This window comes from Acinetobacter sp. NIPH 542 (assembly GCF_000369825.1).
Taxonomy (GTDB): Bacteria; Pseudomonadota; Gammaproteobacteria; order Pseudomonadales; family Moraxellaceae; genus Acinetobacter; species Acinetobacter oleivorans.
In genome coordinates, this window is sequence record NZ_KB850206.1 from 1,086,946 (window position 1) to 1,317,631 (window position 230,686).

General features: G+C 37.7%; 207 protein-coding genes and 1 pseudogene (2 of these 208 running past the window's edge). 132 read left to right on the plus strand and 76 right to left on the minus strand.

Translation table 11 applies throughout. The annotated features are described in order from the left end of the window. The 5 genes from F886_RS10660 to F886_RS10680 all read left to right on the plus strand — a co-directional run. Positions 1 to 393 carry the end of a Dyp-type peroxidase gene (locus F886_RS10660; protein WP_081402244.1) on the plus strand. The gene continues 540 nt to the left of window position 1, outside the view, so the window shows 393 of its 933 coding nt (coding positions 541-933); the start codon falls outside the window, past its left edge; the stop codon is at positions 391 to 393. 82 nt (positions 394 to 475) lie between these two features. Beyond that, positions 476 to 832, plus strand: a complete 357-nt coding sequence (locus F886_RS10665; RefSeq protein ID WP_005304803.1) for a hypothetical protein — start codon at positions 476 to 478, stop codon at positions 830 to 832. Between the two features lie 134 nt (positions 833 to 966). Beyond that, positions 967 to 4,428 (plus strand): transcription-repair coupling factor, encoded by a 3,462-nt coding sequence (gene mfd, locus F886_RS10670; RefSeq protein WP_005304806.1) that lies wholly within the window; start codon positions 967 to 969, stop codon positions 4,426 to 4,428. 200 nt (positions 4,429 to 4,628) lie between these two features. Beyond that, complete coding sequence (locus F886_RS10675) at positions 4,629 to 5,063, plus strand: HIT domain-containing protein (protein WP_004792657.1); 435 nt, start codon at positions 4,629 to 4,631, stop codon at positions 5,061 to 5,063. A gap of 56 nt (positions 5,064 to 5,119) precedes the next feature. Beyond that, the gene (locus F886_RS10680) at positions 5,120 to 6,586 is read left to right on the plus strand and encodes an adenylate/guanylate cyclase domain-containing protein (RefSeq protein WP_005304820.1); all 1,467 of its coding nucleotides are present in this window, start codon (positions 5,120 to 5,122) and stop codon (positions 6,584 to 6,586) included. 53 nt (positions 6,587 to 6,639) lie between these two features. On the opposite strand, the gene fdx is transcribed toward F886_RS10680, so the two are convergent. The 8 genes from fdx to F886_RS10720 all read right to left on the minus strand — a co-directional run bounded on the left by fdx (position 6,640) and on the right by F886_RS10720 (position 12,749). Further along, positions 6,640 to 6,978: an ISC system 2Fe-2S type ferredoxin gene (fdx, locus tag F886_RS10685; protein ID WP_004792653.1), complete on the minus strand. Its 339-nt coding sequence runs from the start codon at positions 6,976 to 6,978 to the stop codon at positions 6,640 to 6,642. Positions 6,979 to 6,995: 17 nt separating this feature from the next. Next, on the minus strand, positions 6,996 to 8,855 hold the full coding sequence (hscA, locus tag F886_RS10690) for a Fe-S protein assembly chaperone HscA (protein WP_005304821.1): 1,860 nt from the start codon (positions 8,853 to 8,855) through the stop codon (positions 6,996 to 6,998). A gap of 38 nt (positions 8,856 to 8,893) precedes the next feature. Continuing rightward, positions 8,894 to 9,412 carry a Fe-S protein assembly co-chaperone HscB gene (hscB, locus tag F886_RS10695; RefSeq protein ID WP_005304822.1) on the minus strand — a complete coding sequence of 173 codons (519 nt, stop codon included), beginning with the start codon at positions 9,410 to 9,412 and terminating at the stop codon, positions 8,894 to 8,896. An 82-nt stretch (positions 9,413 to 9,494) separates the two neighbouring features. After that, positions 9,495 to 9,815 carry an iron-sulfur cluster assembly protein IscA gene (gene iscA, locus F886_RS10700; RefSeq protein ID WP_004792648.1) on the minus strand — a complete coding sequence of 107 codons (321 nt, stop codon included), beginning with the start codon at positions 9,813 to 9,815 and terminating at the stop codon, positions 9,495 to 9,497. 30 nt (positions 9,816 to 9,845) lie between these two features. Beyond that, positions 9,846 to 10,232 carry a Fe-S cluster assembly scaffold IscU gene (gene iscU, locus F886_RS10705; RefSeq protein ID WP_004792646.1) on the minus strand — a complete coding sequence of 129 codons (387 nt, stop codon included), beginning with the start codon at positions 10,230 to 10,232 and terminating at the stop codon, positions 9,846 to 9,848. A 67-nt stretch (positions 10,233 to 10,299) separates the two neighbouring features. Beyond that, entirely contained in the window at positions 10,300 to 11,517 is a 1,218-nt protein-coding gene (locus tag F886_RS10710) for an IscS subfamily cysteine desulfurase (RefSeq protein WP_005304823.1), read from the minus strand. A gap of 1 nt (position 11,518) precedes the next feature. Further along, positions 11,519 to 11,992 carry an Rrf2 family transcriptional regulator gene (locus F886_RS10715; RefSeq protein WP_004792640.1) on the minus strand — a complete coding sequence of 158 codons (474 nt, stop codon included), beginning with the start codon at positions 11,990 to 11,992 and terminating at the stop codon, positions 11,519 to 11,521. A gap of 109 nt (positions 11,993 to 12,101) precedes the next feature. Further along, entirely contained in the window at positions 12,102 to 12,749 is a 648-nt protein-coding gene (locus F886_RS10720) for a hypothetical protein (RefSeq protein WP_005304824.1), read from the minus strand. Positions 12,750 to 12,957: 208 nt separating this feature from the next. Between F886_RS10720 and F886_RS10725 the strand changes: the two genes are divergently transcribed. The 3 genes from F886_RS10725 (at position 12,958) to F886_RS10735 (ending at position 15,851) form a co-directional block, all read left to right on the plus strand. Beyond that, positions 12,958 to 13,413: a phasin family protein gene (locus tag F886_RS10725; RefSeq protein ID WP_005304825.1), complete on the plus strand. Its 456-nt coding sequence runs from the start codon at positions 12,958 to 12,960 to the stop codon at positions 13,411 to 13,413. A gap of 168 nt (positions 13,414 to 13,581) precedes the next feature. Then, positions 13,582 to 13,854, plus strand: a complete 273-nt coding sequence (locus F886_RS10730) for an HU family DNA-binding protein (RefSeq protein WP_001043034.1) — start codon at positions 13,582 to 13,584, stop codon at positions 13,852 to 13,854. Between the two features lie 131 nt (positions 13,855 to 13,985). Next, complete coding sequence (locus F886_RS10735) at positions 13,986 to 15,851, plus strand: SurA N-terminal domain-containing protein (RefSeq protein ID WP_005304826.1); 1,866 nt, start codon at positions 13,986 to 13,988, stop codon at positions 15,849 to 15,851. A 48-nt stretch (positions 15,852 to 15,899) separates the two neighbouring features. Here the strand turns inward: F886_RS10735 and F886_RS10740 are convergent, their stop codons facing one another. Then, positions 15,900 to 16,844 carry an AraC family transcriptional regulator gene (locus F886_RS10740; protein ID WP_013198047.1) on the minus strand — a complete coding sequence of 315 codons (945 nt, stop codon included), beginning with the start codon at positions 16,842 to 16,844 and terminating at the stop codon, positions 15,900 to 15,902. Positions 16,845 to 17,033: 189 nt separating this feature from the next. Between F886_RS10740 and F886_RS10745 the strand changes: the two genes are divergently transcribed. Further along, positions 17,034 to 18,257, plus strand: coding sequence for an alkane 1-monooxygenase (locus F886_RS10745; protein WP_005304832.1), 1,224 nt, complete (start codon positions 17,034 to 17,036; stop codon positions 18,255 to 18,257). A 108-nt stretch (positions 18,258 to 18,365) separates the two neighbouring features. Here the strand turns inward: F886_RS10745 and F886_RS10750 are convergent, their stop codons facing one another. The 4 genes from F886_RS10750 to F886_RS10765 all read right to left on the minus strand — a co-directional run bounded on the left by F886_RS10750 (position 18,366) and on the right by F886_RS10765 (position 23,017). Next, a complete protein-coding gene (locus F886_RS10750) occupies positions 18,366 to 19,571 on the minus strand; it encodes an acyl-CoA dehydrogenase family protein (protein WP_005304836.1) in 1,206 nt (401 codons plus the stop codon). 23 nt (positions 19,572 to 19,594) lie between these two features. Next, a complete protein-coding gene (locus F886_RS10755) occupies positions 19,595 to 20,878 on the minus strand; it encodes an acyl-CoA dehydrogenase family protein (protein WP_171067777.1) in 1,284 nt (427 codons plus the stop codon). Between the two features lie 229 nt (positions 20,879 to 21,107). Next, positions 21,108 to 22,481, minus strand: coding sequence for an ABC1 kinase family protein (locus F886_RS10760; RefSeq protein WP_005304840.1), 1,374 nt, complete (start codon positions 22,479 to 22,481; stop codon positions 21,108 to 21,110). Positions 22,482 to 22,714: 233 nt separating this feature from the next. After that, positions 22,715 to 23,017: a hypothetical protein gene (locus F886_RS10765; RefSeq protein ID WP_005304842.1), complete on the minus strand. Its 303-nt coding sequence runs from the start codon at positions 23,015 to 23,017 to the stop codon at positions 22,715 to 22,717. A gap of 190 nt (positions 23,018 to 23,207) precedes the next feature. Between F886_RS10765 and ybaK the strand changes: the two genes are divergently transcribed. The 8 genes from ybaK to F886_RS10805 all read left to right on the plus strand — a co-directional run bounded on the left by ybaK (position 23,208) and on the right by F886_RS10805 (position 31,883). Further along, positions 23,208 to 23,675, plus strand: coding sequence for a Cys-tRNA(Pro) deacylase (gene ybaK / locus F886_RS10770; RefSeq protein ID WP_004792620.1), 468 nt, complete (start codon positions 23,208 to 23,210; stop codon positions 23,673 to 23,675). 630 nt (positions 23,676 to 24,305) lie between these two features. Next, positions 24,306 to 26,453, plus strand: a complete 2,148-nt coding sequence (gene mtlD, locus F886_RS10775; RefSeq protein WP_005304844.1) for a bifunctional mannitol-1-phosphate dehydrogenase/phosphatase — start codon at positions 24,306 to 24,308, stop codon at positions 26,451 to 26,453. Between the two features lie 105 nt (positions 26,454 to 26,558). Continuing rightward, positions 26,559 to 27,185 carry a 2'-5' RNA ligase family protein gene (locus tag F886_RS10780; protein WP_005304846.1) on the plus strand — a complete coding sequence of 209 codons (627 nt, stop codon included), beginning with the start codon at positions 26,559 to 26,561 and terminating at the stop codon, positions 27,183 to 27,185. After that, positions 27,173 to 27,691, plus strand: coding sequence for a bifunctional adenosylcobinamide kinase/adenosylcobinamide-phosphate guanylyltransferase (gene cobU, locus F886_RS10785; protein WP_005304848.1), 519 nt, complete (start codon positions 27,173 to 27,175; stop codon positions 27,689 to 27,691). Before F886_RS10780 ends, cobU begins: the two co-directional genes overlap by 13 nt. A gap of 1 nt (position 27,692) precedes the next feature. After that, on the plus strand, positions 27,693 to 28,748 hold the full coding sequence (gene cobT, locus F886_RS10790; RefSeq protein WP_005304849.1) for a nicotinate-nucleotide--dimethylbenzimidazole phosphoribosyltransferase: 1,056 nt from the start codon (positions 27,693 to 27,695) through the stop codon (positions 28,746 to 28,748). Then, positions 28,741 to 29,340, plus strand: a complete 600-nt coding sequence (locus F886_RS10795; RefSeq protein WP_005304853.1) for a histidine phosphatase family protein — start codon at positions 28,741 to 28,743, stop codon at positions 29,338 to 29,340. Before cobT ends, F886_RS10795 begins: the two co-directional genes overlap by 8 nt. A 124-nt stretch (positions 29,341 to 29,464) precedes the next feature. Next, on the plus strand, positions 29,465 to 31,033 hold the full coding sequence (locus tag F886_RS10800) for a histidine-type phosphatase (protein ID WP_005304855.1): 1,569 nt from the start codon (positions 29,465 to 29,467) through the stop codon (positions 31,031 to 31,033). 106 nt (positions 31,034 to 31,139) lie between these two features. Then, a complete protein-coding gene (locus F886_RS10805) occupies positions 31,140 to 31,883 on the plus strand; it encodes an adenosylcobinamide-GDP ribazoletransferase (RefSeq protein WP_005304858.1) in 744 nt (247 codons plus the stop codon). Positions 31,884 to 31,958: 75 nt separating this feature from the next. Here F886_RS10805 and F886_RS10810 read toward each other — a convergent pair whose 3' ends face one another. Beyond that, positions 31,959 to 33,068 carry a 3-deoxy-7-phosphoheptulonate synthase gene (locus F886_RS10810; RefSeq protein ID WP_013198033.1) on the minus strand — a complete coding sequence of 370 codons (1,110 nt, stop codon included), beginning with the start codon at positions 33,066 to 33,068 and terminating at the stop codon, positions 31,959 to 31,961. Between the two features lie 96 nt (positions 33,069 to 33,164). Beyond that, positions 33,165 to 34,052, minus strand: coding sequence for a sulfite exporter TauE/SafE family protein (locus tag F886_RS10815; protein WP_005304864.1), 888 nt, complete (start codon positions 34,050 to 34,052; stop codon positions 33,165 to 33,167). 61 nt (positions 34,053 to 34,113) lie between these two features. Here F886_RS10815 and F886_RS19860 point away from each other — a divergent pair, with 61 nt between their 5' ends. After that, positions 34,114 to 34,212 carry a hypothetical protein gene (locus tag F886_RS19860; RefSeq protein ID WP_081402156.1) on the plus strand — a complete coding sequence of 33 codons (99 nt, stop codon included), beginning with the start codon at positions 34,114 to 34,116 and terminating at the stop codon, positions 34,210 to 34,212. Here F886_RS19860 and F886_RS10820 read toward each other — a convergent pair. The 4 genes from F886_RS10820 to F886_RS10835 form a co-directional block, all read right to left on the minus strand. After that, positions 34,204 to 34,485, minus strand: a complete 282-nt coding sequence (locus tag F886_RS10820; RefSeq protein ID WP_005304865.1) for a hypothetical protein — start codon at positions 34,483 to 34,485, stop codon at positions 34,204 to 34,206. The two genes, F886_RS19860 and F886_RS10820, sit on opposite strands and share 9 nt — an antisense overlap. Then, positions 34,482 to 36,038, minus strand: coding sequence for a PepSY-associated TM helix domain-containing protein (locus F886_RS10825; protein WP_005304866.1), 1,557 nt, complete (start codon positions 36,036 to 36,038; stop codon positions 34,482 to 34,484). Before F886_RS10825 ends, F886_RS10820 begins: the two co-directional genes overlap by 4 nt. Beyond that, positions 36,031 to 36,330, minus strand: coding sequence for a hypothetical protein (locus F886_RS10830; RefSeq protein WP_005304867.1), 300 nt, complete (start codon positions 36,328 to 36,330; stop codon positions 36,031 to 36,033). Before F886_RS10830 ends, F886_RS10825 begins: the two co-directional genes overlap by 8 nt. A gap of 66 nt (positions 36,331 to 36,396) precedes the next feature. Continuing rightward, on the minus strand, positions 36,397 to 38,532 hold the full coding sequence (locus tag F886_RS10835) for a TonB-dependent siderophore receptor (RefSeq protein ID WP_005304868.1): 2,136 nt from the start codon (positions 38,530 to 38,532) through the stop codon (positions 36,397 to 36,399). 220 nt (positions 38,533 to 38,752) lie between these two features. On the opposite strand from F886_RS10835, the gene lpxB reads away from it, so the two are divergent. Beyond that, on the plus strand, positions 38,753 to 39,928 hold the full coding sequence (gene lpxB, locus F886_RS10840) for a lipid-A-disaccharide synthase (RefSeq protein WP_005304869.1): 1,176 nt from the start codon (positions 38,753 to 38,755) through the stop codon (positions 39,926 to 39,928). Here the strand turns inward: lpxB and F886_RS10845 are convergent. Further along, positions 39,925 to 40,572 (minus strand): error-prone polymerase regulator EppR, encoded by a 648-nt coding sequence (locus F886_RS10845; protein ID WP_005304872.1) that lies wholly within the window; start codon positions 40,570 to 40,572, stop codon positions 39,925 to 39,927. The two genes, lpxB and F886_RS10845, sit on opposite strands and share 4 nt — an antisense overlap. Positions 40,573 to 40,690: 118 nt before the next feature. Between F886_RS10845 and F886_RS10850 the strand changes: the two genes are divergently transcribed. The 4 genes from F886_RS10850 to F886_RS10865 are packed head-to-tail and all read left to right on the plus strand — an operon-like array spanning position 40,691 to position 45,724. After that, on the plus strand, positions 40,691 to 41,710 hold the full coding sequence (locus tag F886_RS10850; RefSeq protein WP_005304884.1) for an HlyD family secretion protein: 1,020 nt from the start codon (positions 40,691 to 40,693) through the stop codon (positions 41,708 to 41,710). Then, positions 41,703 to 43,466 carry an ATP-binding cassette domain-containing protein gene (locus F886_RS10855; protein WP_005304886.1) on the plus strand — a complete coding sequence of 588 codons (1,764 nt, stop codon included), beginning with the start codon at positions 41,703 to 41,705 and terminating at the stop codon, positions 43,464 to 43,466. The genes F886_RS10850 and F886_RS10855 overlap by 8 nt, the downstream gene beginning before the upstream one ends. A gap of 10 nt (positions 43,467 to 43,476) precedes the next feature. After that, positions 43,477 to 44,601 carry an ABC transporter permease gene (locus tag F886_RS10860; RefSeq protein WP_005304899.1) on the plus strand — a complete coding sequence of 375 codons (1,125 nt, stop codon included), beginning with the start codon at positions 43,477 to 43,479 and terminating at the stop codon, positions 44,599 to 44,601. 4 nt (positions 44,602 to 44,605) lie between these two features. Continuing rightward, entirely contained in the window at positions 44,606 to 45,724 is a 1,119-nt protein-coding gene (locus F886_RS10865; RefSeq protein ID WP_005304902.1) for an ABC transporter permease, read from the plus strand. A gap of 35 nt (positions 45,725 to 45,759) precedes the next feature. Here F886_RS10865 and F886_RS10870 read toward each other — a convergent pair whose 3' ends face one another. Further along, positions 45,760 to 46,629, minus strand: a complete 870-nt coding sequence (locus tag F886_RS10870; RefSeq protein ID WP_005304905.1) for a DUF2797 domain-containing protein — start codon at positions 46,627 to 46,629, stop codon at positions 45,760 to 45,762. A 39-nt stretch (positions 46,630 to 46,668) separates the two neighbouring features. Here F886_RS10870 and F886_RS10875 point away from each other — a divergent pair, with 39 nt between their 5' ends. Together F886_RS10875 and F886_RS10880 are read left to right on the plus strand one after the other, a co-directional pair. Then, a complete protein-coding gene (locus tag F886_RS10875) occupies positions 46,669 to 47,130 on the plus strand; it encodes a DUF6231 family protein (RefSeq protein ID WP_005304907.1) in 462 nt (153 codons plus the stop codon). 99 nt (positions 47,131 to 47,229) lie between these two features. After that, positions 47,230 to 47,823, plus strand: a complete 594-nt coding sequence (locus F886_RS10880) for a YidB family protein (protein ID WP_005304910.1) — start codon at positions 47,230 to 47,232, stop codon at positions 47,821 to 47,823. 108 nt (positions 47,824 to 47,931) lie between these two features. On the opposite strand, the gene F886_RS10885 is transcribed toward F886_RS10880, so the two are convergent. From F886_RS10885 to F886_RS10895, 3 genes are all read right to left on the minus strand, one after another. Continuing rightward, a complete protein-coding gene (locus F886_RS10885) occupies positions 47,932 to 49,038 on the minus strand; it encodes a porin (RefSeq protein WP_005304913.1) in 1,107 nt (368 codons plus the stop codon). A gap of 255 nt (positions 49,039 to 49,293) precedes the next feature. Beyond that, positions 49,294 to 49,707 (minus strand): HIT family protein, encoded by a 414-nt coding sequence (locus tag F886_RS10890; RefSeq protein WP_005304916.1) that lies wholly within the window; start codon positions 49,705 to 49,707, stop codon positions 49,294 to 49,296. 17 nt (positions 49,708 to 49,724) lie between these two features. Then, entirely contained in the window at positions 49,725 to 49,994 is a 270-nt protein-coding gene (locus F886_RS10895) for a YARHG domain-containing protein (protein ID WP_005304919.1), read from the minus strand. A gap of 864 nt (positions 49,995 to 50,858) precedes the next feature. On the opposite strand from F886_RS10895, the gene F886_RS10900 reads away from it, so the two are divergent. Further along, the gene (locus F886_RS10900; protein ID WP_005304922.1) at positions 50,859 to 51,323 is read left to right on the plus strand and encodes a hypothetical protein; all 465 of its coding nucleotides are present in this window, start codon (positions 50,859 to 50,861) and stop codon (positions 51,321 to 51,323) included. Positions 51,324 to 51,476: 153 nt separating this feature from the next. On the opposite strand, the gene F886_RS10905 is transcribed toward F886_RS10900, so the two are convergent. Both F886_RS10905 and F886_RS10910 read right to left on the minus strand, forming a co-directional pair. Then, a complete protein-coding gene (locus F886_RS10905; protein ID WP_005304925.1) occupies positions 51,477 to 52,349 on the minus strand; it encodes an NAD(P)-dependent oxidoreductase in 873 nt (290 codons plus the stop codon). Between the two features lie 10 nt (positions 52,350 to 52,359). Continuing rightward, positions 52,360 to 53,445: an alpha/beta fold hydrolase gene (locus F886_RS10910; RefSeq protein ID WP_005304928.1), complete on the minus strand. Its 1,086-nt coding sequence runs from the start codon at positions 53,443 to 53,445 to the stop codon at positions 52,360 to 52,362. A 135-nt stretch (positions 53,446 to 53,580) separates the two neighbouring features. On the opposite strand from F886_RS10910, the gene F886_RS10915 reads away from it, so the two are divergent. The 5 genes from F886_RS10915 (at position 53,581) to F886_RS10935 (ending at position 57,863) form a co-directional block, all read left to right on the plus strand. Further along, positions 53,581 to 54,768 carry an O-succinylhomoserine sulfhydrylase gene (locus tag F886_RS10915; protein ID WP_005304935.1) on the plus strand — a complete coding sequence of 396 codons (1,188 nt, stop codon included), beginning with the start codon at positions 53,581 to 53,583 and terminating at the stop codon, positions 54,766 to 54,768. Positions 54,769 to 54,962: 194 nt separating this feature from the next. Then, the gene (locus tag F886_RS10920; protein WP_005304936.1) at positions 54,963 to 55,196 is read left to right on the plus strand and encodes a hypothetical protein; all 234 of its coding nucleotides are present in this window, start codon (positions 54,963 to 54,965) and stop codon (positions 55,194 to 55,196) included. 281 nt (positions 55,197 to 55,477) lie between these two features. Beyond that, entirely contained in the window at positions 55,478 to 55,807 is a 330-nt protein-coding gene (locus tag F886_RS10925) for a YbaB/EbfC family nucleoid-associated protein (RefSeq protein WP_005304937.1), read from the plus strand. Between the two features lie 9 nt (positions 55,808 to 55,816). Then, a complete protein-coding gene (gene recR / locus F886_RS10930) occupies positions 55,817 to 56,413 on the plus strand; it encodes a recombination mediator RecR (RefSeq protein WP_005304938.1) in 597 nt (198 codons plus the stop codon). Between the two features lie 325 nt (positions 56,414 to 56,738). Next, positions 56,739 to 57,863, plus strand: coding sequence for a ribonuclease D (locus F886_RS10935; RefSeq protein WP_005304939.1), 1,125 nt, complete (start codon positions 56,739 to 56,741; stop codon positions 57,861 to 57,863). 454 nt (positions 57,864 to 58,317) lie between these two features. On the opposite strand, the gene F886_RS10940 is transcribed toward F886_RS10935, so the two are convergent. Next, complete coding sequence (locus F886_RS10940) at positions 58,318 to 59,001, minus strand: FMN-dependent NADH-azoreductase (protein WP_081402158.1); 684 nt, start codon at positions 58,999 to 59,001, stop codon at positions 58,318 to 58,320. Between the two features lie 119 nt (positions 59,002 to 59,120). On the opposite strand from F886_RS10940, the gene F886_RS10945 reads away from it, so the two are divergent. The 3 genes from F886_RS10945 to F886_RS10955 all read left to right on the plus strand — a co-directional run bounded on the left by F886_RS10945 (position 59,121) and on the right by F886_RS10955 (position 60,852). After that, on the plus strand, positions 59,121 to 59,972 hold the full coding sequence (locus F886_RS10945; RefSeq protein WP_005304951.1) for a LysR family transcriptional regulator: 852 nt from the start codon (positions 59,121 to 59,123) through the stop codon (positions 59,970 to 59,972). A gap of 97 nt (positions 59,973 to 60,069) precedes the next feature. Continuing rightward, on the plus strand, positions 60,070 to 60,336 hold the full coding sequence (locus F886_RS10950; RefSeq protein ID WP_005304955.1) for a hypothetical protein: 267 nt from the start codon (positions 60,070 to 60,072) through the stop codon (positions 60,334 to 60,336). A gap of 180 nt (positions 60,337 to 60,516) precedes the next feature. After that, a complete protein-coding gene (locus F886_RS10955; RefSeq protein WP_081402159.1) occupies positions 60,517 to 60,852 on the plus strand; it encodes a hypothetical protein in 336 nt (111 codons plus the stop codon). A 68-nt stretch (positions 60,853 to 60,920) separates the two neighbouring features. Here the strand turns inward: F886_RS10955 and F886_RS10960 are convergent, their stop codons facing one another. Further along, a complete protein-coding gene (locus tag F886_RS10960) occupies positions 60,921 to 61,085 on the minus strand; it encodes a hypothetical protein (RefSeq protein ID WP_002113596.1) in 165 nt (54 codons plus the stop codon). Positions 61,086 to 61,555: 470 nt separating this feature from the next. On the opposite strand from F886_RS10960, the gene F886_RS10965 reads away from it, so the two are divergent. The 8 genes from F886_RS10965 to F886_RS11000 all read left to right on the plus strand — a co-directional run bounded on the left by F886_RS10965 (position 61,556) and on the right by F886_RS11000 (position 68,970). After that, the gene (locus tag F886_RS10965; protein ID WP_005304960.1) at positions 61,556 to 61,861 is read left to right on the plus strand and encodes a YcgL domain-containing protein; all 306 of its coding nucleotides are present in this window, start codon (positions 61,556 to 61,558) and stop codon (positions 61,859 to 61,861) included. Continuing rightward, on the plus strand, positions 61,854 to 62,240 hold the full coding sequence (locus F886_RS10970; RefSeq protein ID WP_013198006.1) for a hypothetical protein: 387 nt from the start codon (positions 61,854 to 61,856) through the stop codon (positions 62,238 to 62,240). The genes F886_RS10965 and F886_RS10970 overlap by 8 nt, the downstream gene beginning before the upstream one ends. A 29-nt stretch (positions 62,241 to 62,269) precedes the next feature. Further along, entirely contained in the window at positions 62,270 to 63,121 is an 852-nt protein-coding gene (locus F886_RS10975) for an AAA family ATPase (protein WP_002113662.1), read from the plus strand. 15 nt (positions 63,122 to 63,136) lie between these two features. Beyond that, complete coding sequence (locus F886_RS10980) at positions 63,137 to 64,324, plus strand: vWA domain-containing protein (protein ID WP_005304964.1); 1,188 nt, start codon at positions 63,137 to 63,139, stop codon at positions 64,322 to 64,324. 37 nt (positions 64,325 to 64,361) lie between these two features. Next, on the plus strand, positions 64,362 to 65,567 hold the full coding sequence (gene trpB, locus F886_RS10985) for a tryptophan synthase subunit beta (protein ID WP_005304973.1): 1,206 nt from the start codon (positions 64,362 to 64,364) through the stop codon (positions 65,565 to 65,567). A 238-nt stretch (positions 65,568 to 65,805) separates the two neighbouring features. Further along, positions 65,806 to 66,810 (plus strand): 50S ribosomal protein L3 N(5)-glutamine methyltransferase, encoded by a 1,005-nt coding sequence (prmB, locus tag F886_RS10990; protein WP_005304977.1) that lies wholly within the window; start codon positions 65,806 to 65,808, stop codon positions 66,808 to 66,810. Between the two features lie 12 nt (positions 66,811 to 66,822). After that, on the plus strand, positions 66,823 to 67,914 hold the full coding sequence (aroC, locus tag F886_RS10995) for a chorismate synthase (RefSeq protein ID WP_004792535.1): 1,092 nt from the start codon (positions 66,823 to 66,825) through the stop codon (positions 67,912 to 67,914). A 330-nt stretch (positions 67,915 to 68,244) separates the two neighbouring features. Beyond that, positions 68,245 to 68,970, plus strand: coding sequence for a hypothetical protein (locus tag F886_RS11000; protein ID WP_005304980.1), 726 nt, complete (start codon positions 68,245 to 68,247; stop codon positions 68,968 to 68,970). A gap of 243 nt (positions 68,971 to 69,213) precedes the next feature. Here F886_RS11000 and F886_RS11005 read toward each other — a convergent pair whose 3' ends face one another. Beyond that, positions 69,214 to 70,443: a GGDEF domain-containing protein gene (locus F886_RS11005; RefSeq protein WP_005304984.1), complete on the minus strand. Its 1,230-nt coding sequence runs from the start codon at positions 70,441 to 70,443 to the stop codon at positions 69,214 to 69,216. A 320-nt stretch (positions 70,444 to 70,763) separates the two neighbouring features. On the opposite strand from F886_RS11005, the gene F886_RS11010 reads away from it, so the two are divergent. After that, a complete protein-coding gene (locus tag F886_RS11010) occupies positions 70,764 to 71,516 on the plus strand; it encodes an iron-containing redox enzyme family protein (protein WP_005304987.1) in 753 nt (250 codons plus the stop codon). A 50-nt stretch (positions 71,517 to 71,566) separates the two neighbouring features. On the opposite strand, the gene F886_RS11015 is transcribed toward F886_RS11010, so the two are convergent. Then, positions 71,567 to 72,706 carry a hypothetical protein gene (locus F886_RS11015; protein ID WP_005304990.1) on the minus strand — a complete coding sequence of 380 codons (1,140 nt, stop codon included), beginning with the start codon at positions 72,704 to 72,706 and terminating at the stop codon, positions 71,567 to 71,569. Positions 72,707 to 72,862: 156 nt separating this feature from the next. Next, positions 72,863 to 73,849, minus strand: a complete 987-nt coding sequence (lipA, locus tag F886_RS11020; protein ID WP_005304993.1) for a lipoyl synthase — start codon at positions 73,847 to 73,849, stop codon at positions 72,863 to 72,865. A 352-nt stretch (positions 73,850 to 74,201) separates the two neighbouring features. Here lipA and F886_RS11025 point away from each other — a divergent pair, with 352 nt between their 5' ends. Genes F886_RS11025 through F886_RS11050 form a run of 6 tightly spaced genes read left to right on the plus strand, consistent with a single transcriptional unit; the run spans position 74,202 to position 81,039 of the window. Next, positions 74,202 to 75,164, plus strand: a complete 963-nt coding sequence (locus F886_RS11025) for a thiamine pyrophosphate-dependent dehydrogenase E1 component subunit alpha (RefSeq protein ID WP_005304996.1) — start codon at positions 74,202 to 74,204, stop codon at positions 75,162 to 75,164. Positions 75,165 to 75,177: 13 nt separating this feature from the next. Next, complete coding sequence (locus F886_RS11030) at positions 75,178 to 76,197, plus strand: alpha-ketoacid dehydrogenase subunit beta (protein ID WP_005304999.1); 1,020 nt, start codon at positions 75,178 to 75,180, stop codon at positions 76,195 to 76,197. Between the two features lies 1 nt (position 76,198). Further along, positions 76,199 to 77,725 carry a 2-oxo acid dehydrogenase subunit E2 gene (locus F886_RS11035; protein ID WP_005305001.1) on the plus strand — a complete coding sequence of 509 codons (1,527 nt, stop codon included), beginning with the start codon at positions 76,199 to 76,201 and terminating at the stop codon, positions 77,723 to 77,725. 10 nt (positions 77,726 to 77,735) lie between these two features. After that, the gene (gene lpdA, locus F886_RS11040; protein WP_005305005.1) at positions 77,736 to 79,139 is read left to right on the plus strand and encodes a dihydrolipoyl dehydrogenase; all 1,404 of its coding nucleotides are present in this window, start codon (positions 77,736 to 77,738) and stop codon (positions 79,137 to 79,139) included. Positions 79,140 to 79,165: 26 nt separating this feature from the next. Next, on the plus strand, positions 79,166 to 79,951 hold the full coding sequence (locus tag F886_RS11045) for an acetoin reductase (protein WP_005305008.1): 786 nt from the start codon (positions 79,166 to 79,168) through the stop codon (positions 79,949 to 79,951). Positions 79,952 to 79,980: 29 nt separating this feature from the next. Next, positions 79,981 to 81,039 carry a 2,3-butanediol dehydrogenase gene (locus tag F886_RS11050; protein WP_005305011.1) on the plus strand — a complete coding sequence of 353 codons (1,059 nt, stop codon included), beginning with the start codon at positions 79,981 to 79,983 and terminating at the stop codon, positions 81,037 to 81,039. 47 nt (positions 81,040 to 81,086) lie between these two features. On the opposite strand, the gene F886_RS11055 is transcribed toward F886_RS11050, so the two are convergent. Together F886_RS11055 and F886_RS11060 are read right to left on the minus strand one after the other, a co-directional pair. Beyond that, a complete protein-coding gene (locus F886_RS11055) occupies positions 81,087 to 81,998 on the minus strand; it encodes a bestrophin family protein (RefSeq protein WP_005305012.1) in 912 nt (303 codons plus the stop codon). Between the two features lie 69 nt (positions 81,999 to 82,067). Continuing rightward, complete coding sequence (locus tag F886_RS11060; RefSeq protein WP_005305013.1) at positions 82,068 to 83,339, minus strand: sigma-54 interaction domain-containing protein; 1,272 nt, start codon at positions 83,337 to 83,339, stop codon at positions 82,068 to 82,070. 191 nt (positions 83,340 to 83,530) lie between these two features. Here F886_RS11060 and F886_RS11065 point away from each other — a divergent pair, with 191 nt between their 5' ends. The 4 genes from F886_RS11065 to F886_RS11080 all read left to right on the plus strand — a co-directional run bounded on the left by F886_RS11065 (position 83,531) and on the right by F886_RS11080 (position 88,193). Then, positions 83,531 to 84,226, plus strand: a complete 696-nt coding sequence (locus F886_RS11065) for an MBL fold metallo-hydrolase (protein ID WP_005305014.1) — start codon at positions 83,531 to 83,533, stop codon at positions 84,224 to 84,226. A 9-nt stretch (positions 84,227 to 84,235) separates the two neighbouring features. Beyond that, the gene (locus tag F886_RS11070; protein ID WP_005305015.1) at positions 84,236 to 85,882 is read left to right on the plus strand and encodes a bifunctional protein tyrosine phosphatase family protein/NAD(P)/FAD-dependent oxidoreductase; all 1,647 of its coding nucleotides are present in this window, start codon (positions 84,236 to 84,238) and stop codon (positions 85,880 to 85,882) included. Positions 85,883 to 86,284: 402 nt separating this feature from the next. Then, a complete protein-coding gene (locus F886_RS11075) occupies positions 86,285 to 87,076 on the plus strand; it encodes a sulfite exporter TauE/SafE family protein (protein WP_005305018.1) in 792 nt (263 codons plus the stop codon). Positions 87,077 to 87,188: 112 nt separating this feature from the next. Beyond that, positions 87,189 to 88,193, plus strand: coding sequence for a homoserine dehydrogenase (locus F886_RS11080; RefSeq protein ID WP_005305021.1), 1,005 nt, complete (start codon positions 87,189 to 87,191; stop codon positions 88,191 to 88,193). 31 nt (positions 88,194 to 88,224) lie between these two features. Here F886_RS11080 and F886_RS11085 read toward each other — a convergent pair whose 3' ends face one another. Then, a complete protein-coding gene (locus tag F886_RS11085; protein ID WP_005305025.1) occupies positions 88,225 to 89,142 on the minus strand; it encodes a DMT family transporter in 918 nt (305 codons plus the stop codon). 166 nt (positions 89,143 to 89,308) lie between these two features. Here F886_RS11085 and F886_RS11090 point away from each other — a divergent pair, with 166 nt between their 5' ends. From F886_RS11090 to F886_RS11130, 9 genes are all read left to right on the plus strand, one after another. Beyond that, positions 89,309 to 90,163 (plus strand): helix-turn-helix domain-containing protein, encoded by an 855-nt coding sequence (locus tag F886_RS11090; RefSeq protein ID WP_005305027.1) that lies wholly within the window; start codon positions 89,309 to 89,311, stop codon positions 90,161 to 90,163. 318 nt (positions 90,164 to 90,481) lie between these two features. Beyond that, positions 90,482 to 91,225: a GntR family transcriptional regulator gene (locus tag F886_RS11095; protein WP_005305029.1), complete on the plus strand. Its 744-nt coding sequence runs from the start codon at positions 90,482 to 90,484 to the stop codon at positions 91,223 to 91,225. A 28-nt stretch (positions 91,226 to 91,253) separates the two neighbouring features. Continuing rightward, on the plus strand, positions 91,254 to 92,987 hold the full coding sequence (locus tag F886_RS11100) for a fumarate reductase/succinate dehydrogenase flavoprotein subunit (protein ID WP_005305032.1): 1,734 nt from the start codon (positions 91,254 to 91,256) through the stop codon (positions 92,985 to 92,987). Positions 92,988 to 93,007: 20 nt separating this feature from the next. Next, positions 93,008 to 93,253 carry a 4Fe-4S dicluster domain-containing protein gene (locus tag F886_RS11105; protein ID WP_000864073.1) on the plus strand — a complete coding sequence of 82 codons (246 nt, stop codon included), beginning with the start codon at positions 93,008 to 93,010 and terminating at the stop codon, positions 93,251 to 93,253. A 19-nt stretch (positions 93,254 to 93,272) separates the two neighbouring features. Next, positions 93,273 to 94,703, plus strand: coding sequence for an ABC transporter substrate-binding protein (locus F886_RS11110; RefSeq protein ID WP_005305035.1), 1,431 nt, complete (start codon positions 93,273 to 93,275; stop codon positions 94,701 to 94,703). Positions 94,704 to 94,737: 34 nt separating this feature from the next. Beyond that, positions 94,738 to 95,592, plus strand: a complete 855-nt coding sequence (locus tag F886_RS11115) for an ABC transporter permease (protein WP_005305040.1) — start codon at positions 94,738 to 94,740, stop codon at positions 95,590 to 95,592. Between the two features lies 1 nt (position 95,593). After that, positions 95,594 to 96,433, plus strand: coding sequence for an ABC transporter ATP-binding protein (locus F886_RS11120; RefSeq protein WP_005305043.1), 840 nt, complete (start codon positions 95,594 to 95,596; stop codon positions 96,431 to 96,433). Then, the gene (locus F886_RS11125) at positions 96,430 to 97,428 is read left to right on the plus strand and encodes a HEAT repeat domain-containing protein (protein ID WP_005305044.1); all 999 of its coding nucleotides are present in this window, start codon (positions 96,430 to 96,432) and stop codon (positions 97,426 to 97,428) included. Before F886_RS11120 ends, F886_RS11125 begins: the two co-directional genes overlap by 4 nt. Continuing rightward, complete coding sequence (locus F886_RS11130) at positions 97,412 to 97,693, plus strand: DUF971 domain-containing protein (protein ID WP_005305048.1); 282 nt, start codon at positions 97,412 to 97,414, stop codon at positions 97,691 to 97,693. Before F886_RS11125 ends, F886_RS11130 begins: the two co-directional genes overlap by 17 nt. A gap of 39 nt (positions 97,694 to 97,732) precedes the next feature. On the opposite strand, the gene F886_RS11135 is transcribed toward F886_RS11130, so the two are convergent. Next, positions 97,733 to 99,019: an MFS transporter gene (locus tag F886_RS11135; protein ID WP_005305051.1), complete on the minus strand. Its 1,287-nt coding sequence runs from the start codon at positions 99,017 to 99,019 to the stop codon at positions 97,733 to 97,735. A gap of 525 nt (positions 99,020 to 99,544) precedes the next feature. On the opposite strand from F886_RS11135, the gene F886_RS11140 reads away from it, so the two are divergent. After that, positions 99,545 to 101,761, plus strand: coding sequence for a TonB-dependent siderophore receptor (locus F886_RS11140; protein WP_034591101.1), 2,217 nt, complete (start codon positions 99,545 to 99,547; stop codon positions 101,759 to 101,761). Between the two features lie 55 nt (positions 101,762 to 101,816). Here F886_RS11140 and F886_RS11145 read toward each other — a convergent pair whose 3' ends face one another. After that, the gene (locus F886_RS11145; RefSeq protein ID WP_004792497.1) at positions 101,817 to 103,235 is read right to left on the minus strand and encodes an aspartate ammonia-lyase; all 1,419 of its coding nucleotides are present in this window, start codon (positions 103,233 to 103,235) and stop codon (positions 101,817 to 101,819) included. Between the two features lie 413 nt (positions 103,236 to 103,648). On the opposite strand from F886_RS11145, the gene F886_RS11150 reads away from it, so the two are divergent. The 4 genes from F886_RS11150 to F886_RS11165 all read left to right on the plus strand — a co-directional run bounded on the left by F886_RS11150 (position 103,649) and on the right by F886_RS11165 (position 106,738). Continuing rightward, positions 103,649 to 103,831: a hypothetical protein gene (locus F886_RS11150; RefSeq protein ID WP_005305057.1), complete on the plus strand. Its 183-nt coding sequence runs from the start codon at positions 103,649 to 103,651 to the stop codon at positions 103,829 to 103,831. 111 nt (positions 103,832 to 103,942) lie between these two features. Beyond that, the gene (locus tag F886_RS11155) at positions 103,943 to 104,164 is read left to right on the plus strand and encodes a hypothetical protein (protein WP_080645707.1); all 222 of its coding nucleotides are present in this window, start codon (positions 103,943 to 103,945) and stop codon (positions 104,162 to 104,164) included. Positions 104,165 to 104,707: 543 nt separating this feature from the next. Beyond that, entirely contained in the window at positions 104,708 to 105,601 is an 894-nt protein-coding gene (locus F886_RS11160) for a LysR substrate-binding domain-containing protein (protein ID WP_005305060.1), read from the plus strand. Between the two features lie 243 nt (positions 105,602 to 105,844). Continuing rightward, positions 105,845 to 106,738, plus strand: coding sequence for a LysR family transcriptional regulator (locus F886_RS11165; RefSeq protein WP_003651675.1), 894 nt, complete (start codon positions 105,845 to 105,847; stop codon positions 106,736 to 106,738). 49 nt (positions 106,739 to 106,787) lie between these two features. Here the strand turns inward: F886_RS11165 and F886_RS11170 are convergent, their stop codons facing one another. The 6 genes from F886_RS11170 to F886_RS20440 form a co-directional block, all read right to left on the minus strand. Then, positions 106,788 to 107,960, minus strand: coding sequence for a thiolase family protein (locus F886_RS11170; protein WP_005305061.1), 1,173 nt, complete (start codon positions 107,958 to 107,960; stop codon positions 106,788 to 106,790). Positions 107,961 to 108,025: 65 nt separating this feature from the next. Beyond that, positions 108,026 to 109,435, minus strand: coding sequence for a short-chain fatty acid transporter (locus F886_RS11175; protein ID WP_005305064.1), 1,410 nt, complete (start codon positions 109,433 to 109,435; stop codon positions 108,026 to 108,028). Between the two features lie 115 nt (positions 109,436 to 109,550). Beyond that, positions 109,551 to 110,192: a CoA transferase subunit B gene (locus F886_RS11180; RefSeq protein ID WP_005305067.1), complete on the minus strand. Its 642-nt coding sequence runs from the start codon at positions 110,190 to 110,192 to the stop codon at positions 109,551 to 109,553. A gap of 1 nt (position 110,193) precedes the next feature. Then, entirely contained in the window at positions 110,194 to 110,898 is a 705-nt protein-coding gene (locus F886_RS11185; RefSeq protein ID WP_005305069.1) for a CoA transferase subunit A, read from the minus strand. A 245-nt stretch (positions 110,899 to 111,143) separates the two neighbouring features. After that, positions 111,144 to 112,025 carry a LysR family transcriptional regulator gene (locus F886_RS11190; protein WP_005305071.1) on the minus strand — a complete coding sequence of 294 codons (882 nt, stop codon included), beginning with the start codon at positions 112,023 to 112,025 and terminating at the stop codon, positions 111,144 to 111,146. A gap of 114 nt (positions 112,026 to 112,139) precedes the next feature. Continuing rightward, positions 112,140 to 112,526 carry a hypothetical protein gene (locus F886_RS20440; protein WP_013197973.1) on the minus strand — a complete coding sequence of 129 codons (387 nt, stop codon included), beginning with the start codon at positions 112,524 to 112,526 and terminating at the stop codon, positions 112,140 to 112,142. A 192-nt stretch (positions 112,527 to 112,718) separates the two neighbouring features. On the opposite strand from F886_RS20440, the gene F886_RS11200 reads away from it, so the two are divergent. Together F886_RS11200 and F886_RS11205 are read left to right on the plus strand one after the other, a co-directional pair. Beyond that, a complete protein-coding gene (locus F886_RS11200) occupies positions 112,719 to 113,546 on the plus strand; it encodes an RsiV family protein (RefSeq protein ID WP_005305076.1) in 828 nt (275 codons plus the stop codon). A gap of 86 nt (positions 113,547 to 113,632) precedes the next feature. Continuing rightward, positions 113,633 to 114,049 (plus strand): hypothetical protein, encoded by a 417-nt coding sequence (locus F886_RS11205; RefSeq protein WP_005305079.1) that lies wholly within the window; start codon positions 113,633 to 113,635, stop codon positions 114,047 to 114,049. A 313-nt stretch (positions 114,050 to 114,362) separates the two neighbouring features. Here F886_RS11205 and F886_RS11210 read toward each other — a convergent pair whose 3' ends face one another. Then, entirely contained in the window at positions 114,363 to 115,505 is a 1,143-nt protein-coding gene (locus F886_RS11210; protein ID WP_005305082.1) for a multidrug effflux MFS transporter, read from the minus strand. Positions 115,506 to 115,604: 99 nt separating this feature from the next. On the opposite strand from F886_RS11210, the gene F886_RS11215 reads away from it, so the two are divergent. From F886_RS11215 to F886_RS11225, 3 genes are all read left to right on the plus strand, one after another. After that, positions 115,605 to 116,390, plus strand: a complete 786-nt coding sequence (locus tag F886_RS11215; protein ID WP_005305085.1) for an AraC family transcriptional regulator — start codon at positions 115,605 to 115,607, stop codon at positions 116,388 to 116,390. Between the two features lie 261 nt (positions 116,391 to 116,651). Then, positions 116,652 to 117,101 (plus strand): DUF6097 family protein, encoded by a 450-nt coding sequence (locus F886_RS11220; protein WP_005305088.1) that lies wholly within the window; start codon positions 116,652 to 116,654, stop codon positions 117,099 to 117,101. 277 nt (positions 117,102 to 117,378) lie between these two features. Beyond that, positions 117,379 to 117,681: a hypothetical protein gene (locus F886_RS11225; RefSeq protein ID WP_005305091.1), complete on the plus strand. Its 303-nt coding sequence runs from the start codon at positions 117,379 to 117,381 to the stop codon at positions 117,679 to 117,681. Positions 117,682 to 117,776: 95 nt separating this feature from the next. Here F886_RS11225 and F886_RS11230 read toward each other — a convergent pair whose 3' ends face one another. Then, a complete protein-coding gene (locus F886_RS11230; protein ID WP_005305094.1) occupies positions 117,777 to 118,040 on the minus strand; it encodes a hypothetical protein in 264 nt (87 codons plus the stop codon). Positions 118,041 to 118,269: 229 nt separating this feature from the next. Here F886_RS11230 and F886_RS11235 point away from each other — a divergent pair, with 229 nt between their 5' ends. From F886_RS11235 to F886_RS11250, 4 genes are all read left to right on the plus strand, one after another. Further along, positions 118,270 to 118,713: a BLUF domain-containing protein gene (locus F886_RS11235; protein ID WP_005305097.1), complete on the plus strand. Its 444-nt coding sequence runs from the start codon at positions 118,270 to 118,272 to the stop codon at positions 118,711 to 118,713. Positions 118,714 to 119,231: 518 nt separating this feature from the next. Next, positions 119,232 to 120,653 carry a GntP family permease gene (locus F886_RS11240; protein WP_005305100.1) on the plus strand — a complete coding sequence of 474 codons (1,422 nt, stop codon included), beginning with the start codon at positions 119,232 to 119,234 and terminating at the stop codon, positions 120,651 to 120,653. A 33-nt stretch (positions 120,654 to 120,686) separates the two neighbouring features. Further along, a complete protein-coding gene (locus tag F886_RS11245) occupies positions 120,687 to 121,472 on the plus strand; it encodes a 3-hydroxybutyrate dehydrogenase (RefSeq protein WP_005305104.1) in 786 nt (261 codons plus the stop codon). Between the two features lie 325 nt (positions 121,473 to 121,797). Beyond that, positions 121,798 to 122,784 (plus strand): AraC family transcriptional regulator, encoded by a 987-nt coding sequence (locus F886_RS11250; protein ID WP_005305107.1) that lies wholly within the window; start codon positions 121,798 to 121,800, stop codon positions 122,782 to 122,784. Positions 122,785 to 122,854: 70 nt separating this feature from the next. Here F886_RS11250 and F886_RS11255 read toward each other — a convergent pair whose 3' ends face one another. Both F886_RS11255 and F886_RS11260 read right to left on the minus strand, forming a co-directional pair. After that, positions 122,855 to 124,198, minus strand: coding sequence for an MFS transporter (locus F886_RS11255; RefSeq protein ID WP_005305111.1), 1,344 nt, complete (start codon positions 124,196 to 124,198; stop codon positions 122,855 to 122,857). 16 nt (positions 124,199 to 124,214) lie between these two features. Continuing rightward, a complete protein-coding gene (locus F886_RS11260) occupies positions 124,215 to 125,426 on the minus strand; it encodes an OprD family outer membrane porin (protein WP_228129980.1) in 1,212 nt (403 codons plus the stop codon). Positions 125,427 to 125,792: 366 nt separating this feature from the next. Here F886_RS11260 and F886_RS11265 point away from each other — a divergent pair, with 366 nt between their 5' ends. From F886_RS11265 to F886_RS11285, 5 genes are read left to right on the plus strand one after another with little or no spacing between them, the layout of a single operon-like run. Then, positions 125,793 to 127,043 carry a dienelactone hydrolase family protein gene (locus F886_RS11265; protein WP_005305117.1) on the plus strand — a complete coding sequence of 417 codons (1,251 nt, stop codon included), beginning with the start codon at positions 125,793 to 125,795 and terminating at the stop codon, positions 127,041 to 127,043. Between the two features lie 12 nt (positions 127,044 to 127,055). Beyond that, positions 127,056 to 127,841 (plus strand): SDR family oxidoreductase, encoded by a 786-nt coding sequence (locus F886_RS11270; protein ID WP_005305119.1) that lies wholly within the window; start codon positions 127,056 to 127,058, stop codon positions 127,839 to 127,841. 43 nt (positions 127,842 to 127,884) lie between these two features. Beyond that, positions 127,885 to 129,123 carry a styrene monooxygenase/indole monooxygenase family protein gene (locus F886_RS11275; protein WP_005305121.1) on the plus strand — a complete coding sequence of 413 codons (1,239 nt, stop codon included), beginning with the start codon at positions 127,885 to 127,887 and terminating at the stop codon, positions 129,121 to 129,123. A gap of 28 nt (positions 129,124 to 129,151) precedes the next feature. Further along, complete coding sequence (locus F886_RS11280) at positions 129,152 to 129,682, plus strand: flavin reductase family protein (RefSeq protein WP_005305124.1); 531 nt, start codon at positions 129,152 to 129,154, stop codon at positions 129,680 to 129,682. Positions 129,683 to 129,735: 53 nt separating this feature from the next. After that, a complete protein-coding gene (locus tag F886_RS11285; protein WP_005305127.1) occupies positions 129,736 to 130,683 on the plus strand; it encodes a SphA family protein in 948 nt (315 codons plus the stop codon). A 55-nt stretch (positions 130,684 to 130,738) separates the two neighbouring features. On the opposite strand, the gene F886_RS11290 is transcribed toward F886_RS11285, so the two are convergent. From F886_RS11290 to antA, 4 genes are all read right to left on the minus strand, one after another. Then, complete coding sequence (locus F886_RS11290) at positions 130,739 to 131,797, minus strand: AraC family transcriptional regulator (protein ID WP_005305130.1); 1,059 nt, start codon at positions 131,795 to 131,797, stop codon at positions 130,739 to 130,741. 449 nt (positions 131,798 to 132,246) lie between these two features. Then, positions 132,247 to 133,281, minus strand: coding sequence for an anthranilate 1,2-dioxygenase electron transfer component AntC (gene antC, locus F886_RS11295; RefSeq protein ID WP_081402163.1), 1,035 nt, complete (start codon positions 133,279 to 133,281; stop codon positions 132,247 to 132,249). A gap of 5 nt (positions 133,282 to 133,286) precedes the next feature. Further along, on the minus strand, positions 133,287 to 133,778 hold the full coding sequence (antB, locus tag F886_RS11300) for an anthranilate 1,2-dioxygenase small subunit (protein WP_005305137.1): 492 nt from the start codon (positions 133,776 to 133,778) through the stop codon (positions 133,287 to 133,289). Positions 133,779 to 133,780: 2 nt separating this feature from the next. Next, entirely contained in the window at positions 133,781 to 135,196 is a 1,416-nt protein-coding gene (gene antA, locus F886_RS11305; RefSeq protein WP_005305140.1) for an anthranilate 1,2-dioxygenase large subunit, read from the minus strand. Between the two features lie 219 nt (positions 135,197 to 135,415). Between antA and F886_RS11310 the strand changes: the two genes are divergently transcribed. The 4 genes from F886_RS11310 (at position 135,416) to F886_RS11325 (ending at position 138,049) form a co-directional block, all read left to right on the plus strand. Next, positions 135,416 to 135,766, plus strand: coding sequence for a winged helix-turn-helix domain-containing protein (locus tag F886_RS11310; RefSeq protein ID WP_005305143.1), 351 nt, complete (start codon positions 135,416 to 135,418; stop codon positions 135,764 to 135,766). 180 nt (positions 135,767 to 135,946) lie between these two features. Further along, positions 135,947 to 136,735 (plus strand): molybdate ABC transporter substrate-binding protein, encoded by a 789-nt coding sequence (gene modA, locus F886_RS11315; RefSeq protein ID WP_005305146.1) that lies wholly within the window; start codon positions 135,947 to 135,949, stop codon positions 136,733 to 136,735. Next, on the plus strand, positions 136,732 to 137,439 hold the full coding sequence (gene modB, locus F886_RS11320) for a molybdate ABC transporter permease subunit (protein ID WP_005305148.1): 708 nt from the start codon (positions 136,732 to 136,734) through the stop codon (positions 137,437 to 137,439). Before modA ends, modB begins: the two co-directional genes overlap by 4 nt. Next, complete coding sequence (locus F886_RS11325; RefSeq protein ID WP_005305151.1) at positions 137,429 to 138,049, plus strand: ATP-binding cassette domain-containing protein; 621 nt, start codon at positions 137,429 to 137,431, stop codon at positions 138,047 to 138,049. Before modB ends, F886_RS11325 begins: the two co-directional genes overlap by 11 nt. A 46-nt stretch (positions 138,050 to 138,095) precedes the next feature. Here F886_RS11325 and F886_RS11330 read toward each other — a convergent pair whose 3' ends face one another. Continuing rightward, positions 138,096 to 139,700 (minus strand): PepSY-associated TM helix domain-containing protein, encoded by a 1,605-nt coding sequence (locus tag F886_RS11330; RefSeq protein ID WP_005305153.1) that lies wholly within the window; start codon positions 139,698 to 139,700, stop codon positions 138,096 to 138,098. A gap of 2 nt (positions 139,701 to 139,702) precedes the next feature. Then, the gene (locus tag F886_RS11335) at positions 139,703 to 139,993 is read right to left on the minus strand and encodes a hypothetical protein (RefSeq protein ID WP_005305156.1); all 291 of its coding nucleotides are present in this window, start codon (positions 139,991 to 139,993) and stop codon (positions 139,703 to 139,705) included. Positions 139,994 to 140,406: 413 nt separating this feature from the next. Between F886_RS11335 and F886_RS11345 the strand changes: the two genes are divergently transcribed. Beyond that, entirely contained in the window at positions 140,407 to 141,138 is a 732-nt protein-coding gene (locus F886_RS11345) for a 4'-phosphopantetheinyl transferase family protein (RefSeq protein ID WP_005305158.1), read from the plus strand. Between the two features lie 41 nt (positions 141,139 to 141,179). On the opposite strand, the gene entS is transcribed toward F886_RS11345, so the two are convergent. From entS to fes, 4 genes are read right to left on the minus strand one after another with little or no spacing between them, the layout of a single operon-like run. Next, the gene (gene entS / locus F886_RS11350) at positions 141,180 to 142,430 is read right to left on the minus strand and encodes an enterobactin transporter EntS (RefSeq protein ID WP_005305160.1); all 1,251 of its coding nucleotides are present in this window, start codon (positions 142,428 to 142,430) and stop codon (positions 141,180 to 141,182) included. Beyond that, a complete protein-coding gene (locus tag F886_RS11355) occupies positions 142,427 to 149,578 on the minus strand; it encodes a non-ribosomal peptide synthetase (protein ID WP_005305163.1) in 7,152 nt (2,383 codons plus the stop codon). The genes entS and F886_RS11355 overlap by 4 nt, the downstream gene beginning before the upstream one ends. A 12-nt stretch (positions 149,579 to 149,590) precedes the next feature. Next, positions 149,591 to 149,806, minus strand: a complete 216-nt coding sequence (locus tag F886_RS11360; protein WP_005305165.1) for an MbtH family protein — start codon at positions 149,804 to 149,806, stop codon at positions 149,591 to 149,593. A 29-nt stretch (positions 149,807 to 149,835) separates the two neighbouring features. Beyond that, complete coding sequence (gene fes, locus F886_RS11365) at positions 149,836 to 151,035, minus strand: enterochelin esterase (protein WP_005305168.1); 1,200 nt, start codon at positions 151,033 to 151,035, stop codon at positions 149,836 to 149,838. Between the two features lie 266 nt (positions 151,036 to 151,301). On the opposite strand from fes, the gene F886_RS11370 reads away from it, so the two are divergent. The 5 genes and pseudogenes from F886_RS11370 (at position 151,302) to F886_RS20545 (ending at position 155,905) form a co-directional block, all read left to right on the plus strand. After that, positions 151,302 to 152,072 carry an SDR family oxidoreductase gene (locus F886_RS11370; protein ID WP_005305170.1) on the plus strand — a complete coding sequence of 257 codons (771 nt, stop codon included), beginning with the start codon at positions 151,302 to 151,304 and terminating at the stop codon, positions 152,070 to 152,072. A 44-nt stretch (positions 152,073 to 152,116) separates the two neighbouring features. Further along, the gene (locus F886_RS11375; RefSeq protein ID WP_005305173.1) at positions 152,117 to 153,355 is read left to right on the plus strand and encodes an isochorismate synthase; all 1,239 of its coding nucleotides are present in this window, start codon (positions 152,117 to 152,119) and stop codon (positions 153,353 to 153,355) included. Further along, positions 153,352 to 155,016, plus strand: coding sequence for a (2,3-dihydroxybenzoyl)adenylate synthase (locus F886_RS11380; protein WP_005305175.1), 1,665 nt, complete (start codon positions 153,352 to 153,354; stop codon positions 155,014 to 155,016). Before F886_RS11375 ends, F886_RS11380 begins: the two co-directional genes overlap by 4 nt. A 19-nt stretch (positions 155,017 to 155,035) precedes the next feature. Then, positions 155,036 to 155,686, plus strand: a pseudogene (locus F886_RS11385) (isochorismatase family protein); the annotation flags it as partial. 30 nt (positions 155,687 to 155,716) lie between these two features. Next, entirely contained in the window at positions 155,717 to 155,905 is a 189-nt protein-coding gene (locus tag F886_RS20545; protein WP_235823111.1) for a phosphopantetheine-binding protein, read from the plus strand. A gap of 57 nt (positions 155,906 to 155,962) precedes the next feature. Here F886_RS20545 and F886_RS11390 read toward each other — a convergent pair whose 3' ends face one another. Then, the gene (locus tag F886_RS11390) at positions 155,963 to 159,124 is read right to left on the minus strand and encodes a multidrug efflux RND transporter permease subunit (RefSeq protein WP_005305180.1); all 3,162 of its coding nucleotides are present in this window, start codon (positions 159,122 to 159,124) and stop codon (positions 155,963 to 155,965) included. Between the two features lie 217 nt (positions 159,125 to 159,341). Here F886_RS11390 and F886_RS11395 point away from each other — a divergent pair, with 217 nt between their 5' ends. Both F886_RS11395 and F886_RS11400 read left to right on the plus strand, forming a co-directional pair. Beyond that, positions 159,342 to 161,303, plus strand: coding sequence for a TonB-dependent receptor plug domain-containing protein (locus tag F886_RS11395; RefSeq protein ID WP_005305183.1), 1,962 nt, complete (start codon positions 159,342 to 159,344; stop codon positions 161,301 to 161,303). Positions 161,304 to 161,441: 138 nt separating this feature from the next. Then, positions 161,442 to 161,843, plus strand: coding sequence for a transcriptional repressor (locus tag F886_RS11400; protein ID WP_005305185.1), 402 nt, complete (start codon positions 161,442 to 161,444; stop codon positions 161,841 to 161,843). Between the two features lie 53 nt (positions 161,844 to 161,896). On the opposite strand, the gene F886_RS11405 is transcribed toward F886_RS11400, so the two are convergent. Continuing rightward, a complete protein-coding gene (locus F886_RS11405) occupies positions 161,897 to 163,678 on the minus strand; it encodes a bifunctional metallophosphatase/5'-nucleotidase (RefSeq protein ID WP_005305188.1) in 1,782 nt (593 codons plus the stop codon). A 248-nt stretch (positions 163,679 to 163,926) separates the two neighbouring features. On the opposite strand from F886_RS11405, the gene pqqA reads away from it, so the two are divergent. The 8 genes from pqqA (at position 163,927) to F886_RS11440 (ending at position 170,267) form a co-directional block, all read left to right on the plus strand. Continuing rightward, complete coding sequence (gene pqqA, locus F886_RS19875; protein WP_001982218.1) at positions 163,927 to 164,001, plus strand: pyrroloquinoline quinone precursor peptide PqqA; 75 nt, start codon at positions 163,927 to 163,929, stop codon at positions 163,999 to 164,001. Between the two features lie 76 nt (positions 164,002 to 164,077). Then, entirely contained in the window at positions 164,078 to 164,989 is a 912-nt protein-coding gene (gene pqqB, locus F886_RS11410) for a pyrroloquinoline quinone biosynthesis protein PqqB (protein WP_005305190.1), read from the plus strand. An 8-nt stretch (positions 164,990 to 164,997) separates the two neighbouring features. Then, the gene (gene pqqC / locus F886_RS11415; RefSeq protein ID WP_005305193.1) at positions 164,998 to 165,756 is read left to right on the plus strand and encodes a pyrroloquinoline-quinone synthase PqqC; all 759 of its coding nucleotides are present in this window, start codon (positions 164,998 to 165,000) and stop codon (positions 165,754 to 165,756) included. Then, complete coding sequence (gene pqqD / locus F886_RS11420; RefSeq protein WP_004792407.1) at positions 165,753 to 166,037, plus strand: pyrroloquinoline quinone biosynthesis peptide chaperone PqqD; 285 nt, start codon at positions 165,753 to 165,755, stop codon at positions 166,035 to 166,037. Before pqqC ends, pqqD begins: the two co-directional genes overlap by 4 nt. Continuing rightward, complete coding sequence (pqqE, locus tag F886_RS11425; protein ID WP_005305196.1) at positions 166,034 to 167,188, plus strand: pyrroloquinoline quinone biosynthesis protein PqqE; 1,155 nt, start codon at positions 166,034 to 166,036, stop codon at positions 167,186 to 167,188. The genes pqqD and pqqE overlap by 4 nt, the downstream gene beginning before the upstream one ends. Before the next feature lie 18 nt (positions 167,189 to 167,206). Then, complete coding sequence (locus tag F886_RS11430; protein ID WP_005305198.1) at positions 167,207 to 168,256, plus strand: dipeptidase; 1,050 nt, start codon at positions 167,207 to 167,209, stop codon at positions 168,254 to 168,256. Positions 168,257 to 169,245: 989 nt separating this feature from the next. Then, complete coding sequence (locus tag F886_RS11435) at positions 169,246 to 169,482, plus strand: hypothetical protein (RefSeq protein ID WP_004792401.1); 237 nt, start codon at positions 169,246 to 169,248, stop codon at positions 169,480 to 169,482. A 197-nt stretch (positions 169,483 to 169,679) separates the two neighbouring features. Then, complete coding sequence (locus F886_RS11440; protein ID WP_005305204.1) at positions 169,680 to 170,267, plus strand: hypothetical protein; 588 nt, start codon at positions 169,680 to 169,682, stop codon at positions 170,265 to 170,267. 17 nt (positions 170,268 to 170,284) lie between these two features. Here the strand turns inward: F886_RS11440 and F886_RS11445 are convergent, their stop codons facing one another. Next, the gene (locus tag F886_RS11445; protein WP_005305208.1) at positions 170,285 to 171,850 is read right to left on the minus strand and encodes a phospholipase D family protein; all 1,566 of its coding nucleotides are present in this window, start codon (positions 171,848 to 171,850) and stop codon (positions 170,285 to 170,287) included. Between the two features lie 223 nt (positions 171,851 to 172,073). On the opposite strand from F886_RS11445, the gene F886_RS11450 reads away from it, so the two are divergent. The 3 genes from F886_RS11450 to F886_RS11460 all read left to right on the plus strand — a co-directional run bounded on the left by F886_RS11450 (position 172,074) and on the right by F886_RS11460 (position 174,292). Continuing rightward, positions 172,074 to 172,508, plus strand: a complete 435-nt coding sequence (locus tag F886_RS11450; protein ID WP_081402164.1) for a GFA family protein — start codon at positions 172,074 to 172,076, stop codon at positions 172,506 to 172,508. 192 nt (positions 172,509 to 172,700) lie between these two features. Beyond that, positions 172,701 to 173,156 carry a hypothetical protein gene (locus F886_RS11455; RefSeq protein WP_005305214.1) on the plus strand — a complete coding sequence of 152 codons (456 nt, stop codon included), beginning with the start codon at positions 172,701 to 172,703 and terminating at the stop codon, positions 173,154 to 173,156. A gap of 830 nt (positions 173,157 to 173,986) precedes the next feature. Beyond that, positions 173,987 to 174,292, plus strand: coding sequence for a hypothetical protein (locus tag F886_RS11460; RefSeq protein WP_005305220.1), 306 nt, complete (start codon positions 173,987 to 173,989; stop codon positions 174,290 to 174,292). Between the two features lie 38 nt (positions 174,293 to 174,330). Here the strand turns inward: F886_RS11460 and F886_RS11465 are convergent, their stop codons facing one another. After that, positions 174,331 to 175,488: a catalase family protein gene (locus F886_RS11465; protein ID WP_005305222.1), complete on the minus strand. Its 1,158-nt coding sequence runs from the start codon at positions 175,486 to 175,488 to the stop codon at positions 174,331 to 174,333. A gap of 183 nt (positions 175,489 to 175,671) precedes the next feature. Here F886_RS11465 and F886_RS11470 point away from each other — a divergent pair, with 183 nt between their 5' ends. Together F886_RS11470 and F886_RS11475 are read left to right on the plus strand one after the other, a co-directional pair. After that, a complete protein-coding gene (locus F886_RS11470; RefSeq protein ID WP_005305225.1) occupies positions 175,672 to 177,543 on the plus strand; it encodes a non-contractile tail sheath protein in 1,872 nt (623 codons plus the stop codon). A gap of 229 nt (positions 177,544 to 177,772) precedes the next feature. Beyond that, positions 177,773 to 178,882, plus strand: a complete 1,110-nt coding sequence (locus F886_RS11475; protein ID WP_005305228.1) for an S-(hydroxymethyl)glutathione dehydrogenase/class III alcohol dehydrogenase — start codon at positions 177,773 to 177,775, stop codon at positions 178,880 to 178,882. A 55-nt stretch (positions 178,883 to 178,937) separates the two neighbouring features. Here F886_RS11475 and F886_RS11480 read toward each other — a convergent pair whose 3' ends face one another. The 6 genes from F886_RS11480 to F886_RS11505 form a co-directional block, all read right to left on the minus strand. Continuing rightward, on the minus strand, positions 178,938 to 179,909 hold the full coding sequence (locus F886_RS11480) for a DUF4882 family protein (protein ID WP_005305231.1): 972 nt from the start codon (positions 179,907 to 179,909) through the stop codon (positions 178,938 to 178,940). Positions 179,910 to 180,021: 112 nt separating this feature from the next. Further along, on the minus strand, positions 180,022 to 181,038 hold the full coding sequence (locus F886_RS11485; protein ID WP_005305233.1) for a fimbrial protein: 1,017 nt from the start codon (positions 181,036 to 181,038) through the stop codon (positions 180,022 to 180,024). After that, positions 181,035 to 183,596 carry a fimbria/pilus outer membrane usher protein gene (locus F886_RS11490; RefSeq protein ID WP_005305236.1) on the minus strand — a complete coding sequence of 854 codons (2,562 nt, stop codon included), beginning with the start codon at positions 183,594 to 183,596 and terminating at the stop codon, positions 181,035 to 181,037. The genes F886_RS11485 and F886_RS11490 overlap by 4 nt, the downstream gene beginning before the upstream one ends. A 55-nt stretch (positions 183,597 to 183,651) precedes the next feature. After that, entirely contained in the window at positions 183,652 to 184,386 is a 735-nt protein-coding gene (locus tag F886_RS11495; protein WP_005305239.1) for a fimbrial biogenesis chaperone, read from the minus strand. Positions 184,387 to 184,474: 88 nt separating this feature from the next. Then, on the minus strand, positions 184,475 to 185,008 hold the full coding sequence (locus F886_RS11500; RefSeq protein ID WP_000731819.1) for a fimbrial protein: 534 nt from the start codon (positions 185,006 to 185,008) through the stop codon (positions 184,475 to 184,477). A gap of 495 nt (positions 185,009 to 185,503) precedes the next feature. After that, complete coding sequence (locus F886_RS11505; protein WP_005305243.1) at positions 185,504 to 185,794, minus strand: hypothetical protein; 291 nt, start codon at positions 185,792 to 185,794, stop codon at positions 185,504 to 185,506. Between the two features lie 1,037 nt (positions 185,795 to 186,831). Here F886_RS11505 and F886_RS11510 point away from each other — a divergent pair. Genes F886_RS11510 through F886_RS11545 form a run of 8 tightly spaced genes read left to right on the plus strand, consistent with a single transcriptional unit; the run spans position 186,832 to position 196,541 of the window. After that, complete coding sequence (locus F886_RS11510; protein ID WP_005305246.1) at positions 186,832 to 187,890, plus strand: ABC transporter substrate-binding protein; 1,059 nt, start codon at positions 186,832 to 186,834, stop codon at positions 187,888 to 187,890. A gap of 13 nt (positions 187,891 to 187,903) precedes the next feature. Next, positions 187,904 to 188,614 carry a class II aldolase/adducin family protein gene (locus F886_RS11515; RefSeq protein WP_000209266.1) on the plus strand — a complete coding sequence of 237 codons (711 nt, stop codon included), beginning with the start codon at positions 187,904 to 187,906 and terminating at the stop codon, positions 188,612 to 188,614. Between the two features lie 33 nt (positions 188,615 to 188,647). Further along, positions 188,648 to 189,841, plus strand: a complete 1,194-nt coding sequence (locus F886_RS11520) for an LLM class flavin-dependent oxidoreductase (RefSeq protein ID WP_005305251.1) — start codon at positions 188,648 to 188,650, stop codon at positions 189,839 to 189,841. Positions 189,842 to 189,851: 10 nt separating this feature from the next. After that, complete coding sequence (locus F886_RS11525) at positions 189,852 to 191,426, plus strand: ABC transporter substrate-binding protein (RefSeq protein ID WP_005305254.1); 1,575 nt, start codon at positions 189,852 to 189,854, stop codon at positions 191,424 to 191,426. Between the two features lie 5 nt (positions 191,427 to 191,431). Further along, positions 191,432 to 192,583, plus strand: a complete 1,152-nt coding sequence (locus F886_RS11530; RefSeq protein WP_005305257.1) for an ABC transporter permease — start codon at positions 191,432 to 191,434, stop codon at positions 192,581 to 192,583. Then, the gene (locus tag F886_RS11535; protein WP_000096369.1) at positions 192,580 to 193,428 is read left to right on the plus strand and encodes an ABC transporter permease; all 849 of its coding nucleotides are present in this window, start codon (positions 192,580 to 192,582) and stop codon (positions 193,426 to 193,428) included. Before F886_RS11530 ends, F886_RS11535 begins: the two co-directional genes overlap by 4 nt. 2 nt (positions 193,429 to 193,430) lie before the next feature. Beyond that, the gene (locus F886_RS11540) at positions 193,431 to 195,248 is read left to right on the plus strand and encodes an ABC transporter ATP-binding protein (RefSeq protein WP_005305261.1); all 1,818 of its coding nucleotides are present in this window, start codon (positions 193,431 to 193,433) and stop codon (positions 195,246 to 195,248) included. A 27-nt stretch (positions 195,249 to 195,275) separates the two neighbouring features. Continuing rightward, positions 195,276 to 196,541: an acyl-CoA dehydrogenase family protein gene (locus F886_RS11545; RefSeq protein WP_005305264.1), complete on the plus strand. Its 1,266-nt coding sequence runs from the start codon at positions 195,276 to 195,278 to the stop codon at positions 196,539 to 196,541. Between the two features lie 324 nt (positions 196,542 to 196,865). Here F886_RS11545 and F886_RS11550 read toward each other — a convergent pair whose 3' ends face one another. Continuing rightward, positions 196,866 to 197,918 carry an ABC transporter substrate-binding protein gene (locus F886_RS11550; RefSeq protein WP_005305266.1) on the minus strand — a complete coding sequence of 351 codons (1,053 nt, stop codon included), beginning with the start codon at positions 197,916 to 197,918 and terminating at the stop codon, positions 196,866 to 196,868. Between the two features lie 283 nt (positions 197,919 to 198,201). Between F886_RS11550 and F886_RS11555 the strand changes: the two genes are divergently transcribed. The 4 genes from F886_RS11555 to F886_RS11570 all read left to right on the plus strand — a co-directional run bounded on the left by F886_RS11555 (position 198,202) and on the right by F886_RS11570 (position 205,802). After that, positions 198,202 to 200,013, plus strand: coding sequence for an ABC transporter ATP-binding protein (locus F886_RS11555; protein WP_081402166.1), 1,812 nt, complete (start codon positions 198,202 to 198,204; stop codon positions 200,011 to 200,013). After that, positions 200,010 to 201,842, plus strand: a complete 1,833-nt coding sequence (locus F886_RS11560; protein ID WP_005305271.1) for an ABC transporter ATP-binding protein — start codon at positions 200,010 to 200,012, stop codon at positions 201,840 to 201,842. Before F886_RS11555 ends, F886_RS11560 begins: the two co-directional genes overlap by 4 nt. Before the next feature lie 166 nt (positions 201,843 to 202,008). Continuing rightward, the gene (locus F886_RS11565) at positions 202,009 to 204,501 is read left to right on the plus strand and encodes a TonB-dependent receptor plug domain-containing protein (RefSeq protein WP_005305274.1); all 2,493 of its coding nucleotides are present in this window, start codon (positions 202,009 to 202,011) and stop codon (positions 204,499 to 204,501) included. Positions 204,502 to 204,539: 38 nt separating this feature from the next. Further along, positions 204,540 to 205,802: a lipase family protein gene (locus tag F886_RS11570; RefSeq protein WP_005305276.1), complete on the plus strand. Its 1,263-nt coding sequence runs from the start codon at positions 204,540 to 204,542 to the stop codon at positions 205,800 to 205,802. Positions 205,803 to 205,896: 94 nt separating this feature from the next. On the opposite strand, the gene F886_RS11575 is transcribed toward F886_RS11570, so the two are convergent. Beyond that, positions 205,897 to 206,985 carry an LLM class flavin-dependent oxidoreductase gene (locus F886_RS11575; RefSeq protein ID WP_005305279.1) on the minus strand — a complete coding sequence of 363 codons (1,089 nt, stop codon included), beginning with the start codon at positions 206,983 to 206,985 and terminating at the stop codon, positions 205,897 to 205,899. A gap of 316 nt (positions 206,986 to 207,301) precedes the next feature. Between F886_RS11575 and F886_RS11580 the strand changes: the two genes are divergently transcribed. Then, a complete protein-coding gene (locus tag F886_RS11580; protein ID WP_000846949.1) occupies positions 207,302 to 208,378 on the plus strand; it encodes a sigma-54 interaction domain-containing protein in 1,077 nt (358 codons plus the stop codon). Positions 208,379 to 208,407: 29 nt separating this feature from the next. Here the strand turns inward: F886_RS11580 and tatC are convergent, their stop codons facing one another. The 7 genes from tatC to F886_RS11615 all read right to left on the minus strand — a co-directional run bounded on the left by tatC (position 208,408) and on the right by F886_RS11615 (position 213,387). Continuing rightward, complete coding sequence (gene tatC, locus F886_RS11585) at positions 208,408 to 209,154, minus strand: twin-arginine translocase subunit TatC (RefSeq protein ID WP_005305285.1); 747 nt, start codon at positions 209,152 to 209,154, stop codon at positions 208,408 to 208,410. Next, positions 209,151 to 209,567, minus strand: coding sequence for a Sec-independent protein translocase protein TatB (gene tatB, locus F886_RS11590; RefSeq protein ID WP_005305288.1), 417 nt, complete (start codon positions 209,565 to 209,567; stop codon positions 209,151 to 209,153). Before tatB ends, tatC begins: the two co-directional genes overlap by 4 nt. A gap of 13 nt (positions 209,568 to 209,580) precedes the next feature. After that, complete coding sequence (locus F886_RS11595; protein ID WP_005040670.1) at positions 209,581 to 209,796, minus strand: Sec-independent protein translocase subunit TatA; 216 nt, start codon at positions 209,794 to 209,796, stop codon at positions 209,581 to 209,583. A 96-nt stretch (positions 209,797 to 209,892) separates the two neighbouring features. Beyond that, positions 209,893 to 210,663, minus strand: a complete 771-nt coding sequence (locus F886_RS11600; protein ID WP_081402167.1) for an ABC transporter ATP-binding protein — start codon at positions 210,661 to 210,663, stop codon at positions 209,893 to 209,895. A gap of 19 nt (positions 210,664 to 210,682) precedes the next feature. Beyond that, a complete protein-coding gene (locus F886_RS11605; protein ID WP_005305297.1) occupies positions 210,683 to 211,471 on the minus strand; it encodes an ABC transporter permease in 789 nt (262 codons plus the stop codon). Beyond that, a complete protein-coding gene (locus F886_RS11610; protein WP_005305302.1) occupies positions 211,471 to 212,310 on the minus strand; it encodes an ABC transporter permease in 840 nt (279 codons plus the stop codon). The genes F886_RS11605 and F886_RS11610 overlap by 1 nt, the downstream gene beginning before the upstream one ends. 3 nt (positions 212,311 to 212,313) lie before the next feature. Further along, the gene (locus F886_RS11615; protein ID WP_005305304.1) at positions 212,314 to 213,387 is read right to left on the minus strand and encodes an ABC transporter substrate-binding protein; all 1,074 of its coding nucleotides are present in this window, start codon (positions 213,385 to 213,387) and stop codon (positions 212,314 to 212,316) included. 314 nt (positions 213,388 to 213,701) lie between these two features. On the opposite strand from F886_RS11615, the gene F886_RS11620 reads away from it, so the two are divergent. From F886_RS11620 to F886_RS11635, 4 genes are all read left to right on the plus strand, one after another. After that, positions 213,702 to 214,835, plus strand: coding sequence for an LLM class flavin-dependent oxidoreductase (locus F886_RS11620; protein WP_005305305.1), 1,134 nt, complete (start codon positions 213,702 to 213,704; stop codon positions 214,833 to 214,835). Between the two features lie 190 nt (positions 214,836 to 215,025). Continuing rightward, positions 215,026 to 215,853, plus strand: coding sequence for an energy transducer TonB (locus F886_RS11625; RefSeq protein ID WP_005305307.1), 828 nt, complete (start codon positions 215,026 to 215,028; stop codon positions 215,851 to 215,853). Between the two features lie 24 nt (positions 215,854 to 215,877). Continuing rightward, the gene (locus F886_RS11630) at positions 215,878 to 216,612 is read left to right on the plus strand and encodes a MotA/TolQ/ExbB proton channel family protein (protein WP_005305309.1); all 735 of its coding nucleotides are present in this window, start codon (positions 215,878 to 215,880) and stop codon (positions 216,610 to 216,612) included. Then, a complete protein-coding gene (locus F886_RS11635; RefSeq protein ID WP_001018517.1) occupies positions 216,612 to 217,016 on the plus strand; it encodes an ExbD/TolR family protein in 405 nt (134 codons plus the stop codon). The genes F886_RS11630 and F886_RS11635 overlap by 1 nt, the downstream gene beginning before the upstream one ends. 63 nt (positions 217,017 to 217,079) lie before the next feature. Here F886_RS11635 and F886_RS11640 read toward each other — a convergent pair whose 3' ends face one another. After that, positions 217,080 to 218,663 carry an ABC transporter substrate-binding protein gene (locus F886_RS11640; RefSeq protein WP_005305311.1) on the minus strand — a complete coding sequence of 528 codons (1,584 nt, stop codon included), beginning with the start codon at positions 218,661 to 218,663 and terminating at the stop codon, positions 217,080 to 217,082. 285 nt (positions 218,664 to 218,948) lie between these two features. Here F886_RS11640 and F886_RS11645 point away from each other — a divergent pair, with 285 nt between their 5' ends. The 9 genes from F886_RS11645 to F886_RS11685 form a co-directional block, all read left to right on the plus strand. Next, positions 218,949 to 221,561, plus strand: a complete 2,613-nt coding sequence (locus F886_RS11645; protein ID WP_005305314.1) for a TonB-dependent receptor — start codon at positions 218,949 to 218,951, stop codon at positions 221,559 to 221,561. A gap of 252 nt (positions 221,562 to 221,813) precedes the next feature. Then, on the plus strand, positions 221,814 to 224,144 hold the full coding sequence (locus F886_RS11650; protein ID WP_005131896.1) for a TonB-dependent receptor: 2,331 nt from the start codon (positions 221,814 to 221,816) through the stop codon (positions 224,142 to 224,144). 22 nt (positions 224,145 to 224,166) lie between these two features. Continuing rightward, positions 224,167 to 225,363: an LLM class flavin-dependent oxidoreductase gene (locus F886_RS11655; RefSeq protein ID WP_005305315.1), complete on the plus strand. Its 1,197-nt coding sequence runs from the start codon at positions 224,167 to 224,169 to the stop codon at positions 225,361 to 225,363. A 318-nt stretch (positions 225,364 to 225,681) separates the two neighbouring features. Continuing rightward, positions 225,682 to 227,307 carry an ABC transporter permease gene (locus F886_RS11660; protein WP_005305318.1) on the plus strand — a complete coding sequence of 542 codons (1,626 nt, stop codon included), beginning with the start codon at positions 225,682 to 225,684 and terminating at the stop codon, positions 227,305 to 227,307. Positions 227,308 to 227,316: 9 nt separating this feature from the next. Further along, positions 227,317 to 228,132, plus strand: a complete 816-nt coding sequence (locus tag F886_RS11665; RefSeq protein ID WP_005305322.1) for an ABC transporter ATP-binding protein — start codon at positions 227,317 to 227,319, stop codon at positions 228,130 to 228,132. Positions 228,133 to 228,144: 12 nt separating this feature from the next. After that, positions 228,145 to 228,990, plus strand: coding sequence for an energy transducer TonB (locus tag F886_RS11670; RefSeq protein WP_005305327.1), 846 nt, complete (start codon positions 228,145 to 228,147; stop codon positions 228,988 to 228,990). Positions 228,991 to 229,026: 36 nt separating this feature from the next. Further along, positions 229,027 to 229,761, plus strand: a complete 735-nt coding sequence (locus tag F886_RS11675) for a MotA/TolQ/ExbB proton channel family protein (protein WP_005305335.1) — start codon at positions 229,027 to 229,029, stop codon at positions 229,759 to 229,761. Then, on the plus strand, positions 229,761 to 230,168 hold the full coding sequence (locus F886_RS11680) for an ExbD/TolR family protein (protein ID WP_004925095.1): 408 nt from the start codon (positions 229,761 to 229,763) through the stop codon (positions 230,166 to 230,168). Before F886_RS11675 ends, F886_RS11680 begins: the two co-directional genes overlap by 1 nt. Positions 230,169 to 230,324: 156 nt before the next feature. Beyond that, positions 230,325 to 230,686 carry the beginning of a Crp/Fnr family transcriptional regulator gene (locus tag F886_RS11685; RefSeq protein ID WP_005305338.1) on the plus strand. 436 nt of this gene lie beyond the right edge of the window, so 362 of the gene's 798 nt are visible here — the first part of the coding sequence; the start codon lies at positions 230,325 to 230,327; its stop codon lies beyond the right edge, outside the window.

Below are 230,686 nucleotides of genomic sequence, written 5' to 3' on the forward strand. Positions count from 1 at the left end.
TATACACATGACATGGAAAAATGGCGTTCATTAACCGATGAAGAGCAAGAAAAAGTCATTGGGCGCAAAAAATTCAATGATGTTGAACTCGATGATGATGAAAAGCCTTTAACTGCTCATAATGTTGTAAGTAAAGCTCATGATGCAGAAGGTAATGAGCTTAAAATTATGCGAGCTAATATGCCTTTTTCAAATCCGTCTAGAAATGAATATGGCACATTCTTTATTGGTTACTCACGTAAATTTAGTACAACCCGACAAATGCTTGAAAACATGTTTTTAGGCAATGAGGATGGTAATCTTGATCGGTTGCTTGACTTTAGTACTGCCCAGACTGGTACATTGTTTTTTGTACCAACTGTCGATTTTCTTGATGATTTAGGCGATGAATAGTCGTTAAATTAGAAGGCTTAAGTCATGGAGGTATTTAGGTTGCTTCCATGACTTAAATTTAAAATTAATATGATGTGATGAAATGTTTAAGAAGATAACTCAGCTTTTTCAAGGCTCAAAACAAACACCAGAACAACTTTACTTGCAAGAGAATCAATTAAAATTTGATTCTGAAGGAGGACCTATCATTAACGATGTAGTAATTAATGAGAAATGGTCAGAACATCTTGAGTATTTCTCAAACCGTAAATTACAAAATTTTGATAATCTTCAGAAGTTATTCCTCATTACTCCACAGATTAATGAAAAAATTGATCTGGAAATCGCAACCCAGCGCTATGTAGAAAGATTAGGAAATACACAAGAAAAGCTACTTCAGCTTAAAGCGATTATACAAATATTAAATCAATATTACGTTTTGTTTTTGCGTGATAAATAATCATAGTTAATTAATTAAAAAATATAAAAAGTAGAGCTAACTAGTAGTTTGATTTTCAAAAAAATAACTCAATTCACTAAAAACATCATGCTACTATTAAGCCTATATCTTCTTAGCTGATAAAAGCCATATACATGTTTCAACAAGAAATCTCTCAATTGAATTTACAACAGCTCAAGGCCGGTGAAAAGCGTTGGGTGGGGTCGTTATTAGGTTCATCTGCTGCATTACTATTTAAGGAAATTGCTGTTCAGCATTCGTCTTTACTTGTTGTGGTTGCAAGAAATAACCAGCATGTAGCTCAATTAGAGAGTGAACTTGAATTTTATGGCATAAAACCAACAATTTTTCCTGATTGGGAAATCTTACCGTATGATCGTTTGTCACCTCATCAAGATATTGTCTCAGAACGCCTCGCAATTTTATCTAATATGCCTCAGAAGGGTGTGTTGCTCCTTTCAGCAAGCACTTTAGCCCAAAGAGTTGCACCATATTCATGGGTTTTAGGTGAGCATTTTGATATTCGTGTAGGTCAAAAATTTGATTTAGAGCAACAGAAATTACGTTTGGTACAAGCTGGTTATCATTTGGTAGATACTGTTTATGACCACGGTGAGTTTGCTGTCCGTGGCAGTATTATGGATATTTTTGCGTCAGGACAAGAAGCACCTATCCGTATTGATCTGTTTGATGATGAAATTGATACGTTAAAATTCTTTGATCCAGAAACTCAAAGAACGACTACAGCTTTAAAAAGTTTTACAGTTTTACCTGCAAAAGAATTCCCGTTAAAAGAAGCTCGCTCAATTTTTAGAGATCGATATTCTGAACTTTTTCCTACTGCTAATCCTAAGAAAAACCCGATTTATCAAGATGTCTTAGAGGGAATTGCTTCACCAGGAATTGAATTTTATTTACCATTATTTTTTGATAAAGCACAAATGCAATCGCAAAGTACACTTACAACGTACTTACCAAAGAATTGCATTGTAATTACAACTACTGATTTAGATACCGATTTAACTAATTTTTGGAAAGAAGTTTTCCGTCGCTACGAAGACAGACGTCATAATGTAGATCAGCCAATTCTTCCTCCTGAAGAACTATTTATTGCTCCAAACCATTTGCTCAGTGCTTTAAACCAGTTTCCTCGTATGCTTGTAAGTGCCGAATTGGTTGAAGAAAAAGCTGGCGCATTAAATCTTAAGGCTGAGCAACCTCCAAAATTAGCAGTCGATCCTAAAAAGGAAAAACCGTTTACCGTCGTTAAAAAATATATTGATGAAGCAAATCATCCCGTTTTATTGGTTGCAGAAAGTGCAGGCCGACGTGAAAGCTTAAGAGATGGTTTACGTGCTAGTCTGGGAGATATCCCTAGTGTAGACAGTTTTGAACAATTTCAAACGAGTCAGTTTGCGATTGCTATTACAAATGCACCGCTCGACCGTGGCTTACTTTTAACAGACCAATTAACTGTTATTTCAGAAAATCAGTTATATGAACATCGGGTAGTTCAGCGTCGTCGTAAACGTCAGCAAGAAGTTTCAGAAGAGTTCTTAATTCGCAGTTTGACTGAACTCAGTATTGATGCCCCAGTTGTTCATATTGATCATGGTGTGGGACGTTATGCAGGATTAGTTACTTTAGCAATTGAAGGGCAAGATTATGAATTCTTGCAACTCAATTATGCTGAAGGGGCAAAAGTTTATGTTCCTGTGACTAATTTGCATCTGATCAGTCGCTATAGTGGTGGAGATCCAGATTTAGCGCCACTTCATAAAATTGGTAGTGATGCATGGAGTAAAGCTAAACGCAAAGCTTTAGAGCAAATTCATGATGTTGCAGCCGAACTATTACATATACAAGCACGTCGTCAGTCAAAACCTGGTTTTGGTTTCGAACTCGATCAATCGCTTTATATGCAATTTGCCAGTGGATTTGCCTATGAGGAAACACTCGATCAGGCGAATGCTATTGAAGCGACGCTTCACGATATGCAACAAGCTAGACCTATGGATAGACTTGTTTGTGGTGATGTAGGTTTCGGTAAAACTGAAGTGGCAATGCGAGCCGCGTTCGTTGCTGTGCAAAATGGCAAACAAGTTGCTGTTTTAGTACCTACGACTTTACTTGCACAACAACATTATGAGTCTTTTAAAGATCGTTTTGCTGATTGGCCTGTGCGTATTGAAGTGCTATCACGCTTTGGCTCAAGTAAAACCCATACAAAAAATATTGAAGATTTAATTGCTGGTAAAGTTGATATTGTGGTGGGGACACATAAACTTTTACAAGAAAATGTGCAATTTAAAGATTTGGGCCTAATGGTAGTCGATGAAGAACATCGATTTGGTGTGCGTGATAAAGAACGTATCAAAGCATTACGAGCAGATGTAGATATGCTGACGCTTACCGCAACACCAATCCCACGAACTTTAAATATGGCTTTTTCGGGAATGCGTGATCTATCTATCATTGCTACACCACCAGCCCGTCGTTTAGCCGTTAAAACCTTTGTGCAAGAGCATACAGAAGCCTCTGTGAAAGAGGCGATTTTGCGTGAGTTACTACGTGGTGGCCAAGTATATTTCTTACACAATGAAGTCGATACGATTGAACGGGCTGCTGAAAACATCCGTGTTCTTGTGCCTGAAGCTCGTGTGGCAGTCGCTCATGGACAAATGAGAGAAAGAGAGCTCGAACAAGTGATGCAGCAGTTCTATCACAAAGAGTTTAACGTATTAGTATGTTCAACCATTATTGAAACCGGAATTGATGTTCCAAATGCCAACACAATTTTGATAGAAAGGGCCGATAAGCTTGGTTTGGCTCAATTACATCAATTACGTGGACGTGTAGGGCGTTCACATCACCAAGCCTATGCTTATTTGTTAGTTCCTTCTATAAAACATTTAAAAGGTGATGCAGAAAAACGTTTGGACGCAATCCAACGTGCCTCTACACTCGGTGCTGGCTTTATGTTAGCTACAGAGGATTTAGAAATTCGTGGTGCTGGTGAGCTTTTAGGTGAACAACAAAGCGGTTCAATGCAGGCAATCGGATATAGTTTGTATATGGAAATGCTTGAAAAAGCCACTAAGGCGATTCAGCAAGGAAAAACACCGAATTTTGATGCGCCTTTATCGCTGACTGCGGAAATTAATTTACATATTCCGGCACTGATTCCAGATGAGTATTTAGGAGATGTGCATCAGCGTTTATTGTTCTATAAACGTATTAGTAATACAGATACACAAGAAAAACTCGATAATATCCGTATGGAACTCATTGATCGTTTTGGGGTTCCGCCGCAATCAGTTAAACATTTGTTTACTGTTCATCAGATTCGCTTGAAAGCAGAGCAACTGGGTATCACAAAAATCGATATTAATACTCAAGGTGGTAATATTGAATTTTCACCTGATACACCTGTTCAGGCGATTAGCATTATTCAGCTGATGCAAAAGCATCCGACTTATTATCGTATGGAAGGTGGTCAGCGCTTAAAAGTGATGGTACAGCTTGAAGAACATGAGAAGCGCATTCAATTTATTAATGATTTGCTAGCTAAATTATTAAATGAATTACATGCTTAAATAGTGTTTTAAAGTGATTTTCATCTCATACAATTTTTTTGTAAGCTGATATCAGAATTTTATGCACGATTTCTCGGATCACAGGGGAATAAGTGCATAAAATCATTGTTATTTGTAATCAAACCAGACACTAGCAATACTCACATCAAAACTGATGTGATAGTATTAGCCATTATTGTTTATTGTCATTTATAAAAGATATGTTTAGTTTGCATCCACAACTTGCTCAAGATACTTTTTTTGTAGGCGATTTTCCGCTTTCAACATGTCGTTTAATGAATGATATGCAATTCCCGTGGTTGATTTTAATCCCTCGTGTACCGGGAATCACAGAATTATATGAATTGAGCCAAGCTGATCAAGAACAGTTTTTACGTGAATCAAGTTGGTTATCTAGCCAGCTAGCTCGAGTATTCCGTGCTGATAAAATGAATGTTGCAGCTTTAGGTAACATGGTACCTCAGTTGCATTTCCATCATGTTGTACGTTATCAAAATGATGTTGCATGGCCTAAGCCAGTTTGGGGAACACCTGCAGTTCCATATACAAATGATGTACTGGCTCATATGCGTCAAACCCTTATGCTTGCTTTACGTGGTCAAGGTGATATGCCTTTTGATTGGCGCATGGATTAAATCAATGCAATGCCACATTTATATGAATGTGGCTACATTGAGGTGTGGAGGACAGGGTGCAATTAGAGAGGTTTATCGATAGAGAGCCTAAGCAGTTTGCATATTTTCATCGTTTGATGGGATATTCAATTCTGTCCTTAATTTTAGTGATCTATGCTTTTACCTCACCTAATACAAATTATCAGATCTACGTTCCTCCTTTATTTCTCTTTTTACTTTTTATCAGTTCGAAGTTAGAACATTGGCTTCAATACCAATTTGATAAGAAAACTCAAAAAAGTGTCTTTTTTGCAATTGATGCAATTGTTGTAGCAGTTACCTTAGCGGGTCTGCATCTTAATTTAGTCCCTACATTTATTGCAGTATTTGCATTATTTTATTCTGCAATTAATAGTCGTATTTCTTTCGCAGTCATTTGTTTGACGAGTCTGCTAGGCGCGATTGTCTTTTATTTAAGTACTTTTTTCCTTTTTGGTTTTTATACATATTTTGAACCTACTAGCCAAGAGTTAACTGTAATTACACTCTTGGGTTTGGTCATGTTTATTACCATTGGAAATTACTACCAACATCGTTGGGTTAAAAAAATCAGTCAGCAGCGTCAACATTATTATGATCAAATGACCCGCTATATTGCTTTTGCTAATCAGTTAAGCCGTTATGCACCACTACAGTTGTGGCAATCTATCATGCGCGGTGAGGCGGAGGCAAAAATTGAATATAAACGAAAAAAAATGACTGTATTTTTTTCGGATATTCAGGGTTTTACAGAGTTATCAGAAACTTTAATTCCTGATGATTTGGCATTTTTGCTTAATGACTATCTAAGCCATATGACGGAAATTGCCAAGCAGTATGAAGCTACTGTTGACAAATTTATGGGGGATGCCATCCTCATATTTTTTGGTGATCCGAATTCTCAAGGGGTAGAACAAGATGCAAAAGCCTGTGTAGAAATGGCAATCACTATGCGTCAGCAAATGAAATTACTGCGTGAGCGTTGGAAAAAAATGGGCTACTCAGCCTTACATATTCGCATGGGAATTAGTACTGGTTACTGCCACGTAGGGAATTATGGGGCAACACATCGTATGGCTTATACTATTGTAGGTCGTGATGTGAATTTAGCTGCTCGTTTACAATATGCTGCTGAAATTGATGAAATTTTAATTTCAGATGATACTTATCAATTAATTAAAAGTGATTTTCTTTGTGCTCCAAAAACCCCAATTTACTTAAAAGGTATTCAAGGGGCTGTGAAGACATGGCAAGTAATGGAGAAATACACAGGGAATAAGTCAGATCATCAGCAATGGTTCGACTATGAATATAAAGGCTTCCATTTAGTCCTTAATTTAGAAGAAGTACAAAACTATGAGTACCCTGAATTAGTAGAAGTGCTTGAGAAAATGATTCAACGACTTAAAGTTCAACAAACTTTAATTAATACTCAAGGTATTGCACGTTTGAGACTTGAAGATGAAGTTAAGCCTATTGAAATTGATCAACAAGATCAGGTTTAAAGCTTAAAACATGAAGAAAAAAAAAGCTGCTTTTAAAAGCAGCTTTTTTATTTTTAATGACTTTCGGAAGCGTGATTGATTGTATATTTAGGAATCTCAATTTCTAAATCTTCATCAACAATCTTCACTTGGCAAGAGAGACGAGAATCTGGTTCAAGACCCCAAGCGCGATCTAAAAGATCTGCTTCAACATCATCCATTTCTTCTAGGCTGTCAAAACCCTTGCGAACGACTACGTGACAAGTTGTACATGCACACGACATGTCACAAGCGTGTTCAATTTTAATTCCTCGATCAAGCAAACTTTGACAAAGATTTGCATTTTGTTCAACTTCAAATTCTGCGCCTTCAGGGCAAAACTGAGCATGAGGAAGTACTTTAATACGGGGCATATTGATCACCTATACCTTTAGTTTGAATTTGACCAATCTTCAAGTTTTGTACCTTTTAAGGCGTGGTCAATATGTCGATTCATACGTAGTGCGGCAAAAGCATCACTATGTACTTTAAGTTGTTCTACAGCTTTTTCAATTGCTTGAATATCATTGCCTTCAAGCTGAACTTTTAGCACATTTTTAGCAGTTTTAAGTGCTTCAAGCTGCTCATCATTAAGCAAATCAGCATCAACTTTGAGAGCTTGTTCTAATGCTTCAAGTTCACGTTGGGCTTCAACTTTGGTTTCTTTTAAATGGCGTAGATTTTTATCTTCTTCCGCGTGTTGGAAACCTTCAATTAATAAGCGCTCAGTATCAGATTCTGATAAGCCATAAGATGGTTTAATATCAATTTGAGCCTGTACACCTGAAGTTGTTTCACGAGCTGAAACAGTGAGTAGACCATCTGCATCTACCTGGAAAGTAACTTCAATACGTGCTTGACCAGCAGTCATTGGTGGAATGCCGTAAAGGACAAATTTTCCTAATGAACGACAATGTTCTACCAAATCTCGTTCACCTTGAACCACATGAATAAGCATGGCAGTTTGGCCATCTTGATAAGTTGTGAATTCTTGACGACGTGCAACTGGAATAGCAGTATTACGTGAAATAAGGCGCTCTACTAATCCACCCATGGTTTCTAGACCAAGTGAAAGAGGAGTTACGTCTAAAAGTAATGAACCGTCTTGAGTATTTCCAATTAATTGGTTGGCAGTAATTGAAGCACCAATTGCAACCACTTCATCAGGGTTGATCGTGCAAAGGGGTTCTTGATTAAATACATTACGAACCGCTTGTTGAACAGCATACGAACGCGTAGAGCCACCCACTAAAACAACATTTTGAATATCTGATAATTCAAGTTTTGCATCACGTAAAACACGCTTACAAACACTGATTGTTTTATCTAAAGCAACTTGAATAATACTTTCAAAAGTTGGACGGTCCAGTGTTAACACATTTTCAAGTAATTTTAACTGAACTGATTCTTGAGTAGATAATTGTTCTTTAGCTTGACGAGCAGCAACCATAAATACTGCATATGCTTCATCGCTCAAAGTATCAATATCTAACTGCTTTTTAGCCCATTTAACAATGAGACGGTCTAAATCGTCACCACCTAGAGCAGTGTGGCCACCAGTAGCTAATACTTCAAAGACACCTTGTGAGAAACGCAAGATTGATACGTCAAAAGTACCACCACCTAAATCATAAATTACGTAGTTATGATCTGTAGCTAAATTAGTTTCTTGGTCTAAACCATAAGCCACAGCAGCAGCAGTCGGCTCATTTAATAAACGTAATACATTTAAACCAGCAAGTTGTGCTGCATCACGAGTTGCTTGTCGCTGAGCTTCATCAAAATAGGCAGGAACAGTAATAACTGCGCCATTTACTGGATTTTGTAGGCTAGTTTCAGCACGATCTTTTAATTGTTTTAAAATTTCTGCAGAAATTTCAACAGGGGTTTTACGACCAGCACGTGTTTCAAAAGCTGGCATCTCATTTTCAGAACCAATTAATTCATATGGATGCTGAAATTTGATATCTGCTTTTGAACGACCCATAAAGCGTTTTACAGAAACAATTGTATTTTTCGGGTCGGCAATAAGGAAAGGCTTTGCTTCTTCACCATAGTGAGTTGCATCATTTCCATAGTGCACAATAGAAGGAAGGAGTCTTCTTTCTTTTTCATCATTGAGTACTTTAGGCTTGCCTGATAACACTGTCGCAACTAAGGAGTGTGTTGTTCCTAGGTCGATACCAATCGCAATGCGGTGTTGGTGTGGGGCACTGGATTGACCCGGTTCAGCAATTTGCAAAAGTGCCATGAGTTAAATCCCTTGAATATAAATTGGAAAAAGCAAAATTAAAAATCGTCGTCTAAATCAAAGTTGTCTTCGTCATCCAACATTTGATCTTCTGCTTTTTCAATATCATTAAGAACGCGCTGAAAGAACCGTAATTTACGTACAGTATCGCGAGCTTCACCCCAGTCTTCATCTGAGTAATCAATTTTAAATTCGCGAACTAAACTTTCTATCCATTGAAACACTTCTTGTTTAAGAGTGCTTAGATGTTCTGGGGAGGTTGCTTCATCAAGTTGCTCGCGAAGTTCCAAAGCTGATTGTAAGAACTCAAAATCGCTAATAGATTGATCAAGGTGATGATCTTGCTTTTTTAATGCTAAAAGATAAGCTGCGCGGCTATCTACTTGCGATAATGTTTTAAAAGCTTGATTGATTTCACTTGATTTGATCAATGCCTGATTTTTATCTTCTGCTTTATCTGGATGATATTGCTGCTGCAAATTCAAGAAACTAGATTTTAAGCTCGCCAAATCGATATCGAGTTCTACGGGTAAATTGAACAACTCAAAATGATTCATTAGAAAGGAGGTCCACGTTAATTAAATACATTAAAACAGTGCTAAAAAGACACTGTTTTAATGAGAGATGGAAGGAGAAGGGTTATACAGTGAAAGACTCACCACAACCACATTCGCCTTTTTTATTAGGGTTGTTAAATTCGAACCCTTCATTAAGGCCATTTTTGACATAGTCCATTTCTAAGCCTTCTAAATAGACATGACTTTTTGGATCTACAAATACCTTAACGCCAAATTGTTCGAAAACTTCGTCATGCTCATCGACAGAATCAACAAATTCAAGAACGTAAGCCAACCCAGAACAGCCAGAAGTTTTCACACCCACGCGAATGCCTTCACCCTTACCTCGATTCTTGAGATAATTGCTAATATGAGTCGCAGCATTTTCAGTTAAATGAATCATGAAAACTCCAACGTTTACAGTAATAACAAATTAAGCTTTTGATTTTTTAGTGCGGTAATCTTCAATCGCAGCTTTAATCGCATCTTCAGCTAGTACAGAGCAGTGAACTTTTACTGGTGGAAGAGCAAGCTCAGTTGCGATATCAATATTCTTGATTGCTTGAGCTTCATCAAGAGTTTTACCTTTTAACCACTCAGTTACAAGTGAGCTAGAAGCAATTGCTGAACCACAGCCATAAGTTTTAAAGCGTGCTTCTTCAATCACACCGCTATCGTTTACTTGAATTTGTAAACGCATCACGTCGCCACATGCTGGTGCACCCACCATGCCTGTACCTACATTTTCAGAGTTTTTGTCTAAAACACCAACATTACGAGGGTTTTCGTAATGATCAATTACCTTTTCGCTATAAGCCATTTCGCTTCTCCAAACCTCGGGGTCAGCCTAATATTAATATGAGGATAAAAACACTAATTTCAATGAATTAGTGTTCAGCCCATTCAACTGTAGAAAGATCGATACCTTCTTTGTACATATCCCAAAGCGGAGAAAGTTCACGTAATTTCTCAACAGCGGCTTTGGTAATTGTAAGCACATGGTCAATATCTTCTTCAGTTGTGTATTTACCAAAACTGAAGCGGATAGAGCTGTGTGCTAGCTCATCAGATAAACCTAATGCGCGAAGAACGTATGAAGGCTCTAAAGTTGCAGAAGTACAAGCAGAACCACTTGATACAGCAGCATCTTTGAGCGACATCATTAAAGATTCACCTTCAACAAAGTTAAAGCTGACATTTAAATAGTTAGCAACGTTTTGAGTTGGATGGCCATTTAAGAAAACTTGTTCAAGATCTTGTAAACCATTCCAAAGCTTGTCGCGAAGCTTGCGAATACGCTCTTGTTCTGCTTGCATTCTTTTGCCAGCAATCTCAAAAGCTTCACCCATACCTACAATTTGATGAGTCGCTAAAGTACCAGAACGCATACCACGCTCATGACCACCGCCATGAATTTGTGCTTTTAAACGAACACGTGGACTACGACGTACATATAATGCACCGATACCTTTTGGACCATAAATTTTATGAGCTGAGAAACTCATTAGGTCAATTTTCATAGTAGATAGATCAATTTCAACTTTACCAGCAGCTTGAGCAGCATCTACATGAAAGAAGGTTTTATTGGCACGTGTTAATTCACCAATTGCTGCTACATCTGTAACTGTACCGATTTCGTTGTTTACCATCATAAGAGAAACAAGAACAGTATCAGGACGAAGGGCAGCTTTTACCATTTCAGGGGTAATTAAACCAGTTTGTGGTTCTGGTTCTAAATAAGTAATTTCAAAACCTTGGTCTTCTAATTCACGACAAGGATCTAGAACAGCTTTGTGTTCAATTTTACTTGTAATGATATGCTTGCCTTTAGATGCATAAAATTGCGCTACACCTTTTAGAGCAAGGTTATCTGATTCAGTTGCACCAGAAGTCCAAACGATTTCACGTGGATCAGCTTTAATTAAATTTGCAACTTGCTCACGTGCATATTCAACTTTCTCTTCTGCCTGCCAGCCATAAGCATGGGAACGAGATGCAGCATTACCAAAGGTACCGTCGAAAGTTAAACACTCCATCATACGTTCTGCAACTTGCGGATCTACTGGAGTGGTTGCTGCGTAATCAAGATAAATTGGACGTTTCATATCAAATACCTGTACCCGATAAAAGAGCTGAATCTATGCCAGTCACATTTTGGCGTAATGCAACAGTTTGAACGTTGTCTCGGCTAATGAGGTCGGCAAGAGAGATTTTTGCTAAATAGTCGGCAATATGATGAGAGAGTTCTTGCCATAAATCGTGTGTGAGACACATTGCACCATTTTGGCAGTTACCTTTATGGTCGCAACGAGTTGCATCAACAGTTTCATTTACAGCTTCAATAATTTCTAACACAGTAATTTCATCAGCATTTCGAGCCAAATGATAACCACCATTTGCACCACGAACACTAGAAACTAACCCATGACGCTTAAGTTTTGCGAATAACTGTTCTAAATAAGCAACTGAAATGGATTGGCGAGCTGCAATTTCGGCGAGCGTGATCGTTTGTTCAGTTGGCTGCAAAGCTAAATCAAGTAGAGCAGTCACTGCGTAGCGACCGCGAGTTGTAAGGCGCATGATTCGATACACATGTTAAGACTAGATAATAGGATTTTATGAATCCCGACTAAAATAGTCAAGTTTTTTTATTTTTAATTCAAGTGCAGGAACAAAATGGAAAAATAATTTAAGCAACCCACAAATTATATATGAAATAAACAATAAATATCAGGCTAATTATACCAAAGGAGAAGTTAATATTTCGTTGACGATGCTGTAAGCGAGTAATTCGATTTTGATATTGTTTAATTTCCACATGAAGCGAATTGATTTCTGATCGTTGTTGATCAATTTTTTCAAGCAATGGGGCAATTCTTTTGCGTGAAGCAAGAGCTTCAGCTTCATCATCAGGTGTATTAAACCATTGCTTCCAGTCCGCTAAAAGTTTAGGCAGAGTAAGGTGTGAAATTAAGTCTAATAACTCTTTTTTAGTTTCTTCATCACCATCAATACGCATATTTTTAAGACTGCGCTGGTTTGAAAAAGCGAAAATCTTAATTAAATCGATAAGAGTACTATTGATTTCAAGATCAATACGTCGGTCAAAAGAATGGATATCGAATAGCAAACCCTTTTCTGTAAATTGAACATAAAAGTCAAAAAAAGGTAGATAGCTATTGATACGAATAGTCGTTTTGTTTGAAATAAACTTTTTCGCTTGCAAGCGAAGAACACCATCGTGGGTGAGAATAAATGAAAAGAAAGTTTCTAAAATAATTAGAACGATATTCAGCAACAGACGGGGATGTTTTTGTCTTTGTTGCGTTTCACTCATAAAAGTTTATCCTTACAAATAGCAGTTAACCGAAGAATGGGACATCCTATCCCAAACTTAACACAATGTCGTGTTAAATATATTTACATGACTTAATTGCTTTGTAGAACAGTTTTGTAAATGGATCAAGTCTTTACTTTGATATTATAGAAATATTTTGTGGTCAAATCAGTCATCATCTCTCTCATCTGATTAGGAGTTTAGATTAATGGATAATGCAAATATAGATACGCAGGCAGAAGAGTCAGAAGAAAAAAATAAATTAAAATCAAGAAGTTCAAGAAAATCAGCTTTGGATTTTAGAAAGTATACCAAGCAAATTTGGTTGGCTGGGTTAGGAGCTTTTTCACGCGCAGAAGAAGAGGGCAACAAACTCTTTGATTCCTTAGTCAAAGTTGGTGAAGAACTAGAGTCAAAAACTGGAGACTTAGCAGATAACACCGTAGGTAAAGTCACAGAAAAAGCAAAAGAATCTGTATCTGAAACAAAAGATAAAGTAGAGAAAATTCTTGATACCAGTGTGAACCATTCTTTAAACCGGATTGGATTGGTCACTCCAAAGGATTTACAGCACATTGAACAGCTCTTGGTACAGCTTCATATTAAGGTGGATGCTTTAATAGAAGAAAACCAACAATTGAAAGAAAAATTGAATAAAAAGTAAAAAATGTTGGGATTTAGCAAATATATAACAGTTTTTTAGCATTTATTTTCGCTAAAAGCCCTGCTCTAGTATTGCGTTTTCCCCCAAAGCATTGCTATAAAGGCGTCATGGCCTTTTAAACTATAGCCTTGGACCTTAAACAAACGATATTAAGAGGATGTTTTATTCATGAATAAATCAGAATTAATCGATGCAATTGCTGAAAAAGGGGGAGTATCTAAGACTGATGCAGGCAAGGCACTCGATGCGACAATTGCGTCAATTACTGAAGCACTTAAAAAAGGTGACACAGTAACTTTAGTTGGTTTTGGTACTTTCAGTGTTAAAGAACGTGCTGCACGCACTGGTCGTAACCCTAAAACTGGTGAAGAGCTTCAAATTAAAGCAACAAAAGTACCTAGCTTCAAAGCTGGTAAAGGTCTTAAAGATTCAGTAGCTTAATCTTTTAAGATGATTAAACGCGCCAATATAGGCGCGTTTTTTATTAAAAATCTGAATTGACCAATATTGCTCATTCATTGATTGTGGTTTTTCAGTTAAAATTCTCCTCGAAATAAAATATTGGAATACTTATGGAATCGTTTCGTACAGTCATTAAGGGTTGGCTCGGCAAAGTCCTTCTAATTTTGTTTTTGACCCCTTTAGCACTTGTAGGTATTGAAGGATATTTTAATAGGGGAAACAAGGCTGATGTTGCAAAAACAGTAAATGGCCAAGAAATATCTAAAAAAGACCTTGAAACTTTAACTCAGTCTTACAAAGAACAATATTTAGCTGCTGTTAAAGGCGATGAGAGTTTACTTAATTTGCCTGTTATTCAGGCTAAGGCACTCGATATTTTAGTGTCGCGTAATTTACTAATTCAACAAGCTGAGAAATTAGGTATCTCACTTAGTGATACTCAAATTGAGCAAATGTTAGCTCAACAGCCTAGTTTGCAAGAGAATGGACAGTTCTCGCAAAAACTCTATGAAAATTACTTACGTTCTATTGGTATGACAAGTCAGGGCTTAATTGCTAGTCTTCGTCAAGATCATGCTTTAAAAATGCTAACGTCAACTTTTTCTGATTACTCTTTAGTAAGTAAAGTTGATTTAATGCAAATTGCGAATTTGCAAACTGAACAACGTACATTACATTTGGCTAGTATTAAATTAGATGGTTATAAAACTGGTTTAACTGCTTCTAATCAAGAAGCTACAGATTATTACAACAAACACCAAAATGAGTTCAAACAACAATCTTCTGTTGATGTGGATTATGTGGTTGTGTCGCCATCACTAATGGCTAAACCAGCTCCTGCAACTGAAGCTGAACTGCAACAAGCGTATAGCAAGTTTGTTGAGACTCAGAAAAAAGATGCTAAACGTACTGTGAAGCATATTTTAATTACTACAGATGCTCGTGATGATGCCGCAGCTCAAAAACTTGCTAAAGAAGTATATGCGAAAATTCAAGGCGGTCTGACATTTGCACAAGCTGCATCTCAGTTCTCTGAAGATCCAAGTTCGAAAGCAAAAGGTGGTTTAGTTGAAGCATATGCACCAGGTGTTTTTTCCGATGCATTTGATAAAACTGTAGTGAGCCTGAAAAATGGACAGATTTCTCAACCAGTAAAAACTCAATATGGTTATCATATTATTGAGGCAGAAACTCAAGCTAATCAAATCCCTTCATTTGAAGCTGAAAAGGCGCGTTTAACTGCTGAGGTTGAAAAGAATAAAGTTGCGACTGTTTATTCAGATACTGTAAACAGTTTAAATGAAACGATTGTTGGTAATGACTCTTTAGAAGCTGTTGTACAAGAAGTAAAAGGTACAAAAGTTGAATCATTAAATGGCGTAACTTTAGCTACACAAAATCCATATTTAAGTGATCCAAACGTTAAAATTAAATTGTTTAATGATGACGTGAAAAATGGTGACCGTAATGCATCATCTAATATTCAATTAGCGAATGGTAATACGGTATGGGTTAAAGTACGTGATTATCATGCTGCTGGTGTAAAACCTTTAGCACAGGCGATGAATGAAGCAAAAGCAAAAGTTATCGATGAAAAAGCGCGTAAAGCTGTTCAAGCTAAAATTGCTACAATGCTAGCTGAATTTAAAACTCAACCAGCAGATCAAGTAGTTGCTAAAAATAAAGTAGCATTTGAATCGGCTGGCGTATTTAGTCGTTCACAAGGATTAAAGCGTGAAATTGAGCGCGCGGCATTTAGTGCAGCTACACCTAAGCCAGGTATGTGGTCTGTTACAACTGCAAATTTACCAAATGAGCTAGTTGTTGTTGCAGTTTCAAATGTAAACTCATCTGCTGCTAATGCTATTCCTGCTGATCAGTTACAGCAATTAAAGCAACTTTATCGTCAGTCACGTGGTCAACAAATATTGGAAGATTACAGTCAATATTTAAAATCACATGCGAAAATTAAATAATAATTTGATTCAATAAAAAAAGCGCCTCGGCGCTTTTTTTATTGGCAGTTAATCTAAGCTGTGCCCAATATATTGCTGTCTATATTGTTTAGGAGATAAATCAAAAATTCGCTTAAATGCCTGACTAAAGGCGGTTTCGGATGAATAGCCAACCTTATTTGATATTTGCTGAATTGATAAGTTGCTTGTTCGTAAATACTGACTGGCTAAACGGAAACGATAATGTTGTAAATACGTTAGAGGTGGCTCACCAATAATACTACTAAACAAATTTGCAAATTTAGAACGTGACATACAGCATTGTTCAGCTAAAGATTCAACTGTCCATGTAACTTCTGGCTGGCTATGAATCGCAGATAATGCATTGCTTAGTTCGGGATGAGTTAAGGCACTTAACCAGTTTTGTTGATCTGTCATCTGTTGAATATGATCGCGAATACATTCAATGAGCAAAATACTGACTAAGTGATCAATAATTTTGTCGTGACCTGGCCTGATTTTTTGAGTTTCAATTGCTAAAAAATAAAGCCCAATTTGTAGCCATTCGGGTGGAGTGGTTTGATTTTCATGCTGAATATGCATGATGGATGGCAGGGCATTAATAAGTGGCCCAGCCATATGAGTATCGATTTGGCAGCGTAAAGATAGCAATAATGTATTATCTGGAGATGAAGTACCAAATTCGATGGCATCTTGTCTATGACCATTAAAAAGCGACGTTATATCTAAAGAATCTACCAACTTACTCGCTGTTGATTTTGAGTCAGTCGCACTATGTGCTTTCCCTGAAGGAATTAAAATAATATCACCAGCAGTCGCAGTTATTTTTTCTGAAGTGTTAAGTTGAATATATACAGAACCAGTTAAAACAATATAAGCAAGTAAAGCAGATTGATCTTGTGTTTTAAAAGCCCATTCTCCTTGCGCTTTTAAATAGATGTATTCAGACTTATTCAGGTGAATATCATCAAAAAATTTACTTAGTGCATCCATATTTAAATGATCAATCATTATTTTAATAAAATTATAGTGAGCTATAAGAATAGATCAACATGTGTTTTTAGGACAGAAAAGTGGAAGAAAATGCCAAAGACTTTAACATAGGTTTTTTGGACGGTTACTACTGTTAACTAAACACTATTTCTTTAACTATATAGATATATAGAAAAAGGAAATATAGCTATGAATGCACCAGTAAATGTTCAACAAGAACTTATGCCAGTGCCTGCGTCTATGCGTGAAATAGATCGCAAACGCTTTTTATGGATGATTAGTCCTGCTTTACCTGCTATCGGCTTAGCTATTTTAGCTGGTTATCAGTTTGGTCCACGCCCTTTGAAAAAAGTCTTCGCATTAGGTGGCCCACTTTTATTACATGTTGTGATTCCGGCAATTGATACTATTATTGGGAAAGATGCTCGAAATCCGACAGATGAAGAAATTAAGCTATTAGAAAAAGATCCATATTACTCACGTCTTGTGAAGAGTTTTATTCCTCTACAGTATGCTGCGAATGTTTATGCATGTTATTTAACAAGTCGTAAAACGACATCTTTTATTGATAAGATTTTACTTGGTATTTCAATGGGTGCAATCAATGGTATTGCGATTAATACAGCCCATGAGTTAAGTCATAAGCATGATCGTCTAGACCATATTCTGTCTCATCTTGCTTTAGTTCCAACTGGCTATAATCATTTCCGTATCGAGCATCCTTACGGGCATCATAAGCGTGCAGCAACACCAGAAGATCCAGCTTCATCACGTATGGGGGAAACATTCTATGAGTTCTGGCCACGTACTGTTATTGGTTCTTTTAAGTCTGCAATAGAAATTGAAAAAAATCGTTTAAAACGTAAAGGTAAAGAATTCTGGTCTTCAGATAATGAACTATTACAAGGCTGGGGAATGACTGCTGCTTTTCATGGTTCTATGGTTGGAATCTTTGGTAAAAGTACAATTCCATATTTAGCGACACAAGCATTTTATGGCATTAGTCTTTTTGAAATTATTAACTATATTGAGCATTATGGTTTATTACGTCAGAAAAAAGAAAATGGTCAATATGAACGTACAATGCCGGAGCATAGCTGGAACAATAATAACGTAGTAACAAACTTGTTCTTGTACCAGTTGCAGCGTCATTCAGACCATCATGCTTATCCGACTCGGCCATTCCAAGCATTGCGTCATTTTGACGAGGCACCTGAGTTACCAAGCGGTTATGCCAGTATGTTATTACCAGCATTAATCCCTTCATTGTGGTTTAAAATAATGGATAAGCGAGTTTTTGATCATTATAAAGGTGATTTAAACAAAGCAAATATTTCGTCAAAAAGACGTGCAAAAATCTTTAAGAAATTTGGTGTAGTTGATAAAGCGTTAGACAGTACAACTACCGAATAAATAAAAAATTTAATTCCTGAAATACGAAGCCCTCTAGTTTAATCGCTAGAGGGCTTTTAAGTTTTTACATAAAAAGCTAATAAAAGAAGGGGAAATTTCCCTTAATTATTATTTTAGTTCGCTAGAAGATTTACCCAGTTCTCGGCGGGCAATGATTAATTGCTGGATTTGCTGAGTACCTTCAAAGATATCGAGAATTTTCGAATCACGTGCCCATTTTTCAAGTAACTCATCTTCGTTATAGCCAACACTTGCTGCCAATTCAACACATTTTAAAGTGATCTCATTACCTACACGACCTGCTTTTGCTTTTGCAATAGAAGCTTCCTTAGAGTTTGGTTTTTTGTTATCTGCCATCCACGTGGCTTTTAACATGAGTAGGCGAGCAGCTTCCCATTCAGCTTCCATACGGTGGATTTGAGCTGCAAGGTTAGAAGCATGTAGGTAGGGCGTAGAGTAATTAGGATCGAGTCGATCTTTAAAAATCTCTTTAATACGTTCTAGTGAAGCTTTAGCACAACCGATTGCCATTGCTGCAACTAAGGGGCGAGTATTGTCAAAAGTTTCCATTACTCCAGCAAAACCTTTAGCGACGTCTACTTCGGCATTACCTAAAAGGTTTTCGGCTGGCACACGGCAATCAATAAAACTAATCACTGCCGTATCTGAAGCTTTAATTCCTAATTTATGTTCGAGACGTTCAACCTTCATTCCCGGTGTACCTTTGGGTACCACAAATGACTTAATAGCTGCACGTCCAAGTTTGCGATCAAGCGTGGCCCAAACAACGACTGAGTCTGCACGTTCGCCAGAGGTCACAAAAATCTTTTCACCATTTAAAATATAGTCATTGCCATCTTTGGTTGCAGTGGTGCGGATCGCAGCAGAGTCAGAGCCGCATCCTGGCTCAGTAATGGCCATTGCTGCCCATGTTCCATTGAACCGCTCTAATTGCTCATCATTTGCCACAGCAGCTATTGCTGAGTTCCCAAGCCCTTGACGTGGCATACTCAGCAATAAGCCTGTATCGCCATAACACATCTCAATAATTCCAAGAGCGGTCGACATGTTGGTTCCGTTACGAATCCCTTCACTTTCTGTATCACCGCGCTTTCCAGCACCTGCAGCTCCAGCATTAATACCTTCTCCACCTTCATTCATACCATCAATGAGTGAAGCGAGCATATCCAGCTCTTTGGGATACGCATGCTCAGCTTTATCATATTTACGAGAAATAGGGCGTAAAACATTGATCGCAACATCATGTGCTTGATCAATCATCATCTTGAATTTTTTAGGATTTTGTAAATTCATTAAAGTATCCTCTGATTGATCATTTAAGCATGTAAGCCAGATTGTAAAATTGCAGTAGCGCGTAGATCACGGTACCAGCGTTCAACAGGGTGTTCTTTTGTGAAACCATGCCCACCAAGAATTTGCACACCATCTGTACCGATTTTCATGGATTTTTCAGCACAAAGTAGTTGGGCTAGATAAGCTTCGCGGTGAAATGGCTTGCCTGACTCTGCAAGGCTTGCTGCGTTTAAAAGCAGCATACGCATTGCATCAATTTCAATAGCCATATCTGCAATCATGAAAGCGACACTTTGGCGATGAGAAATTGGTTCACCGAAAGCAGTTCGTTCATTGGCATATTTAATACAATAAGCTTTAACAGCTTCACATGTACCTACAGCCATTGCACACCACATTAAGTTGCCCAAATCTAAAAAAGCAGTGTAGTCAAAATCTGTTGCACCTAAGCGTAGAGCAGGAGTGTGATTAAAACGAAGAGTTGCTGTTTCTGTGGCTTTAAGACCCATGGCCGGAGTGTTTTTTATTGAAATTGTGTCACCGCATTGCACGACAAATACGTCTGGCTTGCCGTTAAAGTCTGCACTTACTAAAAATACATCAGCTAAATCACCTAAAATTACTAATGTTTTCTCGCCATCAATAAAAAACTGATCATTTTCAAGTGATGCTTTTGTTTTTAAAGCATAAGGATTAAATGCTGGAGTTGCCTCTTGAACTGCAAAGGTTGCTGTAATGTCTGAGTCTTCTGCAAAACATGGTAGATACATTGACTGAACTTCAGCAGAACCCCAACGTGTAATTGCATTGATAACGCTAAATGTACTAAGTAATCCTGCTGCAAGGCTAAAATCACCTTCAGCTAATTTTTCAGCTATTAATAGATTACTTACAATATTTTGTTCGGTCGCGACCCCACCTAATGCCTCTGGAAGTGCATAGTAATTGAGTCCTAAATCTTCAACATATTGCCAAAGACTTTCAGGAAACTGAGCATTCTGGTCAGCATCATGCGCTAATCCTAATAAAACCTCTTGAGCAAATTGAGACATTGCATCGGAGGTCATTTGTTGTTCTTCAGTTAGGCTTAAATCAAATAGATTTTTTTGTTGGCGAGGTAATCGCTGTTGGGAGATCTGTTTTGGTTTAAATGCTTTTTGAGTCTGACTTAATGCTTTAAAACCAGCTTTTGAACCTTGATAAAGAGATTTTTCAACAAATTTACGCAACTTGAGTTGATCAAGTACATCGCTTCCAGCCAATCTGGTAATTAGCGATAAACCCAAACCCTGAGCTTTATTGATCATACTTGTCATGATTATGGTGTCCTAACACGTTGTTATTGTTTTATGCTGACACGCCTCATATTAAAAAACTATGTCGTTACTGACATTCAAAAAATGAGTAGATAAATGGCAAATAGAAAATAATAAAATTATAAGTTTTTGATTTTATTTGTTTAAAATTATTTGATGATTGGGTGGGGTGAGAGGTATTGACTAGAATGACATGGAATCATTCTAGTCCTTTATTAAATTAAGCAAAGTTACGAATCATACGTCGCACATTTGTTTTTGCATCAATAACTGTCATAAACGTATAGGCCCCAATAAACTTACGGCTAATAAACATAAATTCTTTTGGAGGAACTGAGAAATAACGTGACGCCATTGATTTACTTGCTTGCTGCATAACACGGCTATGTAACTGACTTTTCTTCCAGTCATAACGTTCATGTTCATCCATAAGCCCAGCGGGCATATCTGGATTATTTGCAGGGGTACTAAATGCTTCTGTCGCGATTAAAAACACGTCGGCCATGCCTGGTTTAATACTTTCAGGCATTGCATCAAAAAATTCATATCCAGTCATGGCTTGTACCATCGCATTTTTATCATGCTGATAACCTGCCTGAATGAGTTGACGTGCAACTGCTAACAGGTGTTCATCAAACTGACGGATAGCACCAAAATCTAATAACACAATTTTGTCTTGAACATCTTGACCATTACCCAAACGAACAAGGTAATTACCAAAGTTAGGGTCAGTCTGCATTTCACCCCATTCAAAAATTTCACGAACTGCTATTTCGAGTGAAGCTTCACCAAGTTGATTACGACGTTCTTGAGGTAAAGACAACATCACAGGGCTATTGATTGGAACACCACGTTCGAAAGTCATGCAAAGTACTTGATTGGTACAGTATTCATCTACAATTGTTGGAACAATATAACGCTCGTCATCTTTTAAGCGTTCACCGAAGCGACGGGTAGTGGCAGCTTCAACATCATAGTCAACTTCGCGATGCATCATTTCACGTACTTCATCAAACCACTGATCAAATTCACGGGTTTGTGGCACCATACGTGTCAGTTTAAGCATGTTTTTAAACAAGCTCATATCTGAATCAATTGCATTTGCAACGCCAGGATATTGGATTTTTAAAACTAGCTCTAAGCCGTCTGATTTACGTGTTGCACGATGTACTTGTGCGAGAGATGCAGTACCAATGGGTTCATGATCAATCGTTAAATCATTTAATTTAGCACCCAGTTGCTCTTGTAGATGTGGTTTAATTGCCGGCCAGTCTAAAGCAACAGTTTGGTTATTTAGGGTATTTAATGCCTGAGTAATCTCTTCTGGTAAAAAGTGTTCACCATAAAGAGCCATCATTTGGCCAATTTTAACAATAGAACCCTTAAGTTTACCTATTTCAGAAACCAGATAATTAGCTTGTTCGCTCATCGCTTTTTTGCGTTTCTTTTCTTTTTCTTCTTCATTAGAAAATAAAGAAGAGGCACTTGCAGTTGCCCAACGTGTTCCTGCAAGTAAAGAAGCTTTCGCGATTGATAAGCGTCGATCCATGGAAGAAGTTTTTAAACTCTTAAGCTTATCTTTCTGATTTGACATGAAAATAGAATCCTATGCGCATCATGCAGCCAAACGCTGGTGATCTAAAATTGTAACGAATATTACATGTTTTGAGCGTATTAAAATAGTTCTCTCAGACTGAATGATAGGCCGAAATGGTCATCTTTATTCCAATAATTCTTAAATAGCCTAAGTAATTTGAAAATTTAAGAAATTAAAACAATTCAGATAAGTAAAACTAAGATAAAACAGATCTTTGATAACAAAATGGATTACATTTTAAATTGAATCTTTAATTCAGATTTCTGCATCAAATGCAGGCGATTGGTCTGAATATGTTGCAATAACATCTGTTTGACTGAATCATGCATAAAACCAAGTGCATGAGCTTTTACTATAATGATGCTAGGAAGGGTATAAAAGAAGTACTTAACATCATCAAGAGTTGCGTTATTAAAAATACCTTGTTCAATTAACGTCTGCTGCAAAAAATGCTTTTCATTTAATACAGAATCTGAAGATTCATCCCAAAAACGGTGACGCATCGCCATCAGATTGTTGTGTTTATAACTCATAAAATTGTCAGCTCAGACTTCAAATCTAAATAAAATATATGGAGTCGAGCAACGAATATCAAGTTGAGATTATTTTTTCTTCAGTTGCTGTTTGAATTTTTATGTAACTCTTGTAAATAGCCTAAGCAAATTTTAAATTTTTTCTAAAAAAACTATAATCGAAACAATTTCATCTATAACACCCCTTATCATGACTCCTGCATGTAGATTGTTAAAAAGTAATAAAATCGAATTTTCTATTCATGAATATGAACATGATTCAAATGCCAAAAGTTTTGGATTAGAAGCAGCCGAAAAATTAGATTTAGATGTAAACGAAGTATTTAAAACTCTAATGGTAAGTGACGATAAAAATTATTTCGTTGCTGTCTTACCAGTTAATCATCAATTAAATTTAAAAAAAGTAGCTACGGCGTTTGGATGTAAAAAATTACAGATGGCTAATCCTAAAGATGCTGAACGTTTAACAGGATATTTAGTAGGAGGGATTAGCCCTTTAGGTCAAAAGAAACGATTAAAAACGGTCATTGATGCATCAGCTCAAAACTTTAATAAAATTTATGTAAGTGGTGGAAAAAGAGGGCTGGATATTGGTTTAAATCCAAAAGATTTAGCTCAGCTTTTAAATGCTCAATTTGTTGATGTACTTGATCAATAATAATGGCTTAAAAACTTACTTTAAGAACTAACCATGATTCTCTATCTGTATTGAGAAAGTACTTTATTGCAGATCTTTTTTTCAAAAAAGAGAGAAGCACAAATAATGAAGAAAATGCTTGAATTATTAAATGAAAATGATTATCATTATTGCTAATGGTGGTGTAGCTATTTTCTAATAAGGAGCAAAGACATTGGTTTTAATGTCAATCTTATATTCTATTCGTTCATGCTCATTTTCTTATGAATTTTAGAGTTATACCAGAAGCACCAACAATGAGAATAGCGAAAGGTGAGTTGATTCCTGGTATGTGACACCTGCGAGACATTATAAAAATATGCAGGTTCAAGTAGCGGTAAATGGAACTAAGAAAAATAAATACTATCAGCGCAACAAAAAGAATAAACCAAGAGTGGCAAGCGAGGATGGCTTGCCACTCTTGTATTTATAGTTAGCTTCATACTTATTCATATTGTTCAACCTTTTTAGAGTTTTAACGCTACTCAGTAACAGATCTCTTATATTTTTGATTAAAAAATAACCACTAATGTTTCATTTATTAATATCCCGCCTTTTTAACCAATTTTTTGTATACTCTGAATAAAACATGATCAAAAAAGAGGTAAAAGCGTGCTTATTTTTCATGGAAAACCTGTTCATGGAGCAATTTTTGATATGGATGGGACAATGTTTGATACTGAGAGGTTGCGGTTTCAAACACTGCAACAAGCATCTCAAGAACTCATTGGACAGGAGTTTTCACACGAATATTTAATGCAATGTTTAGGTTTAAGTGCAACTACTGCTGAACAATTGGCTCAACGTTTATATGGCGTAAATGTTCCCTATAAAGAAATACGAAAAAGAGCCGATGAGATGGAACTCGAATATATTCGAAAACACGGCGTACCGATTAAAAAAGGTTTAGTTCAAGTTTTAGAACGTTTACGAAAATCTGGCTTAAGAATGGCTGTTGCGACTTCAAGCCGTAGAGCAATTGCCGAAGAATATTTAATTAATGCGAATGTTTATAAATTTTTTGATGTGGTTACCTGTGGTGATGAAGTCGAACAAGGAAAGCCGCATCCTGAAATCTTTTTAAAAGCTGCTAGTCAACTTCACTTGGATGCTAACCAGTGTCTTATGTTTGAAGATTCTGAAAATGGTTTAACTTCGGCTCACACTTCAAAAGGTTTGACGATTTTATTAAAAGATATTAAAGAACCAAATGATGAAATGCTGGAAAAAGCACATTTTTATTATGATCAGATGTATGACTTGTTAAGTGATCTCGACCAATTTATTCCTGTTATGGATATGCCAGATATGCAGGAGCCTTTTCCGCAAAGCCTAAATCAACTGACGGTTGGAATACATGGTTTCGGTGCTATTGGCGGTGGTTATATAGCGCAAATCTTGTCACATTGGGATGGGTACACAAAACCAAAGAGAATTATTGCTTCAACACGTAATAGTCTTTTTCGAGAGGCTGTGAATGCATTTGGAACTTATAGTATTCGCTATGGTCAATTTTCTTATGATGAACGTATTGAGAATATGACCATTGTTGATTCTGACAATGAACAACAAATGTTAGAGATGTATACACATTCAAGTTTGATTGCACTTTGCTTACCTGAGCAAGCGATCGAGGCTGAGTCAAAAATAATTGCAAAAGGATTATATGCGCGTTTTAACTCGCCACTTGAAACATGTATTGAACCGTTAACTTTTCTAATTATTTTAAATAAAGTCGGTGCGAAATATTTGGTTATGAAGCATCTTAGAGAAGCTCTACTAGAGTTAACTAACGATGAAGATGTAACTGAGCATATTTTAAAAGAACATTACTTTTGCGACACTGTTGTAAACCGCATGGTTTCAAAGCTATCTAATCAAAATTTATATCGCCAACTTCGCATTAAGCATCACTTTCTTGAACAGCATTTATCTGATGTCGAGTATGAAGAACAAGTCGAAATTGAAGATTGCAATAAACTGACTCAAGATCAGCAAAACCAGGCATCTTTATATGTTGATAACATGCGCCGTAATTTCCAGCCAGGTCATATATTACAAAGCATGGACCTAATTCTGTTTCATAGCGAAACGGATATGCCAATTTATGTAGAAAAAGGCAGTCCTTTGCTCGAAAAGTTACGTCAAGTTGTCTTGGTTAATCAGATTACAGATATACAATTAATCAAAAACCGACTATGGAATGGCGTGCATGCCATGCTTGCTTGGTACGCATCTTTACTAGGTTATGAATCTATCGGTGTTGCCATGGGTGATCATTCAGTTAAAGCATTTGCAGAAAACTTAATTAGAGAAGTAAAGCAAGGGCTTGCAATTGTATTACCTAACTATGCAAAAGATTTGGATCGTATGGCACAAAGCTTTCTAGACTCATGTGAATATGCTTTTAAAGACCCTTGTCAACGAGTGGCCAGAGATCCACTTCGCAAATTAACTCATAATGAAAGAGTAATTGCGTCAATTGAGGTGAATATAGGTCATGATTTGCCTTATAAAAACTTATTAAAAGGCGCTGCGCTAGGGTATGCGTATGCAATTCAATATTTAGAAATTGAAGAGGCTGATGTAATCAAACATTTACAACAGCAAATTCAAAAAATGGATATGAATACTACCCAAAGAAGACAACTTGAAGTTGAGTTAACGCAATTAGTTCAATATTTATTTTCTGAACAAGGCAAACAGCCTTTAAACATGAATATTACCAACTCCAAAAGTACGCGTACTCAGTATGCTTAAGTTCGTTTAAATAATTAATGTTCTACAACTGAAAGGCAAACGTGCTTTAATATGAAAATTGAATGATTTTGAATTAAAGCTGTGCTGCTAAAACCTTCGACGTTCATGGTGCCAACCTCTATACGGGATTATCCCGAATGGCATCTTGGGCGCCAAAATTATGCTTTATGGTATTTAGAAATTAATGATCAAAAAATAGTTGATTATTTAGATGCCTTGCGCGCGCATTTTTCAGAATTTTTAGTAGAACCCAATAATCGTCAATATCATATCACGCTGTTTATATGTGGATTTTTAACCCACAAAACTAGAATCTATAGTGATGACTTTAGTTTGAGTGAATTTGAGCAGCAAAGAGAAATCTTAAGAAAAGAGAATTTTTCCTCATTTCAATTAAAAATTGGTTCAATTGATAGTTTTACTAGTGCTTTATTTGTTCAAATCCAAGATATCAAAAATACCTTGCCTCTAATACGCCAAAAGCTAGGTTTAGTTTCTAATGAAATAGCTGCTTTAGAATATTGTCCGCATATTACTTTGGGGTTATATAAAAAAGAATATAGTAGTGATTTGATTTTACATAAAATTTCTGAATTACCTGTACAATACAAACACGCTGAATTTGATCTTAAGTTCGAGCATCTAACGTTTGGTTATTATCAAGCTCAAACTTTACAAGGTAAGTTATATCCATCTCAGCATTTGTTTTTAGGTGATTCATGTTGCAACTGATTTTAGGTGGAGCCCGTTCTGGTAAAAGTCGACTGGCTGAACAAACGGCAATAAATACGCAATTAGCTGTGACTTATGTTGCTACTGCGCAAGCGCTTGACCCAGAAATGCAAAGTCGAATTGAACACCATCAAAATCAGCGTCCTGCTCACTGGTCTTTGGTTGAAGAGCCATTATATTTAGCAAATGCTCTACAAAAAACTGATCGCCCTAATCAAATTATTTTGGTGGATTGTTTAACGCTTTGGCTAACCAATTTGTTACTTTTAGATGATCAAAGTGTTCAACAACTTGAGTGTGAGCAGCTGTTAAAAGTTTTACCTACGCTTGAGTCAGAAATTATTTTAGTAAGTAATGAAACGGGTTTAGGCGTTGTACCACTCGGTGAGATAAGTCGACGATTTGTAGATGAAGCAGGCAGACTACATCAAGCTCTAGGGCAAATTGCAGATAAGGTGGTGTTTTGTGTGGCTGGTTTTCCAATGATTTTAAAAGGTGAGAAATAAAATGAACTGGTGGTTAGAGTCTGTACAGCAACCAAATTTGGACGCAAAACAACAAGCAGAGCAACATCAACTCCAACTCACAAAACCTACTGGTGCCTTAGGGGATTTAGAACTGATAGCTGTTAAACTTGCTAGTTTACAGTCAAATGTACATCCACAAGTCGGCCATCCATGGATTACGATTTTTGCGGGCGATCATGGTGTGGTTGAAGAAAATATCTCTGCATATCCTCAAGCCGTAACCCGTCAAATGCTGCAAAACTTCACGACCGGTGGTGCAGCAATTAGTGTCATTGCCAAATATCATCAAGCTCATTTGCAAGTGATTGATTGCGGTACAGTAGGTGAAGCATACGAATACGTAGGCGTTGAATGTCATTGTATCCGTGCTGGTACAGCAAATTTTGCTAAACAAGCTGCAATGAATACTGAGGAATGCCGTGCTGCTCTAGAGTTAGGTAAAAATAGTGTAGACACGGCTAAAGCCAACGGTGCAGATATTTATATTGCGGGTGAAATGGGTATTGGAAATACTTGTTCCGCTTCTGCTTTAGCATGTCTTTTATTAAATGATACTGCTGAGCAATTAACTGGAGTAGGGACAGGAATTGGTGCCGATCAGTTAAGACATAAAATTGAAGTAATTGAACAAGCAATCGAACTTCACCATAAACATGTTGTTGGTGATGTATTCAAAACACTGTGTGCTGTAGGTGGATTGGAAATTGCAGCAATTGTAGGTGCTTATATTCGATGTGCGCAGATGGGCTTACCTATTATTGTGGATGGCTTTATTAGTTCGGTTGCTGCTTTATGCGCGGTACGAATGAACCCTAAAGTACGTGACTGGATGTTATTTGGCCATCAATCGGCAGAGTATGGACACCGTCGTATTTTGCAAGAACTCAATGCAGAGCCGATTTTAAAAATGAATTTACGGTTAGGTGAAGGTAGTGGTGCAGGTACTGCTTTGTCATTAGTTAAAATGGCATGTGTATTACACAACCAAATGGCTACTTTTGCTCAAGCTGCCGTAAGCGGGGATAAAATTGGGTAAATTCAGAATCGATTTACTCAGACATGGCGAGAGTCAAGATAGCCATACTTTACGTGGACACTTGGATGATGAGTTAACGGCAAAAGGTTGGCAGCAGATGCAGTCAACCATTGAGCAAGTTGCAAATCAGTCATGGGATGTCATTATAAGTTCTTCACTAAAACGTTGTGCTTATTTTGCTGAGCAACTTGCAAAGACAACTCAGCTACCTTTGCTTTTAAACCATGACTTAAAAGAAATGTATTTTGGTGATTGGGAAGGTGTCTCAACTCAGCAAATTTATGAAACTTCACCAGAATTATTGGCAAATTTTTGGCAAAAACCGAGTCAATATTGTCCACCACGTGCAGAAACATTAATGCAATTTCAAATAAGGGTTCTTAAAGGCTTTCAGGAACTACTCATAGAAATGCAAAACCAAAATTGGCAACATGGATTGGTTGTTACCCACGGTGGTGTGATTAAGCTATTAACTTGTTTAGCCACGCAACAACCTCTAGATGATTTACTAAAAATGCCGGCAGAGCTTGGAAAATTATATTCATTCGAATTTTCTGAAATAGATGGTCAATTAACTTTCATGTTGAGATAGCAAATTTATATTTCTATACATATGTAAGTTATTATTTTTATAAAGATATTTGAGTATTTGTAATAGAACTGTCATTGCTAAAAATTAAGCTATTGGCATTTCTTATTACTTACTCATCTGACTTATGAATATTTTATTTAAAACGACTGTGCTCGCAGTATCATTATTACTTGTGGCTTGTAATAATAATGATGATCAAGATGTTCAAACGACACCATCCACAAATGCATCAAAATATTATCAAACTAAAACGCCTTATCAACCACAACAAGAAATAAAAAACTATGAGCAAGCACCCAATGGATTCCAGCCAGTTTTTACCGAGTTAGTGGCACGTCACGGTTCAAGAGGTCTCTCAAGTCTGAAATATGATTTGGCACTTTATAATTTATGGAAACAGGCAAAAGCAGAAAATGCCTTAACACCATTAGGTGAACAATTGGGTGCAGATTTAGAAGCAATGATGAAAGCCAATATCTTATTAGGCTATGGCGTAGAAGGGATCCGTCAGTACGGTTATGGAAATGAAACCATGACTGGTATTTTAGAACACCGCGGCATTGCAGATCGTTTATTACAGCGCTTGCCAAGTCTTTTAAATTCGCAAGCATCTATATTGGTACAAAGTTCTGGGGTGGATCGTGCGGTAGATAGTGCTAAATTCTTCACTGCTGAACTCATTCAACAACAACCGCAACTTAAAGATAAAATTGTGCCAACGTCTTATACTAATTTATCGAGTGCAAGCGTTCCAAGTGCTGAAGATGGTGGTGTTGATCGTTTTAAACTTTATTTTCATAGTTTGAATGCAGATGAAGACTTGGTCCAACCACTTAGTGCTGGTCAACAAAAAATTTATGATGCTAGTCAGTCCTATCAAGATTTTGAAGAAAATAATAAAGATTTAGCCCAAAAGTTAGATGAGTTATCAAAAAATACAGAAGCTGAAAAAACAGCTCAAACTGTACTTAATCCGATTTTTAAAGCAGACTTTATTAAAAAACTGGGTACAACAGGTTATAACTTTAGCAATACCGGATCCTTTACGGTAACTTCACCAAAAGGTGAGCAAATTACAGAAAAAGGTAAGGGGAAAAATACGATTGCTAGTGCAGTTGATGCAGCAGCTTATATTTATGAGCTCTATTCAATTTCTGGTGGCATGAAAGATGAGTTAAAGGGTATCGATTTTGATAAATATATGCCGTTAGATGTTGCGAAATTCTACGCTGAATTTAATGATGCAAACGATTTTTACGAAAAAGGTCCAAGTTTTACAGAGTCAAATCAAGTCACGAGTGAAATTGCTCAAGGACTTAAACATGACCTATTCCAACAAGTTGACGCCGTGGTGAATAAAGCTCAGCCTTACAAAGCAGTTTTACGGTTTGCCCATGCTGAAATTATTATTCCTTTAGCAACCAGCCTAGATTTACATAATATGATGCAGCCTTTACCACTACGTCAGACCTATAATTACTCAACTAGCGCATGGCGTGGTGAAGTAGTTTCACCTATGGCGGCAAATGTTCAATGGGATATTTACCAAAATAGCCAAGGCAATACTTTGGTAAAAATGCTTTATAACGAAAAAGAAACTTTGTTCAAATCTGCATGTAACTATGCACGTTATACACCAACTAGTTTTTACTACGACTACATCAAATTGAAACAGTGCTATCAAATGCAATAGATTTTTAGTTTTTGAAGTCTTTAATGGGAATAGGGATTGCTATTCCCATTTTTATTTCTTCATAATCCAATTTGCTTTTAAATATAGATCAGTTAGAGACTTGGATATGACACCTTTTTGGATTGCATTGCAATTTTTAACTGTTCTGCCTATTGAGCTAAAGACAATGCCAACGGCGCAACAAAATGGTCGAGCTATTTTGTTTTATCCACTGGTTGGGCTGATTATTGGTGGCATTCTTTTTCTTATCTCGTGTCTTTTAGTTAAATTACCCGTTATTTTGCTTACTGTTATCATCATGGCTTTATGGGTTTGGCTGACAGGGGGATTACATCTAGACGGACTAGCAGATACGGCAGATGCATGGGTAGGTGGTTTTGGAGACAAACTACGCACTTTACAAATCATGAAGGATCCAAGTTGTGGTCCAATTGGCGTGCTAAGTTTAGTTATTATTTGTTTGCTTAAATTTGTACTGATTTATGTGTTGATTGAACAGCATCAAACGTTATTTTTAGTCTTTGTTCCCATCCTTGGGCGTGTTGTACCATCTATTTTGTTTTTAACTACACCATATGTTCGTGAAAAAGGTTTAGGTCATTCGTTGACTGATCATTTACCTAAAACGACTTCTTGGATAATAGCTGGGTTGGTTCTGCTATTGGCTTTATATTGGGAATGGCAAGGGCTTATTGGCATCATTGTGTTTTTAATTAGCCTTGTTTATTTAAGGCATCTCTTTATTAAAAGAATTGGCGGTATTACAGGTGATACAGTGGGGGCAGCGATTGAGCTTAGCGAAACCGTGCTGCTTTTTGCTTTTGTGGTGAGTTATTTTTATTTAGTTTGATGTTGAATTCCGACAAAGAAAAATAAAAAAAGCCCTCAAAAATGAGGGCTTAATTGATCTTCTTAAAAAGATGTATTAACGATTTGGTAAAACGTCTTTTAAAGCTTCATGCATTTCAAGTAATGTTTTTTCAGTCGTTTCCCAGTCAATACAGCCATCAGTCACTGATTTACCATATTCGAGATCGCAAAGATTCTCAGGAATATCTTGGCGGCCGCCTTTCAAATGACTTTCAACCATAAGACCAACAATTGACTTATTACCATCTAAAATTTGTTCAGTAATATTTTTAAGAACAAGTGGTTGTAAGTACGGGTCTTTATTTGAGTTTGCGTGGCTCGCATCAATCATGATTTTAGTGCTAACTTTTGCTTTTGCTAAAGCATTTTCTGCTTCTTCAACAGAGCCAGCATCGTAGTTTGGCTTACCATTACCACCACGTAATACTACGTGCGCGTAAGGGTTACCACTCGTATTAATAATCGAAACTTGTCCGTCTTCATTAAGACCTAAGAAGCTATGACCGTATTTAACAGACTGCATCGCATTGGTTGCAACAGTTAAACCGCCATCTGTACCATTTTTAAATCCAACTGGCGAAGATAAGCCAGAAGACATTTCACGGTGAGTTTGGCTTTCGGTTGTACGGGCACCAATTGCAGACCAAGAAATTAAGTCTTGGTAGTACTGCGGAGAGTTCGGATCAAGTGCTTCAGTTGCACATGGTAAACCTTTTTCATTTAACTCAAGCAAAAGCTTACGACCAATACGTAAACCTTTTTCAATATTAAAAGAGTCATTCATGTCAGGGTCATTAATGAGACCTTTCCAACCAATTGTTGTACGTGGTTTTTCAAAATAAACACGCATAACTAAATACAATGAATCTTTGACCTTTTCACTTAATGCTTTTAAACGATCGGCATATTCGTGAGCAGCTTTTGGATCATGAATAGAGCAAGGACCAATAACGACAAACAAACGCTTATCTGAACCATCTAAAATATTACGAATGGTATCGCGACCTTTTAGAACAGTTTGTGAAGCAACATCAGATAAAGGAAGTTCTGACTTAAGCTCAGCTGGTGTTACAAGAGTTTGAATGCTTTTAATATTAACGTCGTCGATATCTGGCTTTGAAACGGAATTTGAATGTGTAGTCATTGCTGTCACTGGTTCGATCATACTAAAGGTTGTTTTGTGTACTGAATATACCATGAAATAATTATGAAAATCCTACATCTCATGGTATTTCAGTTTGGAAAAATCTTATTGATTTTGCTATCTTTCAGTTGAGTTGCTTGTTTTTTCGGCAACCACAGCTTGTTGTTGTACCACATGTGCTTTCGGTTTTGCTTTGACTGGGTGAACCATAAAGTTAACACCGAGGGCAAATAGGGTAATCCCTAAAATTTTTCGGATTAAACGTTCTGGCATACGAGAACTAATGAGCGTACCAACAATAATTGCAGGAATTGAACCCACCAATAACCACATAAGAAGCGTAAAGTCGACGTTACCAGCACTCATATGTCCAAGGCCAGCCACTAAAGTGAGCAATACGGCATGTACAACATCTGACCCAATAATTCGAATCATTGGTAAGTTCGGGAACATGATCACGAGTGCCATAATCCCAAATGCACCAGCACCGACTGATGAAAGCGTTACGAATACACCTAAGATGATACCCATCACCACGATAAAGCTACGTTTCTTATGGATAGCTAAATGCTCAGTCTCAGTTTGAGTGACTTCTTTACTTCTAAAACGACTAAAGAACTTTTCAATACGGGAGCGGAAAATGATAGATACACCAGTTAAAGTCAGCATAAAACCTAAAACCATGGTGAGTACAGCTTTATAGTGTGTTGACTGACTTAAATAATGCTCAAGTACCCATGTGGTACCGAAAGATGCAGGAATGCTGCCTACTGCTAACCATAAAACAATTGGCCAGACAATATTGAGCTTTCTAGCGTGAACCATTGATCCACAAAATTTTGAAATTGCGGCATAAAGTAAATCGGTACCAATTGCGATATGAGGTTCAATTCTAAAAAGGCCAATTAAAATTGGTGTCATTAATGATCCACCACCAACTCCTGTGATCCCTACACAGAAACCAACTAACATACCTGCTAAGATAAATTCAAAAGCACCAGACATCTTTATCGCCACTTATCACGAAACGCACATATCTTATTCCTTTTAGAGATAAACAGTTGTCATGAATAGTGATTTGCTTATGCAAAAAAAAGCTAAGCAATCAAAATATTGCTTAGCTTGTTCTATTTTTCATCATTTTTTAAAGAAGAGCTTATTTTGAAGACTTTAGAGGATTAACAAGAAGTATAAGAATAAAAGTTAATGGCGTTGCAAAGATCCACCAACTGACAAAACCAATTGAAAATTTATAGTGTTGAATAAGAATAAATGCACATAAACCAAATAATATGAATGCAGCTATTTTAAAGTGTCGATAATACTTTTGAGCTAGCGATTTGAAATGACCTGTTGATTTCGGCGATCGATATTTTTCGCTCGCCATAAATAACAAATACATACCTAATAAAATTAAGATGAAAGCTATAAGAATCATGAGCTCACCTCAGTATTTAATTTATTCAGCTTTTTTTGAATCTTTTCTACAGCTTTATGTTGAATAGGTTGAATTTTGCAGAATATAAAAATTGCTAAAGCTGCAAAGATCCATAAAAATACATCTACACGTGCAAAGGTCCAATAATCTCTGAGACTTTGAACATACTCATGTTTAAGTAAATAACTTAGATTTAAGATGGGAAGTGCAATACAGAGCATAATAAAAATACTAAGTTGAGTTCGCCAAAAATGCTGCTTTTTAGTGAATAAAGCAATGATTAAGCTGATTAACCAAACTAAGAAAAAGCTATAAACTTCATAATTGATTGTGGTTGAAGTGACTGTAAACAATCGATTGGCGCTTAAATAGGCGACAGTTGCACAAGGTAATCCAACAAACGCTGCAACATTTAAACGGTCAACTAAATAGTGTCCAAAATGAAATTTACTATTCTTATTTTGAATTTGACGTTTAAGACTCCACAGTAACAAACCAGAGGCAATCATTACACAGCCTAAAATGCCTGAGAAAAAGAATCCTAAACGAAGTAAAGGCTGAGCAAATGTCGCCATATGTAGCCCATAGACTCCCGCATTTAACGTTGCAATAGGGCTATTATTACGTGTGTCTTCTAAAACTTTGCCGGTTGAAGCATTTAATGTAATTTGAGCCTGATTACGAGTAATAGAGCGGTCTTCTTGCTGAATAAAAGTAATTTGCGTCTGATTGGTATTCGGGTTTTTCACACTAATCGTTGATAAAGGTTGATTACCCCAACTTTGTTGAACTTGGTTCAATAGCTTATCAATAGCTAAGTTTTGAGCAGGCTGAATTGATTGATTCTCAAGTACAGTCTTTGTGCGGATTTCGGTAAAATATTGATAAGGGTTTTCAGGGTAAAGCTTTTGCATTCCCCAAGGCAGATATAAATAAAAGAAAATTGCTAAGCCTGTGAATGTAATTGTTAAAAAGAAGGGCAGTGCAACGACTGAAGAAATATTGTGAAAGTCTAGCCATGAGCGCTGAGACTTAAATGTGCGTAAAGTAAAAAAGTCGGTGAATATTTTTTTATGGGTAATAATGCCCGAAACCAAAGCAATTAGCATAATAAATGCGGCAAGACACACGACTAATCGCCCAACTATTATTGGAATGCCAAAAAGTTGGTAATGGAAGCGGTAAAAAAAATCTCCGCCTAGAGTTGCCGAAAGTTGAAGTTCTTTTCCCGTGTTAGCATCAAGTGTGGCATTGCCATAACCGCCGTCAGCTTTTTCCCAATACATAGTGTTGACGGGACTTTCTGGTGTAGCCACAGTTAAATACCAAGATTTGGCATCTGGAGCATTTTCTTGTAAATATTGATATGCTGTTTTAATAGCAATATCTTGCTTTACTTCATATTGAGCAAGTGCAGGCTGCATCCATAAATTAATTTCATGGCGGTAATAAGATAGGCTACCCATTAAGAAAATAGCAAATACGAGCCATCCAAATATTAAGCCAGTCCATGAGTGTAGCCATGCCATAGATTGACGTATACCTTTATGCATAACCCACCATACGTGTCACAAAAAAGAAAAGGGCGCACAAAACAATTGATAGCCCAGTGAGTTTCAAAAGTGATTGAACGCAGAAACCAACAATCACAAAGATGACGTAAAATAGAATTGCTATAAATGCTGCGAGATATATAGCTTCAGCTTTGTCGAGGGTCAAAAGGAAAATTCCAATGAGTCCAAGACTTAAATACGCCATACAGGCAAAGCCCATACCGAAAACTAGCAAGAATCGATAGAAAACTTTTATACGATATGACACAGGGAGATTTACAGTTTTGGACATCTTTACTGACACATACACAAAGAATAATAAGTAAAGCCAATCCCTAAATTGAGATTGGCTACGATATTAATATTTAAACTTTACAGCAACTGTATAGTTGGCAGAAGGACCATAAAAAGCTTGGCCATCTGGAAAACTATTTAAATATTTCTTGTCAAAAATATTATTACCATTTGCCTGAAGCGTAATATGATCGTTGACTTCATAGCTCGCCATTAAATTAACTAAAGCATATGCATCTTGTTTAATCGTACTGTTAACATTTGAATCATATAACTTTATCCCATCTTGCCATTGTAAGCCTGCACCAACTTTTAGCTTCGGTAAAACTGGCGGAGTATAGGTGGTTAGCACGTTAAGTGTCTGGTTTGGATTATAAGTTCTTGCCTCGCCGCCATTTTTAATATCTTTAATACTAAATTGAGCATAACCGAAAGAAAGATTCACATTATTTGTGATTTGACCTGATAAGCCGACTTCTACACCTTGTGACTCTAAATCACTCGTTGGTACTTTTCGATTAAGTGGATTTCCATCAGAGCTGCGTAGAGGGTAATTATTTTGTTCAGTTTTAAATACTGAAAGTGTTCCTGTTAAACGGTCATCTAACCATGAACTTTTTACGCCCATCTCATAGCTTTTACCATCAATAGGTTTTAAAGCTTGATTGGTATCTTTATCAATACCAGTTTGAGGACGGAAAATTGAGGTGTAACTCATATAACCTGTATATTCAGGTGTAAAGTTATAAGTTAGTCCAACATAGGGTGAGACTTTACTTTCACTATATGACATTGGTGAACCATAACTTTCACCTTTACTTTCAGCTTGGACATAGTTTGCACCAAGTAAAAGTTTTAAATCTTCATTAAGATGTAAGCGTGTCGCAGCATAGATGGAATTAATATTTTGCTTATAGTTTGCAGCTTCTGTGAAATCTGACCAGGTTATAGATTGCGGTGTCCAACTTGACCAATCCGTAGTAGTTGATTTTATAACGTTACTATCGTTAATCGTTCCTGTAGATTGTTTATCTTGCTGATGACTACGTACATAGCTATAGCCTAAAGATGCCTCATGTTCTCGATTGAAAAGTTTATATGTTCCTTCTAGATTAAAATCGACAGCATGTTTTTCTTGGTGCTCTTGACCACCCCAAGGGGTTAGAGAAACACCTGATCCATCAGCTTTTGGATAACCATAATAATAAAGAAGACGACTATTATGCTTGGTATCAAGATAGTTATAGGTCAGCTTAGCGGTCCATTGATCATTAATTTTTTGCTTTAATTCAACAAAAGCATTTTGTGTTTCATTATCCCAGTGTGCCCAGTCAGGGTTGGGGTTATATGAGCGGTCATATGAAATTTGTTTACCATTAGCATCTAACAAAGGCAGAGCACCCCAGTTGTTTGCATTGGGTTTATTTTGTTCTTGGCTATAACCTGCGGTCAGTAAAGTACTATCTGTCAAATCAGCTTCAATAATACCTGCGAAACCATTTCTCTCTGACGAATATCGATCAAGGTAAGAATCACCAGTTTGCTCATAGCCCATAATACGGCCACGTACTTTTCCACTCGGTATGATTGCGCCAGAGACATCAGCTTCATAACGCTGCGTATCCCAAGAACCATAACTTACACCGCCACTTGCTTGGAATTCTTGAGTCGGGCGTTTTCTAATATTGTTAATTGTTGCGCTTGGATCACCGAAGGCGTTAGTTAAAGAATCAGCACCTTTAACGACTTCTACACGATCATAGAAATAAGTATCAGGATTCGTATTGTTATAGTTATAACCTGAGAGGGGAAAACCCACGCCGTCAGTTAATATATTTGAAATCTCGAAGCCGCGAGCCATATAAGTAGTTCGCTCAGTTTCTTGATTAGATACGGTTACACCCGGAGTATTTTTTAAAACATCTCGCGTACTGGTAAGTCCGAAATCTTCAATTTGCTGACGAGTAACGACATTAATAGTTTGAGGAGTTTCTTTAGCCTCTATATTAAGCTTGGTTGCGCTACTCGAATTCTTAACATTATATGCTTTGGTTTGTTCAGAAGACTGCTCAGCACTTGTGGCTTTAACTTGGATCGTCTGTAAAGATTGTACCTCTGAGTCTTGAGCATAAGTGAGGTTCGCATAACAAATCGCGCAGGCGATTACAGTAAGCTTAAATGGTCGAGGTGGAATATTCATAAGATTAAGGATAATGTAAATAATTCTCATTTATTTTATTGTTTGTAAATGTAAGCTACAATTCAAATTGCATTGTTAATTTAGATTAAAAGATGGTGAATGAGTGTAATTTTAGATCGCTTGTGCTGTGACTGCTTTTGGTAAGTACATATCGATCAAGTTCAAGATTGATAAACCTCTATGCTAGAATGCATTATTTCAAATTCTTGGGTAAATCGCCTTGGCAAACCGAAAACTTAAAATAGGCATTGTAGTTGGGGAAGTTTCTGGAGATACGCTTGGTGTGAAACTTATGCGTAGTTTTCGAGAACAAGGAATCGATGCCGAATTTGAGGGAATCGGTGGTCCTCAAATGATTGCTGAAGGTTTTAACAGTTATTACCCAATGGAAACTCTGTCCGTGATGGGGATTGTTGAGGTATTAAAAGACTTAAAAAAATTATTCGCTGTACGTGATGGTTTAATTAACCAATGGACTCAAAATCCAGTTGATATTTTTATTGGTATTGATGCACCAGACTTTAACCTTAGACTTTCGAAAAGTATTAAAGAAAAGAATCTTCCAATAAAAACAGTTCAATATGTGAGTCCATCAGTTTGGGCGTGGCGCCAAGGGCGAGTTCATGGCATTAAGCAGAGCATAGATTTAGTACTTTGCTTATTTCCTTTTGAAAAAGTTTTTTATGAACGATATGAAGTTCCAGCAGCATTTGTAGGCCACCCATTAGCTAAACAATTGCCACTTGAAAATCCAATCCAAATTGCCAAACAGCAATTAGGTCTTAATGAAAATCAAAAACATATTGCGTTATTACCAGGTAGTCGAAAAGGTGAGGTAGAGCGACTTTTACCTATGTTGCTTGGAACTGCCAATATTCTGCATAAGAAATATCCAAACATTCAATTTTTAATTCCCGCAATTAATGATGCACGAAAACAACAGATTGAGCAGGGGGTTGAACAATTAGCGCCTAATTTGAAAACTGTAATTCATATTTTAGAAAATACAGATAGCGAGTCTAAAGTTGGCCGTATGGTCATGAATGCAAGTGATATCATTGCTTTAGCTTCTGGGACTGCAACATTAGAAGCCATGCTCATGCATAGACCAATGGTCACTTTCTATAAATTACATTGGTTGACCTATATAATTGCTAAGCTTTTGGTGAAAATTCCTTATTATTCTTTGCCTAATATTATTGCGGGTAAGAAAGTCATTGAAGAGCTGATTCAAGCTGATGCCACACCAGAACATTTAGCAAGTGAAATAGAAAAACTAATGAATGTTGAGACAGCTCAAATTCAAGTGATGCAACATTTAACCATGCATAAACAACTTATTTCTGGAAATACAGAAGATCCAGTGCAGGCAATTTTGCAATGTTTAAATAGCTAATTTTTAATATTTGCTTGGCTAATTGCTTTTAAGCCAGCTAAAGAAAATTTCTTAAAATGTTCAACTAAACCGTGTAATGGCATCTGGGCAATATTTTTAAGCGGCTCAGGTGCTTGAGCATTTGGTCCGGCAATAATGAGCATCATGCAAGGTGTCATCACGCTTAAAATACAAGGCAACACCGCTGGATCATTTTCATCTAAACCAGCAACTTGACTAATGAGCTTACGAATAAGAAAAAATTTTCTCATACCTGCAAATTCAATAAAATTTAATAAATGCTCAGAAGGTGAAAAGAGTTCACGAATAAAGACTTTGCCATGCCAAACATCTTTTTCAGTTAACTTATGCAGCAAGGTCTCAAGTAATAAGCTTAGCTTTTCTTCTGGTGAACGAGTGCTTTCAACAAGTTCTAGTAAAAATTTTTCATCTAGATAGTGAGCGTGAGCTTCCACTAACACAGCTTGATATAGCCCGTCTCGACCATCAAAGTGATAATTAATTGCAGCCAAATCGACATTCGCAGCGTTAGCAATTGTTTTGTTCGCTGTCTTTGCAAAACCATATTGGGCAATTAAAGGTCCTGCTGCCTCAATAATTTTAGACTTGGTTAAGTCACCATCACTTCGTCTAGATCTGGACATGTTTAACCCTAATTTTCACTCACCATAAAAGTATATCTTTTATTCAAAGATTGGAGTAATTTAAATTTAAATTGAATTTAAACTAATAAAATTTGAATTTAATAAGAAGGCCAATAAGATGAAGAAAAAACTGATTGCCGTCGTCTTGGTTGTTATAGCTGTGGTTATCATCGGCTTTGGGGTATGGAAATATAATAATAAAAATCAAAAAGATAATGTATTAACTTTATATGGAAATGTTGATATTCGCCAAGTTTCACTTGCATTTGAACAGTCTGGTCGTATAGAGAAACTGTTAGTTCAAGAGGGTGATAAAGTTAAAGCTGGTCAAGTACTAGCGGCTCTTAATACCAATGCACTACACATTCAGGCAAAGCAAGCTCAAGCACAACTTAAAGCTCAACAAGAGGCAATTGTTAAACAAGATGTGGGTGCTCGCCCAGAAGAAATCACTCAAGCAAAAGCACAACTTGCATCTGCCCAAGCTGAGCTTGATAAAACCAATAAAAACCTGCAACGCTTACAAATTTTGGTAAGTAGTACTGATGGTCGGGCAATTAGCCAACAGGAGCTCGACTATGCCAAAAGTAATAAAGATAGTGCCGAGGCAGCAGTCCGTGAAAGACAAGCCAATTTAGAATTGATCATTAAAGGTGCTAGACAAGAAGATCGTGAAGCGACCAAAGCACAGTATGAAGTAACCAAAGCTAATTTAGATTTAATTAACTATAACCTTACTCAAGCTGAACTAAAGTCTCCTGTAAATGCAGTGGTAAGAGCTCGGTTACAAGAAGTTGGGGATATGACAACTGCGCAAAAGGCCGTTTATACATTGGCTTTGACCGATCCCAAATGGATTCGTGTGTATGTAAATGAACAAGATTTAAGTTCTATCAAGATGGGTGGCACGGCCCAAGTTATTCGTGATTCTGATTCTAATCAGCCCATTAATGGAAAAATTGGTTATATATCTTCAGTGGCAGAGTTCACCCCTAAAACAGTACAGACCGAAGAGATTAGAACAACACTGGTTTATGAGGTTCGAGTGTATGTAAATGATCCGAGTGATGAATTGAACATGGGCCAACCTGTGTCTGTAAAAGTGCCACTTGCTTCAGGTGAAAAAGCTCATGACTGATGGAACAGTAGTGGTTAAAGCTCAAAATTTGTTCATGACTTTTAAGGCTGAGAGTAAAAAGACAGCAGAAATTACGGCAATTGTTGATTTGAATATGCAAATTAACAACGGAGAACTTACCGCTTTGGTAGGTCCGGATGGCTCGGGAAAAACAACTTTATTAAGATTAATTGCAGGATTATATAAAGCGACTTCTGGTTCATTAAATGTACTTGGAATTGAAGTAAGTAAAAATCCGCAAGCTGTACAAGACCGTATTAGCTATATGCCACAACGTTTTGGACTATATGAAGACTTAAGCGTACAGGAAAATTTAGATTTATATGCCGACTTACATGGCGTTTCAAAGGATGTACGGGGGCAAAGGTTTAAGCGGTTATTGGAAATAACGGATCTTACTCAATTCACTCAACGCCTAGCAGGCCAACTTTCTGGTGGAATGAAACAAAAACTAGGATTGGCATGTACTTTAGTTCGGTCCCCAGAGTTATTGTTACTTGACGAGCCTAGTGTTGGGGTAGATCCTCTATCGAGACGAGATTTATGGATCATTATTGAACAACTTGTTCAGGAAGAAAACTTAAGCGTAATTATAAGTACTGCTTATATGGATGAAGCAGAAAAATGTGCCCAAGTTTATATCATGCACGAAGGCAAAATTTTAAAACAAGGTTCACCTGAACAATTAAAAGAAATAGCACATGGACAAACATGGAGTATAAAACCTTCAGAACAAATTAAAGCTCGGACCTTACAAGCCCAGTTACTTGGTAATTCTGTCGACGTTATTGATGCTGTTCCAAAGGGTGACCAAGTCAACTTTATTAGTCGTCAAAAAGAGCTATCAGCCGATACTTTACCTGAAGGGCTAAAAGCAAATACAAGACCACCTGAACTTGAAGATGCATTTATGATGCTGTTGCAGCAGACTCAAAAGCAATCAAAACATATACCTATTTCTGAGCAAGCTTTTCAATTAGCACAAAACGATAATTTAAAATCAGAGCAACCTATCATTGTAGTTAAAGATTTAGTCCGAACTTTTGGAGATTTTACTGCTGTTGCCAATACATCATTTACTGTACAACGTGGCGAAATATTTGGATTACTTGGACCAAATGGCGCGGGTAAAACGACAACATTTCGAATGTTGTGTGGATTGCTACCAGCAAGTAGCGGGTATTTGGAAGTTGCTGGTAAAAATTTACGGATAGCTCGTGCTGAGGCAAGAGCCAAAGTGGGGTATGTCTCTCAAAAATTTGCACTGTATAGCAATTTAACTGTCTTGGAAAACTTAAAGTTTTTTGGTGGAGCCTATGGGTTATCTGGCAAAAAAATAAATCAACAAATTGATAAAGCCTTACAGCAATACGATTTAAAACCTCATAGTAAAAGTGGTGATTTACCGGGTGGGTATAAACAACGACTATCTATGGCTGCTGCACTATTACATGAACCAGAAATTTTATTTTTAGACGAACCCACGAGCGGAATTGACCCGCTTGCACGGCGATCATTTTGGTACAGCATTGGTGAACTGGCAAATCAGGGCATTACCATCATTATTACGACGCATTTTATGGAGGAGGCAGAATATTGTGACCGCATTGCCATACAAGATGCTGGAAAGTTATTGGCCTTAGGGTCTCCCCAACAAGTCCGTAAATTGGCAAGTAAAGATAAACATATTGGTGACATGAATGAGGCTTTTATAGCAATTGTGGAACAAGCACGCGTGTTAAGGCACGCTGGTTAGGAGGTCTACAATGAGCTTTGGATTTTGGAATCGGCTGACAGCATTAGTTTGTAAAGAAAATAAGCAGCTCATTCGTGATAAAAGCAGCCTCGGGATTGGACTCGTTTTGCCTGTTATTTTAATTCTACTGTTTGGTTATGGACTTTCTTTTGACTTAAATAAGGCCCGAGTCGGTGTTGTCGTTGATCAGTCTTCACTACAGATCAATCAGGCTTTAGCTGGTTTAAATGGCTCACGATATTTAAGAAGTCAAGAGTTTCATAATTTGCCTGAAGCAGAGCAGGCCATTCGAGATGGCGAAATTGATGCCATCTTGCATTTTCCTTCAGATTTTGCCAGTCAGGCACAGCAAGGTAATGCCAAGGTTCAACTATTATTAAATGGGACATCCACTACCATAGCAACAGCCTTAGAAGGTTATGTCGCAGGTGCTTTAGCTACTGCGCCGTCTATACAAGTTGACCGTGGGCAAATATTAGCAACGTCAAGCGCCGTTAATATTGAACAACGAATATGGTTTAACGAATCTGGAAACAGTACTTGGTTTTTAGTCCCTGGCTTAATGGTACTTATTTTAACTTTAATTGGCGCATTTTTAACGGGACTGCTTATTGCCCGTGAAAGAGAACGGGGAACTCTTGAAGCTTTATTTGTTACACCTGTACGGCCATTTGAAATTGTATTAGCAAAACTTATTCCCTATGTGGTGGTCGGCATGATTGATATCGTGATCTGTATTGTTGCTGCATATTTTATTTTTGAAGTGCCTATGCGTGGTTCGTTATTCTCAATTTTATCTGCTTCATTTCTATATTTAATTGTCTCGTTATTACTTGGTTTAACTATATCTGGCTTTGCGCAAAGTCAGTTTCAGGCGAGTCAAATTGCTTTATTGGCAAGTTTTATGCCCGCGCTGATGCTTTCAGGGTTTGTTTTTGATACCCGTAACTTACCTTTGGTTGTGCAAATTATTAGTCAGTTACTACCGGCTACACATTTTATGATTTTAATTAAAACGTTATTTATGGGAGGTGATGATTGGGAGTTATGGTTTAAAGAATGCGGTTTTCTGTTGGGATATATCGTTGTTTTGATATGTGCTGTGAACTTTTCACTGAAAAAACGGTTGAGATAAAGTTATGTGGCAGCAACTAATCGCTTGGCTAAAACATTTAAGTTTTTTGGTCAAAAAAGAATTCTTAACCATTTTTAGTGACCCTGCAAATAGAGTCATTCTATTTGTACCAGCCCTCATGCAAGCGCTTTTGTTTGGTTATGCTGCAACTTATGATGTTAACCATGTCGATTATGCAATTTTAGATCAGAGCAATGGGCAGGTCTCACATGAACTCATCTCAAAACTAGATGGCTCTGGTATTTTTAAGCGTGTTGCAACACTTCAATATACCGGTCAAATCAAACAAGTTATTGATAGCCGTCAGGCACTGGTTGTAATTACGATACCGTCTGACTTTGATAGTAAATTAAATAATAACCAAAGTTCATCTATACAGGTGATTGTTGATGGCAGGAACTCATCAACTGCTGTTGTAGCTGGTTCATATCTAAATAAAATTGTTGGTCAGTTTAATCAGCAAAAATTTAACTTAGCTTTACCCATTAGCCTTGAAACAAGAACATGGTATAACCCAAATCAAGAGTCTCGATGGAGCTTAATGCCTTCATTAATTGCAGCCTTAAGTATGATGCAAACATTACTTTTATCTGCTTTATCAGTTGCGCGTGAACGTGAGCAAGGTACATTTGATCAGTTATTAGTGACACCGTATACGCCATTACAAATAATGATTGGTAAGGCCTTGCCTCCAATTTTTGTAGGTTTGATGCAATCAACCATTATTTTATTGATCATTTTGTTCTGGTTTAAAATTCCTATGAATGGCTCTATTGGTCTGCTTTATTTTGGTTTATTGAGTTTTAATGTAGCTGTAGTCGGTGTGGGCTTGTCAATTTCAGCATTATCTTTAAATATGCAACAAGCTATGCTTTTTACGTTTTTATTGATTATGCCTTTAATGTTGCTTTCAGGTTTATTAACTCCTGTAGAAAACATGCCGGAAGCATTACAAATAGCAACGTACGCAAATCCATTGAGGTTTGGAATTAACTTGGTACAACGAGTTTATTTGGAAGGTGCAAGCTTTGCACAAGTCAAATTCAACTTTATTCCAATGATCATACTTGGACTGGTCACTTTACCTTTGGCAGCTTGGCTATTTAGAAATAGATTATCTTAATTAAAAAGCCCCATTTTAGGGGCTTTAAAACTTACTTAGGCACGTACGATTAGCTCGTAACCCGTATATTTACGGATATTAATAACACCAATATCAAAAATTAAATATTGGCCTTTAATACCTTGTAATACACCACGAATTTTTGGTGTTTTATCTAAGTTTAGAGACTTAATTTTTTCAGGATATTGTTCAACTGGATAAACAAACTCACGTGGCAATTCATTTTCTAGTAGTTCAACCGTTTCGTTAAATTCAAGATTTTGACTAAATTCTTCACGAATAGTTTGAATTTTCGGTGCAAACTCTTCGATTAACTGATCACGTTGTTCAACCATATTTAAAGGTTCAGCTTCGCCTTTAAGGAGTTTGCGCCAATCAGTTTTGTCAGCAACTAAAGAACCAAACATAGTTTCAAGTTGACCAGATAAACGGCGTGATCCAACTTTTAAAATAGGTAAGGCTTGGGTTGCACCTTGATCTAACCAACGACCTGGCATATGGCTAACACGGGTAATACCCACTTTTAAAGCACTAGAATTTGCCAAATACACAATATGAGGTTGGAAACAAACATTATGGGCAAAGTCATCTTCACGACATGTACCTAAATGATAGTGGCATGTTTCAGGTTTCATAATGCAGAGGTCACATTCAGCTTTAGTTTTAAAGCATTTAAAGCAGTGGCCTTGAGAATAAGATTTTGGTGTTTTAGTGCCACAAGAAGTGCAATAAATATTACCTGTCCATTCGATTTCTAGTTCTTGTCCTAAATTAAAAGGAAGATCAATTTCTGAACGGTCTAATACAAATTTGTATTCAACATTTGCCTTGGTTGTCTGTTGATCAGTTACACTAGCATCTTTTAGGCCTGCATGCATTTTATGGCAAATGCCTTGTAGTTCCATAAAGTTTAAACTCACATCTTTCAATTAAGGGTTGCAGTTATGGCTGAACAAAATGTCATCACTTCTATGCTAGACGATTTATCAAACGAACAGCCCATTCATACTGCACTTTGTATTGGCCAGAAAATTGACCAGAATAACGCAATTCAATGGCACTATTTTACCGTAACTGAGCTTTTAAGTCTGCCTTTTACTCAGCGTTATGACTTGGGTTTTGTATTGTTTGATACAGATGAAATGCAGAACATAACTGAACTACAAAAGTCACAATTATTAGTGAAGCTAAGAGATTTATTAGCAAAACGAATTGTTGTAGTAAGTAAACGCAGTGATGAACAGTTATTACGTTCTTTAGGTTTCACACAACTCATTGATAAAACTTCACATGATAGTGATTTTGCTTTATGGCAATTTAACATCTTGACCTATAAGCATGTTCCAGATTGGTTTAATTCAAAGTTCTGGGCAAACCCAGAGAACTGGAATAAATTCCGCTGGTAAAATGGCACCAAATCTCTTTCAAAATTTAACAATTTGGCTTTTGCTGTCTTAACAAGAATCCGCGTATGCTCGTGTATAAACCATACATAAGAGTTACACATGACAAATTTAAGCAACATTGTAGAAGTTTTGGCTCAGCAAGCTTTAGGTGGGAACCAACAAGCATCAAGTCAAGGTGGTTTAGGTGGAATTTTAGGTTCAGTACTCGGACAAATGGGGGGCAATACTTCTTCTGGCGCACAAGGTGGTCTTGGAGGAGTACTAGGTTCTGTATTAGGTCAAGTGACTGGAAATAATAATAACGCACCTCAAGCAGGTGGTGGCGTACAAAGTTTATTAATTGCAGTTGTACCTTTAATCTTAGGTTGGGTTCAACAACAAGGTGGTTTGCAGGCTGCTTTAGAAAAGTTAAAAGGCGCGGGTTTAGGTAACCAAGTTCAAAGCTGGGTTGATCCAAATCAAAGTAATAGCGAAGTTCCTACTCAACAATTGCAGAGTTTATTTAATCCAGCTGACATTGAGCAAGTTGCTGCGCAAGCTCAAGCTCCAAAAGAGCAAGTTTACGGTGCAATTGCTTCAGTCTTACCTCAAGTCATTGACTCATTAACACCTCAGGGTGAAAGTACCGATCATCAAGAAGCAAACCAAGACATTCAAAACGTTATGAATCTTGTAAGTGATTTCTTAAAGTAAGCTACAAAGTAAAAAAAGCCGGTATAAAAATATCGGCTTTTTTAATCTGAACAATAAAATAAAAGGGCGTTAGCCCTTTTATTTTAGATATGAATCAAAGATAACTAATTAGAAGTTATATTCGATACCTGTACCTACAACAGTTTGCTTGTCATCATCATTCAACCAGTCGCGTTTTTGTTGAGCAACGATGCCGTAGAAGCGAGCTTGTTTGTTGATTTGGTAATCAAGACCTAAACCGTACAAGTCGATTTTACGATCTGCTTGACCACTTACTTGTGTTTCAGCTGAAGCATATTCAGCTTTCACTTTAAGTTTAGTGTTAGGAATTTTATAAGCAGCTGTTACTGCATATGCTTGTTCCTCTAAACCGCGGTAGGCTTTACCAGCTTTATCGATTGAACCATCTGATTTATATGATTGACCATATGCAGTCAATTCATCAGTAGGTTCAGCGTGTTGCCATAAAGCACCTACCACAAAACCTGATTTTGCGATGTCATAAGAACCAGTTACACGGTAAGCATCTGTATAAACATCTTTTAGACCGTAAGCAGCATATTTACCTTTAATACCAAAGTCACCAGCGGCAGCTACTGCTAAACCAAGATCTTTGTTTTCATAACCAAGCGCAGTAGACACAGAGTCAAAGCTGTCATTCTTGCTGTCTTTACCAGTTTCACCTTGTTTGCTGTCAGAGGTGCTTTCACCAGTTTGAGCCATAATGTTGAAAGTTAAACCAGCTAATAATTTAGGGTCTAATTCAAAACCAACTACGTTATCTAAACGGTTTTCACCGTACATGATATTGGTAATATCTAAACGTGTATCGTCATTAAAGATGTCTTGGTTACCACCAGCAGCAGTTTTAAAGTAAGAGTCGTATTTACCAACTTTTAAAGTACCAACACCTTCAGTTTTTAAACCAATGAAACGGTTACGAGCGCTAAGGTCAGTATCAGAACCTGAACCATCAGTAGAAATTGCCCATTCAGCTAAATAAACAGCAGATAACTTGTCAGTTAATTTCTCTTCGCCTTTTACCCCAATGCGAGAAGAGTTTGAGTTAACTTCGGTAACATCACTTTTACCATCGAAATTTTTATTATCAACTTGGTTAATAGAAACATTTAGTTTGCCATACAAAGTTGGCGCTGCTTGCACCGCGTTTATGCTCAAAGTTGCAACTGCGGCAGCGAGTAGCAATTTCTTCATTGAGATTTCTCCAAAAGGTATTTAAAAATGGCGTATGCCTAGTTAACTATTTATTTTGTAGTTGACTTATGTACAAAAAGTTACAAAAGCTCACCAACTTGCTAAGCAGTATCGGCAAACTTTGTGACAGGGGCGTGAAAAATAAATGACAGTTTTATGACGATTAAAATTTAGAAATAAATTAATTATTTTAGGTTTTTATAGTTTTTAGACGAAAAAAAGCGGAGTCAAAACTCCGCTTTAATATATTAAAAATCAAAGAGCTGCTTTAATTTTCTCAGCTAAAGCTTTAATTTTTTCTTGATCGCCTAACTCTACAGCATGTCGCCCAAGTTGATGCACATTTGTAGGAATAAGGTGAAAATGAACATGCGGAACAGTTTGTCCTGCTGCCGCTCCAGAAAGTTGCATCAAGACAATACCTTCTAAATTGAAGGCTTTTTCCATTGCTTTCGCAATTTTCTGAACAATTTGGATGGTATATGCGGCTGCTTCAGGGGGTAAATCAAGCAGCGTTACAGCTGGTGTTTTTGGAATAACTAATGTATGACCATCGGCTTGAGGCATAATATCCATAAAAGCTAGAACTTGATCATCTTCATAGATTTTTATCGCTGGAAGTTCATTGCGTAAAATTTTGGCGAAGATATTTTGATCATCGTATGCCATGTATTAGTCCTTTAAAATTATTTACATTTCAATTCTTTCTGACGCTCTTTAATAGCATCAAGACGTTGTTGCTCTTTGTCAGAAAACTTTGGTTTTGTCGTATGACAGTTTTCATTACCATATTTTTCTTTAGCATCAGGATCTTTGAAACAAAAGCCTTTTGATGCATAAATCAAATTATAGTCGTCTTGCAATTTCTGACATTCTTGCTCAGGCGTTGCAGCTTGAACGCTTAAACCAGCCATGCTCACCATGCCAGTAAAGACTGCAACCATAAATTTATTCATGAGCGTTTCCTCAGTTAAAGGTATGAACCTGTACTCAATATAAGGTTTATTACCAATATTTCAATGATTATTAATTACTCAAATGTCATTTTGGGTGATAATTTGTTCATAAAATAAATAAAAACTTTAGATATCAATAATTTATAAAAGTTAAATAAAAACATAAACTTAAGAGAAATTATATATATTTTTTTAGAATTTGATTCTTTTTAATTCACCTTTAACTTTTATTGGCGATATAAAAATATGCATATGATTAAGGTCATCAGATATAAAAAATTTTAGCAAAAGATGAGATCTTATAGCCTATTCCATTTGCTAAATAGACAAATGAAGTTTGAAATTAGGTCAATGAAAAACGGGAAGAGCAGTGACATTATCAAAAACACAAAACGTGATAATTATCACAGTTTGTGTTTTTAGGATTAAGTGGAATTCACTGGGCCCATTTTAATTTAGACGGAAATGGGCTTTTTCTTTTAAGCTGTAAAATATAAATAAGCCAAAAGTAATCTTATTTTACACTTCAAATGAAAGATGTATTGATTTTGCATGTTTTAACTTCTATTATATAGTCCTTAAATTGCTGCGTTTGATAGTTTTTTGTTTTTGTAGCCCATTTCTAAAATTGAGATGGGTTTTTTTTATTTAAGTTATTTCGAAATATATTAATTTACCCACAATCTTGTGAGTGGTAATTAGCTATATGTTTAATTAGTGTGATGCATTTTGCACACAACTTTCACTTTTACTATGGTGGTTACTTTTTAGCCTAACCCGCTTACATATAGCAATGTTATATTCATCATACTTCCTTAAAGGATCTGGTTATTCATCGGAGACAAGATTAAAAGGAAATAGAGAATGCCACAGTTTTTACTCATTGCTGAAAGAGTTTATAAAAAATCTGAAGAAGAAAAGCTTTTCTCAGAGGATATTATTGAGCACTTGAATCGCTTAGTTAGTATGATTCGACAAGAGATAAAAGATACTTCATATAAATTAAAATATAACTTTATTGATTTTGAAGAATGTTTAAATAAGCCAGCAAATGAATGTTCAGCTAAACTCGATATTAGTTTAATGCCAACATATAAAAATAAAGGTGAATATATTATGTGGTTAGCTAGTTTTATTGAAAAGATTACTTTGGGAGGAAGAGAAAAGTTCCCACCACTTGCTAATACTTTGCTTCCTAGCTGTATGCTTACCAATCCTTATTCAGCAAAAATGGAACAGGCTAAGGTTGTATCCGAAAAAAGTGCACAAATGATTGTAAATTATTTTAGATCCTCCGATTATAAAAAGGTTAATAAAGTACCTACGTAGTATAAAAATAATAATCTTTCAGATACTTAATGTTTTTATATAGAAAAATTTTCGTAATGAATGACATGAGTTTGCCATGTTTAAGGTTTCATACTATTCCTTAGGGAGCCTATTAAAATTAAGTTTAATAGGCAGTCATCTAAAAGATTCAATTTACTCTAATGTAATCTTTGTCCACGCTTCATACATTTTAACGGCCGCAGAGAAGTCACTGTTGTCTTCAGCAGTTAAATGAGCAGCTTGGATTAAACTTTGTGTTAATGACAAAAGCGGGGCAGGAAGCTTTGCTTGCTTGACTAAATCCAAAGCAATTCCTGTGTCTTTGGCAAGAAGAGGCAAGCCAAAGGTTACTGGAAATTCCCGACTCAATACACGCTGTGGGAAAATAGTTTCTGTTACCAGACTTTTACCACTTGAAGCGTTAATACACTCTAAAGCTTCGTTCAAGCTTACCCCATGCGCTTTTAAAGCACTGAAACCTTCTGCAACAGACCAAAGGTTGACCGCAAGTAGCATATTATTAACTGCTTTTACTGCAAATCCAGCGCCAGACTCACCGACATGTTTAATTAATTTTCCTACCGCTTGTAGAGCTGGTAATGCGCGTTCGAAAGCTGCAACATCACCACCCACCATTACAGTCAAAGTTGCGTTTTCAGCTCCTATGGTTTGACCGCTTACTGGAGCATCCAGAAAATCAACATTTAATTGCTTTAATGACCTGGCTAAGGCGCGGGCAGAGTCAGGAACCCCGCTGGTACAGTCTATCCAGACTGCTCCAGATTTAATTTCTACACTACTAATAAGCTCTTCTACATCAGTGCTTGTCGGTAAGCATGAAAAGATAATATCTGCTTGTACAGCTTGCTCTAATGAGACAGCCTGAGTGCCATAGTCTGCTGCATGTTGTTTGGCTTTTTCAAAATTTCGATTCCATACATAAACAGTATCGAAGCGTTTTGGTAAATGCGCTGCCATACGGTAGCCCATTGCACCCAAACCAATAAATGCAACAGATTGACTCATGACCTTATCCTTAAATTTGTGTTGAACGTTTGGCGAGCCAAGCAGCCAGTTTCGGCCAAAACTCCAGAGCACTTGCTTGACTCGACATTAAGCCTAAATGACCACCGGGGATGAGAGTAAACGTGACATCCTGACTGCTTGTCAATTGACTTAATGGCGAAGCAGCGTCAGCAGTGACCAACTGATCACTACGACCCGCGCCAACTAAGAGAGAACAATCTATATTTTTTAATTCGATTTTCTTATCTTTTAACTGAATAAAGCCACGTTTTAACGGATTTTGTAGCCAGACATTAAACAACATGTCCTGATTAATACCACCCGGATAGTCAATCATATTATTTAAAAAGTTACTTAAGGTTGCATGCTCTTGTACAAATTGCAGGTCATCAAGATTCTTCAGCAATTGCACATGTCCATCAAACCATCCTTTAGGATCAAGAATTTTGAAACCTAATGAATTTAAAATTCCGGGACTGTGGATCAGACGTTTTGGCAATCCAGAGTAAATACGTTCCTGAATTTTCTTATTGCGGCTAATCAAATGGTTCATTGTTCGATAGAGCTTGCCAATATGACCAGATGCATAACTATCTATTGGACTACCAAGAACTATTAAATTTTTAATGTAGTTGGGTTGGTTCAGAGCAGCATATAAAGTAACGAATATGCCTGCCATACTCCAGCCATGGAGCGAGATTTGCTCACTTCCTGAATGTGCTCGAACGAGCTCTATTACTTTAGGAATGAAATCTTCAATAAATGATAAAAAGTTAAGGTGTCTATCTTTAAACTTTAAGCGTCCCCAATCGACTAAATAAACATCAAAACCTGCATTTTGAAAGTATTTAATAAGAGAACGATAAGGATATAAATCATAAATCGCCATATTAATTGCGAGTGGTGCAACAAACACTAATGGTTCTTTAAATTTTTTTTGTGTTGCTGAGTAATAACGAATACGGGTTTGATTGAATTCGCCAATCACCTCAAAGGGGGTGCTTTGAGATAGTACTAATGTTTTTGAATGAAATAGTCGGGCAGAAAGGTGCTTGATTTGGCTTTGTTCTGAGACAAGGGACTTTAAGCGTTTCATCTTGCTTTACCAACTATTTACTAAAATTAAATAAAGTCTAAGCGATAATTTTAAGGTTTACCTTGACCTTAAATACCTTAGACACTCAAAATGATGATAGTTTTTTAGTACATGACCAGTAAAGGCGAACATTTAATGAACCAGTCTGATGATTTAGAATACCAACTTGATACTTTAGCCATTCGTACCGGGCATACTCGTAGTTTTGAAGGTGAGCATGGCGAACCGATTTTTTTGACATCATCTTTTGTATATGAAAATGCAGAAGAAGCTGCAGCAAAATTTTCTGGTCAAGTTCAAGGAAATATCTATTCTCGTTTTACCAATCCGACTGTATCGATGTTCGAAAAACGTTTAGCAGCTTTAGATGGTGCTGAACGTGCTGTTGCGACAAGCTCAGGAATGGGCGCGATTTTGTCAGTTACTATGGCATATCTCAAAGCGGGTGATCATGTTATTTGCTCAAGAGCAGTTTTTGGTTCAGTTGTTGCTTTGTTTGAAAAATATATTGCCAAGTTTGGTGTAGATATTACATTTGTCGATTTATGTGATTTGGACGATTGGAAAAACGCAGTACGTCCAGAAACTAAACTTTTATTTGTTGAGTCGCCGTCTAATCCTCTAGCAGAGATCGCAGATATTCAAGCGCTTGCAGATATTGCTCATGCGAATGGCGCATTACTTGCGGTTGATAACAGCTTCTGTACGCCTGTTTTACAGCAACCATTAAAGTTTGGGGCAGACCTTGTCATTTACTCGGCGACTAAATATTTAGATGGGCAAGGGCGCGCATTAGGCGGTGCTGTTGTCGGTAATCATCAGTTATTAGAAGAAGTTTTTGGTGTTGTCCGTACGCTTGGACCATCAATGAGTCCATTTAATGCATGGGTTTTCTTAAAAGGTTTAGAGACTTTACGTTTGCGTATGAAGGCACACTGCGAGAGTGCTCAAATTCTTGCAGAATGGTTATCTACTCATGAAAAAGTAGAAAAAGTTTACTACGCTGGTTTACCAACCCAAGAAGGTCATGAACTTGCTGCTAAACAGCAAACTGGTTTTGGTGGGATTGTTTCTTTCGTTGTTAAAGGCGAACGTGAAGGTGCTTGGAAGGTTATTGATAATACTAAGTTTATTTCGATTACTGGTAACCTAGGTGATGTGAAGTCAACAATTACCCATCCTGCAACGACTACACATGGCAAACTTTCTGCTGATGCAAAAGCTGCGGCAGGCATTCAAGAGGGGTTAATCCGTGTATCTGTGGGCTTAGAAGATATTAATGACATTATTCGTGATATCTCACGTGGTCTGGATCTGATCTGATTATCCTTATTGAAATAATTCTTTTGGGTTATTTTTTCATGAAACCATCTCTTTAATCGAGATGGTTTTTTTATATTTAAATGTTACTCAAATTTCAGAATTACAATAAAAAAACTACATTTTTATTTAAATGAGAGCTAAGAGTACAAGGTATAAAGACTTTAAATTTAATTAAAAGAAATGTGAGTCTTAAAATGCTTAAGCCTATTGCTATTGTCGTTGTAGTGGGGGTAATCGGGGTGGTTGGATACAAATTGCTGACTAAACCGAGTCAGAACCCAGTGAATGAGACAACTTTATTGATCAACAATGCAGAGAAGTCTGTTCAAGAAGCAGATAAATCTATTCAAGAAGCAAATACCTCCTTTAAAAAAGTTCCCTTAAGTGAATATAAAACAATTGATAAAGGTCTACAGGCATCTCAATAGTGCTATGAGTTTTTATTAGACTTTCAGGTATGCCATCTAAGTATTTAGGAAGTGTAACTAAATATGAGCATGTTACTCATGTCGCTATGTAAAATAGAGCTAGAGATACTGATAGAAAACATTAGCCTATTGTGTCAGAATTACGGATTAATTTGAGTTCAATGCACTAATCTGTATGTATTTTAATCGCATAGGTTGGTTCAATGAGATTAAGTTTTTATAAAGTATTACCAGATAACGCATAATACTTTAAAGATTTGATAGAGATACGGAGTAAAGTTATGAATATCAATATGCTCATGCAGCAAGCGCAGCGCATGCAAAAAGATATGGAAACAAATATAAAAAAGGCGAAAGAAGAGCTTGCTCAAACTGAAGTTCATGCAGAAGCTGGTGGCGGTTTGGTTAAAGTAACCATGACTGGGCGCTATCTTGTAAAACGTATCGAAATTAACCCTGAATTACTTCAAGATGAACCAGATATGATTGAAGATTTGATTGCTGCAGCGGTAAATGATGCTGTACGTCAAGCTGAAGTTATTTCTGAAGAAAAAATGCAAAAAGCGAATTCTGGTATGGGCTTGCCACCTGGCTTAGCGGGCATGTTCTAAGGAAATTCTGTGTTTAGCGATAGATTTGAACAACTCGTTCAAGCTTTACGTATATTGCCTAGCGTTGGTCCGAAGTCGGCTCAACGTATGGCATTACATCTTTTGATGAAAAATCGAGAAGGTGCGTTTGTATTAGCTCATGCTTTACATGAAGCTTCAAGTTATATTCATGAGTGCAGCGTTTGCCATTCTTTAACTGAACATGAAATTTGTGATATTTGCGCCTCAACTGAGCGAGAAGATCAACTATTGTGTGTGGTTGAATCACCAGCAGATGTCATGGCAATTGAGCAAAGCGGAAGTTTCCGTGGTAAATATCATGTCTTAGGTGGGCATCTTTCACCTTTAGATGGTATTGGTCCAGAAGAAATTGGTATTCCTTATCTGATTCAGCGTTTAAGTCAAGGCAAAATTGAAGAAGTGATTTTGGCAACAAATGCGACTGTAGAGGGACAGGCAACCGCTCATTATTTGGTAGAAGCGACTAAGCACTTACCTATCCAAATGACACGTATTGCTCAAGGTGTACCGCAAGGTGGTGAACTTGAGTATGTAGATAGCCATACCTTAAGTCAGGCAGTTCATAATCGTATGAGAATGAAATAAGCATTTCGATGCTTGTTTCATTGATGTCATATAAAATTGAATTAGATTTATTAATTTAGTTATAAAAGATGAATGTTATTTTGTCTTTAATTAAAAAACGTTTAAATAAAATATGAAAGCCCATAAGAATGAAAAAGATCTTATAGATTTTAAACAATGAATATTTGGAGTTAACTTTAAAAATATAAATAAAAGATCAAAAAGTTATCTATTTTCGAAAAATTGTTCAAAAATAGAGTATTCATAAAGGTTTAAGTGGTAATTTCCCACTTCTATGTTATATATACCAGAGTTCTAAGCACTCTTTGCATTTACTTGAGAAAGCATGTTTCAGTTTATCCAACAGCAAACCGATTTGGTTGATGTTCTTCAAAAAATGGATCAATGTTCGATATACGGACTTGATACAGAATTTATTAAGGTTGACACACTCTGGCCTAAACTTGGAGTATGCCAAGTTAATGTAAATGGCGATGTCTATCTGTTGGATGGTGTTTCATTAGATCTAAGTCAGTTTTGGAAAAAAATATTTCTCGCTCAGCAGAACATTTTTCATGCGTGTGGGGAAGACATCGATTTAATCTATCATTATGCTGATCAAGAAGATCTGCTTAATGTGTTTGATACTCAAGTGGGGCTTTCTTTCTTAGGCCATGGGCTGCAAGTAAGTTACCAAGGCGCGTTGAAGCTTTGCCTCGACATTGATATTGAAAAAGATCAAACAAGATCTGATTGGTTAGCTCGACCTTTATCGCCTCAGCAACTTTGTTATGCGGCAAATGATGTTCTATATATAATGAAGTTAGCGCATCATATTCAAGAACAGCTTAAGCAGAAAGGGCTTTATGACTATGTTCTTGAAGATTGTAGTAGTTTAACTAAAGAAATTATTAGTGAAACGCCGACAGAGTTGCTTTATAGCGATGTTGGTAATTATCGTCATTCGCGCCGTCAATTGATGCAACTGCAAAATTTAAGTGAATGGCGCGAATACATTGTTAAAGCAACGAATCAGCCACGTAGTTTCATTCTTAGAAACTCGACCATGATTGATATGGTTGAAAAGAATCCACGTAATAGTTTTCAACTCTCGCAAGTTAGAGATATTCGCCCAAATGTAGTTCGTGAATATGGAAAAACTATTTTAGAATTACTTAAAGATTTACCGATTGAAAGTGAATGGCCAACAAGAATTGCCAAACCTTTTAAAGTAACATCTAAAGAAACTTTGCATAAAATGGATATGGTACTTGCCCATGCAATAAGTGAAACTTCTATTCCTAAAGAAGTATTGCTTAGAAAGAAATGGCTAAATGCAATTCATCAACATGTTCTTTCTCAAGGGGATGAACAAGATTTGCCTGATTATCTTTTGGGTTGGCGTTATGAGCTATTAACTCAACCGTTAATTCAGTTATTTCAAGAAGAAAAACAAAGTCTATCCATTTAAAATGATGTGATAGTTAAAATTTAAAAGCTCATCTTCGTGATGGGCTTTTTTAATGAAGAGTAATGAATAATTTAAATTGAGTAGTTTTTATTTATAAATATTAGATATTTAATATTAATGGTTAATAAAGTAAATGTTTATGTTAGCTATATTAAATAATTAACTTTATTAAAAAGCTAGTAAAGTGATGGGTTGAAGTCATTTTAATTTGTAAAATTGATAATGAATTAAATTAACTTCTTCAATGAGAAAAATTCAATTGATTAAACATACAGGTCTGTATATTCTTGGTTGTAAGAAAAACAATTTCAATATAAATAATATATAACTATAAGTTTGTTTCGGTGCAGAAATAAAAAAGCCAACCCAATTGGGTTGGCTTTTTATTTTTAATCATATAACTCAGTTAAAATGTCAGTAGATTCTTAAATTTTAAAAATTAAGGATTCATATTTTACGAACTTTCTGTATATGAAGCGGAAAGTTCAGCTACGAGTTTCTCTGCTTTTTGAAAAGCATTTTCTAACGATTTTATATGTCGTGCATCTCCAAACTCTTGATATTCTGAAGCAATTTCATAAATTTTCTCTACCCCTAAATATTTGCTGAGTGTGCGAAGGTGAGGTACAAGATGATTCATGTGATGGCGGATGCCATCTTTCTCAAAACCAAACTCTCCACTAGAGGTGATAATGATTAAAATTTTTCCATATAGAAGCGGTTGTAAAGGAAATTCTCCTCGAGCAAGGTCAAAATCAAATGTTTTATTAATCCGAATAATTTGGTCAAACCATGCTTTAAGTTGAGCAGGCATACCATAATTGTACATAGGGGAAGAAATTAAAATGATATCTGAACTCGAAACTTCCGAGATTAACTGATCTGATATAGATAAAACATCACATTGAGCTTGAGTTCTTTTATTTTCAGGTGTGAATACAGCATCAATCCAGTCTTGATTAATAAATGGTGGTGGATTCATTCCTACATCACGATAAATATACTCATCTATAGGCACTTGCTTTTTCCATGAGCTGACCAATCGGCTGGCAATATTTTTAGAAATCGAATTATGGTTTGAATTAGGATTAATCGCAGCTCTTACACTAGCATCTATATGTAATATTTTACTCATCATAAATTCCAAAAAAGTTAAGGTTTAATTTATTTTGAGTTTTAAAAGATAAGTAGACAAACGAGAAAATTACATTTATAGATGAGTTTAGATCACCTATAAATATAAACTTTGGAGAAAGCATGCAAGTCTCTTTGCAAGCACTTAAGGCATTTGAATCAGCCGCTCGATTGGGGAGTTTTAAATTGGCTGCTGAAGAACTTTCGCTAACACCGACTGCGATTTCACATCATATTACTAATCTAGAAAGCAGATTAAATGTTGATTTGTTTCATCGACAAGTAAGAAAAATAACGCTTACAACCACAGGAGAGAGACTTGCTGGGGCAATTTCTGAAGGGTTTCGTAAAATTGAAGATGCATTAGATCAAATAACAGTAAATGGAAATGTAGTGAGAGTGGCTAGTACATCTTCACTCGCTGCAATGCTGTTAATTCCTTCAATAAATGAATTTTATCAATTGCACCCCGATATCTCAGTTGAATTCTCTACAGGTGAAACTTTAGAAAGTCACTTATATACATTGCCTATTCGATATGGTGATGTATCTTCAGTACCTTCTAAAGATGTCCTTAAATATGAGTCTTTTAATGTATTTGGTGCATCTAAACTTACTCTGACCAAAGATGTGAGTGAGCCAATCACGTTATTCACCACTGAATGGAAAAATAAAGCATTACCAAGTCCACCATTAGAGACGTGGCTTGAGATGAATGGATGGGACCAAAAGAAGGTGATAATTAAGAAATTTGATCAGGAAATTTTTGGCATACATGAGGCTTTATCTGCCAATGGATTAGTATTTTGTTCTGCTACACTTACCCATAGGTTCATTAAGGCGAATCTTTTACAGGAGTTTAAAACCAAACCCATTCAATCAGAGCTGTGTTACTACATTCCAAATAAGGAAGATTTTAAAAATAGAAATGCGAGAAAATTTATTGAATGGGTAGAAAGTTTATTCAACCAGTAAACTTATATCTTTGATTGGTTTTAACTACACAACACTAAAACTCATATAGCCTTTTTATGCTATAAACTTAGATAAATTAATAATTAGAGAGATAAATATGCTTAACAACTTTAATGCTGAACAAGCTCGTCAAAATGCTAAAAACTTTAAAATAAATCAAGACGTCATATTGGAAAAAATTTTAACTGGTACTGAGTCTGAATCTAAGGAGGGGAAGCGAAAAGCAACTTTCTGGTTTCCTGTTGATGCTATAAGCCCTGATCATCTTACTCTGGTTGAAGAGGAGCTTAAAAACAGAGGGTTTAATGTCTCAACTGATATTGAACATTCCGGCACCACCATCACAATTGAAATAAGCTTCTAATTATTGCTGCGTTTTAACCAAACCATCCTTAAAACAAGGGTGGTTTTTTTGTTGCATGATTCTCTGTGATTTAGAGGAAGTAAGTATAAATTTATTTACAATTAAATTTATATTAATCAGGATATTATTTGACAGTTTCCATCTTTTTCTGTAGCTTTACTTTTTGAGTGGAATATGGAAATGAACTTCCAAACAATACTTTTATCTTTCAAAAATCAATCTACTGGTACAGATGCATTTAAAGATTTAAAAAATGCTTGTGAACAGTCTCTTAAAGAATCTCAAAATACAAAAGAAAAAGCAGCCGTCTATTTAATCTATGGTTTTGCGCGTAGCTACGTGATCTTATATGAAGATGAAGCCGTAACGTCTGAATTTGCCAACACCTCTAAGTCTATGCTTATAGACTACATGGAATGTTTAAATGAAGCTCTATTAAGTCAAAATGATAGCGCTATTTTGAATGCCTTAAATCAAGTAAGCGATGACTATATAAAGAGCTCTCGAGTTTTCTAAACACTATTAATTTATTTTTGATGAAAATACTTCTTTAGCCCAAGCTAAAGAAGTATTTAATGTTTGTATTAGTGAGACTTTTTCTTACCGCCACCATCTTGTTTATTGACAGTAGACCATGCAATTCGTTCAGCTTCTTCTTGAGAATGACCTCTATCTACTTCACTCTCAACAATATGTTTAGCCTGACGTTTTTGCTTTGCTGTATAAGCTGTTTTATCACCGCGAGGCATAGTTCATCCTCCATATCTATCATTAAGATACTTAATATTTAAACATGCTGAGAATTTAAACCAGTTAAGTAATGTCTCCCAATGTGTATTAAGTGCTTAGAAGTTTTACCTAAATGTGAACTTGAAAAGGTAATAAATCACTTTAATGTCATAAATTTCATAGTATTAAAGTGTGAAAGTATTAAAAATAGATCACAAAAAGTACTCAGTAATGAACATTTTTTCTTTTTTCCTAAAAATTGTTTTTATTTTATTAAAGTTAAAAATTAGGTTTGGTGTTTAAAATCAAATACTTATTAATTTGTTGTGAAAGCCAGTTTTTATCTGGAACAAAGTTATTATCGACCTTAATCAATGTTGTAGGTTAATATTTCCCAAGAATTAAAAAAACGACTGATGCGTAAACAAACCTGCGTGTGTGAGTCGTTTTTTTTCATGTATGCTGTCCTTAGTTCAAGAGTTGATTTGAAATGCACTGTGATATTTATAGATCGAGCAAAAAAGATGAAATGTACATGTATATTGCTCGTCCAAACTATCCTGACGATGCGGAACAAGCTGATCCGTTTGAAAATGTTCCTGAAGCTGTTTTACAAGCGTTTGGTCGTGCAACGTTTGTCATGCATTTAGAATTAGCTCCAACACGTAAATTGGCGCGTGCTAATGTTTTACATGTTTTAGACTCATTACAAACAAAAGGTTTCTTTATTCAGATGCCACCAGAAGGGTTAATTAACCCAAATGCGGTTGAACCAGAGGGCTTACGTGGTGCGTGAAGATCAAACTGGAATAATGAATCAATTATTCTCTTTTTTGGATGTTGTTCCTGAAGGTGTTATTGCTTTAACAGCTTACGGAATAGGCGCTATTATTGCTTTATGGTGTTGGTGGCGATTAATGCGTCGCCTTCCTACAACTTTTGGTGCAATTAGCTGGCTTATTGTATTTGCTATTTTAGTTACCCCAACAGTGTCTGAAGGACCAAATGCATCGGTAGCACCTGCTATTTTTGGACTACTATTTGGTGTTTTAACCAAAGATAGCCCTCTAATTTGGTCAAATTTATCTTTAATTCTGTTTGTAGTTGGTCTAGGTTTGGTTGTTGGCTATTGTTGGTCAAAATATTCAACAAACAAAAGCATGCGTTCCATCTAACCATTGAAATAGAAAAATAAGGTCTTTACATGTCTGCTGATACCCAACATTTTACCGGTACAGATCAATATATCGCGACTGATAGTCTTAAGCTCGCTGTAAAAGCAGCTCGTGCTTTACAAAAGCCTTTACTCATTAAGGGTGAACCTGGCACGGGTAAAACTTTACTTGCTGAACAAGTAGCACAAAGTTTGGGTTTAAAACTGATCACTTGGCATATCAAATCGACAACCAAAGCGCAGCAAGGGTTGTATGAGTATGATGCTGTTTCTCGTTTACGAGACAGCCAGTTGGGTGATGATCGAGTTTACGATATTAAGAACTATATTAAACCCGGTAAACTGTGGGAAGCTTTCACGAGTGAAGAGCGTTGTGTTTTGTTGATTGATGAAATTGATAAAGCCGATATCGAGTTTCCAAATGACTTGCTGCATGAACTCGATAAAATGTCTTTTTATGTTTATGAAACTAATGAAACAATTACGGCAACACAACGCCCGATTGTAATTATTACTTCGAATAATGAAAAAGAATTACCGGATGCTTTCTTGCGTCGTTGTTTCTTTCATTACATTGAGTTTCCAGATGAAGCTACAATGCGAGAAATCATTGCGGTTCATTTCCCAAATATCTCTGCAACACTAGTAAACGAAGCTTTACAGGTTTTCTTTAAACTACGTGAAATTCCTAATTTGAAGAAACCACCATCAACCTCTGAGTTAATTGATTGGTTAAGCTTACTCATGGCAGATGATATGCCAGAAGATGTATTACGCAATCGAGATACATCAAAAGCGATTCCACCTTTATATGGTGCGCTGATCAAAAACGAGCAGGATGTGCAACTCCTCGAACGTTTGGCTTTCATGTCTCGACGTTAAAGGAGGGAATAACCCATGTTTGTGCGGTTATTTTACACCTTACGTAAATACGGTGTTCCAGTTACAACTCGTGAACTCATTGATTTAAACCGTGCAGTAAGTGAAGGTTTAGTTTTTGCCGATCAAGAAGAGTTCTATCAACTTGCTAAAACAATTTTAGTTAAAGATGAGCGCTTTTTTGATAAGTTTGATCGTGCCATGAAAGATTATTTTGACGGCATTGAAACCTTTGATCTGGACGAGTTACTCAAGCAAGTTCATAAGTTACCAAAAGACTGGTTTGATTTAGAACTTATAGAAAAGCATTTGACTCCTGAACAACGGGCAGAACTCCAAAAAGCAGGTTCCTTAGAAGAACTGATGAAAATGCTGGAAGAGCGGTTACGCGAACAGCATAAAAAACATCAAGGTGGTAACCGAATGGTGGGTACTGGTGGTACTTCGCCTTTTGGGGCCTTTGGAGATCATCCAGAAGGTGTCAGAATTGGTGGACCAGGGCGTAAACGTTCGGCAGTTAAAGTCTGGGAACAGCGTAAATATCAAAATCTGGATGATGACCAAGTTCTTGGTACTCGCCAAATGCAAATTGCTTTACGACGCTTACGTAAATTTGCACGTCAAGGTGCAGCCGAAGAGTTGGACGTTGACGGTACAATCCGTGAAACAGCCAAGCAAGGTATTCTTGATGTTCAAATGGTACCTGAGCGTCGAAACCGAATAAAAGTACTGATGTTGTTCGATGTGGGCGGTTCGATGGATGCTCATATTGCTCAATGCGAAAAACTGTTTAGTGCTGCTAAAAGTGAGTTTAAGACACTCGAATACTTCTATTTCCATAATTGTCTTTATGATTATGTCTGGAAAGATAACTACCGCAGAACAGCCACCCGTATGAACACATGGGATCTGTTTCACACCTATGGACGCGACTATCGTGTAATTGTAGTGGGTGATGCCAGTATGGCACCGTATGAATTGAAATCGGTGGGTGGCTCGGTTGAATATATGAATGATGAAACAGGTGAAGTTTGGTTACGTCGCTTACGTCAACATTTTGATAAAACAGCGTGGTTAAACCCTGAAACAGAAGGGTATTGGCATTACACTCAAACTATTGGTTGGATCAAAGAGATTTTTGAAAATCATATGTATCCAATGACGCTAAAAGGCATTGAGGATTTAACACGTTACCTTTCTCGATAAGCTTAATAACTTTAATAATTTTAAAAAGAGGGATGATATGCAACATCAAATTAACGGTATTGCTTTGCCGAATGAACAAGGATTTTTTGGTGAATATGGCGGACAATTCATTCCTCCACATTTAAAAGAAGCAATGGATGAAATTAATGTTGCCTATGAAGAAATTCGCCATACAGCTGAATTTCAAAATGAACTATCAGACCTCTTTACAAATTATGTAGGCCGTCCAAGTCCGTTATTTCATGCGAAGCGTCTATCTGAACACTTAGGTGGCGCACAAATTTACTTAAAACGTGAAGATTTGAACCACACGGGCGCCCACAAAATTAATCACTGCTTAGGTGAAGCTTTACTTGCTAAATATATGGGCAAAAAGAAAGTTATTGCTGAAACAGGTGCTGGTCAACATGGCGTTGCTTTGGCAACCGCTTGCGCATTAGTAGGAATTCCGTGCGAAATTCACATGGGTCAAGTCGATATCGAAAAAGAACATCCAAATGTGGTCAAAATGAAAATTTTGGGTGCTCATTTGGTGGCAGTTACACGTGGTACAGCAACATTAAAAGATGCTGTAGATAGTGCATTTGAAGAATATTTAAAAGACCCAAAAAACTTTATATATGCCATTGGTTCTGTTGTAGGTCCACATCCATTTCCTAAAATGGTTCGTGATTTTCAATCGATTATTGGCAATGAAATTAAAGATCAAACGCATCAACGATTTGGAAAAAGTCCCGATTATGTTGTGGCATGTGTAGGTGGTGGTTCAAATGCAATAGGTGCATTTACTGCATTTTTAAATGACTCAGACGTAAAACTTGTTGGGGTTGAGCCAGCTGGACATGGTTTAGAAACCAATATGCATTCAGCAACGCTAACTTTAGGTAAGCCAAGTCAAATTCATGGTATGGCGTGTTATGTGCTTGAAAATGAGGCGGGTGAACCTTTACCCGTGCATTCTATTGCTTCAGGACTAGACTATCCGGGTGTTGGGCCACAACACAGCTTTTTAAAAGATTTAGGGCGTGTTGAATATAGCACTGCAACTGACCAAGAATGTCTAGATGCTTTTATGACACTTTCTCGTGTTGAAGGTATTGTTCCAGCGCTTGAAAGCTCACACGCTGTCGCATGGGCCATTCGAGAAGCGCCAAAACTGCCGCAAGAAACCATGATTGTGGTGAATCTATCGGGCCGTGGAGATAAAGACTCTGATTATGTTGCCGAAAAGCTTAAGCTTTAAGCCGACTAATCTCCAAAAGCGGTCAGTATTTAAAGGCCGCTTTTTTTATTTTAAAAATTTAAATCAACCTCTAGTTAAAAGTTCATTATTTCTTAATTAAAACAAAGTATTCTGATTTTAACGTGTGATTGTTAGAGATCGGCATGTAAAACTCCTGTTCACAAGGCAAAGCGTTGCTTTGCTGTACCTCACTCAGTAGAATAGTCACTTTGCAAAATTTGCCTTTGGAGACGCCTAAGTGGAGCGACCGACGATTAGTCCTGAAAATTTACAGGAAGCGGCTGAGAATTTATCAACAATTCGAGATTTTATTCGTTTTGGGGTATCAGCATTACGTCAACATGATGCACATTTAGGACAAGGTACTGAAGATTATTTTGCAGAAAGCTCTGCATTAGTTTTACAAACCTTATCTCTTGAATGGTCAGCAGACGCAGAAATTCTAGATGCGAAGTTATTACCAAGCGAAAAAGCAGAATTTTTAAGCTTATTGAAACGTCGTATCAATGACCGTATTCCAACATCTTATTTATTAAATCTTGCTTATTTCTTTAATAAGCCATTCTATGTAGATGAGCGTGTACTCATTCCACGTTCACCAATTGCAGAATTAATTGAGCAACGTTTTGCACCATATTGTTTAGATGAAAATGGTCAAATGCGCGAAGCTCTCAATAATTTGCCAGAAAATGCAAAACCTAAAACTCCACAACGTATTTTAGATATGTGTACAGGTTCTGGTTGTATTGCGGTTGCTTTGGCTTATGCATATCCAGATGCTGAAATTGATGCAACTGACATTTCTAAAGAAGCTTTAGAAGTTGCTTCAATTAATACTGAACACCACAATAAGCAATATCAAGTTGCATTACTTGAATCTGACTTGTTTGCCAAGATTCCAGCTGAAAATCAGTATGATTTGATTGTAAGTAATCCTCCATACGTTGATGCTGAAGATATGGCTGACTTACCAGAAGAGTTTTTACATGAACCTGAACTTGCATTGGCAGCAGGCCAAGATGGTTTAGATTTAGTTCGTAAAATGCTTGCACAAGCGGCAGATTATTTAACTGAAGATGGTCTTATTGTCATTGAAGTAGGTAATTCTGAATGGTCGATGCGTCAGAACTTTAATACGATTGATTTCAACTGGCTCACTTTCCAAAAAGGTGGTTCAGGTATTTTTGCCTTGACTGCTGAACAATGTCGCCGTTATAGAAAACTATTTGAAGAGCAAATATAAGGAGTTGGGCATATGGCAGGGAATAGTATTGGACAACTCTTTCGTGTAACCACTTGTGGTGAGTCTCATGGCGTTGGCTTAATGGCAATTGTTGATGGTGTGCCACCAGGCCTTGAGCTAACTGAAGAAGACTTACAAAAAGATCTTGATCGTCGTAAACCGGGAACTTCTAAATTTGCGACTCAACGTAAAGAGCCAGATCAGGTTAAAATCATTTCAGGTGTTTTTGAAGGTAAAACGACAGGAACACCAATTGGTTTATTGATTGAGAATACTGATCAGAAATCAAAAGATTATGGCAATATTGCCCAAACTTTTAGACCTGGCCATGCCGACTATACATATACGCAAAAATACGGTTTTCGTGACTATCGTGGCGGTGGCCGTTCAAGTGCTCGTGAAACTGCTATGCGTGTTGCAGCGGGTGCAATTGCTAAAAAATATTTGGCAGAAAAATTTGGCATCTTGATCCGTGGTCATGTTACTCAAATTGGCAATGAAGTTGCCGAAAAACTGGATTGGAATGAAGTTCCGAATAATCCATTTTTCTGTGGCGATGTAGACGCTGTTTCACGTTTTGAAGCTTTGGTGACTTCTTTGCGTGAACAGGGAACAAGCTGTGGCGCGAAGCTAGAAATTTTAGCTGAAAAAGTTCCTGTAGGCTGGGGTGAACCTGTTTTTGACCGTTTAGATGCTGATATTGCTCATGCGATGATGAGTATTAATGCGGTTAAAGGGGTAGAAATTGGTGATGGTTTTGCAGTTGCTGGACAGTTTGGTCATGAAACACGTGATGAATTGACCAGTAATGGCTTTTTAGCGAATCATGCTGGTGGGATTTTGGGTGGTATCTCAAGTGGTCAATCCATTCGAGTTGCTATTGCACTAAAACCAACAGCAAGCATTACAACGCCAGGTAAAACGATTAATTTAAATCGTGAAGATACAGATGTGTTGACTAAAGGCCGTCATGATCCATGCGTAGGTGTACGTGCAACACCGATTGCAGAAGCAATGCTAGCGATTGTTTTAATGGATCACTTCCTACGCCATCGTGCTCAAAATGCAGATGTTATTCCGCCATTTGCTCCAATTGAACCTTAATCATATTTTTTGATTAGTACTTAAGACCCCGTATTTAATTTAAATATGGGGTTTTAAGTTTTTATTACACTGAAGTTTGATTAAATTTTAAATTATTGTCTTGTCTTATAATGTTTATATAAATATAATATTCTGCGATTTATTTTTGAATATATTCATCTGTAAAATCAGCAATTAAATATTGTTAATTTTTACTACACCAGATTTTTATATTTATCAATTAAAGTTAATTTAATCAAATTGCTTTTATATAAGCTTACTACATATTTAAATTTTTATTACTTTAAACAAAGAATTTTCAAAGTCATCATTGAAATTGGGGAAATATCAATGAATCAATGCACATATAGAATTGGCTGTATGTCAAAGGATAGGCTATTGCCTAAAAATTTAGAGGCAATGATAAAAGTTATTCATGACTTATCTTTGTCATCTCATCTTTTAGGGAATTGGATATACAGTGAAGACAATCCAGACATACATATTATTGATTTAGATAGCGGTTACACCAATATACTTATTCCAAAAAAAATTAAGATCGTATTAAGTAATAATCCTGAACTTTTAAAAGGCTACCAATATGGTTTGAAGAGACCTATAAGGTATCAGGAGCTTCTCAATATTTTACAAGATATTGAGAAGAATGAATATTTTAAAATTAGTCATCAAGAACGTATAACAAATAATGAGAATATCGTTTCTAAAGATCATTTGGAGACAAAGATTCTTTATAAACTTGTTTGTTATCCAAACTTTAAAAACATTCATGCAGAGCAGATTGTTAATGTTACTAGAGTTTGTGCTTTATTATCTATTGAGTCAAAAACAGCTCAAGAAATTAAGAGGTTTTTGAATTTATCCCTTGATGAAATACAAAAAATTATAGAAATAATAAAAAAAGAAGCTTATCCAAATTATGAAACAATACATGAAAATATTGTTTCGATTTTACCATTTTCGGCTGAAACCATTTCTACTGTGCCACAGAGAATAGAACAAAATTCTTTTTTTTATTTTTTAATTAAATTTTGGAAGAAACTAAAGGGTGGGTTCTAATGAAGTGGAGTTTTTCTACATTATATTGATTGAAGCCTGTAATTTTTATTATTTAAAATAGAATGTCGATTAATTGAAAGTCGCTAAATTTTTTAAGTTTATATAAGCCATTTTTAACGGATGGTTTAAAACTTAAATAAAAGAGATTTTCGTATGTAATGATTCTAAATTGTTTTTTAGCTTTGCCACGGATGGAAAAGCTAATTATTTATATTGAATCATTTCAAATGTAAGTCAGACTTTTTAAGTTAAATCTACAATTTGTTCTTCGTTTACAGCAATCTTATATTGATTACGCCCATTTGTTTTTGCCTTATACAAAGCATGGTCAGCGCGTGCTACGAAAGCAGAAATTGAATCGTTTAGGCGTGGAATCGTGGTTGCCACTCCAACGCTAATAGTGACTTGTGGTGAAACATCACTACATGGGTGTTTAATTGCAATTTTATCAATAGCATTCATTAAACGTTCAACTTGGATCAAGGCTTGCTGAGAATTTGTCATTGGAAATAACAGTAAAAATTCTTCGCCACCATAACGAGCAACCAAATCACCACTGCGTGCAGCAATAGAGGAAATAGCAATAGCGATTTCTTTTAAGCATTCATCTCCCTTTAGATGTCCTAAAGTGTCGTTGTAGGCTTTAAAATAGTCGATATCGACCATCATGATGGTAAGGGGGGTTTCATGTCGTAAAGCACGGCGCCATTCGTTATCCAGTGTTTCATCTAGATAGCGTCGATTGGCTAAACCGGTGAGTGCATCTTGCTGGGAAAGCAAAGATAATTGCTGTGCTTGCTGCATCAGTTCAATGCGATTCAGTTCGATCATGCAGTTTTGTAAGTAGTTTTCTCGATGTTGGCGGTCAGTTGCATAAGCAAGGGTCATTCCCAAGAAACTACTGAAGGTGTAAGTCCGGTTCAAGAAAGTCCAGTCGATCACTCCATTTAAGTAGTTACTTACCAAAATTCCAACAAGTCCTCCAACCCACCCAGCAAATATGGCTGTATAAAAACGCATACCTACTGCACCATAGATAATTACAATCGCATACATCATCGCCGCATGAAAAAGAACGTTCTCTTGGCCATTTTCTATAACGTTAATTAAAATAAAAGTAATTGCTACCGCTAAAGCTGAGCCAATTCCTACATAATAATCAAAATACTGATTTAATTTTTTAATAAACGATAAAATCCAGGCAAGGAAAATAATTACACCCACCCAAGAATAATAACTAAACCAGGGTAAAACTTGTTCAGTTGGCAATACTTGATATATACCAAAGCTTAAAAATATATATAATATTAAAATAATAGGCGCTCTATAGCGGAACTCATAGGCAGCACCGTTTTGGTATTGAAAACGATAAATCGTTTCAAGCTGCTTTGGAAACCATACGAAATTTAATCCTCGTGTGGTTAATAAATCTATTTGTTCCTGTCCCAATATATTGGAACCCTGCAACTTCATAATTAATGCTCTCTATATTGGAAGTTGTCATAAAATGAGACTTATTTTTAGTAAAGTTCCATCTAAAAATATTGATTATATAATGTGTGATTTATTCAAAATAATAATACAGATTTTTTAAAAAAGTAATGATTTTTATCTGAGTTAAATGTGATAAAAATCACGACATTTCAATGATTAGCGTAACAATTATCTAAAGCGTCGCAATCCATCGAAAAAAGTTACAAATGGTCGATTAACGATTGTATCTTTATCATTTTCGGATAGACTTGTAGCGTGAAATACAGATGATTGCTGTCATATAAATAGGAAAATTAGCAATGACTGCTCTAAATCAATATGGAATGCATTTAGAAATTACACCGCATAATGGATGGTCACAGCAGTTCTGGGATGACCTGCTACCAGCGAAAGAACGGGTAAGTAAACATCCGTTTTTTTCGGAAATGGCCAATGGGGGATTGAGCCTAAATAGTTTCCGTTATGCTTTACTTAATTTCTATCCATTAGTCGCGCATTTCCCGTCATATATGGCTGGGGCGTTAGGAAAAGCAACCGGGTTTTCTGAACCTGGCGTTACAGAAGCACGAGATTGGTTAATCCAAAATATTAAGGTCGAAGAGCGACACTTAAAATGGTATCGCGATTGGGCTGGAGGTTTTGGTTTAACTGTAGAAAAGCTTGATAGTGTGCGGCCACCAGCTGCGATGAATGCAGTAAACCATTTCTTATGGAATATGAGTCATCGCGGTAATTTGGCAGAGTGCCTTGCTGCAACAAATCTGGCAATTGAATGGGCAACTGGAGACTGGTCTATTCAGGTCTATAAGGGTATTCATGCATATACAGATCATCCTGACGTAACGATTGATAAACGTTCTTTGGCTTGGTTACGTGCGCATGCGCATTATGATGATCTTCATCCTTATGAAGCCATGGAGCTGATTAAGCGTTTATGTAATGATCGTCCTGACTGGCAGCAAAAAGCATTTCATGCTGCTGAAGAAGGGCTGCGTTATTATGAATTAGCCTTAGATGATTGTTATCGGGTGCAGCTTCAAGCTTCTGCTTGATCTTGCCTCAATAAAAGGGAGAATATCTATATGATATTCTCCCTTTTATTTTATTCGAGTAATTTTAAAAGTTTAGTTCGATAAGGTGTTTCTTCAGGTAATAATTCAAGTAAACGTTCAACAGCATCTACACGATCTGGCACACGACTGACCACTCGTAATAGTTGATCAACATCTTCAATCTGATAAATCACATGACTCAAGCGAGCATCAAAGCAATCTCTCCATGCACACAAAAATGGGCTTTCTGATTTAGCTAAAAAACTTCCTCTATAGAGAGTAAGAGTAGTCGATGTGAAGCCTAGGTTTAATGCTTGCTCTGCCATTAAGAAATCACATTGAATTTCACAGTTAAGTTTATAAGGGCGAGACTCGATAACATCGGGGATTAGGTTTCTAAGTTGAGAAAGTTCTGCTTTTAAGGTGGTGGTACTAACTGGTCGATCGCCATATAAAGCATAGTGAAGTTCTTCAAGATTAATTCCCTCAGGACAAAGGGTTAGAATGCACAGAATCTCAATCTGGCGTTGAGTCAATGTAAGACTGTGTTGGTTATATTGAACTTTAGGAGTACCAAAGGCCTTAATATATAAAATATTTTTCTGATGAAGCTGAATTGCTTGCTTCACAATATCAGCGCATCTTTCAACAGCTAAAAGCCCCAGAGAATTATGTTTTTGATATTTGGTCGACAAATTCATAATGCCATAAAATTGGCCTGTATTTGTATCGGTAATAGGTGCTGCATAGCAGACCCAATCTCTTACACTATTCATTTGGTTTTCGTGTGAGTAAACGCAGTTAGCTGAATGAGTATTTAATGCTAAACCAATTGCATTTTGACCTACTGCCTGAGTTGACCACTGACCACCTTCAACAAAATGAACTTGCTCTGCCGATGAGCGCATAGGTGTACTACTCCATGTCCAAAGTAGAGTGCCATGTGGGTCGGTCACACCAATTGCCATATCAGCATCTTCGGCAATATGCATTAAATTCCGATGGCACTCGTGAATCGAACGACCAAACAATGAATGTTCCCATTCTTCGGTTAGGTCAAATAACGGAGCCGCTTCGAGGTCAACTGGTGGTTTTTTTACTAATTGTTGAGAATGAGATGACTTTTCTGGCCGGAATAATGACGGCGTGGTATCTAAAAAGGGTGATGATAATTGTTTTGACATATCCATATCGAAATTCCTTTATCATTGAAATGGCGTATCCGTAGCCGCTCAACCGTTATAACTTTCTTATTGTGACTATTTCCTGATTATCTCCTTACCTTAAATAATTTTATAAGCCTTGACCATTATCCTATTGGATAAGTTTTGTTAATTATCTGATCTTTAAGATAAGACATCTTGTCGGCTGAAAGGCTTTGGTACTTCTTCTCCCAAATATTGTCGATCAGCAAAGTAGCTAGAGCGGACCATAGGAGCACTCCAAATATTTTTAAAACCTAATCGTTTACCGTGTCGCGTGTATCTTTCAAATTCTTGTAAATTTACAAACCGATGAATAGGTGCATGTGACTTTGATGGCTGTAAGTATTGTCCAATAGTAATAAGGTCTACCTGATAATCTTTTAAGTCGTTCAGTAGAGCAAGTACTTCTGCTTCAATTTCTCCTAATCCAACCATCAGGCCAGACTTGGTTTTGATATCGGGACAATATGCTTTAAAGCGTTTAAGTAACTCTAGTGAATGTTGATAGTCTGAGCCAGGGCGCATCGCTTTATATAAACGCGGAACTGTTTCAATATTATGATTAAACACATCTGGAGGAGATAAGCTCAAAGTCGAAAGCGCTGTCTCTAAACGACCGCGAAAATCTGGTACTAAAATCTCAATCAAAGTTTCTGGGCAGCTTTTTCGGATTTCTTCAATGCACTTTACAAAATGTGCAGCGCCACCATCGTGTAGATCATCACGGTCTACAGAGGTAATCACAACATACTTTAAGTTTAGATTTGCGACTGTTTCTGCAAGATGCTTAGGTTCATCTTCATCTAAAGGTTTTGGGCGACCATGTGCTACATCGCAGAAAGGGCAACGTCTAGTACAGATATCTCCCATAATCATAAATGTTGCCGTACCTCCACCAAAACATTCAGGTAAATTGGGGCATGCTGCTTCTTCGCAAACACTATGTAACTTCTGTTGGCGCAGCAAATTTTTTATGCGTTTAATTTCTTCAAAATCGGTTATTTTGGCTCTAATCCAATCAGGTTTAGTCGGTAACTCTTCTGTAGGTAAAATTTTAATCGGAATGCGAGCGACTTTATCTGCTCCTCTTAATTTTATACCAGTTTCTACTTGTCTTTTAAAATCCATATTCATAATTCCATTTTATTTAAAACCCGCTTAAAATCCTATATTTTTAATTTAATTAGATCATATTGAAAAGCGCAATTAATTAAAAACACAGGGTGTGGCGAGTATTATAAAATAAGAAAGGTTGGTTAAAGGTTTGTTTTATAACTTAATGAAAATTATAAAAAATTTTTAAAATTATTTTTGATAATTAAGTTTTTGAAATTTAAAAAATAATTACATATATTTTAATTAAAAACTTTTTAGTCTAATAGATTGATTATTAATTTTGAGTTTAAGTATTTATAGCGAATTAGATTTTCGCTTGAAACTTGGTTGAATTTTTAAAATCAAGATAATAAAGGAAAAGGATATGCAATTAACGGAAGAGCAATTACTCGCAGCATATAAACGTATGCGTGATATTCGTGAATTTGAGGATCGACTTCACGAAGAAAATACCAATGGTGATATTCCAGGTTTTATTCACTTATATAGTGGCGAAGAGGCTGTAGCAGTCGGGATTTGCGAAAACTTAACCGACAAAGACTATATCACTTCAACCCATCGTGGACATGGACACTGTATTGCAAAAGGTTGTGACATTCACGGCATGATGCTGGAAATTTTCGGTAAAGATGAGGGACTGTGCCGTGGAAAAGGCGGTTCTATGCATATTGCCGATTTAGATAAAGGTATGCTCGGTGCCAACGGGATTGTGGGTGGTGGGCCTCCTTTAGCAATTGGTGCAGCGTTGACAGCAAAAACCTTAAAGACAGGTGGCGTCGGACTATCTTTTACAGGTGACGGCGGTTCAAACCAAGGTCTTACTTTTGAAGCAATGAACATGGCGGTTGTTCTTAAACTTCCAGTCATTTTCGTTTTCGAAAATAACGGTTTTGGTGAAGGGACTGGTCATGATTACGCAGTAGGAAGCAAAGACATTGCTGGTCGTGCAGCAGGTTTTGGTTTACCAGCGGTTAAAGTTGACGGTACAGATTTCTTTGCAGTTTATGAAGCAGCTCAAACTGCCATTGAACGTGCACGTCGTGGTGAAGGTCCGAGTGTTATTGAAACCATTACAAACCGTTTTTATGGCCACTTTGAAGGTGACCCTGGCTTGATTCGTTCTAAAGAAGAAGTCGAGTTCATCAAAGAAAATAAAGATCCTTTGAAAATTTTCCGAGAGAAAGTTAAAGGCAAAATTGATGAAGCCAAGCTAGACGAGATCGATGTCGCATCTAAGGCAAATGTCGATGATGCCGTTGCTAAAGCTCGTGCTGCGGCATATCCAAAACCAGAACAACTCCTTACCGACGTCTATGTCTCTTACTAAAGGAATAGTAAAGATGCCAAATAAAAGTTTTCGTAATGCAATTAAAGAAGCCATTGAATCAGAAATGCGCCGCGACCCAACGGTTTTTGTAGTTGGTGAAGATGTTCGCGGTGGACATGGTGGTAAAAATACCGAAGATAACGAGCTTGAAGGCTTCGGTGGGGTACTTGGTGTAACCAAAGGCTTATGGACAGAATTTGGTTCAGAGCGTGTTATTGATACACCAATTACCGAATCTGCAATTATCGGTATGGCTGCCGGTGCTGCGGCCACCGGTTTACGTCCTGTTGCTGACTTAATGTTTATGGATTTCTATGGCGTGTGTCATGACATGCTCTATAACCAAGCCGCTAAGTTCCGTTATATGTTTGGCGGAAAAGCAAAAGCGCCAATGGTTGTACGTGGCATGATTGGTGCTGGTTTTTCTGCGGCAGCTCAGCATTCGCAGTCACCATATAACGTATTCGCCGCGGTTCCGGGCTTAAAAGTTGTGGTTCCATCTAGCCCATATGATGTGAAAGGGCTGTTAATTCAGGCTATTCGTGATGACGACCCTGTGGTGTTCTGCGAGCATAAAATGCTTTATGACATTAAAGGCGAAGTTCCAGATGATGCCTATACTATTCCTTTTGGTGTAGCAAATTACACCCGTGAAGGGACAGACGTGACCATTATTGCTTTAGGCCTGATGGTACACCGTGCCAATGAGGTTGCAGACAAACTGGCAAAAGATGGTATTTCGGTTGAAGTGGTCGACCCTCGTACAATTTCACCTCTGGATGAAGAAGGAATTTTAGAGTCTGTCGCATCGACTGGTCGTGTGGTTATTGTGGATGAATCAGCGGCACGCTGTGGTTTTGGGCATGATGTTGCTGCACTGGTCGCGCAAAAAGGTTTCCACTATTTGAAAGCACCTGTTGAACTCGTAACGCCACCACATACGCCTGTTCCATTCTCTCCAGTTTTAGAAAAAGAATGGATTCCAAGTGTAGAGCGTATTGAGCAAGCTGTGCGAAAAACATTGGAGGCTTAGGATGAGCGAAATTAAAACGCTGGAGATCCCGAAATGGGGATTATCCATGGAAGAAGGCACGATTGCCCAATGGTTGATTAAAGAAGGCGATAGCTTTAATAAAGGCGATGAAATTTGTGAAATTGAAACCACAAAAATCGTCAATGTATTAGAAGCGCCTTTTGCAGGAACGCTCCGTAAAATTTTGGCGAAAGACGGTGATACTTTACCTGTTGGTGGTCTTATTGCGGTATGTGCTGATAGTGAAATTTCTGATGCAGAAATTGAAACGTTTATTGCATCACTAGGTGGTTCAGCAGCTAAGGCCCCCGAAGCACCTTCGGAGCAAAGTAAAGCGGAAACATCTGTACCTGTTGCTGAAAAAGCAGAACAACCACAGACTGCTTCAGCTCCTGCAAATGTAGTAGCTAAAGGTGACTATGCTGTACCGGAGTCATTGCAAGGCTATCAAACATCTGATGAGTTGTTTACAACACCGCATGCGTTAAAGCTTGCAGAAAAGCACAATGTAAACTTGGCAAAAGTCACGGGTTCTGGTCGTGAAGGACGTATTAGTGTTCAAGACATCCAGACGGCTGTTCAAGCTGCTGGAGGTCAGTGGCCTGATGTTAAGCAGCAAACTCAGGGTAAAGTGGTTAAATCTACTGCTGATGATAGCCGAGTTTCAGCGACACCTGTAGCACGCCGTTTAGCAAAGCAATGGGGCATTAACCTAAATGACTGCCGTGTTTCAGGTACTCGTGGCCGTGTCTGTAAAGAAGATGTTGAAGCGGTTTACTATCGTAATAACCCAAAGTCGGTAAATGAACAATCTGTTCAATGTGCTGCTCAACCACAATCGACCGTTACTACTGTCGCGATGAATGGTATGCGTAAAGCGATTGCTTCACGGCTACAGGCTGCAAAACGTAATGCACCGCATTTTCGCTTAGTGGTCGATCTAAACGTAGAAGCTTTGCAAAATTTACGTAAACAGATTAATGAGACTGTTCCACAAGTGAAACTTTCTATTAATGACATGCTAATTAAGGCAGCGGCAGCGGCGCTGATTAAAGTACCTGAGGTGAATGTTCAATTTGATGAGGCGACTCAATCAATTTTACAGTTCTCTCAAGCGGATATTTCGGTGGCTGTAGCGATTCCAAACGGTTTAATTACACCGATTGTAAAAGCAGCAAATCAGAAGTCTTTAGTACAGATTTCCGATGATATGCGTGATTTGGCAACCCGTGCTAAGACTGGCAAGTTACAACCTGATGAGTTTCAGGGCGGTAGCTTTAGCATTTCAAATTTAGGAATGTTAGGCATTAAACAGTTCGATGCCATTATTAACCCACCGCAAGGTGCAATTATGGCATTAGGCGCTTCTGAATCACGTGCTGTTGTTGAAAATGGCAATGTCGTGGTTCGTGAGATTGTTACAGCGACGTTGTCATGCGATCACCGAGTCATTGATGGTGCAGTTGGGGCGAAATTCTTGGCCAGCTTTAAGCAGTTTGTTGAAAACCCTGCTTTAATTTTGGTGTAGGAGAACCCGCATGTCAGAAACTCAATTTGATTTAATTGTGATTGGCGCGGGACCGGGTGGATATGTGGCTGCAATTCGTGCAGCCCAGCTCGGGTTAAAAACCGCAATTGTAGAAGAGCAACATTTAGGCGGAATTTGTCTAAATTGGGGCTGTATTCCAACTAAAGCTTTGCTTGCAGGGGCAGAGCTTGCAACTCAGTTTAAACATGCAGGACAGTTTGGTTTTCAGGTATCCCAACTCGATTTTGATATACAAAAGCTTGTGCAGCATAGCCGACAAGTGTCAGCTCAGTTAGTACAAGGCATCGATTACTTACTGAAAAAGAATCAGGTGACTGTGTTTAATGGTCGTGCTCAACTTACGGCTAAAGAAAAAATTGAAGTGACTGATGCTCAAGGGAACAGTCAAGCTTTAAGTGCACCGCATATTATTTTGGCAACCGGAGCTAAAGCTCGACATGTTCCTCAGCTTCCTGTCGATGGAACATATGTCTGGAGCTATAAAGAAGCTCTTGTTCCAGAGCAATTACCAAAAAGTTTACTCGTTGTGGGCTCGGGTGCGATTGGTAGTGAGTTTGCTAGTCTTTATCAAGACTTGGGGTGTAAGGTCACGCTTATTGATTTAGCCAAGCAGATTTTACCAACCGAAGATGCAGAAGTTGCTCAATTTGTCAGAAAACAATTTGAACAAAAAGGAATGAAAGTCTTAACTGATGCCGTTGTTCAAAGTATTCAAATTGAAAATGGGCAAGTTCACTGTGTGATTGAAACAGCAAATGACGTTCAAACGCTAGTTTTTGACCGTGTGCTTTCGGCAATTGGTGTACAGCCGAATACCACCGGGCTAGGACTAGAACGTTTAGGTGTAGAACTCAATCCACAAGGTTTTGTGGCAATTGATGACTATTGTAAAACCAACGTAGCAGGGCTTTATGCAATTGGTGATGTGGCTGGTGCACCGTGTCTTGCCCATAAAGCAAGCCATGAAGCCATGATCTGTGTTGAGAAAATTGCTGGTGTGGCAAACGTACATTCGCTCGACCGTAGTCAGATTCCGGGTTGTATTTTTACACATCCACAAGTAGCGAGTATTGGTTTAACGGAAAATGCAGCAAAAGCTCAGAATTTACCTATACGAATCGGTAAGTTTTCTTTAACTGCAAACGGCAAAGCTTTGGCAATTGGAGATGCATCAGGTTTCGTTAAAACTATTATTCATGCAGAGACGGGTGAATTACTTGGTGCACATATGGTAGGCCATGAAGTGACCGAGCATATTCAAGGCTTTGCCATTGCGAAATATCTAGAAGCAACTGATGAAAGTTTAGCTCAGGTGATTTTCCCACATCCAACATTATCAGAAGCTATGCATGAATCCATTTTGGCTTCAATGCAACGAGCGATTCATATGTAGAAATTCTACATTTACAGGAGTTGAACATGGTTAAGGGATTAAAAGATAAAGTCGCTTTAGTGACTGGGGCAGCTCAAGGCATTGGCCGTGGGATTGCCCTGCGCTTGGCGCAAGAAGGGGCACATATTGCATTAGTGGATATGAAACAAGATCAACTGAACGATGTGCAGCAGGAAATTCAGGCTTTAGGTGTAAATGCGAGCACATTTATTGCCGACGTAAGTGACCGCGAGCAAGTGTATGCCGCTATAAATCATGCTGAGAAGACCCTTGGTGGGTTTGATGTCATAATTAATAATGCTGGAATTGCACAAGTTCAAGCGATTGCGGATATCACACCGGATGAATTTCAAAAAATTGTTGATATTAATATTGGTGGCGTGCTGTGGGGCATTCAGGCTGCAGCTGCAAAATTTAAACAACGCCAAAATAAAGGTAAAATCATTAATGCTTGCTCAATTGCAGGCCACGATGGGTTTGCTTTACTCGGTATTTACTCGGCAACCAAATTTGCGGTACGAGCACTTACCCAAGCTGCGGCAAAAGAATATGCCAGTCACGGTATTACGGTAAATGGATATTGTCCCGGAATTGTCGGAACGGACATGTGGGTTGAAATCGATAAACGTTTTGCTGAAATTACCGGTGCAGCAATCGGTGAAACTTATAAAAAGTATGTGGAAGGCATTGCTTTAGGTAGAGCTCAAACACCAGACGATGTAGCTGCATTAGTTGCTTTTCTGGCAAGTGAAGATTCGGACTATATTACGGGTCAATCCATTTTAACAGACGGCGGAATTGTCTATCGCTAAAACAACATCCTGATTTGAGGGAGATAATAATGAAAGCAGCGCGTTTTTATGACAGAGGCGATATTCGTATTGAAGATATCCCTGAACCAGAAGTCACTCCCGGTACTGTAGGCATTAAGGTAGCTTGGTGTGGAATATGTGGTACAGATTTGCATGAGTTTATGGAAGGGCCAATTTTTATTCCACCATGTGGACATCCACATCCTATTTCAGGTGAATCTGCACCGATTACTATGGGACATGAATTTTCAGGTGTTGTCTATGCTGTAGGTGAAGGTGTTGATGATATTGAAATTGGTCAACATGTCGTCGTAGAGCCTTATATTGTGGCCGATGATGTCCCTACTGGACCGGGTGATAATTATCATCTTTCCAAAAATATGAACTTTATTGGTTTAGGTGGTCGTGGCGGTGGTTTATCCGAAAAAATTGCGGTTAAACGCCGTTGGGTGCATCCAATTTCCAATAAAATTCCACTAGATCAGGCAGCCTTAATTGAACCGTTATCGGTGGGTCATCATGCCTATGTACGCAGTGGTGCAACGGCTGGTGATATTGCACTGGTAGGTGGTGCGGGTCCAATTGGTTTATTGCTTTCGGCAATTTTAAAAGCGAAAGGTCTTAAAGTCATCATTACTGAACTAAGTTCTAAACGTAAAGAAAAAGCCAAAGAGTCGGGAGTCGCAGATTATATTTTAGACCCGTCAGAAGTTGATGTTGTTTCTGAGGTCATGAAAATCACTAATGGCGATGGTGTCGATGTAGCTTTTGAATGTAGTAGCGTTAACAAGGTGTTAGATACTTTAGTCGCGGCAGTGAAACCAACAGGTGTGATTGTTATAGTTTCGATTTGGAGCCATCCAGCATCAATTAATGTGCACAGTGTGGTAATGAAAGAGCTTGATGTACGAGGCACAATTGCCTACGTAAATGACCATCAAGAAACCATTAAACTGGTCGAAGAAGGTAAAATAAATCTGGAACCTTTTATTACGCAGCGTATTCAACTTGATGATTTGATTTTACAAGGTTTTGAAACCTTAATTCATAACAATGAGTCAGCCGTTAAGATTATTGTACATCCATAAATAGCCACTTAAACCTATAAAAAAGAGCGATGATTCGCTCTTTTTTATTAAAGTAAATTGTTGTTTTGAGCTTCAATAATAGGGGGTAATGGCTGCCCTAAAGAGCTTAGAGACTCACGTTCAATCAAACGCACAATAGAATCGAGCGGTAAATCATTTTCTTGCAAGCCAAAAGGTTCTTCAATTTGAGCACTTAAGGCATCTAAACCTAAAAACATATAAGCAATTAAACCCACAATAAGTGGTGTCCAGATGCCTAAAGCTGCTTCAAGGCTAAACGGTAATATGAAACAGAAACAATAAACAGCACGGTGCAAAAGTACTGAATATGAGTAGGGCAAAGGTGTCCCCGCAATACGGTCACAACCCGCTTGAATATTGCCTAACTCAATAATATGTCGATTTAGCGTGCTATAGATAATGTCACTAATTTCGCCATCTTTGAGTATTTTAACTAAATCTTTTTGAATATTTTCGAGTACAAACTGAGGGGCATTAATATGCTCATTTAAATAATTAAGTGAAGAATTATTTAAATAGGCATGCTCAAGAAATTTTGTGGGTTCGACTGTTTGTTGACGCAGTCGATCACGCAACAAGTTACTAAAAATTAAGACCTGATGAATTAAATGTTCACGTTGTTCATTAGATAGAACATGGCTATCTCTAACAATATGTCTGGCATTGGCAATTAATGCACCCCAAAGTTTGCGGCCTTCCCACCAACGGTCATAACACGCGTTATTTCGAAAACCCGTACAAATCGACAGAATTACACCAAAGATGGTAAATCCAATCGCGGGTACGGTAGGAATTTGAATCCAATGATAATAAGAGAGCCAGACCACACATGCTGAAATAAGTACAACAAAACTTAGTGCAGGCAAAACCTTCGGTAAAATTGTTCCTTTCCAAGCAAATAAAAGTTTAAATACATTGCTTTTATCACGAACAATCATATAAAGCCTTTGAACTAATGAACCTAACCAAGTGCAATATGATACGCCTTAGACGAGCTAAATACCTAACTAAAGCTTATGCTTTTGTCTATATCGCCAAAGGGTAGTACGGCTAATTCCAAAAATATTCGCGACCATATTTAAGTTATGGTTATATTTTTCTAAAGCGGCTTGTACATTTTCAGGACTAAGCTCTGTATTTGTTTCGGGTAATTTAACGTAATCATCTGCATTTAAGAGCTCATTTGGTAAGTCTTCAACTTCAATTTCGTCCTTACCATTTGCCATGGTTAAAGCATAAAGTAGGGTGTTTTTAAGCTCACGAACATTTCCCGGCCAGTCATAGTTAAGCAAAATCTGCATAGCTTTTTGATTGACATGACGAGGCATGGTGTCGAGTTGAGTTGAGCTTTCTTTTAAAATCTGATCGACAATAAGAGGGATATCGACTTTTCGCTCTCTGAGTGGTGGTATAAAAATTGGAATGACACGCAAACGGTAGAGTAAATCATGACGGAAACGCCCAGCCTTAGCCTCTTCGCGTAAAGCTTTATGTGTTGCGGTAATAATTCGGACATTGGCTTGAATCGGTTTTTCACCACCTACAGGCGTAAATTCACCTGTTTCTAACACCCGTAATAATTTAGCTTGCAGTTCTAAAGGAATCTCGGCAATTTCATCTAGGAAAAGAGTTCCGCTTGCGGCACGTTCAAACACACCTTTATGGTCACGAATTGCTCCTGTAAAAGCACCTTTCACATGCCCAAAGAGTTCACTTTCTAAAATATTAGAATTTAAAGCTGCACAGTTAATCGCTACAAAAATCTTATTTTTACGTTGGCTATAATCATGAATTGCTTGTGCCACCAGTTCTTTACCACTACCAGATTCGCCGCGGACGAGCACTGGAAACTCAGTAATTGCCACTCTTTGAATAATTGAAAACATACGAGTCATTTCTGGTGAACAACTATTAAAAACTTTAGCCAAGTCTTGCAATTGTTCTGTTAGCTCTACTTGATCAGCAATATCATTCTCTATGCTAACGGGCTGTAGAATATGCAATTTCCCGATAATGCGATGCTCTGAGATGTAAATATCATTTTCCTGATAGATAAATCGCTTTCTCATTTTAGGAGTATTGATTTCAAGATACTGATTATGATGGTCTTGAGTAAGCGCTGCCATGCTCTCAACAGAAATATCATCTGTATTAAATTTATAGTGAATTGCTTGAGTCGTTGTGTCTGCTAAAAACAGACTCGCATTTGGAAATAAAGCTTTTAATTGCTCAAATAAAATAAAAAAATCTTGTTCTGACTCAAAATTTAACTTTGCCATTGTCTGTGTTTCACAATCGTTTCATTGAAACATACTTGAGTTTCAAAGGAACATCAAGCTGAGTTTATTTTCTAACTTTAATTTCACTTATTATTTTAAATATTTGATTTTTATATTTATTATTTAATTTTAAATAATTGGCACCTTATTTGCAAAATATAGGAAAGAAATAAATTATTGGGGTATAAATCATGTTCTTTAAGCAGTTTTTTGAGCAGGAAAGTTCGACTTATACATATATGCTTGGGTGTGAAGAAACACGAGAGGCTGTTTTAATTGACCCAGTCGCATCAGATATAGAGATTTATACAAAAGAGTTAGAGCGGCATCAATTTACGCTCATCTATACCTTAGATACCCATGTTCATGCAGACCATATTACTGCTGCGAATTTGCTTCGTGAACGTTTCCATTGCAAATCGGTTTTACACCGTAATTCAGATGTAAGTTGCGGAGATATTTTAATTACAAATGGTTGCATGCTTAAAGTCGGCAATCTCAGTATTGAAGCACGCTATACACCAGGTCATACCAATGCTTGTACGAGTTATTTGGTTGGAAACATGGTTTTCACGGGTGATGCATTATTAATTGATGGATGCGGTCGAACTGACTTCCAGCAAGGTAATGCAGGGACACTTTATGACAGTATTCATAGACAACTTTTCAGCCTACCTGACGAAACTATTGTGTATCCGGGACACGACTATAAGGGTCGTTTGTCTTCAACGATTGGTTATGAACGTTTAAAAAATTCACGTTTAGGTCAGAATCACTCACGAGAAGATTTTATTAAATTAATGAATAATTTAAATCTGCCATATCCAAAACAAATCGATAAAGCACTACCTGCCAATCAGGCCTGTGGTTCAACTTCACAATCATAAGGTGGCGATATGGAACTTAAACGAGTTAATCAAGAATTTTATGTTGCTGACCAGATTACTGCCGACGATATCGCGAAAATTGCAGATCAGGGAGTAAAAACTCTGATATGTAACCGTCCAGATGGAGAAGGTGCAGACCAACCCAATGTGATTGAAATTGAAGAATCAGCTCAACAATATGGTCTAAACGTAATTTATCAGCCTGTGACCAGCGGCAAAATTACTGACCAACAAGTTACCGAGTTTAAGCAGCTTTATCAGAATGCTCAGAAACCTATTTTAGCGTATTGCCGTTCTGGTATGCGTGCAATCAGTTTATGGGCTTTAGCAGAAGTTGCCCCGAAAGATGCGGTTTTATTAGTAGAAGCAGGTAACAAACTTGGTTTTAACTTGAAAGGGTTAGTGCCACGTATTTTAAAACGTGACCATGAACCAGCCACAATTCCTTGTTATAGCGTTGTAATTGTTGGTGCTGGAGCAGCTGGAATTTCTGTAGCGTCTAGTCTTTTATGCCGTGAACCTCATTTAGATATTGTCATTATTGATCCGGCAGATACCCATTATTATCAACCGGGTTGGACCATGGTTGGTGGTGGTATTTTTAAACCTCAAGTAACCGCACGCTCAATGGTAAGTGTGATTCCTGCAAAAGTAAAATGGATGAAAGCCGCCGTTGCTGGATTTGACCCTGAGCATAATCAGGTCATTTTGGAAGGATGCCAACCTATTCAATATAAAGCGTTGGTCGTCTGTCCTGGTTTAAAACTCAATTGGCATGGCATTGAAGGCTTAGTCGAAACCTTAGGTAAAAATGGGGTGACGTCTAACTATCGATATGACTTAGCGCCGTATACATGGGAATTGGTGCAACAACTAAACGGTGGAAAGGCAATCTTTACCCAGCCGCCTATGCCGATTAAATGTGCCGGTGCCCCACAAAAAGCGATGTATCTTTCTGCTGATTACTGGTTAAAGCAAGGCAAACTTAAAGATATCTCTATCCATTTTTATAACACTGGTGCTGTTTTATTTGGTGTGAAGGAATATGTACCTGCACTAATGCAATATGTCGAAAAATATGGCTCTGAACTGCACTTTAATCATCAACTGGTCAAAGTAGATGGGCCTGCAAAAAAAGCATGGTTTAAAGTGGTGAACGATGAAAATGCAGCATTGGTCGAGACTGATTTCGATATGTTGCATGTTGTTCCACCGCAACAAGCCCCAGACTTTATTCGTGCAAGTACACTCACTGATGAAGCAGGCTGGGTGAGTGTTAACCCTCAATCCTTACAACATATACAACATGCCAATATTTTTGCTTTAGGTGATGTGATTAATGCACCTAATGCCAAAACTGCTGCTGCGGCACGGGCGCAAGCTCCTATCGTTGCTGTGAATGTTCTAGCACAACTGAACGGTGAGCAAAACTTCTGCGAGTACAACGGCTATGGTTCATGTCCACTCACTGTCGAGCGTGGAAAAATCGTTCTGGCTGAGTTTGGTTACGGCGGTAAGCTTCTTCCAAGTTTTCCAAAATGGGTGATTGATGGGCAAAAACCATCTCGTTTGGCTTGGTTACTTAAAGAACAGATTTTACCGCCGATTTACTGGCAAGGCATGCTCAAAGGCCGCGAGTGGATGGTAAAACCTTAGCGAGGTTAAGCAAAGCAACCCTTTGTACGAGCGCAAGGCGAGAGCTATGCTCGAGCGGAAGAGGATAAGTAAAGATTAATAATCTTTACCCGAGCGCAAGACGAGAACTATGTTCGAGTTAAGAGGATAACCAAAGCAACGCTTTACCCTGAGAAGCGACTGAAGCTTCGCAAGAAGGCGAAAGCTGTGTTCGAGTTAAGAGGATAAGCAAAGCAACGGTTTGTCCTGAGAAGCGGTTGAAGCTTCGCAAGAAGGCGAAAGCTGTGCTTGAGCGGAAGAGGTTAATCAAAGCAACGCTTTATCCTGAGAAGCGGTTAAAGCTTCGCAAGAAGACGAGAATCTACGTCCTCATTAACCAGCAGTCTACTGCAAATGATGTATATGCAATTTTAGGCTTTTGATATGTTATTACTTGTCGTTGAAGGCATCGTGATTGGCTTTTTACTTGGTCTTACCGGTGCGGGTGGCGGTATTCTTGCTGTACCTGCACTCATGACCAGTCAAGGCTGGAGTGTGGCTCAAGCTGCACCAATTGGGTTGTTGGCGGTTGCGCTATCTACACTCATTGGAACTATTGAAGGCTTATTTAAAAAGATAGTTCGTTACCGTGCTGCAATCTGGATTGCTTTAATTGGTGCTCCTATAGCACATATCGGCATTTTAATAGCTAACATGATTTCACCTGTCTGGCTCATGTTAATGTTTAGCTTAGTCATGTTTACAGTGGGTTATCGACTCATTAGTAATCGAGTATCAGACTTTCATAACCCGCCGTGTCAGGTTAACCCAAGTACGGGACGTTTTATCTGGAATTTTAAAACGGGAAGCGTTCTTGCCAGCATCGGAATTATTGCTGGGCTTTTAACTGGAATGCTAGGGGTTGGTGGCGGCTTTGTAATTGTGCCAGCGCTAAGAAAAGTCACAAATTTGGATATGCATAGTATTGTTGCAACGTCACTTATGATTATTTTTCTCATTAGTGGAATGAGTATTGTGATGCATATTGCAGAGGGTTTTCATTATCCAGTAGGCATTACTAGTACGTTTGCACTCGCATGTGCAGTTGGTATGTTATTAGGGCGCAGAGCTATTCGTTTTATTCCCTCTGCAATTGTGCAAAAAGTCTTTGCTTTAATGGTTTTTGCTGTCGCAATTTATATGGTCATTAAGATAGTTAATCTAACAAATATCTAAAAGATATAGTATTTTAACTTATCTTTATAAGTGCAAAGTTTCCAAAGATGAAGTATTCAAATTATCTTTGGAAACTTTTTGATTTGAACCCTATAAATTTTGAGAAAGCGAAATGAAGCGAGTTAATGTGGCAATTTGTGGTTTTGGACGGATTGGGCAACAAATTGCAGAGCTTCTTTTAAATCGATCGGCATACTATCAACAAAAATATCAAATTGATGCCCGTTTAGTGGGTGTCTGTAAATCATCATCAGGTTTAATTGATCAAGAAGGTTTACAAGCTGCAAAGTGGCTAGATAAAACACAATATCAAGTAGGCTTAACTGAGCAAAAGTTTTTAGAACAGGTTCAGGCGGATGTCATTATCGAGACAGGCCCAAGTGACTATGTAACAGGTGGAAAGGGTTTATTTTATTTAAATTATGCTTTAACACATAGGATGAATGCGATTGCGGTATCTAAAGGTGCTCTAGTCGTAGAAGGCAAAAAATTAATTAGCTTGGCACATCAGCACAATAAAAAACTATTTTTTAGCGGTGCGACGGCTGCGGCTTTACCCACTGTTGATTTGTTTGAATATAACTTAGCAGGCTGTGAAATTTTAGAAATAGAAGGTGTGTTTACAGGCACCACGAATTTTATTTTGAATGATATGTTGCAACATGAATGTGCATTTGCAGAATCTCTTGAAAAAGCTCAAACAAAAGGGATTGCAGAACCTGACAGTTCTTTCGATGTAGATGGATGGGATACCGCTGCTAAAATTACCATATTGGCAAATACTGTTTTGGGAGCTGATGTAAAAATTCAAGATATTCCAAGACAAGGAATCAGTCATGTCACAGCCGATCATATACGTGGTTGGAAAAAAGAAAATGTAATTCCTCGATTGGTGGGTTTTATTCATATTAAGAATCAGCAAATTCAAACAGGCGTTGAGTTACGTTTAGTCCCAACACATCATCCTTTTGCTCATCTGCAAGGTTCCAATAAATGCATTCGAGTGTTAACGCAAGAAATGGGTGAACTTATTGTAAGTGGAGGAGCATCTGCACCTTTAGCTACGGCAGCTGCTGCTTTAAAAGATTTTGAGCTGATGCTAAAAATGGACTGCTGAAATTAATTATAATTTTTAAAAAAGCAGGCTTTTAGGCCTGCTTCTCACAACTTTTTTGACTATTAAATAACTTTTTTCCAATTTCAAACTTACTGAACATTAAGTAGTTACCAAGTAAGATGAGTAAAATTCCAAATACAGCATTTAAAGTCCACTCATATCCTTCAAAGAAGGTAGAAACTGTTAGAGCGACTAAAGGGAAAAGTAATGTGCTATATGCTGCTTTGGCCGCACCAATGCGCCCAACCAAAGAAAAATAAGCAGAAAACCCAATAACCGTACCAAATACAGCCAAGTAAAGTACCGAACTTAAAAATGGGAAATTCATCGGCGGCATTAAATCTTGTCCAGTAAATAAAGCTAGACTTAACATCACCAATGCTCCATAAGTCATGGCATAACAATTTGTTGAAAAGATATTTAGACCACGTTTTTGGTGTCTAACACTAATCATATTTCCTAAAGAAAAACCGTAAGTGCCTACTGCACATAACCCAATTCCCATCAACAACTGTGCATTAAACTGGCTATTAATGAGGTCATGCCAAAAGAGTAAAACAATACCACCTAGGCCTAAAAGTGCAGCTGGGGCAAAGTTTGGGGAAGGTTTTTGCTTAAAAAAGATAAGCGCATTAATGGCATTAAAGAAAACAGCCATCGAAAAAATAACGGACTCTAAACCGCTATTTACATATTTAACGGCGGTATAAAAACAAATAAAGTTTAGGCCGAAAACACAAAGGCCTTGCAGCATACAAAATAAGTGATCTTTTAAAGCAATTCGCTGTAATTTTCCTGAAAATAGTAAAACAACCCAAAGTAATAAGGCTGAAATAGCAAAACGCCATAAAATTGCGACGACGGGTGTTGCATAATGGCTCTGAACGGCAATTCCAATCCATGTTGTTCCCCAAATCAACACCACCGCAACATAGAGCAAAATATTCATAAGTTCATCCTCGATTACCAAGCTTAAGTATCTAGGAATGCTTCATTTTTCACGTATATATTCTTGTGTTATACATGCAAGATCTTGCGTTTTTTATATAACTGAACTAGCTGAATTTTGCTGAATATGGTTAACTTAAGCTCAATGATATTCGTTTTAATTTTGCATGGCCTATCAAACTTTAGAACAGCTACAGCAATCTAAAGCCAAGCTTCACGAAACTGTGGTGCTTGATGAAAATATGCAACTTGCATTTTGGTCTAATGAACAAGATCGGGTAAGTGTCTGTAGCGATCACCATACTTTAAGTCTTTATATTCAAGATGGCTATGAAAGCTATCAAAAAACACCTGCGGGCTGGAAAAATGGCGGTGGGCCGGGGCGTTTTTGTTTGTTGCCTGAACATCAAGAGTCTACTTGGGATATACGAGGCGGGCTTAAATTTGTTCACCTGTACTATACCGACCAACATTTGCGTGATGTTGCTGAAAAAATATGGGACAAAGAGCCCAATCAAATTGAACTAAATGAAGTTGTCTTTAATGATGACGAAAAGATTCGTGCGCTATATCAGTTTTTCTTGTTAGATTGTGATTGGAATGATTCATCAAACCATTTACAAATGAGTACAACTGCCAGTTTATTGTTGAATCATTTAATTCGAAGATATAGCAATGTTAAGTGGCAGCAGCCTGTCATTAAAGGTGGCCTTGCTCCTCATAAACTCAAATATATTCAAGACTGGATTGAAGGGCATTTAGATCAAGCACTCACTTTGTCAGACTTGGCAAATGTTGTGAATTTAAGTGAATACCATTTTGCCCATATGTTTAAACAGTCTATGAATATGGCACCTCACCAATATGTTATGCAAAGACGTTTAACTAAGGCAAAAGGGCTAATTCAGTCATCTCAGCTTTCTTTACAAGATATTGCCCTAGTATGTGGTTTTAGTTCAGCGAGTCATTTAAGTCATCGCTTTAAACAGTTTTATGGCATGAGTCCTTCACAATTACGTTAAAGGACTTATAACTCATTTTTATAAAAGATAAACAATTAATTCAACTAGCAGGTTGCTAACTCTTATGTTTCAGCATTGGGTAACAACATGCAGTAGTTAATAACATGTTCAAATTTCTTGGGCTATCTAGAGCTTTTATTCAACACAAATACATATATCTTTTTTATAACAATAATTAAATTCCATAGATAACTATTTACTAATTTATTGATATTCATTGAAATTATTTTTTTAACTAAAGTTATCGCTTTAAATTATTTCCAAAGCTGAAACATTTTAAACATTATTTGCTCAAGTTGTTATAACAGGTTTTAAGCCGTGAGCCAGCTACCCCACGATCCCAAAAATCACAAGCCTCTTTACGATCAGTTAAGGGAACTCATCCTTAACAAAATTGTAAATGGCGAATACGCAGTGTTGAGTCAAATTCCATCTGAAAACGAATTTGCTGAACAGTTTGGTGTAAGCCGAATCACAGTTCGCCAAGCACTCAACCAATTACAGTTGGAAGGCTATATTTTTAAGGTGCCAGGTAAAGGGACCTTTGTAAGTAAGCCAAAAACATTCCAGAACATTTCAAGTTTGCAGGGTTTTGCAGAAGCAATGTCATCTGCTGGTCACGAAATTTTAAACCGTGTCATCTCGGCCGAGCTTAAACAGATCCCGATGCACGTAGTACCCAAATTAAAGTTACCAGTTAAAGCCAATGTGTATGAAATTCAACGTGTTCGTTTGCTCAACCGTCAGCCAGTGTCTTATGAGTTGACTTATTTGCCAGAACATATTGGTTTGAAGCTTAAAGAAAAAGCGATTGATTTACGTACAACCGATATTTTCAAGGCATTAGAACAAGAGTGTGGCATCCCTTTAGGACATGCGGATTTAAGTATTGATGCCACAGTAGCGGATGAAGAATTAGCAGCTTTGCTGCAAGTTGAAATCGGAACTCCTGTATTACGGGTCGAACGTTTGACTCATGATGCAAATGGCCAACCGATTGACTATGAATATCTCTATTTCTCGGGCGATACCTTCCAGTACCGTTTACGTATTCATCGTTAATAACTCAGATAAAAATAAGGATTTTACAATGGAAACTAAATATCTTGAGTTCGATATTGTGGTGATTGGTGGTGGAACTGCTGGACCAATGGCTGCGATTAAAGCAAAACAAGAAAACCCGAATTTAAAAGTCTTGCTCATTGAAAAAGCGAATGTAAAGCGCAGTGGAGCAATTTCAATGGGAATGGATGGGCTGAATAATGCTGTCATTCCGGGCTATGCAACACCTGAGCAGTACACCAAAGAAATTACGATTGCAAATGATGGGGTAGTTAACCAAACCACTGTATATGCATATGCAAAGCATAGTTTCACAACCATTCAACAGCTCGATCAATGGGGCATTAAGTTTGAAAAAGATGAGACAGGCGAATTTGCAGTAAAAAAAGTACATCACATGGGGGCATATGTTTTACCAATGCCCGAAGGCCATGACGTTAAAAAAGTTTTATATCGTCAGTTAAAGCGTGCTCAAGTCAAAATTAATAATCGAATTGTCACCACGAAGCTTTTAAAAAATGAGCAAGGTGCAATCAATGGTGTACTTGGTTTTGACTGTCGTAGTGGTGACTTTTATGTCATTAAAACGAAAGCTGCCATTTTATGTTGTGGTGCCGCAGGGCGTTTAGGTTTGCCATCTTCTGGCTATTTGATGGGCACTTATGAAAACCCAACCAATGCAGGTGATGGCTATGCAATGGCATACCATGCAGGTGCTGAACTTGCCAATTTAGAATGCTTCCAAATCAATCCACTGATTAAAGACTATAACGGTCCGGCTTGTGCCTATGTGACAGGTCCTTTAGGAGGTTATACCGCCAACAGTAAAGGTGAACGTTTCATTGAATGTGACTACTGGAGTGGTCAAATGATGTGGGAGTTCTACCAAGAACTGGAAAGTGGTAATGGTCCTGTTTATTTAAAAGTAGATCATTTGGCCGAAGAAACCATTCAAACCATTGAAGAGATTCTGCATACCAATGAGCGACCAAGCCGTGGTCGTTTCCATGAGGGCCGAGGAACCAATTACCGTCAAGATATGGTAGAAATGCATATTTCAGAAATTGGTTTCTGTAGCGGACACAGTGCTTCTGGCGTATGGGTCAATGAAAAAGCCGAGACTTCGGTTAAAGGCTTATACAGTGCAGGCGATATGGCGGCTGTACCTCATAACTATATGCTTGGTGCATTTACCTACGGATGGTTTGCAGGTGTAAATGCTGCGCAATACGTGAATGCAATTGAAGATAGCGAATTAAACCAAAGCGAAATAGAAGCAGAAAAAGCTCGAATATTTGCACCACTGGATTGTTCTGAAGGTTTACCAGCCGAACAAGTGGAATATAAGCTGCGCCGTTTTGTAAATGACTATTTGCAGCCTCCTAAAACACGCCAAAAAATGGAAATTGGGCTCAAACGTTTTGAAGAAATCAAACAGGATATTAAGCGAATCTCTGCAAGAAACCCGCATGAGCTGATGCGTGCCGCTGAAGTTTCTTTTATTCGAGACTGTGCGGAAATGGCAGCTAGAGCCTCACTGTTTAGAGAAGAAAGCCGCTGGGGACTGTACCACTATAGAGCAGATTTCCCTCAAAAGAATAACTCGGATTGGTTCTGTCACGCTCATTTGAAAAAAGATGAACAAGGCAACATGGTCAGTTTCAAAAAACAAATCGAGCCTTATGTGGTTCCGATTAACCAAGATGAAGCTGTGTCGTATGACCGTTTACGCATTCAAAAAGATATTGCGCTAGCAGACTAAATAAATCAGGAATTCAAATCATGGCTTTTATTTTTAAAGAAGTTCAACACCGTACTGTCGCACCCGTCATTATTGATGAAGATAAATGTATTGCTGATAAAGGATGCACAGTCTGTGTAGATGTTTGTCCAATGGACTTATTGGCGATCGATCCAACCACTCAAAAAGCTTTCATGCAGTTTGATGAATGTTGGTATTGCATGCCTTGTGAAAAGGACTGCCCAACGGATGCAGTCAAAGTAAATATCCCATACCTACTCAAATAATTAATTTGGAATACGCAACATGAGACAAAATAAATTGATCAATAAAAAACTATTACTCAGTAGCTTAATTGGTGCCATTGTACTTGGCACTTTGGGGTGCGGCAGTAAAACAGAAACTGTGCGTGTCGCCATTGGCACGCAAGACACCACCATTAACTGTGCAACAGGTGGGTTGCTCATTCGTGAATTGAATTTATTACCAAAATATTTACCCAAAGATGGTGAATACAAGAATGTTAAATATGACATTCAATGGAAAAACTTTACCTCTGGTGCACCACTTACCAGTGAGATGGTGGCTGGGCGTCTAGATTTGGGAGCAATGGCTGACTTTCCTGCTGTTAATAATTTAGCGGCATTTAAAAAAGCTGGAAAAGAAAGCATATTTTTAGCGCCTTTGTCAGGCAGTATTAATGGCAGCGGTAATGCGATTGTTGTTCCCATTGACTCAAAAGTAACTTCACTTAAAGAGCTAAAGGGGCAGACTATTTCTGTACCTTTTGCCTCAACTGCTCACGGACTATTATTGCGAGCAATTCAAGCTGAAGGTTGGCAACTTGATAAAGATATTAAAGTGATTGCTCAGGCGCCAGAAGTGGCGGGGCCTGCATTAAAAAGTCATAAGATTGCTGCGCATGCTGATTTCGTACCATTTGGAGAGTTATTTACTTACCAAGGCTTTGCTAAAAAAATCTATGATGGTTCACAAGCAAAATCACCTACATTTCATGGTTCACTTGCCAGCAAGGATTATGCACAGCAGCATCCGGAAGTTATAAAAGCTTATTTACAAGCAACTATTGAAGCGAATCGCCTGATTCGAGAACAACCTGAAAAATATAGTGAATTTATTGCTGAAAAAACCGGTATTCCTGCCGAAGTGGTCTATCTGTTTCATGGTCCATTAGGTCTACAAACTCGTGACTTAACATGGAAACCTGAATATCGAAAAGCGACTCAAATTGCGATAGACACCTTAAAAGTTTTAGGAAAAAACGACGGTACGCTTGATGTAAATAAATTTATTGATGACCAATATATTAAGGATGTATTTCAGGCATCTGGACTTAATTACAGCCAGCAACTCGCTGACTATGCAAAATCACCTTTGGTTGCCAATGACGCTTTAACAGGCCAACCCATCAAAACATTTGATCGGGTGACTCAAATTTGGGTAAAGGGTGAAGAAAAAGTTCGTAGCTATGAAACGCCTGAGCATGCTTTTTCTGATTTAAAGAAAATTCAAGCCGATGGAAAAACGGTGCGTGTGGTTTATAGCCAAGATCATCAGTCCGATATTAAGTTACTTGCCAATCTGGCATGGTATGCCACAGATAAAGCAGGACAAATTCAGGCCTTTTTATTAAAAGATGATGCTGAAAAATGGGCTAAACAACAGGGCGGAAAAGTATATGACTTTAAAGCTATTCAGCTTGTAACACAGAGCTGATGTGTTGTCTTACCTAATAAGCAGGAGGTGACGAATGAGTAGTTTAGTCCAAACAAAACCTAAAAACCAAAGTACATTTTTGGTTAAATTTTTCCAACAATTGAGGTTATATCCAGCGCATTTAAAAAACTATGCCATTGCTTTTACATCTATAGCTTTCTGGATAGTCATTTGGCAAGGACTTGCTCAGTTTAAAATAAATTTAGGCATTGTGAACTTTAGCAATGTCCCGACACCTTTAGATGTCATTCATGCGCTTTGGGCTTTCTTTCAACTCTGCACTGCATTTGAACATGTTGAATCTAGTGTCTTTCGCGTAGTGGTTGGTTTTGTGCTAGCGGCTTTAATTGGAGTAGGTATTGGTTTGTTAGCAGGACGTTATCAAAAACTGGCTGCATTTCTAATGCCGCCATTAGAAGTATTACGTCCAATTCCAGCAGTTGCATGGATTCCTTTAGCGATTCTGATTTTTCCATCCTCAGAAGCTTCTATGATTTTTATCACTTTTATCGGGGCTTTATTTCCAATTTTATTAAACACTGTACATGGCGTTGGTGCAGTTGACCCAAGGCTCGTTGCATCTGCGAAAAGTCTAGGTGCTTCTGATCTAGCTATCATTTATGAAGTCATTATTCCGGGGGCATTACCTAACATTATTACGGGGTTATCTATTGGAATGGGTACTTGTTGGTTCTGTTTAGTGACTGCCGAAATGATTTCAGGCCAACATGGAATTGGATACTTCACATGGGAATCGTTCACCTTGCAAAACTATAGCAATATCGTGGTTGGTATGGTGCTGATAGGAGCGTTAGGTATGTTTAGCAGTACATTGGTACGTGTGATTGGAAACCGATTTACCCCATGGTATCAACTAAGGAAATCATAAAATGTCAATTACACAAGGCCATGTGCGTATTCAAAATCTATCGCTACATTTAGGGCAAGCTAAAAATCGTTTTCAGGCACTAGATCGGGTTAATTTCGAAATACAACCGGGCGAGTTTATATGTCTACTTGGCCCATCTGGTTGCGGTAAATCTACATTATTAGGTGCTTTGGCAGGGCACTTACCGATTAGTTCTGGGACTTTAACGGTCGATAATGAATCTATACTTGAACCGCATCCCGACAGAGGTTTGGTGTTCCAGCAACATACCTTATTTCCATGGAAAAGTGTGCTTGAAAATATTGCCTTTGGTTTAAAAATGAAAGGCATCGCTAAACAAAAGCGTATTGAACAAGCTAAGAAAATGATTGATCTGGTCGGGCTTAAAGGTTTTGAACATAAATTTCCAGCTGAACTTTCTGGTGGCATGCAGCAACGAGTTGAAATTGCGAGAGTGCTGATTAATCAACCTCGCATTTTATTAATGGATGAGCCTTTTGGTGCTTTAGATGCTCAAACTCGTTTAAAAATGCAAATGCTATTACTCGAAATTTGGCAAGAAATCCAAACGTCGGTTTTATTTATTACCCACGATATTGATGAGGCACTTTTTTTAGCTGATCGAGTATTGATTATGAGCCATAGACCAGGGCGAATTATTGAAGAAATTCCGCTTAAGTTTGAACGTCCACGAGACGTTGAGCTTGTAACAAGTAGTGAATTTACGGCCATTAAAAAGCATTGTATCCAGACTTTAAAAGAAGCCACTCAACAAGAAGAGTTAAGCCGCTTAAATCCATTAGGGCTTGGAAAGAAATCACAAATTAAGGAATACGAATGAGTTTTTATTATCAAGCTTTAGATGACCTCGATGAATATAATCAGGAATTTCTTGCACAGCTTAATCACGCAGATGAAAAGATTCGCTTTGTTGCTTTAATGAATATTGGTGATGAAGAAAATCCGGATTTACTCCCTTGGTTGCATGCAGCATTGCAACAGGATTCTTCTGCTTTAGTTCGTGAAGAGGCAGCAAAAAAGTTAGAAAGTTGGGAAGATCCAACCAGTTTACAAGTATTGGCTCAAGCCTTATTTGATGCAGATCTGAATGTGAAACAAGCTGCCAGCCAAAGCTTAAGTGAAGTGAAAAATACGGTATCAGCTCAAATACTGGCCCCTTATTTAAAGCATACGGATACTTTTGCTCTTAGTGCAATTTTACGTGCTTTGAAACCTTTACGACCACAGCAATTATTTGAAGATATATCTGCTTTGGTACACCATGAAGATGCTCTTGTGCGCCGTGAGGCAGTCAGTGCATTAAGTTGGTTACAGCAAGACCAAGCGATTACGATATTGGCAAAAACTGCTGAAACAGATTTGGATGATGAGGTTCGTCGCATTGCAACAGGTGGTTTGGCCTATAGTCAGACCATATCAGCTGAGGTGATTCAAGCACTTCAACATTCTTTAACTTCGGAAAGTTGGCAATTAAGAGTCGAAGCTGCACTTACGATTGGAAAATTACATATCGTTCAGCTCGAAACTCCCTTAATTCATGCTTTATCTGACTTATATTGGCAAGTACGTATTGCCACAGTTCGAAGCTTAGGGTTACTCAAGTCGCGTCTGGCAGTTGCTCATTTGTCTGATAACTTTAATCATGAAATTAGCAATTTACGTAAAGAGGTCGCTTTAGCACTCGGTGAAATTGGCACATTAGAAGCTCAAACGTTACTGGAACAACATCAAAATGACTCCGACCCAGAAGTACGAAAAGCGATTCGTATTGGATTAAATCAAATTGGTGAGGTGAAATATGCAAGCCAGACCTGATATTCGTGTCGATACTACAAATAAACAGGTTCACTTTATCTGGACCGATGGTTTAAGCGTCTCTCTGAGTCATCAAAATTTAAGGGAAATTTGCCCATGTGGCTTTTGCCGAGCGAAGCGAATTAAGCAAATTAAAATTGAAGATCAAAATGTCGAAGTAACAGCTATGTTCGATCAAGGTTACGGTGCCCAAATTTGTTTTAGTGATGGACATGATAAAGGAATTTTCCCGTGGGCTTTTTTAAAAGAATTTGCTAAGTGCTAAAAAATGCCTTCTGCTTGGGACAGAAGGCATTTCATTTAATTAATGATCATGTTCTAAATAATCTGGTTTTTTAGGAAGCGCAAGGCTACACAAGAAACAGATAATCAGCATGACAATGACATAAATAAAGAAGGTATTTTCAATTCCAGCAGCTTTGAATTGCAAGGCAACCGAAGGTGCAGAACCACCAAAAATAGCATTACCTACCGCATATGAAAATCCTACTCCGAGTGCGCGTACGTGAGGTGGGAACATCTCAGCTTTTACCAAACCACTAATAGATGTATAGAAACTCAAAATCATCATCATAAAAATGAGTAGCAAGGTAATGATGATCGGCGAATCTATATAATTAGGCATCCCAATTGCCATCACTGGATAGATAAAAATCGCAGATAATAAGCTAAATGCCAGCATTGAAGAACGTCGCCCAATACGGTCCGAAATTGCACCAAATACAGGTTGAGCACACATATAGACAAATAGCGCGAAGGTCATGATATAACCAACGGTTTTTCCATCCATACCTAAATTAGTTAAATAGGTTTTTGAATAAACAGTTTCTACATAAAACGTTAATGAACCAGCAGAAGTATAGCCGACCACTAATAAAAAGGTTTTCCAATGCTTTTTAAAGAGCTCTCTTAAGCTACCAGATTCTTTTCGTTCACTATCTTGATGTGAAAGTGTTTCTTCTAAACGACTCCGTGCAAGCAAAGATAGAATGGCAGCAATACCACCAATAATGAATGGAATACGCCAACCGCCATCAAGTAATTGTTGTTCACTTAAAAACGTTAATAAGATTACGCCAAGTAGGCTGGCAAGTAATTGACCACCAGAGAGGGTGACATATTGGAAAGAGGAATAAAAACCACGTTGACCCTTTAAGCCTAATTCACTCATATATGTTGCGACTGCACCATATTCACCACCCACCGATAGACCTTGAAGTAAGCGTACTACCAGTAAAAGGAAAGGGGCAAATAACCCAACTTGTTCATAAGTGGGTAGGGCTGCAAATAGAAAAGAGCTCAAAGCCATTAAGCAAATTGAGACAATCATTGATTTTTTTCGACCGTGTCGGTCTGCAATGCGTCCAAATATCCAGCTACCAATAGGACGCATAAAAAAGCTTGCTGCAAATACACCCCAAACATAAATCGATTTGGTCGTACTATCCATGTCTGGTGCAGTTAGAGCCTGAGTAAAATAAGCAGCAAATACTGCATAGATATAAAAGTCAAACCATTCGACCAAATTACCTGAAGCTGCGCCTACAATCCCTCGTATTCTGCTGCTCTTTTCTTCCTTAGTATATGTCATAGATATTCCGTCAGTTAGCAGAAAAAAAATAGAAATTTTCAGATGTACTGAACAGGAAATAGAATGAATCTTTAAATATCACTCAATCCTGAGTACTTTCTTAGAATTCCTCTCCATTTATTTTTTATAATTTTAAACTTCCATTCTAGTGATTCTATGATCTTTTGTTCGATTTAAAGATATTTTTACCGATTATCGAACAATTCCTTAATTTAGTGAGTTGATCAATTCACCATAAACTTTATTTAAAATCAAACATCTAATTTATCAAGCATATTGATTATTTTATTCCTCCTTGGTCTAGACCTATTTCTGAGCTTAGTTTTATTTTGACTATTTGGTAATACTTAAAAAGTTATAGTCCCAATTTCAAAGAAAATAAATGAAATTTATATAATGATGATGCTTTATTACACAAAATTTACTTAATCTAAAAAATATATAATTTGTTGTTTCTCTATATTTGTCACTGTATTCTTGCGTGGCTAAAAATAGGCTCAGCAGTTACTTCTAGCGCTTCAAATTATGCACGGTATGGCAGGTAGTTATTCAATGGAAAGACGTTCGTTAAATCTTCACTTCATAACATGCTCTAAAACAGCATTGGCTTCATCTATTGCACTGATGACATCTGTAGTCTACGCAAATGAAGCGGAGGTTTCGCAGCTCCCAACCATTACTGTGAACGCTACACAAAATAGTGATGCGCTATATACATCTAAAAAAGTTAATTTATCTGGTTTTCAAACAGGCGATGTAAAGAAAGTTCCTGCATCTATTACCGCCATTACCTCTGAGCGCATAGCAGATCAACATGCAAAAACGCTAACTGATGTTATTAAAAATGATTCATCGTTAGGAGATGGCTACGCTGCTATTGGCTACTATCCAAACTTTGTAGCGCGTGGTTTTGCCCTCGATTTAGGCTCTAGTTATCTCATTAACGGCCATACCATACGTGGCGAGCAAAATGTTGCTTTAGAAAATAAAGAACAAGTTGAAATTTTAAAAGGCATTTCTGCGATTCAAAGTGGAATGTCGACACCGGGTGGTGTGGTTAATTATGTAACCAAAAGACCTGCTGATGTTAAAACTATTACGGTCGATGCAAATTCGGAAGCTGGTTATACACTAGCAACGGATGTAGGTGGCTTTTTAAATGATAATTTTGGCTATCGAATAAATTTAGCGCATGAAAGTATTCATCCAAATGTTGATCATGCAAATGGTAAGCGTGAGTTTGGTTCTGTTGCTTTAGACTGGAAAATTAATGATCGCTCTAAATTACTGTTTGATATTGAAGCTCAGCATCAAAGCCAACGCTCAGTACCGGGTTATCAACTACTTGATGGGCAAGAAGTACCAACAAATGTAGATCAAGACCGTTTATTGGGGTATCAGTCTTGGAGTAAACCGGTTGTAAATAACAGTGTAAATGCGAGTTTAAAATATCAATATACATTTAACGATCAATGGAATGGTAGCTTAAGTGCATCACAAAGCCGTGTTGTGATTGATGATAACAGTGCTTTCCCATGGGGATGTTATAACGATAATTGTGAAGTTACTGGTTTAGGCAATACTTTTGATAAAAACGGTAATTATGATATTTACGATTTCCGCAGCCCCGATGACACGCGTATTACCAACCAGTTTGCAGCTGGGTTAAATGGGCAATTCAACACTAGCAGTATTCAGCATCAAGTAGCTTTCGAATTACAGAGAACTTATAAAACTTTAAAGCACCATACACCTCTGAATGTAGCGGTAGGAACAGGCAATATCTATGAAGATATGATTGACTACAGTCCATCATCAGAAAGTCCAGGTGATCGTTACAAAGCTCTAGAGAGTGATCAAACTGCATTTACTGTATCTGACCGAGTTCAATTTAACGATCAGTGGTCAACTTTATTGGGTGGAAAACTTATTCACCTTGATGAACAAGCGTATGATCCAGATGGACAGCAAAGCCGTGATACAGATTTAAATAAGTTCTTACCGCAATTAGCTCTCATGTATAGCCCAACTGCTAAGACTAATCTTTATGCTTCATATGCCAAAGGTTTATCGGATGGTGGTGAAGCACCTTGGTTTGCTAATAATGCTCTAGAAGTTTTATCACCTAGAAATTCTGAACAATATGAACTTGGTGTTAAGCAACAAATTCGGAACTACTTAGTAACAGCAGCTATTTTTGATTTAAAACAAGACAATCAATATAGCAAAGTAAATGCAGAAGGAACTTTCGATTTTGTTTCACAAGGTGAACAACACAATCAAGGTATTGAGTTAGGTTTAACTGGCGCTTTAACCGATACAGTTGACGTAAGCTCTGGCATTACCTATACCAAATCTCGTCTAGTTGATATTGATATTGATATTGATAGTAACAGCTATAAAGGTCATCAAACTCAAAATGTACCGAAAGTACGCGCAACTGCACAGTTATCTTATAAAGTACCTTCAGTTGAAGGGTTAAGATTACTCAGTGGCATGCAATACAGTAGCAGTAAATATGCAAATAAAGAGGGAACGGCAAAAGTAGGTGGCTATAGCGTCTTTAATATTGGGGCTGCCTATAAAACAAATTTTGCTGGGCATGACACGACATTCAGATTCAATATTGATAACTTATTTAATAAGAAATATTGGCGTGATGTAGGGGCATTTATGGGTGATGACTATTTATTCTTAGGTAATCCACGTACAGCCCAGTTCTCTACAACTTTCAGTTTTTAAAATATAGAACAAATAAAAAAGGAGCTTATAAAAGCTCCTTTTTTATTTTCAGGAATTAAGCCGACATTTTTGGTTTAACCATATTATTAATCGACAAGATATCATCAAGCACTTGTGCTGATAATAAACCTTCGTTCTGAACGAGTGCTAATACACTTTGTCCAGTTTCATTTGCAGTTTTAGCAATACGAGTTGTAGTTTCATAACCCAAATATGGGTTAAGTGCAGTCACAATACCAATTGAGTTTTCAACTAAAGCTTTACAATGTTCAGGGTTCGCCGTAATCGTATCAATACATTTACTTTGGAACATTGCCATCGCGTTACCAAGTAAATCCATAGATTCAAATAGTTTGAATGCAATAAGTGGTTCCATTGCATTTAACTGTAATTGACCAGCTTCAGCAGCTAAAGTTACAGCCAAATCATTTGCAATAATTTGGAAGCAAGCAAGGTTCATCGCTTCAGGAATAACTGGGTTTACTTTACCTGGCATGATTGAACTACCCGGTTGACGTGCTTCTAAGTTAATTTCATTGATACCAGTACGTGGACCACTTGAAAGTAAACGTAAGTCATTGGCAATTTTTGAAAGTTTAGTTGCGGTACGCTTTAATAAACCAGATAAAAGAACAAAGTCACCCATATCTGAAGTTGCTTCGATTAAGTCAGGAGCAGACTTAATTTTCTTGCCAGAAATTTTTCCAAGTGCTTGAATCGCAAGTTCACGGTAACTATATTCAGTGGTAATTCCCGTACCAATCGCCGTACCACCAAGGTTCATATAAGCTAAAACATTTGGAATAAGCGTATTAATTTGTTCAAGATCTTTTTGCAAGGTTACTGCAAAAGCACCAAACTCTTGACCTAAGGTCATAGGTACAGCATCTTGTAACTGAGTACGGCCCATTTTTAAGATGTGAGCAAACTCTTGAGATTTATTACGGAAACTTAAAATTAAGTTATTAAAAGGAAGATTTAGTTCATCTAAGCTTAATAACAAACCTAAGCGAATCGCAGTAGGGTACACGTCATTTGTTGACTGTGACATGTTAATGTCGTTATTTGGATGTAGATATTGATATTGACCTTTAGAATGTCCCATATATTCTAAAGCAACATTCGCCAATACTTCATTTGCATTCATATTGGTTGAAGTACCAGCACCGCCTTGCATCATATCAATCGGGAACTGGTCGTGAAAATTACCGCGAATAAGTTGATTACAACTGTATTCAATCGCTTCAAATTTAGTTTGATCTAAGCTTTTAAGATTATAGTTCGCTTCAGCACAAGCAAGTTTTACCATTGCTAATGCTTTAATTAAATGTGGGAAATTTCCAACTTTGCTTTGTGTTAAGTTAAAGTTTTCTAGAGCACGTAATGTTTGAACTCCGTAATAATCATTATTATTGATTTCTCTATAACCAATAAGATCCTTCTCAATACGGGTGGTAATTTCAGCGTTCATCATTAAACTTCGAATTAGTAGAGTAGATAATTCATATTAGATTTCGAAATGCTTCACTTCTAATGCATTTATCAAGTTAATTATGCATTTTTTGCATATCAGTTTTTTCTTTTTCTAAACCTAAAAATAAAAAAACTTTTTTCTTCACAAATTATATCGAAATTTTATTTTATAAATTAATGGTTTACTTTTTAGATAAATTAAAAATAAAAAGTTCTATGATGAACTAAATGAAGATGTAATTTGAAAAAGAGCTGCATACAAAATTTTAGACTTGTTAATTTAAGTGAAATATCAACTAATTTAATGAGGGTAATTAAATCAGAAGTGTAGCTTATCTAACAAATTTATATAAAAATGTGATGCATTTCACATAAAAGACACTATAATACGAAAAAATCTTAGTTTTTAAGTTTATGTTAAAAGTCACAGCCGCATTAATCATTTTGGGTAGTTTTACATACTATGTACTTTTTCATGGTGAAGAGAAAAGTGAGTCTAAAACTTCCCGTTTACTTAAAGACGCGGAGCAATCGATTGCTTCTGCTGAAAGTTCAGTAAACAAAGCCAATAGTATTGTACCAATATCTTATAAATAGCCACGGTTATTCAGCCTAACTATTTTATATTAACCATCAAAATATTGTTTTATCTAAATTTTCTTAAAATTTTGATAAAAGACTGTATGTATAGAGACAAAATTCATGAGAATGAAGTTTATCGCCTATGATCCCAATTCTGGGGAAAAAGTAAGCTTAAAAGAGCATATCCATCACATGGATAAATACACCACTTATATCTTTTTTAGTGATGAAAAAGATAATATGGTATTCAATCCGCAGAAAAAGCAAGTTTTTGAAATTACTCAATATACAGCGAATATGATGGTTGAAATTTCAAGAAAGCTATATTATCTGATTGGTGAATATTAAAAAAATTTTCAGGCCAATCTCGGATAGATACTTTAGTAGAATAGTCAGGTTTATTTAGTTGAACTATACTGCAAATATATCTTCTGATTTGAACTAGTTGATTAGGTCAGAAAGCTTAAATCCTGAAATAATCAAATTAGCAAAATTTTAGTTTTACAGTCCGTATTCTTCCCCAAGGTGCGGACTTTTTTTATAAAAATTAAGACTTGATAAAACGATGAGGGTATTTTTGGTTTTTATTAAAGCTTAAATGGTTATTTACTTGATTTATATCAACCTTACTTTTTGATTTAAAATAATTTTTAGAATAATAATTTTATATTTGTATGAGTTGTTGCGCTAAATGAAAGTCTTTTATTCTCTTACACTCTTTTCTATGTCAGAATTATTAAATACTTACTTTTATCGTTTGGCTTTGCCATCCTTCCATCGCATTTTTGCAGGTACTCCCATGTTTTATATTTTTCATTCATCTATTCAGCTATTTATTCAGCTTCCCAAGCAGACAAATTAAGGACATAACTATAAAAAGGGAATGCAAAAATGAACTTAGAAGTACGTTGGGTAGAAGACCTTTTGACACTTGAACGAGAGCGTTCTATTTCAAAAGCAGCCGAAAAACGATTTATTAGCCAATCTGCTTTTACGCGTAGAATTCAGCAAATAGAAGAGATGATTGGAGCTGAAGTCATTATTAGAAATAATAAAAATAATATTGAATTTACAGACATTGGTCGAATTATGTTGGTCATGTCTAAAAATATTGAGAAGCAGGTAGAAGAAACAGCTAAGCTGATTAAAAACATCAAAAATGAAACCGAATCTACGATTCGTTTTTGTGTTGTCCACTCATTAGCATCGGGTTTTTTAACGACTTTTTTAAAAAAATTCCCAACGTTTATGCGTGATTTAAAAATCGAAATTGTCGCAACGAACAGTGGTGAGGGCTTATCTCTTTTAAAAGAAGGTGCCTGCGATTTTATGATTTGTTATGCGGATCGATCTAATATTAATCGTGTTGGTGATGATATTTTAAGTGGGATCAAGATTGCTGAAACAGAGATTGTTCCTGTGTCAGCTACGGAGGCCGACCATACGCCTAAGCATACGATTCAGAATAATTTTTCATTGCTTGCCTATAGTAAACACGCTTATTTACGAAAATTGGTAGATCAACTGATCGAAGGCAAGTTGAATTATAAAACCTTATACGAGACTGATAATGCTACTAATTTGAAAGAGCTTGTATTACAAGGTCTAGGTGTGGCATGGATTCCAAAAATTAATGTTGAGGAAGATCTTGCGAACGGAAAACTGGTCATGTTAGATCATCATGAGTATTGTCTTCCTCAAGATATTTATATTTTTAAAAATAATTTGAGTGATAACAAATCAGTCCAGCAAATCTGGAAAGGTTTTCAAATTCAGCATGACTAAATTTTAAAAAATTTATAACAGTATGAGCTGTATTCACTAGATTTATATATAAAGTAACCAAATAAAGAGGCAATGCTTTTGTCTTTATGATGAAAGGCTTTATAAAGCATTGCCCATGGTCTAGATTCTTTGTTAATTTAGGCGATATATCAATAATCTAAAAACAGGTTTAGCATTTTTATCTAAGTTATATCTGTTTTCAGTCCTTTTTGAATGGATTATTTGATCCAGACGGAGACAATTTTGTTTGATCTAGATAGTAGATTACTAAATATTTTTTATCATATTTATCGGTTTAAAAGCGTTTCAATGGCTGCCGATGCTATTGGCCTTACACAACCGAGCGTTAGTAATGGACTGAACAAAATCCGTCAGCATTTTAATGATCCACTTTTTATTCGTGTTGGAAATGAAATGATTCCAACCGAATTGGCTAAAGAAATCTTTCCACTTATTAGTGAAGTGATTGATAAAGTTGAAAGCATTAATAACTTTAGTGTGAACTTTGACCCGCTTACCTCAGATCAGCTTTTTACAATTGCGATGACAGATGTGTCTCATCTGGTCTTATTACCGCAACTAACCAACTATTTAAAAGAGAAAGCACCTTTAATTCGCTTGAATATTCGGCCGATTACGCCAGAAACCAGCTATCAAATGGCAAATGGTGAAATTGACCTTGCTATTGGCTTTTTACCTCAATTAGAAGAAGGCTTTTATCAACAAAAGTTTTTTAAACAGCATTATGTAGTGATTAGCTCTAAGAGCCATCCTCGTTTAGACCCAAATAATTTCACTTTAGATGATTATATGCGTGAATATCATATTGATATTGATGCAGGAATCGGGCACTACCATATTAAAAATGAATTACAGAACAAAGGATTAGATAGAAATATTTTAATTCGTTTACCGAGCTATCTTGGGGTAGGATTAGTTGTTCAAGAAACAGATGCAATCGCAACGGTGCCGTATTATTTAAGCCAAGTCTTATTGGTGAGAGAAAATTTACAGATTTTACCAGCACCTCTAGACTTCCCAACTTATGATGTTAAACAACATTGGCATATGTCTTGCCATCATAAAAGTAGCCATAAATGGTTCCGACAAACCTGTTATGAACTTTTTAAAGTCTAAAAAAGAAGGTGTAAGAAAAATTCTTACACCTTCTGTGTGGTTTGATTTTTTAGATTTCAATTGCGACAGCTGTAGCTTCACCACCACCAATACATAACGCGGCAACACCTTTCTTTTTACCTAGTCGTTTTAAAGCATAGATAAGAGAAAGAATAATTCTTGAGCCAGTTGCACCAATTGGGTGTCCTAAAGCACAAGCACCGCCATGGACGTTTACTTTTGCTTCATCAATGCCGAGTTCATGAATTGGGGCCATTGCTACCATTGCGAAAGCTTCATTAATTTCCCAAGCATCTACTTCATCAACTGACCAACCAGCACGCTCAAGCACTTTTTGAATTGCACTAATTGGAGCAATGGTAAATTCGCTTGGATGTTGTGAGTGAGTAGAGGTTGCAACAATTTTCGCCAAAGTATTTAAGCCATGGCTTTGAGCATATTCTTCTGTGGTAAGTACTAATGCAGCAGCACCATCAGAAATGGAGCTTGAGTTAGCAGCTGTAATTGTTCCGTCTTTACTAAAAGCTGGGCGCAATGTTGGAATCTTCTCAAGATTAGCTTTTAATGGCTGTTCATCTTGATCGATAACTTCTACACCTTTACGTGTTTTGACTTCAACAGGAACAATCTCTTCTTTGAAGTAACCTTCGGTAATGGCAGTTTGCGCTTTTTTCAAAGAAGAAATCGCAAAGTTATCCATTTGCTCACGTGTAAAACCTTTAGTGTTTGCCATGTCTTGAGCAAAAGAACCCATTAAGCGGCCTGTTTCAGCATCTTCAAGACCATCTAAAAACATATGGTCCTTAATTTCACCGTGACCCATACGGTAACCACCGCGAGCTTTCGGCAGAATATACGGCGCATTGGTCATAGATTCCATGCCACCTGCAACAATAATATTGGCACTACCAGCTTTTAAGGTGTCTGAAGCCATTAACACCGCTTTCATAGCAGAACCACATAGTTTATTAATGGTGACCGCGCCGACATGATCAGGTACACCAGCTTTACGCATCGCCTGACGAGCTGGACCTTGACCTATGCCTGCACTCAATACGCAACCAAAAATAACTTCATCTACTTGGTCAGGTGCTACACCTGCACGTTGGATAGATTCACGAATTACAGCCGCGCCAAGTTCTGGTGCAGTTAAAACGGATAGGCTGCCTTGAAAACCGCCCATTGCAGTACGGCTACCTGAAACTATAACAATTGAACTCATCTTAATATCTCTTATTGATGTATTTGTTAAATTTGCCTTTAGCCGAAACTAAAGGCTCCAGTAAATTAAAAAGTGGGTGGGGTGTAGCTAAGCGTTCTTCCAAAGAACCACAATAAAAATAAAACTAACGGAAAATGAACAACGAGCTGAGTGACTGTAAAACCAATCACATCTTTTGCTTTTAGTTTTAAAATGCCTAACATTGGAAGCATAAAGAATGGATTGATTAAATTTGGTAAAGCTTCGGCTGCATTATAAATTTGTACAGACCAGCCTAAATGAACTTTTAAATCATTTGCTGCTTGCATGACATATGGCGCTTCGATAATCCATTTTCCACCGCCAGATGGTACGAAGAATCCAAGGATGGCAGAGTAAATTCCCATCACAATTGCGAAGGTTTCTTTTGAAGCAATTGAAACGAAAAATTCAGCGACATAGTGCGACAGCGATAAATCCTGACTGTTTAAAGCTTGCGTCATAATAAAAGCGATGCTTCCGTAAAGTGGAAACTGAATCAAGATTCCTGATACGGCTGGAACTGCTTTTGCAACGGCATTTAAGAAGTTTCGTGGTGTTCCATGCAATGCTAGACCAAGCATTAAGAACACAAAGTTGTATGTGTTTAAGCTTGAAATAGCAATGATTGGATTACTTTTTGAAAATTCAAAAAACATCCAGATTACACCTAAAGCAACCACAATAATTGTTAAAATCGGAGAGTTTTCTAACCAGTCACCTGGACGCGTTGATTTCTCCTCATGAGGTTTGTCTTCTTCAAATTGCACATCAAAACTATCAATCGTTTTAACATTATTATCTTTTGGAGCTGAAAAATATGCAATTGCGATTGAAACAATCACTAAAATAATAGTCATCGCAATTGATTGCCAAAGGAAAATCGTTTCGGTAAATGGAATAACGCCAGTCAGATTGTAAATTGATTCAGGTAAACTGGTTTTATTTGCCTGAAGTTGTGCTGCTGAAGAGCTAATTCCAAGTGCCCAAGTCGCACCCATACCAATAATTGCAGCTGCCGCAGCAGCGCGGTAATCCATGTTCAGCTCTTTACGTTTCGCTAATGCGATCACTAAAAGTGCAGTAAGAATCGTACTTACTGCCCAATTGACCAGTGAAATTAACAAACTAACCGTTGCAACCAAAACAATAGCACCACGTCCAGAATTTGGAATACGCGCCATTTTTTGAATCAGAAATTTTACGGGCTTAGAAACAGAAACGACATACCCTACAATAATGAGCATCGTCATTTGCAGGGTAAAGGGAATAAGACTCCAGAAACCATTCCCAAAAGAAGTCGCGACATCGTGAATTGGTGCACCAATACCTAAAGCGGCAACTGACACGATAATGACGCCGAGTAATGCAAAAATATATGAATCAGGAAACCATTTTTCAGACCAGTCACTAATCCGAAGAGCAAATCTTTCAAAAATTCCTTGCTGTTTTTCCATAGCTGAAAAATCCTTCTCGTTCTTATTTATAGACAGCACATCCGGTGCTTAAAAGGGCTAAGACTCAAGCTCACTTACTAACTTGAGTCTTGTACAGCTAACTAAATCTTAGAATTTACGCGACTAACGTTTTATAAAACTCAACGCCTGTAACAGCTTGAATCTGTTCAAGCGTGACATCTTTAGCAAGTTCAATCAGCTCTAAGCCTTGCGGGGTAATATCCATTACACCTAGGTCAGTAATTACGCGATGAACCACGCCTTTACCTGTTAAAGGTAAACTACAGTTTTTCACAATTTTTGGCGTACCATCTTTTGCGCAGTGTTCCATAAGCACTACAACTTTTTGGACACCAACAACCAAGTCCATTGCGCCGCCCATACCTTTAACTTTCTTACCTGGAATCATCCAGTTAGCCAAGTCACCATTTTCAGAAACTTCCATTGCGCCTAAAATGGCAATGTTGACGTGGCCACCGCGGATCATGGCAAAAGATTCTGAGCTTGAGAAAAATGCTGCGCCAGGACGAGCAGTAACCGTTTGTTTACCGGCATTAATTAAATCGGCATCGACAGTTTCTTCAGTCGGGAATTCACCAATACCTAATAGGCCATTCTCAGATTGAAGCCAAACATTGATATTTTCAGGAATATAGTTGGCAACTAGAGTAGGTAAGCCAATACCTAAATTGACATAAAAACCATCTTCAAGTTCTTTTGCAGCACGTTGTGCCATTTCATTACGTGACCAAGCCATTTTATACTGCCTCCGTGCTTAAAGTTTTATGCTCAATGCGTTTTTCAGGTGATGCATTCAGTACAATGCGGTTTACATAAATACCCGCTAAATGGATTTCATCCGGATCCAATTCACCAATTTCAACAACCTGTTCAACTTCTGCGATTGTAATTTTTCCAGCCATCGCACATTCAGGATTAAAATTTTGAGCCGTTTTACGGAATACTAAATTACCCGCTTTGTCTGCTTTATATGCTTTAACAAGAGCAACATCTGCTGTTAAAGATTCTTCTAAAATGTAGTTTTTGCCTTTAAAGGTACGTTCTTCTTTACCTTCAGCAATCAGTGTGCCGACCCCAGTCTGAGTATAAAATGCTGGAATTCCTGCACCGCCAGCACGTAACTTTTCAGCTAAAGTGCCTTGTGGTGTAAGTTCTACATCGAGTTCACCATTTAAATATTGGCGCTCGAATTCTTTATTTTCACCAACATAAGAAGAAATCATTTTTTTGATCTGTTTGGTTTGAAGCAAAATACCTAAACCAAAATCATCTACACCAGCGTTATTTGAAATACAAGTAAGACCAGTCACACCACTTTGCTTAACTGCAACAATCAGTTTTTCCGGAATTCCGCATAAACCAAAACCGCCAACGGCAAGTATTTGATTATCTGCAATAACGTCTTTCAGTGCTGCCTCTGCATTGGCATAAACTTTATTCATTCTATTGTTATCCTATATCCCTTAGTAATCTTAGTTTTAGCATCTCAATTCGTGTTATAGAAGTTAATTTTTTTAAAGGATTAATAAGTATAATCAATGAATACTATCAAATTACCTACAAAAGATCAGAAGCATATAAAGCAAAATACTTTAAAAAAGTATCTCATGGCATTGAAAATTATAATAATTAATAAATTTAGCTTAAGAGTCTGCTTAGCTCATTCTAAAATGTAGTCTTTAATTTTTTAAAATTTATATTGAACTAAAGCCTCAATAAATTGGGTCGAAATATTTGAAATTTCAAAGTTCTTTTTATAAACAATTCCTACAGTCTTATGAATAGATTCATCCTTTAATTCAATCAATACGTTATGTTCTTTATCAATGTGTTTAGCAAAGTGCCTTGGAATCGCACTTACTCCAATTCCATAAGCCACAAAACTTGAAAGTGATGAAATTTGATGACATTCGACTTTCAAATCGAGAGTTATGTTATTTCGCAAACAATTTTGCTCAACTAAATATCGAACAATTGACGGTTTTTGTAAGGTCACGAATGGATTTGAACAAAGCTCATGCCATGTAATAGAAGACGATTGAGCAAGTGGATGAGTCTTGGGTAATAAAGCTAAGAAATCTTCTTCAAATAGAGGCTTGAATTCTAAGCCCTCGGTGAGATCAGGTTCAAAGCAGATCCCAAGTTCAAAAATACCGTCTTGTACCTTTTCTATAATGGTCTCATTTGGAATATCTTGAATTGAAAAGTTCAGGTTGGGATGAAGTTCTAAAAATTGATGAATCACCTCAGGTAAAATTGCATGAGTCACAAAGGGCATAGAGGCGATACTTAAGGTTCCGCGATTGAGTTTAAAACGTTGTTTGACATCGTTTTCCATTTCATCCCAATTGGCGAGTAATTTTTTAGCATAGGGAATGAGGGATTTACCTTCTTGGGTAAGCTCAACACGACGTGTGTTACGGTTAAACAATTTACCGCCTAACTCTTCTTCTAAACTCTTGATGGTGAGACTTAAAGCAGACTGGCTTAGATGTAGCTCTAAAGATGCATTGGCATAGTTGAGTGTACGCGCAAGTGCTAAAAAAGCTTTTAATTGTTTAAGCGTCATTTCATTCCTTTAGATTGCTCAGTTCACCTAGAAGGGTAATTTATACGAAAATTTATCTAATATGATGTTTTTTGACAAAAATTATGAAAAAGATGTAGAGAACAGTGTGCTGAACTACTTTAGTAAATTTTCCCAGCAGAATTCATCCGTGTTGTTTGCAAAATATAGAGCCATTCCAACCACATGGAAAAATAAATAACCTAGCCAAATTGCTTGAGGGGCAACTTTTAAGCCTTCTAATAAAATTATGGTTGAATAAATTGCTACTAAAAAAGTGAATAAGATGATGTATGTAATACTCGCTACAAACTTATATTTTGGTGCTAATTGAGGAACTTTATAACCAATCAAAATTTGCATACCGCAATTTATGATCAGTGCAATTATAGCTACAATTATTTGTGGTGCATTTAAAAATTCTAAAGAAAGCTGTTCGATGATGAAAATGATTTGCCACAGTACAAACATTCCCAAAGGGTACAACATAAATTTAAGCCACATAGTTTTTTTCATTTTCTTATCAATATTTTATAAAAGTATTCTATTGAATAACAAAGATTAAATAAATACTGTTTTTCAAAAAAACTATATCTCAATATAAAGCTGGTCTTAATTCAATTAAAATATTTGTGAATTTTAAATTCATTAAAACTTAATTTAAAAGATAAATGAGATTATGTAAGGGTAAAATTAATGAATAAAACTATTCTTGGTTTAGTACTGGTGCCACTCATATTAAGTGGCTGTGTGAAAAAAGCTGAAGAAAAACCTGTAGAAAAAACAGAAAATGCTTCAACTATAAAAACGACTGAACAACCCCAAACAAAAGAAAATCAAATTCCTGCAATAATAGCGCACAGTTTTCTCGTGAAGTTTGAACAACCCAAAATTTGTGGGTCTAATCCAGATGTCGAGGGTATAGTATGTACTTCTAAAGAAGCCATTGCACTTAAAAGTAATATTGACTGGATTGATCAAGTAATCGATAAGGAAATCCGTAAAAATTATGCAGATGCTCTTACTCCTGCATCAGAACAGCAAAAGCAGTTAAATCAAACACAAGCTGAGGGGCTTAATAACTGGTCAGATAGTGTGGTTTATCGCTTTAATGGACAGTTTGGTCAATATGTTCAAATTTCGAAAGTTAGCTCAGAATATTCTGGCGGAGCACATGGTATATCAACTTTTGAAGATTATATTTTTGACTTAAAAAGTAAAAAGCGCATTGGATTAAAAGATATTGTAGTCAATGGAAAAATGAATGCGCTTAAAGATGCTTTATGGAAACAGTACGAATATTGGTGCCAAGAAAATGATATGGAACCTTCTATTAGCAAAGAAGACTTTAAAGTAAGTGATAATTTCTATATCAATCAATCGGGTGGAGTGACCTTTGATTTTCAGCTTTACGAATTGGCTCCATATGCTGCAGGTCCTGTGAGTTTAGAGCTATACGATACAGATCAACTGATAAAATCAGATTTTTTACCGCCAATGCCTACTTTAAAAACTGAAATGTAAGATTAACAAATTACTTAAACCACCTTCGGGTGTTTTTTTAATGCATGAGATGTTAAATTCCATCTCTAACAATATTGGGTAATATCATGAAAAAGATATTTTTTTTAGGATTAGTTCTAAGCTTAACTGGGTGTTCAACAGCTCCAGTTGTTTCAAATATTGCAAAATCAGTACCTAATGAAAGAATTTACAATCAAAAGTATTTAAAGAAACAGACCCCTGAACAAGCAAAAGTTACTTTTTTAAGAGATAAAGGTTTTTTAGGTTCTGGTTGTACTCATGATATTTATGTTAATAATGAAAAGGTATTTTCAATTCGCTCAAATGAAATCGCTACAATTTATCTTGAGCCTAAATATTATATTTTTAGATTAGAAACAGGTGCAGGAATGTGTCCGAATATTGCAACTTCTCAAGAAACGGAAGTCAAACCTGAGGCGGAGATCGAATATCGAATCTTACTTCCATCTGACTTTAACTTAAGACTAACTCGAATGAAGTAAGAGATTAAAAATTTCTACGCCAATGAGTTGATTAAAATTAATGTTCATTAAGTTTTGATTAAACCCACTCATTGTTAAGTGGGTTTTTTCTTAATTGAATTAAGAATCATTAACTGCTTTAAAATTATTATTTATGCAATTGAAGCCGTTTTTAGAAGCATTACCCCCTAATATAAGAAATTTTAGACCTAATTTGTCATTGCATTAATAGAATTATTTTCATTTATCTAAGCTTACCAATGTTAGGAATAATAAATCTTTGAAGTAAAGTGAAAATACGATTTATCTAGCAACAGTTAAAACTTTTAGTTCGCTAGTTATATTGGTCATACTTTAGTCTTGGTTTTAGAATTAAGGCTAACGCTGCACAGACTGTAAGAACAAGGCCCAATTGTTGTACTAACCCAGCAAGTCCGAGCATACAACCCAACAGTAAATAATACGTTAAGCCGAATAACGCACCAGCTTTTCCTGCTTGCTCTCTATAATGAAGCAGTGCCTGACTAAGTATGTTTGGGATGGCAATACCATATGCAAGAACGACGCCAGCCATCGGGATCAATATCCACACAGTTGTTTGTAATATCCAGGCAATCACACTTGATAACATCACTATGTAACACGCATATCTTACCAATACTTCTGGTTTAATATTTGAAGCAAGTAGTTTTCGATTTAGTAGACTACCCATAAGAGAAGAGATTGCTAATAATAATCCTGTCCAGCCAAATGTTTCTGAACTCCAGCCAAGTTGTTTAAAAAGAAATGGGGCAAGGCTGTAATAACTGAAAATCATTGTATTAAACAAGGCAATTAGCATGGCATTTTGCCAAAGCGAATTATCAAGGAGCATACGGCCAGCTAATGTTCGTATGCGAGTGTGAGTTATTGCGTGAAACTGAGTTTCAGGAAGAAAAGCAGCACTTAGTATTAACAATAGTATGGCAAATAAAAATAAGGCAATAAATACGCCCATATAACCCCAATGACTTACTAACCAGCCTCCACTTACTAAACCAAAAACAGGGCTTATAGCTAGGGCGGCTCCCATTAGGGAAAATACACTCGCTAGTTTTTTCGATTCATAACTGTCCCTAAGCATGGTTTGTACTACAACAGACCCAGCGGCAGCGCCAAAAGCTAAAATCATACGGGCGAATAACAAAATTTTGAAATTTACTGTTGTTATAGCTAATAGTGTCCCAGCCCCATAACAGATAAGTCCTAACATCATTGCAGAGCGGCGACCAATTTGGTCACTTAACCATCCCCATAATCCTACACCTATAGCAAAAGCGATGAAATAAACTGAAAGCGTCTGAGCTGCTTGTTTACTATTAACTGCAAATGAGTGGGAAATGTAAGGTAGTGCAGGGCTGTATATGGTTTCAACTATTTGAGGAAATATAATCAGAAGTGTTAAAAGCCACAAGGGTGGACGATGTATGGCATTCATAAAATGTCTTAATAAATGAATATTAAAGGTTATTATTATTGAAAGATAAAAGTCTGATTATCATAATAAGGACTGAATATATTAATTATTGGACAAATTTTGAAAATTGCATCAGATAGTATTTTTGATCCAGATATTTTCGCTGATCCAGTGATTGGTATTGCATCAGATATAGGAAAACATGATTCTGGTAAGCATTGTCATCTTCGTCATCAGTTACTGTTTTCGGCTGCTGGTAGTATCACAATAGAAATAGGTAAAATGACTTTTTTACTTCCACCACGACGTGCTGCATGGATTCCTGCAGGCACAACTCATCGAGCGATCATGCGTGGTGTAATGGCTTACCGCTCACTATATTTTTTACCAACATCAAATTTATCTCAGTTGCCAGTACAGATTGTTGAAGTCAATCCATTATTTTTTGAAGTAATTGAAAGAATGGCATTTTGGCCATGGGGAATGCAGGCTGAACAACAAGCAAGTTTAATAACTGTTTTTTGTGAAGAGATATGTGCTGCACGAAGTGAAAATTGGCAATTAATGTATCCATCAGATGCCCGTCTAGAATCTTGGTTAGAGCACGTCCGTATGGGAGAACTACCTCCACGTTTAGGTCAGCTGACTCTGATAGTAGGTGCTTGCGAACGTACTATTAGCCGAATATTCATTCGTGAGACAGGAATGAATTATCAGAACTGGAGACAACAATGGAGATTATTAAGAGCAATAGAAATGCTATCTGAAGGTATACAAATAAGTAAGGTTGCACAACAACTGGAGTTTATCAGTGATAGTGCATTTATCGTTTTTTTCCGTCAACATACAGGTACTACTCCAGTCCGTTATCTACAGAATATTTTTAGCGAAAGCTTGTATAAATAAAATTTTCTCTATCGATAATATTAGAGTTAATCTTAAAACAAGTAGCAAAAAGACTCTCTTTTAGTACTTTAATTTAATCCATGTTCTTCATAAAAATTGATCTTATTAAAACTATTGGAAACAGGAAAGTGTTTAGAAAAGTTAAAGTATCTTCTAGATTTTTTATTCAAATTAATTTATTACTTTTATGTTAAAAAGCAATTTCTCATATAGAATTTCTACTAAAATCCCTGTTTTTTACTGATTGTATTATGGTTATTTATGGGAAATTTAAGAATTTTAGGTGAATCTCTGGAAAATGCGGAAATATTAAAAGACGTTCAATATCATATTAAAGATAGGAGATTACCTATCTCTTTAAAAGATGATTTAAACAAACAAGTTATTGAGATTGAAAAATATTTTGGTGAGGATGACTTTGAGAAACTCGAAGTTAAGAAAAACAAAATTAACATCTGGACAGGAGTTCTTGCAGTTCCTATCTTAATTTATTGTATTGCCTTGTTCTTAAGTCGATATGTACATAATTTTGGAGTTAATATTGATGTAGACATGATGAATCATATGTTATTTGAAAATATATTGAAGTACATATGGGCGATTATTCTTTATGCAGCAGTATTTTTTGGATTAATTTTTTACTTTTATTTAATGAATAATCAAAGTAAAAAATTAATTGAAAAGAATGTTGAGAAGCTTCTGAGTAAATAAATTTTAGAACATTTAAGCCTCGCATTGGCGAGGTTTTTTTTGTCGGCATATTTAAACGTTCTCTGGGCAATTTTTTCTAAAATTTCTTCTAAAATAAATAGTAATAATCATTTTTAAAACTCAGAAAATAAATTATGTATGATTGACGTGATGCTAGTGATAAGAGGATCCTTAAAAATATTTAGGCATAAATTAGCAAGAAAATAATTAATGTTTAAAAAATGAATTATTTCAAGTATAAAAGAACCTATTACTTTATAAAAATGAGTTATTAAAAATGTCTCCTATCAAAGTACTTTTTGTTGCTGGATTTGGACCAATTACAAGAGTTAATGAAGAGAGTAAAGTACTCTATCAAGACACATTAAACCTTCCAATAAAAGCGATGGAAGGCAATGAATCTTATATGAGTACAGAAGATGGGGAGCTTGGCGGTGTAAAACACTTTGCACTGTGGCCATTACATCAAGCAGCAGAGTCCTGCTTTGGTCGAAAAGAATGGCCCGACGAGTTTACTGTTCCTCAAAGTTGGATTGAGTTTGAAGTTGAGGCAGTCAGTTACTCGCTTTTTAAGTCCTGAAGGAGTACTTACTGGGTTAACAGTTACGCCATGGCTACGTACCGCAAATGAATAAATTAGTAATTTTATCTAAAACATAATAGAAAAATGTTTACTCAGGAATACCGTAGTTTGGTTTTCTTTGTCAAAATTTTGATAATCTTAAAGACCTGATTATTCAGTCTTATTTTTTGATGAACGGTGGCATTGTCAAGTTGATCCCATAGTTCAAATGGGAAAAACTCTGAACTATGATCAAATACCCATAACCATTGGTAACTATGACTCAGTGTATTACTATCAAAACGAACATCTTGAACTTTGACAATCTTAAATTGTTTATGATGTTCGTCTTGAAGAGTGATTTCATGGTTCTCCATTAGACATCCACAAATTAAAGACAGTTTTAATTTTACTAAAATTAAAAGTATCTGTTTAGTTGATTAAGTTGGCATTCATTTACAAAAGATTTCTGCTTGTTAAAGTTTGTCATTTTCAAAATGTTAATAATCTTTACTTTTGAAATACAAGGTTTTAAGTAGGTTGCATTGTAAGGATAGTATGTAAGTGTCAGAATGCACCATTGACATTTACCTTCGAGTTATCGCTATGAGTTTAATAGGCTTTATGTATGCAAGTAAAACCAATAGTGAACATAGTCAAATAAAACAAGATTTAATTGATATTCTTACAGAAGCTGTCAAATTTAATTCTAAAAATGACATTACTGGTGTGCTTTACTATGGTAATGGTTACTTCTTACAATACTTAGAAGGAAAGAAAGAACAAGTTGAGGCGCTGTTCTATAAATCAATTTTGAAAGATTCGAGACATCAAAACTGCGAGATCATCTTTTTGGAACCATCTGAACAACGGTTATTTAAACATTGGAGTATGAAATTTGCTCCTATCAATACAAAAATAAAAGATTTCTTTTTTCATCATCATGTTGATGAATTTAATCCATATTTGCTTAACACTACATCAATTCCATCTTTTATTGAGTTACTTGTAGATCAACCCAATTTGAAAGCGGATCAATATCAAGTTTAATCAATGATAGGATATGAATTAGAGTAGTTTTTCTACTTAAAAAGCCGTCTTTAGAGGGCTTTTTAAGTTCAGTTGTGTTAGTTCTTTAGACCCCTCAGCGAACCAAGAAGAGTAATTTATATAAAAATTTTTCTAATAGGATATTTCTAAAAAAAATAAATCTAAGAATATTTATTAAATTATTTTAAAAAACATATTATTTAATTGTCTTTATTAAATAATATAGAGGTATTAATTTAATTTACTCAATAATTAATAAGTTTTACAAAATAATAATAATTTTTAAATAGTTTGATTTTACCGAATATTTAATATAAGTACTTGTATTTTATTATTATTTTAAAATTTAAATAAATTACATTGTTTTTAAATATTTTAGTGATATTTTATTTTTAAGCTCATTTACCTATTACCACTCATAGATACTGTGATTTTTATCATTTTAGGTTTGGGATAACTTAAATATCTTTTGGTAATTTTATTGAACCTAATATCTATTCTTTAGGGAGAAAGAATATATGTGGGAATTATTTGTAATTCTACTTTCACTTGGGCTGTTAATGTATACAGCTTACAAGGGCTTTTCTGTCATTCTTATGGCACCAATTTGTGCCTTACTTGCTGTTCTACTTATTAACCCAGCTAATGTTTTACCATTTTATTCGGGTGTTTTTATGCCGAAAATGGTTAACTTTATTAAAGATTACTTTCTTGTGTTTTTGCTCGGGGCAATTTTCGGTAAAGTCGTTGAAATGTCAGGAATTGCTGAGTCTATTGCTAGAACCATTGTAAGATGGATTGGGGCGAAAAAGGCAATTTTAACCGTTGTACTTTTAGGTGCAATTTTGACCTACAGTGGAGTAAGTTTATTTGTTGCTGTATTTGCCATTTATCCATTTGCAAACCAGCTATTTAGACAAGCCAATATTCCAAAACGTTTAATTCCGGGAACCATCGCGCTGGGCGCATTTACATTTACCATGGATGCATTGCCGGGTACGCCACAAATTCAAAACGTAATTCCAACTACATTCTTTGGCACCAATATTTATGCCGCACCATTTCTAGGAATTATTGGTGCTATTTTTGTTCTATGCATGGGTTTGAGCTACTTAGAATGGCGTCGTCGTGCTGCTGCAAAAGCTGGAGAAGGGTTCTCTGGGTTTGGTGCAGACAATACACCATCTCAAGAAATTGAAGCCGATATGAACTTGCAAACCAATGGAAGTACGGCTCGTCAGGTTTTAGCGTTTGTACCCCTTATTCTTGTTGCAGTAATGAACAAATATTTGTCTAAAGCAATCAAAGAGTGGTACCCAAATGGCTTTGATTTTGCTGCCGTTGGTTTAGCTGATTACACTGTCGATGTTGCAAAAACTGGTGCGATCTGGGCAGTTGGCCTTGCACTTATTGTCGGGATTATTTCTGCAATTTTGTTTGATTATCAACGTGTCGTGACGAATTTTAAAGAGGGCATTAATGCCAGTATTGGTGGCTCACTTTTAGCAGTAATGAATACGGCCTCTGAGTATGGTTTCGGTGCAATTATTGCGTCATTACCGGGCTTTGCCATGATTAGTCATGCAATGAGCAGTACTTTTACAAACCCTTTAGTGAATGGGGCTGTGACAACAACAGTATTAGCAGGTATTACCGGTTCGGCTTCTGGTGGTATGAGTATCGCTTTAAGTGCGATGGCTGAACACTATAACGCCGCGATTTTAGCCGCTGGTATTCCACCAGAAGTTATGCACCGTGTGGTTGCAATGGCATCGGGTGGTATGGATACACTTCCGCATAATGGTGCTGTTATCACTTTACTCGCTGTTACAGGCTTAACCCATAAACAATCGTATAAAGATATTTTTGCAGTCACAGTAATTAAGACATTAGCGGTATTTGTGGTGATTACGGTCTTTACCGTAACGGGTATTGTTTAAATCAGCGCGTTATAAGTATTAAGGAGTAAATAGATGACTAAACTTTTAGACGGTAAAGTTGCTTTTATTACAGGTTCTGCAAGTGGTATCGGTCTAGAAATTGCTAAGAAATTTGCTCAAGAAGGTGCCAAAGTTGTCATTTCTGACATGAATGCCGAAAAGTGCCAAGAAACGGCGAACTCACTTAAAGAGCAAGGTTTTGATGCATTATCTGCGCCATGTGATGTAACTGATGAAGATGCTTATAAACAAGCCATTGAGCTGACTCAAAAGGCCTTTGGTACCGTTGATATCTTAATTAATAATGCTGGCTTTCAACATGTTGCACCTATTGAAGAGTTTCCAACGGCTGTTTTTCAAAAGTTAGTTCAGGTCATGTTAACAGGAGCATTTATTGGTATTAAACATGTTTTACCAATCATGAAAGCTCAAAAATATGGACGTATTATTAATATGGCTTCAATTAATGGCTTGATTGGTTTTGCTGGAAAGGCAGGTTATAACAGCGCGAAACACGGCGTGATTGGCCTAACAAAAGTTGCGGCATTGGAATGTGCACGTGATGGTATTACAGTAAATGCTTTATGCCCCGGTTATGTAGATACGCCATTGGTTCGTGGGCAAATTGCAGATTTGGCTAAAACCCGTAATGTAAGTTTAGATAGTGCACTTGAAGATGTAATTTTGGCAATGGTTCCTCAAAAACGTTTACTCTCTGTTGAAGAAATCGCTGATTACGCAATTTTCCTTGCGAGTAGTAAAGCAGGTGGGGTAACAGGTCAAGCTGTCGTGATGGATGGTGGTTACACCGCCCAATAATTTAAGTGTTTTAAAAGCCGCTTATTTTAAATAGGCGGTTTTTTTATTCATTAAAATTTACGATAGTCTACTGTTCAAAATAATGATTTATATCTACCCTATTTGTTTATAAAAAATCTAATAAAATAAGTTTGTTAAAGTATGAAATTATACTTTAAAGGTATTTAACTTATTTCCATTTTTAAAATTTAATAGAGTGTGAGAAAGTAATCTTTACTCTCTTTCTTGATTAGATATTTTTCAGGAAAACTCGTCAATTAAAGGATATTAATTGGCATACAAGTTGCTTTTTAAGCAATAAGTTATTTAGCTAGGTGAAAAGGATATGATATCACTCAGCCAACAGACGGAACTCAATCATTATTCTCGTAAAGCTGAATTTGCGCAGAATTTGATGTCCACAATTTGTGGTGAACACCGTCTAGACACAATTTACAAAGACACTCTCGATTTTCACTATGACGGAATGCGTTTGCCTAATAAAAAAATGGCGATCGGTACAATCAGTTATGGTGCAAACGTTGCCATTAACATCTCAAATTTAAAAGCGTATAGCATTAGTTTGCCGATACAAGGTCGACAAGCTCTCAACATTCGTGGTGCTCATTATCAATCTGATGAAAACAGGGGCCTTATTGTTTCTAATAACGATCAGCAAGATTTGATTATCGATAAAGATTGCAGAAAATTTCAGGTGGTTATTCCTGAGCGGAGTATGCAGATTGTTCTTGCGGATCTACTGAATAAACCAATTGAAACACCTATTATTTTTAATCCTGAAATGCACTTAGACTCTGAGCAATTGATTGGCGCATGGTGGAAGAATATTCAAAATTTTGTACAGTTAAAAACGCAATATAGCAATTTTTATGGTTTGCAAATGCTATCTGAAGACTATGAAAATTTTGTAATTAAAGCGTTATTGTTGTCTCAAGAAAATAACTACTCTGAAGCCTTAAAGTTACTCTCACATCAGGATGAGCCAGCTTATATTCGTAAGGTTCGTAATTTTATTATTGAACATGCGCACGAAGAAATCTGTGCAGAAGATTTGCAACGTCTGGCTGGGGTTTCAAAATCAAAATTGTATGACGAATTTCAACAGTACTACGGCACCAGTCCAATGTCGTATTTAAAAAAATATCGTCTCCAACAAATTTATAAAATCCTGAGCACCACAGGTGCAGATAGAAAAGTTTCTATTTCAAAGCTTGCTTATGACTGGGGCTTTAACCATTTAAGTCGTTTTTCTCAAGAATATCGCGAAGAATTTGGCGAAAATCCAAGTGAGACTAAAGGCAAAATTTTCTAATATTTAATTTTTCCAAATAAAAAAACTGATTTAATTACTTAAATCAGTTTTTTTATTTATTGATTAATATTTATAGACTTTCTTCTAGCTTTAACACTTGTTTGTTTTTAGATTTCTCATAAATCACTTTCAGGCTAAGTGCAATAAATGAGATGAATGTTGGTAGTGCGAGAATAAAGAAAATACCGCTTAAGCTTAGGTTGAAAGTGAAAATGAGCGAGCCAAAGAAAGCACCTAAAATTGCACCGATACGACCAATACCATGCATCCATGAAACACCAACCGCACGACACACTGCCGGATAGAACATTGCTGCAAGTGGCAGTAATGAAGACTGTGCACCAGCCAGTAAGGCACCAATTAAGAAGATAGTAAGACCTAACAAGAAAATATTTGAGCTCACCAGACCAGCAACAATGAATAGGCCGAAAGCGATGAGATATGAATATTTAATGACTGTAGTTGGGTTCAGTTTATCCATGTACCATCCCATAATGGTTGCACCAATCACACCACCAAAAGGGAAAATCGCTGCAATTAAACTAAACTGTTGAGTACTAAAACCTGCTGTTTTTAAAATCGTTGGCATCCAGCTTGTTAAAAGGTAAAACACCAATAGACTGGTAAAGCAGCAGAGCCAAAGCATGCTTGAACCCCAAAGGTATTTACCTAAAACGACTTTAACTGGATTTTCATCTGATGCAGTTTCTGCTTGAGTTAAAACAAGTTTTACCGGCTCTTGAAAAGAATGACCTTGAATATTTTCTAAAATACGCTGAGCTTTGTCTTGTTGATGACGTGTAATTAAGTATTGAGTTGATTCTGGTAATTTAAGTAATAAAGCAACTACTAAAATTAGGGGAATACTTCCGCCAATAATAATGACTTTTGCCCAGCCATAACTTTCTAATAGATAAGCTGACAGCACACCCCCACAAGAAATACCCAACATAAAACCACAGCCAGCAAGGCCTGTAAGGAATGCTTTACGTTTTACAGGCATATACTCAGACACAATCGTACTGATGTTTGGCATGGCTGCACCTAAACCAACACCTGTAATAAAGCGATAAATCATTAAGTCTTGGGTTGAATTGGCAAAGCCACACAAAATCGTAAATATTGAAAATAAAAGACTTGTAAAAACAATGACGCCTTTACGTCCAAATTTATCGGACAAAGGCCCAGAAATGATTGCACCAATCGACATGCCAACTAAAGCAGCACTTAAAACTGGAGCAAGTTGCGGCTTGGTGATACCCCAATCATCTAATAATGAAGGAGCAATAAAACCGATAATTCCTGTGTCTAGACCATCACAGAAAAAGACGAAAAAGCCTAGGATAAAAACCATCCACTGTAGTGGAGACAGTTTCTCACGGTTGATAATCGTGTTTGCATCTATCGTTTTCATACGTATTCCTTATTCATTAAAATTTTTTGCTGTAATTGACGAAGAAACGGTTTTCAGAGAAATCGTTTCCATGCTTAACGTCGTAATTGATGAAGATGTACTGAAGAGCTAGACCTTTGAGAAAAGGCTGTTGAAGGGCATAATTGACAATAACGTTTGCTTCACTTTCTTTATTTTTTGAGCCATCTGCTGTTTTGAAGTGATCGCCGTATACATATTTGAAAGTCGTATTTAAACCAGGCACATGATCTTTAAAGTCATAGCCATAGATGAAGTGATAAGACTTTTCATCTTGTTTAAAGAAACCGGTCGTGTTCCAGTTAATGAAATAAGTTTCAGGTAAGAATCCATCTGGTAACGGGTAAGCAGACTCACCAATAATTTGCTGATAACCCAAACCAAAGCTATGATTTTTTACTTTAAGCGTTTCTAGTAACCCTACATTTTGTGCATCGATGTCAAAAAGATTTCCATTATCTTTGGCATTGAAATATTTGAATTTTGAATTAACTGAAAAATTAGAATTTTTCCATAGGTGGTCAACGCCGACATAATGTTTGTTATATAAATCCTCCATATTTCCAAAGTAATATTCGCCCTTCAAGGTAGGCGTAAATTGATAGCGAAGATCTAGATAGTTAAGTCCATCTGAATAAGCAGTAACACCTTTTGAAGTAAAAGAAAATCGATGAAAATCTTCTTCATTTCGCGGTGATACTTTTTCAATACGGCCGATTTCAGCAAAAAGCTTATCGTTTAGCTGGCTCTTAAGATTAGTTCCCCAATAAGACGTCAGGAGTTGTCGACTTGCATCTACAGTGGTTACGGGTAAATCCAGCCATAATTCACCAATGCTTAGTAGCGTCTTGTTATAGCCTAACTTTAAGGTCGCACCATATTTTAGATAATCAGGTGCTTGGGACTGCGTGGCTTTATCAAAAGGTAATACCGTATCTGCAACATGTTTATCTTGGCTTAAACGAACCGCATATTGTGCTGAAGCATTTGCGCCAATTTGAATTGGGGTTCCACCAATTTCTAACGGCGTATCATGCATATTTGAGTTGTAAAATAGAGAAACTGATTGTGACCAGCTACCTGTGTCTTTTACATCTGGATTGTCATAGTTTCTGTCTATATATGCATTTTTTAATGTAAATTTCCATTCTTCATCCGCTGAATAAGCCTGAGTAGAAAATGCACTACAACATAAAATATTGATGAGCATTAACTTTTTTTGTTGTCCATAAATTGGCCATGGTCGATGCATAAATAAACGCCTTAATTTAGAAAATGACGGGGCTTTTTTATGTAATCAAACGAATTACATGACTTGATTGAACTATTTTTAGCCAATCGTCACTATCCAATAAGTCCTAATCTTCATCCATTTTTTCCAAATTAGATAAAAAGCATTAATTTAATTTTTAAATTTAAACTTTTGAAATATAGGTATTTCTTGTTTTTTAGTTTTTATACAGTTTGATGAATTTTAATAATTGCGCAGAGATTGGATAGTGCTTGCAGCTTTTGGACAGCCTAAAAAAATATTCGGATAGAAGATAAAGCCATAACAATGTCAGGAGTTGACACTATGGCTGGTCAAACCGTTCAAATTAAAACAGCATCTGGAAAGCAGTTCAGTGCATATCTAGCAACACCAGAAACAGGAAAAGGACCTGGAGTTGTGCTTTGTCAGGAAATCTTTGGGGTGAATGCAGCCATGCGAGAAAAAGCAGAATTTCTTGCAGAAGAAGGCTATACCGTTTTAGTTCCTGATTTATTTTGGCGTGTAGCACCTAATATAGAACTGGGTTACACACCAGAAGATTTTCAAAAAGCTTTCGAGCTTTATCAGCAATATGATGAAAATCTTGGGGTTGAAGATATTCAGGATAGCTTAGCTTTTTTAAAGACTCGACCAGAATGTGACTCCTCTACAGGCCTCGGTGTGGTGGGGTACTGTTTGGGTGGAAAGCTTGCGTATCTGGCTGGTTGTCGACTTTCGGAAGTGGCATGTGCTGTAGGTTATTATGGTGTAGGCATTGAAAAAGCGTTAGATGAATTAGCTAACGTAAAGGGTCGTTTGGTTTTACATATTGCAGAACTGGACCAATTTACACCGCCAGATGCGAGACAAGCGATTGTCGATGCAGCCAACCAATATTCAAATGTACAAACTTATGTTTATGAAGGTGTTGATCATGCTTTTGCACGCCCTAAAAGCAATCATTATCACAAACCGTCAGCACGTTTTGCCCACGAGCGTACAGTAACCGCTCTACATGACACGATTGGACCGAAATATGACTTAGTTGCGCTATGGGAAGAGCATATTCGTCATGAGTTTGATACGCGTGACGTCCCAGCAACCATGGCAACGATGGTCGCAGAACCTTATGTCAACCATATTCCAACTTTAACTGGTGGTGTAGGCCAAAGCCAGCTTGCCCGTTTTTATCAATATCACTTTGTTCATCAAAACCCGAAAGATATGAAGATCACTTCGATCTCTCGTACGGTTGGTTCAACGCAAGTGGTAGACGAGTTCATTATGAGCTTTACCCACGACGCTGAAATTGACTGGTTATTACCGGGTGTAAAACCGACTGGTAAATATGTCGAGATTCCAATGTTGGGTGTAATTCAGTTCAGAGGTTCAAAGTTGTGCCATGAGCATATTTACTGGGACCAAGCATCGGTGCTTGTTCAAATTGGTTTATTAGACCCGACAGGTTTACCAGTTGCAGGTGTCGAAACAGCACGAAAACTTCTTGATGAAGATCTTCCTTCAAATACGTTGATGCCATCTTGGTCAAGTAGTGAAGGCAAACCAGTCAATTAAGGAGTATCTGCAATGAATATAGATTTAAAAGGAAAAGTCGCTGTGGTAAGTGGCGGTGCAACACTGATTGGTAAAGCTGTTGTACAAGTTTTGGTAAGTGCAGGTGCTCATGTCGCTATCTTAGATATTGATGCCAAAGGCAAAGCGATTGCAGAAAGCTTTAACCATGACGTGATGTTTATTCAAACCGATTTAACCAGCGATGCGGCTATTCAACAAGCTGTGGCAGATATTCACCAACATTTAGGTGAAGTGAGCTACTTGGTGAATTTGGCATGTACATATTTAGATGATGGTTTTAAATCTTCACGTCAGGATTGGTTACAAGCACTTGATATTAATCTGGTTTCTACAGTTGAGCTGAGCCGTGCTTTATACAATGACCTAAAAAAGCAGCAAGGTTCAGTCGTTAATTTTACTTCAATCTCGGCCAAAGTGGCACAAACAGGGCGCTGGTTATATCCAGTGTCTAAAGCCGCGATTCGTCAACTCACACAAAGCATGGCAATGGATTTTGCTGCCGATGGTATTCGCGTCAACTCTGTTTCACCGGGCTGGACATGGTCTCGTGTCATTGCAGAAGTCAGTGGCAATAACCGTGAAAAGGCCGATAGCGTGGCAGCCGATTATCACTTGCTAGGCCGATTGGGTCATCCCGAAGAAATCGCCAATGTTGTTTTGTTTTTATTGTCACCCGCTGCGAGTTTTGTCACCGGAGCAGATTATGCGGTCGATGGCGGATATTCAGTGATGGGCCCTGAAGGATCACAGCCCGCTATTCCACGTTTAGCCGAATAGCACAGCGTTTTAAAAGCACATTTAGAAAATTATGGAGAAGATTATGCGCCGTATCGCAATTGTTGGAGCAGGACAGTCTGGTTTACAGCTTGGTTTAGGCTTATTAGATACAGGCTATGACGTGACAATGATCACCAACCGAACTGCCGATGAAATCCGCCAAGGTAAAGTCATGTCAAGCCAGTGTATGTTTCATACCGCTTTACAAACTGAACGTGACTTGGGACTGAATTTTTGGGAAGAACAATGTCCAGCGGTAGAAGGCATTGGGCTAGCTTTAGTCAATCCTGAAAATGGTGGTAAAGCATTTGAATGGAGTGCTCGTCTTGAGCGTTACGCTCAATCGGTCGATCAACGCGTCAAAATGCCATATTGGATGGAAGAATTTGAACGCCGTGGCGGTCGATTGGTAATTCAGGATGTGGGAATAGAAGAGTTAGAACAACTTGCAAATGATTACGAGCTTGTATTACTTGCGGCTGGTAAAGGTGAAGTCGTTAAACAGTTTGAACGTGATGATGCACGTAGTGTTTTCGATAAACCGCAGCGCGCTTTGGCATTGACCTATGTCAAAAACATGAAGCCAATTTCCCCATACTCTCGTGTGACTTTTAATATTATTCCAGAAGTGGGCGAATACTTTTCATTTCCAGCACTTACCGTGAATGGGCCTTGCGACATTATGGTCTTTGAAGGTATTCCAAATGGACCAATGGACTGCTGGCAAGATGTCAAAACGCCCGAACAGCATCTGCAATGCAGTTTATACTTACTCAAGAAATTTGTGCCTTGGGAATATGAACGCTGCACAAATGTTGAGTTAACCGATGCTGGTGGATATTTAGCAGGACGTTTCCCACCGACAGTACGCAAACCAATTTTGACATTACCGTCTGGCAAGAAAATTTTTGGGATGGCAGATGCCTTGGTGGTGAATGACCCGATTACTGGTCAAGGCTCAAACAACGCTGCTAAGTGTAGCAAAATCTATTTCGATGCCATTTTAGCCAATGATAATCAAAACTTTAGCGAACAATGGATGGTTCAAACCTTTGAGCGTTATTGGGCCTATGCAGAAAAAGTCGTGGCTTGGACCAATAGCCTATTAGTGCCACCACAGCCTCATGTTGTTGAACTATTAGCAGCCGCAAGCCAAAACCAGAGCATTGCTTCAATTATGGCCAATAACTTTGATGACCCGCGCTCTTTTGCCCCTTGGTGGTTTGATGCAAATCAGGCTCAGGCATTCATGGCCTCAAAAACCGCAGCAAAAGTGGCTTAAGGTCAAAATATCAAAGGGAGAATTAAAAATGGACACAATTGAAACTCAAGGTTTACAAATCATTAATGCTGAAAATCCAAGAGAAATCCGTAATTTACTTGGTCAGTTTGCAACTGGCGTTACCGTGATTACAACCCGTGGTAAAGACGGTCGGAAAATAGGAATGACAGCGAATTCATTTTCATCGCTGTCTTTAGATCCACCATTAATTTTGTGGAGTCTTTCAAAAACAGCGCCAAGTTTGTCTGATTTTGTAGAAGCTGAATATTTTGCCATTCACATGTTGGCACAGGAGCATCACCAGCTTTCGGGACATTTTGCTCGAGGTGCTGAAGACAAATTTGCAGGCATTGCCCATCAACAATGTAATGCAGGCGTTCCAATTTTGTCCGATGCACTCGCAACCTTGGTTTGCCGCAATGTAAATCAGTATGAAGGCGGAGATCACCTGATTTTTATTGGTCAAATTGAACAATACCAACAACGCCAAGGTGAACCATTGGTATTCCATGCAGGAAAGTATCGGATTGCTGCTGAGCATCCAGAATTAGCACATTAATACACCACAATCACGATCAATCCGGTCGTGATTTTTTTATAGGAAATAAGAAGATGAAAAGCACTTTAATTAAACATGGATTTTTAGCAGGAACATTGTTGGGTTTGCCGTTGGTTACACATGCCTATGATTTACCGACCGTAAACTTAGGTATGACCAGCTTTCTCGATGGCGGCTTACCCGCAGGGCCCGGTTGGTATGCTCAAACCTATTTTCAAAATTACGATAGCAATAAACTGGTCGATGCCAATGGACAAAAATTAGGTTTACCTAAAACAGATTTAAATTATCAAGTACTGGTTGAGCAGATTAGTTATTTATCGAATGTCCGAGTAAAAGATAAAGCCAGTCTAGGCATAAATTTTCTGGTTCCTTTTGTCAGCAAAATGGATATGGATGATGGCTTGAATAATGCTGCCATTAAGGCCCAAAGTGGCTTTGGGGACATTATGATCGGACCTTTTATTCAGTTCGATCCAGTCATGGGTGCACAAGGGCCGAAGTTTGTACATCGTTTTGAGTTTCAGATGAATTTACCTACTGGGGAATACGATCAACAAAAAGATATTAATCCCAGTAATAATGCTGTTTCATTTGATCCTTATTGGGCTGCAACGTATTGGTTTAATCCAAAGTGGACAGCTTCAACGCGTATCCATTATCTCTATAACTTTAAAAATGATGACCCAAGCTATGCTTTTGCTGGAGCAAATGATATACAAGCTGGGCAAGCAATTCATGCAAACTTCGCAACAGACTATGCCATTACTGAACAGTTCCGTTTAGGACTAAATGGCTATTGGCTAAAACAAGTGACAGATACTGAAGTGGATGGTGAAAAAGTCAAAGGCCGACGTGAACAAGTCTGGGCAATTGGTCCGGGTGCGATGTATAGTTTTTCTAAAAATGATCACTTGGTTGCAAATGCTTATTTTGAGCAAGATGCTCAAAACCGACCAGAAGGAACACGATTACAAGTCCGTTATGTTCATCATTTCTAAGTCATAAAAAAAGCCTTTTATATTTATTGATATAAAAGGCTTTTCTCTATTTGTTTTAAGAAAAAATTGAAGTAATTAAGCCTGAGCCTTCACTATGACCAGAACGGCGGGTAGACGAAGGTAACTCTCCATAACGGCGTTTATATTCTTGAGAAAAACGGCCTAAATGGCTAAATCCCCATTTAAATGCAACGTCAGTGACAGAGAGATTTTCATTGTGCATGAGTTCTAAATGAGCCTGTTCAAAACGTAATTCTTTTAAATAAGACATTGGGGTTGTCCCCAAATAGTTTTTAAAACCAGTAAATAGGGTTCTTACGCTCACGCCTGCATGTTCAGCTAAAATTTCGACATTAAGTGGCTCATGTAAATGTTCTTTTATATAGGCTTCTGTACGCTTCACGAAATAAGGAGAGACTGTTTTTTCTTTATGCTGATCTATTTTATGTAATGCGTTATTGGGTTGACCATAAATGAGGGCATTAAACAAATTTGACTCAAATTGTTTAAAGGCTAAAGGATGATGGAGTGGATGTTGATCACATGCTAAAGCATCCATCAGTGTTCTAACGAGCTGTAAAAAGTAGCTTCCACTTTGTTTAGCAAAGTCTAATTTAGGGTCAAAAACAAGTAAGTTATTTTCTGAATCAGCAATGTGTTGACGGCAATGGTAGGTAAAATCATCCTTTGAAACTTTTAGAATAAGCTGTGGTGAGTTCGCATGCCAGCGCATACGTAAAGATTGCTGAGGAGAAATAAGAGAAGCAACTTGAGAATAAGAAATAAACTTTTGTGAACCGAATTCGATTTCTGCATAGCCTTGAGTTGGAATTTGAATTAAGTAAAAGCTATCAAGGTGATCTGGTTCAATAATGACATCCGCGCCATATTCCAAGCGACTAATAGACAATGCGCCTGTTTTAACATGGTGCATAGTTGCACTGAAATCTCGCTTCTGCTGAGAGATTTTAAGATCATGCGGTTTAAAAATTTGGCCTACATTGCGGCAGGTTTCGCTTAAATCGTGGTGATCAAACACCAGATTATGATTGGTAAAGATAGACTCATTTTGAAAATGACGTCCACTGAGTTCTGGGGAGTTGGCTTGGTTCATATTTATCCCTTTTGGCTCACTCCTGTATTTACTTGTATTGCAAGAGCTTTAAAACTTCGCTGCACAGCAAGTAAATACGGCACTTAAAAAATTAAGTTACTCGCAAATTACAATGAGATATAAGCAAAATACAGACCAATTTAACCGCTAGTTAATGTGATTTTCTCAAATTTTTACATCGGATTTTGACCATCAATTTAGTAAATTCGAGAAATAGAATAGGGGGATATAAAAGGTGCTATAAGTTAATCTCATCATGATCTTATTCCTTAAGATCTATCAAAATTTATAGCAAATCCGAGTGAACTGGTCAATTTATTTTGTCGGAATTTATTATTTTATATTATTGATATATAAAAACTTTTAATTTAAATGCAAAAATTCAATATACCCCCTACAGAGTATATTGAATCATTTCAGGTTTTAGTGGTTTTTAAATTATTTATACTTCAACGTGATGTATTACTCTGTAAAAACTTCTCGCTGTAAATACGGTAGTTTTGCAAAGATTGTTCATCTAACCAATTTTTAACAGCTTCAATCATTGGCGGTGGACCACATAAATACATATCAAAAGCCTGCTCGGCCAATTGATCTTTATTTAAATGCTCATGAATATAACCCGCTTTGCCTTGCCAAGCTTCGGTTGCTTTAGTCACAATCGGGTGATAACTAAAGTTTGGTAGCTGTTCAGCATAGGCATGTAAACGCTGTTGTTCACACAAGTCAGTTTCATTATTTACGCCGTAATACAACTGAACTGCAGGTGAGTTAGGTTGTTCGACCAAGTTATCTAGCATTCCCAAGAAAGCTGATAATCCTGTTCCACCTGCCACAAAAACCAGTGGTCGCTGTACTTCACGTAAATAGAAACTACCAAGCGGCGCTTCAATAAGTAGGCTTTGCCCAACCTGACAGCGATCACGCAAATAATTACTCATCACACCGTCTGGCAAGAGACGAATGAGAAATTGCAATTGATTGGTTGCATTTGGTCTATTTGCAAAAGAATAAGAACGCCAATCTTCAGTATCTGGAATTTGCAAACGAGCATATTGACCCGGTAAAAACTGAAGCTGTTCAGCATGACTGCTCGCATCAAGATGCAAAATTGCTGTCGTTTCAGAAACCAGCTCAACTGCAGTCACTTTGGTTTCAATTTTTAAAGTATCACCAGCGTTACAGATAGCAGAATCATGATCGAAATAAAAAGCAGCATCGGATTTCACACGCGTCTGGCAAGCTAACATTTTACGCTCAGCCAAATCACGCTCACTTAATGCATCTTCATCAACATATTCTTGTTCATAAATACCAGTTTCACACTGACCCTGACAGGTACCACAAACACCTTCACGACAGTCTAGCGGTAGGTTAATTCCTTGGCGAACTGCTGCATCAAGCAACAATTCGTCGTTATTTACCGAAATGAAAAAGGTTTTGCCATCGGCAAAGTTAAGTGCAACTGAATGTCCCATTTTCATTCCCCTTAAACGTGATAGAAGTCTAAAACGGAATCAATTTTGTCATTAAGCAAAATGCTGTGCTGACGACGAATGCGGAAACCATCTGCTGTTTGACGTAAAAGATAAGTAGCATGTCCGTAAAAACAGCCTTCTAAACCTTGACGGTTATAAAGCGTTTGCCATGTAACTTTTGCTTCAATTAATCCATCTTCCAGTGTTTTAACTCGAATGTTGTTTATGCTGTGCAAAGTACGTGGTAACGGTGTTGCAGATGCCGCTTTTCCAGTACGGATACGGAATACACGGTCTTCGAGTCCAGTACGGTCTGCATAATAAATATAAGACAAGCCCTGATTTGGATCTTGAACATAGTTATGATCATCAATCCACTGTGGAATATGATATTCACTATCTTCATCGTAAAGCTCTAGGTAGGCATCCCAGTCATAAGCATCACAAAGTTCTGCTTTTTTGTACAAAAACTGAGATACAGCAAAATTTAGTTCTTGTGACATGGTTACACCTCATCCATTACAGCATTGTTTTCAAAAGTAATATCCTGCATTTTCAATGCTTTCTTATTTAAGCCATCAAGCATTAGACGTTGCCAGTGTCCATGCTGATTTACATAGAGTCCTTCATGAGTAAACTCACGGCCAGTAATGACGGGTTGAATGCCTAAATCTTGTGAGTTTTTGGTCGCACCATATTCCCAAGACTGACAGCCACGAGAAATATCGCTCCAACGTTCAAGTCGTGCTTGAAAACCTTTTTGCTGTTCACGGAATTCAACTAAATCATCTGGTGTACCAAGGCCTGATACGTTAAAGAAATCTTCAAACTGACGGATACGGTTACGGCGCGCTTCAGCAGATTCGCCTTTAACCCCAATACATTGGCTGATGACTTCGGTTTTATTCCAAGAGACAGGACGAACAATACGAAGCTGAGAACTAATTTGGTCCATAAAAAATAGGCTAGGGTACAAGTTCAAGTTTCTTAAACGATGCATTGCCCATTCAGCATATTTGTCACCATATTTTTCGACCATATATGGCATAACTGTGCTGTAGCCCGGACGAACAGTTGGGTTCGGCATGTCACTAAATAATACGCTATGACCATTTTTGAAGCTGAACCAGCCATCGTCAGTTTCTGAGTCACCGGCCCCTAACTTGCTATAGTCAAGTGTATCGAGTTCTTCACCTTTTGATGCATTGACTTGTTGGCGGTGTTGGACTGTAGAGACATAGTTATAGTGAACGGTACTTACATGGTAACCATCTAAGCCATTTTCATTTTGTAGCTTCCAGTTACCTGCAAAGGTATAAGATGACTTGCCTTGAAGTACTTCGAGTTCACCTGTTGGCGACTGATTAACCATTAAATCAAGGAACAGTTTTGCATCGCCCAAAAAGTCTTCTAGAGAATCTGTTGCTTGAGTATCAAGGCTTACAAATACGAAACCACGGTAGCTGGCAATACGGCCTTGTTTTAAACCACGGCTTGATTTATCAAAATCTTCACAATATTCGCCTGGTGCTTTGACTTTCACCAAGCGGCCATCTGACTTGTAGCACCATGCGTGGAACGGACATGTAAAGGTTGACTGGTTGCCTTTGGCAACGCGTGTTAAGGTTGCGCCGCGATGTTCACAAGCATTGACCATCGCGTGTAATTCGCCTTTACCATCACGGCTCACAATAATCGGTTGACGACCAATTTGAACTGTTAGGAAATCATGATTGTTTGGAATCTCACTTTCGTGACATGCATAAATCCAAACCTTTTCAAAAATAAGTTCCATTTCCAAGTCAAATAGTTCCGGCTCAGTAAACATATTACGTGCAATACGAAACACGCCATCGTTAGGACGGAAGTCGATACATCCATCTACAAAATCATTCCATTGTTTTAAATTAGATGAGGTCATTTGCTCAATCCTATTCATTCAGCTTTTAACTGATTGAACCGCGATTAGGCCTTTACCTCTATCCGTTTTTTCCAGATCTTTATCCACTTTGTGCAGTTTTGATTTTTTAATAAGACTATTTTTAAGAGCTAATCGAGATTTAAATTTGTATATGTCTTAGCTTGTTAAACTTCCCTATAATGTTAATGAGCATAAAATAAACTTTTGTGAACTAAGTCTATGAAAGAACAAAATTTAAAATTACAGATTAGAATTCTTTTAGAGCAGAACATTGCATTTGGACCGGGTAAGGCCGACTTACTTGAAGCAATTGAGAAAACGGGTTCGATCTCACAAGCCGCAAAATCTATGAATATGAGCTACCGCCGTGCGTGGCAGTTGGTAGACACCATGAATCAGTGCTTTGAAACAGCTTTAGTTGAAACTCAAACAGGCGGAACACATGGTGGTGGGGCAGCCGTTACAGCTATAGGCCAAAAAGTCTTACAGCATTACCGACAAATGGAAATCAATGCTCGACAAGCCTTAGAACAGGACTATCAAATCATGAGTAGCTATTTAAAGAAATAAGATGAGAAATACTTTATAAATTAAAGAATTTAAGGGCGAATCAGTTTTATCTACCAATAGTTTTCAGTTGCTCAGAAAAAATATCCATCTTTATAAATAATTTCTACTTTTCATCGTCTATGCTTATCGCTATATTCTTGGGTATATATCGCTGCAAAAAACGACAAAAAGGTAAATATAATGGTAAGTGATACGAAGATAAAAAAGTTGGCTTTAGCCTATTCAGTCTTCAGCATGGGATTGGTCTTTAATGTTCAAGCCAAGGCTGAATCGGTTACCATTTATGCAGCAGCGAGCTTAACTAATGCGATTAACGATTTAGAAAAAAATTATGAAAAACAAAATAATAAAGTAGAAGTTAAAACTTCATATGCAGGCTCATCGACATTAGCGAAACAAATTGAAGCTGGGGCACCAGCGGATGTATTTATTTCAGCAGATACCCAGTGGATGGATTATCTACAAAATAAAAAATTAGTTGCAACAAATGACCGTATAAATCTATTAGGCAACCGTCTGGTTTTAATTACCCCTAAAGGGCAGTCACTAAATGTAAAACTAGATAAAACAACCGATCCCAATAAAGTATTTACTGGCAAGATTTGTACAGGGGATACCAAAAGTGTGCCTGTAGGCAAATATGCTAAACAAGCATTTACCAATTTAGGTTGGTGGAGCCGTATTGAGCCAAAGTTAGTTGAAACAGAAGATGTTCGAGCGGCATTAAACTTTGTTGCGCGAGGTGAATGTCAGGTTGGGATTGTCTATGCAACCGATGCAGCGATTAGCAAAGACGTGAAGGTAGTAGGCGTATTTCCAGAAAATACACATTCACCAATTATTTATCCTATAGGGATAATTAAAAAGAACTCAAACTCAGCAAAGTTCTACCAGTTTTTACAAAGCAACCAAGCCAAAGCTGTTTTTAAAAAATATGGCTTTAGTGTGTTGGCTCCAGCAAAACCATGATGTTCTCTTTAACCCCAGAAGAGCTTAGCGTGCTACAACTTTCTTGTAAGGTAGCGGCAAGTTGTCTTGTGGTCAGTATTATTCCCGCAATTTGTGTGGGATGGTTTTTGGCACGTAAAGAGTTCTGGGGTAAATCATTCATTGAAACATTGGTGTTCTTACCTTTGGTGTTACCGCCAGTTGTTCCTGGTTATTTGCTTTTACAGGTATTTGGGAGCCGCGGCATTATTGGACAATATTTGGCACCCCTCGGAATTGATTTTGCATTTAACTGGAAAGGCGCCGTTCTTGCATCAGCAGTGATGGGTTTCCCGCTATTGGTACAATCTATTCGGCTAGCGATTGAACTGGTCGATCAACGTTTAGAAATGGCAGCAAAGACATTAGGTGCTTCATCTTTAGGGGCATTTTTTCATGTCACGATGCCGCTTGCCAGCAGTGGTATTTTAATTGGTGCTATTTTATGTTTTTGCCGCAGTTTAGGTGAGTTTGGTGCGACCATTACCTTTGTGGGTAATATTTCAAATGAAACACGTACTTTACCTTTGGCCATGTATAGCCTAATGCAACAACCCGATACAGAAGCCGCTATTCAACGGCTTATCGTTTTATCGTTAAGCGTGGCTTTTTTAGCTCTATGGTTTGCACAGTGGTTTCATCGTTATCAAAAGAAGCGTTTAGGACGGTCAGGTTATGTTGATTGATTGCCGTTTTCAGCTACACATGGGTCAATTTCATATTGAACCTAGTTTCCAGTCAGATGCTTCTGTTATTGGATTATTTGGTGCCTCTGGGTCAGGTAAAACATCAATTTTACACGCCATTGCAGGACTGAACACTCCGCGTAGTGGAGTCATTAAAATACAGGGTCAAACATGGTTTGATTCAGATCAAAACATTAATTTGAGCACCCAAAAGCGACATGTTGGATTGGTTTTTCAAGATGCTCAGCTTTTTCCGCATAAAACGGTAAAGCAAAACTTATTATTTGGTCTTAAGCGTCTATCCCAACAAGAACGTCACTTTGAAGCTGATTACATTATTGAATTATTAAAGTTAGGACACTTATTACAACGTATGCCCATTAAACTCTCAGGAGGGGAAAAACAGCGCGTGGCACTGGGTCGAGCATTGTTATATTCACCTAAGCTGTTACTGCTCGATGAGCCGTTATCAGCACTAGATGCGAATCATAAAGCTGAAATTATTCCTTTTTTTCAGAAGGTAAAAGAGGAAATAAAAATTCCGATGATTTATGTAAGTCATGATATTCAAGAGATTAAACAACTGACCGAAACAATGTGGATTTTATAATTTTTCATATTTCACACATTATTTCAGTCTAGTTAGTTCATGGTTGTTAGTTAGCCCATAAACTGCCTGCTGGAGCAGATTTTCGGCGATCTTGAGCTTGTTGATAAAAACGCCAGAAAGCGAAAGCAAAAATGATAGCTAAGAAATCAACCACTAAGATTTCTCCGCCATGTACCCATAAGCCACTTTGAGGAATGAAGTAGGCTAAAAGGGATGTAAGCGGAATCGCAAATAAAACCAAAACCATGGTTAACAACAATTGTGGTAAAGCTTTTGCATAGCCAATCACAAAGGTATAAATCAAACTCAGTAGGAAAATCGCATAATAACCATACATAAAGAGGTGATTCATGCTTTCAATGTTGAGTGTAGCGAAAAGCCAACGACTAGCCAACATTGTGCCTACGACAGCTAAGACACACCCTAAACAGGCACCTATAGTCAAGTTCGCAAGAAACACCACATCTTTACGTTGAACAGGAACAGGGTCTTCAGCACGCTTTTGTTTACGTGCGCGAGTTTCAACCCAAAGGATGTTACCTGTATAAAACAAGAAAGCACCACCGACACCTAATACAAAATAAATCCAACGTACGCCTGTACCGCCAAAACTTCCAAAATGTAGACTAAACATGGCGTTGATTAACTTATTCCCAGCATCAGTCTGTGTGTTAATGCCTTTATGATTAAAGTGCTCAACTGCATATGGGTTCATACGCATAAAGTCATGATTTGCACCGCGCAACATCTGATCTGAGCTATAGAGAGCAATACGTGCATTGGCTTTTTCAGGTTTATCTAGGCCACTGAACTGGATGTAGTCAACTGAATATTCAGGCGCTACTTTTTTAGCTTGAGCTAATATTTGCTGCACATCAATGTGCGTTTGTTTAGGTTGAATAAGCGTAGGGGGAGAACGCTGAAAAACAGGTTGTCCTTTGAGTGCAAGTTGTCCAATCGCATCATAAAAAAAGTCATGAAAAGCAAAGACAATAACGCTAATACTAATAATGATGTGGAAAGGTAAGCTCGTAATTCCAATCACGTTATGCGCATCTAGCCAAAAGCGCTTTTTATTTTTACCAGGGCGAATAACAAAGTAGTCCTTTACCAAAGTTGGTAAAAGAATAATCACTCCTGAAAGCAGGGCAAGAAAATATAGAATCGAAACAACACCCATCACATACAGGCCTAGTCCGTGATGGCCGGCCATGCCCGGTATGCCTGCTGTTTCATGTAACTGTTCGATCAGCCAGCCAGCTTTAGATAAGTTTTCTTGAGCAACGATTAACTCGCCATTGTTATCTAAGCTTGCCATCCACGTAGTCTGAGCAGTATTAAAGCCATCTCCACGTTCATGTTCACTCCAAGTAATGGGTGCATAGTGAAATTCATTGGACGATAAATTGAGTGTGAAGTTCTTTTGCGCAGCAGGATAGGCAGTCTGTACTTTTTGAATGAGTTCATTATATTGGTCGGGTGAGACTTTCGGTAAAACTTGCTGTGTTGGCGTAGCCCACTTACTAATATGGTGCTGAAACATGCTGAGCCCACCAGCAAAGAAACAGATAAAAAGCAAAATTCCTGCACATACACCCACCCAAGTATGCATGTTTTTTGCTAATTTCATGATGTCTGAACGTACTTTCATATTTAACCCCGTAAGACAAAAATACAGCTATACGCTAGGGCATTAGCAATCAATAAATAGATAAGCGCTTTTCTTCCAGTCGCAAAAAAATAACTGCCAAACATAATAGGCATCCAAAACCAAGGAACACTCCACATACCAACTTGCACCAATAAATCCATGGCAACATAAGGCTGGCCGAATAAAACAATTAAATTACCAATCGCGATAGAAAGACTTAGACCAAAAACACCACCAGCAAAAGTTTTACTCCACCAGTCTGGCTGGATCGGAGACTGAATTTTAGCTTTCATGAAACCAGTTTCCGTTTAAAAAGCGCCATAAAAGGAAGAAACGACCACGCAAAAATGATGAGCATGAACCAACAAAAAGCGGCAACAACTTTTGGTAAGCTTGCAAAGAGCGCAATAAATCCAATGCCTAATAGCACTAGACCCAAATACTTAAAGAAAGTAGGAAGATGTTGAGACAACAGATTTTGGTTGCTATGACTACAATAGATACTGACCGCTCCCAATAGGGTCAAAAAAAGTCCTATAAGTTTCATAATCGATGTTTATAAGTAAATTAAAGTCAAAATTTACCCAACAGTATAAGTAAATAATAATTATTATCAAATGATAAATATAATTATTTATGAACTTGCAGTGAGTAAGTTAAGATAGGAGATAACTCATTAAAAATATTTATTTTGAAGTCGAATACAGTGAGCAATTATCTATACATTCCTGAACAACTCAGTACATCAATTTATGAAATTTCGAGTCCTATTTTTCTTACATCAGAGCTATTGTGTTATGGGCTAGATTTATCACAAACAAAGCATTTGTATATACACCAACAATTAGAGCATCCCCTAAAAATTGCTGAAGCGTGTGTCGATCGTAAAAATGAGTATTTATGTGGAAGGGTCTTAGCTCAGGCTGTTTTAAATCATCATTTCGGTTTAGATAAGTCAATAACCTCTATGCATGAACATTTACCCATCTGGCCAACTCATGTTTTGGGGAGTATTAGTCATTCACAAAATAAGTTAATGGTTGCGTTATCTAACAATGCGGTTTATTTGGGAATTGATATTGAGCACTGGGTGACCTCAGAATTTGCTCAAGAGAGCGCACATCTTGTTTTAACGCCATTTGAGTTCGATTTATGGAAAAGTAAAGTGGCTGATTTTTTTGATTTTGCCCGTTATGTGAGCTTAATTTTCTCTGTAAAAGAAAGTCTATATAAAGCGATTTATCCCACTGCAAAGCAGTATATCGATTTCTTAGAAGCATCTATCGGTGATATTAATTTTGAAAATCAAACATTAACGCTAACTTTCTTGCCAGAAGTTCAACAGCGCTATCAACTCTTAGAACAATATCAAGGTGGTTGGGCTGTAGAACAAGACTATATTATGACTTGGGTTTTTCAAGCACATCATTCTGCTTAAACCAAAAGAAGGCAACGAATTGCCTTCTTTTTATTTAGGGTTTAATTTTCTTGTAATTTAGGATCTTGGAATCCAGTTTCACGCATATCTTGAGAGTTGAATAGGAACATAAATCCTACTGCAAAGCTTAATATGCCAAAGAAGAGGATACTTCCTGAGATTGGTAAAAACCGAGTTAAAAGACCCAAAGTTGTAGTGGCAATCGAATCGCCTAACGCATCTTGTGCAAGCCAGATTGAATTAATACGCCCTAAATATTCATCAGGCGTATGTCCTTGCACAATGCTGTATTGAAGCAAATTGGCAATCGACATCAAATATCCAAATACACATAAAATGGGCAAAGTCACTATGAGCCACGGTGAAAGTCCAATCATAATCATACAACTAAAAACACCTAAGCACGTATAGAGCATGACTAAGCCGGGTTTGAGTAACTTTGTTGTCCATCCACTCAGTAATGCGCCTAAAGTTGAGCCTAAAGGCACGGCCGAATACATAAGTCCGAGTTCAAATGCGCCGCCGTGAAAAATTTCATCTGCCATTTGCGGAAAAATAATACGAATAGCACTGCTAAAACTGAGCAGTGTTCCAATTAAAATGGTGCTACCAACCACTTTATTTTTAAAAACGAATTTAAACCCTTGAGCTAATTGACGAAGAGGACTCTCATCATTTGATGCATGTTGCGGTTTAAGCGCAGGTAGCCCCATCAATAAAAATACAGTAAGTAAAGTACCCACGGTTGAGACCCAATATACGGTTGCAACACCGCTAGCAGCAATTAAAATACCGCCGATTGCTGGTGAAATAACGGTTGCAAGACGTACGGATACCATACTGATCGCACGAGCTTGTACAATATTTTCGCGCCCTACAATCACAGGCATGATCGCCATCATTGCTGTTACACCCAGTGCACCAAAGAAACCATCCCATGCCGATAAAAAATAAATCGCATAGAGCGAAGGGTGCTCAAACATGGCGTTGATGGCGAGGCCTGCAAAGCCTAAACCACACACACCACGTGCCAATAAAATTAGCCATTTTCGGTCTTTGCGATCTGACAGCAAACCACCAAGTAACAAGCCAATAAACATGGCTATGCCTTCAAAAGCCATTGCGACGGCAACGTTAAGCGAGTTACCCGTAATGTCATAGACCTGTTTTGGAATAGCCACGACCAACATGCCAATGGTTAACAATGACAATGTGCGGGCAATAAATACATGTCGGAAATGAGCATTACGTTTTAAAAGACTAAAATCGGTCAATATAGATTTGAAGCTCATGGCGTGTGCTCCTCTAAACCGCGTGCCTGACAAATCATACGGTTTAAAATTGGGCCAAGTGTTTCAAGTTGCTGTGGAGACAATATATCGGTATGGTCCGCTTCGCTTAGTCGAACAATATTGAGTTTTTTAACTAAAGGGGACCATTGTTGTTCTGGTTGGATATACGGAAGCAAGTCTTTTTCAGCGACAACTAAGTGTAGTTCACCATCAAAGTTTGGCATTTTATAAGGTTTTAATAAACGGACGGCATCGCGATAGTTTGCGAAAATATCCTCTTGTAAACGTCGAGTTTCTTCACTTAATGCCGTATCTGCATCGGCCAGAATATCATTGAAGAATTGAAGCTGTTCTTGTTCGGCTTCAGCATTCATTTCCTCTACCGATAAATCTAACCACTGATGAATTTCGGCTGGGTAAGTGTCTAACAAGCCGAGAAAATCAACCTGTTCACCTTGTTCAGTTAACTTTGCAGCAACCGCATAGGCTACAGTGCCACCAAGTGAATAACCTAATAAGGTATAAGGTCCTGTCGGTTGTTGCTTACGAATAATCTCAAGTTGTTTTTCAACGAGTTCATCCATATCAGTGCTATTTGCCAATAGGCCATCTGGTCGAGGTGACTGCAACCCGATAATTGGTAAGTCAGAATGCAGATAACGATTAAGCACAGTGTATTGCCATGCCGAACCAGAACCAGGGAAGAAACAGAACAATGGATACCCAGAGCCAGAACGGATTGGTAAAACAGGTTGCATACCAGTTTGTTCAACTTCTTCCAAACGTTCTTGTGTAAGAAGCAAAGCCGCTAAACGCTGAATCGTGACATGACTCATTAACTGACCAATTGGAATGGTCCGCTTAAATACTTTTCGGATTTCAATTGCAAGCTTCATGACCAAAATGGAATGTCCACCAATGGCAAAGAAATCTTCATTTACACCAATATTTTGTTCTGTATTTAAAACTTGTTGGAAAATACGTGTCAGTTCATGTTCAAAGCCAGTTGTGGCGTACTGTTTTTCTGTGTTTGAAGTATCAAGTTGTGGTCGTGGTAGTGCTTTACGGTCCAGCTTACCATTATGACTTAATGGGAATTTCTCGACCAACATATAGTGTGTCGGCACCATATATGCAGGAAGCTGTTTCGCCAATTGTTTCTTTAATTGGTCGATGTCCAAAGGTGCTGTTGTTTGTAAGTAAGCAACCAATTGAACATCAGCTTTATTTTGTTCAGTAACGATAGGATGTACAACCACATCAAGACCGCTGATTAAGCGTAATTGTTGTTCAATTTCACCCAGTTCAATACGTTGCCCACGTATCTTTAACTGGTCATCAGCACGGCCTACATATTGAATACTTCCGTCTGCATGCCAACGGGCAATATCACCAGTGCGGTACATGCGTTGACCTGCTGCGAATGGATTTGCCACAAAACGTGTTGCTGTTAAGTCTGCTCGATGCAAATAACCCATGGCCAGTTGATGGCCTGCCAAATAAAGCTCACCGTCCACTCCAACAGGAACAGGGCGTAAGTATTGATCTAAAATATAAAGCTGGGTATTCCAGACTGGATATCCAATTGCAACGCTACTTTCTTCTGGGTGTAATCCGAGTGTTGCGTCCATATAACTCACATCTACCGCAGCTTCGGTTGGGCCATATAAGTTATGTAGCTCACAGCTAAAGTGCTCGGTAAATGATTTTGCTAAAGCCGTTGGTAATGCCTCACCACTACAGAATACTCGGCGGATCGGTAAACTTTGACGCTGAGCAGATGACAAAATTTCGGTAGCAGCATTTTCAAAAACAGCCAACATTGACGGTACAAAATGTAATGTTGTTACCTGATATTTTTGAATGAGGCTTAATAATGCCAATGGGTCACGGTGTGCATCTACAGGTGCCATAACCAATCGTGCACCTACTAAATATGACCAGAAAAACTCCCATACCGAAACATCAAAAGTACATGGCGTTTTTTGCAAAATCGTATCGTTGGTTGACAGTGGATACTCTGATTGCATCCATAAAATACGGTTCACAATGGCTTGGTGAGAAACCATGACACCTTTTGGTTGGCCTGTTGTACCCGATGTATAGATTAAATATGCTGGATGCTGTGGCGTAATGACTGTTGTTTTATAGCTGCTTAAATCAACCTTTGTTTCATCAAACAATTCATTAAAAGTAAAGGTGGCTATTGATGGAGAGGCAATAGCAGCTAGATCTTTTTGTTCACCAATCACAAGTTTAGATTTGGCATTCTGCAACATAAATTTGATGCGTTCAGACGGATGTTGTAAATCAATAGGTAAATAAGCTGCACCTGCTTCAATCACCGCTAAAATAGCGATACTCAATTTGACTGATCTTGGTAGAGCAACCGCAACAATATCCCCAGCCTGTACGCCCGCTCTTTGCAATTGCTGTGCTAACGCACAAACTTGCAAACGCACTTCACTGAAACTGAGCTGATGATTTTCATCAGATAATGCCGTTTGTTCAGGAGTAATTCGAGCTTGTTCTCTGAGTAATTGCTGTAACGTGCTCTGGCGAACATAGTATTGGGTTTGATTCGTTTTCTGGATTAAATCGCGTTCTTCGGCCAGTTGTAAGCGATAGTGAGCTAGAGAAGTCTCTGGTTCATTTAATGCAATTTCAATCAATTGAACCATTCGCTCGAGGAAATGCTCTGGTTGATCAATTACACCACGCTGTTCGAGTAATAGTTCAATTTGATGATCAGGAATAACCAATAAAGCAAGTGGATAATGGCTATAACCACGATTTGTGAGTTTGGAGATCGTAGCATCACCAAGTTTTTGCTGTAAATACTGGTTATCAGGATAGTTTTCTACGACTAACAAACTATCGAAAAGATTGCCTTGCCCCACTAATTGCTGAATTGCACCCAGACCCAAACCATCATGTTCTAAATGTTCAACATGTAATTGTTGTAACTGAGTCAATTGTTCCCAAAGCGTTTGCTGCATGTTGAGTTTTACACGCACCGGAATCGTATTTAAAAACAATCCGATTTGCTGCTCTAAACCATTAATAGGTGCTGAACGCCCAGAAACAGGTGTACCAAATACAATATCTTCACGATGAGCATAAATATTTAAAGTCATTGCCCAAATCATTTGCATGAAGACATTGAGCGTGATGCCTTGCTGGCGTAATTTGTGTTGAAGTTTCGCGCCCAACTCAGCACTTAAACGATATGAAGTTTCCTGTACAGCTTGCTGTGCTTGATTAAATAAAATAAGTGGCTGCAAATCAGCTAAATCACGTTGCCATATTAAGTTTGATGTTTCATGGTCACGTGCAGATAAAGCTTTAATCACTGTTTCATAACTATGTTCAAGCACTGGCAGTTGTTGGTTAGTTTGCTGATAGGCTTTAATAAAGTCTTGTAAAAATAGCGGAGTTGACCAACCATCAGTTAACAGATGATGCACCATAATCAATAATTCTGACTGTTCTGGAGCATGTTGAATTAAGGTTGCCCGAATTAAGCCATAGGATTGGTCGAGCTGAATCGGTTGCTGCAATGCTTCTTGAATGGTTTGCTCAAGCAAATCGGGAGTGACCGAACAAAACTGAACTGGCCAAGCTTGAGTAGGATGTAATGAATAAATAAAAACAGGTTCTTCAGCTAATTCGCTATCAAAATGTCCACCTAATTGTGGGTGACGTTTTAATACGGTAATCAACGCTTGCTGTAAACGTACCGGATCAATGTCTCCATTTAAACTAAGACGAGTAAAGGCATTATAGTTCGATTGATTTTCTACTTGAGATAAGAACAGCATGCCTTTTTGCAAAGGAAGCAAAGGTAAAATAGTGCTGTTTTTGCCATATTTTTCTTGAACTTTTTGTTCTAGTTCTGCTGAAAATAATGGTTTTGAAATGGCTGCTTGTTGCTCATCTAAACGGGTGAGTTGCGGTGCCATAGCGGCCACTGTTTTAAATTGGAATACATCACTTGGTCTTAAGCCGTAACCACGTTGGCGCAATTGAGTACAAAGCATAATGGCCGAAATACTATCGCCACCCGTCATAAAGAAGTCGTCATCAATTCCAATTGCGTCAAGCTTAAGAACAGATGCAGTAATTTGACATAAAAGTTGTTGTTCAGACGTTTCGGCCATTCGGCTATGGGTACGAATTTGAGGTTTTGGCAGTGCTTTTTTATCAACTTTACCACTTACATTTCGTGGAAATTCGGACATAACAGTTAGAGCAGAAGGCACCATATATTCAGGTAAGTTTTGACGTAACTGACTTAAATATTGCTGACTTAATTGCTCACTGGTTTTTTCATCAAGTTCAATGTCTTTAACCACACAATAACCGAGTAAACGATGACTGTTATTAATCGGTTCTGCAATCACGACTGCGCTTTCAACATTGGCTAAAATCGAAAGTGCATTTTCAACTTCACCGATCTCAACTCGATAACCACGAATTTTAATCTGGTCATCACATCGCCCCATAAATTCAAGTTTACCCGAACTATTCCAGCGGACTAAATCACCCGTACGGTACATGCGCTGTCCATGTTCAAATGGATTCGCTACAAAACGGGCAGCACTTAAATCAGCTCGACCTAAATAACCATTGGCAATACCAAAGCCAGAAATATAAAGTTCACCAATCACGCCTGTAGGGCATCGTTGTAAATGACGATCTAGTACATAGGCCTGTGTATTACCAATAGGGTTACCAATGACAGGGCGAGCTGTCTGTTTTAATTCTGCTCGGAAAGTATCAACCGTATATTCTGTTGGGCCATATAAGTTATGTGCAAAAAGCGCTGGCTGAGCATTGAGCTGTTGCCATAAAGCTAAAGGTGCAGCTTCACCACCAATCAAAATAAGACTTGGGTGATGCTGATTTTCAGCAAATAAACCATTCGTCATCATTTGCGCACAAAAAGATGGCGGTAAATCAAGTGTATCGATTTGTCGTTGCTGAATTTCTTGCACTAAACCAAATGCATCACGACGCATGTTTTCATCAAAAATATGTAGCTCTTGGCCCCATAACATCCAGAAAACTTGCAACCAAGATGAGTCAAACGAGAAAGAGTGGGTATGCGCTGCACGTAACGGACGGTCAGGAAAACGCTGATTTACAGCTTCTAATACGGGCCAGTAAATAGTTGGTTTATGTGACAAAATGAGGTTGAGTAAAGAACCATGTGTGTTCATTACCCCCTTAGGGCGGCCAGTACTACCTGAGGTAAAAATGACATAAGCGACGTCTTGGAAATCAAATTTACGATTTTCGGCAGGAATATCACTCGCATCTTGCTTTCGAATTTGCGTTTGAACATCTTCATGATCAAGATATAGCTGTTGAATATTTTGAGGTAATTGCTGTGCGAGAGTTTGGGTGGTTAATACAAATAATGGATTGGCATCTTCACACATCATTTGCATACGATCGATTGGGTAATCTAAATCGAGAGGCAAGAAACTCGCACCAGAATTGAGTACAGATAACATCACCACAACTGAGTCAATCGAACGAGGAATAGCTCCAGCAATGACCGTTTGCTTTTTGGCTCCATTTTCTTGTAAAAAACGAGTGAGTTGATTTACTTGTACTGCAAGCTCAGCAAAACTAAGATGCTGAAGGTTTGGACGTTCACCACTCACAATTGCGGTACGTTCAGGATACTTTTTAATTTGCTCATAAAAAATATCTAGAACATTATTATATTGTTCAGGATGGCTAACACGTGGACCAATACCACTTTGCGTAAGGGTAGCAAGCTCTTGTGGTGTCGTAATATTAAAATTGCTACATGCCTGTTCTGGACGAATTAGAGCTTGTTCAAGCAATAAAGTTAAGCGTTGACCATGGTTAAATAGTTCATCTTGTGTATAACGCTGCGAATCTGCACGTAGTTCGATAATGAGTTCATGATTTTGAACAATAAAAGAAAACTCAAAATCATCAATTGGTCCTGTAGAAATATGGTGTGTTTTGACCTTTTCACCATCTAAGATCAAGTCTTGATCAAAAGCTTTATAGTTTAAAATAGGGCCGTACATTCGTTCATGAATATCGATACTATTTAAATCTCTTAAAATTTGTTCAGCATCGTATTTCTGATGCGGACGAATTTGTCGTAATTGCTCTTGTACATGTTGAGCTAAGCTTACCCAACTGTCTTTTTCAGTAACTTTAAACTTCACAGGCAAGACATTTACCGTCGGTAAGGTTGAGCGAATCGCCTTTGAACCTAAACGACGCATAAATGGAATACCGTTAACCAAATCGGCTTTATCGGTCATTTTGTAAATATAATGTAATGACAATGACATCATCATGTCATTCAAAGCTAATTTAGATTGCGCAGCTAAAGCTTGAATCTGCTCTAAAATTCCTGTCGAAAAACGCAGCTGATGCTTAATAAATGTCGCTGTGGTTTTTGCCGCTAAATGATGTGTACTTAAACTAACTGGACTAGGTAAATCTTCACAATATGCCTTCCAGAAAGCTTGGTCTATTTTAAATTGATGGCTATTTTCATAAGCCTGACGTTCCGAAATAACATCATTAACGCCAATGAACGGAGAAATCGAAAGGTCTTTTTCTTCTTGTAATTGTTGATAGAGTTCAACAATACGTTTGGTCAGGTTAATCATGCTAAAACCATCAAGCATGATGTGGTGATAGCGTTGATACCAATACACTTTATCATGCGTCGTAAATAACACCTGACGAAACAGTTGAGATTCACCCGTTTTAAGTGATTTAGCACATTGACGATCTGATGGCATCCAGTCCCATAAACGCTGCTGAGCTTTTTTAGGCGTTAAATGACAAAAATCAAATTCTTCAATTTGAAACTGAACTTGGTTATTAAGTTCAATAAACGGTTGAGATGGGTCAGATGAATACGAAGCAATGACCGTGTCGGCTTCATTTAAGCCGATCTGAATTGCTTTTTTAAACGTTGGGATATCGACAGTTTTTGGTAGTTCCAAACAATGTGCAATGGTATATAAATCTTCAATTGAACTTAAATGATCGGCAAGGAAAATGCCGAGCTGAGTAGATGCCAATTCAAAACGAGCTGGTTGAGAAAGGTCCGGAGTAAATTCATTATTTAATGCCTGATTCATGACAATACTCCTTTACGCTTGTTGAAAGGGGTTAATTGCAAGCCAGTGCTTTTCTACATATGCGATACACGAAGCCCGTGTATCAGGTCCATGCTGAATATCCCACCCCGATGGCACCTGATGTTGAGCAGGCCATAAACTGAACTCACCTTGTTGATTTTTTAAAACCTGAAAAGACAAACTTTCGTTATCGAAAGGATTAATATAGTTTTCCTGTAAGTTGCTCATGATATTGTTATCCTTGATGAAACAAATGGTTATAGTGAAAGAGTTTGTTGCAATGCCTTAAGCAAGTCAGTACGCCAGTTCACGGCATCATGTCCGCCCTGAAAAGTGTGAAAACTCACTTGATTGAATGATTGCAATTGTTGATAAAGCTGAAGGGCATCGTCCCGCATATCGGTTTCATACGTGCCGGCACTGATATAAATTTGAGTTGTTTTTGATAATTGATGAGATAGGTTTTGAAGCAGTTGTAAAATATTACCTTTGTGTTTTTGCCCTAAAATACTGTTTGAAAAATCTGACCACCAATAAGATCCAGACTGTAAAATCAGGGAAGTAAAAATGGTCGGAAACAACAAAGTACTATGTAAAGCGCATAATCCACCTAAACTTTGACCACATAACGTAATGTTTGTTTTAGAAATAAAAGAATATTCTTTTAAGAGTATTTCAATAAGTTCATCAACCAACGCCCGACTAAATGCATCATGGCAACCATAATCTTGTTGGCGTTGTTGACTATTTAAACTATAAACAAAAACATAAATTGCTGGGCGAATCTTATTTGAATCAGTCAAATGTTGAATTTCGGGCAGAATTGAAAGCTCTCGACTCCAAATTTGGCCATCAAGCAATATGACGAGTGGCAAGACTTCTTGAGTCGATTGATGACTAATAAAAACGTCAACTAAATAGTCCTGTTGGCATAAGCGACTTGACCATTGGAATGTCTTTGTAATTGGGCAATTGCTTATTAAAGATTTTGTGTTTTCGAGTTGAATTTGATTGATGTATCGGGCCAGATGTCCCGTATAAAACTCATTTTGATTAAATGAGTCAATTTGAGCATTTTGTTTAAGTTGTGTCTGCCACCATAAGCGGCGTGTTGCCGAACAATCTGTTTCTGGCGCTTCTTCACTAGCAGTCACTACAACATAACTACCAGTCCAAGCTAAGGGCAGCTCTATTTCAAAGAAGTACACATCTGTCCCAGCTATATGGCTAAAACGATTCCACTTTTGATAGATAGAAGGGCTTTGTGAATAAATATCAATATAGACAAAGATACTTTCTTTAGGCTCAGGACCACGCCAAACAAAGGTACAGAGCGCTTTATTTTTTTGTAGGTTAACTAGCGGACTACCTATTTTTTTAACGGTATTCCACCAGACCTCACTCCCAACATTGAGTTGTTGAAATAGGGGATGTAAGGGATGAGAAAATGGCTTCATTTTGAGTCCATCTCGACAAGAAAGCGCGGTCAAATTAACAAAATGATTCTCATTAGTAAATGAAAACAATTATCATTATAATCAATAAAAAAAGATGCGTTCTATTAAAATTTTTAAAAATCAATAAAATAGGTCGAAATGTTGGTTAATAAATAACTTGATTTAGATTGTAATCTTATGTTTGATATTTATCGCACTTGATAATAATGATAATTATTTGCAATTATGTGGCGGAATTTACTATTCGAGTCAAACTGGAGTAAAACATGAGCTCTACCATCGTAGTCACAGGTGCTGCAAGAGGTATTGGAGCTGCTATTGCAAAAAAATTATTGCAGCAAGGATATCAAGTGATGGGCATAGACCGACAGGAAAATCCCGAACAATGGGAAGTCACTCAAAAGCTACAAGACAGTGAAATCACACGTTGGCAAGGCTTTCAGCAAGATATTACTGATCAAGAAACAACAGCGAAGCTCATTACAGATATTTTAAACAAACATAGCGTAACGGGTTTAGTGAATGCGGCGGGCGTTTTGATTATGCGTTCTATGCTTGAAGCAAAAACAGAAGACTGGCAAACACTTTTCGCTGTAAATGTCATGGCACCCATCGCAATTAGTCAACAACTTGCCAAGCACTTTTGTGAAAAAAAGCAGGGAAGTATTGTCACGATTAGCTCGAACAGTTCACGTATGCCACGTATACAACTTGGCATGTATGCCACCAGCAAGGCTGCGTTGAGCCATTACTGCCGCAATCTCGCACTTGAAATCGCACCTCACCAAGTAAGGCTTAATATTGTTTCGCCAGGCTCTACGCTAACTCAAATGCAGCAGCAGCTTTGGACAGACAATTCACCTCCGCCTGCGGTAATCGATGGAGATTTAAGCCAATACCGTACAGGCATTCCCTTAAGAAAATTAGCCCAGCCTGAAGATATTGCCAATACGGTCAGCTTTTTACTTTCTGATCAAGCTGCACAAATTACCATGCAAGAAATTGTGGTTGATGGAGGAGCCACTTTAGGCGTTTAAACATTCATTCATTACAACAAAATAACTGTATAAGGAGTTGCGAGATGTCGGCACAGCATCCGTATTTTATCCAACGAGAAAATTTTACTGAAAGCCGCGTTGCATTAGCCCAAGAAATTTTAAATTGTGGAAATGACGCTGGTTTTATTTTCACAACGCCAGAATACACCATCAATAGTGATCAAAAATTACGAGATATTCAAGTTGCTAAAAATAGCCTTTTAAAAGATTGGTTAGATGAAGCACGAGCTCAATTAGAACTTGCAATGAATGACGGTTATAAAGACGTCAAGATTATGGGTGGACTACCATTTTGTTCGGCAGCCGATGTCAATTTAATGCTGATGCAAAATGCAAAAATCTATCAGAAAGTACTCTATGCACAATCTGATATTGATTTTGGTTCTTTATCTTTAAAAAAGGCTGATTATTTCCCTTTAGGTGAACATTACCAACAGCAAGTTGAGTATTTAGTTCAGCAAATGCAAGCAAAAAAACTCGATAAAGCCGTACTTGCTCGTATTTTACAACTTGAATTTGAAAAAAATATTCCCGTCTCGGACCTATTTTATAACTTAGCTAAGCATAATCCCGAAGGCTATAACTATGCAGTCGCGAGGCATCCTCAAAGTGAAGGGTGGTTTGTCGGTGCAAGCCCCGAACTTTTAATTGCAAAGCAAAATACAAAAATCTGGAGTAAACCGGTTGCTGGCACATTGGCTCGTGATGACGATCCAACCCTAGACCAAAACAACGCCAGAGCATTACTTGCTTCACAAAAAGATCAACATGAGCATGCACTCGTCATCGAAATGATTGCCGATGAGCTCACACCTTTTTGTAAGGAATTAAAAGTACCTAAGCAACCATCCCTGATTCGTACTAAACGCCTTTGGCACTTGGCATCACATATTACGGGCGAACTTAAGAAAGCCGATACACATGTTTTTGACTTAATTGAACGCTTGCACCCAACACCTGCAATTTGTGGGGAGCCTAGTCCAATTGCGAAAGAACTAATTCAGCAACTTGAACCGTTTAACCGTGAATTATTTGCAGGAACTATGGGTTGGGCAGATGAACAAGGTAATGGTGAATGGTCGGTGACTGTTCGCTGTGCCCGAATTTATCAGAACATTGCCCGTTTATTTGCCGGTGCAGGCATTGTTGAAGCTTCTCGACCACAAGCTGAACACGCTGAAACTGCCGCTAAATTTCGTACTGTACTGGACGGATTCCAGATTTCACCAAATCAATTGCCAATACAAGGACCAAACACATGACAACACAGGTTTATCTGGATGGTGCCGTGCCATATCCAGCAGAATTTGCAGAGATTTACCGTAAAAAAGGTTATTGGCTTGGACAAAACTTGAGTGATTTCTTGCGTGAAAGTGCTCAAAAATACCCGCAAAACATAGCAGTATATGATGGTGATAAAGCCGTTAGTTACGCTGAGTTTGATCATTTAGTTGATTACTGTACAAGCCATTTATATCAACATGGACTAAGAGCGGGTGATAAAGCGGTTGTACAAATGCCGAATCACTATCAGTTCTATGTTTTATTTTTTGCACTAATCCGGCTTGGTGCTTTACCTATCATGTCTTTGCTTGCCCATCGATATGCTGAACTCAGTAGTTTTTTCAAACAAACTCAAGCAAAAGCTTATTTCTGCGCTGATTTTGGTGCACAAAAATTTGATTACCGAGAGCTTGCCGAAAAGCTTCAGCAAACTGCTCCTTGCTTAGAGCATGTATTTGTACTTGGAAATGCCGACAAATTTGTAGCGATTCAAAATCTCTTAAAAGAAACCCATATTTCAGATGAGGCGATTTCGCCAACTACAGCAGATCAGGTTGCTTTCTTACAACTTTCAGGTGGAAGTACTGGTGTTCCTAAACTGATTCCACGTACCCATGACGACTATCTATATAGCGTACGTGAGAGCGCGAAAATCTGCCGTCTTAATCAGTCATCACGTTTACTCATGGTTTTACCTGCGGCACATAACTTTTCAATGAGCTCGGCAGGTTCTTTAGGTATTTTTTATTACGGTGGAGCTGTGGTTTTAGGCACTGACCCAAGCCCTGAAACTGCTTTTTCATTGATCAAAAAACATGGTGTGACAGATGCTTGTTTAGTTCCTGCATTGGTTCGACCGTGGATGGATAAAGCAGCCAAAGATCAAGATCCAATATTGTCGACTCTACGTTGCTTACAAGTCGGAGGAGCACGTTTACCCGATGCAGTTGCCACACGCTTGATTGATGAGTTCCATGTCAATTTACAACAAGTTTTTGGCATGGCTGAAGGGCTGGTAAATTACACCCATTTTGACATGACGAAAGAGCAAATTATCCATACCCAAGGTTTAAAAATCTCACTAGATGATGAAATTTTAGTACTGGATGATAATGATCAGCCCGTAGAAGCGGGAGAAGTGGGGCATTTGCTGACTCGCGGTCCCTATACTATTCGCGGCTATTACCAAGCACCAGAGCACAACGCTCGTTCTTTTACACCAGATGGTTTTTATCGTACAGGCGACCTAGTTCGTATTCGTGAAGATGGCTGCATTGTTGTGGAAGGGCGTTCAAAAGAACAAATCAATCGTGCTGGTGAAAAAATTGCGACTGAAGAAGTGGAGCAAGCTTTATTAACTCATCCACAAATTCGCCTTGCAGCGCTGGTTGCTATGCCTGATGAGATTATGGGTGAAAAAAGCTGTGCCTTTATTGCATGGCAATCACAAACCGATGATCCAAGTCCAATTCGCCTTGCGATGTCAGTTCGTCAACATCTGAAAGACTATGGGCTTGCTACCTACAAAATTCCCGATAGTGTCAAATTTATCGAGCAGTTTCCATATACAGCCTTTGGAAAAATCGACAAAAAAAAACTACGTCAACAATTTGAAACCAACCCCAATATTCTTGCTTAAAGATAAAAGGAAAAATTTGATGAGTATTCCTAAAATTGCCAGTTACAACATGCCACAAGCGCACGAATTTACCGCGAATAAAACACATTGGCAGTTGCATACCGATCGCGCCGTTTTATTGGTACATGATATGCAGCAATATTTTTTAGATTTTTATGATCAAACTCAAGCGCCTATTCCAGAGCTTATTAAAAATACCAAAGAACTGATTGAAACTGCGCGTAAGTTTAATATCCCTGTCGTCTATACCGCACAGCCCGGTAACCAGACACCTGAACATCGCCAGTTATTAACTGACTTTTGGGGAACTGGTTTAAAAGATGATCCATATATTACCCAAATTTTGCCGGAAATTACGCCTGATAAAAATGATACTGTCTTAACAAAATGGCGTTATAGCGCTTTTAAATTTTCTCCACTTGAACAACTTATGCGTGAGTCAAACCGCGATCAACTCATCATTTGTGGTGTTTATGCCCATATTGGTTGCCTCATGAGTGCGGCAGAAGCCTTTATGCTAAACATTCAGCCGTTTTTATGCGGAGATGCACTTGCTGACTTTAGCCGTGAAGAACATGATATGGCTTTAAAGTATACAAGTACTCGTTGTGGGCAAGTCATGACAACTCAGCAAGTCACACGAGCTTGGGCGCTTGAACAAGCTGCATCACCACTCACTGAAGAAGGTATTGTTTTAGCAGTGAGTGAACAACTTCAGATTCCAGCATCAGACATTCAGTTAAATGATGATTTACTCATGCTTGGACTTGATTCGGTACGACTTATGACATTAGTGGGTAAATGGCAAGCTTACGGCGCACAGGTAAGCTTTGAAGATTTAGCTGAACAACCAACTCTAGAAGTTTGGATTGATAAGTTAGTCGCCTAAATTGAAAAGAATAAAAAAATGGCAGATTTAATATCTGCCATTTTTTTATTCTAACTTTTAAAAGGATGTATTATCCTTTTTGATACGGCTGTTAAATCTCAAAGTTCGACTCAACCATGGTTTGCTCATTGACCACTGAAAACTCGGTAAACTATGAACCACAACAAAGAAGAACACAGTAAATAGCGGTACCAGTAAAGTACCAAACACGACACTACCAAATACGCTCATTCCAATTTCATATCTGCTCGCAGCACCTGCACCAGTTGCAAAAATTAAAGGAACCACACCCGCACCAAAGGCAAGAGATGTCATTAAAATCGGACGTAAACGTAGTTTTAATGCTTCACTTGCTGCATCGATTTTACTTTTTCCTTGTTTGAGTGCTTGAGTCGCAAACTCAACAATTAGAATTGCATTTTTACAAGATAAGCCAATACCTGTTAATAGGGCAATTTGAAAGTAAACATCGTTAGGTAACTTAAAAATCCAAGCAAAAATAATAGTGCCTGTAATGCCTAGAGGAAGCCCTAATAAAATAATAAAAGGAACTTTCCAGCTTTCATATAAGGCAGCCAAACATAAGAAAATAAACAAAATAGAAATGAGATATAAATAGATCGCTTGGCGGCTAGATTGTTGCTCTTGTAAAGAAAGACCACTCCATGCGACATCTATACCAGACTGTTTGCTGACCATATCACTTAACTGTTGCATTGCTTGACCTGAGCTAAAGCCTGAACTTACATTTGCTTCAAGTTGAATGGCAGCTAGCCCCATAAATCGGGTAAGAGCTTCTGGGCCACCCGTCCACTGACTTTGCGCAAAATGGGCGAGGGAAAGCATTCCACCTGTATTATTTCGTACATGCCAATACGCTAAATCTTCGGGTTTAGAACGAAACTCTGAATCACCTTGCATAATGATTCTCTTAATTCGACCTCGTTCAACAAAATCGCCAACATAGTTTCCACCCCAAGCAGTCGATAGTGTTGAACGAATTGCTTGTTGGTCAATTCCTAACATTTTGGCTTTATTTTGATCGAGTTGAATAAATACTTCGGCTTTATCTTCACTCACAAGAGGACTTAGATTTTCAAAGGCCGAATAATTTCGAGATTCTTTTTCTAAGGCTTTATATTGTTTAATGAGTTCATCACGCCCTTGACCATTTACATCTCTAAGCCAAAGCTCTAAAGCATCAGATTGACCTAAACCAGATACACTTGGTGGCATTCCTACCATGACTTTAGCGGGCAAGTTTTTTTGTAAATATACTTGGGCGCGTTCACGAATAGCACTCGCCGTATTGGCTTCTCCTTTACGCTCATTCCAATGTTTAAGCGAAACAAAGGCCATACCTAAATTTGGACCGCTCCCTGAAAAGTTTTGTCCATTTACGACCAGTACGGTATTAATATTTTTGCCTTCATGTTCAAAGAAATAATTATTGACGAGTCTTCCAATTTCTTCAGTCTGGCTCATTGAGGCACTGTTATGCAAACTATAGGGAACAGCAAGTAATCCTTGATCTTCATTTGGAATAAAGCTTGTAGGCAAACTGCGATAAATCATAAATAGAACAACCGCGATGCCCACAACCAATAGACTGGAAAATACTTTAAACTGGATTAAACGAACAGATAAAAAACTAAAAGCTGATCTGACTTTTTGAAGAGCAAGCTCAAGCATTTGTCCCCATTTGGGTTTTTTATTATGTTTTTTTAATAGAACTGCGCACATCGCAGGTGTAATAGTCATGGCTACAAATAGCGATAACAACATGGCTGCTGCTAATGTAATAGAGAACTGACGGTAAATCATACCCGTCGAACCACTAAAAAAAGCCATTGGAATAAATACCGCGGTTAAGACCAGTGTAATACCCACCAATGCGCCGCTAATCTCTTGCATCGACATTAAACAAGCTTCACGTACACTTAGCTGTTGTTCGTGCATAAGCCGTTCAACATTTTCCACGACTACAATCGTGTCATCAACCAATAACCCAATCGCTAAAACCAAGGCAAATAGCGTAAGTGTGTTAATGCTCATCCCAAATAAATACAACACCACAAATGTGCCACTAATGACGATGGGAACCGTAATGGTTGGAATAAGAGTTGCACGCCAATTTTGTAAAAAGAGATACATCACAATAACAACAAGCACGATTGCTTCAAGCAAAGTGATCATGACCTGCTTAATTGACTCTTCAATAAATGGTGTATTGTCTCGCGGATAAACGACTTTATATCCAGCTGGTAAATGCTGGCTAAGCTGAGCCATTTTTTCTTTAATAAGGGCAGAAGTCTCGATTGCATTAGCATCTGGGCTTAGAGAAATGCCTAAACCTGCCGATGGGTAGCCATTAAGCGTATTAATACTTTCGTAATTTTCTGCCCCTAATTCGACTCTCGCGATATCTTTTAAATAAACAAGGCTACCATCAACATTTGCTTTAACCACTACCGATTTAAAGTCATCTATTGTTTTTAAACGTGAACCTGCTTTTACTTTTGCATAAATATTTTGGTCAGCAGCAGAGGGCATTGCACCAATCGAACCCGCAGCAATCTGGGTATTATAATCTTCTAGGGCTTTTTCAATATCACTCGGTACAAGTTGATAATTTCTAAGCTGATTTGGATTTAACCAAATGCGCATGGCATAGCTTGAACCAAAAACATTAACTTCACCAATGCCTTGCAACTGACTTAAAGGTTGTTCAAAGTGATTCACCATATAATCAGACAAATCAATATTGCTGGTTTTACCAGTTTCATCATATAGCCCCACAATAAGTAGCATATCGCCCGTGGTTTTCCATATGTTTACGCCTTGTCTTTGAACTTCCTCAGGTAAACGGTTTAATGCACCATTAATTCGGTTTTGTACTTGGAGCTGTGCTTTATCTATATCTGTGCCAATTTTAAAATGAATATCAATGCTACTCGTTCCTGATGATTCACTATAGGACGTAAAGTAAAGCAAATTATCCAGACCTTTTATTTGTTGTTCTAAAATTTGGGTCACACTTTCTTCGACTGTGTCAGCAGCTGCACCACGATAATTCGCTACAACCGTAACACCCGGTGGAGCAAGGTTGGGATAGCGTTCGACTGGCATGGCTAAAGTGGCAAGGAAACCAAAAATAAGAATAGTGATTGCAACGACAGAAACAAAGATAGGGTGATAGATAAAAAATCGAGAGAGCATTGTTATGTCTACTTTAAGATTGTTTTAAATAGGTTTTTAGGCACACGAAAGTGTAATGGTAACGCTTTTTTACAGCACAAACAATAATGATTATCATTATATAACTAATAATTATTTTTATCTTGATCGGTAAAAGTCATGCGTATATGATGCTCGGCACATCATAAATGATAATAATTATCATGTGGTAATCATTATCCAGAATAAGGGCCGAGAAATGACGTTAACGAAAAAAGCGCTGGTGGTCGCCATCTCAACACTGCTTCCTTTTGCCGTTCAAGCAAATACAGATATTGAACAGCAGGGTAATAGTGAACCAGTTCAAAAACTTAAAACTATTGTGGTTTCTGCTGCATTAAAAGAACAAGACGTAGATAAAGCACCCGCATCCATTAGTGTGATCACGAGTGAAGAGATTGAACGTAGTGCGGCACTAAGCCTTGCTGATGTTTTACAAAAGCAGGCTGGGGTTTATAACTATAATAGCGGTCAAGATAAAATCGTTATACGGGGAATGCTAAATACATCAGGCAATTACACACTCATTCTACTTAATGGCAAACGCATGTCATCTAATGGTGCCATGTGGCGTGGTAATGACTTTGACTGGAGTGCAATTCCTTTAAATAGTATTGAACGTGTTGAAGTTATTCGAGGGCCAATGTCATCTCTCTATGGAGCAGATGCTATGGGTGGCGTAATCAATATTATTACCAAGAAAGCCGAAGACGGGCAGCTTCATGGTTCGGTCTTTGGACAATATAACCGAGCTGACCGTGGGAATGGTAAAGATCAATTCCGTTACGGATTTAACTTATATGGCGGTCTAACCGACAATGTAAGTTTTACTTTGGCTGGAGATGCTTATAATCGCGATGCATGGTATCGAAATGGCAAACCAGATCCAGATGGCGCTTACTTTGTAGAAAAAGACACCAAAAATGTAAATGGTACTTTAAGTTGGAATATTAATGACCAACAAACTTTAGACCTAGATTTGGGCTATAACAACGATAAACGCCCACTTACTCAAGATGCTGCGACCTCAATTCAAGAGTCGGAAATGAAGCGTACCAATGTAGGAATTGCTCACCGCGGAAAATGGGGTTGGGGGAAAACAGAAGCTTATATTGGAAAAGAAACAGCCAAAATTTATGACTACGACAGCGAATATGATGCACCACAAAGTCGTAATTATAAGCAAGAAAACTTAATTGGTCGTGCTTTCGCGAACTTTGACTGGGTAATGAATAACACCACAGCTGGTTTTGATTATAAAGACCAAAAAATTACGGATGTTGTGAGTTATATCGGTACAGGGAAAAACCAGCAAAAAAGTTACGGTGTATTTGTTCAAAACGATACCCATATTAATGATGCACTGACCTTAACTCTAGGTGGCCGTTACGACGACTTTGATGACTTTGATGGTAAATCGACCGGTAAAGCCTATTTAGCCTATCAACTCGCTGAAGGTGTTGTCTTAAAAGGTGGTGTTGGTCAAGCTTATAAAGTTCCGTCTCCAGCACAGTTAGATATCAATTACTCAATGATTTCATGTGGCGGTAGTTGTCACATTCGAGGTAATCCAGACCTAGAACCAGAAGAAAGTACCAACTACGAAGCATCTTTAATTGTAACCCGTCCAAACTGGAATGCTGGAGTTACAGTTTTCCAAAATGACGTGAAGAACTTGATTGAAGCCATTACCTTAAGTGATGGAGACCCGCGTTTAGTGGGTGATTTTAGAAAAATCTGGACTAATGTAAGCCGTGCAGAACTTAAAGGAGTTGAGCTTACAGGTGGTTACGACTTCACGGATAATCTAGGTGTTAAGGCAAATGCCACTTACTTAGATGCAAAAAATAAAACCACAGGTAAAGATTTAACTGAACGACCAGAATGGCTGGCTAATGGTTCAGTTTCTTGGGCACCAGTTGAAGACTTCCGTGTAAATGCAGGCGTAAGCTACGTTGGTAAACAAATGTACTCTGCAACTAAAGAGTTACCAGCTTATACAACTTACGATGTGACATTTACTTCACCACTTTCGCCACGCTTAACATTGGACTATGGCGTAAAAAACCTGACTGATGTTGATCTGGAAGATAAAAACAAAACCTTTAACACCAAACTTTATGGCCGCAATTACTTTGTAAAAGCGACTTATAGTTTCTAAGTTAAAACTAAGCACAAAGCCTATTCGTAGGGGAATAGGCTTTGTTTTTTATTAAACAAATATCCATAATTTTTAAACCAGTATAGACAAAATAATTTTAAGAATTTCTATACTTTTCAACATTAGGGCTAATTAATCATGACGGCAACTTCAAAATCATTATTAAATGGACTACCAATAAAAAAATCGAGAATACAGGTTTTTGAAATTTTAAATCAAAATCCACAAGGCTTAAGCGCGGTGAGCATTTATGCACAAATTAAAAATGAACATAAAATTACGCTCGGAACAATTTATCGAATCTTATCTGAATTTGAAAATCGCAAGCTCATCAAAAGGGTGTTCTTAGGAAAAAGTAAAAGTATTTATAAGATCAGAAAAGATAAAATGAGCTGTAACTTGATTTGTTTAAAAACCGCAGAAGCAACTAGCTACGAACATGAAAAAGTGAAAGAACTACTGCATGAAGTCATAGATGTTATTTTTGCGAATACAGGAACTAATATCAGTAGCATTGAACTTAATCTCTATACAGAATAAAAAGTCCAGATAGAAAAAAGGACAGCCTAAACTGTCCTTTTTTATTAAATTTGCTATTTGATGACTTTAATTCGAGTAGTCGCTGGAATAATTAAAGGTGAATTCTTAGCGACATAGCTTTCAAGGGCATCAATATCTTGACCACCGCCTACACGGTTTTGGCCTTCTTTTAATACCGTAAAGTTGTCACCACCATCTGCCAAAAAGCTATTTACAGTCACGCGGTATACTTTACTGTCAACCAGCGGTGAACCTGCAACCATAATGTTACTTGCTCGTGGTGAAACAGACGTATTTGCCGCATATTGATAAGTTAATTCTTTAGACGGCTGTAAAATTCTAGGTGAGTTTGCATTTGAACCAGACCATTGCTGTTCAATTACATCTCTAATTTGTTTGCCAGTTAAGCTCAAAGTCACAATAGAGTTACCGAAAGGTTGAACCGCAAAAACATCGCCAAAGGTGATTTGGTTACTGCTATTGATGAGTAGATCGGCGCGGACACCACCTGGGTTCATTAAGGTAAAGTCAGAGCCTTGGTTACTTGCCTTTAACGCAAACGCTTGTTGAGCATCTGCAATCATAATACCCAACGGGCTTTCACCACTTTCAACTTGAGCACGACTGACTACTGCTGTTGCAGTGCCAACCACACGGCTTGAAATGGTGGTCACCGCTTGGCGGTACTTATCTAAAATAGCTTCAATGCTTGGGGTTTTACTAAATTTTTGATAGAGATCGGTAAGGCTTACCGTGGTTGTACCAGACGTATAGGCCTCACTTTGTACAGGAACTTGTTTAGCATCCTTCTTAATCACATCACCAGTTTTACCATCTAACTCAACCTTGATGTCAGTAATGAGCGTGCCATATTGTCCAGCTGAGGTAAGTAAGAACGGTTTTGCCGGATTTTTTGTAGAATAGTCACAAATATAAGATTGGTGTGTATGACCTGAAACAACAATATCAACTGCGGGATTAAGCTTATCCAAAATTCCTAAAATCGGGCCGCTTAAGCCATCACATGTTTTTTCATTAAACTTTGTACTTGGCGCTGCACCTTCATGTACCACCACTACAATCGCTTCAATTCCTTGTTTTTGTAATTCAGGAATCAAGGCGTTTACCGTATCGGCTTCATCACGAAACTCAACATCTTTAATGCCGGCAGCAGAAACAATACTTGGCGTTGCTTTAAGGGTTAAACCAATAAATGCAACTGGAATTCCACCATAAGTTTTAACTTTATAAGCAGGAAACATTGTTTTACTGGCGTCATTTTTCATTGCTACGTTAGCCGCAAGGAAATCAAATTTTGCACCACTAAAGTTTTTATTAATTTGGCAAGGCGCAGTGCTTGTATATTGCTGACATCCACCGTTCTTTAAACGGCGTAATTCATCTGTACCACGGTCAAATTCATGGTTACCCACAGCATTAAAGTCAATTTGAATATCATTCATGACTTCAATGGTCGGTTCATCTAAAAATAAAGAAGAGGTTAGAGGAGAAGCGCTAATTAAGTCGCCCGCTGAAACTACAGCATTATTTGGATTTTCTGCTTTAAGTTTTTTAATTGCATCGGCAAAGTAACTCACTCCACCCACAGGAATACGAACAGATTGAGCAGCATCATTTGGATTTGGTGCTTCGACGTAACGCTTCGGTGGCTCAAGATTTCCGTGAAAGTCATTAAAAGCTAAAATATTTACGGTTTGATTGCTTCTTTGAGCGGGTGGCGCGGTGTCATTATCATCATCGTTATTACATCCAGCCAATAACGTTACTGCCAGAGAAAGTGTTGTTACTTTAAAAAATGTTGTTAAATTTTTCATTTTTTTATCATTTTATCAATTAAGACGGATAAAAAATACGCTTTTAGTATGAATGTTTGATGAAACCTTCAATGAGCAAATATGTTCGAAATATTAAAATTTGGACAAAAAACACAATTATCGAACAATATCTTGGCTAGGGGTGGTCTACAAACCCAAATTTTTTATTTAGAATAAATTTTTAATGACCTTATAAGATTTAATCAAGTGATTCATTTCACAAGATTAATATGAACCGGAGATAATTTATGCAATGGACTAAACCAGCTTTTACTGATTTACGCATTGGTTTTGAAGTTACTATGTACTTCGAAGCACGTTAATTCAGTTTCATCCAAATATGTCATAAGCCCTAGTCTTGTTCTAGGGCTTATCTCTTTCTAATAAGATATTAATTTTATGTATATTTATGTTTTAGGTTCAGCTGCCGGAGGCGGGTTCCCGCAGTGGAATTGTAATTGCCCGAACTGTCATGGTGTGCGCACAGGTTCAATCCAAGCCAAAGCTCGTACTCAATCATCAATTGCTGTTTCTGAAAATGGAACAGACTGGGTTTTATTAAACGCATCACCTGATATACGCCAGCAACTTTTCGAATTTAAAGCAGCACAACCCGCGCGTAAATTGCGTGATACAGGAATAACAAGTGTTATTTTAATGGACAGTCAGTTAGACCATACGACTGGGCTTTTAACCTTGCGTGAAGGTTGTCCAATGAATGTATGGTGTACAGAAATGGTCCACCAAGATTTAACAAGCGGCTTTCCAGTATTTAATATGCTCAAACACTGGAATGGTGGTCTTCAATACAATGAAATTAATCCTAAGCAAGCCTTTAAAATTGATGGTTTCGAAAATTTAGAATTTTTGCCTTTAATTATTAAAAGTGCTGCGCCACCATATTCACCGCATCGAAATGACCCACATGAGGGCGACAATATTGCTTTAATTATCAAAGATCATAAGACACAAAAGCAGTTATTCTATGCACCGGGTCTTGGAAAAATTGATGATCAAATCATGCAGATTATGCAGAGTTCAGATTGCGTCATGATTGATGGTACGCTTTGGACAGATGATGAAATGCAACAAACAGGGGTTGGAACTAAAACTGGCCGTGAAATGGGGCATTTATATATTAGTGGCGAAGGTGGTTCACTGTCTTATTTAAACCAGCTGAGTACACCTAAAAAAGTGCTGATTCATATTAACAACACCAATCCAATTTTAAATGAAAACTCTAGCCAGTTTGCTGAACTTAAAGCAAATGGTGTAGAAGTTGCCTATGACGGCATGCAGATTGAACTCTAAGGTGAAACATGACTCAAACACCTGAAGCTTTAACGACTGAACAATTCAAACAAGCCATTATTGATAAAGGCCAGTATTATCATATCTATCATCCATTTCACGTGATGATGTATGAAGGTAAAGCCACCCAGCAACAAATTCAGGCTTGGGTTGCAAACCGCTATTACTATCAAATTAATATTCCGCTTAAAGATGCGGCGATTATGGCAAATTGCCCAGATCAGCGAGTCCGTCAAGAATGGATTCAACGTATGATCGATCAGGATGGTGAATATCCTGATGGCGGTGGTCGAGAAGCATGGCTACGCTTAGCCGAAGCTGTGGGCTTGAGTCGTGAACAAGTTATTTCTGAAGAACTGGTATTACCGGGTGTTCGCTTTGCAGTAGATGCCTATGTGAACTTTGCACGCCGTGCTTCATGGCGTGAAGCAGCAAGCAGCTCTTTAACTGAACTTTTTGCTCCACAAATTCATCAGTCGCGACTTGATTCATGGCCACAACACTATCCATGGATTGATGATAAAGGCTATGAATATTTCCGTTCTCGTTTAAGTCAGGCACGCCGTGATGTTGAACATGGTTTAACAATTACACTTGATTCATTTACAACTCATGAGCAACAACAAAGAATGCTTGAAATATTGCAGTTTAAACTGGATATTTTATGGAGCATTTTAGATGCTTTAACACTTGCATATGTTCACAATGAAGCACCATATCACACTGTGACGAGAAAACGAGTTTGGCACAAAGGACTATTTAAATGAATAAAGAGCAGTTTGATTTAAACCTTGTGCCGACATGGAGACAAGGTTACCGTTTTCAGTTCGAGCCAGCTCAAAATGGTTTTGTGATTTTATATCCTGAAGGCATGATCAAGTTAAATGAAAGTGCAGGGGCAATCGGGCAATATATTGATGGGCAGCAGAATGTTTCTGCAATTATTGCCCAGTTAAAGCAAAAATTTGGTGATATTGCTGAGATTGATCAAGATGTAGTGGATTACATGCTGGTCGCAAAACAGCAACACTGGATTGATTTAGTATGACAGAAGGTGTTGGCCTACCTTTATGGTTATTAGCGGAGCTCACGTATCGATGTCCGCTACAATGCCCATATTGCTCAAACCCATTGGACTATGCTCAGCATAAAAATGAGCTAACCACCCAAGAGTGGTTTGACGTTTTTGATCAGGCACGTCAGATGGGTGCTGTTCAACTCGGTTTCTCTGGTGGTGAACCACTGGTACGTCAAGATTTAGAACAACTCGTTGCACATGCTCATCAGCAAGGGTTTTATACCAACTTGATTACCTCAGGCATGGGTCTTACCGAAAAACGTATTGCTGATTTAAAACAAGCGGGTTTAGACCACATTCAAGTGAGCTTTCAAGCGAGTGACCCTGTGGTAAACGATGCCTTGGCAGGGTCAAAGCATGCTTTTGAACAAAAGTATGAAATGTGCCGACTGGTTAAGAAATACGATTACCCAATGGTACTTAATTTTGTTATTCATCGACATAACATTGACCAGATTGAACAAATTATTGAACTTTGCCTTGAGCTGGATGCAGACACAGTCGAGCTAGCAATTTGTCAGTTTTATGGTTGGGCTTTTTTAAACCGCCAAGGTTTATTACCTACACAAGAGCAACTGACACGTGCAGAACGGATTACCAATGAATATCGAGAAAAATTAAAAGCGCAAAATCATCCTTGCAAACTTATTTTTGTAGTGCCTGATTATTATGAAGAGCGACCAAAAGCTTGTATGAATGGCTGGGGTAAAATCTTCTTTACAGTTGCTCCAGATGGTATGGCGCTACCTTGCCACGCAGCACGACAATTGCCAATTTCATTTCCAAACGTCCGCGAACATAAATTGTCAGATATTTGGTACAAATCAACTGGATTTAATCATTTCCGTGGTGATGCATGGATGCCAGACGGGTGCCGTAATTGCCCAGATAAAGATCGTGACTTTGGCGGATGTCGTTGTCAGGCCTATATGTTGACTGGAGATGCCGCTAATGCCGATCCTGTATGTGGAAAATCGCCATATCATCAAATGATTGAACAAGCACGTACAGAAAGTCAGTTGGCTGCACCACTGCAAAATTTAGTATTCCGTAATAGTAGAAACTCTAAATCTTTAAGCGCCACACAAAATATTCCAGTCCACACAATTACAGACATATAGCAAGCAATAGGAATGCTTATGAAGCCTACCCATATTCCAGTTTTTGATGGGCATAATGATGCTTTAACACGCTTATGGCTAAGTGATCATGCAGATCCTGTACATGCTTTTATTCATGAACGCTTAGCAGGCCATCTTGACCTAAAACGCTGTCAACAAGCTGGTTTTATGGGAGGAATGTTTGCGATTTTTTTACCACCATACAGCTATGTGCAACAGCATCATCCCAATAAGCTATTTGATCAAAATGCTTCTGATTTTACCCAACAGCAAATTGAACAAATTTGCTTGGAACAACTCGATTTAGCTCATCAACTCGCTCAGCATTCTAAAAATATTAAAATTTGCACATCAGTTCAAAATATTCAGGATTGTTTAGTAGAGCAAAAGCTAGCAATTGTGTTGCATATGGAAGGTGCAGAAGCTCTACAACAAAATCCTGATTTACTCGATGTGTTTTATGAAAGAGGCCTGCGTAGTATTGGCCCACTTTGGAATAGACCGAGCCGCTTTGGACATGGTTTAAATGCCAAGTTTCCTCATTCACCCGACACTGGAGCAGGTCTTACCAGCGATGGCAAAGACTTTATAAAACGCTGTGCCGATAAAAAGATGGTGATTGATGTTTCCCATATGAATGAACAAGCTTTTTGGAATACGGTAGATATATTGCAGCAGCCAATCGTAGCAACGCACTCTAATGCACATGCTTTATGTCCTCAAGCACGTAACTTAACTGACTCGCAGCTTAAAGCAATCCGAGAAAGTAAAGGTATGGTAGGCGTAAATTTTGATGTCGCGTTTTTACGATCCGATGGACAACGCAATGCAGATACACTCATCGATGTAATTCTAGAACATTTAGAATATTTAATGGATCATTTAGGCGAGGAACATGTGGGCTTTGGCTCTGATTTTGACGGTGCACTTATTGGTGCTGAACTTGAAGATGTGACAGGGCTACATCGCTTAATTGAGCGTATGCAACAGCGTGGTTATTCTAAAACACTGATTGAAAATATATGTCTTAATAATTGGGTGAGGGTGGTTGATAGAATTTTGGGTTAATAATGAATGACTAAACAGAGTTAATCTACAGAATCATAACAGTTTTTTTATTGGCCGAAATGACTAAAAAAAATACAAATAGTTTAATTGTCAACCATTCGGTATATTCACTACACTCAACCTTACTGAATGTAAGAACATTTGGTATTTCAGGTCTTTTGTGGTTTTCACATTACCCATTTCTTCATGAGAAGTAGAAATGGGTTTTTTCTTATCTGAAACAAATAAACGTGATATCCATCACAAGAACTACTAATTATTGGTATAACCACTCAACTCCATCTTGACTAAAACTTCAGCATTAAATACATTTGTAGTGTATTCAAAGATAATAAGATTGCTTAAAGCAATTCATAATACTGCTTAATCCTGAAATACAGTAAAAAGCCTATTCAAAATATAGAATAGGCTTTTTGCTTTGTATCAAAATTTATTTTTTAACTATTACACTATTCAATTAACATAAAAATTAAATACCTTACAAAAGCGGAGCAAATGAAAGCCGTTAAATAACAAATTATGTGCTATTAATTAAAGCTGATTTTTCAAAAGTTACTCCGTCAATCGAAGAGGTGCAAAATGTTAAAGTCAATTTTAGTGATAGGAACAGGTATTGCGATTGGGATGTGTGTCTACAAGAAGAAGCAAAAGAACAGTAAGAGTTTTAATACAGATCACGATAACGACTCAGTGACTAGTAAAGACAGGGTCCAAAATCAAGATGACGGCTCAATTGATAACGCTGTACAAGTTTAAAATTAAATAAAAAGGGGTTCAAATAATGAACCCTTTAATTTTATTAAAACTCATAATTATTTTAAATAGATTAACTTAAAGATAATAATTAAATTAATAATTACTCCACTATTCATTTAATTATTACAAAAGTATGATTAAAACAAAAAAAACACTTTCATTATTAAAATTTACATATTGTATCAGTGGAGTCTTTATTATTAGCGATGCGGATAATAAAAAAGGAGACTAGAATGTCAAAGCGCCATATTTTAAAAGAAGTAAATGCCAAAAGTATGTGTGGTATGGAAATTGTAGTTGAACAAATTTATGAAAATATTTATGAAAAAAATTTTGTCCAAGCTGAACAAGAGCAAAGCTGGTTGCCACTTTCTAAAATTGTGATTTCGGATAAAGTCATTAATTTAGATCCAGATAACAGTTTTGCTCATCCAAGAACAGGTAAGGTTTTTAAAGTCTTGAACTCTTAATAAATTTGAGTCCACCAGCACACTACACGTTAAATGATTGAGGTGATTCCTACAGAGGTATCATCTCAATGTTTTTCAGTAAGAGCTGATTCTTCCCATTAACGCTTTAATTAAGAGAAATTGCATTTCATGACTCGTGATTAACTAAAAAATAGGTTAATTTGTTTATAAAGTTTTTAAGTAAACACTGATTTTTTATGATAATTGAGATAGAAACACATCCACTAGAACCCTTTTTACCTGAAAATGCGTGTTTACTCATGTTGGGTAGCTTTCCACCACCGCGTAATAAATGGAAGATGGATTTTTACTATCCAAATTTCCAAAATGATATGTGGCGAATTTTTGGTTTAATCTTTTTCCAAGATAAAACTTACTTTTTAAGTGAAAACCAAAAAAATTTTAATGAAGAACGTATCCGAAATTTCTTAATTGAAACAGGTATTGCAATCTTTGACACGGCTTATCAAATTAAGCGGTTGAAGGGGAATGCCGCAGATAAATTTCTTGAAATCGTAACGCCCACAGATCTTACTGTTTTGCTTCAGCAGATTCCTCTATGTCAGACCATCATGACCACTGGTGATAAAGCAACTGATACCTTAATTTCAGTTTTACCCGAGAACACTGAAAAACCGCTTATAGGGACATCTACATCGACTTACTTTGCAGGAAGAGATATTAATTTATATCGCTTACCATCTTCGTCTCGAGCTTATCCATTAGCGCTAGAGAAAAAAGCTGAGGCTTATCAGAAATTTTTTAAAGAAATTGGGATTTTATAAGTCAAGTTGAAGTGTTCTTACATCATCCATTCAACGGGTAAATATGAAACGGCTTTAATCATTGTACGTTGGAAAAGGCTGGTATCTGGGTCTTTTTCATATTCAACAACTTGTCCATTTGACTGATAATCTAACCAAATAATTTTACCTTCACTGTTTAACTTAAGTTGATAGGCGACTTGAGGTAAATGCTGATCGAGCATGACCGAAATTTGTGCTTGTAATTGACTTGACTCAATAACAAGACCAACCTCAGTATTTAAGTAAGTCGAACGTGGATCAAAGTTAAAAGAACCAATAAATACTTTACCGTCCACATCAAAAAATTTGGCATGCAAGCTCGATTTATTTTTACCTTTTGCTGGAATCACACTTCCAGTTACCACTTCATACCATGTTCTACGTCTGCGTTCTAAAAATGGCTTAAACTCAAATAGCTCCACACCGCTTTTCAGCATTTCAACCCGATATTGACTATAAAAAGCATGCACAACTGCCACATCATTTGCAGCAAAAGAGTTCGTTAAAACCCTAACTTTAACACCTTGAACTTTTAACTGTTTTAAATAGTAAGCGCCTTGTTGTGTAGGAACAAAATAAGCTGAAGCCAATTCGATGTGCTGCTTTGGTTCACCCATAATGGCCATAACTTGCCCATAAAGCATTTCTTCTTTAGAGGCTATTCCTAAGATCTTTTTCGGTGAATCTGCAACAAAATATGCTTTTGACCATTGAATTGGATAATGCTCTAAAAGTTCTTTTAAATAAGTTTGAGCATCATAAAGCTTATCTTCGGTTTGAGTATGATTTTCACTTTCATGAAGCAAATCATGATAATGCTGTCGTAAAGATTGCAAGTGGTGGACAGCGCAAGTCCCGACCAGCTTGGTCGCATCTTGGCTTAACTCACTTTGCCAGAAATCATTAAAAACTGCTTGAGCATGCTGTACTGTATGCCCATAAAATAGAATATCTAGATCTGTAAACTGGAACTTACTACTTGCATCAAAGTACTCACTACTGATGTTACGACCGCCTGTTACCGCAATCACGCCATCTGCAATAATTAATTTATTATGCATGCGATGGTTTACTTTCTTAAACCGGAAAATATAGTCCAAGATTCTTACATATCTAAATTTGTATGGATTAAATAAACGAATTTCAAAGTTAGGATGGTGTAGAAGGCTTCTTAGAACACCATCAAGTTTTACTCCATTTTGATCGTCAATGAGTAACCGAACTTTTACACCACGATCTGCCGCCGTTAATAACTCGTGCAGCATTAAGTTTCCAACAAAATCATTTGTCCAAATATAGTATTGTAAATCGATTTTTTCTTTTGCATTTCTAATCAGATACATACGAGAGGCGATACTGATAAAAGCATCATCCAATGCAACAAAAGCAGTTAATCCTTGTTTAGTTTTTTCTGTAGCTTGTTCATCATTCAACCAATTAAAGCTATTTGTCACTGTATCATTCTCATCAGGGTCGTATGTATCGTTATACGAAGGTGTATGTGTAAAGCCCCAGGCATTTAATGCCATACTACTGTAGTGCTGATAGAGTTGATTAATCATGTAAGCTTTTAAGTCGCATCCAAGATAAGCACATCACAGCATTTTTATATTCAATTTATATGTCAAAATTCATATTAAACGGTATAAATGCATTCTGCCAAGCCTCAACTCTAGCAATTCCTTATATTTATAGGTACTTCTAAGAGAGCCTATCCATTTAAACATATAAAGTTAAATTTAACCTTTTTAAGGCTAGTGCTATATTCAATATTATTTTCGAAGGATGCTCGAGATGAGTCATGTAGGTTCTTGTTTATGTAGTGAAGTCAAATTTTCTATCAATAACGAAATCAAGACTGTGTACCATTGCCACTGTAGTCTCTGTCGTAAACAAACTGGAACAGGAGCGAATGCTGCAACTTTAGTGAGTAAGGATAAATTTGAATGGCTCTCAGGTTTTGAGCTTATCCATACTTATAAAAAAGAAACAGGCTTCACATCTTCATTTTGTAGTAAATGTGGATCGCCTGTACCTAATTTGGTAGGAACTACTCATTTTATGTGGATTCCATTAGGTCTATTAGAAAAAGACATTCAGGTTCTAAAGAAGCTTAATTTTTGTATAGTTTCAAAGACAAACTGGGCAAATACCATAATTGCAGATCAATCTTATAATCAGCTTCCAACTTTAGATGAGCTAAAAATATTTTTTGATTAGAATAAATTTTTATCTAAAAATGAGACTCATTTTGCATTAATTTTATTTTTTTCGGATGGCTATGCTTGCAAGTTTCACAAAAACACACTAATTACAATTGGCAGCACAACAATTACATTAGAAAACATGATATCTATCATACTTCCTTAAAGGGCTGAGTGAGTAGCCTGACAATAAAAGGGAGAAAATAAAATGCCACAATATTTAATCATTGCTGAGAATGTGTATAAAAAAATTGAGGACAAAAATTTATTTTCTGAAAGCTCAGCAGAGAACTTAAATCAGTTGGTTAGCGTAATCCGCAAAGAAATTAAAGGAACCAAGTTTAAACTTAAATATAATTTTATAGATTTTGAAGAGTGCTTAACCAAGCCATTAGAAGAGTGCGCGATTAAGTTGGATATGAGCCTTATGCCCAACCATAAAAATAAAGATGAATATATACTTTGGCTCGCGGGTTTTATCGAAAGAATTACAACGGGAGGAGAGGCTAAGCTTCCACCAATCTCGAAATTTATTCCTCCAGACTTTAAGTTTAACTATGACGAACCTCCTAAAGTGTCATCATCGACAAGTGATGATGGGGAGATGATTATTAATTATTTCAAATCAGATGCCTTTACTAAAATTATAAAAGAAGAAAAATAAGTTCAAAAAATATAGAAGTGATCGTCCACTACACTTCTATATGTCGCTGTAAATTCAGCAACCGCCTTCTGGGGCGGTTTTTTAATTTAGCTCTCCTTATTCTTATAAAATATATTGTTATAACTTTTCACAAAAGTTTGCATAACGCACAGAATCAGCTCCATTGGCCTAAAAACAGATACAACCTTGAATGTTAATTTTTAATTTACTTAATTATCTTTTGGAGATACCAATGTTCAAAGCTCTGTTTTTCTTTAGTGCTGGTGCTGTTTTCGGTTATTGCTGTAAACACAAAGAGGATAAAGCTAAAAAGGAAAATTCTTCTAAATAAGCTAAATATATTCTTAAAAAACTTACTGCTTAGTCAGTTTTTATAAGGAGGTGTCTATGCTCCACAACCTTAGACAAATTTTCTGTATTCATGTCTGGGAATATGATTTTGATATAACTCACGATGAAATTAAAAGAGTGCAGAAAATGTGGGAAAGTTCATAGAGTGAAGAACTTCCGCAAACTTACTTAAGATTTAAAGAAGTGCTTTTCCTCTTAAGTAAATATTAAAAATTAAATAGGCTTAATAGTTTAAATATGTTGAGCCTATTTAATATAAATTTTAAAGCCGAGTGTTTTAGTCGATATTAATACCTACTAATTTAATCAGAATAAAAAAGCAAAAATAAATCACACTTTTAAACAATATGTTGTTATTATCGCCACAACTGATCAATTAAAATTAAAAATGCAGAAACAATTTAATAAAAATTAAAAACTTATTTTTATAACTTTGAAATTATACTTATATTTTATAAATAATTAATAAGGAGATAGAAATGCCAAAATACTTACTATTAGCAGAAAAAATTAATAAAAATATTAAATATAAATACTCTAACAATCATTTTAAAAACTTAAATAATCTCATCATAGAAATCAAAAAAGCCATTGCAGGTACAGAATTAAAATTTTTATATAACTTTGTGAATTTCGAGGGTACAGTTGTTAGCTTTAAAAATGAACTACCTATTACATTAGATATAAGTTTGATTCCAAAGCATAAAAGTGAAGATGACTTTGTTTTATGGTTAGCAGATTTTATTGATCGTATTACTATAGATACAAGCAAAGGAATTGACTAAAGGTAGTTAGCTTAGACAAACCATCAGGGATAAAATATTTAAGGTTCCTGTCTAGGGGCTGAATTCATATCATGTCGAACTCTGCTTATATTTTCATAAATGACCTTACGCATTCTGTTTACAGCACCTAATGGCTTATGTTCAGGTAAAGCATGCCACGGCGTAAAAGAAAGATTTTCACAGAACTGGTTTTGTTCAGGTGTATCAAAGTTTTGCTTTGGAATGTGAATAGTTGCTACTTGATAAAAGGGAGCTGCTTTTTCATCCCATTCTGTCATCGCATCTTCTACTAGCATTTTACTTGAAGTTCTCGGCTGAATAAGGAACTCCATACAGGCGTCATTATTTTGCAAAGTATTTTTTAAAGCTTCTCTTAAAAAATCATGATTAGGGTTTTTAGGTAGATTATTTGGTGCTACCGAACAAGCACGTACTGAATATTTAACTGCTTTCCGATCTTTGCCAAGTCCCAACTGATAGGGAACCATAGACCAATAACGTGCATAGAGTGGGTTTGCAATTTGTGAGTTACGTGCTCCCAGCGCATTCATGGTTCCCTTAAAGCCTAAGGCAAAAGGAATATGAAGTTTTCTGATCATATTATGGCTATTCACATCATTCATAAAAGAAAGATATCTTTTTGCATCATTGGCAAAAAAGACAGGGTGATTAATCATAATAAAATCTTGAGTGGTCGCTTGTTTTTCACTTTCTAAAATTTTGTCTCCAGATATACCTAAAAGTTTTATGGCGATGCCTCGTGCATCTTTGTTAATGTCGGCACTCGTGGCGTCATTAGACGCATTTGAAAAACGAATCCATGCTTGATAACTTTGATCTGGGATAAAAACTCCTTTAGCAAACTGAGCAGGTATATTTTTTGAGACATGAAACTCGGCTCGCACACAACCATGCGCTTTAGGATGTGCATCACGCAAAGCATTTCCCGCCGTGTATTGTTCATGAATTGACTTTTCAATGACTTGAGCTATGTTTTCAGCTAGCACTTCCTCATTAGGCTGTAACTTTTCTCCTAAAAATGGATCGATCTTTGGATATGGAATATTTTCCGAAGAAGCCTTTATTGGGATGGCTCTTTGAGAATATAAAGCGTCACTACAACCTGTTAGTGCAAAAACAAGAGGAGTAAATACAAACAATATCCTAAAATGAGTAGGCTGCATAAAATTTGACATTTATTATCTCCTCGGTGCAAAAATATTTTAGGATAATGTTAAGTTTAATTGTTTAACTATATTTTGAGCTTTATAAAAAATATTAACTGTAAATAATTTAAACGTCATTGTTACTTATCTGAACAATAAAATAAAAATTATTATTTAATATAAAACCTCTTAATACATTAAGAGAATGTAGACATGATAACTAACTCACAAAATGTACAAAATAATTCTAATTCATCACCACATCCAATCACTCAAAATACACTTATTGATCGGTTTAGTCCTATCTATTGGAGAATAGACGGTCCACAAACGATGTCTTTTGCTATTACGAATTATGGAAATGGTTTCGAAGCATCTTTTAGAGCGCGAATGGCAAATGATTTAGTAGGAATTACGTGGGATTCTTCTGATACTAAAGATCATAAATTTTTAGCGTATCAGACCAAATATAGCTATGCAGGGGTGGTTTGGGACTTCGATATTGAGTTATCTGCCACGATGCCAGTGCTTAACAATCCAAGTTTAACGCCCACTTTAACGGTGTACTATAATGAAAATGGTGTAGATAAAGTTGCCTATGTTGTCTTATTTAACTATGCAAATAATCCTTCATCGCGAACGGCACATATTCATATTAACTGGGATACAGTAAAAGCTGGATTTTCTGCTACAGATAGCTTCCCGGTAACTAACATTCAACGGATTTCATTTTCAGGTTTCACGAGCCATTATAATAGCCAATCAGCCTTACCTTTAAGCCAGCCTGAAGATGGCTACATTCGTCTGACCAATTCAGTCGTAACTGGTACAAATGCAAAGTTAAATTTGAGCCGTGTGGTTGTTCCTCAGCACAATTATGGTATCTGTACGAGCTATGACGACCACTATGATTTAAATCCTCAGCGCTTAGTCAACAATATGGTGACTTTGGGATATAAGGGTTTGGTTAACCACTATTGTGGAATGTCACATTATCCTGAAATGACATGGAAAAGTGATATTAATAAATGGCAAATACCAGATACGTTGGTAACAGGTGAAGCGGTTGTTAACTCATGTACGCGTAAATGGCATGAGAAATATGCGCAGGCTTTACATAGCGCCAGTCTACAACCCATCTTTGGGGTAAGCTTTGAAATGTACTCCTTGGGGGCCAATGAATATTGGGCACAGCGTGATTGGAACAGTAATTTGGGTAAAACAGGCTACCAACCACCGAGCTATTTTTTTAGTTTAAGTCATCAGAATGCTTTGGCATATCTACGTAAAGTCTTTATTGAATTTGCAGATGCAATGGTAGTAGGGGGATGTGATGTAAACATGCAGATTGGTGAACCTTGGTGGTGGTATAACACCGATACAAATCTACCTTGTGTATATGACTATCCAACAAAACTAGCCTTTAATGCAGATACAGGTTTATATGCACCAGATTTGGGGACAATTTATGAAGCAATGAATAAGACAGGAACACCATATGATGAGTTTAAAACATGGCTCAGAAATAAATTAGGTCAAACCTGCCAAGACATTCGCACGGTCATTAAAGCAAAATACTCCGCTGCCAAAGTTAGCCCCCTCATTTTCTTTCCATCTATTCAATCTCCAATTCAGACTTTAGCCACTTATATTAACTATCCAAGCCAACATTATTCATATCCCAATTTTGATTACATGATGACAGAAGCTTATGACTGGCTATTGGAAGCTCGCTTAGATTTGGCACATCAAGCAGTTTCACAAATACCAATACAAGGACTAGGCTATCCTGCCAATAAAGTCATTTACTTATCAGGTTTCGTTCCTGATGCATCTATTGCCTATATTTATGGATTTGATAAAACCAAGCCATATCGAACGCCTATTTGGCAACGAATTTTTGGTGACATGAAAAACAATATTTCCTTAGGTTTAATGAAGCAATTTATTTGGGCCTATCCACAGGTTATGTTTGATTCAATTACGATCGATACCACTCAGGCTCCAAATGGCTTCTTTGTTGAAAATACGCTGTATTCGCCAATTAGCGATAACACACCATATCCACCAGATATTTACCTCTAAGTAAACGTAACCCTTTTATAAAATAAGTGATTTGATAAGAAACCTCTTCAAGTAAGAGGTTTTCTTCTTTTTGAAACTGAAGCTTGCTTAGAGATACATGACTGGCTATGCTGTGATGGATTGTCATGAAAGCCAATTTTAATTTAAGCAAAATTAAGCTCTTGTATTACTGTTACATAATCTATTTTGCTCGACTATAAATACCGAATGATTTAAAGGAAACCCAAAGATGAAATCTCGTGCAGCTGTCGCCTTTGCCCCAGGAAAACCTTTAGAGATTGTTGAAGTTGATGTTGCCCCACCTCAAGCGGGTGAAGTTTTAATAAAAATTACCCATACAGGGGTATGTCATACCGATGCTTTTACATTATCTGGCGATGACCCAGAAGGTGTGTTTCCTGCCATTTTAGGTCATGAAGGTGCAGGTGTGGTAGTTGAAGTGGGTGAGGGCGTAATAAGCGTTAAACCTGGTGACCATGTCATTCCACTTTATACTGCTGAATGTAAAGAATGCTTATTCTGTAAATCTGGAAAAACCAACTTGTGTGTTGCAGTACGTGCGACTCAAGGTAAAGGTGTAATGCCAGATGGAACCACGCGTTTTTCTTATAATGGTGAACCAATTTACCATTACATGGGTTGTTCAACATTCAGTGAATATACGGTAGTTGCAGAAGTATCTTTAGCAAAAATCAATCCTGAAGCGAATCATGAACAAGTATGTTTACTTGGATGTGGTGTGACGACTGGTATTGGCGCCGTGCATAACACAGCTAAAGTACAAGAAGGTGATTCTGTTGCTGTATTTGGCTTAGGCGGAATTGGTTTGGCTGTTGTACAAGGTGCACGACAAGCGAAAGCTGGGCAAATTATTGTAGTAGACACCAATCCAGATAAATTTGAACTTGCTAAGCAATTTGGTGCTACAGATTTCTTAAACCCTAAAGATTACGATAAACCAATTCAGCAAGTCATTGTAGAAATGACAGGCTGGGGCGTAGATCATTCATTTGAATGTATTGGTAACGTCAATGTAATGCGCTCAGCTTTAGAGTGTGCACATCGTGGTTGGGGACAATCCGTCATTATTGGTGTTGCTGGTGCTGGCCAAGAAATTTCGACTCGTCCATTCCAGTTGGTTACCGGCCGTAAATGGTTAGGTACTGCTTTTGGTGGGGTAAAAGGCCGTTCACAACTTCCAAAAATGGTTGAAGATGCAATGAAAGGTGAGATTCAACTTGAACCATTTGTAACGCATACTATGCCTTTACAAGACATTAATACTGCTTTTGATTTAATGCACGAAGGCAAATCAATCCGTACAGTCATTCATTTCTAAATGAAATAAAAAGGGCTGTGATTCAGCCCTTTTTTACAACTTATGATTTTATATGTTAAATGGCATTACCGCACATGTCAGTTGTACCCTGAGGATAGCTAAACTGTAGCGCATTACGGTCAGTAATGAGTTCGTTCGACAACTCTTGTCCAAATAATTGATTAGAATATATTCCTATACTACTTGAGACAGAAAAACGTATATTCTCTAGTGGAGCAGGTAAAGTAGATTGATAGCCGTGATCAACACCATTTATAATAAAGCCAATCTGTTTAGTGTTCTGATTAATATACATCCCTAATCTTTGGTATTCATTTGAATTATTTGTCATATTTTGACCTTTATAATATGGATTGTTAGGCCCACTATTATCACTAAGTCGATAAGCTGTATAATAGTTTAATCTAGCAGGATTCTCACCAAAATCTGGATCATACCCCCCCATATCAAACCAATAGTTGGACCTAACTGTATAGCCATTATTTGTTACACCACTAAATCCAATGCTAGAGGAGTAATAAGTAGAATTTCCAAGTGATGAACTCCCAAGAGTTGATGTTGGAATTTTAAGTTCCATTTCAAATGCAACGATACCTGTGTGAGGTATAGTTAAATCACCAATTTCATTAGTCGAATTAACACTAGCTTTACTTGTAGCTACATAATCTACGTAACCATACTCACTTTCTAGTCTAGGCTCCACCTTAAAACCAAATTTTTGGACATTTATCGATGGGAATATTTTCGTAGGAAAATCAGGGTGTTCATTATTCCAAAGATCGTAATCTTCTTGAGTCGCATCAAAATTGTATTTGCAGACTGGGGCAGAAGAATTAAGGGAGGTAGTCTGAGCCAAAAGCATTTGAGGTGCTAATTTTTCATTCTTTGCAGTTGATGAAATGGTTTTAGATACTACTTTTTGGCTAGATTCATTACGCGATACGGTACTCGTATTGTCAGAAGATACTTCATACATTGCCCAACATAATGTAATTGCACTAACAGCAACTATACCTATTTTTTTCATAAAATATTCCTATAGAGTTAAGTATTAAATTTTTAGAAAGTATTGATAAAATAAAACTTATTATTAATTCTAAATATTTGAAATTATTATATTTATAAACTATTGAATATGATTAATCATATTCAATAGTTACAGTAGCCATGGCACGAACTTTGCCAGGCGTAACATTTGCTGCTGTTTGATAATAACGAGCAGTCAATGGAACATCATATTGAATGGTTTGATTTGATTTCACAGTTCCCAGTTCTAATTTATTACCTAAGCCAATAACTTGATTCTTATTTTGATAATTCCATACAAGTTGAACTCCAACACCATTTGCTTTAGTTGCATTTGGTTCAAGATTTTTTAAAACTTGGGTATTTGTGCCGTCTTGTTGATAATCAAAACTCAAGCTAATGAGGTTTTTCTCTTCATAACCAGTTGGGTTGATACCACCATTACACAAAATATTTAGATCGAAAGATTGATCTCCCTGAGTTGAACCAACACCTTTAAACCCAGCTTTTGTAACTGTCGGTAGTTGTACCTGCTTATTAATAGCGCCACGCCATTCACAAGAAGAAGAGGCGATCGTAATTGCATTAGCATTAACCGTACTAGTTAAAAAAGGGCGATCACTTCGGCTTCCGGCATAATAACTACTATAAACACCAGGGACTAAAGTTCCAGATCCAGTATTTTCAGCCGTTTTTACAATTTCTACAACAAAATAGCCTTCTGCAAGGGTGAAACGAGTGCTTGGGACGCGACGAGTATAAGGATAGTAACCAGAGAAATTTCCAGCATTAAACGCTTCGCGATAGAGACGAATACCAATCCCTGGAATATTAGTTGAATAGATGCTATTACCAAGTACGCTAAGTGGATAACTTTGTAATAACTGTGCCGTCAACATATCCGAAGTGCTACAGGTATACATAGTATTAGGATCTGGTCTAATCTCAAAAAGGGATTTAACCAAAACTTTACCTACAGGATCACTTGGGCGAACTACAACTCGTCCAACTTGCATCGCAACATCAATTGTTCTGAAACCGTTGCTAGTCGTACATGCTGCTTGAGCACCTGTATTAATACAAAAACCTAATACAACTAAAGCACCACTATTTAAGAGTAATTTTTTCATTTGCAGACAGCCTCAGTCATTACCATGCTTTGTTGCTTATTTTGCAACTGATTACTGATATTGTACTCAACCGAACAACGCTCATTGCTTTCATCGCCCCATTTCACATAAAGATGATCTTGAGCAAGTGGGGTACGTAAGTAAATCATACTACCTTGAGCAACAATACCTACAGCTTCATCTTTTTGGTTAAAGACTTGAGCTGCAAACGGTAAACTGTTGCCATCAGCAGTTTTACTATTAATATAAACTGCATAACCAGTCTTAGTCGCAAAATCAACTTTAGCAATTGCGCCAGCAAAAGGTGCAATTCGTTGACTTGTTTCTTCAAGTTCTACTTGGCTCGACATCTCTTGTGGGTCAAGAGTAATGTCATTAAGGCGGTACGGGGTAACATACGGAATAACCGCATAACCAGCCTTATTCACGCTTAAACCAATGGTATTATTAACTTTTGCACCAGCGGCCTCTGGAGCATGCACCAGTACCATGGTTTGGCCTTGCTCAGGTCCAAATAAAATACCATCTGAATGTGCAACTACACTACCACTTAAGCTAACCATTGCTTGTTGGTAAGAATCAGCAATACTATAAGAGCCGCCAACAGTTGCATAGTTAGTACGATAACGGCCATTTGCGTTAAATGATGGATTTGCATAGTCCTGATGCGACACCGAGGCACCATAGCTAAAGCGATCACCAACCATTCCACTTGCACCAACAGTACGACTATCTTCAGAAGCGCTCACGTTAACGTTAACTGAGTTCTTCTTAAAGTTAATCGGGAATGAGAGCGTCATTAAATATTCAGTATCATGCGACGCATCATTTGAACCGTACTCAACCTTACGGTTAATTGCAGATAAACCGTAAGTTAAACCATGGTAGTTATTGCTATAACCAATTTGGTACTGTTTAGTACTTTCGCTACGATTCCAATAGTCAACCCACGAACCTACTACATAGAAGTTACCCCAACCTTCAGGAAGACCTTGGTTCAAAGTAATTTGGAATTCACTACGCTGATGGCCAGCAGCAGCATAGGTATTTACGCCTTTTTCTTCTAAATCGCGAATAAGTAGAGCATCACGTAATTTATAGAAATTTTCTGTTGAGTAACGATACGCAGCAAGGGTTAAGTTTGTATTTGTTGGAGAAATCAACTTACTATAACTTAAACGGAAACTTTGCCCAGATTGTGATGACTGTTTTTCAAAATTAGCTTCAGAGTGGGTAACATCTAATGCAACAGCACCGATTGGTGTAGCAAAAGCAGCACCCAGCAATACAGCAGCATAATTTTCAGTTGCTTGTATGCCCGTATAACCTGTTAGGTAGTTGTTAATACCTTGCTGGTATTTACCTTGAACTACCCAAGGATTAAGATCGATATCTTGATCTCGGAACTGACCTACAGTTAAAGAATAACGGTTTACACCTGGACGTAACATTTGTACAACTGAAGCATATGGAACCGAAAATTTTTGTACTTGGCCATTTGCTTCAATAATAGAAACCTCAATTTCCCCACCAAAACCAGTAGGGTAAAGGTCATTAATCTCAAAGTTACCTGGTGCAACAGTTGTCTGATAGATAAGTTGGCCTTGTTGACGAACTTCAACTTTTGCATTGGTTTTTGCATTACCACGGATACGTGGCGCATAACCAAGCATACTATTTGGCAGCATTCGATCATCACTTGAGAAATCGATACCACGATAACCAATAGAATCAAATACTTCGCCATTTGTAAAACTATCACCTAGGGTTAAAACACCACGGTATTTAGGGAATGCACGCTGTAAGTAAGTACTTGTTTCTTCGTAACTTGATTTAGATTGGTTTTCAGCAGGCGTATCTTGCCACTGCCATTGACCATTATGACGTAATTGCCAACCAGCAATATTTAAACCAGCTGTAACGCCCATAAATGCGTTTGTTGTTTCGCTTCGGTCACCAGACTGATTAAATGTTTTGTAGGCACTACCACTATAAGATAAAAAACCAGCATTAATACCGCGATCCCATACGCTTGGGTCGACATAGCCTTGCGCATTTTTTTGCAAAGCAACTTGCGGAATCGAAATATCTACACGTAAACGAGACGTATCAAACTCATAAAATGCATTTTCAACCCACTCTTCAATTTTATAACAACTATTATTCTCTTTTTGAAGGGTCGTATGCTTAGACAAAACGTCTTGTTTAACGCCGTACTCAAGCAGGTTCATTCCTGTAAAACACGTTTCTGCATTTTTATTAGGGTCTAATGCTTTAAAGACCATACGACGTTTACCAAACCATTGACCATTTACATATAGATCAACGTTGTATTCGCCCGGTAAAACTGGGTTACCGTATTTAAATCGAGAAATGTCAACTTTTTGAGCATCTCCAATTAAAAAAGCAGAATCAAATTCAGCCTCTACTGGAGCACTCGTAGTTGTTTCTTCAGCATGCACGAATACAGGCATTGTCATTGTGACAACACCAGAAGCCAAGTAGTAACAAATATGGCGTTTTAATAATTTATAAGATTCTTGCCTTTTTTTTGGCATAGCTAAGTCCGCCTACACATATAGGTGCTTAAATTTATTAAAAAGATAAATCTGATTACTGAAGTTTTATTTGGTGCTCAACGCGACCACCGTAGTCATTGACATTAATAAAACTCATATCTTGAAGATTGCCATTCTTAAGCTGAACTGACGCTTCAGAAAAAGGTTTAATCATTAAACCTTGAGGTAATAAATCAACTTTTTTATCACCTGCCTTTTGATAAACAGAAGTCAGCGTAATATGAAAAGGGGAAGGATTTTTTACCGTTAAATTTTGACCAGATTTAACCCATTGAAGCTTATCTGATGCTAAATTCGCATCGTCTTTAATCGAAGCTGGTCGATAAAAGAATTTAATTCTTGAACGAATCGCAAGCTGTAAGAAATTATCAGGTGTCGTATCTTCACTTTTTGAAGTAGGTCTGGGTGGAATGTCTAAAATATTCAACCATAAAACCGTTTCTTGCTTCTGATTTAACTGAGAAGCATTTGGTAAAGCTGTAATACGAAGGGTCTGACTTTTTGTAGCCTCAACACGAGAAATAGGAGGAGCAATCATAAAAGGAACTTTTGATTGGTCGGGCGTACTTTTTGGGTCACCTTCATCAATCCAAGCTTGGACAAGTGCTGGCTTTGAACCGTTATTGCTAACTTGTAGCGTAACTTCGCGAGCATCCGATGGATAAATTACACGGGTGCCATGAATTACAATTTCTGCTTGAGTAGCAGGTGCAACAACTGACGAAGCAAATGCCAAACCTAACAAAAAATTATAACTGTTCAATTTCATTTTTCGAGTTCTCAACCAACAAGGATTCAGGAAAGTGTTACACAAAACAGGGTTTCCATGCGGACACAGAAACCCCGCTATCAATTAATTATTGATAGATAATTGTGTATTGAACAGAAGTAGTTACTTTACCAGCAGTAGAAGCGCCAGTTGCATAGTATTCAGCATAGTAGTTAAGGTCAGCACTTGCGCCTTCAGCTACGTCAACCCATTGAGAGTTAGCTTGAGCACCGTTTGCACCAGCAGCAAGAACTGGGATGAAATTGTTGTTACTACCTAAAAGTTGAACGTTAACGTTTTTAGCACCAGTAGCATCTTGGTTAAGTAAACGACCAGTATTGAAGTCAACAGTTGCACCTGGTTCGAAGTAAGTAGCTACTTTACCTTGTGAACAGTTAGCTAAGTTGATTTGGAAAGGAGTACGACCAGCAACATCCCCAGCAACAGCTAAAGTTTGTTTAGAAACAGTTGGAAGAGTAACTGTGAAGTCTTTACCAGCTGGAGTAACGATGTCACAAGTTTTGTCTGTAACTAAACCATTAATTGTAATTGTACCATCAGCAGCTTGAGCATTCGCAATCCCTACAACCGAAAGAGCAGCGATCAAAGCAAGTTTTTTCATAGTGTTTTCTCAAAAGTCTGGATAAAAGTTTATTTCCTTACTTTTCCAGTGTTTGACATCTTGAAAAGTAATGCGGCGATATTAACACTTATTAAACAAAATGCAAACTAGATCACATTATTTTTTCATAATAAAAATTAAATCACACTAGAAATAAATGCTTCAAGACTGCCTTTTACAGGCTATATAGCTGTTTATAAATAATTTTTGTTTTTTCGAAAAAAGAAGAGATACAGAGATAAGCAAGTTACATAAGAACACTATGTAAATAAGAAAGAATTGAACAAATTATGTGAAAAATAAGCTTAAATTCTTACAATACAATTATATAGAATAATTTATGCATATGTATATAGAAAAAACATACAAATAGTCAGTTTTTATTAAAAAAGAGCGATTCATCATTTAATTCATCAAAATGTGCGAAGAATTCGACAAATCACTCTTAAATCATACTTATTGTATGAGTAGCCTCAAAAGCTACGCCTTATTAAGTTAGTGATAGTTGATAACCACCACTTTGCGATTAGAACCTATACTTTCGATGCTAGTGTCCATTTTCTCAGTATGTTGAGCTAGGTTAGAAAGACTATTTTTATTTAAATATTCACTATCAAGTTTAATATTTAAATTGTTTACCTCAACACATTCTATCTCGCTATGCTGTGTTGAGCATGTATCTTCAACAATATTTCCTCTTATCATTATTGTGTTATTTGCATAACAAAATAATGGGGAAGTGGAAAGCACCATCAGAACAAGAAGTTTAAAAATATTATTTTTCATTTTATATACCTATTTATAAAATAGTTTATATATATTTGATACAATATTTTTAATTCAAAAACAATCATTAAGTTTAAATCAAGAAAAAATATTAATTTTCATGTGATATAAATCACATTAACTATTTTAAATAATGTAATAGTTAGAATTATTAAATCATATTAATCCATATAATTATTTAAAAATAAATATAATTAATTTAACTTATTGATATTTATATAATTTTTAAAATTAAAGATTAACAAATAAACAGGCGAGGATAAAATCATCAAATAATATATGATTAAATATTTAATAAATATGTAATTTATTAACTTGATTCTAGTATTTATATTTCAAAATTACTACAGAGAAATAAGATACCAATTTTATTTAAAATGTGACTAATTTAACTTTATCATAAATAAATTAAAAATTAATTACGCTTTATTTATTAAAAATTATTTCCGACCTGCAAGCATATTGAAACCCATCACACTTTTTTAATATATTGAGGTATAAGATATAATTTTATTTCTAACTACAATTTAAATATTTACGATTTTTAAAGACTGAACAATATTAATTAGAGAAAAGCGTAGCAGTGTTTAAACGCGACATCTTTAAAAATTATTTAAAAGAAGTGCACTATTTGAGATAAAAGCATAATGAATATTCATCTAGCTTTAGAGTTAAAGAAGTTTGGTCTTAGACTTATTTGCAGGTAGACAACATTTAGTTAAGTTCTATAACTATCTGAATAAAGAAATATTCACTTTAGCGTCATCGTCACCAAGCTTATTTCGGCCATCTACTAAAGCTTCAAGCTGCATTCCAGCGAGTACTAAGATAGCTGATCGTATATTTTTTCATTTTGCAAGTTATGTTTGCCTGAAGTAAATGTTGATAAAACAACACTGGCATTGAAAAATGATGAAATATAAACATTTCCAATCCTGTTGCATTCATATAAATAATTGAAAATAAATAATAAATTAAATTGGCATAAAAACTGCTCAATGTAAGTGATGAAAGTGGAATTATCCTAAGGAATCCGTATGTCACTTGTAGTAGATAAAAAAGAAAATTCTAAAGAATTTGTAAAAAACATCCTGTCTGAAATTTGGGTCACTCGATGTCCAGTGCCTACAGCAACAGGTATTTCATTAAAACGCGGTACTTTAGTTAAAAAGTTTGAAAAGCACGGCATTGATGTTGCCGTCTTACAAGATGCGCGAAAAGGTTTATCAGTTCATCATTTTGATCACCAATTGCCAGCTCTGTTCCGAGAAGGTGGGAATGTACCTGCATTAGCTGCACGTTCTGAAGGGGCGCCAAGCCGACTTATTGGATTGACTTGGATTGATGAGTGGCAAGTCCTTATTGTGCGACCTGATTCAGATATTAGCCAGCCAGAGCATTTAAAAAATGCGAAAGTTGCTTTACCAGAATACGCTGACAAACGTGCTGGCAGTATTTTTAGAGCCATGTCATTGCAAGGTATTCGTGGTGCTTTACAACTTGCCAATCTCACTTTCAGAGATGTGAATTTTATTGAAGTACCTGAGCGTGCAGGATCTAAAGAGAATCGTGATGCGAGCACGTATTGGTCAGGTCTAGACGCATTAATTACAGGTGAAGTTGATGCTGTGTATGTAAAAGGAGCATCTGCTGTTGAAGCTGCAACTAAACGCGGTCTTAAAGTTGGAATTGATTTAGATAAATTTGAAGATGTGACTTCTCGTGTTAATAACGGCACGCCTCGTCCAATTACAGTCCATGAAGACCTATTAGAAGATCATTTTGATGTGGTCGTCGATTTTCTTGAAGAGTTATTCGATACCGCAGATTGGGCACAAGATCATTTAGATGAGGTCTTGGTCATTTTAGAAGATGAAACGATTGCTGGGGCAGAGAGTGTTGCGACAGCCTATCGAAATAATTTTCATAAGTCTTTACATCCGTCATTAAGTGAAGACCGTTTAGAGCTTTTAAAACAACAAAAAGATTTTCTTTGGTTGCATGGTTTCTTAGAGCGCGATGTCGATATTGAAACATGGGTTGATCATCGTCCTTTACTCGAAGTTTTAAAACGTCGTCAAAATAAAAAATTTTAAAGAGGATTTGATCATGACAACACTTATTCAAACGCCATTGTCTCGCGAACTCAATGACTTTATCGAATTGAACCGTGAAAAAGCTGAATTTGCTTTTGAAGTATTCCGTGAAACAAGAACAATTACCGCAAACGGAACAGTTAATTTTGTTGAACGTGGACCTGAAAATACCTTAGTGACTTTTAACTATGCAGGGCCGTGGTCTAAAGATAAAAAAAGCAAAGTATTGGTGGAGACAATTGATGGTGAAGTTTTACTGGGAAGAAAAAGTGCAGGTGGGCGCTATAACAAGCTTTTTAAAGAGCATGCAGATGTCACCACAATATCTCATGTACACGCGCCGAATTTAGGCGCTTGGGCTCAAACCCATCGTACTTTACCGATCCGCTATGTGCCTGTTCAGCGCTTTCATTTGTTTAAAGAGTTGCCGATTTATATTGATCGCCGTCAAGCTGAAGTGGATTTTATTTTAGATCAACTCAAAGTTGATATTGAACATCGGGCCATCTTGGAAGCCAATGGCGGAGCGACTGTATGGGGACGCCAAGGACTACAGGAAACTGCTGAATTTATTTTATTGCTTGAAGAAGGTGCTCAAATTCAGCTGCTGGCTGAATTAGTCGGTGGGAGCCGAGAATACGGGCAAGGGGTTTTACATCAGCAATGGAAAATGAGTGGATTGACTGAAAAAGCAAAATCGCTGGGCTTACTTCCTCTGAATTAGATAAAGATTTAAAAAATAAAGATCGAGAATACTATGGCTGTAAAACTTTTATGGTATCTCACTTCTCCAGATGGGCCATATCCTTGGTTGGAATCTGGGCGGTGGGATACTGATTATGAACACTTGCAACAGATTGCGATTACCGCAGATCGACTTGGTTTTTACGGTTCACTCATGGGTACAAGTGAATATGAAACACTTGCTGTTGCTGCAAGTTTAATTCCATTTACTGAACGTTTAAAGTTTCTGGTTGCCCAACATCCTGGAGAAGTCCAGCCAGCAGTTTTGGCAAAATATGCACAAACTTTTGATGCATTTTCTAAAGGGCGTTTGTTATTTAATGTCGTTAATGGAAATGATAAGGGTTTGGCAGCTTTAGGCATTCACTATACTCATGATGAGCGTTATGACTTTAGTAAAGAATACTGGAATGCATTTCAGCAAAATTACTTAGGTGATACCTCTGGATTTGAGGGCGAGTTTATTCAAATTGCTCCACGCTTAGAGGGTGGATCTCCAATGTCCAAATGGCGTGGTCCGACTCAAAAACAAGGTGTTCCGTTGTGGGGAGCTGGAACTTCTGCCAAAGGCGTTCAGCATTCTGTTGAATTGTTAGATGTATATTTAAGTTTTGCGAATACACCGCCGTTACTTGGAGAAAAGTTTAGCAAGGTTGCGGCTGAGGCAGCAAAAATTGGCCGAACTTTAGAATTTGGGACTCGATTACAAATTATTGTTCGGGAAACAGAAGAAGAGGCTTGGCAATATGCTCAGTCGTTACTTGACAAGATTGATGTAAATTATGCAATCGAAGCTGTTAAACGACAGCTTCCTCCAAATGAAAGTTTTGAGAGTTATCAAAGTAACAATCCATCTATTCAAAAGAACTTAGAACAATTACGTCAAGGGGTTTTGCCTCAAGCTAAAGATTTTGAAATTTATCCTAATGTTTGGACTGGCCCATCTTTATTTGGTTTCGATATTTTAAACCCAGCTGCAGGGACTGCCTTAGTGGGTAGTGCTGAAAATATTGCCAAACGGATTAAAGAATACGAAAGCTATGGTGTATCAGCCTTTATCTTGTCGGGTTTTCCTTTAATTGGAGAAGCCTATCGGGTAGCAGACTTATTGTTTCCTTTATTAGAGCTAGATCATGGTTTTGAGTTACCTAAGCTAAATAAAAATTCATCCATTGATTCCCTCTTGAATCAAGAAGTCGTGGTTTAAGGGAGAAGGCATGAATAAAATTACACGTAGAGAACTCATTAAACAGACTGGATTAGGTGTTGGTGCTTTTGCTGCAATGAGCCTTATAGGATGTTCTAAGCCCGATTCTTCATCTTCTCAAAGTGCCACTGCCGCTTCACCCCAAAATGATACGCCGAAAAAAGGTGGTGTTATCAAAATTGGAGTGATTAATGGGAACCAAGCAGGCAACTTAGATGCACATAAACCTATTGGTATGTCCAGTGCGTTTAGAGGCTGGCCTTTATATGCAAAGTTATGGGAATGGGGCCGAGATATTCAGCCAAAACTTGCCCTTGCTGAATTTGCTGAGCCCAATAATGACGGAACCAAATGGACTATTCGCTTAAAAAAAGGACTCGAATTTCACCACGGTAAAACCATTACAGCCGATGATGTTATTTTCTCTTTACGGCGCTTAACTGACCCCAAACTTGCCTCACCATTTGCAGCTTATCTTTATTCTTTGCAAAGAGATGCAATTAAAAAGCGCGATGAATACACCGTTGAAATTCCTTTTTCTCAAGGAAAGGGATTGGTTGCTTTACCAGAAGCATGGATGAGCTGGGGTGGTATTGTTCCTACAGATTACGACCCAGTTAAAAATGTAGTCGGGGCTGGCCCCTTTAAGCTTGAAAGTTTTACACCCGGCCAGCGTTCACGTTTTGTACGTTTTGAAAATTATTGGAAAGAAAATCAACCTTATGCTGATGCAATAGAAATTATTGATTTTAAGGATCAGACAGGGCGTCTTGCTGCTTTGCAATCTGGCCAAATTGATATTGCATCTGGAGTAAGTGCTGAGCATATTGCTTTAATTCAATCTAATAAACGACTAAATCTAGTTTCATCGGAAACCGATGCTTGGCAATCATTTGATATGAATACGTCTAAAGCACCGTTCAATGATCCTCGGGTACGACAAGCTTTTAGATTGATTGCTAATAGAGACGATTTGGTCAAACGTGCTTTAGCTGGGCAAGGACGAGTTGCAAATGACCTTTATTCGTTTAGCGATCCTGTATATGACCACAGTATTGCTCAGCGCAAGCAAGATTTAAATAAAGCAAAATCGCTACTCAAAGAAGCTGGTTTTAATAATAGTTTAACGGTCGATTTATATACAGGCCCAGATAGCAATGCCGCATTAGTTTTTGCTCAGCATGCTGCTCAAGCAGGTGTCATTGTTAATGTTAAACAGGTTGAAGCTGCTACTTTTGCGGATGCAGTAAAACAAGATTGGGCCTTTAGTACAGGCTCGAATGTTTCGCGTCCTTTCTTATTAACAGTCTTGCAAATTGATGGGCCGGGTGCGGCAAATAATAAAACTCGTTTTAAGAATGAGCGTTTTACGGAACTAGTGCATGCAGCATTGCAACAACCCGATTTGGAAAAACGAAAAGTTCTTGTTCATGAAGCACAGCATATTCAACATGAGCAAGGTGGTTTACTCATTTGGGGCTTTAATAATGTCCTTGATGCACATTCGAACCAAATTGGTGGTGTAACGCCTGATCTCACAGGCTTTGCTGCGTGGCGTACAGATGAATTCTGGCGTAGAGGGTAACCGATATGACAATTCAATCCAGCAAAATAGAAGCATCCATTCAACAACCAGCAATTGCCAAGTCATTTGAGTTTCCTGCATGGTTACCTTGGTTTTTGACACGTTTGGTGTCAGGAGTATTGGTTGTATTTGTTATTAGTCTCATTGTTTTTATTGCAACACAAGCACTTCCATCTGACCCGGCTCGCGTCATTTTAGGACCAGAAGCACCTGAAGCAACGGTACAAATACTTCGTGAACAATTGGGATTAAATGATCCGATATTGCTTCAATACTGGCATTGGTTGAGTCAATTGTTACAAGGTAATTTTGGACGCTCGATTGATTCCAATGTACCTGTTTTACAAATTATTCAGAATTATTTTGGTAACACAGTTGCACTCACGAGCCTCGTGATTGTTGTTACTGTACCACTTTCAGTCGTGTTAGGTGTGTGGCTCTCGCTTCATCGCGATAGCAAACTCGACCGTATTATTGTCTCTAGCTCTATTGTGTTTAAAGCGGTGCCGGGGTTTGTTATTGCGATTTGGTTAATGATGTTTTTTTCAACATCGGTTTTACATATATTACCAGCCGCATCGTTGCTGATTCCTAATGAGTCGCCTTATAGCCAACTAGAATTTTTAATTTTACCAATTTTAACTTTAGCTTTATCACTCATTCCATATCTGATGCGTTTAGTGCGTGGTTCCATGATCGATGCCCTAGAGTCAGAATATGTAACCTCTGCGCGACTGCGAGGTATTCCTGAGCGCCGGATTATTTGGAAACATGTTTTACCAAATGCATTGGTTCCTGTGGTGCAGGGTACAGCATTGACCATACGAGTTTTGCTGAGTGGTGCTCTCATTATTGAGGTGGTTTTCAGTTACCCCGGTATTGGTAATGCGCTCAATGCAGCAATCGAAATGAGGGATATCCCGACCATTCAAGCAATCGTTTTATTGCTCACCATTTGTGTGGTGGTTGTTAATTTAATTGCAGATTTAATCACGACTTTACTCACACCAAAAATACGAACTGCAAAAAGACACAAAGCACGTTCGCCAGGGCGACGTCAGGCATTACGTTTATGGAAGTCTGGCCGACCAATTACTGTAAAACCTGTCGATCGTCGCAATGCGTTAAAGAATATTCAGCAAGGAGGTGGGAAATGAGCTCACTTCATTGGTATCAAAGAAACTTTTTTCAAACATTAATTCGTGAAAGACAAGTACGTTTTGGATTTGTAGTCACAGCTCTAGTTTTGATTTTCGCACTGGTTGGACCGTTATTTGTTGCATTTGAGCCCACTGCCTTGGTCGGTATGACTTATGGACCACCCGAAGGAAAATCATTTTTAGGTTATGACTATATTGGTCATGATGTTTGGTCACGTGTACTTGCTGGCGGTGCTTCAATTATCTGGATGACGCTGGCTGCCAGTTTGGTCGCATTAGTGATTGGTTCTAGTTTAGGCATATTAGCTGCTTTTGCACGAAATAAGATTGATCAGTTCGTGACTTGGCTGACTGATGTTTTTATGGCCTTTCCCGATCTTATTTTGGTCTTACTTATTGTTTCGATGTTAGGTCGACAGCCTTGGCTCATCGTTTTAACGGTTTCAATTGCTTTTATTCCTGGAGTCGTACGTCTTGCACGAAGCGTTGCACTTAATTTAGTGGAACAGGAATATATCGAAGCTGCCCGAATTCTTGGTTATTCAAAAACCTATATTTTATTTCGTGAAATTTTACCCAATATGTTGACGCCTTTACTCATTCATCTTGGTGTGATGCTGACATGGGCAGTGGGTATGTTGTCTGGTTTGGCTTTTCTGGGTTATGGCGTGGCACCTCCAGCAGCAGATTGGGGACTCATGATTAATGAAAATCGTGCTGGTTTATTAGTTCAACCATGGGCCGTGTTTGCTCCTGTCATTTTAATTGCTTTGTTTGCACTCGGAACGAATGTATTGGCAGAGGGAGTTGGACGTGCAGCAGCTCGGATTGAGGAAAAATAAACATGGCAAATACATTTAAAAATACAGTATTGACCGTAACAGACTTAACCGTGGCATTGGTAAACACCGGCAATCACATCGTTTCTAATATTTCATTTAGCTTGAGAGAAGGTGAAGTTCTAGGTCTGGTCGGAGAAAGTGGTTCTGGTAAAACGACATTATCGAGTGCCTTATTGGGCTATGCACGACATGGCGCCAAGATTATTCAAGGAACTATTGAACTGGACGATGAAGATATTCTCAGTTTAGATGATCATGCTTTACGTCAGATTCGTGGCTATAAAATTAGTCATGTCGCTCAAGATCCTGGAACGGCACTCAACCCAGCATTAAGTATTGGTCAACATTTATTTGAATTATTAGAAGTCCATCAAGCACAGTTATCGAGCGCTGAAAAATACCAAAAAGTAGCTAAAATTTTAGATGAAGTGGGGTTACCTCATGATGAGCTATTTCTCAAGCGTTATCCCCATCAACTTTCAGGTGGACAGCAACAACGAATTTTATTGGCCTTGGCATTCTTGCTACAGCCACGTTTGATTGTTTTAGATGAGCCAACCACCGCCTTAGATGTGACGACGCAGACATTGGTGTTGAACATCATTCGTAAATTATGCCGTGAATATAATGTTGCTGCTATTTATGTATCGCATGATTTAACGGTTGTAAAAGACATTGCAGATCGGGTGATTGTTTTATATTCAGGGCGAATTGCTGAAGATGCGGTATTAACCCAACTATTTGAAACCCCTAAACACCCTTATACGCAAGGTTTACTTAATGCCATTCCCGATGTGGCCATTCGTAAATATTTATCTCCCATTGAAGGACATGCACCTTCACCAAATGAACGTCCAGCGGGGTGTGCTTTTGCAGTACGTTGTACTTTCGCCACAGATATATGCCGTCAAAAACAACCTGAATTAACTCAATTAAAAGATGAGTTTGACCCGCATTTTGTTGCTTGTCACCATTCGGATCATGTTGGCGTGATTACTTTTAAAGAGATTAATCATCAGGTTATTGAACGAGAAACTGATCGAGAAGCACTGCTAAAAGTTGAACATATTAATGCATGGTATGGGCAGCAACAGGCTCTTTTTGATATCTCATTTCAACTCAAAAAAGGCGAATGTTTAGCATTAGTTGGTGAATCGGGTTCAGGAAAAACTACTTTATCGCGTGTCATTGCTGGCCTGAATGAAAATGCAGATGGACAAATTACATTAGCAGATGAAGTCTTGTCATTGCGTGGGCAACAGCGTCATTTGCAGCAGCGACATAAACTGCAATATATCTTTCAAAACCCTTATAAAGCCTTAAATCCAGCGCATACGATTGGTCAGACATTAATTAAGGTCGTGCAGCATTTCTTTGAAGCATCTCGACAAGAAGCCATAGAAAAAGTCACACAGGTACTTAAACAAGTCTCTCTGCCTCTACAAGTTCAAGAACTCTATCCTAGAGATTTATCGGGTGGGGAGAGACAACGCGTAGCGATCGCGCGAGCTTTGCTGTGCCAACCTGATGTTTTGATTTGTGATGAGATTACCTCTGCTTTGGATGTTTCAGTTCAGGCATCTATTTTAAAACTGCTACAAGACCTTCAGCAGCAAGGTGTGACCTTACTATTTGTGACCCATAACCTAGGGGTTGTTCGCGCAATCGCAGATCGAGTCGCCGTATTAAAAAATGGACATATTGTTGAATACGGTGAAACAGATCAAGTGCTTAGTCATCCTCAACATATATATACCAAAACTTTGCTTACCCATGCGCCAAGCTTGTTTAAAAACAACGTGCTTGAAGTTAGCGCATAAAAAAGAACAGATTTTCCGGAGTTAAAAATGAACGATATTAACCAACGTAATTTTTTAGAATTAGGTAGTGTAAGACATATTCAAAGTGAGCAAGAAGCACTTGAGATTGCAAAAGAGGTGGCAAATCAACTGAATCAATTTGCTCGAGATCCAAGTTATAACAAGACTGTCCCTTATGATCAGGCGCGTTTAATTTCAGAAGCTGGTTTAACCGCGATTATTGTGCCTAAGCAATTTGGAGGCTTAGGTGCCAGTATTTCAACATTGGTCAATGTGGTGAAAATTATTTCATCTGCCGATGGTGGTGTAGGACAGTTATTACAAATTCACTTCACTATGTTCCGAGGAATTTTAACTGGCTATGACGATGAAATCCGTGATCAATTACTTGCCGATGTATTAAGTGGAAAACGTTTGGGCAATGCACTTGCAGAAGTTGGAGGCAAAGATAAGTTTCAGCATAAAACACGTGTAGAACGAAATGCAGAAGGACAATTAATTTTAAATGGCAGTAAGTTTTACTCTACGGGCTCTTTACTCGCAGAATGGATTTCTTTATTTGCGGGTAGTGATGATGGACCAGTCTCAATTTTAATTCATCGAGATACACAGGGAGTAGAGTTGCTCGATGACTGGGATGCAATGGGACAAAATAATAGTGTCAGTGGCACTGTTAATTTTAAAGATGTGGTTGTTGATGAACGTTATGTTGCCAAGCGAAATACAGGTGGTTTAGGCACGGTTCTACGTACGGGACTCACTTGGCCTCAAATTTTACACGCTGCAATGGACACAGGAATTGCCAAAGGGGCATTACAAGGCGGGATTGATTATTTACAACATCATGCTCGACCTTGGGTAGAAAGTGGGGTCGATTCCCCTACACATGAATCTCATATTATTAAACAAATTGGTGAGTTTGCTGTTTTAGTTCGTTCTGCTGAGGCATTGTTAGATCGTTCAGCACAGATTTTTGAACAGCATTTGGCAAATATAGAAGATGAAGACTTACAAACCGAACTGATTTTATCGGTTGCTGCTACACGAAGTCAGTCTGATCATGCATCTTTAAAAATTTCGAGTGAAATTTTTGGATTACTCGGGGCAAGTTCAACCTTATCGAAATGGAATCTAGACCGCTTCTGGCGAAATGCACGAACTCACACCACGCATGATCCAATTCGCTGGAGGCTCTATCATGTTGGAAATTATTATTTAAATAATATTCCACCAGGAGAATACAATTCAGTGCTTCTGAAGAAACAGGCGGAAAATGTGACTAAATTTAATTAAACTGAATCCGACTTAAATATTTCTATAACTTATGGAAGAAAATATCTTGGTGGAATCTTGCCAAGTTCTCATCTAATTTCAGGATAAGCCGTCGGCTCGACCTACTTTTGTTTCGACAAAAGTAGGCAAAACCATTGTCATCAGCAAAACCTGTTCATTTTTTGGATTTATTTCAAATGTATCGTAGAAACATTATCTTGCGTACATCACGCAGGTTGCTGATGACGTTTCCGAGTATCATACTTCTTATTGAACTCAGCTTAATTAATAAAATCAAGTTGTAAAAAAGGTTGTCATCAAGACAACCTTTTTGCTTTTGTACTATTAAGCCACTTGAGCTTGAATAGAAATATCTTGCGCAAGCCATTCACGAACATTAATTTGTGCAGGAATAAAGTTCCAGCGATAGAGAAAGTCACTCAAGTCTTGTAAAGCAATAATTGAAGTCTCATCAAAGTTAGTGTTGAGTTTCAGATGTGCGTCTGCCCCATACGCTGCATGAACCCATTGCTCACTACTATTACATTCTTTTGCCAAATAACGATGGGTTTCATCGGCATGTGTATGTGCCCATTGTTCTGCTTGTAAAACAGCATCTACAATTGATTGAGTTTGCTCTGGATATTGTGTTAGAAAATCCTCATCGACAGTCAGTGTTCTTGGTGTTCCATTATTAGAGCGTAGAATAGGGTCTGGATGTGAGCCAATATCAATAATAGTATGCAGAGCGAAATCATGAGCAATTTGCGCAGCATGTGCACCTTTTAGGAAAATGGCATCAACATCACCTTTAATTAACGCCACGATCTCTGCACTTGCATTAATTTTGTTGCGATTACCATAAAAACTAGAATCATTTTCTTCAGGCTGTTGTTGTTGGGCGGCTAAAATGTCTGCTCGTAAACAATCGATCAACTCAAGATCATTCACCTTCAAATTTACAGTTTTTAAAGCATTCTCTAAACCACGAATCGCCTGTGCACGCGAGAAATCAATAATTGCATCTTGATTCAGTGGAATACCAAAACGTTTGCCTTTTAATTCTGCAACAGTTTTGATGTTTGAATCGTAGCGTGTTAATAACAATTGAACTTCATCAGCCCAAGATAATCCAATTACTTTGGTTTTTTGACCCGATGCATATGCCCAGATGGCTGGAATACTGCCGCCATGTCGAACTGAGTTGGCAAGGGTGTGGTTAAAATGAGAGTTACGAATATCTTTGGAGTTTGATTCTCGAATTGATTTTATTTCAATCTGTTGCTCCTTAAACTTTTCTTTGAGCCAACCTTTTTGAATTGAAATGCCTAGACCAGTTGGTACAGGGCAGCGCGTGTACCAAAGTGTGTTTAATGGTTGAGTTTGAAGTGTTGTCATCGTGACATCCTTTTGTGGTTTTCATGCTTTAAAGCAAAATTGATGCCATTCATTAATTCATTGATATTTATAACTTATTTTTAATATCTTTTTTTGTGATGTTGATATATCAAATTTTGTTGCGATTACAACACAAGAATTGCGCGGGTGTTTTAAAAACAACACCTCCATAAATAGCGCTGTATAAAAATAATATAAAACAATAATTTAAAATATTTTTTAAGGTCATTAATTTGGCATGAATCTCGCAATAAAACGGAATCTTAAGTTTTTACTATCCTTTATGTTTAAAAATTATCCATTATTACGAAGTTTAGCTTTATATCGTTTTATGCCATTTCGTTTCTTATTGACGGCGACCTTATTTGTTATTGCAAATATCGGGTTAGCACTTCAACAGTATTCAATCGGACATGCGATTGATACCTTAAAACATAGTGAACGAGAAACCTTATTTGAACACGCTATCACTGATCCTTTAAATCCTTGGTTTTGGTTCATTCTACTTACGAGTATTGCCAGTATTAGGGCTGTTATTCAATATCTGGCAGGGTTAAGTGCTTTAACCATTGGTCAGCAACTACTAAGTATTTTAAGAGAAAGAATCTTTAGCCAAGTACAGCATTTAGATGTTTCATGGCACTGGAAACATGGGCTGGGAGAAGTATTATCTCGTACAACACGTGATTCAGATAAATTAAAAGAAGCATTGATCAATTTTTGGCGACAAGTGTTTGAGTCAAGCTTGGTTGTTACCGTAACCGTTGGGCTCTTATGTTGGTATCATCCTTGGCTTGGCCTAGTTCCCTTATTATTTATTTTTTTAGGATTATGGGTTCTATTTAAACTGACCAATCAATTGGTGGTTCTGGACCATCAAGTTGCATCTGCATATGAAAAAGTCAGCGATACCTTGGCAGAGAGCGTGAATGGAATTCGAGTGGTCAAAGCTTTTCAACTCGAAGAGAAACTCTTACAACGCTTTAACCATGCTGTAGATCTATTTATTTATCATTCTATTCAGACTATCAAGACAAGTGCGAAACGGTTACCTATTCCGCAAGTGATTATTGCGGGTTCTTACTTATGGGTCATTGCTTTTGGTGCTTACTTAATTGGTCAAAATCAGTTGCAAGTAGGGCAATTTGTTGCTGCCATTCTCATGGCAAATTTATTGGTGTTTCGTATTGAAAGCATTGGTCAGGTCTTACATATTTTCGCTGATGCTCGCTCGTCTGCAACAAGAATCTGGCAAATGCTAGATGAGAAGTCCGCAATTGAAGATCAACAATATCCTCTAACCTTGCAAAGGCGTGATGAGTTAAGCATTAAATTAGAAAATGTCAGCTTTCAGGATAAAACAACAAAAAATTATATTTTAAAGCAATGCAGTGTTGAATTTCGAGCAGGTGAAATCGTTACTGTTGTCGGTAAGACAGGCTCAGGTAAAACGACTTTGATGAATTTACTCAATCGGTTTATTGATCCAACAGAAGGGCAAGTTTTGATTGGCTCTGAGCAAATGGGCTGGACGAATATTAAAGATTTAAGCCTATTTGAATTACGACATTTGGTTCAGATCATTCCTCAAGAAAATTTCTTTTTTAGTGGCACACTGGCAGATAACTTAAGAGTTGCTAAGCAAGATGCAACTGAGCAAGAGATGAAAGAGGCTTTACATTTAGCTTCTGCATCTGAACTATTACAAAGACTTGATCATGGCTTAGACACGTTGATTGGGGACAAGGGCGTTACCTTGTCTGGAGGACAAAAACAAAGACTTGCTTTGGCCCGTTCTATTTTAAAAAATTCTCCAATTTTAGCGTTAGATGATTCTACCAGTGCCTTAGATGCGACTACAGAAAAACAAGTTTTACAGCGTTTATCAGCACTTTCTAATAATGGAAACCATTTTAAGAAAACAATCATTATTAACTCTAATAAACAAACCACGATTGCTTTATCTGATCGCGTTATTGTGCTTGATCAGGGTCACATTATTGCCCAAGGCTCACATGCTGTATTAGTTCAAAATTGTTTGTTTTATCGAGAGTTGATGGGTTTTCAGTTAGAGCAGCAGGAGATTGATGCATGAATACCAGTATTAAAAATTTCCGCCCATTTGCAAAATCAGCTGATCTACAAATTGAAGAAAATTTGGCAAATGCCTCAATTCATAGAGGAATGCTAAAAAAACTTATTCCTTTAGTTTATCCCATCCGTTACTTGCTACTAGCTTTAATTGCAGTAGAAATTTTACAAGTGATGAGCGTTTTTGTCCGGCCTTGGGTGGTGAAATATATTTTAGATTTGGGCTTTCAACAAATTGCTGGAAAAATGGTATTGAATCAGCCTGTTTTGTTGATTGCGATTAGCATTTTAACCTTAAGTTGGATTTGTCGTTTTGCTTTAGCGGGCGTATCAAAATATCTTTCAGGCCGAGCAGCTTTGAAAGTGATTAATGGTTTAAGACGTTCGTTATTTCAGCATATCCAAAGTTTAAATATCGGCTATTTTGATCGTACCAAGGCTGGCAGGATTATTTCACGAGCTGATCGTGATGTCGAAACACTAGAGCCTGTTTTAATACAAGGGCCACCAGAGTTACTTTCGGCAATTTTGCGTTGTGGATTAGCTTCAGTACTCCTTTGGCATATCTATCCACCATTTTTCTGGTGCTTATTTGCGACGCTACCCATTTTATTTGGAATGACTGCTATTTTTAAAAAGTCATCACAAAAACATTGGGGACGAGTTGCGGAGGAACGCAGTCGATTTACTGCTCATTTGGTTGAAACAGTAAATGGAGCAAAAATCATTCAGCAGTTAAATTACACTGAAACCAATCAATCTCGTTATCAAGAATTATTAAAAGACTTTAATAACTCTATTATTTATGGCAGCAAGCGGACCAGTTGGTTTGCTCCTTTTACAGGTTTACTTTCGACTCTAGCCACTGCTGGATTCATTGTGATTGGCAGTTATGCTTATAGTGATGGCATGATTAGTATAGGGCAGTTTGCAGAAAGTATTTTCTATGTGTTTTTATTCTTAGCACCCTTACAGGAACTGACCGATTTATTTGAACGTTATGCCAATGGAGCGGCATGTGCACAACGTATATTTCTTCTTTTAGACACTCAATCTACGATTCAAGAACAACCGAATGCTGTGAAGCTTGAACACTTGAACGGTCATATTCGATTTCAGTCGGTAGATTTTGCCTATACCCACAAACCTGTTTTACAAAACTTTAATTTGGACATTGAGGCTGGAAAAATAATTGCGATTGTAGGCCCAACTGGACATGGCAAAAGTACCATGGTTCAGTTGCTAACGCGATTTTATGAACCTCAGCAAGGTGGAATTTTTCTAGACCGTTATCCAATACAAAATATTCATCTTGCAAGTTTAAGACAGCATGTGAGTATCGTTTTACAAGATAATGTTTTATTTAGTGGATCTATTTTAGATAACTTACGTCTAGTTCAACCTGATGCTACAGACCAGAAACTTATCCAGGTTATTGAAGACTTGGGAGCGGATGAGATATTGCAACAACTGCCGCAAGGCTATTTCACCGAAGTGGGAGCGCTTGGTAAAAATCTTAGTCATGGACAAAGGCAACTTGTTTGTTTAGTTCGAGCTTATTTGGCAAACCCTAAAATATTAATTCTAGATGAAGCCACCTCTGCAATCGATATTTATACCGAGCAAAAAATACAATATGCGCTCAGACGTTTATGCCAAAATAGAACCTGTATTGTTATTGCACATCGGCTGAGTACCATTCGTGAAGCCGACAAAATTGTCGTGATTGAAAATGGCCATGTCGCAGAAGAAGGTTCACATGAGCAGTTAATACAGCAGCAGTCAGCTTACTTTCAGTTATATCAGTCATATTTACAAAACCAACTTGTTTAAGCGATTTGCAAATTTCACAACTGTAGTTTTATAAACATTTTTTTGAATCATTGTTTAAATTTAAACAATGATTCTTTTATTTAACCAAATTAAGATATTGATAATAAATAATAAAATATTTGGCATCGGCTTTGCTATATCGGTCTAGATCGTTAAGGAAGCCAATATGCGTACATATTTTTCTCAATTCATTCTTCACTCCTCAATTTTTGCACTGAGTACACTCACTGCCTCAATTACTTTGGCAAATGATCAAAAGAATTTGCCAGAGAAAGAGGATGCCATCACATTACAATCTGTGGTTGTTACAGGCTCTAGACGAGCAATTAGTAATTCTCTGGATGCACCTGCACCCGTTGATATTTTAACTGCCAAAGCGTTACAAGAGACTGGTGCGACTGATCTTGCAGCAGCGTTAACACGGCTGTCTCCCTCGGTGACTTTACCGAGTTCTCCTGCAGGTGGGTTTGGGGCATCGGTTCCGCCAAGTATTGCACTTAGAGGATTATCTGCTGATCAAACTCTAATTTTAATTAATGGAAAACGTCGTCATACATCCGCTTATTTCACCCGCCAAGCCTATGCAGGTGGAAGAGGCGCGGCGGTAACTGACCTAAGTTTAATTCCAGTGAGCGCGATCGAGCGTATAGAAATCTTGCGAGATGGAGCTGCGGCACAATATGGGTCAGATGCAATCGCCGGTGTCGTTAATATTATTTTGAAATCACGAGATCATGGCGGTGGCGTAAGCTATCAAACGGGTGGCTATACTCAAGGAGATGGTGAACAACATAAAGTTAATCTTTGGAAAGGTTTTGCGCTCCCTAATGATGGTGCATTGACGGTTGCATTAGATTTAGGCAAACGTGAAGCTGCAAGTAACACGGCAGCTGATACGCGAACTTTTTATGATGGTTCAACCAAGGCTCAATATACAGAACAAAATACACCCTATAGAACATGGAAATTTGGCTCCCCCGAACAAAAAGATCAAATCAATGTGACTGCCAATCTAGATTTGCCTTTGACAGATGACCTTGCACTTTATGGTTTTAGTAGCTATGGACACCGTAAAACAATAGGGGAAAATTTTTATGAGCCACCAACAACCAAAACAGTACTAAATCAATCCAGCTATTTTAAAGAACGTTATCCAGATGGACGCTCGCCATTGAGCTTAGTCACTGTAGATGATTTTGCAACGACAGTTGGAGTTAAAAAAGGAGAGCAGAAGTCAGGTAAATATGATCTTTATGCGACCTATGGGCAAAATAAAGTCAGCACAGAACAAGGCAATGGCATTAATCCAAGTTACGGGCCAAATTCTCCTTCAAACTATGACTTGGGCGAAAATATTTTTTCACAATTAAATACAGGGCTAGATTATAGCCGTGATATTGCAATTGACTGGTTAGCAAGCCCACTCACGTTATCTACAGGGGTTTTATATCGTTGGGAGCAATATAAGCAAAATGCAGGTGATCCAATTGCCTATACCCGCGGCCCATATTTTAATCCAAGCACAACTTTGGGTGTTGGTGTTCCGGGAATATATGCCGGAATTACAGATCAAGATGAACGAAAAATTAGCCGCGATGTCTATGGTATCTATCTAGATTTAGAAGCAGATATTATTAAAGACTTGAATGTCGGAGCAGCAGTCCGGAGTGAAAAATATTCAGACTTTGGTTCGACTACAAACGGAAAATTATTTGCTAAATATGATGTATCACCTAAATTTACGGTACGTGGTTCAGTCAATACAGGCTATAGAGCGCCGTCATTGGCACAGCAGGGCTATTCGGCTTATAGTGTACAAACAGTGCAGACCCCTTCAGGTTGGCAAGATGTTCAACAAAGAACTTTAGTTGCAGGAAGTGAGGCAGCTTTACTCATTGGCGGAACTTCTCTTAAACCTGAGAAATCGACGAATTATTCTTTAGGTTTTGTCTGGAAGCCACTTGTTAATACATCGGCAACTTTGGACCTTTATCAAATCGACATTAAAAATCGTATTTTGCTTTCAGACAATATTACTGGAAGTGTAATTACCAATGCTTTTGCCAATACACCATATTCAAATATTGCCAATGTGGCGTTCTTTAATAATTTATTAGATACACGTACTCAAGGCTTAGAGCTCGCACTTAAGCATGATTTAAACCTTGAACAATATGGCAAGTTAAATCTGAACCTGGGTCTGGCATATAACAAAAATGAAATTACCGAAACTCGAGATTCTATTACCGCAAAAGGTGAACGAATTCCTGTTTCAAGCATTGCAGGACGAAATACACAAAGCCTCATTGAGTCTGCTGCACCAAAAACAAAGCTAACGCTTGGCGCACTTTGGTCAAATCAAGCTTGGAGCGTGAATACGGCTGTCCGTCGCTACGATAAATGGACCACTTTAAATAATACCAATACTGCACTAGACCAAACCTTTGACCCTCAGTGGATTGCAGATTTGGATATTGGCTACAAAGCGGATGCATTCGTGAAAGGCCTGAAATTCAATTTAGGGGCGATCAACTTATTTAATAGCCATCCTGATCAAGCCAAAGATTCTTCAGTCGGCAACATTGTCAAATATAGTTTTAATGCGCCTGAAGGAGCATTTGGAACGTATTTATATGGCCGCGTAAGTTACGAATTTTAAATCAAAAATGATGAGACAGTTTTTTAAGGTAAATAACAATGCAACATACTTTTTTATCAACTTTATGCAAGTTTTCTTTAATCACAACGATGTTAACTTCAAGTTGTTTGGCCACCGCTCAACAAGCTCCAACGCCTGAAGATAAATATGGAGATGGCCGAGTTTCCGAGTTTTATACATGGAAATCAGCTATTCCTGAACAGGCAGGAAAATTATTAAAAACTGAAGCGATTCATAATCCTTATATTCGTTTAGCAAATGACAGTCAGGCTATTCGAATTCTCTACAGTTCTACCAGTGGTAAAGATAGCAAAACACCTATCGTGGTTTCAGGAAGTATTCACTTACCAAAAGGAAAGCCGCCTAAAGAGGGTTGGCCAGTGGTGTTATGGGCACATGGTACTGTAGGTTTGGCCGATGCTTGTGCGCCGTCTTGGAGTGGACGATCATACCGAGATGTACAATATTTAAACCGTTGGCTTAAAGAAGGATTTGCGGTCGTTGCCACAGATTACGAAGGGTTAGGTGTTGCAGGACCACACTTGTTAATTAATAACCCAATGCTGGCTTATAGTATTTTAGATAGTGGTAGAGCTGCTTTAAAAACCAAGTTGCCACTTGCCAATAAGTTTGTGATTGTTGGCCAATCACAAGGAGGCGCTGGGGCTGTTGCGGCTTCTTCCTATTCGGCAACGTACGCACCTGACTTAAATATTAAGGGTTCAATTGGTACGGGCGTGATTTATCAAGATCCTGAAGCGACGCCTGAAAAAAATCAGTTAAAGTTAAATCCTTACGAAGTCAGCCCATCACTGGCTTATGGCATCTATAGTTTTTTAGTGACACAAAGTTTATATCCAGAAATTAAAACAGAAGATATTTTCACGCCTGAAGCTGCTCCTTTAGTTGAACAAGCAAGAAATGCCTGCTTAACAAGTTTTATGGGAGATATTCAAACCGCAGGGCTTTCGCCAGCACAAGCATATAAACCTAATCCGCCGGCAAGCTATAAAAAACTGCAAGAGAAACAGTCAAATGATTATGGTTATTACCCTACATTAAAAATCAGTCATCCATTATTTATTGGGACAGGGGCAAATGACCGAACTCCAGATGCTCGTTCTCAAATGAAGCTGGTGGCAGATGCTTGTAAAGCAGGTACGGTGGTCGAAGGCCATTTGTATCATGGCTTAGGACATAGCGAAACTGTGAATGCCTCATTAAAAGATTCAATTCCGTTTGCTAAAAAGGTGATTGCAGGAGAGAAAATTCAGGCTATTTGTAAACCTGACTTGCAATAAAAGATGGAATAAAGATTTTCTCACTGAAGAAAATCTTTATTAAAAAAAACCGCTCTTCAAAAATATTGAATGAGCGGCTTTTTTCTTTAAATGTTTAAGCGATTTGTTTTAATTTTTTGGCTGCCTCTTCACGTACAGCGGGGATAATATAACGACCATAATCGACCGTATCATAGATCGGATCGTAGCCCCGATTTAAGAAAGTCGTCACCCCTAAATCTACATAATCAAGTAATGAGGCAATAATGGTGTCTGGTGTACCAACAAGGGCAGTCGTATCGCCATAAGCCCCTACAGCAGTTGCAGTTGGCATCCATAATGCGCGGTCATGTCGATCACCTTGCTGGGCCGCTGCCAATAAGCGCTGTGAACCGATGCCTTTGATTTTATGTCCCGACAATGTGCCGCTATTTTGAAAAGTCGGATTATTTTGAATATCTGCAAGAATCTGTTCTGCTCGTTGCCAAGCAAGTTCTTCAGTTGCACCAATAATAAGACGGACAGATAAGCTAACAGGAGGCTGGGGTTTATTGGCTTTTTCTGCTGCGAGCTTCAATTTAGTAATTTGCTCTTTTACTCCAGTCAGTGGTTCACCCCATAGTGAATAGAGATCTGCATGGCGGACTGCAATATCATAAGCGATGTCTGAAGAGCCACCGAATGAAATCGGGATTGTACCGTTGACTGGTTTTAACGGGCAAAAAGCATTATCTAACTTAAAGTATTTACCTTCATAGCTAATGGGTTGATCGCTTTTCCAAAGTTTCTGGATGATATCTAGATATTCACCCGTCCGTTCATAGCGCTGAACTTTATCAACAATATAATCGCCTTCTTGAGGCTCCGCTGTAATTCCGGTAATTGCATGTAAACGGATTCTTCCACCACCTGTAGTATGGTCAAGCGTAGCAAAAGAACGTGCAGCAAGATTTGGAGTGAGAAGTGCAGGACGATGGGCAATCATAAATCCAAGACGTTCTGTATGTTGGGCAAGGTATGCCGCGATTTGTGCGCTGTCTGGACTGGTTGGTCCGCTAGCAATTAAGACTTTATCAAAATCCGCATATTCATGTGCCCGTGCGTGGTAACGTAGATATTCGAGGTCAATTTTATGGCCAATTCGCGTTCCTTTGGTTTCAGACCATTGGTTAGGGAAAACCATACCTACAAATTCGATGCTCATTATTAAACCTATTTTGTGGATTTTAAATAGATGAGCAAAATAAATGCCAAGCTTTATACCTATATAAATCAAATATAGAAATGGATTATAATTTTTTAGAGTGTTTGGATTTAATCAAAAAATAAACATTGTGTTTGAGAAGCAACATATCATAAAAAAAGAATTGTGTTTATTTTTAATTTATAAGAGAAAATATTTTCAGAATAAAATAGGTGAATTTTGGATTAAATATATTTATTTGTTATTTATTAAAAAACGAACTGAAATGTAATATAGCCTTTTAGAATGCTTATATCATAAGTTTTATGGGGTAATTATGAAGACCTTTTTAGATAATGATTATAAAGTAATTACTTTGCCTGATAATGGTGTTCCTGTAAAACCAATAAGAGCAAAAGCAATTATCTTTTCAGATCAGAACTCCCGTAAATTATTAAATCAAGTTGAAACGATTGCTCCAAGCTCTGCTAGTGTCATCATTCAAGGAGAGTCTGGAACAGGTAAAGAGTTAATTGCACGCGAAATTCATTTGAAAAGTGATCGTAAAAATAAGCCTTTTCTTGCGGTCAATTGTGGTGCTTTGGTCGAGACTCTTGCTGAGTCTGAACTGTTTGGCTATGAAGCTGGCGCTTTTACGGGTGCAAACAAAACTCGAGCTGGTATTTTTGAAACAGCCGATGGTGGTACTTTATTTTTAGATGAGGTGGGTGAGTTACCTCTATCCTTACAAGTTAAGCTGTTAAGGGTATTGCAAGAAAAAGAAGTCGTACGTGTGGGTGGTCGAAAACCAATTCCAATTAATGTCCGTATTCTGTCGGGGACGCACGTCGATCTACGTAAAGCTGTAGCAGAAAACAAGTTTCGTCTAGATTTATATTATCGCTTGAATGTAGTTGTGCTTAATATTTTGCCACTGCGTGAACGTAAAGGAGATATTTTACCTCTGGTTGATTTCTTCTTAAGTTCATACTCTCAGAAGCTTATTACCACTAAGCCAAACATCAGTGATAGAGCAAGAAATGCACTGCTGAACTATAGCTGGCCAGGTAACATTCGTGAGCTAGAAAACAATATTCATTATGCTTTGCTGGTGAGTGGCGGTAAAACAATTGATCTTGAGCATTTAAGATTTTCTGAGGAAACGGGTTCTGCCGTGTTACCAGACAATGATCTTATTCAAGAGTTTGAAAGTATTTTGAAGCGTTTGTTTCAAGAATATGATGGGGAAGCATGGCATATTATTGAAGATAAAATAGTAAATACTGCATTTTCAAGTTGCTGGAATAATCAGGTCAAGACAGCAAAAATGTTAGGCCTATCGCGTAATGTTTTACGTAATCTTTTATCAAGATATAACTTACTACCTAATAAGAATGAAAATGAAATTGCTTAAGGGTTTTACATAGAAAAAACATCCATTTTTTAATGGATGTTTTTTTGCGTTGTGAATTTTGTGACCCATAAACCCAATTCAAAAAGCAGCCACATTGGGATTGCAAGAGCAAGCATGCTAAAAACATCAGGAGGGGTAATAAACATTGCAATAAAAAAGAAGAATACAATGATGTGCTTACGATGTGCTTCTAGCTGTTGAATAGAAATAAGGCCAATAAAAATAAGAATATAAGTTAAAACTGGAATTTGAAATGCCAGACCAAAAGCTAGAAAAAGCTTTAAACAAAAATCCAGATAGCTATTGATATCCGTCATAGGTAACACATTATCAGGCGATGCCAATACGAAAAACTTTAAAGCAAGTGGCAAAATTAAAGTATAGGCAAACACAATTCCTAAATAAAATAAAAGGTTACTCGAAAACACAAGTGCTATACCGAACCTTTTTTCTTTTTGATAAAGTGCGGGAGCAACAAATTGCCAAAATTGATAAAGAATAAAGGGAATACTTAATAAAATCGCAAAATAAATATTGAGCTTAAAAGGTGCTAAAAATGTACTCATGACATCTGTTGCAATCATGGTGGAATTGCTAGGAAGTAATGAAATTAAAGGATGAGCAAGAAAATGGTAGTTCTTTTGAGCAAGCGGAAGTAATAATAAAAAAATCGCTAAAACAATACTAATGCTATAGATCAGTCGTTTTCTTAATTCTTTTAAATGTTCGCTATATTTCATTTCAGTGAGGCTTTCACTGACAATATGTTCCGTCATGCGGCTTGATCCTCACTGAATTTATTGGCTGTTTTAAAATGAGCTAAAAATGGTGTCTTTAACTCATCTTGTGAACGGGTATAGATATAATCATTGATACGCCGTGCTTTGGTTTTTTGTTCCGTAAAAACAGATGTTTGTACATTTTCAATTTCTTGTTGCATGAGAGCGAGTTGTTGTTTGAGCTGCTCTTCATTTTGTTTTATTTTTTGCAGCTCTTCTTGCATGATTCTCTTAAGTTCGAACAGGTCAAGTTCGTTTTCAATATCATTTTGAATTTTACTAATTTGGTTCTTAACTGCTCTGTATTTAAGGAGGACTGATCTTAACGTGTGAGGAAGCTTTTCAGGTCCTAAAATAATAAGCGCAATAATTGCAAAAGCTAATAACTCTCCAAAGCTGATATTAAACATAATAATAAATCACTCATATTTTATTTTGTTTTTCATTATGTGATTCAACTGGACTAATATCTTTGTATTGCTGATTCTGCAATAATTTCTGATCATCAGAATTAACTGAGTCTTTGAAGTCTTTAATTGCACCACCTAAGTCCTTACCAAGGTTTTTTAACTTTGAAGTTCCAAATAATAAAATAACAATAACTGCGAACAGTAAAATATGCCAAATAGATAAACCCATTTTCTTTATCCTATATTAATTAAATGTAAAGAATATTAATATCACGATATTATCTGTTTTCTAAATCATATTAATATCGATCAATATTCAAATTAATTATGCAGTGTGATCTAGCATATTAAGTGCCTGATTACGGAAACCAAATAACAGCTCACTTTCTTTATGTCGAGGATGAGCTAATGGAACTTGAATAATTTCTTTAATTTTTCCTGGTCGAGCTGACATCACAATCACACGGTCTCCGAGATAGACAGCTTCTTCAATATCATGGGTGACTAAAATCATGGTGATTTTTTCGTGTTGCCAGATACGCTGAAGTTCAGCTTGTAAGTGACTCCGTGTTATGGCATCTAAAGCACCAAAAGGCTCATCCAAAAGTAAAATATCGGGTTTATTGACGAGTCCGCGGGCAATTGCAACACGTTGTGCCATGCCACCAGAAAGCTCATGTGGATACGCCTTTTCAAAACCCTTCAGCCCGACAATTTCTATATGCTCATTTACCCGTAAATTTCGCTCTTCACGGGTTAGTGGAGTCTCTTCAAGTGCTAAATGGATATTTTCAAAAACAGTAAGCCATGGAAGTAATCGGTGCTCTTGAAAGATAAGACCGCGTTTTAAATCTGTACCTTTTATCTGAGTTTGATTTAGTAAAATTTCACCGTCATAGTCTTGATCTAATCCAGCAATGAGGCGCAGTAGTGTTGATTTTCCACAGCCACTACTGCCAACAATCGAAATAAATTCACCTTGCTCAATGTTGAGGTTAATCCCATCTAAAACGGTCAAAGTATTTTGATCACGTTGAAAAGATTTATTGAGTTTTTTAATAGAAAGTAGAGAGAAAGACATATAAATTCCTAACAATATTTTTTAAAAAGACAAATTAGGTACGCCATTGCAGCAGGCATTTTGAAATAAGATGAATACTTGCCGTCATAAAGGCCCCACAAAGGGTCACCGTGATCGCACAAACCAACAGAATATCCATTTCAGCGTTAATCTCGGCTTTCATCATTAAGTTGCCGAGTCCCGCACCCGCATTGAATAGCAACTCACTTGCTGTCGTGGTGATCCAAGTAAATGGCACGGCTAAATTTAAACCAGTTAAAATATGGGGTAGAGCTTGGGGAAGGCGTATTTTTTTAAATTTGCGCCAGAATGAAAATTGATAAATACGTGCGATCTCATCGTATTTTGTATCATTGTGGCTGAGGCCCTGAAACGTATTGATCACTAATGGAAAAAACGAGGCAAGCGCGATAATAAAGATTTTTGCTTCTTCTCCATTGCCAAACCATAAGGCAATTAAGGGTGTTAAGCCCAGTAACGGTACTTGTCGAATACTATTAAATAGTGGAGAAACTAAAGCATTTAAAACCTTTGAATAGGCGAGCAAAGTACCTAAAATTAAGCCGCTTATCGAACCTAAGATGAATCCTATTCCAGCTTTTTTAAGACTTCCCCAGGTGTTTAGCCACAATTCACCTGTTTCAAGCAATTTAATAAATGCGAAATAAATGTTTTGTAAAGGAACAAATGCATAGGCATGACTGGCACCTAAGCTTGAGTTGTATTGCCATAAGCCTAATAACAGTAATGGTAGTACTAAGCCTTGTACTAAAATAATTGGCCGTTGCCATGTCTGTTTTAAAGTAAATGAACGCTGAGACATTATTTCTCCCTCGAACTAAGCGCAGGTGAGATAAAGCGGTGTTCTACTAAACGTAAAACTTTATCCAAACCAAACCCGACCACGCCTGTGATAAACACACCAACCATCACAACATCTAAGCGCAACATTTGACGTCCTAGTTCCATCATTTGCCCAATACCCGTTCCAGCTGCTAGTAGTTCAACGGCAACTAAAATCAACCATGCACGACCAAGTGCAATTCGTAGCCCACCGATTAATGGCGGGAGTATGGATGGAAGAATAATAAGTCTGAGCCAAGCACGTGTTTTAAGCTGGTAGATTTGTCCTAGTTCAATATATTTTTTGGGAATATTTTTGACTGCATCGGCCGTTGCTAACGCTATTGGAAAAAAACAGGCCTTTATAATCAGTAAAATTTTAAATAATTCACCAATCCCAAAAACTAAAATAAAAATGGGAATAAGGACAAAGATCGGAATTTGATAAAGAACGTTGAATAAAATATAGGTGTAATTACGGAACGTTGTGTTTGCTCCATAGGCAATACCAAAAGCAATTGCACTGATTGCTGCAATGGAAAACCCCAAAAACAGACGAGAAAGACTATCTTTGAGATGCACTTGAAGCTCACCACTTTGTAACAACGCAATGAAGGTATTCCAGACAGTTTTAGGCGGCACCAAAATTTGGGTTGGGAAAATCTGTAAAGAACTAATCAACTGCCAAATGAGTAATACTAATAAGGGTGAAATCACAGAGAGCAGCCCATACACCTTTTTAGAAGAAAATTTCTTACGAAGTGGGGTTTTAAATAAATCATTATTTTGCTCAATAAGCGGCTTTACTAGTATTTTCATTGTCTAGTTTCCCTGCTTATTGGAGGCATGATTGGCCTGTAAATTTTGAATCGCTTGACGGGTAAACTTCGGATTCAACAGCTCATCTGCTTTGATTGGTGTTTGAATAAGCTGATTTTTCACAGCGTGATCAATGACTTTTGAATAATGCTGTTTAAGAAAATCGACTTGATAGTTAGGTGACCAGTCTTGTTGCCATGTGCTTGCCGTGTTCTGGCTTTCACGTTGAATCACACTAAGAGGTTGGCCAAACTTAGTTTGACTTTGCTGAAACTCATCTTGATGGTGGGCAATCCAGTCCATTGCACGTACTGTCGCATCAGCAAGTAATTGGGTGGTGTCTGGATGTTGCTCAATATAACTTTTGCTGCCCCAGAGTTCAGCACGCATTTTCCAGTCCGCTGGTAAAGATTGTGACGACCAAATGATTTTACCCAGATGGCGATCTTGCAAAGTAAGCGCATCACTTAAGGTAAAAAAGGCATCTACACTTTTAGCAGATAAAGCAGCGGCCCCAGCTTGCGGGTTTAAATTCACAATTTGAAAGTCTTTTAAGCTTAATCCTTTACTTTGTATGAGTTGCCCAAAGTTAATTTCCCACGGACGTCCACGATGTAGGGCAATTTTTTTACCTTTTAATTCCTCAATAGATTTAATAGGTGAATTTTCTGGAACAATAAGGTAGACGTTATTACCGATACCTCCAGGTACAACAATTTGCGTTTTAACGCCTGTTGCATTCAGGACTACAGCGGGAAGGTTTCCATAAAAAGCAAAATCAATTTTATTATTTATAAAACTTTCATTGACCAGAGTCGCTACAGCAGCAGTCGTCACTGGTTCCCACTTTAATTCAATGTTATTTTGCTTTAAGGCTTTTAGAAAAATTTGATCTTGTGAAATCAGTTGTGGCACACCAATAAAGTCCAAACTACCCGAAGTGCCATTGGCAACGACTGCAATTCGGAGTTGTTGCTGTTCAGACTGTTTTGGGGTGGTCTCTTCTGTTTTTTGTGCGCCACAAGCAACAAGACCCAAAAAACTGAAACCTAAAAGTAGACGTGGAAAAATACGCATATCATCATAAGAATTAAAAAATATAAGGGTATTGAGCAAGAACCAAGCCAATAAAATTATATTAAACAAATCAATAAATTATGATTTTTTAGAATTATTATTGAGGTTAAATGCCGCCGTTGTGTTGTGATTGGGACACTCTTTAGCGTTTAAGTGTTGAAATATCAACACAGCCTTTAAACTCGATTTTTTAATATTTATATAAAACAGTAGTATAGATAAAAATTAATTTAAAAAAATAACGGCATGATTCCTGCTCATAAGACTTTTAACGAATTAAATATCGTCAAATCTTTAAATTATCGAGATTCATTATGTCAGTTGAGTTTTTATGGAGAATCCCTGTTCATGGGGATGGTCGTCGAGCACATCAATTACACACACGCGGTGAATGGAATCAATTAACTCCAGCAGTTCAATCTCCACAACGTGTTGCGCCGCAACATGAAGATCAGTTATTTGCTTACTATGACTATGTCGAGCAAGTGGCGAAAGCAGCCGATATTGTTGGTTTTCATGGCGCACTCATTCCTGCTTTTCCACATACTGAAGAGCCATGGGTGTTAGCATCTGCGCTGGCAAGAGAGACAAAAAGGCTTCGCTTGCTCATCGCAATTCAGCCTTGGTTTATTCATCCAGCCTATGCAAGCCAAATGGCTGCCAGTTTGCAGCGTTTAAGTCAGGGACGAGTAGAGTGGAATGTAATTTCAGGCGGTGGTGGCGCACAGCAACGCGCGTATGGGGACTTCATTGAACATGATCAACGCTATGCGCGGACCAATGAATTTTTAGAATTTGTGAAAGGTTATTCGCACCATACGCCTTTTAATTATGATGGAAAGTTTTTCCATGTTGAACAGGGCGGTCTGAAATACCCAATGAATCAATATGACGTTCCGCGTTTGTGGTTAGCAGGTGCGAGTGATGCGGCTTTACAAGTCGCAGGACGTCATGCAGATATCCATTTAACTTGGGGGGAACCTGTTGATCAACAGAAGAAAGTAATCGAACAGGCTCAAAATTTCTTTGAGCAGAATTCGCCAGAACGCAAAGTTAAATTTGGCATGCGTATTGATATTTTAGCGCGACCAACCCAAGAACAGGCCTTCCAAGAGCTTAAACAAATGTATGAAACCATTGCTGTTGACAGTAATGCTTTTGAACGCAAAGATACTGAATCTGTAGGAGCGAAGCGTCAGCAAGCTTTGGCGCAGGGCAACCGTTTTGAAGACTTATTTGTGAGTCCGAATGTGTGGGCGGGAATGTCAAATGTACGAGGTGGCCCAAACTGTATTTTAGTCGGGAGCTATGAGCAAGTCGCAGAACGTTTGCAAGAATATATTGATATTGGGGTGGGACATTTTATTTTAGCCAGTAACCCGCATTTAGAAGAAGCATATCGAGTAGCTGAAGAAGTCTTACCATTAGTAGGATATAAATTAAAATAATAAACTTAGACTCCTTTGAGAAATCAAAGGGGTCTTGTTGTTTGAACAGCATAACAGTGTTTGAAAACCAACATCTTTTACATGGTTTATTTAAATACTTTTTATTAAATATATTAAAAATAATAACTTAAGTATTTGGCATGGCTTGTGCAACTTACTGCTTAATCTTTTATTTTTAGTTTAAGTTGCTATGCGTGAACAAATCTTTAATCCCCATAAGCGGGCTTTGCTCTTTGAGCAATTTGCGACAGTTGCAGCCACAACTGAAATTGCAGATCCGTTTGCACGGCATGATCAAGAAGCCATTCAACCTGTTCCAGTGAAGTTGAATAAAGTCTTGATCGCAATTATTGCGGTTGCTTCAGCACATCTTGGAATTTGGTATATCGCAAAACAATTGCCGACACCAGCTTTAGATATTCATAAACCAGAACCTGTGGTGATTGAAATCGTAAAACCGGTTGAACCACCTAAAGTGATTGAACCCAAAATTCCACCGATTACTGAAAAGCCAAAAGTTCCACCTGTGGTGGAAAAACCCAAGCCAATTCCTAAACAAGTGGAACAGCCAAAACCTGTCCAAAAAAGTGTGGAGCAACCTAAGCCAGTTGCAAAAGCAGTGGCTGAACCAACTCCACAAAAAGTTGCAGAACCTGTGGTCACAAAAGAAGTCGTCGCAGAACCGGTTAAAAAAGTGGCTGAGCCTGTAAAAGCGTCAGATGACAATTTACCTGTGACTGAAGCCAAAGGTTATGCCGGATATCTCAGTAACCCTGCACCTGAATATCCTGAACAAGCTTTAGAACGTGGTTGGGAAGGCTCAGTCATTTTACGGGTCAAAGTATTAGCAAATGGCAGCCCAGATACAGTCAGTGTCAAGCAAAGTAGTGGCAAAAAACTTCTAGACAGTGCTGCCGTAAGAACAGTAAAGCAATGGAAATTTTCACCTGCGCTAAAAGGGAAAACCCCTGTAGAAGGCTGGGTCGATGTTCCAATTCATTATCAATTACCGAAATAAAATTTAAATTAAGAGGATATTTTCATGTCAGATATTAATTCATTGATCCATGACGGCACGATCTGGTTACTAGTTGCTTTCTCAATTGTGACTTGGGTGTTGATTGTAGTTAAAGTCATCCAGACGCAGCGAGCGACAAAACAAAGTAAGCTTTTTGTAGAAGAGTTTTGGAAAGCAAAAAACTTATCAGATGCAGTAACTAAGTCTGAACTCGGTGAAGGTCCAGCAGCACGAGTGGCTAACACAGGTTTTCAGACTTTAATTGAAGCAGATGAAAAGACGCATCAAGACTTACAAAATAGTTGGAGTCGTCAGGACTTATTAGAGCGCCATTTAAGTAAACAAGTTCTAACTGAGCGCCGCCAATTAGAAAAAGGTTCGGCTTTACTGGCTTCTATTGGAAATAACGCCCCATTCATTGGTCTGTTCGGTACAGTATTTGGGATTATCCATGCGTTACAAGCGATTGCTCATTCAGGTAATGCAAGCATGGATGTCGTGGCTGGACCAATTGGAGAAGCGCTGGTTGCAACGGGTATTGGTATTGCAGTTGCTGTACCTGCGGTGCTTGCCTATAACTACTTTGTGCGTAAAGTAAAAACAATTGGCGCAGATCTTGATGATTTTGCAACGGACTTCGTGAGCCTGAATCAAAAAGCAGGATTCCAACTACCAACTGCAAAAAAGGGTACGACTGGTAATACGGCGCTTAAAGATAATTCTGCTAAAGAAGTGAAAGAGAAAGGAGTGTTTGCATAATGGCAATTTCTACCTCTCAAGAAGACGATGTCGTCAGTGAAATTAATATTACGCCGTTAGTCGATGTCATGTTGGTCTTACTCATCGTATTCATTGTGACAGCTCCTTTGTTAACAAATACGGTGAAAGTAAACTTACCAAAAGCGGCTCCAACTCAATCTACAGATCAAAACAAAGCTGTAGTGATTAGTGTAAATCCACAAGGTGAAATATTCCTTGATAAAGATAAGGTGACACTTGCGAACTTTGAACAAGAAATAAAGTCACGCAAAAGCAGTAACCCTAAATTAGCATTAAATTTAAATGCTGATGAGACTGTACCGTATGGAACAGTTGCAAAATTATTGGCAAGTATTGAACGTGTAGGTGTAGATAAACTCTCTGTGATTACAGTGCCTAAATAATTAGGCCTCCATAAAAAAAAGCTGCTCCGGCAGCTTTTTTTATATTGTGAGTACAGATGAGTATTAAGCTTTCCAGAGTTTTTCAAAGCGCCATGTCGGAAAAATCGTATGTTCAGGAGCTAAACCACCAATATTTTTAGCTGCTGCGTCAATCGTATGGCTAAATCCCCAAATGAGCATTCCACCACGTTCATGTTGAATTTTTTGTGCTTGCGCCAAATGGATTTTGCGTTTGGCTAAATCAGGCTCTGCCAGTGCTTTAAAAAATAACTCACTATATTCAGGGTCTTTAAAGTTCACACGATTCGTTGTAGAAATGGGTGCATCATTAACAACGGCAGTCGATAAATATGGTGTGCCGACATTGGTCGCATTACTCGATAGCTGCCACTTACTGCGGTCAGGGCCATTAAACGTTGCAAAATCCACTTGTTTAACTCGAATATTCACATTAGCTTGTTTCGCTTGCTCGGCAAAAATTAATGCAGGTTGAGCACTACTCACTGGGGTAACAAGTTCTACACTCAAACCATCGTTAAAACCTGCTTGGGCTAATAGATTTTTTGCCTCGGCAATATTTTGTTGGCGCTGCGGCAAATTGAGAAAGGCAGGGTCTTGCGGCGAATAAAGATCGTTGGCGATTCGACCTTGTCCATTTAAGCCTCGCTGTACCAACTCCTCTCGGTTTGCAATCAAACGAAATGCCTGACGCACTCTAGGGTCATTAAACGGCGCTTGTTGAGTGTTAAAGTCAAAACTATTATGCGTATTGGTTGCAGAGCGTATGGTTTGAATGTGTTTTGCTTGCTCCAAAATTTTAATATATTCGGGTGAAATCGCATTTGCTACATCAATTTGTCCTGCCAATAAAGCATTTAATCTAGAGACCTGATCTTTAAAATCAATCACTTCAAAACTATCTGCATACGGTTTGTCTGCTTTAAAGTAATTATTAAAACGGGTAAAAACAGAACGTTGCCCCGGAATAAACTCTTTGACTTTATATGGACCAGCTCCGACTGGATTATGAATAGGGTCGAAGTCAGTTGGTACAATTCCTCCAAAGTTTACCCAAGTTTCAGGCAGTGCAACAAAACCGGGAATCTTACTAATAAAAGGAATACGAACAGTATATTCATCTAGTTTTTGAATACGATCTCGGTCAATCCACTGCACCAGATTACGAAATGGTGAAGCGAGTTTAGGATCTGTTAGACGTTTCACTGAAAAGATCACATCATCAGCAGTAATGGTTTTACCGTGATGAAATTCTAAGCCTTTACGTAAACGGATGGTCCATTCACTTGCATTGTGGTTAGGTTCTGCAAACTCCGCTAAAGCAAGTCGGGGTAGCATATTTTCATCCCATTCCCATAACTTATTATAAATAGCGAAACCTCGTGTAATACCACTTCCTGATGCTGAAAGATGAGGATCTAGACTGCCTGATTGTTGTCCTCCAATCAGCCCCAAGCGTATAACTCCTCCATGCTTAGGCGTTGCTGAGGAGGTAGTTTTTGATTCGTTACTATTATCTGGAGAGGGGCCACAACCTGATAAACTGCCCAACAAAGAGACGCCACCTAGCGCCGTGAGACTTTGTGTTAAAAATTTTCGACGTGATAACTGAAATGTTTGATTTGTCATTATAAATACCTGATTAGATCTTCATCTTCTAAGGTATTGCAGAATAAATGCCAATATTTTTATATAATTTTAATATATTTATCAAATGCTTATATAATTATGGTTTTTGGTGAGTGTCTCTATTTCAACAGCTTTGTTGAAAAAATAAACATGAATAGAATTGATAAGTAAACAATGATAAATTAAAAACAACTAAATCAAATAGTTAGATTGAATTATTTGGCGATTCAATGGTTGGCATAGGCTTTGCGTAACGCATTGTAAATTTACTTTACTGAGTGTGATATGAGACAGCCTTTTCAATTAAAACCTTTAGTTATTGCGCTTAGCGTATTAGGGGCAACTTTACCGTTATATGTTTTTGCCGAAGAAACGCCACAACAAGCAGGTGATTCTGAAAGTGATGTAATTACTTTGTCAGATGTAGTCGTTACTGGAGCAGCTAAGAAAACCACCGTTGTTCCCAAACGCAAAGTTACCTCAATTTATGGAACAGATAGCTCTGTATTGGATACCCCACGTGTAGTATCCCAAGTGTCAGAACAACAATTTAGAGAAGATGTTATTCGCAGTGCGGATGATCTTGTCAAATATGCACCTAGCATTACGCGAGGCGGGGGACAAAATGCTAACTTTGCTCCACAAATTCGTGGACAGAACTCGGAAGTTTTTCAAGATAGCCAACGCATTTACAGTACTCGCCATCCAACCAATCTCAATGCTTATGAAGGAGCCGATATTGTGGCAGGGCCAACAGGTGTAATTTTTGCACCGACTTCAGGTTCTGGCGGATATATTAACTACCTGACCAAAAAGCCTAATTTTAATAAAGCTGAAACCAATATCTCTGGCACTGTAGGTTCCATTTACTCAGGTAAAGGCGCAGAGCCTAATTTCTCTGTCAGTATTGATCATACAGCCCCGATTTCAAAAGAATTAGCATTTCGCGTGAGTGCAACAGCACAAAAAACAGATGACTATTATGACAATGTGAAAAATAACTTTAATGCATTTTATGGGGCACTTGCTTGGCGTCCAAATGATCGTTTAAGGGTAGATTGGAATATCAGTTACGATGACTATTACGATTTTAATGTGACGCATGGCTGGAATAGAGCATCGCAACAATCGGTTGATAATGGCCTTTATTACAAAGGTAGAGCTACGCCTATTATTCAAAACGGTTCGACTTTTTGGTCTCCTGTATTTGAATCGGGTGCGGCAAATTCTAAAGTCATTGGTTGGCAAACTCGTCAGAAGAACGATAAAAACCAATATGTTGCTGTTGGTGGAGTTCAGACCACGCCGTTACCGAACTCAACTGCTGATCAAGCAGGAACCATTAAAGGTTGGGTCTATGATCCATCAATCCCAGGCAATGAATTGGTCAAGCTAGATGATAATGTTTCAGGGCGTAGTGAAGATAAAAATAGTGCCAAGCGATTTAGCACTCAATTAAAAGTAATTAAAGATTTAAATGACCATTGGTCTATTGCAAACAGTACGCTCTATCAAAATAACAAAGATTTAGGCGACTCTGTTGGGAGCTTCTTTACAGATTTAGATCATGAGTTAATTGATAATCGACTAGAATTTTTAGGCGACTATGATTTTGAAATAGGTGGCGTAAAAATTAATAATAAAAGCAGTACTGGAGGGACATATCGTCATGAGAAGTTTACGTCTTTAGCTGCAAATAATAGTTTTAATATTAATCCTTATGATTTAACCAATGATCCATCGCAGAAGAATCCTGGTGATTTACTGGGGTTAATTAACAATAGCGGTTCAACAGGAGGTTGGATTGGACAAGCCGGAGTACCACAGTATTCCCAATATTTTGGATATTTAAATTTACCGCGCATGTACCCAATTGGAAATGGTTTATATGCTGAAAAAGGTGGCTTTCCACCGAATGGAGGAGGCGCTGTCTATACGGGTTCTGGTTTTTGGGATACGTTGAGTGTATTCACTCAACAGAACTTTACCTTTAACGATGTATTCGGTATTAATTTAGGCATTAACCATAGTTCTGTAAGAGCAAAACTTGAAAACCCACTTGTTTTAACCCCAACAGATGTCCGTTCTTCGAGTGACAAATATAGTCTATTGAGCTATCAACTGAGTACGTTTATTAAGCCTACTGCGAAAAGCACACTCTATTTTACCTATGATAAAAGCACCGCATTAAATACAGGTGTATTTGGGCCTTTCTTGATTTGGGGTGCAGGAAATCAACTTAATCCTTTAGCTTTTGACAGTCAAAGTGAGCTAAAAGAAGTAGGATTTAAATATGAACCTATTACTGACCAGTTATTTTTAACCCTAAGTGGATTTGAACAAAAACGAGATTTATCGCCTGATACCAACGGAAATATGGCTCGCTTTGAAATAAAAGGTATTGAGTCATCATTAAGATGGCAACTTCAAAAAAATATAGCGATTGGGGGCAATTTCACTTATTTGGATGCTGAATATAGCTCAATTATACCTGCTGGTTTTTCACCATTTGGCTTTCATGCGGACAATGCTACGGTTTGGGGAGACAATAATGCTTTAAACCAACGTAAAGCTAGACGTTATGATGCAGCAGGAATTCCCAAATACTCTGCAAGTGCTTATGTAGATTACCAACATCAGTCTGGTTTTGGAGTTAACCTATCAGGATGGTGGACAAGCTACTGGTACACAAACTTAAGTCAAACCGTGAAAGTACCGAATAACTATAATCTGGACTTAGGACTTTATTATCGCCAGCCACAGTGGACGGTGGGCCTTAACATTCTTAACTTAACCAATGAACGAAATTTTGTGAATGGTTTGGCAGGAGCGAATAGTGAGTTTTTACAACCAATGCGTCCTCTGACTGTACAAGGCCAATTTAGTTATAAATTTTAAAACCAATCAATCATTTCCAAGAATCTTAAAAAGCCATACGTCTGTATGGCTTTATTATTAATACGGGATATAAAACACGTTAAATCGTGAATGTTGAAATAACAACAATAATACCTTTCAGACTGTCTATCTATCAGCAGTATTGAATCATTTTTATTTTTAATTTTTTATTAAGTATTTGAAATTATTTAAATAAATTAAATGGCATAGAAGTTGCCAATATAAGAATAGATTTATTTAAATGGAGTCACCATGTTTAAGGTTACAAAAATTAGGCAGAGTATTTTAACTGCTATGTGGGGAGTAACGGCGAGTGTTTCGACATTAGCTTTAGCGAACGATGATGCTGATGCAATTCCTGCAGAGCAACAAGCTCAAGTGGTAAATGCTAAAGATGTAAAAAAACTAGGCGATGTCATCGTTACTGCACAATATCGTGCACAAAACATTCAAAAAGTTCCGACTGCAATTACAGCGGTTTCAGGCAAAGATTTGGCCGCGAAAGGCTCAACATTTATTGGCGATGTTTTAACTTATACGCCCAATGCAGCAGCTGAAAACCCAGATGGCGATAGCCGTCCACGTTGGTATATTCGTGGTTTAGGAACTGGCGATGTAGCAGCCTCTACAGTTTTTCCAGTCGGTATTTATGCAGATGGGGTTTATTTAAATGCACCTGTTGCTGGTGCTGGAGATTTATTCGATTTAGAACGTATTGAGGTGCTACGTGGTCCACAAGGCACTCTTTATGGTAAAAACACCACGGCTGGTGCGGTAAATTACATTTCACGAAAACCTGTTTTTACAGATAAACCGACCGGTTATGGAACAATAGGAATAGGTGACCATAATCTTCGTACTTTTGAAGGCGCCGTGAATGGGGCTATATCAGATAACGTTGCCGTACGAGGGGCATTCTATTCAGAAGATCGCGATGGTTATGCAAAAAATTTAGCCAATGGTGAGAACTACGGAGATGTAGATAAAAAATCATTCCGCTTCCAGATATTAGGAAAAATTAATGATGATTGGAATGCTTTAGTCAATCTACATAGTCAAACTTATAATGGTCTTGGTAATAATGGCTCTTTAAGTATTGGAAAATACTGGGGTGTTTATGAAAGACCACAAGGCCGAGATACAAATTTAGACTTACCTGAAAGTAATAAAATTCAACACGATGGTGCTTCACTCACCTTAACAGGAGATTTAGGCGGCGGTCATACTTTTACATCCATTACAGCGTTTGATAAAACCACTCAAAAATCTATTTCTGATGGTGACTATACGCCTTACGATGTAGCAAGAAGTTATAGCGACAATGAATGGCGCCAATATAGCCAAGAGTTTCGTGTTTCTTCTGATGCTGAAAAAAGACTCAGTTGGATCGCAGGTTTTCACTTCTTTAATGAAGATTTAGACTCAACAGGCGTAAGTGCGCGAGTAAATAAAACATTACCGAATGGCGCTCCAGCTCAAACAGCAGGAACTCCAGCTTTTAGAGATATTACCTATAACCAGACCACACAAAGTTTTGCCTTGTTTGGTAACAGTACCTATAAATTTACCGATAAATTTAAAGTGACAGGTGGTTTACGTTGGACAAGTGAAGAAAAAGATATTGATCTAGATCTTGTTCAAATTACCTCAGGCGATTACACCAAAGGCAGTTGGTGGCAAAAGGATGGGTATAGCAATGCGGTTTATAACCCAGCACCGAATGCAAATGGTTCAACAAGTCGTAAAAAGAGATGGAATGAGCTGACCTACGATATTACGCCAGAATATGAAATCACTCCTGATATCAACACATACTTCCGTTTTGCTCGAGGTTTCCGTTCAGGTGGTTTTAACACCGGACTTTCAAGTAGCCTGACGCAACTAGCAGATGTTAACCCTGAATATTTAAATAGCTATGAGCTAGGTTTGAAGTCTAGCTTGTTACAAGGCAATTTAACCGCCAATGCCAATATTTTCTATTATGACTACAAAGATATTCAAACAAATTTATTGGTTGCGACAGAAGGACAAGGTGGAGGAGTAACCTCAGTTCTGGCAAATGGACCTAAGGCAGAAGTAAAAGGTGCCGAATTAGAATTAGATTATTTAGCTACCGATAACTTACGCCTACGTTTTGCAGGCGCTTATTTAGACAGCGAATACACCGACTTTGTTGATAAAAACCCAGTAACCAATGTCGTAAATGCTGACAATACAGGTAACAGCTTGGTTCGTTCTCCAAAGTACACCATCGGTTTAGGGGGTGAATATACCTTTAATCTTGATAGTGGAGCACGCGTTATTGTGGGCACAGATGCAAAATATCGTGACCGTGAGTTTTTCTTAGTCAATCGTCAAGATTATTCTGTTGACCCAATCTTGAGTCAAAAAGGGTACACCTTATGGAACGCAAACGTTGGGTATATCAGTGCAAATAATAAATACCAAGTTAATGCTTACGTTAAAAACTTGCTAGACGAAGAATATCAAGTTCATGGGCGACCAAATGGTCCTGCTGGACAATATGTCTTAACCTATGGAAACCCACGTCAAGTTGGTGTTTCTCTCACTGCAAAATTCTAAGCTTTGCTTTACGGAGAAAATAATGGGAATTGAATTTTTTACACGTTTACCACTTCATGGCGAAACAGAATTTTTACCCGGTGACCCACGTAATCGCGGTGATTGGGCCAATATTGAAAATGTTGAAAATACTGGAGCGGTTTCGAACTATGAAGTGGGTGATGACTTTACCTATATTGATTACTTAAGTCAGGTAGCACGGGCAGCAGAAATTAATGGTTTTGCTGGTGCACTCATGGTAAACGCACCAACGGGTGAAGAGCCTTGGACAGTATGTTCATTGCTGGCAAGAGAAACCAAAAGACTTAACTTTGTGACTGCATTTCAGGCTTATCATTTTAGTCCATATAATGCTGTACAAACTGCGGCAACGTATCAGCGTGCAACGGGTAATCGACTGGTTTGGAATATTATTAATGGCGGCTCGGAAGTAATCCAACGTCAAGTAGGCGATGACTTACCTCACGATGAACGTTATGCACGTGCTACAGAGTTTCTAGATGTTGTAAAAGGATATTGGAATAATCCTTCATTTCACTATAAAGGAAAATACTATTCGGCAGAAGGTGGTGGTCTAAAATATCCACTGAATAAAGCAAGCCTTCCCATTATTTGCACAGCAGGTTCTTCGGAAGCTGCTCGCGAGTTTGGAGCAAAACATGCCGACTATTATTTAATGCGAGCTGAAAAACCAGAAGAAATTGCAGCATTAATTGCAGACGTACGTGCTCGTGCAAAAAAGTATGGTCGTGAAAATATAAAATTTGGTCTATCAATCGATACCATTGCTCGCCGTACCGAACAAGAAGCATTGGCAGAGGCACAGCGCTTTCTCGATGAAGCCGCTGAAAAGCAACGTTTACACGCGGCAGCAGCCCATGCGGGTTTACGCTCAGCGCGCGTATTAAGCTTCGAAAAAGAGTATGCCGAAAAAGATGGCAGTAAAAATGTCAGTGACTTTTTTATCCATCCAAATGTTTGGTCGGGGTTCGGATACATTGGAGTGCCACCCGGTGTTGCTCTGGTAGGGAGCTACCAACAGATTATTGAGCGTATTGAAGAATACAATAGCATTGGCATAGAGTTATTTTTTCTTGCAGGCTATCCACATCTTGAAGAGTCATACCGTCTTGGTGAACACGTTCTTCCACACTTTAAAAAGCAACGTGCTCGATTACAGCCTACGGTAGCTAGCCCAGAGTTTGATATTGCGCTTTAAAGTTTAAATGTTCTTTAAATAAGCCTGATTAGTAAGCTAGTTGGGCTTTTTTAATTTTTGTACCTTTTACGCCTTTGATCTTTTATGAAAGGTATATACAAGAATTCTTATCTTTATCTCTTATTTATAAATATAAATATTTTCTGATCTTTGTACCTGAGTAGACAGTTAAACAAAACATCTCTCTTTACACTCATCCAGAGCATAACACCAAAGATGAACACAACACGTCTCATATTAGATCTACATGACACGGATAAATGATCATCAGGTATACGTTTAGTTAAACATTCTGAGAAATCTATAAAAGCAGAATGTATGGATATATATCGAGATATGAAAGAAATAATTTCGCAAAAAAATTCATCCGGCATTGTCTGGAAAAGTACCAAGAAACCATGGTTCATTTCTGTTGGGTATTTTAACTCGCTTGCGATCTATTGGATTGTACCTCTTTGTTTATTCTTACTGTGGTGGGTAGCGTCAAACGAGCAATGGATGCCTGCCCAAATTTTACCTACCCCAAAAGACACATGGCATTCTTTCGTTGAAATCGCATCTCAAGATCTATGGTCACAGCTTGCGATCAGTCTTGAGCGCTTTGGTCTTGGCTTATTATCAGGTGTGTTAGGCGGCGTATTTCTAGGTGTTTTATTGGGTTATAGCCGCATTGCAGAACAATACCTATCTGCAACGTTTTATGCGTTGGTCATTATCCCAACATTGGCTTGGTTGCCTTTGCTCATGATCTGGCTTGGCATCGAAAATAGTTTAAAAATTTTCATCATTTTTAAGGCCACGATGGTACCGATTGCCTTACATACTCAGGCAGGGGTACGTGACATTCAACCCAAACTCAAAGAAATGGCAGCAATCTTACAGTTTAATCGTCTAACCTTACTCACAAAACTTGTACTGCCAGCCACACTTCCATATTTCTTTACGGGTTTAAGACTTGCTGTTGCAGCAGGTTGGACGAGCTTAATTGCTGTTGAGTTGTTGGCTTCATCGGAAGGCATTGGATATTTGATGGTGACAGGTCGTCAGCTATTTCAGCTTGATATTGTCTTTGTCACGATTTTTGTGATCGCATCTGTAGGTATTATTTTCGATTTTATCCTACATCGAATTGAACGAAAGTTTGTGTTTTGGCCACATGCTGCTTTGAGTGCTCATACTTTTCATAAAAAAAACCGAACCGATGTTTTCAAATCGTGGGTTTTACCTTTGAGTTTAGTCGTGCTTTGGGCAGTGAGCAGTTGGTTTAACTTGATTTCGAGTCAAATTTTGCCCGCGCCGTGGAAAGTATTAGAAGCACTCTGGTCAGGCATTCAAGATTTCTCACTCACTACCGCCATGTATTACAGCCTTTATCGTGCAATTTTGGGTTTGATTATCGGCGGGTTAATTGGGGCGTCAGTAGGCATTGTGGTAGGGCTATTTAAACCTATTGAAAATCTGTTGGCACCTACACTCAACACATTACGTCTAATTGCCATTTTTGCTTGGATTCCGCTACTGACAGCTTGGTTTGGGCTCGAAGATTTATCAAAAATTGTTTTCATTTCAATAGCGACATTTTTTCCGATGTTTATTGCGACGTGGAAAGGCATGTCGAGCATTCCAATGCAGCTTGTTGAAGTCTCAAGCACCTTAAGAATGACATTGCTTCAACGCTTAACGCTTTTGATTTTACCGAGTATTGCACCATCAATGTTTGCTGGGTTTCGCTTGGCATTGCTCTATTCGTGGATGGCATCTTTTGGAGCTGAATACTTGATGGGCTCTGGGATTGGTATAGGTAGCTACATGATGGCAGCACAGCAAAACTTTGAAATGGAACGTGTGATAGCAGCAACCGTTTTGGTCGCTGGTTTAGGGGCGATTCTGGCATGGCTGGGCAAAATAACTGAAAACCACGCAACATCTTGGCGAAAAAATTGAGGTCAGACCATGACAATTACCCTTAATACAAATACTGAAAAACATCACCAATCTTTTCAAGCTAATGCTCAAACACGTGTGGCATTTCACCATGTTCATAAGTCTTTTATCGTCAATCAACAACCGGTCAAAGTTATTCACGACTTTAATCTAGAAATTAAAGAAGGGGAGTTTATTGCGATTGTAGGTAGCAGTGGCTGCGGTAAATCTACGCTCTTACGTCTTTTGGCAGGACTAGATCAAGATTTTGATGGTCGAATTTTAATTGATGGTGCCGATGTAAGCGGGATTGGCGGCGATCGAGCGGTAGTTTTTCAAGAACATCGCTTATTTCCTTGGCTTACCGTTGAGCAAAACATTGAGCTGGGTTTATTAAATGAGGCGTTAACTTCACGTGATAAGGATATTCTGGTCCAAAAAGCAATTGAGTTAATTGGCTTAAATGGCTTTGAAAAGGCCTACCCACATCAGCTATCTGGTGGGATGTCTCAACGTGTAGCCATTGCACGTAGTCTTGTGGTGCAGCCTCGTATTTTTCTGTTAGATGAACCGTTTGGTGCTTTGGATGCATTAACACGGCATCAAATGCAAAATGAATTGCTACGCATTCAATCTCAACAAAAAATGACCACTGTTTTTATTACGCATGATGTGGAAGAGGCCGTAACTCTGGCAGATCGTGTGGTGATTTTAAAACCCAAACCTGGTCGTGTTGAACAGATTATTCCCGTCAACTTGCCACGTCCTCGAAATCGTTCAAGTTTTGAATTACATCAATTAAAAGAACAGATTTTTCGGATTTTGACCGAAGACAAAATTGGTTAATAGGAGTTATTGATGAGTGAATTTAGTCAAGGCTCGATTAGAAAAGCATTTTTATTTGAGCAATTATCCAATCAGGTCTCCCATACAACGACGGTTAATGATCCTTTTAGCCATAACGTAGTAGATGCTGGAAATGATCCTGCTGGGCCAAAAAAGAATGCTTTGGCAATTGCGATTGTCGCCGTTGCTGCGGCACATTTGGGAATCTGGTATATCGCCAAACAACTTCCTACTCCTCAGCTTGATGTCAAAACACATGACCCTGTGGTGATAGAGATTGTCAAACCGCCTGAACCACCTAAGGTGATTGAACCTAAAATCCCTCCAGTGGTGCAAAAGCCAAAGATACCGCCTGTTAGCCCAAAGCCTGAGCCTGTACAAAAGCAAATAGAGACACCGAAACCCGTACAGAAACACGTTGAGCAGCCTAAACCTGTTGAACAGCATAAGGCCGTAGAGCAACCACGACCTGTAGCAGAGACCTTAAGTAAAAACGTGGTGGCTGCTCCTGTTCAACAACCCGTTTCAAAACCCACTGAAGCACCTGCGAAAGCTGCTGATGACAACTTGCCTGTTACAGAAGCAAAGGGTTATGCAGGTTATTTGAGTAATCCAGCGCCTGAATATCCTGAACAGGCTCTCGATCGAGGTTGGGAAGGTTCAGTCATCTTGAGGGTAAAAGTCTTGCCAAATGGCAGCCCCGATAGCGTGACAGTCAAACAGAGCAGTGGCAAAAAAATACTCGATAGTGCAGCGGTGAGAACCGTAAAACAATGGAAATTCTCACCAGCCTTAAAAGGGAAGACACCAGTCGAAGGATGGGTCGATGTTCCTATTCACTATCAGCTCCCAAAATAATTTTTAACTTAATATTGATCTATAAGGAATTTTAACATGAGTGATATAAACTCCCTGATCCACGATGGGACTATCTGGTTATTGGTTGCTTTTTCAATTGTGACATGGGGTTTGATTGTCATTAAACTGGTTCAAACCCAAAAAGCCAACCGCCAAAGCAAAGCCTTTGCAGAAGAATTCTGGAGTGCCAAAAATCTGCAAGATGCGATTCAAAAATCGGAAGCAGGGCAAGGACCAGTGGCTCGCATTGCAAATACTGGTTTTAAAACACTTGCCGATGCAGACGATGATACTCATCAAGATTTACAACATAGCTGGAGTCGCCAAGATTTACTTGAGCGTCATTTACGCAAACAAATTTTGTCCGAACGCCGCCAGTTAGAAAAAGGCTCTGCCTTGCTCGCATCAATTGGTAATAATGCACCTTTCATTGGCCTATTTGGTACAGTCTTTGGGATTATCCATGCTTTACAGGCCATTGCACACTCGGGTAATGCCAGTATGGATGTCGTTGCAGGACCGATTGGTGAAGCACTAGTTGCAACAGGCATCGGGATTGCAGTGGCTGTTCCAGCGGTACTGGCATATAACTATTTTGTGCGTAAAGTAAAAACTATTGGTGCAGAACTAGATGACTTTGCGACCGATTTTGTCAGCCTAAACCAAAAATCAGGTTTCCAGCTTAAGACAGTCAAGGCGAAAACAACAAATACGAGTACTCCAGCCAGCGAGTTAAGCCATAACCACAATAAAGAAAAGGTATATGCATAATGGCAATCTCAACATCGGAACAAGATGATGTCGTTAGCGAGATCAACATTACCCCTTTAGTAGACGTGATGTTGGTTCTTCTGATTGTATTTATCGTCACGGCGCCCTTACTGACTAATACTGTTAAGGTAAACTTACCCAAGGCTGCACCAACGCAGGTGACAGATCAGACCAAGGCTGTAGTCATTAGTGTTAATCCAAAAGGGGAAATTTATCTGGATAAAGATAAAGTCACTCTTGAACACTTCGAACAGGCCATTCAAACCCGTAAGGCGGCCAATCCTAAACTGGCTCTGAACCTGAATGCAGATGAGACGGTTCCTTATGGTACGGTTGCCAAGTTACTGGCCAGCATAGAACGGGTAGGCGTTGATAAACTATCAGTCATTACGTCGCCTAAGTCTTAAGTTCTATCAAAATAAATGAGATGAAAGAAAATCAAGATCCAAATTTGAGATCTTGATTTTTATATAATTGTTTAATCTAAATTTATATTAAACTTGAATTTCACGATTAGGTTGTATGGTCTATTTTAGAGCTTCAATTTGATGGTGAGATGGCGAATGACAACACTTGTTTATAACGATAAAAGAAGAAATAACTATGATCATTTTTTAGATTTATTAGATCAAACTCATATCAATCGTTATCAAGATTTCAACATTACCTTTGAATATAAAAAACTGGCTGAACAAATGCTGTCAGAATGTGAATTCATGGACGCGTGTTCACTTGAAGAAAAGCAGAAATTATTTAATGAAATTAAGATAAAGCATCTATATCAAGGGCAAGTGCTATATTCGAGAAATCAAGACTGTCGTGAACTCATCATTGTTTTAAGTGGTGTACTCAAGTTAGGCTGGAATTCATACGATGGGAAATATCTTATTCATCGTTTTATCCCTACAGGCGCACTATTAAATAT

Coding starts and splice junctions, on each gene's coding strand:
- F886_RS10665 (WP_005304803.1), top strand. CDS start 476: ATGTTTAAGAAGATAACTCAGCTTTTTCAAGGCTCAAAACAAACACCA.
- mfd (WP_005304806.1), top strand. CDS start 967: ATGTTTCAACAAGAAATCTCTCAATTGAATTTACAACAGCTCAAGGCC.
- F886_RS10675 (WP_004792657.1), top strand. CDS start 4,629: ATGTTTAGTTTGCATCCACAACTTGCTCAAGATACTTTTTTTGTAGGC.
- fdx (WP_004792653.1), bottom strand. CDS start 6,978: ATGCCCCGTATTAAAGTACTTCCTCATGCTCAGTTTTGCCCTGAAGGC.
- hscA (WP_005304821.1), bottom strand. CDS start 8,855: ATGGCACTTTTGCAAATTGCTGAACCGGGTCAATCCAGTGCCCCACAC.
- hscB (WP_005304822.1), bottom strand. CDS start 9,412: ATGAATCATTTTGAGTTGTTCAATTTACCCGTAGAACTCGATATCGAT.
- iscA (WP_004792648.1), bottom strand. CDS start 9,815: ATGATTCATTTAACTGAAAATGCTGCGACTCATATTAGCAATTATCTC.
- iscU (WP_004792646.1), bottom strand. CDS start 10,232: ATGGCTTATAGCGAAAAGGTAATTGATCATTACGAAAACCCTCGTAAT.
- F886_RS10710 (WP_005304823.1), bottom strand. CDS start 11,517: ATGAAACGTCCAATTTATCTTGATTACGCAGCAACCACTCCAGTAGAT.
- F886_RS10715 (WP_004792640.1), bottom strand. CDS start 11,992: ATGCGCCTTACAACTCGCGGTCGCTACGCAGTGACTGCTCTACTTGAT.
- F886_RS10720 (WP_005304824.1), bottom strand. CDS start 12,749: ATGAGTGAAACGCAACAAAGACAAAAACATCCCCGTCTGTTGCTGAAT.
- F886_RS10725 (WP_005304825.1), top strand. CDS start 12,958: ATGGATAATGCAAATATAGATACGCAGGCAGAAGAGTCAGAAGAAAAA.
- F886_RS10730 (WP_001043034.1), top strand. CDS start 13,582: ATGAATAAATCAGAATTAATCGATGCAATTGCTGAAAAAGGGGGAGTA.
- F886_RS10735 (WP_005304826.1), top strand. CDS start 13,986: ATGGAATCGTTTCGTACAGTCATTAAGGGTTGGCTCGGCAAAGTCCTT.
- F886_RS10740 (WP_013198047.1), bottom strand. CDS start 16,844: ATGGATGCACTAAGTAAATTTTTTGATGATATTCACCTGAATAAGTCT.
- F886_RS10745 (WP_005304832.1), top strand. CDS start 17,034: ATGAATGCACCAGTAAATGTTCAACAAGAACTTATGCCAGTGCCTGCG.
- F886_RS10750 (WP_005304836.1), bottom strand. CDS start 19,571: ATGAATTTACAAAATCCTAAAAAATTCAAGATGATGATTGATCAAGCA.
- F886_RS10755 (WP_171067777.1), bottom strand. CDS start 20,878: ATGATCAATAAAGCTCAGGGTTTGGGTTTATCGCTAATTACCAGATTG.
- F886_RS10760 (WP_005304840.1), bottom strand. CDS start 22,481: ATGTCAAATCAGAAAGATAAGCTTAAGAGTTTAAAAACTTCTTCCATG.
- F886_RS10765 (WP_005304842.1), bottom strand. CDS start 23,017: ATGAGTTATAAACACAACAATCTGATGGCGATGCGTCACCGTTTTTGG.
- ybaK (WP_004792620.1), top strand. CDS start 23,208: ATGACTCCTGCATGTAGATTGTTAAAAAGTAATAAAATCGAATTTTCT.
- F886_RS10780 (WP_005304846.1), top strand. CDS start 26,559: ATGGTGCCAACCTCTATACGGGATTATCCCGAATGGCATCTTGGGCGC.
- cobU (WP_005304848.1), top strand. CDS start 27,173: ATGTTGCAACTGATTTTAGGTGGAGCCCGTTCTGGTAAAAGTCGACTG.
- cobT (WP_005304849.1), top strand. CDS start 27,693: ATGAACTGGTGGTTAGAGTCTGTACAGCAACCAAATTTGGACGCAAAA.
- F886_RS10800 (WP_005304855.1), top strand. CDS start 29,465: ATGAATATTTTATTTAAAACGACTGTGCTCGCAGTATCATTATTACTT.
- F886_RS10805 (WP_005304858.1), top strand. CDS start 31,140: ATGACACCTTTTTGGATTGCATTGCAATTTTTAACTGTTCTGCCTATT.
- F886_RS10810 (WP_013198033.1), bottom strand. CDS start 33,068: ATGATCGAACCAGTGACAGCAATGACTACACATTCAAATTCCGTTTCA.
- F886_RS10815 (WP_005304864.1), bottom strand. CDS start 34,052: ATGTCTGGTGCTTTTGAATTTATCTTAGCAGGTATGTTAGTTGGTTTC.
- F886_RS19860 (WP_081402156.1), top strand. CDS start 34,114: ATGAATAGTGATTTGCTTATGCAAAAAAAAGCTAAGCAATCAAAATAT.
- F886_RS10820 (WP_005304865.1), bottom strand. CDS start 34,485: ATGATTCTTATAGCTTTCATCTTAATTTTATTAGGTATGTATTTGTTA.
- F886_RS10825 (WP_005304866.1), bottom strand. CDS start 36,038: ATGCATAAAGGTATACGTCAATCTATGGCATGGCTACACTCATGGACT.
- F886_RS10830 (WP_005304867.1), bottom strand. CDS start 36,330: ATGTCCAAAACTGTAAATCTCCCTGTGTCATATCGTATAAAAGTTTTC.
- F886_RS10835 (WP_005304868.1), bottom strand. CDS start 38,532: ATGAATATTCCACCTCGACCATTTAAGCTTACTGTAATCGCCTGCGCG.
- F886_RS10845 (WP_005304872.1), bottom strand. CDS start 40,572: ATGTCCAGATCTAGACGAAGTGATGGTGACTTAACCAAGTCTAAAATT.
- F886_RS10850 (WP_005304884.1), top strand. CDS start 40,691: ATGAAGAAAAAACTGATTGCCGTCGTCTTGGTTGTTATAGCTGTGGTT.
- F886_RS10855 (WP_005304886.1), top strand. CDS start 41,703: ATGACTGATGGAACAGTAGTGGTTAAAGCTCAAAATTTGTTCATGACT.
- F886_RS10860 (WP_005304899.1), top strand. CDS start 43,477: ATGAGCTTTGGATTTTGGAATCGGCTGACAGCATTAGTTTGTAAAGAA.
- F886_RS10865 (WP_005304902.1), top strand. CDS start 44,606: ATGTGGCAGCAACTAATCGCTTGGCTAAAACATTTAAGTTTTTTGGTC.
- F886_RS10870 (WP_005304905.1), bottom strand. CDS start 46,629: ATGGAACTACAAGGCATTTGCCATAAAATGCATGCAGGCCTAAAAGAT.
- F886_RS10875 (WP_005304907.1), top strand. CDS start 46,669: ATGGCTGAACAAAATGTCATCACTTCTATGCTAGACGATTTATCAAAC.
- F886_RS10880 (WP_005304910.1), top strand. CDS start 47,230: ATGACAAATTTAAGCAACATTGTAGAAGTTTTGGCTCAGCAAGCTTTA.
- F886_RS10885 (WP_005304913.1), bottom strand. CDS start 49,038: ATGAAGAAATTGCTACTCGCTGCCGCAGTTGCAACTTTGAGCATAAAC.
- F886_RS10890 (WP_005304916.1), bottom strand. CDS start 49,707: ATGGCATACGATGATCAAAATATCTTCGCCAAAATTTTACGCAATGAA.
- F886_RS10895 (WP_005304919.1), bottom strand. CDS start 49,994: ATGAATAAATTTATGGTTGCAGTCTTTACTGGCATGGTGAGCATGGCT.
- F886_RS10900 (WP_005304922.1), top strand. CDS start 50,859: ATGCCACAGTTTTTACTCATTGCTGAAAGAGTTTATAAAAAATCTGAA.
- F886_RS10905 (WP_005304925.1), bottom strand. CDS start 52,349: ATGAGTCAATCTGTTGCATTTATTGGTTTGGGTGCAATGGGCTACCGT.
- F886_RS10910 (WP_005304928.1), bottom strand. CDS start 53,445: ATGAAACGCTTAAAGTCCCTTGTCTCAGAACAAAGCCAAATCAAGCAC.
- F886_RS10915 (WP_005304935.1), top strand. CDS start 53,581: ATGAACCAGTCTGATGATTTAGAATACCAACTTGATACTTTAGCCATT.
- F886_RS10920 (WP_005304936.1), top strand. CDS start 54,963: ATGCTTAAGCCTATTGCTATTGTCGTTGTAGTGGGGGTAATCGGGGTG.
- F886_RS10925 (WP_005304937.1), top strand. CDS start 55,478: ATGAATATCAATATGCTCATGCAGCAAGCGCAGCGCATGCAAAAAGAT.
- F886_RS10935 (WP_005304939.1), top strand. CDS start 56,739: ATGTTTCAGTTTATCCAACAGCAAACCGATTTGGTTGATGTTCTTCAA.
- F886_RS10940 (WP_081402158.1), bottom strand. CDS start 59,001: ATGATGAGTAAAATATTACATATAGATGCTAGTGTAAGAGCTGCGATT.
- F886_RS10945 (WP_005304951.1), top strand. CDS start 59,121: ATGCAAGTCTCTTTGCAAGCACTTAAGGCATTTGAATCAGCCGCTCGA.
- F886_RS10950 (WP_005304955.1), top strand. CDS start 60,070: ATGCTTAACAACTTTAATGCTGAACAAGCTCGTCAAAATGCTAAAAAC.
- F886_RS10955 (WP_081402159.1), top strand. CDS start 60,517: ATGAACTTCCAAACAATACTTTTATCTTTCAAAAATCAATCTACTGGT.
- F886_RS10960 (WP_002113596.1), bottom strand. CDS start 61,085: ATGCCTCGCGGTGATAAAACAGCTTATACAGCAAAGCAAAAACGTCAG.
- F886_RS10965 (WP_005304960.1), top strand. CDS start 61,556: ATGCACTGTGATATTTATAGATCGAGCAAAAAAGATGAAATGTACATG.
- F886_RS10975 (WP_002113662.1), top strand. CDS start 62,270: ATGTCTGCTGATACCCAACATTTTACCGGTACAGATCAATATATCGCG.
- F886_RS10980 (WP_005304964.1), top strand. CDS start 63,137: ATGTTTGTGCGGTTATTTTACACCTTACGTAAATACGGTGTTCCAGTT.
- trpB (WP_005304973.1), top strand. CDS start 64,362: ATGCAACATCAAATTAACGGTATTGCTTTGCCGAATGAACAAGGATTT.
- aroC (WP_004792535.1), top strand. CDS start 66,823: ATGGCAGGGAATAGTATTGGACAACTCTTTCGTGTAACCACTTGTGGT.
- F886_RS11000 (WP_005304980.1), top strand. CDS start 68,245: ATGAATCAATGCACATATAGAATTGGCTGTATGTCAAAGGATAGGCTA.
- F886_RS11005 (WP_005304984.1), bottom strand. CDS start 70,443: ATGAAGTTGCAGGGTTCCAATATATTGGGACAGGAACAAATAGATTTA.
- F886_RS11010 (WP_005304987.1), top strand. CDS start 70,764: ATGACTGCTCTAAATCAATATGGAATGCATTTAGAAATTACACCGCAT.
- F886_RS11015 (WP_005304990.1), bottom strand. CDS start 72,706: ATGGATATGTCAAAACAATTATCATCACCCTTTTTAGATACCACGCCG.
- lipA (WP_005304993.1), bottom strand. CDS start 73,849: ATGGATTTTAAAAGACAAGTAGAAACTGGTATAAAATTAAGAGGAGCA.
- F886_RS11025 (WP_005304996.1), top strand. CDS start 74,202: ATGCAATTAACGGAAGAGCAATTACTCGCAGCATATAAACGTATGCGT.
- F886_RS11030 (WP_005304999.1), top strand. CDS start 75,178: ATGCCAAATAAAAGTTTTCGTAATGCAATTAAAGAAGCCATTGAATCA.
- F886_RS11035 (WP_005305001.1), top strand. CDS start 76,199: ATGAGCGAAATTAAAACGCTGGAGATCCCGAAATGGGGATTATCCATG.
- lpdA (WP_005305005.1), top strand. CDS start 77,736: ATGTCAGAAACTCAATTTGATTTAATTGTGATTGGCGCGGGACCGGGT.
- F886_RS11045 (WP_005305008.1), top strand. CDS start 79,166: ATGGTTAAGGGATTAAAAGATAAAGTCGCTTTAGTGACTGGGGCAGCT.
- F886_RS11050 (WP_005305011.1), top strand. CDS start 79,981: ATGAAAGCAGCGCGTTTTTATGACAGAGGCGATATTCGTATTGAAGAT.
- F886_RS11055 (WP_005305012.1), bottom strand. CDS start 81,998: ATGATTGTTCGTGATAAAAGCAATGTATTTAAACTTTTATTTGCTTGG.
- F886_RS11060 (WP_005305013.1), bottom strand. CDS start 83,339: ATGGCAAAGTTAAATTTTGAGTCAGAACAAGATTTTTTTATTTTATTT.
- F886_RS11065 (WP_005305014.1), top strand. CDS start 83,531: ATGTTCTTTAAGCAGTTTTTTGAGCAGGAAAGTTCGACTTATACATAT.
- F886_RS11070 (WP_005305015.1), top strand. CDS start 84,236: ATGGAACTTAAACGAGTTAATCAAGAATTTTATGTTGCTGACCAGATT.
- F886_RS11075 (WP_005305018.1), top strand. CDS start 86,285: ATGTTATTACTTGTCGTTGAAGGCATCGTGATTGGCTTTTTACTTGGT.
- F886_RS11080 (WP_005305021.1), top strand. CDS start 87,189: ATGAAGCGAGTTAATGTGGCAATTTGTGGTTTTGGACGGATTGGGCAA.
- F886_RS11085 (WP_005305025.1), bottom strand. CDS start 89,142: ATGAATATTTTGCTCTATGTTGCGGTGGTGTTGATTTGGGGAACAACA.
- F886_RS11090 (WP_005305027.1), top strand. CDS start 89,309: ATGGCCTATCAAACTTTAGAACAGCTACAGCAATCTAAAGCCAAGCTT.
- F886_RS11100 (WP_005305032.1), top strand. CDS start 91,254: ATGGAAACTAAATATCTTGAGTTCGATATTGTGGTGATTGGTGGTGGA.
- F886_RS11105 (WP_000864073.1), top strand. CDS start 93,008: ATGGCTTTTATTTTTAAAGAAGTTCAACACCGTACTGTCGCACCCGTC.
- F886_RS11110 (WP_005305035.1), top strand. CDS start 93,273: ATGAGACAAAATAAATTGATCAATAAAAAACTATTACTCAGTAGCTTA.
- F886_RS11115 (WP_005305040.1), top strand. CDS start 94,738: ATGAGTAGTTTAGTCCAAACAAAACCTAAAAACCAAAGTACATTTTTG.
- F886_RS11120 (WP_005305043.1), top strand. CDS start 95,594: ATGTCAATTACACAAGGCCATGTGCGTATTCAAAATCTATCGCTACAT.
- F886_RS11125 (WP_005305044.1), top strand. CDS start 96,430: ATGAGTTTTTATTATCAAGCTTTAGATGACCTCGATGAATATAATCAG.
- F886_RS11130 (WP_005305048.1), top strand. CDS start 97,412: ATGCAAGCCAGACCTGATATTCGTGTCGATACTACAAATAAACAGGTT.
- F886_RS11135 (WP_005305051.1), bottom strand. CDS start 99,019: ATGACATATACTAAGGAAGAAAAGAGCAGCAGAATACGAGGGATTGTA.
- F886_RS11140 (WP_034591101.1), top strand. CDS start 99,545: ATGCACGGTATGGCAGGTAGTTATTCAATGGAAAGACGTTCGTTAAAT.
- F886_RS11145 (WP_004792497.1), bottom strand. CDS start 103,235: ATGATGAACGCTGAAATTACCACCCGTATTGAGAAGGATCTTATTGGT.
- F886_RS11150 (WP_005305057.1), top strand. CDS start 103,649: ATGTTAAAAGTCACAGCCGCATTAATCATTTTGGGTAGTTTTACATAC.
- F886_RS11155 (WP_080645707.1), top strand. CDS start 103,943: ATGAAGTTTATCGCCTATGATCCCAATTCTGGGGAAAAAGTAAGCTTA.
- F886_RS11160 (WP_005305060.1), top strand. CDS start 104,708: ATGAACTTAGAAGTACGTTGGGTAGAAGACCTTTTGACACTTGAACGA.
- F886_RS11170 (WP_005305061.1), bottom strand. CDS start 107,960: ATGAGTTCAATTGTTATAGTTTCAGGTAGCCGTACTGCAATGGGCGGT.
- F886_RS11175 (WP_005305064.1), bottom strand. CDS start 109,435: ATGGAAAAACAGCAAGGAATTTTTGAAAGATTTGCTCTTCGGATTAGT.
- F886_RS11180 (WP_005305067.1), bottom strand. CDS start 110,192: ATGGCTTGGTCACGTAATGAAATGGCACAACGTGCTGCAAAAGAACTT.
- F886_RS11185 (WP_005305069.1), bottom strand. CDS start 110,898: ATGAATAAAGTTTATGCCAATGCAGAGGCAGCACTGAAAGACGTTATT.
- F886_RS11190 (WP_005305071.1), bottom strand. CDS start 112,025: ATGACGCTTAAACAATTAAAAGCTTTTTTAGCACTTGCGCGTACACTC.
- F886_RS20440 (WP_013197973.1), bottom strand. CDS start 112,526: ATGTGGCTTAAATTTATGTTGTACCCTTTGGGAATGTTTGTACTGTGG.
- F886_RS11200 (WP_005305076.1), top strand. CDS start 112,719: ATGAATAAAACTATTCTTGGTTTAGTACTGGTGCCACTCATATTAAGT.
- F886_RS11205 (WP_005305079.1), top strand. CDS start 113,633: ATGAAAAAGATATTTTTTTTAGGATTAGTTCTAAGCTTAACTGGGTGT.
- F886_RS11210 (WP_005305082.1), bottom strand. CDS start 115,505: ATGAATGCCATACATCGTCCACCCTTGTGGCTTTTAACACTTCTGATT.
- F886_RS11220 (WP_005305088.1), top strand. CDS start 116,652: ATGGGAAATTTAAGAATTTTAGGTGAATCTCTGGAAAATGCGGAAATA.
- F886_RS11225 (WP_005305091.1), top strand. CDS start 117,379: ATGTCTCCTATCAAAGTACTTTTTGTTGCTGGATTTGGACCAATTACA.
- F886_RS11230 (WP_005305094.1), bottom strand. CDS start 118,040: ATGGAGAACCATGAAATCACTCTTCAAGACGAACATCATAAACAATTT.
- F886_RS11235 (WP_005305097.1), top strand. CDS start 118,270: ATGAGTTTAATAGGCTTTATGTATGCAAGTAAAACCAATAGTGAACAT.
- F886_RS11240 (WP_005305100.1), top strand. CDS start 119,232: ATGTGGGAATTATTTGTAATTCTACTTTCACTTGGGCTGTTAATGTAT.
- F886_RS11245 (WP_005305104.1), top strand. CDS start 120,687: ATGACTAAACTTTTAGACGGTAAAGTTGCTTTTATTACAGGTTCTGCA.
- F886_RS11250 (WP_005305107.1), top strand. CDS start 121,798: ATGATATCACTCAGCCAACAGACGGAACTCAATCATTATTCTCGTAAA.
- F886_RS11255 (WP_005305111.1), bottom strand. CDS start 124,198: ATGAAAACGATAGATGCAAACACGATTATCAACCGTGAGAAACTGTCT.
- F886_RS11260 (WP_228129980.1), bottom strand. CDS start 125,426: ATGCTCATCAATATTTTATGTTGTAGTGCATTTTCTACTCAGGCTTAT.
- F886_RS11265 (WP_005305117.1), top strand. CDS start 125,793: ATGGCTGGTCAAACCGTTCAAATTAAAACAGCATCTGGAAAGCAGTTC.
- F886_RS11270 (WP_005305119.1), top strand. CDS start 127,056: ATGAATATAGATTTAAAAGGAAAAGTCGCTGTGGTAAGTGGCGGTGCA.
- F886_RS11275 (WP_005305121.1), top strand. CDS start 127,885: ATGCGCCGTATCGCAATTGTTGGAGCAGGACAGTCTGGTTTACAGCTT.
- F886_RS11280 (WP_005305124.1), top strand. CDS start 129,152: ATGGACACAATTGAAACTCAAGGTTTACAAATCATTAATGCTGAAAAT.
- F886_RS11285 (WP_005305127.1), top strand. CDS start 129,736: ATGAAAAGCACTTTAATTAAACATGGATTTTTAGCAGGAACATTGTTG.
- F886_RS11290 (WP_005305130.1), bottom strand. CDS start 131,797: ATGAACCAAGCCAACTCCCCAGAACTCAGTGGACGTCATTTTCAAAAT.
- antC (WP_081402163.1), bottom strand. CDS start 133,281: ATGAAAATGGGACATTCAGTTGCACTTAACTTTGCCGATGGCAAAACC.
- antB (WP_005305137.1), bottom strand. CDS start 133,778: ATGTCACAAGAACTAAATTTTGCTGTATCTCAGTTTTTGTACAAAAAA.
- antA (WP_005305140.1), bottom strand. CDS start 135,196: ATGACCTCATCTAATTTAAAACAATGGAATGATTTTGTAGATGGATGT.
- F886_RS11310 (WP_005305143.1), top strand. CDS start 135,416: ATGAAAGAACAAAATTTAAAATTACAGATTAGAATTCTTTTAGAGCAG.
- modA (WP_005305146.1), top strand. CDS start 135,947: ATGGTAAGTGATACGAAGATAAAAAAGTTGGCTTTAGCCTATTCAGTC.
- modB (WP_005305148.1), top strand. CDS start 136,732: ATGATGTTCTCTTTAACCCCAGAAGAGCTTAGCGTGCTACAACTTTCT.
- F886_RS11325 (WP_005305151.1), top strand. CDS start 137,429: ATGTTGATTGATTGCCGTTTTCAGCTACACATGGGTCAATTTCATATT.
- F886_RS11330 (WP_005305153.1), bottom strand. CDS start 139,700: ATGAAAGTACGTTCAGACATCATGAAATTAGCAAAAAACATGCATACT.
- F886_RS11335 (WP_005305156.1), bottom strand. CDS start 139,993: ATGAAAGCTAAAATTCAGTCTCCGATCCAGCCAGACTGGTGGAGTAAA.
- entS (WP_005305160.1), bottom strand. CDS start 142,430: ATGAGCTTCAAATCTATATTGACCGATTTTAGTCTTTTAAAACGTAAT.
- F886_RS11355 (WP_005305163.1), bottom strand. CDS start 149,578: ATGAATCAGGCATTAAATAATGAATTTACTCCGGACCTTTCTCAACCA.
- F886_RS11360 (WP_005305165.1), bottom strand. CDS start 149,806: ATGAGCAACTTACAGGAAAACTATATTAATCCTTTCGATAACGAAAGT.
- fes (WP_005305168.1), bottom strand. CDS start 151,035: ATGAAGCCATTTTCTCATCCCTTACATCCCCTATTTCAACAACTCAAT.
- F886_RS11370 (WP_005305170.1), top strand. CDS start 151,302: ATGAGCTCTACCATCGTAGTCACAGGTGCTGCAAGAGGTATTGGAGCT.
- F886_RS11375 (WP_005305173.1), top strand. CDS start 152,117: ATGTCGGCACAGCATCCGTATTTTATCCAACGAGAAAATTTTACTGAA.
- F886_RS11380 (WP_005305175.1), top strand. CDS start 153,352: ATGACAACACAGGTTTATCTGGATGGTGCCGTGCCATATCCAGCAGAA.
- F886_RS11390 (WP_005305180.1), bottom strand. CDS start 159,124: ATGCTCTCTCGATTTTTTATCTATCACCCTATCTTTGTTTCTGTCGTT.
- F886_RS11395 (WP_005305183.1), top strand. CDS start 159,342: ATGACGTTAACGAAAAAAGCGCTGGTGGTCGCCATCTCAACACTGCTT.
- F886_RS11400 (WP_005305185.1), top strand. CDS start 161,442: ATGACGGCAACTTCAAAATCATTATTAAATGGACTACCAATAAAAAAA.
- F886_RS11405 (WP_005305188.1), bottom strand. CDS start 163,678: ATGAAAAATTTAACAACATTTTTTAAAGTAACAACACTTTCTCTGGCA.
- pqqB (WP_005305190.1), top strand. CDS start 164,078: ATGTATATTTATGTTTTAGGTTCAGCTGCCGGAGGCGGGTTCCCGCAG.
- pqqC (WP_005305193.1), top strand. CDS start 164,998: ATGACTCAAACACCTGAAGCTTTAACGACTGAACAATTCAAACAAGCC.
- pqqD (WP_004792407.1), top strand. CDS start 165,753: ATGAATAAAGAGCAGTTTGATTTAAACCTTGTGCCGACATGGAGACAA.
- pqqE (WP_005305196.1), top strand. CDS start 166,034: ATGACAGAAGGTGTTGGCCTACCTTTATGGTTATTAGCGGAGCTCACG.
- F886_RS11430 (WP_005305198.1), top strand. CDS start 167,207: ATGAAGCCTACCCATATTCCAGTTTTTGATGGGCATAATGATGCTTTA.
- F886_RS11435 (WP_004792401.1), top strand. CDS start 169,246: ATGTCAAAGCGCCATATTTTAAAAGAAGTAAATGCCAAAAGTATGTGT.
- F886_RS11440 (WP_005305204.1), top strand. CDS start 169,680: ATGATAATTGAGATAGAAACACATCCACTAGAACCCTTTTTACCTGAA.
- F886_RS11445 (WP_005305208.1), bottom strand. CDS start 171,850: ATGATTAATCAACTCTATCAGCACTACAGTAGTATGGCATTAAATGCC.
- F886_RS11450 (WP_081402164.1), top strand. CDS start 172,074: ATGCTCGAGATGAGTCATGTAGGTTCTTGTTTATGTAGTGAAGTCAAA.
- F886_RS11455 (WP_005305214.1), top strand. CDS start 172,701: ATGCCACAATATTTAATCATTGCTGAGAATGTGTATAAAAAAATTGAG.
- F886_RS11460 (WP_005305220.1), top strand. CDS start 173,987: ATGCCAAAATACTTACTATTAGCAGAAAAAATTAATAAAAATATTAAA.
- F886_RS11465 (WP_005305222.1), bottom strand. CDS start 175,488: ATGTCAAATTTTATGCAGCCTACTCATTTTAGGATATTGTTTGTATTT.
- F886_RS11470 (WP_005305225.1), top strand. CDS start 175,672: ATGATAACTAACTCACAAAATGTACAAAATAATTCTAATTCATCACCA.
- F886_RS11475 (WP_005305228.1), top strand. CDS start 177,773: ATGAAATCTCGTGCAGCTGTCGCCTTTGCCCCAGGAAAACCTTTAGAG.
- F886_RS11480 (WP_005305231.1), bottom strand. CDS start 179,909: ATGAAAAAAATAGGTATAGTTGCTGTTAGTGCAATTACATTATGTTGG.
- F886_RS11485 (WP_005305233.1), bottom strand. CDS start 181,038: ATGAAAAAATTACTCTTAAATAGTGGTGCTTTAGTTGTATTAGGTTTT.
- F886_RS11490 (WP_005305236.1), bottom strand. CDS start 183,596: ATGCCAAAAAAAAGGCAAGAATCTTATAAATTATTAAAACGCCATATT.
- F886_RS11495 (WP_005305239.1), bottom strand. CDS start 184,386: ATGAAATTGAACAGTTATAATTTTTTGTTAGGTTTGGCATTTGCTTCG.
- F886_RS11500 (WP_000731819.1), bottom strand. CDS start 185,008: ATGAAAAAACTTGCTTTGATCGCTGCTCTTTCGGTTGTAGGGATTGCG.
- F886_RS11505 (WP_005305243.1), bottom strand. CDS start 185,794: ATGAAAAATAATATTTTTAAACTTCTTGTTCTGATGGTGCTTTCCACT.
- F886_RS11510 (WP_005305246.1), top strand. CDS start 186,832: ATGTCACTTGTAGTAGATAAAAAAGAAAATTCTAAAGAATTTGTAAAA.
- F886_RS11515 (WP_000209266.1), top strand. CDS start 187,904: ATGACAACACTTATTCAAACGCCATTGTCTCGCGAACTCAATGACTTT.
- F886_RS11520 (WP_005305251.1), top strand. CDS start 188,648: ATGGCTGTAAAACTTTTATGGTATCTCACTTCTCCAGATGGGCCATAT.
- F886_RS11525 (WP_005305254.1), top strand. CDS start 189,852: ATGAATAAAATTACACGTAGAGAACTCATTAAACAGACTGGATTAGGT.
- F886_RS11530 (WP_005305257.1), top strand. CDS start 191,432: ATGACAATTCAATCCAGCAAAATAGAAGCATCCATTCAACAACCAGCA.
- F886_RS11535 (WP_000096369.1), top strand. CDS start 192,580: ATGAGCTCACTTCATTGGTATCAAAGAAACTTTTTTCAAACATTAATT.
- F886_RS11540 (WP_005305261.1), top strand. CDS start 193,431: ATGGCAAATACATTTAAAAATACAGTATTGACCGTAACAGACTTAACC.
- F886_RS11545 (WP_005305264.1), top strand. CDS start 195,276: ATGAACGATATTAACCAACGTAATTTTTTAGAATTAGGTAGTGTAAGA.
- F886_RS11550 (WP_005305266.1), bottom strand. CDS start 197,918: ATGACAACACTTCAAACTCAACCATTAAACACACTTTGGTACACGCGC.
- F886_RS11555 (WP_081402166.1), top strand. CDS start 198,202: ATGTTTAAAAATTATCCATTATTACGAAGTTTAGCTTTATATCGTTTT.
- F886_RS11560 (WP_005305271.1), top strand. CDS start 200,010: ATGAATACCAGTATTAAAAATTTCCGCCCATTTGCAAAATCAGCTGAT.
- F886_RS11565 (WP_005305274.1), top strand. CDS start 202,009: ATGCGTACATATTTTTCTCAATTCATTCTTCACTCCTCAATTTTTGCA.
- F886_RS11570 (WP_005305276.1), top strand. CDS start 204,540: ATGCAACATACTTTTTTATCAACTTTATGCAAGTTTTCTTTAATCACA.
- F886_RS11575 (WP_005305279.1), bottom strand. CDS start 206,985: ATGAGCATCGAATTTGTAGGTATGGTTTTCCCTAACCAATGGTCTGAA.
- F886_RS11580 (WP_000846949.1), top strand. CDS start 207,302: ATGAAGACCTTTTTAGATAATGATTATAAAGTAATTACTTTGCCTGAT.
- tatC (WP_005305285.1), bottom strand. CDS start 209,154: ATGACGGAACATATTGTCAGTGAAAGCCTCACTGAAATGAAATATAGC.
- tatB (WP_005305288.1), bottom strand. CDS start 209,567: ATGTTTAATATCAGCTTTGGAGAGTTATTAGCTTTTGCAATTATTGCG.
- F886_RS11595 (WP_005040670.1), bottom strand. CDS start 209,796: ATGGGTTTATCTATTTGGCATATTTTACTGTTCGCAGTTATTGTTATT.
- F886_RS11605 (WP_005305297.1), bottom strand. CDS start 211,471: ATGTCTCAGCGTTCATTTACTTTAAAACAGACATGGCAACGGCCAATT.
- F886_RS11610 (WP_005305302.1), bottom strand. CDS start 212,310: ATGAAAATACTAGTAAAGCCGCTTATTGAGCAAAATAATGATTTATTT.
- F886_RS11615 (WP_005305304.1), bottom strand. CDS start 213,387: ATGCGTATTTTTCCACGTCTACTTTTAGGTTTCAGTTTTTTGGGTCTT.
- F886_RS11620 (WP_005305305.1), top strand. CDS start 213,702: ATGTCAGTTGAGTTTTTATGGAGAATCCCTGTTCATGGGGATGGTCGT.
- F886_RS11625 (WP_005305307.1), top strand. CDS start 215,026: ATGCGTGAACAAATCTTTAATCCCCATAAGCGGGCTTTGCTCTTTGAG.
- F886_RS11630 (WP_005305309.1), top strand. CDS start 215,878: ATGTCAGATATTAATTCATTGATCCATGACGGCACGATCTGGTTACTA.
- F886_RS11635 (WP_001018517.1), top strand. CDS start 216,612: ATGGCAATTTCTACCTCTCAAGAAGACGATGTCGTCAGTGAAATTAAT.
- F886_RS11640 (WP_005305311.1), bottom strand. CDS start 218,663: ATGACAAATCAAACATTTCAGTTATCACGTCGAAAATTTTTAACACAA.
- F886_RS11645 (WP_005305314.1), top strand. CDS start 218,949: ATGAGACAGCCTTTTCAATTAAAACCTTTAGTTATTGCGCTTAGCGTA.
- F886_RS11650 (WP_005131896.1), top strand. CDS start 221,814: ATGTTTAAGGTTACAAAAATTAGGCAGAGTATTTTAACTGCTATGTGG.
- F886_RS11655 (WP_005305315.1), top strand. CDS start 224,167: ATGGGAATTGAATTTTTTACACGTTTACCACTTCATGGCGAAACAGAA.
- F886_RS11660 (WP_005305318.1), top strand. CDS start 225,682: ATGGATATATATCGAGATATGAAAGAAATAATTTCGCAAAAAAATTCA.
- F886_RS11665 (WP_005305322.1), top strand. CDS start 227,317: ATGACAATTACCCTTAATACAAATACTGAAAAACATCACCAATCTTTT.
- F886_RS11670 (WP_005305327.1), top strand. CDS start 228,145: ATGAGTGAATTTAGTCAAGGCTCGATTAGAAAAGCATTTTTATTTGAG.
- F886_RS11675 (WP_005305335.1), top strand. CDS start 229,027: ATGAGTGATATAAACTCCCTGATCCACGATGGGACTATCTGGTTATTG.
- F886_RS11680 (WP_004925095.1), top strand. CDS start 229,761: ATGGCAATCTCAACATCGGAACAAGATGATGTCGTTAGCGAGATCAAC.